The sequence below is a fragment of the Variovorax paradoxus genome (genome assembly GCF_024734665.1).
In the GTDB taxonomy this organism is placed as follows: Bacteria; Pseudomonadota; Gammaproteobacteria; order Burkholderiales; family Burkholderiaceae_C; genus Variovorax.
Map to the genome: position 1 here is coordinate 5,307,740 of NZ_CP102931.1, position 226,629 is coordinate 5,534,368.

The following is a 226,629-nucleotide window of genomic DNA, read 5'->3' on the forward strand; positions in this document are numbered from 1 at the left end:
TTTCCAAATCTCATGCTCCTCGCCCCCTGTGAGCGGGGGTCGAGAAACATGCTAACTACCGAATATGACGGTTTGTGACAGTCAGATGTCGGTGGCTATTTCCTGGGTGATGCGCAGGAATTTCTCGATGTCGGCGACGGAATTGCAATGCAGCGGCGACACCCGCACGGTGCCCGCGAGCCCGAAGGATTCGAGCATGCGCTTCGAGTAGATGCTGATTGCCACACGCTCGTAGACGGTCACGCCGCGCTTGCCGTACTCGACCACTGCCTGCGTGCAGTCGATGCGGTCGAAGCCGATGCCCAGGATCAGGTCGCGCTTCGTCAGGTCTTCGTGGTCGAGGAAGACGTTGACGCCTCTCATCTCGCGCATGCCGGTGGCGTTCGCGTTGCCGTCGAGCAGCAGCGCCAGCAGCGCGCGCTCGTGCAGCTCGATGTGCGTGATGCCCGCGACGAACAATGCGCGGCGGTCGGTGGCATCGCTGAAGTGGCCACCAAGCCAGCAAACGTAGTCGACGATCTCGGTGAGCACCGCGAACTGCCACGGTGCGGCGCTGCCCAGGTCCCAGTAGTCGGGCTTCTTGCCCGCCAGCTTGTGGTGCGGCAGCACGGCCGCGCGCTCGGACACCCATGAGAGCCCCGAGCCCCGGCAGCCGAAGAACTTGTAGGGCGCGAGGTTGATGCCGTCCACCGGCGTCTTCTGCAGGTCGATGAGGCCGTGCGGCGCGTGCTGCACGGCGTCCACCAGGATGTACAGGTCGGGCTTGATCTCGCGCGCGCGGCGCACGATCTGGGCCATGTCGAGCTTGGCGCCGGAGATGTTCGACGCATAGATCACGTTGAGCAGGCAAGTGTCTTTGTCGACCAGCCGCACGATCTCTTCCACGTCCACACCGCCGGTGACGGGGTTGCTCTGCGCCACGCGCAGCTCGCGGCCCAGGCGCTGGGCGTAGAGGCTCATCGCATCGAAGGCCGACGGGTGTTCGAGCACAGTGGTGACCATGTTCGTGCCCGGCACGTTCTCGGCGATGGCGCGCACCATGTCGAACATGGCGCCCGAGGCGCTGAACGAGGCGTACACGCTGCCGCCCGTGGCGTTGAGGATGGTGCGCAGGTCGGCGCTGCCCTTGGCCTGGATGTCCTGCAGCTCGACGGCCGTGGCGTGGATGCGCTCAGCGTTGTCGGGAATGGCATCGACCTGCGCGAAGCGCTCGACCGCGGCCTTCAGGCGGAACGAGCCGCCGGCGTTGTCGAAGTACAGGCGCTCGCGGCCGTGGTGGTCATGGTCGACCTGCAGGAAGCGCGCTTTCACCTCGCGCATCAGCGCATCGGAAAAAGCCTGGCCGCGGTCGAGATCAGGAAGCTGGAGAGTCATCGCTCAGACGCCCTTGTTGTTCGGGTTCTTGTAGATCTCGCGCACCGCGTCCGTCATCGGGAAGTTGAGGTTCGCGTTCTTCGGCGGGATCGGCGAGAGGAACCACTTGCTGTAGAGCTGCTCGATGGCGCCCGACTTCATGAGGCCCGTGACGGTCTCGTCGACCAGCGCCTTGAACTGCGGGTCGTCCTTGCGCAGCATGATTCCGTAGGGCTCCTGGCGCAGCGATTCCTTCAGGATCTTGTAGTCGCCCGGGTTGGTCGCGCTGGCGATCATGCCGGCGAGCTGCACGTCGTCGAGCACATAGGCGTCGGCGCGGCCGGTGGACAACAGCAGGAAGCCGTCGGAAGTGTCCTTGCCGGCGATCTCGTTCACTTCGATGGTGCCGCTCTTGCGCGCGCCGCGCAGCAGCTGGATCGAGGTGCTGCCCGAGACGGTAGCCACGTTCTTGCCGTTGAGGTCGCCCAGTGCATTGATGCCCGAAGCCTTCTTCACCGCGGCGGTGATGTTGGTGACGAAATGGCTGGGCGCGAAGTCGACCTGCTGCTGGCGCTGCGTGGTGTTGGTGGTGGTGGCGCAGTCGAGGTCGACGGTGCCGTTCTGCAGCAGCGGAATGCGGTTGGTCGAATTGAGCATGGTGTAGCGCACCTCGATCTTGGCCAGGCCCAGCTTGGCCTTCACCGCATCGACGATCTTCAGACAGATGTCGTTGGTGAAGCCGATGGGTGCGCTGTCGGCGCTGAGCTTGTACGAGAACGGGATCTGGCTGTCGCGCGCGCCGATCTGGATCGTGCCGCTCTCCTTGATCTTCTGCAGCGTGCCGCCGTCCTGGGCGCTGGCGGCGCCGCAGGTGAAGGCAAAGACAAGTCCGAGCGCGAGGGGCAGTTTCTTGAAGTCCATGGAGAGTTCCTTGAAGAGTCGATGACGTTGGTCGAACGCGTTGGTTTTGGCGAATCTTCGGCTTCGCGATGAATTTCTAAAAGCGATTTTTTGTGATCGAATTGCATGAATAAAAGCGTTCTTTCGGCCAGCCTTCACAGGAGCAACGCACCGTGATGACCTTCAAGCAACTCGAAGCCCTGTACTGGATCGCCCGGCTCGGCGGCTTCGCGCAGGCAGCCAACCAGCTCAACACCTCGCAGTCGGCCATCTCCAAGCGGGTGCACGAGCTGGAGCAGCTGTTCGACACCGAACTGTTCGACCGCAGCCAGCGCGCCGCGCGGCTCACCGAGAAGGGCGAAGAGATGTTCGTGCTCGCCCGCAAGCTGCTGGAGCAGCGCGACGCCGCCGTCGAGCAGTTCGGCAAGCCCGGCGTGGTGGAACGCCGTATCCGCGTCGGCGTGACCGAGCTGACCGCGATGACGTGGCTGCCGCGGCTGGTCGGACTCATCCAGCAGCACTACCCCAAGGTGATCCTCGAGCCCGACGTGGACGACAGCCTGCAACTGCGCGACAAGCTGCTGGCCGACGAGCTCGACCTCGTCATCGTGCCCGACACCTTTGCCGACTCGCGCCTGCCGCACAAGGTCATCGGCCAGGTGAAGAGCGCGTGGATGTGCAAGCCCGGCGTGGTGCCAGCCAACGGCAGCACCGTGCGGCTGCACGAACTGGCGCGACACCGCATGCTGGTGCAGGGCAACAACTCGGGCACGGGCCGCGCCTACGACGCGTGGATGAAAGAGCAAGGCGTGCAGCCCGCCAACGTGATCGTGGTGAGCAACCTGGTGGCGCTGACCGGGCTCACGGTATCGGGGCTGGGCGTGAGCTACCTGCCGCGCGAGTGCCTGCAGCCGCTGGTGGCGGCGGGCATGCTTACGGTGATCGACGTGACGCCAGCCTTGCCGGTGGTGCGCTACGTGGCGATGCACAAGGGCGAACACCGCAGCGCGCTCACTTCGTCCATCGTGATGCTGGCGCAGGAATGCTGCGACTTCACTCGGATGTTCCAGGCGCAGGCGGATGAGGAGTCGGTGCGGGATTGATCGCGGGCGAGAGCGCCTGCCTCGTTGTCGTCAGAGCGTCAGAAAGGCGGCGATCAGCAATGCCACTGCAGCGACGATTGACGCCACGGCGCCGACCATGTTGCCGAGATAGACCAGCTTCCCCCACCCTGCCGTGCCTTCGGAAGACAGCCCACGCTGCCCCGAGATCGCCGCCAGCGGTGTCGACACGCAGAACCCGTAGGCCGACACGATCAGCGCAACGGCAATGAGCCAGAGCATCCATGCAGGAACGGTGAGCCAGGGCAGCACGGCCGCCGTCGCGAGCATCAGCGTCGCACCAATGGGCAGGCTCAGATGCGCGACGCGCCACGAGTTGACGATGTGAGCGGCGACTTCACGCTTGATCGCCTTCGCATAGGGTGCGCCCAGCAACAGCCCGAACAGGAGAACGATGGCGCCATGGAAGACGAGGTGACGCGCGGCGGGGTGCATGTATGCGGTGATGTGGCGATGGGAGCCACATCCTACCGAGCCGGACTTGTGTGGCGCCCCTGCGGGGAACGCCTCAGTCGTTGTGCTCGACGGGGGACAGGTCCGGGTGCAATTGCCGCAGCGCCAGCGACAACTGGAGCACTCGCTCCCGCGCCCCCGGCTCACCCCGGGCCAGTGCGCCCAATGCTGCTTCGTAGTCGTCAGTGAGCTGCTGCCACAGCTCGAAATCGGCGCCAAGGCCTTCAGCGTCCTTGTCCATCTTTGCTCCAAGTCGGAATTCGACGGCCGGTGAGTGCGTCAGTTTGACCGATTTTTGCCGGGAGCGTTAGAACTTTAGGGGTCGTGGGGTCATATCCAACTGGATACGACGCAATGCCAGTGCTGCAGCCGCTGACTTCGAGGGCCACCGATTCGGGGTTGTCCTTATGAAAATATCTTTCAAACAATCCAATAATTGACGTCAATATAGGCGGCGTTACGCGATATTTTCGTCAAATCAAGGAAATTAAGAAAAAGTCTTTCATTTCAGGCGCCTGCTTCCCGCTCACCGTCGCAAGACGACCATCAGAAAGTGCCCATGACCATCACCGTGACACGCCAGGATGCTCGCTACAACACCCTGAAAAAGGGTTTCAACCTGCGATGGCCTGCAACGGAGTCAGACGCCGCTTCGCGCATCGAACTGGCGGAGAACGCTGGCGATGCAGCCGCTGCCCTGCAGCGCATCGTCGATGCTGGCCTTCGGCCCACGTTGCGCAGCGGTGGGCATTGTTATGAAGACTTCGTCTCCAACAACCCCGACGGCGCGATCCTCGACCTGAGCCTGCTCAACCAGGCGAGCCCCACCAGCGGCGACGGGCGCTATCGCGTCGGCCCCGGCACGCAGAACTGGAACGAATACCTCGACCTGTACAAGCGCAGCAACGTCACGCTGCCTGGCGGCTCCTGCTATTCGGTCGGCGCGGGCGGGCACATTTGCGGCGGCGGCTATGGCCTGCTGTCGCGCCTGCAGGGGCTGACGGTCGATTGGCTTTCGGCGGTAGACATCCTCACGGTCGACTCCCGCGGCAAGGTAGTGCCACGCACCGTGGATGCGAGCCGCGAGCCCGATCTGTTCCGCGCATGCCGCGGCGCGGGCGGCGGCAACTTCGGCGCGATCACCAGCTATGTGTTCGACACCCTGCCGCCCGCGCCGCGCGAGGTCGCGCTGGCGGTGGTCGCGTTCGACTGGGCCACCATGACGCCCGAGCGCTTTGCCGCCCTGCTCTCCACCTACGGCGAATACTGGGCAACGCGCGGCAAATCGCCCGACACCTGGGGCATGTTCTCGCTGCTCAAGCTCACGCATCGCTCGTCGGGCCAGATCGTGATGCTGACGCAGTTCTGCAACCCCGACGGCACCTGCAACGACCTGACGGTGCTCAACGAATTCCTCGATCGCTTTCGCGCCTGCGCGCCGGTGCCCGCCAAGGGCCGTCCGCCAGGCGTGGGTCCGGCCCCGCAGCGCGATGCGGGGCAGTTACTGTGCTCCAAGCCACACACGGTGACACGCTACGACTGGCTCACGGCCACCCAGTACCTCAACGGCTCGGGCGACAACCAGCGCGGCAAATACAAGTCGGCCTACATGAAGCAGAACTTCAGCGCTCGCGAGGCGCAGCGCATCTACACGCACCTGACGCGCGTGATACCGGGTGTCGACCTCAGCCAGTCGCTGGTGCAGGTCGATTCGTACGGCGGCGCCGTCAACAAGCCCGAACGCATCGCCGACACCGCGGTGCCGCAGCGCGCTTCGATCATGAAGCTGCAGTACCAGACCTACTGGCGCGATGCGAAGGACGATGCCGGGCATCTGCGCTGGATCGGCGATTTCTTCCGCGACGTGTACGGCACGCCCGACGTACCCGAACGCTACGCCGGCACGCCCTACCCCGGCGAGCGCTACGAGGGCTGCTACATCAACTACCCGGACAGCGACATGCTGGCCTACCCGTTCTGGTCGCAGCTCTACTACGGCGACCAGGGGCTCTACGACCTTCTGCGGAAGGTGAAGCGTCGGTATGACCCGAACAACATCTTTCACCATGCAATGTCTGTGCGGCCTTGAGATGAGCCCTCGCTTTTGTTTGTGGCGCGATCACGCCGACGGGGGACATTCGCGGAGGGGAGTACCCGGTGTCATTCGCACACACCCTGAACAGCAACCACTGAGCCAAATCACAAGAGGAATCCCATGACACATCGCCCTCAACGCCGCACAGTCATGCAATGGATCGGCGGCACCTCCGCCCTCGGCGCCATGACGCCGTGGCTGCCCGCCAACGCACAAGCCCCGAGCCCGGCGGGAGCTCCGGTCAGCAACACACCAGCGCCGCGCTTCGCATATGTCGGCACCTACACCAGCGACGCACCGGGCGGCACGGCCGGCGGGCCCGCATCGAAGGGCATCTATGTGCTCGCCATCAACGACGGCAGCTGGACGCAAGTGCAAGCCGTTCCAAGCGCGAACCCTTCGTTTCTCGCGGTGCACCCCAGCCAGCGATTCCTGTACGCGATCAACGAAATCGACACCTACCAGGGCCTGCCCACCGGAACTGCCGAAGCCTATGCCATCGATGAACGCAGTGGCCGCCTGACGCTGATCAACCGCCAGCCACTGTCACTCTCAGGCGTGATCCCGGCGCATCTGGCCGTGTCGCCGGATGGCCGCGCGCTGGTGGTGGCGCTGTATGGCGGCGGCGCCTACAACGTGCTGCCGATCGGTGCTGACGGCACGCTGGGCAAGGTCTCGAGCATTGAAAAGGAAACCGGCTCCGGCCCCGACACCGAAAGGCAGGAATCGCCGCACCCGCACATGGTGCAGTTCGATGCCTCGGGCCAGCGCGTGCTCGCTACCGACCTCGGCAGCGACCGCATCAACGTCTTCACGCTCGCCGATGGCAAGCTGGCATTGCTCGGCCGCACGGCCACGCAGCCCGGCAGCGGCCCGCGCCACCTGGCGCTGCATCCGTCACAGCGCTTTCTCTATCTGGTGAACGAACTCGATGCCACCGTCGCCTGCTTCGGCTACGACGCGGCGAGTGGCAAGGTAGGCGAACAACGCCAGCAGATCTCGACCGTGCCGCAAGACTTCACCGGCCAGAAAAACTCGGCGGCACTGGTGATGCATCCCTCGGGGCAGTTTCTCTACGCGAGCAACCGCCGGCTGAAGTCGGAGCATCCGCTGGCCGACAGCATTGCAGCATTCCGCATCGACGCAACCAGCGGCACGCTGACACCGCTGCAGCACTGGAGCGAAGGCCTGCGCTTCCCGCGCGCGCTGGCGATGGCGCCCAGTGGCAGTCACCTCTACGCGCTCAGCCAAAAAGGCGACGCCATCCTGCGCCTGCGCATCGACCCCGCGAACGGCAAGCTGGACCAGCCGGTGCAGGTGGCACAAGTGCCGACACCGGTCTGCCTGGTGTTTGCCTAGTTAGCCCCGCGCGTGAGCATCCGGCCCGCGCGCGCCAGCACCCGTGCTTCGGCCTCGCCACCGCGGTAGGCCAGCACACCATTCACGAACACGCGCTCCACACCAAGGCTCACGCCGTGCGGCTGGTCGTAGGTGGCGGTGTCGGCGATGGTCTCGGGGTCGAACACCACCACATCGGCCATCGCGCCAGTTCGCAGCAGGCCACGATCGGCGATGCGCAGGTTGCGCGCGGTCATGCCAGTCATCTTGTGCACTGCCTGCTCCAGCGTGAATAGCCTGCGCTGGCGCCAGTAGCGCGCGAACACGCGCGGAAATGCGCCCCACAGGCGCGGATGCGGATGCCGGTCGTGCGGCAGGCCGTCGCTGCCGATCATGGTGAGCGGATGCGCGATGACGCGCTCCACGTCTTCTTCCTGCATCTGGAAGTAGCAGGCGCCGCCCGGTTTCAGGCGCAGGCAGGCTTCCTGCTCGGTGACGCCCCACTCTCGCGCGATGTCGGAGACCAGGCGCCCCGTCATCTCCGGATGCGGATCGGACCAAGTCAGCAGCACATCGATCACGCCATCGACAAGATCCTCGCGCAGCACGGTCGAGCCGGCCACGTAGGGATACACGTCCATCGCGATCTTCTGGCGCTGCGCCAGCGACTCGATCAGCGGCAGCGTCTCCTTGGTGCGGCCCCAGTTAGCAGGGCCGGCGCACTTGTGATGCGAGATGACGAGCGGCACGCCGGCGTTGAAGGCCGAGTCGCCGGCCTCGTGCAGCGCCTCGATGATCTGCTGCATCTCGCTGCGCAGATGCGTGGCGTACACGCCGCCGTGGCGGGCCACGACGCGCGCCAGCGCCGTTACCTCTTCGGCGGGCGCAGCAAAGGCCTCTTCGTAGAACAGTCCCGACGACATGCCGTGCGCACCGTCGGCCATGCAACTGTCGAGCAGCGCTTCCATGCGCGCCAGCTCGTCGGCGCTGGCAGGACGGTCCAGCGCTTCCATGGTCGCGAAGCGCAGCGTGGTGTGGCCGACCAGCGCTGCCACGTTGAGCGCCGGCTGCGTCGCATCGACGGCAGCGCGGTACTCGGCCATGGTCGCGTGCTTGAACGAATCGGCACCCAGCAGCGTGAGCGGCGGCAGCGACTGCGGCGTGCGGTAGGGCGCGAGCGAGATGCCGCAGTTGCCCGTCACCACCGTGGTGATGCCCTGCGACACCTTGGGCAGGCACAGCGGGTCGCGCAGCACGATGGCGTCGTCGTGCGTGTGCGCGTCGATGAAGCCGGGCGCGATGACCTTGGCGCGGCAGTCGACGACTTCGACGTCGGCCAGTGCAAGGCCATCGGGCAGCCGTTCGCGCAGGCCTTCGCCGAGTGCGACGATGCGGTCGCCCTGCAGCAGCACGTCGCCGGGCCACGAAGGGCCACCCGAGCCGTCGACCACGAGACCGGCTTCGAGCAGGATGGCTTTGCCCGTCGTCGTCGCGCTCACGATGCGGTTCCCTTTTTGCTATTGATGCCGCCGCCGTCCCAGCTTTGCAGCGGGTGCGTGGTGGCGTCGATGCCGTGGCGCTGAAAGGCCTCGCGCGCGCGCTGAAGGCGCTGCACCGCGGGCTCGCCGCGGCGCTGGGCCACGAGCACGGTAAGAATTTCGATGGCCGTGAGGTGCGTCAGGTAGGCGTCGATGCCCACGTGCATCACCGCGTCGTCGGGCACCGAAAGGCCAAGCAGAAAGTCGGCCTTGGCCGCGAGCGCCGTGCCGGGCCGCGTGAGCGCGACCACCTTGGCGCCCTGCCCGCGCGCAATGTCCACCGCATCGAGCAGCGAGGGCATGCCGCCCACGTGCGAGATGGCGATGACCACGCCGCCCGGCCGCTGCGCCGCACCGGCCACCTGTTGCAGGTGGTAGTCGGCCCAGGCATTGGCCGAGAGGCCCAGCCTGAAGAGCCGCGCCTGAAGGTCGTTGGCCATGAACCATGATGTGGCGCCCGCGCCGTACAGGTCCACGTGCGGCGCCGCCGCAATGGCCGCCACGGCGCCGTCGAGCACCTGCATGTCGAGCTGGCCACGCACGCCCGAGACCGAGGCTGCAGCGCTGCGCGCGATCTTGCCGACCACTTCGTCGGCCGCGTCCTCGATGTTCACGCGGCGGTGCAGCGGCGAGCCGCCGAGCGCCAGCTCCTGCGCGAGCGCGAGCTTGAACTCACGCAGGCCGGCAAAGCCGAGATCGCGGCAGGTGCGCATGATGGTGGGCACCGAGCTGCGCGAGCGTTCGGCCAATTGCTCGAAGCTTTCTTCGAGCACGCGGTCGGGGTCTTCGAGGATCAGGTCGAGAATCGCGCGCCGCGTCGCCGGGGCGTCGCTGCGGATCTGCGCGATTTTCTGAAGCAGGGAGGGTGTCATGCAGCGTGCTCAGAAGTGCATGGCGACGGCGTCGCTCACGCGGTAGTCGTTCTCGACCACAGGCATCCAGTGCCACTTGTCGAAAGTGGTGCAGGGATGCGAAATGCCGAGGCCGACGCGGTCGCCGACCTTGGGCGCTTCGGCTTCCTCGTTCGCATCCCAGCGCAGGTAGGCGTGCTGGTCGTTGAGCGCGGTGATCTTCCAGCCCGCAGGCACGGCCTGCGGCTGCAGCGCGCCGCGTGCCGCGCGTGCGATGGGCACGGGCAGCGAAAGATCAAAGGAGATGTCGCGCTTGCCGACCGCAAGAATCGCCAGGCCCGGCTCGGGGCGCGATTGCACCGTGGCCCAGACCTCCATCGCGGGTACCAGGCTCTCGCCACAACCGCAGCCCAGGCGCTCGTCGACCGCGCTCACCATGCGCTTGTAGAAACCATGGTCGTGCGTAACGTAGCAGCCCGAGCGCAGCAGGCCGCGCACCGGCGCGCCGAGCGCGGGCTTCAGGCGCCCAGCCACGAGATCGAAGATGGCGGAGCCACCGGCCGAAACCAGCACCTCGCCGGTCTCGAAAAGCTTTTCTGTGTCGCAATGGCGCGCTACCGCTTCCACGCGGTCCATCAGCGTCTTCGCGTAGGCCGCGTCGGGCTCGCTCTGGCCGGTGGCGCCCTGCCCTTCGTAGCACTCGATACCCACGAGCTTGACCGCATCGCTCGCACGCAGCCGCGTGGCCAGCTCCACCGCTTGCTCGTGCGTGCGGCAGCCGGTGCGCGCGCCGTCGACGCCGATCTCGATCATCACCTCGAAGGGCACGCTCGCGGGGTGGCGCTTCGCCCAGTCCTCGATCAGCGCGAGCTGCGCCAGCGAATCGACCAGGAACACGATGCGCAGGTCGACATGCTCGCTCAGCAGCATCTGGATGCCCGCGAGGTCTTCGTCGCTCACCACCTGGTTGGCGATGACCGTGCGGCGAGCGCCTGCCGCCACGCCAACAGCCAGCTGCGTGACTGTGGCAAAGGTCAGGCCCCACGCGCCGGCGTCGAGCTGGCGCTGGAAGAGCTGCGGCGACATGGTGGTCTTGCCATGCGGCGCGAGGTCGATGCCCCACTCGCGCACGCGCGACTGCATCCACGCGAGGTTGTGTTCGAGCGCCTCGCGCTTGAGCACAGCCAGTGGCAGCGGCAGGTCACCGGCGAGCACGTTCCATCCGGCAGCGCCGATCTCGCTGCGGCGGCGCGGCGCCTGGGTGCGCGGGTAGCCCTTGAAGTTGCTGCCCAGCAGCGGGTCGTTGAAATCGTTGGCGGCGACGGCTTTGTCAGTCATGGTCTATGCGGCAATGTTGGAGAGCAGTTCTTTGCGGATGCAGGCGCTGTAGTGTCCTGCCGAAATTTCTTCGAGCGGCGGCACGGTCTGCGCGCAGGCTTCGATGGCATGCGGGCAGCGCGTACGAAACACGCAGCCCGAGGGTGGCGATATGGGACTGGGAATGTCGCCCTTGAGCGCAATGCGCTCGGTCGCCACCTCGGGGTCGGGCTTCGGGCTCGCAGCCAGCAGCGCCTGCGTGTAGGGGTGCGAGGGCCGCGCGAACAGCTCCTCGGTGGTGGCGACTTCCATCACCTTGCCCAGGTACAGCACCACCACGCGGTCGCACAGGTACTCGACCACGTCGAGGTCGTGCGATATGAAGAGCATCGTCAGGCCCAGCCGCTCGCGCAGGTCGGCCAGCAGGTTGATGACCTGCGACTGGATGGACACGTCGAGCGCCGACAGCGGCTCGTCGGCCACGATGAATTCGGGCTCCACGGCCAGCGCGCGCGCCACGCCGATGCGCTGGCGCTGCCCGCCCGAGAACTCGTGAGGAAAGCGGCTCGCATGCTCGGCGCGCAGGCCCACGGTCTCGAGCAGTTCGGCAATGCGCTTGTCGCGCGCCGCCGCGCCCTTGTGCAGGCCGTGCGTGGACAGCGCCTCGCCGAGGATGGCGCTGATGCGCATCTTCGGGTTCAGGCTGGCGTACGGGTCCTGGAAGATGATCTGCAGCTTGCTGCGCAGCTTGCGCATGCGCTCGCCCGACAGCGTGCCGATGTCGTCGCCCCGGTACAGCACTTGCCCGCTGGTGCGTTCGAGCAGGCGCAGCACGGTGCGGCCGATGGTGCTCTTGCCCGAGCCCGATTCGCCGACCAGGCCCAGCGTTTCGCCGGGCTGGATGGCGAACGACACGTCGTCGACCGCACGCACCGGGCGGTCGCTGCTGCCGAAGTATTTCTTGAGTCCGCGGACTTCGATGAGGGGAGCTGCGGTGGTCATCGTGGGTATTCGGTATTGGCTCCTTCTCCCGCTTGCGGGAGAAGGCGGGGGATGAGGGTGCATGCGAAGGCCGCTGGGGTCACCCTCACCCCAGCCCTCTCCCGCAAGCGGGAGAGGGAGCAAGACGGAGGCGGCGTGCGCGTCATGCGACCCTCGCCAATGGTTGCGCCGGCTGCACGCGGATGCAGCGCGCCTGGCGGCCGTGGTGCGTTTCGATCAGCGGTGGCATCTCGGCGGCGCAGCCGGCCAGCGCGAGGTCGCAGCGCGGCTCGAAGGCGCAGCCCGGCGGCGGTGCCAGCGGGCTCGACACCTGGCCGCGAATGGCGAACAGGCGCTTGGGCTTGGGCTGGCCGGGCAGGCGCGCCTTGCCCGGCAGGCAGGCCAGCAGGCCCTGCGTGTAAGGATGCTCGGGCTGCGCGAACAGCGGCCGCACCGGCGCGCTTTCGACCACGCGGCCCGCATACAGCACCACCACGTCGTCCGCATGGTGCGCGACCACGCCGAGGTTGTGCGTGATGAAGAGGATGCTCATGCCCGTCTCGGCCTGCAGCCGGCGCATGAGTTCGAGAATCTGCGCCTGGATGGTCACGTCGAGCGCGGTGGTGGGCTCGTCGGCGATCAGCAGCGTCGGGTCGCAGGCCATGGCCAGCGCGATCATCACGCGCTGGCGCATGCCGCCCGAGAGCTGGTGCGGATACTCGTGAATGCGCTGCGCGGCGGCCGGTATCTCGACCAGCTCCAGCATGCGCAGTGCGTGCGCCAGCGCTGCCTTGCGGTCGAGGCCCTTGTGCAGCCGCACGCTTTCCGCGATCTGCTCGCCGATGGTGAACACCGGGTTCAGGCTGGTCATCGGCTCCTGGAAGATCATCGACAGCTGGTTGCCGCGCAGCGAGCGCATCTCGCGCTCGCCAATCTGCAGCAGGTCGAGCGTCTTGCCTTCGCGCGTCACGAACGAGGCGCTGCCGCTGACCTGCGCGTTCGCGGTCTTGGGCAGCAGGCGCATCAGCGTGAGGCTGGTGACCGACTTGCCCGAGCCCGATTCGCCGACCAGCGCGGTCGTCTTGCCGGGCTGGATGGAAAAGCTCACGTCGGCCACCGAACGCACGAGGCCGTCTTCGGTGGGGAAGCTGGTGCTCAGGTTGCTGACCGTGAGACGCGGGGTGTTGTTGGCGTTGTTCATCACGATGTCTTCTTGAGCTTCGGGTCGAGCAGGTCGCGCACGCCGTCGCCCAGCAGTTGCAGTGACAGCGCCGTGAAGATGATCGCGAGCCCCGGGAACAGCACCACCCAGAAGGCTTGGTGCGCGTACTGCTGGCTGCCCGCGACCATGGTGCCCCAGGTCGGGATCTCGGGCGGCACGCCGACGCCGAGGAAGGAGAGCCCCGCCTCCGCCAGGATGGCGTACGCGAAGATGAACGACACCTGCACAAGGATCGGCGACATCAGGTTCGGCAAGATGTGCCGCCACAGGATGCGCGAGGTGCGCACGCCTAGCGCGCGCACCGCTTCGACGAACAGCAGCTCGCGCACCACCAGCGTCGAGGCCCGCACCACCCGCGCCACGCGCGGCGTGTAGACCAGCACCAGCGCCAGCACGGTGTTCATCAGCGAGGGCCCGAGGATGGCCACCAGCGCAATGGCCAGCAGGATGTCGGGGAAGGACATCATCGCGTCGACCACGCGCATCAGCGGCGCGTCGAGCCGGCGGAAGAAGCCGGCCATCAGGCCCAGCACCGTGCCGGCAATGACCGCGCCCAGCGCGGTGAGCGCCGCGATGGCCAGCGAATAGCGCGCGCCGTGCACGATGCGCGAATACAGGTCGCGGCCCAGTTCATCGGTGCCGAGCAGATGCTCGGCGCTCGGCGCCTTCAGGCGCTCCAGCACGGCCGTGTCGTTGGGGTCGATGGAGGCGAACAGCGGCGCTCCGATCGCGAGCACCGCGATCACCAGCAGCACCAGGGCAGAAACCATCACGATGCGGCGATGCATCAGCTGACGGAGCATTCGGGGCATACGCATCGCTCAGACCTTCACGCGCGGATCGACCACGGCATACAGCAGGTCGATCGAGAAATTGATGAGCACATAGATCGCGGCAATCACGAGCAGCGCACCTTGAATGACGGGGTAGTCGCGCCGCAGCACGGCACTGACCACGAGGTTGCCGACACCCGGCAGGCCGAACACGGTCTCGGTGATGACGGCGCCGCCGATCATCAGAGCCACCGTGAGGCCGATCACCGTGACGATGGGCACCAGCGCGTTGCGCAGCGCGTGCTTGAGCACCACCGTGCTTTCGCTCAGGCCCTTGGAGCGCGCGGTGCGCACATAGTCTTCACCGAGTACGTCGAGCATGGAGGCGCGCGTGAAGCGGATGATGAGCGCCGAATTCAGCAGGCCCAGCACCGTCGCCGGCAGCACCAGCGAATGCAGCCGCTCGGCCAACGCCGCATCTGGCGCGCCGTAGCCCGACACCGGGAACCAGCCGAAGGACACGGCAAAGATCTGGATCAGCACGATGCCGAGCCAGAAGCTCGGAATGCTCGCTCCCAGCATCGCGACGCCGGTGAACAGCTGGTCGATAACGCGGCCTCGGAACACGGCGGAGACGATGCCGCACGGAACGCCGATCAGCGCCGCGATGGCCACCGCCATCAGCGCGAGCAGCGTGGTGGGTTCGGAGCGCTCCCACAGCGCCTGCGTCACGGGGCGCTGCAGGAAGATGGAAGTGCCCAGGTTGCCCTGCAGCACCTCGCGCAGCCAGTAGCCGAACTGCACGGGCAGCGGCTTGTCGAGGCCGTACTCCTTCTGCACGCGGGCGATGTCGGCCGCGGTGGCCTGGTCGCCCAGCAGCACCGAAACCGGATCGCCCGAGGCCGCGCGCGTGAGCACGAAGACGAGCACCGCCACGATGGCGAGCACGACGAGCATGCCGGCCGCGCGGGAGGCGATGTAGCGGAACATCGATTTCTTCATCACGCGGAAAACTCGATAGCGGCGGCGCTGCCCACTGCAACGTACTGGCCGGTGAACTTGATGTCGCCGCCCTGCACGCGGAAGACGGTGACGTTGTCGCCCTGCTTGTTGTGGCACACGTAGAGGAACCTGCCGCTCGGGTCGAGCGTGCAGCTGCGCGGGTAGTTGCCGCGCGACCACTCCTCGCGCACCAGCGTGGGTGCGCCGGAGCGTGCGCCGATTTTGAAGAGCGAGATCGAATCGTGCAGGCGATTGAGCGACACGAAGTGCTGGCCGTCCGGCAGCATGCGGATGCCCGATGCGTAGCTGGTGCCCTTGAAGCCCTTGGGCAGCGCCGAGGTTTCGCTCACCAGCGTGAGCACACCCGTGGCGTTGTCGTAGCGCAGAAAGGCGATGGTCGATGCCTCTTCGTTCGCCAGGTAGAGCCATTTGCCGTTCGGATGAAAAACGAAATGCCGCGCGCCCGAGCTTTCCGACACCGCCACCGTGCTGGGTTGGCTCAGCACGCCGGTGATGCGGTCGAAGCGGTAGGAGATGACGCGGTCCAGCCCGAGGTCGGCCACCAGCACGAAGTTGCCCTTCGGGTCGGCGTGCACCATGTGCGCGTGCGGGCCGTCGTGGTCGCTGGTGGCAAAGCCTTCGTGCGAGCGCGCGGCTGCAGGCACCACGTCGGCGCCGGGCTTGCAGGGCGTGGATGCGCCGCAGGCCTCGATGTCCTTGTAGACGACTGCGGGAACATTGGCATCGGGCGTGCCGTCGGCGCGCAGCGCGATCACGCTGACGTCGCCGCTCGCGTAGTTGGCCGTGAAGAGAAAGCGGCCGTCGGGGTGCACGCTGATGTAGGCCGGGTCCTTGCCGCCGCAGGCCGTCTCGGAGACGAACGACAGCGCGCCGTCCGCGCCAATGCGAAAGGCCGAGACCGAGCCGGCCTCGAACTCGTTGGCCGCATAGAGCATCGGCAGCTTCGGGTGGCGCGCGAGCGACGCGGGGTTGCGCAGCTTCGCGCCCTCGCCCGCACTGGTCACCGCCGGTGGCGCGCCGGGGATGGGCTTGAGCGCACCGGTGGCGCTGTCGAGCACGAACTGGTGTACGCCCAGTCCGCGACCGCCGCGCCACGGCTTGCCGCCGTCGCTGTAGGTGCCGACGTAGGCGTAGACGGGGCCGGAGGTTGCGGCCTGGACGGTGGAGGCCATGGACGAATTGAAGCCGAGGGCTCCGAGGCCGGAGGCCAGTGCGCTGGCTTGCAGAAGTTGGCGACGCGATGGCATGGCTGGTATCCCTGCCTTACTTGATCTTCGCGTTCCAGAAGAACGGCCAGGTCGCGGGCGTGTAGTTGTCCAGCGCCGGGCTCTTGGCCGAGAGGCCGTTGAACTTGCCTACGTTGATGTACGGCACTTCGTCATACACGACCTGCTGCACCTTGCCCCACAGCGCACCGCGCTTGGCAGGGTCGCTCTCGACATTGAAAGCCTGCAGCGCCGACTTCTTGGCGGGCGAATCCCACCAGCCGGGCGCGCCGTCGCCGAGTTGCGGCGGCGAGAGCATCGGCTCGGGGAACTGGCCCGAGTGGGTGACGTAGATGTCCCACAGCTTGGCGTCGTTGCGGCGCTGCACCAGCGTGGCCCAGTCGACCACGTTGAGGTCGACCTTGAAGCCGGCGCGCTTGAGCTGCTCGGCCATCAGCAGCGCCATGTTGTAGTGAAAGTCGTACTGGCGGCTGGTGAGCACGCGGATCGGCTCGCCCTTGTAGCCGGCCTTGGCCGCGGCTTCCTTGGCCTTGGCGGCGTTGCGCTGGTTGTACTGGTCGGCACCGGCGGTCGAATAGAACGGCGAGCCCTTGGGGAAATGGTTGCCCTCGGCCACGAAGAAGCGCGTGTCGCCGAAGCCGGCCGCGAGCATTTCGCCTTCGCCCAGCGCGGTCTGGATCGCCTGGCGCACCGGCTGGCTGGCGGCCACGCCTTCCTTGGTGTTGAGCACGAGGTACGGGAAGCCGAACGAGGGCGTCATGATCGGTACGGTCTTGCCGCCCGACTTCTCAAGGCGCGGCAGGGCTTCCACCGGCAGCAGGTCGGCAAAGTCGTACTGGCCGGCCAGCGCGCCTTCGACGCGCGTGCTGGCGTTGGGCACGGGCACGAAGCGCAGCTCTTCGATGGCCGCTTCGCGCTTGCCGCCGTAGCCGCTTGCGGGCTCCTTGCGCGCCGCGTACTTGTCGAAGCGCGTGAGCAGCACGAACTGGTCGGGGCGGCGCTCCTTGAACTTGTAGGGGCCGGTGCCGACGAAGTCTTTCAGCGGCGAGGCGATCGAATCCTTGGCCATGATGGCGGCCATGCCGCTGGGCAGCGCGAGCTGCGAGAGCAGCGGTGCATAGGGTTCCTTCAGCACCACCTCGACGGCCAGCGGGCCCTTGGCCTTGAGGCTGTCGATTTCCTTGCCCACGGCCTTGCCGCGCGGCGACTGTTCCATCCAGCGCTGCAGGCTGGCCACCACATCGTCAGCCGTGAGTTCGCGGCCGTTGTGCAGCATCACGCCGCGGCGCAATGTGATGGCGTAGGTCTTGCCGTCGGCCGAGATCTTCGGCATGCCCTCGGCCAGCATCGGCACCACGTTCCACTTGGCGTCGAAGGTGTAGAGCGTCTCGTACACGTGCTGCATGATGGTTCCGACCAGGTCGGCGGTCGAGGCCATCGGGTCGAGCGTCTGCGGCTCGGCCACCATCGCCAGCGTGGCGAAGTTGCGCGGGCCCTGGGCCTGGGCGCTCTGGTAGGGCAGCGCGGCGCACAGCATCGCGAGCAGGGAGGCACCCAGCAGGCTGCGCTTCGACAGCATGGGCAGGCGCTGGACAAGACCGACGTGGGGCATGGGGAACTCCTTCATGGGGCGGGCGAGTTTGTGAAAGAAAATTTCTCTTCGGCCCGGACTTTGAAGCAGTATTCATGCCAAATCATCCGTGTTAACCCTCGATAAAGGGTTTTTCTGAAATAGATTTTCATATTGGATGGATACTCGCGGATCTCTTCTACCGCTCACTTCAACCTCAGGAGCCCTCCCATGCCTCTCGAATACCTCGGCGCCCCACCCCTTGCCTCCGACCGCCAGGTTCGCCCCTTCTCCCCGGCCGTGCGCGCCGGCGACTTCGTCTATGTGTCGGGCCAGGTGCCTGCAAACAAGGACGGCGAGATCGTGGTGGGCGGCATCGAGGCGCAGACGCGCCAGGTGATGGAAAACCTCAAGACCGTGCTCGCACTGGCCGGCGCCACGCTCGACGACGTGTGCAAGAGCACCGTGTGGCTGCAGGACGCGCGCGACTTTGGTGCCTTCAACCGCATCTACATGAGCTACTTCGGTGAAAACAAGCCGGCGCGCTCGACGACCGAGGCGCGGCTGATGGTCGACGCCAAGGTCGAGATCGACGTCGTCGCCTACAAGCCCAAGGCCTGATCAGGCCTGCAGTTCGGTCTTGCGCTGGATGATGCGCGAGACCAACCCGTACTCGACGGCCTCCGTGGCCGAGAGCCAGCGGTCACGCTCGATGTCGGCCAGCACCACGTCGATGGGCTTGCCGGTTTCGCGCGCGATCTCGTGCGCGATGCGCTGGCGGGCCTTGATGATTTCCTGCGCCTGGATGGCGATGTCGGTCGCCTGCCCGCCCGCGCCGCCGCTGGGCTGGTGGATCAGGAAGCGCGTGTTCGGCAGGCACACGCGGCGCTCGCGCGGCGCCGCCAGGAACAGGTGCGTGGCCGCACTGCCGACCCAGCCGGTGCCGATCATGTTCACCGGCGCACTGATGAAACGCACGATGTCGTGGATGGCATCGCCCGACTCCAGATGCCCGCCCGGCGAGCTCACGAGGATGTCGATGGGCTTGTCGGGGCTGTCGGCGTCGAGTGCGATGAGCCGGCGCGTCACATCGGCCGCCACCGAATCGCTGATGGTCCCGAAGATCAGCAGCGTGCGCGACTTGAACGCCTTTTCCTCCAGATAGGAGTTGCGCGGCTCGGCGGTGGCGGCGGGCTTGGTGTCGTCGTCGGATTCCATTGAAAACATGGGCTGCATGGAGAAAGCTCCTGTGGTTGAACTGTCTTGACGAACAAGCCCACAGTTTCGTGACATTGCGCGCTATGGCAAGCTGCGGCGATGCTCGATGAACGCTATCTCTCGCAATTCCCGGCGCTGCGAAGCCGGCTGGTTCGCGCGGCGGCGCGAATGCTGGGTGGTCCGGCGGATGCCGAAGACGTGGTGCAGGAAAGCTACCTGCGCGCGCTCGAGGCTGGCGGCATGCCCGAGCCCGACTCGGTGCAGGCTTGGCTGACGACGGTGATGCAGAACCTGGCCATCGACAAGTTGCGGCGGGAGAACTGGATGCAGCGGTGGTTGCGGGATGCTGAAGGGCTTGCGCCCGAAGCACCTTCGGCGGAGACCGATGCGGCGCAGGCCGAGGAAGCCGATCACGCGTTGCGCCTGCTGGCCGACCGCCTTACCCCAACCGATGGCGCCGCGGTGCTGCTTCGCGAAGTCTTCGAACTGAGCTACAGCGAGATCGCCGAGGCCACCGGAAAGACCGAAGCCAGTTGCCGGCAGCAGTTGCATCGCGCCCTGATGCGCTTGCGCAGCGGCGAAGCACCGTCATCGGAGCGTGTGCGAGACGAAGCCGAAACGGAGGCGGCGCTTCACCTCTATCGCCAATCGCTGCAGAACCGCAGCGCGAAGGTGCTGCTCGCCATGCTGCACCAGCCCAGGACGCGCGCTGTCGTGCGTTCAGCAGCAGCAGCAGCAGCAGCGACAACGGCACCGAATACCGTCTGCCAAGTCACTCACGTTGGCGGGCAGCTCGGCCTCGTGCTGACGCTGGGCAACCAGTTCGTCTGCGTGCTGCCGTTGGGCACGCGGAATGTGCACGAGGAGTCGCCGGCCTGACGGTCGCGCGAAACTGGTCCGGCGGCAGAATCCGGCAATGAACAAAAGCTTGTGGGGGATGACGGGAGCGCTCTTCGGCGGACTTTGGATCGCAGTGTTTTTTGCTGCATTTAGCACATTGGCACTCATCCAAGAGACGAAGAGAGAAGATCTCTCGCCCACTTCAGGGCTGTTCATCGGTGTCGAGCCGGGAAGCGGACGGGCGCGATCTACAAACTACGCGGTCATCGAATCCGATGGCCGCTCCCAACGGCTCTCCATCCACGCATGCGAACAACAGATCGCTCGACTGCCAAAGGGCACCATGGTCTCCGTGCTGCACGATGACCACCAGCTCTTTGAGATCACTGCCAATGGCCAGGCGCAATGCACCTATGCGTCCACTGTCCAGGCCTTGGCACAAGCGCGGAGCAACAACCTGCGCTGGACGCTCTCGGGCGCGACGGGTGGCGCCCTGTTGGTGCTGCTGGCAATCTGGTCACGCTGGCGGACCAGCCGCCACCTGACACAGCTCCGAGCCGTTATGCAGCGCCGCGAAGCCGGTGGCGCAGACCGATAGCGACTCAGCCCGCTAGCCGCCCCGCCACCAACTGCAGCACCCGATCGCACCGCTTCGCCAGATCCTGGTCATGCGTGACCATCACGAACGCAGTGCCATGCCGGTGCGCAAGTTCGAGCATCAGCTCGAACACCGTGTCCGCCGTGCTGCGGTCGAGGTTGCCGGTGGGCTCGTCGGCCAGCACGCAGGCCGGTTTCGTGACCAGCGCGCGCGCAATCGCAACCCGCTGGCGCTCGCCGCCCGACAGCTCGGCCGGCCGGTGATGCAGGCGCTGGCCCAGCCCCACGCTCTCGAGGATCTTCGTGGCCGACTGCGCGGCCGCATGGGGCTCCACGCGCCGGATCTTCAGCGGCATGGCCACGTTGTCGAGTGCGCTGAACTCGGGCAGCAGGTGATGGAACTGGTAGACGAAGCCCAGGTGCTGGTTGCGCAGCCGCCCCTGCTCCGCCGCATCGGCGTGCGCGATGTCCTTGCCCAGCAGTTCGACCTTGCCGGCCGTTGGCTCGTCGAGCCCGCCCATCAAATGCAGCAGCGTGCTCTTGCCGGAGCCCGAGGCGCCGACGATGGCCAGCGTTTCGCCGGCATGCACGTCGAGGTCCACGCCGTGCAGCACGGTCAGGTCGAGCCGGCCCTCGTGGAACCGCTTTGTCAGTCCACGGGCCTTCAATACAACTTCACTCATAGCGCAAGGCCTCAGCCGGGTTCACGCGGCTGGCGCGCCAGCTCGGGTACAGCGTGGCCAGAAAGGCCAGCACGAGGGAGATGATTGCAATGGGCATGATGTCGCTGCGCTGCGGATCGCTCGGCATCTTGCTGATCAGGTAGATGTCCTTCGGCAGGAAGCTCGCGTGGAACAGCTGCTCCAGGAAGGGCACGATCACGTCGATGTTGTAGGCGATGCCCAGCCCCAGCAGCAGCCCGGCCACGGTGCCGATCACGCCCACCATCGCGCCCTGCACCACGAAGATGCCCATGATGCTGCGCGGCGAGCTGCCCAGCGTGCGCAGGATGGCGATGTCGGCGCGCTTGTCGGTCACGGTCATCACCAGCGTGGAGACGAGGTTGAAGGCCGCCACCGCCACGATCAGCGTGAGGATGATGAACATCATGCGTTTCTCGACCTGCACGGCCGCGAACCATGTCTTGTTCTGGCGCGTCCAGTCGCGGATGAGGAACTCGCCCGGCAGGGTCACGGCCAGCTGGTCGGCCACGTCGCGCGCCTCGTTGAGGTTCTTGAGCTTCAGGCGGATGCCGGTCGGCCCTTCGAGGCGGAACACCTTGGCCGCGTCCTGCTCGTGGACCATGGCCAGCGCCGAGTCGTACTCGTAATGGCCCGAATCGAAGGTGCCGACCACGGTGAACTGCTTGAGCCTCGGCACCACGCCCGCCGGCGTGACCTGCCCGCCCGGCGCCACCAGCGTGACCTGGTCGCCCGGCTGCACGAAGAGCGAGCGCGCCAACTCGGCGCCGAGCACGATGCCGAACTCGCCCGGCACCAGCTTGTCGAAGGTGCCCTTCGAGGCGATGCCGTTGATGTCGGTGACTTCGGGTTCGAGCTTGGGATCGATGCCGCGCACGATCGTGCCCTTCATGTCCTCGCCGCGCGCAATGAGCGCCTGCGTATTGATGAAGGGCGCCGCGCCGACCACCTCGGGGTTCTTGCGCGCTGCGGCCATGATCTGGTCGAGGCTCTGCAGCGCCTGCCCGTCGCGCGAGAAGATCTCGATGTGCGACACCACGCCGAGCATGCGGTCGCGCACCTCCTTCTGGAAGCCGTTCATCACACTGAGCACAATGATCAGCGCCGCCACGCCCAGCGCGATGCCGAGCATCGAGACACCGGAGATGAAGGAGATGAAGCCGTTGCGCCGCGTCGCCCGGCCTGCGCGCGTGTAGCGCCAGCCGAGCTGCAGTTCATAAGGAAGTCGCATAGGGGCGGAATTGTGGCATCCCGGACTCCCTGGGGCTTCCCGGACAATAGGGAGATGGCCGAAACCCTCCCACGTCACTTGTTGATCCCCTTTGCCGGCCGCGGTTCCCCGGCATGCCGCGCGGCGCTGCCGACGCTTCGGCTCCCCAATCTCGAAACCCTGCTGCAGCGCCTCACCCTCGCGGACACCGACACACAAGACGAAAGCACGCGCTCGCCTCCGCATGAACGCGCGCTGGCGCAGGCGCTGGGCATCGCGGCCGCCGACGGCTGCATCCCCTGGGGCGCGCTCGACGCGCGGCGGCTGGGCATCGCCGCACCCGGCGACACCGAAGGCTGGGGCGTCGTCATGCTGTGCAACTGGCAGGTCGGCATCGACGACGTGGTGCTGGGCGACCCCGCCGCCATAGAAATCGACGCCGACGAATCGACCGCCCTGCTGGAAGCCGCACGCCCCTTCTTCGAGGAAGACGGCATCGTGTTGCACCCCTCCCCTGTGCCCGGCCGCTGGCTGGCGCGCGCGCGCATCTTCGACGGGCTGGCAACCGCCTCCATCGACCGCGCCGTGGGCTACCCGATCTCGCAATGGTCGCCGCTGGCCGATGCCGCGCGGCCGCTGCGCCGGCTGCAGAACGAAATGCAGATGCTGCTGTACACGCAGCGCGTGAACGACGACCGCGCCGCGCGCGGCGTGCCACCCATCAATTCGTTCTGGCTCAGCGGCACCGGCGCGCTGAACAAAGAAGCCGCACCTGCCGCGGCACCGACAGTGAGCGACGCCCTGCGCATCGCCGCCCTGCGCGACGACGGCATGGCCTGGGCCGCCGCCTGGCAGGAGCTCGACGCAGGCCCCGTCGCCGCACTGCTGGCCGACTACACACGCGGCGACGCCGTGTCGCTCACGCTGTGCGGCGACCGCACCGCCCAACGCTACACCGTGCAGCCGCGCGGGCTGGCCGGCTGGGCCAGGAGCCTGTTCGACCGCAAGCGGGCCGCCACCGTGCTGGAGGCGCTATGAAGATCATCGCCCGGGAGATCCCCCCGCGCACCGTCTGGGCGCTGGAGCAGGCCGGCGTGCATCCGCTGCTGGCAAGGCTCTTCGCCGCGCGTGGCGTGCGCGCCAAGGAAGAGCTCGACGACGGCCTCGCACGCCTGCTGCTTCCCGACACGCTGCGCGGCACGCACGAGGCCGCGGTGCTGCTGGCCGACGCCATCGCCCAAGACAAGCGCCTGTGCATCGTCGCCGACTACGACTGCGACGGCGCCACCGCCTGCGCAGTCGGCGTGCGCGGCCTGCGGCTGCTGGGCGCCAAGCACGTGAGCTACCTCGTGCCCGATCGCGTGGTCGACGGCTACGGCCTCACGCCGCCCATTGCCGAGCGCGTGGCCGACAGCGGCGCCGACATGCTGATCACCGTCGACAACGGCATCGCCAGCGTCGAAGGCGTGGCCGCCGCCAAGGTGCGCGGCCTGCAGGTGCTGGTGACCGACCACCACCTGCCCGGCCCCGAGCTGCCCACGGCCGACGTGCTGGTCAACCCGAACCAGCCCGGCTGCGAGTTCGAGAGCAAGAGCATCGCCGGTGTCGGCGTGATGTTCTATGTGCTGCTCGCACTGCGCTCCGAGCTGCGCAGGCGCGGCGTGTTCGACACGGCCACGCAGCCCAAGCTCGATGTGCTGCTGCCGCTGGTTGCGCTCGGCACCGTGGCCGACGTGGTGAAGCTCGACGCCAACAACCGCCGCCTTGTGGCGCAAGGCCTGCGCCGCATCCGTGCCGGCACGATGCCCGCCGGCGTGGCCGCGCTCTTCAAGGCCGCGGGCCGCAATGCATCGGCGGCCACCACCTTCGACTTCGGCTTCGCACTCGGCCCGCGCATCAACGCCGCCGGCCGGCTGGCCGACATGACGCTGGGCATCGAATGCCTGCTGACCGACGACGCAGGCCGCGCCGAAGAACTTGCGCGCATGCTCGACGGCATCAACCGCGAGCGGCGCGACATCGAGGGCGGCATGCGCGACCAGGCGCTGCTGCTGGCCGAATCGCTGTTCGCCACCGATGGCGAAGGCATCGAAGCCCCGCCGCCGGCCATCAGCGTGTTCGACGCGGGCTTTCATGAAGGCGTGGTGGGCATCGTGGCCTCGCGCATCAAGGACCGCTTTCACCGCCCGACTTTCGTCTTCGCCGCGAGCGGCGCGCCGGGCAAGGAACAGGAGCTGAAGGGCTCGGGCCGGTCGATTCCCGGCTTCCATCTGCGCGACGCGCTCGACCTCGTGGCCAAGCGCCATCCGGGCGTGCTGCTGCGCTTCGGCGGCCATGCGATGGCGGCTGGCTGCACGGTCGCGCGCGAGCACTTCGAGACTTTCGAGAAAAGTTTCGCACAGGTGGCCGGCGAATGGCTGGCCGAGGCCGCGCTCACGCGGCAGATCGAGACCGACGGGCCGATCGAGCGCGAGTACATGCGCATCGACCTCGTCGACACGCTGCACCGCGAGGTGTGGGGCCAGGGCTTTGCGCCGCCCACTTTCAGCGAAGAAGTGGAAGTGGTGTCGCAGCGGCTGGTGGGCGAGAAGCACCTGTCGCTCAAGCTCAGGCACCAGGGTCAGCCTATCGACGCGATCTGGTTCAGCCACACCGAGCCGCTGCCGCCGAAGGTCAAGCTGGCGTTCCGGCTCGATGCCGATGAATGGCAGGGCGTGCGCAGGCTGCGCTTCCTGGTCGAAGGCGCTGAGTTTTAAGGGGCCTCGATGTTCGACGGCGTGAGCTACGGCCTGCTGGCTGGCCTGACGACCTGCGGCCTGGTGCTGCTGCTGGTGTTCGGCATGAAGGTCCACGGCTGGTACGCGTTGAGCTGCGCGTGCGCGCTGGCGGCCTTCGCCGGGTTGAACAGCCTCGCGCCTTCCGCGCAATTCGCGCAATGGCCCGCGGCGGCGCTGGTGTTGTGGACAGCATGCCGTCTGCAGTTCGTGCGGCAATTGCTGCGGCTGGAAGATTTCGCGCCTCGACTCGACCGGGTCGCGCAGGCAACGCTGGTCATCTTCGCGATCGCCACGCTCTATGCCGCGCTCGAAACGCAGCGCCTGTGGACACTGCACATGGTGCAGGCGCTGGCTGTGGCTTCCACCTTGATCCTCGCGGCGGGCGCTGTGAAGGTGCTGCGCCGCCAGCCGTGGCCGGCAGCGCTGTTCCTGGCCGGCGCGGCACTGCTGCTCGGCGGCCTCTCGGCCACGCGGATGTCGGCCTGGATCGGGCCGGCGTGGGCGCCGCCCCAGCCGAACCTGGTGCAGGCCGCGGTGATCGCCGAACTGGTGGTCTTCATCTTCGCGCTCGGCATGCGCCTGCGGGGCGATAGCGCCGGCGAGGCACGCACGCAGCAGAAGGCGGGAGACTCGGGCACCGACGCGCTCACCGGCGCCGCCAGCCGCGCCGGCTTCGAGAAACGCGGCGAGGAATGGCTGCACGACGGCCGGCCTTTCTCGCTGATGCTGATCGACCTGAACGGCTTCGAGGCCGTGAACAAGCGGCATGGCCGCGCGGGCGGCGACGCGGTGCTGGCCGCCATCGCCCAGCGCCTGCGCGAGCAGGTGCGCGCCGACGACATGGTCGCCCGGCTCGGCAGCGACGAGTTCGCGATTCTTCTGGTCGGCAGCCCGCCGCGGCAGAAGCTCGCGGAGATGGCCATCCGCATCGAGACCGCAGGCGCCAGGCCGGTGGCCTACGAAGGCCGGTTGCTCGCGGGCGGCGAGCTCAGCATGGGCATTGCCTGCCACCCCGCCGACGGCAGCACGCTGGCCGGCCTGCTCGAATCGGCCGGCCGCGCGCTTCAGCATTGCAAGCGGCAGCGCATGGGGCCGGCCTACGTCTTCGCGGGGGAACATGCGGGCGGCGCGACGGCACGTGAATGATTTCTTCGTAAGCGTTGTCGCACGGAGCGAAATCTTCTTGCTGTGGAGGGGCCGAGCTTTCATGCAGGCCCTTTATCCTTTGCGGCGAACTCACAGGAGGATGTTTTTTCCATGCGCCGCTTTGAACTCATCGAGGGAACCGCCAGCAAATTCTGGGAAATCGAGCAGGCAGACACCGAGCTCAACATTCGCTGGGGCCGCATCGGCACAGCGGGCCAGAGCCAGACCAAGTCGTTCGACGACGCCACCAAGGCAGGCACCGCGCTGACCAAGCTGGTGACCGAGAAGACCGGCAAGGGTTACTCCGAAGTAGGCGTGGCCGCCAGCGCGGCCATCGGCAAGACCGAGGCGAAGCCGAAGGTGGAGAAGCCAGAGCCAGCGGAAAAGCCCCCTACGCCGACGGCCGTCGCCGCCAGCACCACGGCCGCGGATGCGGCACCCACCGAAGGCATCGACAGCCAGGCTGACCGCGTCTTCGAAACCGTGCGCGCGCAGATCGAAGCCGGCACGCTGACCTCCAGCGACACGCTATCGGCCGGCACTCTCAAGCGCCAGCACGGCGTGAGCGAGCAAGGCGCGGCGCTCGCCTTCAAGCGGCTCAAGAATGAGGGCCTGCTGTCAGGCTGGGGCACCAGCTGCACGCCGGCCAAGGACGCCCAGGCCATCGCGAAAGCACTGGGCGCCGCAGCGCCGAGCGCATCGCACGCAGCCCCCCTCGCGACCGGCGCCGAAATGCCCGCGAGCGCCGACACCCCGCCCTGGCTCGCCGCCGGCACGCCCATACGGCTCTCGCCCGACATGCAGCGCGAAGCCTTCCCGTCGCGCCGTTTCCCGCCGAAGCCCTTCGAAGAAGTGGTGAGCGTGGCCGCAGCCTGGCTGCCGGTGCGCCGCAAGCTCGAACTCAACGTCAACATGACCGGCACCGATGCGGCCCTGCAGGCGGCCACGCAGCGCATGATCGACCGCAGCACGCAGCCCAACCCCACGGCCGATGTTGAGGCCGACACCGTGCTGCTGGCGCTCGCGCTGGGCACCGGCGGCCACTACAACGTGAACGAGACGGGCACCGTGCTGGTGAACTACCTCGTCAAGCAATACGGGCTGCCGGACACCATCGACATGGCGCTGGCCGCGCAGCAGATCGAAGTGCAGACCGCCTACGACCGCGCGACGAAGAAGCACCAGAGCAGTTTCAGCGCCACCGTCACCCGCCAGACAGGCAGCAGCTACTACGGCCCGCTGGGCGAAGGCGAGCAGGCGCTGCGCGCGCACCTGGCGCTGGCCGCCCCCGAGGTCTGGCAGGACTGCCGTGACCGCATCGAAGCCGGCCTGCCCAGGGTGCACCTCAGCCGCCAGCCCGCGCTGGCAATGCTGCTGCCCGATGCGCCCGAGATCTCGAACACGCTCGTGCACACGCTCGCGGCCGACAAGAACACGCCCGAGACGATGCACTGGCTGCAACTGACAGCCACCGACCCCGACGCCATCGCGCTGGCCGCGAAGGTCCGCCTGAGCTATTCGACCGGCTTCTGGGGCAGCGGCCCCATGACGAGCACGCTGGTGCAGGAGCGTGGCCTGGACGCGGTTGCGGTACTGGAGCGCGGCGCCGCCACCGACGATGCGGGCGATGCGCTGGCGTGCATCGGCACGCCCGAAGCCGTGCAGGCGCTGGCCCGCGTGGCGAGCAATTCGAAGGGTGCGCTGGCGCGGCTGGCGCTGGCCGTCGACCGCTGGCCGATGGCGGCCATTCCCGCGCTGTCGCGGCTGGTCGCGGCGGGCGGGAAAGACGCCAACCTCGTCACGCCCAGCCTCACGCGCCTGCTGCGCGCGCATGGCTCGGCCCTGCCGGCCTTGCGGCCCTGGCTCGATGCCGGCGCTCAGGCGGTGATCGACCGGCAACTGGCCCTGCTGGCCGGCCCCACCGAGGTGGCCGACGCGAGCGAGCTGCCCGGCGTGCTGGCCGCGCCGCCATGGCTCGCCAAGGTGCAGAAGAAGGCCGCAGGCGCGCTCGTGCTGGAGCCGCTGGCGCTGGCACCGGTGGAGCAATGGGGCGAAGGCGAGCGCGAGAAAGCGCTGCGCCTGAACTCGTGGCAGACCGGCCGCCATGACGCCGCACGCAAGAACACCGAGGCGCTGCTCAACGAGCTGGGTTTCGACGAGAAAAAGGGGGAGGCCATCGGTCCGCTGGGCAAAGCCGCGGCCGCCGCCATCAAGGCCGGCGATGCCGAGGGCCTGATCTCCAACTGGCGCGCCATGGTGGCCGAACGCAAGAAGGCGCGCTACTACTGGTTCACCTTCTATCCGAGCTTCGCGACGCTGCTGCCAGCCGCCATCGGCGTGCCGTTCTGGAATGCGATCGCGGGCGAAACCGAGAGCGACAGCATCGGCATGATGCTGGCCACGCACGGCCTCGCCGTGCTGCCGGGGCTGGTGGCCATGGTGCGCTCCAAGCCCACCGACAACCTCTCGTACGCCCTGAACTACGGCGCAGCCGAGCTGGCCATGCCGGCCGCGCGCGCCTTTGCCAAGCTCAAGACGCTGCGCGCCGAAGGCCGCGAATGGCTGCTGAAGTACCCGCAGCACGCCGCCGCCGGCCTGATCGGGCCCGCGCTCGGCAAGCCCGGCGAGGCGCGCGACTGCGCGGGCTCGGCACTGCGCCTGCTGCAGGCCAACGGCCACGAAGCGCTGCTGCTCGACGTGGCCGGCCGCTACGGCAAGCCCGAGGTGGTGGAAGCGCTGCGCGCCGTGCTCGACGAAAGCCCGCTCGACCGCTTCCCCACCAAGCGCGCGAAGCTGCCCGAGTTCTGGCAGCCGCGCGGCTGGCGCCGGCCCACGCTGAAGAACGGCAAGGCCCTGCCCGACGACACGCTCGACAACCTCGGCCAGATGCTGACCTTTCCGACCAACGAGGAAATCTACGGCGGCATCGCCGTGGCCAAGGAGGCTTGCGACGCCGACTCGCTCGCCGAATTCGCGTGGGACGCCTTCACCGCCTGGCTCGAAGCCGGCGGCCCGAGCAAGGAAGGCTGGGCGCTCACCGCGCTCGGCTTCTTCGGCAACGACGACACCGCGCGCAAGCTCACGCCCTTCATCCGCGCCTGGCCGGGCGAGGCCGCGCATGCACGCGCCGTGACGGGGCTCGACGTGCTCGCCACCATCGGCAGCGACGTTGCGCTGATGCTGCTCAATGGCATTGCGCAGAAGGTCAAGTTCAAGGGCCTGCAGGACAAGGCGCGCGAGAAGATCGACGCCATCGCCGAGGCGCGCGGCCTCAGCACCGAGGAGCTCGAAGACCGGCTCGCACCTGACCTCGGCCTCGACGAGCAGGGCACGATGCGGCTCGACTTCGGCCCGCGCGCCTTCAAGGTCGGCTTCGACGAAACGCTCAAGCCCTACGTGCGCGAAGCCAGTGTTGACGGCGCCGACGGTGTCGACGGCGCGCGCCTGCCCGACCTGCCCAAGCCCAAGAAGACCGACGACGCCGAACTCAGCAAGGAAGCGGTCGAACGCTTCAAGCTGCTGAAGAAGGACGTGCGCACCATCGCCAGCCAGCAGCTGCTGCGCCTCGAAGTGGCAATGTGCGCGCGCCGCCGCTGGACGCCCGAGGTGTTCCGCATGTTCCTGGTCGAGCACCCGCTGGTGCGCCACATCGTGCAGCGGCTGATCTGGGGCGTGTACGCGGTGCAAGGCAGTGCCAGCTACGGCGGCACGCTGCAGGCCTGCTTCCGCGTGGCGGAAGACGGCAGCTACACCACGGCGGAAGATGATCCGTTCGAACTGCCCGAGGGCGAGAACATCCGCATCGGCGTGCCGCATGCGCTGGAGCTGCCAGCCGCCGACGCAGCGGCCTTCGGCCAGGTGTTCGCCGACTACGAACTGCTGCAGCCCTTCGCGCAGATCGGCCGCGACATCTACACGCTGACCGACGAAGAGAAGAAGAGCCTGAAGCTGGAGCGCTGGAAAGACGCCAAAGTGCCCACCGGTCGCGTGCTGGGGCTGGCCAACAAGGGCTGGCGCCGCGGCCAGGCGCAGGACGGCGGCTGCATCTGGTACTTCAGCAAGCCGCTGGGCACGGACCGCGTGATCGAGCTGAGCCTGGACCCCGGCATCATCGTCGGCATGGTGGACGAATACCCCGAGCAGACGCTGGGCCAGGTGCAGGTGGGCAAGCCCTCGGGCTGGGGCGACATGCGCGATGCCGAGGCGCTGCACCAGCTCGATCCGATTTCCGCCAGCGAACTCATCCGCGACATGGAAGGCCTCAGGGCATGAGGCTGCGCCCCTGGATGCTGGCCACGGGACTCGCTCTGGCTGTGGCTGCGGCCGCAGCCCAGGGCACGGCGCCCGAGGTGCCGGCACGGGTGCGTACGGTGGCGACCGGCGGTGAATGGCTCTCGCCGAAAGGCGGCGGCGTGCTCCGCGTCGTGATTGCCGACGAGGGCTTCGAGCATGTGCACTCGCGCCTCTGGATCGAATGGCTGGCCATCGACGAGCGCGGCGCGCCACGGCGAACGGCCCGGGTGCTCGTGAAGGAACTGTCGAACGGCATGGCCGTGCTCAGGCTGGACGACCGGGGCGAGGCTTTCCAGGGCGGCCGAATCCGGCTGCGGTCCACCCACACCTATTCTCAAGACACCACGGACATCACGATCGAGACCGGCAAGCCCGGTCACTACAGGATCCTCTAGCTTCACCCCCACCCATCATGGCCACTTCCAGCAAGTCCTCCCCAGACACCGGCGCATCGAACCTGCAGCGCCCGCCAGCCGAGATCCTGTACGCCGCACAGCTCGCGCGGCTGCAGGCGCAAGACAAAGACCCGCGCCCGCCCGGCTGGGTGCTCGGCCTGAAGGCCGCACGCTCGTTCATCCTCGGCGACGTGGCGCTCGACATCGCGCCCAAGATCGTCGCGCCCGTGGCCAGCATCGAGCGCATGCTCGTCACGCTGGCTACCGGCCGCGGGCTGATGCTGGTGGGCGAGCCGGGCACGGCGAAGTCGATGCTGTCGGAGCTGCTGGCCACGGCCATCTCGGGCATCTCGACGCTCACCATCCAGGGCGGCGCGTCGATCACCGAAGACCAGATCAAGTACGGGTGGAACTACGCGCTGCTCATCAACGAAGGCCCGAGTCCGCGCGCGATGGTGCCGGCGCCGCTGTACCTCGGCATGCAGCAGGGGCAGGTGGTGCGCTTCGAAGAAATCACGCGAGCGCCGCTGGAAGTGCAAGACTGCCTGCTCGGCATGCTGTCGGACCGCGTGATGGCGGTGCCCGAGCTGTCGGGCGAGCACGGCATGCTCTATGCGCGCGAGGGCTTCAACATCATCGCCACCGCCAACACGCGCGACCGCGGCGTGAACGAGATGAGCGCGGCGCTGAAGCGGCGCTTCGACTTCGAGACGGTGTTTCCCATCCTCGACTTCGACCGCGAACTGGCGCTGGTGCAGGAGTCGTCGACGCGGCTGCTCGCGCAGAGCGGCATTCCGAAAACCGTGCCAGCACCTGTGCTGGAGCTGCTGGTGTCGACCTTCCGCGACCTGCGTGGCGCGCCGACCAAGGGTGACAACGGCAACGCAGGCGATGCCGCGATGGACCGGCTCACCGCCGTGATGTCCACCGCCGAAGCCGTGAACGTGGCGCATGCGGTCGGCGTGCGCGCCTGGTTCCTAGAACAGCGCGAAGGCTCGCCCGCTGACCTTGTCGATTGCATCGCCGGCACGGTGGTGAAGGACAACGCGGACGACCGCGCGAAGCTGCGGCGCTACTTCGAGCAGAAGGCCGCCAAGCGAAACGGCGCCCACTGGCGCGCCTACTACGAAGCACGCCACCGTCTGCCCTGAACACGCGCCGATGCAGCAACCCCATATCGTTGGCGTGCGCCATCACAGCCCGGCCTGCGCGCGGCTGGTGGCCGAGCGCATTCGCACGCTGCGCCCGGCGTACGTGCTGATCGAAGGCCCGGCCGATTTCAACGAACGCCTCGACGAGCTGTACCTGCCGCACCAGTTGCCGGTGGCGATCTACAGCTATCTCTCGGGCGACCAGACGCACCGCGGTTCGTGGTCGCCCTTTGCCGAACATTCGCCCGAGTGGCAGGCGCTGCAGGTGGCGCGCGAGGTCGGCGCCACCGTGCGCTTCATCGACCTGCCGGCCTGGCACGACGCCTTCTCGCGCATGGAGAACCGCTACGCCGACGTGGCCGACCACGAGCACGAGGAGCGCGCCGAAGCCTACGAGCGCGCGCTGACCGAAAAGCTCTCGGTGCAGGGCCGCGATGCGCTGTGGGACCACCTGTTCGAGGACGGCTGCGATGCGGCTGAGCTGGCGCAGCGCCTCTTGACCTATTTCGACCACCTGCGCGGCGAGGACCGGGGCTCGCAAGGCAACCAGGCACGCGAGCAGATGATGGCGCGCTGGATCGCCTGGGCGATGGCGCAGCCGGGCGAACCGGGCCGGGCGCAGGCACTGGTGGTGTGCGGCGGCTATCACGCGCCCGCGTTGGCGCGGTTGTGGCAAAGCGTGCCGTCTGAACTGCCCGCCACGCCACAGCCCTCGCTCGAATCCTCCGACGATGAAGAAGCGCCGGGGACGCCCGACCCCGAGGCCACGCTGCGCTTCGGCTCCTACCTCGTGCCCTACACCTTCAAGCGCCTCGACGCCTTCGCGGGCTACGCATCGGGCATGCCCTCCCCGGCCTACTACCAGTGGGTCTGGGACCATGGCCCCGAAGGCGCCGCACACCGCGCGCTGCAACACGTGATGCAGCGCCTGCGCGAAAAGAAACTGCCCGCCTCCACCGCCGACCTGATGGCCGTGCACCTGCGCGCGCAAGGACTCGCGCGGCTGCGCGGGCACGAGAAGCCGCTGCGCTCCGACTGGCTCGACGCGCTGGCCGGCGCGCTGGTGAAAGACGCGCTCGATGCGCCCCTGCCCTGGACTTATCGCGGCGCGATTCGCCCCGGCACCGACCCCGTGCTGGTGCAGGCGATGGACGTGCTGGCCGGCGACACCGTCGGCCGCCTCGCGCCCGGCACGCCGCAGCCGCCGCTGGTGGCCGCCGTGCAGGCCGAGCTCGCGGCGCATGGCATCGTGCTGCGCGGCCAACTCAAGCTCGACCTGCTGCTCGAAACCGACCGCGCGAAGAGCCGCGTGTTGCACCGACTGTCGGTCCTGCGGCTGCCCGGCGTGCGCCGCACGCAGGGGCCGAAGCTCGCGATGTCGGGCGAACGCACCGAACTCTGGTCGCTGAGCGAGCCGCTGGAGCAGCAGGCCGCGTTGATCGAGGCCGGCGCCTGGGGCGCGAGCCTGCACGATGCGGCGCGCGCCCGGCTCGAAGACGATCTGCGCCAGGCCCACGGCCGCATCGGCCCGCTGGCCGACGGACTCAACCAGGCCGCGTGGGCAGGACTGTCGGCGCTCAGCGATGCGCTGCTGCGTGAGTTGCGCGGCGCAATTGCCAGCGAGCCGCGCTTCGAGGCGCTGGGCCCTGCGCTGTCGGTGCTGCACACGCTGCTGCGCCACGGCCAGATGCTGGGCATGGCCGATGCGCCGGTGCTGCGCGTGGTGATCGAATCGGGCTTCGACCGTGCGCTGTGGCTGCTGGAGCCGCCCGCCGCCATCACACCGGCAGACATGCAGGCGCACCTCGAAGGCCACCTCGCGCTGCGCCGGATCGTGGCCGATGTGCTGGCCCATGCACAGGACAACGCGCACGATGCGCATGCGCCGTCGCTGCTCGATGTGGAGCCGGCCCGCGCGCTCGCCGTGTGGCAGCGCAAGGCCGCCGACACCAGCGCCGCACCCGTGAGCCGCGGCGCGGCGCTGGGCGCAACGCTGAGCCTCGCTGGTCGGATTACCGATGCCCAAACGCACAGCGATCACGGCGTGAGCGAAGCCATGCAGCTGCTGCACTCGCTGCCCGCGCCGGTGCTCGGCGACGCGCTCACCGGGCTGCTGGCGCTGGCGCGCGAAACGCTGTCGTCCGAACCCGCTTTCGTCGCCGGCATGGACCGCACCGTACAGGCGCTGGACAACGCCGACTTCGTGCGCGCCATGCCCAGCCTGCGCGCCGCCTTCGCCTGGCTGCCGCCGCAGGAGCGCGGGCTGCTGGCCGACCAGGTGCTGGCGCTGCACGATGCCACGCACCTGTCGCGCCGCGCGCTCACGGCCCATCGCACGGGCGAGGCTGCGCCTGAGCAGCTGGCCGAAGCACGCAGCGTGGAAGACGCCGTGCTCGCGCGCCTCGCAGCCTGGGGCGTGACACTGGAAGACGCGCAAGGAAGGCCCCACCCATGAGCCTCGACATTCCCGATCCGCTTCAGCGCTGGCGCCTGTTGCTGGGCGACCCGGCCGAATCGGCCTGCGGCAGCCTGAGCGCCGAGGCGCAGGCCGCCGATGCCGCGCTCGACTGGCTCTACGGCCGCGACGGCGACCGCGCGACCCGTGGCGAACGCAGCGCGGGCCTGGGCCCGTCGGCGCTGACCACGCCGGACTGGATCAACGCCATCCACACGCTCTTTCCGAAAGAAGTGATCGAGCGGCTGGAGCAGGACGCGGTCGAGCGCTACGGCATCGACGAGGTTGTGACGAACCTCGAAGTGCTGGAGCGCATCGAGCCTTCGGAATCGCTGCTGCGCGCGGTGCTGCACACCAAGCACCTGATGAACCCGCAGGTGCTGGCGGCCGCGCGCAAGCTGGTGGCCGAGGTGGTGCGGCGCATCATGGAAAAGCTCGCCACCGAAGTGCGCCAGGCCTTCAGCGGCAGCCGCGACCGGCGCCGCCGCTCGCGCATGAAGGTGGCGCGCAACTTCGACTTCAAGCAGACGCTGGCGGCCAACCTTCACCGCTACGACCCGCAGCGCCGCAAGCTCTACGTGGAACGGCCGGTGTTCATCAGCCGCACCAAGCGGCATGCCGAGCCTTGGGACATCATCTTGCTGATCGACCAGAGCGGCTCGATGGTCGACTCGGTGATCCACAGCGCGGTGATGGCCGCCTGCCTGTGGCAGCTGCCCGGCATGCGCACGCGGCTCGTGGCCTTCGACACCGCGGTGGTCGACCTGACCGCCGACGTGTCGGACCCGGTCGAGTTGCTGATGAAGGTGCAGCTGGGCGGGGGCACCGACATCGCCAAAGCAGTGGCCTATGCGCAGTCGCTCGTCGCCAATCCGCGCAAGAGCATCGTGGTGCTGGTGAGCGATTTCTACGAAGGCGGCAGCGAGCATGAACTGGTGCGCCGCGTGAAGGCGCTGGTCGAGTCCGGCGCGAAGGTGCTGGGGCTGGCTGCGCTCGACTCGAAGGCCGAGCCCAACTACGACCGCGAGATGGCGGCGCGGCTGGTGCGCGAAGGTGCGCAGATCGGCGCGATGACGCCGGGCCAGCTCGCCGGCTGGCTGGCCGAGAAGGTGCAGGGATGAGCGGCTCCACGACAACATGGCGCACCGACCTGCTCGAGCTGACGCCCGAAGCGCTGACGGCGCTGGCCAACGCGGGCTTCGTCAAGCGCGCGCAGAAAGACGTAGCCGCCGGCCTGCTGCCGAAGTTGGAGACCAACGCCGACGGCGTGGTGCAGGCGCAGTTCGACGACGGCGTGCGCACCAGCCTGCCGCCGGGGCGCACGCTGCGCGATGCGCAGTGCAGTTGTCCGGCCAGCGGCATGTGCCGGCATCGGGTGATGCTGGTGCTGGCTTACCAGGCACAAGCTGCGTCGGAAAAAGCCGATGCGCCGGCAGCGGCCGACGAGGTTTCAGCGGAGCCGGACGGTGCATGGAGCCCCGCGCAGTTCGACGATGCCGCGCTGGCCGCGAGCCTCGCGCCCTCGGTGCTCGAGCAGGCGAACAAGCTCGCCGCCGCACGCCCGGTGGTCGGCGTGCAGGCCTGGCGCAGCGCCAGCGCGCCGCCCGTGGCGCGGCTGCCGATGTGCAGCGTGCGCTTCTTCTCGCGCAGCTCGCTGGTTCATGCGCGCTGCGATTGCAAGCAGGGCAGCGGCTGCGCGCACGTGGTGATCGCGGTGTGGGCCTTCCGGCAGGCCGGCTCGCTGGCGCCCGGTTCGGCGGAGGTGATGGTCGAGGTGCAGCCGTCCGCATCGGCGGGCATGGATGCTGCGGAACCCGCGCCGCTGCCCTCAGCCATGCAGGGCGAAGCCGCGCTGACCCTGCGCACGCAGATCGACGCCCTGCTGCTGTCGCTCTGGCTCGACGGTTCCAGCCAGCCGCTGATGGCGCTGGCGGCCCGCTTCGAGGCCGTGCGCAGCCAGACGCGCGCGCTGGGCTGGAATTGGATCGACGACGCGCTCGACGAGCTCTGGCAGCTGCTACAAGCCCAACAGGCGCGCAGCAGCCGATTCGAGCCACTGCGGCTGGTGCGCGTGCTGACCGAGCTGTGGGCGCGGCTGCAGGCGGCGGCGCATGCCGGGCGGCCGCAGGATGGCTCCGCACGGCCAGCGCTGCCGGCCAGCCAGATCCTAGGCATCGGTGTGAAGGGCGAGGTCGCACTCGACCATCTGCGGCTGGTGTCGCTCGGCGCGGAGCTCTGGTCCGACGAGACGGCCGAAGGCGCGAACATTCTCTTTGCCGACCCCGACACGCAGAACGTGACCGTACTGGAACGCCAGTGGTCGCGCGAGGCCGACGCCGCAGCCGGCGGCGCGGCACCCAACCTGCTGAACCGGCGTGTCGCGGGCTTTCCGCTGCGGCAGCTGGCAAGCGGACAGGTCATCACCAAGACCGCGACGCGGCGCGCCAACGGGCTGGTCGACATCACGGCAGGCGCGCGGCAGACCGGCGTACTGCCGCTGTCGCCGAAGTCGTGGGACGACCTGGTCGCGCCGCTGCGGCAGGACAGCGTGGCGGGGCTGGTGGCGCATCTGAAAGAAGCGCAGCCCGATTTCGTCCGGCCGCGGCAGGCGGCGAGTGGCGCATCGGCTGGTGCCTCAGGGCAGCTGCATGTGGTGGCGTTCGAACGCATGGATGTGGCGTCTTGTCACTGGGATGCGGCGGCGCAGGTGCTGCATGCGCGGCTTGGACAGGCGGTGGCGGACGAGGCGAGCGAAGCCAAGGCCGAAGACGCGCAGCTGCATCTGGCGTTGCCGCATCGCGCGGCCACACCTGGCGCCGTCGATGCGCTGGCCCGCACGCTTGCCGGCGAATACGGCGCGCTGCGCGCCGTGGCGGGCACGGTGCATCTGCAGGGCAGCCAGGCGGTCATGCAGCCTCTGAGCCTGCTGACGGCACAACGCGCAGTGGTGCTGCAGGTCGAAGCGGTCGCACCGAAGCCGCTGGATCTGGAAAGCGACGCCGAAGAAGTACCCGCACTGAACGCGCTGGCCGGCGATACGCTGGAACTGCTGGCGCTGTGGCTGCGACAAGGCCTGCGCCATCAGGGCGGTGGCGCAATGTCGAAGGCGCAAGCGCAGGTGCTGCGGTTGAAGCAGGCCGGGCTGGGGCGAGGCGCAACGCTGCTGGAGGCCGTGCTCGAAAATTTGCGCTCGGCGCAACGGCCGGCGCTGGTGGCACAGCTGGCAATGCTGGGCTTGCTGATGCAGGGCGTGGCGCAATCGGCCTCGGCATGAAAAAACCCCTGAGCCGGTTCAGGACTCAGGGGTTCTTTGCTTGGTGCCGCTTGTCGGAATCGAACTGACGACCTTCCGCTTACAAGGCGGGTGCTCTACCAATTGAGCTAAAGCGGCGAAATTCCAGTGCGTGATTCTAGTAGCGCCAGCCGGCATGGCCGGCTGCTCGCTCCTGCCGCTACTTGACGCGCTTGAGCGAGGGCCTGGTGCCGCCACCGGCCGGCGGGCGCGGCGGCTCGTCGACCGGATCAGCGGGCGAGCCCGCATCGACCGTTTCGTCGCCGTCCTCGCCCGTCACCAGGTGAACGATCTTGCCGGCATCGCCTTCGGTGCCGCGCGAGGCGTCACGCAAGGGCATGCGGGCCGGACCCTGGGGCGAAGGCGTGGAAACCGGGCCATCGCTGCCATCGTGCTCCGAGGGAACCGACGGTGCCGGCGCGGGAAACGCCATGCCCTGTCCGTTTTCGCGTGCGTAGATGGCAATCACGCGCCCAACCGGCACGCTGATTTCACGCGCCGTACCCGCAAAACGGGCCTTGAACTCGATGAAGTCGTTGCCGAGCTTGAGCGAGCTGGTCGCGTCGAAGCTGATGTTGAGCACGATCTCGCCGTTCTTCACGTACTCGCGCGGCACCTGCACGGTGTCGTCGACCTGCACCGCGACATAGGGCGTGAACCCGTTGTCGGTGCACCATTCGTACAGCGCCCGGATGAGGTACGGGCGGGTGGAGGACGACTCGAGCGCGTTGATCATGAAAAACTGCGGGAAGCGATGGAAGCAGGCACGAAGCTTACTTACTTTCGCATGACCTTTTCAGAAGGCGTGAGTGCTTCGATGTAGGCCGGGCGCGAGAAGATACGCTCGGCGTACTTCAGGAGCGGTGCCGCGTTCTTGCTGAGGTCGATGCCGTAGTAGTCGAGGCGCCACAGCAGCGGCGCGATGGCCACGTCGAGCATCGAGAAGTTGTCGCCCAGCATGTACTTGTTCTTGAGGAACACGGGTGCCAGCTGCGTGAGACGGTCGCGGATGTGCGAGCGGGCCTTTTCCAGCGCCTTCTCGTTGCCCTTGGTGGTGCGGTTCTCGAGCGTCGAGACATGCACGAAGAGTTCCTTCTCGAAGTTGAGCAGGAACAGGCGCACGCGGGCGCGGTCGACCGGGTCGCCGGGCATCAGCTGGGGATGCGGGAAGCGCTCGTCGATGTACTCGTTGATGATGTTCGACTCGTACAGGATCAGGTCGCGCTCGACCAGGATCGGCACCTGGCCGTACGGGTTCATCACGCTGATGTCTTCGGGCTTGTTGTAGAGATCGACGTCGCGGATCTCGAAGTCCATGCCCTTTTCGAACAACACGAAGCGGCAGCGGTGGGAAAAGGGGCAGGTCGTTCCTGAATACAAGACCATCATGGCGAGAGACTCCTAAAAATCAAAAAGAGTGGGTCGCGTTGGCAACCCACTCTGTGGGACCGGATGCCCGAGGGTATCCGGTCGGCGTGGACGGAACTACTTGACGTCTTTCCAGTACGAGGCGTTCAGTCGCCACACGAATACCACCGACATGGTCAGGAACAGCAGCACCCACACGCCGATGCGGATGCGGGTGTTCTGTGCCGGTTCGGCCATCCATTGCAGGTAACTCACCAGGTCGCCGACCGCATTGTCGTACTGCACGGGCGTCAGGGTGCCGGGAGTGACTTGCTCCCAGCCCTTGAACACTTCGGTTTCGTGGCCGTGCTGTTCGACCTTGGTGTAGACCGGGCGGCGTTCGCCTTGCAGTTCCCACAGGGGGTTCGGCATGGCGACGCTCGGGAACACGAGGTTGTTCCAGCCGGTGGCCTTGGTGTCGTCGCGGTAGTAGGTGCGAAGGTACGTGTAGAGGTAGTCGGCGCCGGTGCCGCCGTGGCCGGCGCGCGAGCGGGCGACCAGCGTCAGGTCGGGCGGCGTGGTGCCGAACCATTCCTTGGCCTGGCGCGCATCGATGTTGGCCTTCATGGTTTCGCCGACCTTGTCGGTCGCGAACAGAAGGTTGTCCTTGATCTGCTGCTCGGTGATGCCGATGTCCTGCAGGCGGTTGTAGCGCATGAAGGCCGCCGAGTGGCAGTTCAGGCAGTAGTTGACGAACAACTTCGCGCCGTTCTGCAAGGCAGCCACGTCGGTCGTCTTGTTGGGCGCCTTGTCCCACGCGATGCCTTCGGACTCGGCCGATGCCGCCGCGGAAAAGGTCAGGCCCAGTGCGAGACCCAGGACCGCGAGCCAGCCGGAAATGCTTTTCTTCATCGTGTTTCTCTCAGCTCTCTTGCGCTTCTGGTTCTCAATGAGCGGCGAAGACCACGCGCTCGGGCACGGTCTTGAACTCGCCCTTGCGGCTCCACCACGGCATCAGCAGGAAGAAGCCGAAGTAGAAGAGCGTGCCGATCTGCGAAATGGTCTGCGCGATGTCGAGGGCGAAAGAGCCGATGACCAGGTTGCCCCAGACGCCAGGCGCCTGGATGCCCAGGTAGCCCAGGATCAGGAAGAAGAACACGAACACGCCGTACACATACTTGTGCCAGCCCGGACGGTAGCGGATCGACTTGACTTCGCTGTGGTCGAGCCACGGCAGGAAGAACAGGATGATGACCGAGCCGCCCATGATGACCACGCCCCAGAACTTGGCGTCGAAGTTCTTGAGCAGGAAGATCACGACAGCCGCCACGACCACGCCGGCGATCTTCAGGCCCATGCCCGACTTGCCCTTGACGAGGTTCCAGATGGCGGCCGCGGCGACGATGAGCGCGAACACGTTGACCATGTCGTCGGTGGTCGCGCGCAGCATCGAATAGAACGGCGTGAAGTACCAGACCGGCGCGATGTGGTTCGGCGTCTTCAGCGAATCGGCCGGAATGAAGTTGTTGTATTCGAGGAAGTACCCGCCGGCTTCAGGGGCGAAGAAGATCACCGCCGAGAAGATCGTGAGGAACACCACTACGCCGAAGATGTCGTGCACCGTGTAGTACGGATGCGACGGAATGCCGTCCAGCGGATGGCCGTCGGGGCCGCGCTTGGCCTTGATCTCGATGCCGTCGGGGTTGTTCGAACCCACTTCGTGCAGCGCGATCAGGTGGGCCACCACCAGGCCGAGCAGCACCAGCGGCACGGCGATCACGTGGAAGCTGAAGAAGCGGTTCAGCGTGGCGTCGCTCACCACGTAGTCGCCGCGGATCAGCAGGGCCAGGTCAGGGCCGACGAAGGGAATGGCGGCAAACAGGTTCACGATCACCTGGGCGCCCCAGTAGGACATCTGGCCCCAGGGCAGCAGGTAGCCCATGAAGGCTTCGGCCATCAGGCACAGGAAGATCGCGCAGCCGAACACCCAGATCAGCTCGCGCGGCTTGCGGTAGCTGCCGTACATGAGGCCGCGGAACATGTGCAGGTACACCACGATGAAGAACGCCGAGGCGCCCGTCGAGTGGATGTAGCGGATGAGCCAGCCCCACGGCACGTCGCGCATGATGTACTCGACCGATGCGAACGCCTGGTTCGCGTCGGGCTTGTAGTGCATGACGAGGAAGATGCCGGTGACGATCTGGATCACCAGGACCAGCATGGCCAGCGAGCCGAAGATGTACCAGAAGTTGAAGTTCTTCGGCGCGTAGTACTTGCCCCACTGGTCGTTCCAGAGCTTGCTGAGCGGGAAGCGGTTGTCGACCCAGTTCAGCAGCTTCTCGCTGGCAGGAGCGTTGGGGGAAATCTCGTGGAATTCAGCCATGTTCTTCTTCCGCCTCAGGCCTTCTTGGAGTCTTCACCGATCAGGAGCTTGGTGTCCGACAGGTACATGTGCGGCGGCACCGGCAGGTTGTCGGGCGCGGGCTTGTTCTTGAAGACTCGGCCGGCCAGGTCGAAAGTGGAACCGTGGCAGGGGCAGAGGAAGCCGCCTTCCCAGTCGTTCGGCAGCGAAGGCTGCGGACCGGCCTGGAAGCGGTCGGTCGGCGAGCAGCCCAGGTGGGTGCAGATGCCGACCACGACCAGCACGTCGGGCTTGATCGAGCGGTGCTCGTTCTGCGCGTACTTGGGGGTGAATTCGTCGGGGTGACGCTTGGAGAGGGGGTCGGCCAACTGGCCGTCCAGCTTGGGAAGTTCGGCGATCTGCGCGGGGGTGCGCTTGAGGATCCAGACCGGCTTGCCGCGCCATTCGACGGTGATTTTCTCGCCGACCTTGAGGCCCGAAATATCGACCTCGACCGCGGCGCCCGCGGCCTTGGCCTTCTCGGAAGGCTGGAAAGTGCTCACAAAGGGAACGGCGGTTGCCACGCCGCCCACCACGCCGGCGCAACTGGATGCAATCAACCACGTCCGCTTGCTGGTGTCGATCCGGGGCGAGCCGGAGGTCATGTCACTCATGGGGATCCTCTTGTCTTCTTCGCTGGAGCAGGAGTCAACCCGCGATTGTAGCGGGGCGCTCAAGGGATATTCAATGGCCGCCATGCGCGTGGCCGGCGAACGACGGCAAGGCGCGCCGCATTCGCGGGGCGCCCGCCGGGGGCGACAAGGGCTGTCGCCGCGGGGACTTCAGTTCAGAAGGCCGTGCTGCATCGCCTCGTGGACCGCCTGGGTCCGCGACTTGACGGAAAGTTTGCGATAGATGCTCTTCGCATGAAACTCGATGGTGTTGACCGACAGATAGACCGCATCCGCGATCTGCCGGTTGCTCCAGCCCTGTGCGATGAGGCGCAGCACCTTGAGTTCCCGTGGCGACAGCAGGCCCTGCGGCAGCCTGGCGGAAGAAGCCTGCTCCGACGACGACGACGGCACCGGGGCCTGGACGCGGATGGGCTCGATGGTGCGCGCCTTCGCGTAGGCGGCAATCGAGCCGAGGATGCGCCGCGCGATGCGCGAATCCATCGGCGAGCCGCCGCGCTCGATGGAGCGCAGCAGATATGCGAGTTCGGCGTCGTCGGCTTCAGTCAGCAGGTAGCCGATGGCGCCGGCAGCGATTGCTGCGTTCACGAGTTCCTGGTCGTCGGTTGCCGACATGCCGATGCTCTCGATGCGCGGATAGGCCTGGCGCACATGATGAAGCAGCGCGGCGCCGTCGTTGCCCGGCAGCCGCATGTCGACCAGCACGAGGTCATAGGGCAATGCCGCCAGCAGGTTGAGCGCCTCGGCCCGGCCTGACGCGATCACCACGCGGCGATGCGGTGCGAGTTCGGCGAGGATACGCCGCATGCGGTCGGCGGCGATGGAATCGTCCGCGACGATCAACGCTGCGTGAAAAACGCCGCCATACAACTGCGCGGCCGATGGCACATGCCGCGCGACGGCGGCGTATTGCATGTTCATTTCCATGACCGTTCTCCTGCCGGCATGCAACGGACTTCGCCCGCGCTGCATGTGTTTTCAATGCCCAAGAAAAAATTGATCACGCGACGTCCTCTGGCTCTGTAGCTACCCGCAGGTAGTGACGAAATGTTGACTTTCGTTTCAGATACCGCAGGAACGATGCCCACGCGAAGGAACACCGGGGCGCATGGCGCGCCAGCGCGTGTAGTACTTTGATTTCATTGAAGAAATTGCCTCGAACGACCTGAAAAACGAGGGCTTGAGGAGGCCTTGAAAAGACCGTTTTTCCGCCGTTGTTACGTGCGGGTTACTGCGTGTGTTACGTAGCACCGCGCCACACGAAACGCGCTCCGGAACGCGTATCGGAACGTCACCACGCGATTTGCGCGATGTCTGCGAAGCCGCATGGGCGTTGGCTTTGCGGACACAGCAGCGGCAAGGCCGGCCCCTATACTGGGTTATCGGCCTTTTTCACTTGCATGAAGGCCGGCGTTTCCTCCAGCGGCCGACCTCCTGATCCGTCCATCACACGGCTTCATGAACTCACCTTCTCTCGCCCCCGCACCCTCCACATCGGCAGCAGATGCCGGCAGCCTTCTGGAACAGGGACTGGTGCTGCACCGGGTGGGCCGTTTCGCCGAAGCCATCCAGGTCTACGAAGCCCTGCTGTCGCGCTTTCCGGAGCATGCCGACGCGCTGCACCTGACGGGCGAAGCGCTGTACCGGCAAGGACGCCCGAAGCTGGCGCTGAACTACGTGAACCGCGCAATCGCGCGGTCGCCGCACCACTTTTACTTCAACACCCGCGCGACGATCTTCATGCACATGGGCCTGCCGGCCGAAGCGCAGCAAGACCTTCGCCGCGCGATCAAGGCGCTGCCGAACTATCCCGAGGCCTACGTGAACCTGTCGGCGGTGTACCGCCAGCAGAAGAAGTTCCGCCAGGCCCGCGAGGCCGCGGCCGAAGCCACGCGGCTCGCACCGCAGGCGCCCGCGGCATGGAACAACGCCGGCGCAATCGACATGGAGCAGAACCGCTTCGACGAAGCGATCGCGCAGTTCCGCCAGGCGCTCGCGCTCGACCCGGGCTATGCAGCCGCGCACAAGAACATCGGCAAGATCCGCGCGCACCAGAAAGACTGGGCCGCCGCGCTCGACTCGTACGAGCGGGCCGCGGCCGACCCGCAGGATTGCGAGGCCGCCTTCATGCTCTCAAGGGCGCTGCAGAGTTGCGGCCGCACCGAGGAGGCAATCGCGCCCATGCAGCGCGCCATGCGCAACTGGCCGCCCGAGGAGCGCCACAAGGCACTGTCCGACCCCGAAGGCGTGGCCGCGCTGTACGGCGTGTGCGGCGCGCTCGAGGGCGTGTCGATGCGTTTTGCAGAATCGGCTGAGCTCTACAAGCTAGCGCTGGAAAGCCTGCCCGAGCACGAGCTGCTGCTGAACAACCTGGGCACGGTGAACTTCCGGCTCGGCCATTTCGACACTGCCATCGAAGTGCTCAAGAAGGCACTCGAAGTGCATCCGCGCCAGGTGCTCGCACGCTGCAACCTGGGCGTGACCTATGTGATGGCCGGCCAGTCGGAGGCGGCCATCGCGGAGTTCGAGCAGTGCCTGCGCGACGACCCCGACTTCATGCCGGCCATGGTGTGGATGCTGGGCGAAAAGGCGCACATCGCCGACTGGAACGGCGTGCCCGAGCTGCGCGCCAGGATCGCGGCGCTGCTGGACAACCCGAACAACGACCAGACCGTGTCGTCGTTCATCCTGATGTCGAACTACGACGATGCGCGCCGGCTGATGAACTGGACCCAGCGCTCCGCCACGCTGGCCGACCGGAACACGGGCATCAGGCCTTTCGCCGATGCCGGCGCGCGCCGCACGGCGCCGCGCATTCGCGTGGGCTACTACTCGTTCGACTTCCGCAACCACCCGGTCGCGCACCTGACGGCCGAGCTGTACGGCCAGCATGACCGGAAAGATTTCGAAATCTTCGTCTACTCCTACGGTCCGGACGACGGGCACCCGGCGCGGGCGCGCATCGCCGCGTCGGCCGAGCACTTCGTCGACATGCACGGCCAGTCGATCCAGCAGATGGCCGAGCGCATCCGCGAGGACGAGATCGACATCCTGATCGACCTCTCGGGCGACACGCGCGGCGCCAAGCCGCAGGTCATGGCCTACCACGCGGCGCCGGCGCAGCTCATGTGGCTGGGCTACATGGGCACCAGCGGCACGCCGAACTACGACTACCTGGTGTCCGACAACTTCCTCTCGCCGCCGGGCACGGAAGACTGCTACACCGAGAAGCTGCTGCGCCTGCCCGAGACCTTCCAGGTGATCGACACGAAGCGGTCCGTCAATCCGCACAAGGCCACGCGCGCCGAGCGCGGCCTGCCCGAAGACGCCTTCGTGCTTTGCAACTTCTCGCAGTCGTTCAAGATCCAGCCCGAGACCTTCGAGGCGTGGGTGCGCATCGTGCAGGGCATTCCGAACTCGGTGCTGTGGCTGGCACAGGGCCCGCACGGCTTCGAGCGCAACCTGCGCGCGCAATGGGACAAGGCGGGCCTGCCGGCCGAGCGCCTGATCGTGTCGCCGCGCATGCCGGTCGACCAGCATCTGGCGCGCATCGGCCTGGCCGACCTGTTCATCGACACCTTCCCCTACAGCAGCGGTGCCACAGCGAACGACGTGTTGTGGTCGGGCGTGCCGCTGCTGGCGCTCACGGGCACGACGATGGTGTCGCGCATGGCGGGCAGTCTGCTCGGCGCCATCGGGCTGCCGGAGCTGGTGGCCACGAACCACGACGAGTACGTGCAGAACGCCACCCACTACGCCACGCATCCGGAGGAGCTGGCGGCGCTGCGCGCACGGCTCGCGGCGGCCAAGGACGCGCGCCGCGGCTACTTCGACACGCCGCGCTTCGTGCGCCATCTCGAGGACGGCTTCAGGCAAATTGCCGCGCGCAGTCGTGAAGGGTTGCCGGCCGCGCATGTCGATGTTGCGCCACGCTCGCTGGAGAAGTGAGCAATCGCGGGCATACTCGACTTTCCTTCAACAGCAGAGCTCCAGCAGCCTTTTGAATCATGAGCATCCTCAGTGAATTCAAGGAATTTGCCGTCAAGGGCAATGTCATCGACCTCGCGGTCGGCGTGATCATCGGTGCAGCGTTCGGCAAGATCGTCGACTCGCTCGTGGCCGACATCATCATGCCGCTGGTCGGCGTGGTGTTCGGCAAGCTCGACTTCTCCAACCTCTATGTGGTGCTGGGCACAGCGCCCGCCGGTGTGGCGAACACGCTGGCAGACCTGAAGAAAGCCGGCGTTCCGGTGCTGGCGTATGGCAACTTCATCACCATCGCTGTCAACTTCGTGATCCTGGCCTTCATCATCTTCATCATGGTCAAGCAGATCAACCGCCTGAAGCGCAACGAAGAGCCGGCACCGGCCGCGGCCCCCGAGACACCCGAAGACGTGGTGCTGCTGCGCGAGATCCGCGACAGCCTCAAGCGCCCCTGATCAAGCGCCCCAAATCAAGCTCCCTTGAGCACCCGGGCCATGCGCAGCGCCTCGACGAGGCTCGACGCATCGGCCAGCCCCGTTCCCGCGATGTCGAACGCGGTGCCGTGATCGGGGCTGGTGCGCACCAGCGGCAAGCCCAGCGTCACGTTCACGCCCTTCTCCACACCCAGGTACTTGACCGGGATCAGGCCCTGGTCGTGGTACATCGCAACCACCACGTCGAACTCGCCGCTGGAGGGCACGCCGTGCTTGGCGCGTGCGCGCATGAAGACCGTGTCGGGCGCATAGGGCCCGCTGGCGTCGATGCCTTCGGCGCGCGCAGCCTCGATGGCCGGCGCGATGATCTCGCGCTCTTCCGAACCGAACAGACCGCCCTCGCCCGCATGCGGGTTGAGGCCCGCCACGCCGATGCGCGGCGCGCGGCCCAGCGCATGCGTCAGCGCGCGGTGCGTGATGCGCAGGGTTTCGAGCACGCCCTCGAAACGCACCGCCTCGATGGCGTGGCGCAGCGACATGTGGATGCTGACGAGCACGGTGCGCAGCTCGTCGTTGGCCAGCATCATGCGCACCGGCACGTGGGCCACGGTGCGGCCCAGGTGCGCGGCCGCCTCTGCCTGGAGCAGCTCGGTGTGGCCGGGGTACGGGAAGCCGGCGGCCGACAGCGCTTCCTTGTGCAGCGGCGCGGTCACGATGGCACCGATCTCGCCGCGCAGTGCGGCCCGTGCGGCCCAGATCACGCACTCGCCCGCAACACGGCCGGCTTCGGCGCTGATGCGGCCCGTCTCGATGTGCGAAGGTGGCGCGATCACTTGCAGCACAGGAATGCAGCCCGGCGGCACGGTCGCGGCTTCGGCGACGGATTCGATCTCGAGCACCGGCCAGGCCAGCTGTCCCGGTCCGGCCAGAGCCTGCGAGGCCTGGCGCATCGTGCTCACGTCGCCAGCGACGAAGGCACCGCGCGTGGCGTCAGACGCATCGCGAAACGCCTTGGCGATGATCTCGGGGCCGATGCCCGCGGGATCCCCCAAGGTGATGGCAATGGCACCGCTCATGCCGGGTTGTCGATGTCGATGAACTCGTGCTTCAGCCCGAGCTGCGCCGCCACATGCCCGGCCACCGCCGGCGCGCCGTAGCGTTCGGTGGCGTGGTGCCCGCAGGCCAGGAAGGCCACGCCCATCTCGCGTGCGTAGTGGGCCTGGGGCTCCGAGATTTCGCCGGTGATGAAGGCATCGGCGCCGGCCGCGATGGCAGCCTCGAAGTAGCCCTGCGCACCGCCCGTGCACCAAGCTACGTTTTTGATAGCGCGATGCGCCGTGTCGACGAGCGTGACCGGCCTTTTCAGAACGCTTTCGACATGCGTGGCAAGCGCCTTGGCATTGGCGAAGCTCTCGCCGTTTTCCGGCGTGCCGAGAAAGCCCAGTTCCTGCTCGCCGAAGCGCCCGGTCGAGCCGGCATGGGCCACGAGCCCCAGCTTCAGGCCGAGCTGCGCGTTGTTGCCGAGCTCGGGGTGCGCGTCGAGCGGCAGGTGATAGGCGAACAGATTGACGTCGTCGCCCAGCAGCAGGCTCAGGCGCTGCTTCATCCAGCCGGTGACGCAGCCGTCCTGGCCACGCCAGAAGAGGCCGTGGTGAACGAAGATGGCGTCGGCCTCGGCGTGGATCGCGGCCTCGATCAGGGCGCGGCTGGCAGTTACGCCCGAGACGATCTTGCGGACCACGGTGCGCCCTTCGACCTGCAGGCCGTTGGGTCCGTAGTCCTTGAAGCGCCCGGGGGCCAGCAGCAGGTCGAATGCGTGGAGCAGTTCGTGGCGGGTGGTGCTCATCGCACCATTGTCGCGCCGCCCGCGGGGGCCGCGCCATCGCGCATCGCATGGCCGCGCGCGGCCAGGGGCAGAAACGCCAGCAGGAAGCCCAGAGCGGCCAGCACCGCGACGTAGTGCGCCGGCGCCATCGTGTCGCGCTGCAGCCAGAGCGTGAGGATCACCGGCGTGAGCCCGCCGAAGACCGCGTAAGACATGTTGTAGGCGAACGAAAGCCCGGTGAAGCGCACCGGTGCCGGGAAGGCGCGCACGCCTGCGATCGGCACGGTGGCGATGGTGCCCACGAACAGCCCCACCAGCCCGTAGTGCCAGAACAGCGTGGCCGGCGTGCCGGGCAGCCCGCTGTAGAACAGATAGGCCGTAACGAACAGGCCGCCCCAGCCGACAAGCATCACGGTGCGCGTGCCGATGCGGTCGCTGGCCCAGCCGGTCAGCATGCAGCCCAGCGTCAGCGTGAGCGTGGCGAGCGCGTTGGCCTCGAGCGCCAGTGCGGCGGGAATGTGGTGCACCTTCTGCAGGTAGGTGGGCGTGTACAGCACCACGACCACGATGGCAGCCGACAGCACCCAGGTCAGCAGCGCCACGTACACGCAGGCCACGCGGTGCTCGCGCAGCACGGTGCGCAGCGGCATCTCGCGCGCCACGCTGCGGCGGCCGGCCAGCTCCTTGAACACCGGCGTCTCGTGCAGGAAGCGGCGCAGGTACACCGACACCAGCCCGAACACGCCGCCCAGGATGAAGGGAATGCGCCAGGCGAAGTCGCTCACCTGCTCGGGCGAATAGTGGCGGTTGATGGCCACCGCAATCAGCGAGCCCAGCAGGATGCCGCCGGTGATGCCCGAAGTCAGCATGCCGATGCCGAAGCCATAGCGCTTGGCTGGCACGTGCTCGCCCACGAACACCCAGGCGCCGGGCATCTCGCCGCCGATGGCCGCGCCCTGCAGCACGCGCATCGCCAGCAGCAGCAGGGGTGCCGCGACGCCGATGCTCGCGTAGGTCGGCAGCAGGCCGATTACCAGCGTGGGCGCCGCCATCAGGAAGATCGACAGCGTGAACATGCGCTTGCGGCCAAAGATGTCGCCGAAATGCGCGATGACGATGCCGCCCACCGGGCGCGCGAGGTAGCCGGCCGCAAAGATGCCGAAGGTCTGCAGCTGCCGCAGCCAGTCGGGCATGTCGACCGGGAAGAACAGCGCCCCCAGCACGGTGGCGAAGAACACGTAGATGACGAAGTCGTAGAACTCCAGCGTGCCGCCGAGGGCGGACAGGCCGAGGGTCTTGTAGTCGCTCGAGTCGAGCGTGCGTGCCGGCGCCGGCTGCGCGCCGTCCGGGAAGGTTGCTTCTGAAGTCATGGCTGGCAGGGAGATCGTGATCGCGCGCCAGCCCGCGGGACCGGGTGAGAAAACGGAAAAATGGCGCGCTGGCGAAATGCCTGGCCGCTTCCACCGGGTGGGCAGCGCGGGAGGCCTGAAAAACACGGGCCGGATGGGACCGACCTGCGATGCTAGGTGTTAACCCGGCTTTACGTACACAGGAAGTCTTAATCTCGACCTCTGCGAGCGGTTTCTGCACCAGGCGGTTGAGGGACAATTGACAACATTGCTGCGTTGCACTGCGGCCTTCCAACGTCTTTTTCACCAATCTTTCATGAAACGCACCTGGCTGCTCTTCGCCCAAGCCGTGACCGTCCTGCTCGCGGCCTACTTCGTCGTCGCGACGCTCAAGCCCGAGTGGATCAACAAGCGCGCGACCTCGCTGGGCGGCGTGGTGTCGATCGTCGAGGCGCCGGCCGGCAACCCGGGCGTGACAACGCCCGGCAGCCTGAGCGTGCCGGCCAAGAAGGCCTCCCCGGCGGTGGTGAGCATCAACACCAGCAAGGCCGCGCAGCGCCATCCGCGCAGCAACGACCCGTGGTTCCGCTTCTTCTTCGGCGACCAGGACGACCAGCCCCAGGTGGGCCTGGGCAGCGGCGTGATCGTGAGCCCCGACGGCTACATCCTCACCAACAACCACGTGGTCGAGGGCGCCGACGAGATCGAAGTGACGCTGAACGACAGCCGCCATGCGCGCGGCAAGGTGATCGGCACCGACCCCGACACCGACCTGGCCGTGCTGAAGATCGAGCTCGACAAGCTGCCGGTGATCGTGCTGGGCGATTCCGACGCGCTGCAGGTGGGCGACCAGGTGCTGGCCATCGGCAACCCCTTCGGCGTGGGCCAGACCGTGACCAGCGGCATCGTCTCGGCGCTGGGCCGCAACCAGCTCGGCATCAACAACTTCGAGAACTTCATCCAGACCGACGCAGCCATCAACCCCGGCAACTCGGGTGGCGCGCTGATCGACGTCAACGGCAACCTGCAGGGCATCAACACCGCGATCTACTCGCGCTCGGGCGGCAGCATGGGCATCGGCTTCGCCATTCCGGTGTCGATGGCCAAGATCGTGCTCGAAGGGATCGTGAAGGAAGGCCAGGTTCGCCGCGGCTGGATCGGCGTGGAGCCGAGCGACCTGTCGCCCGAACTCGCCGAAACCTTCGGCGTGAAGGCGGACGCGGGCGTGATCATCACCGGCGTGCTGCAGAACGGCCCGGCCGCCAAGGCCGGCATCCGCCCGGGTGACGTGATCACCTCGGTAGGCGAGAAGAAGACGGACAACGTGCAGGCGCTGCTGACCGCGGTGGCCGGCCTGAAGCCCGGCAGCACCTCGCGGTTCGCGCTGCAGCGCGGCAGCGACAAGATGGAGCTGGATGTGACGCCGGGCCTGCGCCCGAAGAGCCCGGTCCGGCAGGTACCGCCGAGTCAGCCCGAATAACGAGCTGTCGGGTTGGTCGATCAGGATTGCGCTGAATCAGCGCTTTCCTCTTCCTCGGACTTCTTGCCGGAACTGGCGAAGTACCTGGCACCGATGATGCCCACCTCGTACAGGAGGCACATCGGCACCGCCAGCGCCAGCTGCGACACCACGTCGGGCGGCGTGAGCACCGCGGCAACGACGAATGCGACCACGATGAAGTAGCCACGGAAGGACTTCAGCTTCTCGATGGTCACCATCTCGAAGCGCACCAGCAGCATCACGACGATGGGCACCTGGAAGGCCACGCCGAAGGCGATGTAGAGCGACAGGATCGCCTCGACGTACGAGGAAATGTCGGGCGTTGCCTGCACCGCGGACGGTGCAAAGCGCTGGATGAAGCTGAACATCTTGTCCAGCACGAAGAGCTGCACGAACGCGATGCCCGCATAGGCCAGCAGGCTGCCGAAGAAGATCAGCGGCAGCGCAAATTTCTTTTCATGGCTGTAGAGCCCCGGCGCGATGAACATCCACGCCTGGTACATGAGCCAGGGCAGCGCCAGCAGCACGGCCGCCATCATCAGCACCTTGAGCGGCACGAAGAACGGCGAGAACACGCCGATGGCGATCAGCTTCGCGTCGTGCGGCATGTGCGCCTTGATCGGCATCGCGATCAGGTCGATCAGCCCGCCCGGGCCAGGCCAGATGGCCAACAGGATGCCCGCGACCACGAGGCCGTAGACGCAGTAGAGCAGGCGGTCGCGAAGCTCGACCAGGTGCGCCACGAACGGCTGTTCGGTGCCCGCCAGCTCGTCTTCTTTGTCTTTGTTCTTGTTGTCGGAATCGGCCATTGGAAAAGAAGATAGCGTGACGTCGGCCGGCGTGCGGCGCCCGAGGAACGCGGTGGTGGGGGTCCGCTAGTTGCTCTTGTGCGGACGGAAGCGGGCGACGCGCGCGGCACCCGACAGCGCCTTGGTGCGCACGCCGTTGCGCGCCTTGTACCACTGCGGCGTGGCGCCCTGTTTCAGGCGCCAGTTCTTGCGGGGGTGCTTGTATTCGGGCGGCGATGGCTCGGGTTCGGCCAGCGCCGAGAGGGTTTCGCCCGAACCGCTGAACTGCTTCTCGAATTCGCTCGCGCCCGTGTGGATGCTGTGCTCGACGTCGCGCGCCGCATCCTCGACGGTAGTCTTCATCTTGCGGAGCTCGTCGAGCTCCATCGAGCGGTTGACTTCGGCCTTGACGTCGTTCACGTAGCGCTGCGCCTTGCCAAGCAGGGTGCCAACGGTGCGGGCCACGCGCGGCAGCTTTTCCGGGCCGATGACGATCAGCGCCACGACGCCGATCAGCGCCAGCTTCTCAATGCCGAGGTCGAGCACGTGCGGTCCGCGCTCAGGACTTCTGACGCGCTTCGACGTCGATCGTCGGCTTGTCGCTGTTGGCCGGCTGGCCGGTCACTTGCTGGGCGGGGGCCGACGAAGCGGCGGCAGCGTCGGACGAGCCGCCGTCCTTCATGCCGTCCTTGAAGCCCTTGACGGCGCCGCCAAGATCCGAACCCATGTTCCGCAGCTTCTTGGTGCCGAAGATCATGACCACTACGAGCAGCACGATCAGCCAGTGCCAGATGGAAAAAGAACCCATGGAGAACTCCTAAGAATGTGTCCGATTTTAGTCGGGCGGAATGTGACAGTTTGGCTTAATGCCGCTCAGCCGCGAAGCCACGGCCGGGGACCACCCATGACATGGACATGGAGATGGTGAACCTCCTGCCCACCCTCGGTGCCGGTATTGACCACGACCCGGTAGCCGCCGTCCGGATAGGGCCTGCAGCCCTGCTCCAACGCCAGCTTGGGTGCCAGGATCATGATCTTGCCCATCAGCGCCTCGTCGTCGGGCGTCAGCTGGGCCATCGAGGCGATGTGCTTCTTGGGCACCAGCATGAAATGCACCGGCGCCCAGGGCGCGATGTCGTGGAAGCCGAACAGGTCTTCGTCTTCGTAGACCTTGCGCGAGGGAATCTTGCCCTCGATGATTTTGCAGAAGATGCAGTTGGGATCGTGTGACATGGAGGTTGTTCGTTAGACAGCCATGGGCTTGCGTTCGCTCCAGTTCAGCCAGCCCTTGACCAGCCGGTAGATCATCCACACGGCAGTGACGAAGAGGATGGGGAAGCCGATCAGGATCCAGATGGTGATGAACCCCAGGATGGACCAGACCAGGCCCCACCAGAAGGTGCGGATCTGCCAGGTGAAGTGGCTTTGATAGAGCGTGCCCTCCGTATCCTCGCGCTTGAGGTAGTTGAGCACGATGCCCACGATTCCCGTGAGGCCGCCCGTGAACCACGAAAGCGCATAGAGGATGTACACCGCCAGCGTGATCTGGCGCAGGCTTTCCAGCTGCTCGGGCGTCTTGCCGGAGATGTCGTCGATCGCGGTGATTTCGTTCATTCGGAGGCCTGGCCTTTCTGCTGCTCTTCGATGCCGCGTTGCTGCACCTTGCGCAGCGCCTTTTCCTCGATGCCGCTGGTGCCCTCCCGGCGCTCGAGTTCCGCGGTAACGTCGGAGGGGGAAAAACCGTAGTGCGCCAGCGCCACCATGGTGTGGAACCACAGGTCTGCCACTTCGTTCACTATTTTCGAGCGGTCGCCGCCGTGGTCGGCGTCCTTGGCGGCCATCACGACCTCGGTGGCTTCCTCGCCGATTTTCTTGAGGAAGGCGTCCGGGCCCTTGTGCAGCAGGCGCGCGACGTAGCTCTTCTCAGGATCGCCGCCGCGCGCGGGCAGGCGGCTTTCGATGACCGCGGCCAGGCGTGCGAGGGCGTCGGAGGTGCTGTTGCTGTTCACTGTGGCCGTCATTTGTAGATCGACTCCGGGTCTTTCAAGACGGGTTCGACCACCGTCCACTGGCCCTTTTCGTACTTGCTGAAGAAGCAGCTGTGGCGCCCTGTGTGGCAGGCGATGCCGGGCTCGTGGCCGAGCTGGGTGACCTTGAGCAGCACCACATCGTTGTCGCAGTCGAGGCGGATCTCGTGCACGGTCTGCACGTGGCCCGATTCCTCGCCCTTGAACCAGAGCTTGTTGCGCGAGCGGCTGAAATACACCGCGCGGCCCAGCTCGGCGGTCTTTTCGAGCGCCTCGCGGTTCATCCAGGCGAACATCAGCACGTCGTTGCTGCCCTGTTCCTGCGCGATGACCGGCACCAGGCCGTTCGCGTCCCACTTCACTTCATCGAGCCAATTCATGGAAGTATTGTCGGGGATAGGAAAAGACCCTTTGGACGCGGTTCAAGCGTCGATTCGCACCGGGATGCCCCGCGCGGCCATGCGGGCCTTGGCCTCGCCCACCGTGTGCTCGCCGTAGTGGAAGATGCTGGCCGCCAGCACCGCGTCGGCACCGCCGGTCTGGATGCCGTCGGCCAGGTCGTCGAGGCTGCCCACGCCGCCCGAGGCGATCACCGGCACGCTGACGGCGTTGCTCACCGCGCGGGTCAGTTCCAGGTCGAAGCCGCTCTTGGTGCCATCGCGGTCCATGCTGGTCAGCAGGATCTCGCCGGCGCCGCGGCGCGCCATCTCGGTCGCCCATTCGACGGCGTCCAGGCCGGTGTTCTTGCGCCCGCCATGGCTGTACACGTCCCAGCCCGCGCCGCGGCTGGCGGCTTCTTCGGGGCTGCGGCGCTTGGCGTCGATGGCGACCACGATGCATTGCGAGCCGTACTTCTGCGCCGCGTCGCTGATCACCTGCGGATCGGCGATGGCGGCCGAGTTGAAGCTGGTCTTGTCGGCTCCGGCGTTGAGCAGCCGGCGCACATCGGCCACCGTGCGCACGCCACCGCCCACGGTCAGCGGAATGAAGATCTGAGAAGCCACCGCCTCGATGATCGGCAGGATCAGGTCGCGACCGTCGCTGGTGGCGGTGATGTCGAGAAAGGTCAGTTCGTCGGCGCCCTGCGCGTTGTAACGCGCGGCGATCTCGACCGGGTCGCCGGCATCGCGCAGTTCAAGGAAGTTGACGCCCTTGACGACACGGCCGCCGGTGACGTCGAGACAGGGAATGATGCGTTTGGCAAGCATGGGATGTTGAACAACCGGTAGGAAATCAGAGAACGCGGAGCTGTTGCCAGCCCTGCCATTGGGCGCCGGGCATCAGCAGCACGGGCTCGTCGATGCGAGCGGCCTCCACGCAGAGCATGTGGCGAAAGCCGTCGGCAGGCATGTCGGCGAGTTTCGCACCGAGCACGGCGCCGGGGTTCCAGACCACGGTTTCGCTGCAGCTCGCGCTTTGGGAGATCTCGAGCTTGCCGCCCGGCTGAACCAGCCGCAGCGGCTGGGCGGGCGCGGCATAGACGCTGTCGAACTCTGCATCGAAATGCAACGCTGCCGCGGTTTCCACCCAGCGGTCGTCGCGCAGCGAATCCCATCGGTTGGCGCCCTGCAGGCCCTCTAGCCGCACGTTGGCGATGTCGTCGACGCGCAGGTAGGTGTGCAGCGCGGCGGCAAAGGTCCAGGGCGCGCGGTCGATGTTGAGCAGCGTGAGCGTCGTGCACAGCTGGCCGCCGGACAAAGTGGCTTCAAGCCGCGCCTCAAAAGCGTGCGGCCAGAGCTTTCTGGTGGCTTCGGAGTCGCGAAGCGTCAGCCTCAGCGTTTCGGGCGTGTCCGAAACCTCGTGCGCCCAAGGCAAATTGCGCATGAATCCATGCTTGGGCAACATGCCGCGCTGGTTGAATTGGGGGCAGCAAATGGGCACGCCGCCGCGGATGGCCGTGTGCCCGTCGAACACCGCCGAAGGGCTCAGGTAGAGCCTTTCCACCCCGTCAGCCGCGGTCCACGAGAGCACTTGCGCCCCATGCAAGGCCACCGTGAGGGTGCTCCCATCGATGCCGTTGGCACGCAAGGCAGGCTGGCCGCGAAACTCGATCGGGGTGATTTCCATGGCGAGAATTGTAGGCAGCACCCGCACCGTGGCACGGAATTGGCATCAAGGGCCATTGCGTGCCTGGGGCCTTCTTGGATACCCTGTGATCGCTTGCATCGAGGGACAACGTGCAAGTCGGTCCCGTGCACTCGGAAAAACTACTCTCACACGACAAGGGGATACGCATGAAGAAGCTGCCGATGGCCGCCTGGATCCTGATCGCGATGGTGCTCGGCATCATCGTGGGCTACATGATCTTCTCCAGCTTTCCGGACAAGAAAGCCGCGAAAGAAATCGCAGACTACGTCTCCATCATCTCGGACGTGTTCCTGCGCCTGATCAAGATGCTGATCGGCCCGCTGGTGTTCTCCACGCTGGTGGTGGGCATCGCGCACATGGGCGACGCCAAGTCGGTCGGCCGCGTGTTCGGCAAGGCCATCGGCTGGTTTCTCACCGCTTCGCTGATCTCGCTGGTCATCGGCCTGGTCATGGCCAACCTGCTCAAGCCCGGCGAAAACCTCGGCCTGCCGCTGCCCGACATCGGCGCCTCGGCCAACCTGGCCACCTCCAAATTCACGCTGAAAGACTTCGTGAGCCACACGGTGCCGAAGTCCTTCGTCGAGGCCATGGCCAACAACGAGATCCTGCAGATCGTGGTGTTCTCGATGTTCTTCGGCGTGGCGCTCGCCTCGCTGGGCGACAAGGCCAAGACGCTGGTCGCCGCCATCGAGGAGCTGTCGCACGCCATGCTCAAGATCACCGGCTACGTCATGAAGATTGCGCCGCTCGCTGTGCTGGCCGCCATGGCCGCCACGGTGGCCGTCAACGGCCTGGGCATCCTGCTGAAGTTCGCGGTGTTCATGGGCGACTTCTACCTGGGCCTGTTCGTGCTGTGGAGCGTGCTGGTGCTGGCGGGCTTCCTGTTCCTCGGCCCGCGCGTGTTCAAGCTGCTGGTGCTCATCAAGGAAGCCTTCCTGCTGTCGTTTGCCACTGCCAGTTCGGAAGCGGCCTACCCGAAGATCCTGCAGGCGCTCGACCGTTTCGGCGTGAAGCGCAAGATCTCCAGCTTCGTGATGCCGATGGGCTATTCGTTCAACCTCGACGGCTCGATGATGTACTGCACCTTCGCCGTGCTCTTCATCGCGCAGGCCTACAACATCCACATGCCGATCAGCACGCAGATCACCATGCTGCTGATCCTGATGCTCACCTCCAAGGGCATGGCCGGCGTGCCGCGCGCCTCGCTGGTGGTGATTGCCGCCACGCTGAACCACTTCGACATTCCCGAGGCCGGCCTGCTGCTGATCCTGGGCGTGGACACCTTCCTCGACATGGGCCGCTCGGCCACCAACGCAGTGGGCAACTCCATCGCGACCGCCGTGGTTGCCAAGTGGGAGGGCGAGCTGATGTCCGAGAGCGATGCCGAGGTCAACGCCAAGGCGCTCGACGAGGAAGCCAGCGCCACCCTCGCCCACCCCGCCCACGCGTGAGGCGCGCCATGAAGCCCAAGGCCACGCTGTCGGTTTTCCTCGCAGGACTGCTGGCCGCCGCCGCATTCGTGCTGGCGGGGCCGGCACAGGCGCAGGAACAGGCACCCACCGCGCTGACCGGCACCCTCGCCAAGGCCCGCGAAACCGGCGCCATCACCATCGGCTACCGCGAGTCGTCGGTGCCGTTCTCGTACCTCAATGCGCGCAAGGAGCCGATCGGCTATTCGATCGAGCTCTGCCGCGCGCTGGTAACGGCCATCGAGGACGCGGTGAACAGGAGCCTCACGATCAAGTGGGTGCCCGTCACGTCCGACTCGCGCATCGACGCTGTCGCCAGCGGCAAGGTCGACCTGGAATGCGGCTCGACCACCAACAACCTCGAACGCCAGAAACGCGTGAGCTTTTCGCCCACGATGTTCGTCTCGGGCACCAAGGTGCTGGTGAAGAAGGGCTCGCCGATCAAGTCGTTCCGCGACCTCGCCGGCAGGAAGGTGGCCGTCACGGCCGGCACCACCAACGAGAAGACGCTGCGCGACCTGTCGGAGAAGTTCAAGCTGAACATCAACCTGCAGGTGACGCGCGACCATGCCGAGTCGTTCGGGCTGGTGAAGAGCGGCCAGGCCGACGCCTTCGCGACTGACGACGTGCTCCTCTACGGCCTGATCGCGCAGGACGCCGCCAAGGCCGACTACGAGGTGGTCGGCGACTTCCTCTCCTACGACCCCTACGGGATCATGTACCGCAAGGGCGACCCGCAGCTGAACAAGGTGGTCGTCGACACCTTCCAGGTGCTGGCTGAAGACGGCGAGATCGAGCGGCAATACAAGCGCTGGTTCCTGCGCAAGCTGCCGTCGGGAGAAAGCATCAACCTGCCGATGAGTGCGCAGCTGGAAACGATCATCCAGACGATGTCGGTGAAGGCCGAATAAGCCCTCATTCAACTGCTACCGCGCTGGCCACTCCCAGCGCGGTATTTCGCTCATGTCGAGGTTGGCGATGCGCGTTTCGCCGAACTGCTTTTCGAGCACCACCGGCTGCAGGCCTTCGCTGTCGTCCAGCGCGGCGATCAGCCGGGCGGCGTGCGACACCACGATCACCTGCGACTGCCGCGCGGCCTGCGCAATCAACCGCCCCAGGGCCGGCAGCAAGTCGGGGTGCAGGCTGGTCTCCGGCTCGTTGAGCACCAGCAGCGCCGGCGGACGGGGCGTGAGCAGCGCCGCGATCCACAACAGGTAGCGCAGGGTGCCATCGGACAGTTCGGCGGCCGTAAGGGGCCTCAGCAGGCCGTGCTGGTGCATCAGCGTCTCGAAGCGGTCGCCCGTCACCTGGACTTCGATGCTTGCGCCGGGGAAGGCGTCGTCCACCGCGCGGTCGAGCGCTTCGCCGTCGCCGATCTCGCGGATGGTCTGCAATGCCGCGGCCAGGTCGGCGCCGTCGTTGGCCAGCACCGGCGTGTAGGTGCCCAGTTGCGGCTGGCGCGCAGGCGCATCGGCGTCCGAGCGGAAGTGGTCGTAGAAGCGCCAGGAGCGCATTTGCTCGCGCAGGGTGAGCATCTCGGGTGCGTCGCGCGGATCGGCATGCTCCGTCATCATGCTGGCGAAGGCGGGAATCGGCCGGCCGACAGCCTGCCAGCCCTTGCCCTCACGCAGGCGCAGCGCCCTTGCGGTCGACGAGGTGCGTCGAGGGCCGCAGCAGCGGGCCGCTCCAGATGGCCTCGTGCTTGATCTGTGGGTCGCTCGAAAAAGCCGTCGACGGAATGGGCGGTGGCAGGCCGATGTCGATGGCGTAGCCGAAATCTTCCGCCTCGGCACCAGCGAACCCCAGCCTCAGAGCAACCGGCTCGCTGCGCGTGGTGCCCTGCACCGGCACGTCGCCCCGCAACATGGCCGCCGAGAAGCGCTCGGGCCCTGCCCACAAAGTCGATGAAAGCCCGCCTTCGCGCACCAGCGAGCGGATCACGCCGCCATTGGCAATGTCGGCCAACAGCCGCATCGCCCGGTACACGCTCGACTTGCCGCTGCCGTTGGCCCCGGTCACGACCGTGAGCCGGCCCAGCGGCACGGTCAGCTGCCGCAGCGAGCGGTAATTGGCGATGGCGAGCGCGGAGAGCACGCGCTGCGCGGTAAAGGCGTCAGGCGCCGGCCAGTTCGTCCGCGCGAGCCTGCGCGGCGGCGAAATCGAGGTCGCCCGAATAGATGGCGCGGCCGCAGATCACACCCTCGACGCCGTCGGATTCGACTGCGCAGAGCTTGTCGATATCGGCCATGTTCGACAGGCCGCCCGAGGCGATCACCGGAATGGTCAGCGCCTGTGCGAGCTTGACGGTGGCTTCGATGTTGATACCCGAGAGCATGCCGTCGCGGCCAATGTCGGTGTAGATGATCGACTCGACGCCGTAGTCCTCGAACTTCTTGCCCAGGTCGGCCACCTCGTGGCCCGTGAGCTTGCTCCAGCCGTCGGTGGCGACCTTGCCGTCCTTGGCGTCCAGGCCCACGATGATGTGGCCGCCGAAGGCGCTGCAGGCGTCTTTCAGGAAGCCGGGGTTCTTGACCGCGGCGGTGCCGATGATCACGTAGCGCAGGCCGTCGTCGATGTAGCGCTCGATGGTGTCGAGGTCGCGGATGCCGCCGCCGAGCTGCACCGGAATGTCGTCGCCCACCTCTTTCAGGATCGCCTTGATGGCCGCGTGGTTCTGCGGCTTGCCGGCGAAGGCGCCATTCAGATCGACCAGGTGCAGCCGGCGCGCGCCGGCCTGGACCCACTTGCGGGCCATGGCAGCGGGGTCTTCGCTGAAGATGGTGGACTGGTCCATGTCGCCCTGCTTGAGGCGAACGCAGTGGCCGTCTTTGAGATCAATGGCGGGAATGAGGAGCATGGAAGTGACGCGAGTGTGCGGAATCCGGGCTGTGAGAGGTTCGGCCCGGTCGGGAAAATAGGTTCAGGGATTCCAGTGGAGGAAGTTGCGATAGAGCTGCAGCCCGTGGTCCGCACTCTTCTCCGGGTGGAACTGGGTTGCAAAAATGTTATCGCGTGCGATGGCTGCGGTAAAGCTTGCGCCGTATTCCGCCTCGCCCACACTGTGTTTGGGGTCAGCCGGGCAGGCATAGAAGCTGTGCACGAAGTAGAAGTAGCTCTGGTCGGGCACCCCCGCCCACACGGCGTGCGGCTGGGCCTGGCGCACCTGGTTCCAGCCCATCTGAGGCACCTTGAAGCGGCTGCCGTCGGGCTGCAGGCGGCCAGCCAGGTCGAACTTGATGACCTCGCCAGGAATGAGGCCCAGGCCGTCGGTCGGGCCCTCGTCGCTGCGCGACAGCATCATCTGCATGCCCACGCACACGCCGAACAGCGGCTTGCTCGCCGCGGCTTCGAGCACCGACTCCTGCAGGCCGGAGTCGCGCAGCTCGCGCATGCAGTCGGGCATGGCGCCCTGCCCCGGCAGCACCACGCGGGTCGCCTTGCGAACCACGTCGGGGTCGGAGGTGACGAACACCTCCACGCCGACCTGGTCGGCCGCATGGCGCACGGCCTGCGACACGGAGTGCAGGTTGCCCATGCCGTAGTCGACCACGGCAACGGTATTTGCTACAGATTTCATAGCTGATGGACGAACGCGTTCAGAGCGAGCCCTTCGTCGAGGGAATGACGCCGACGGAACGCGGGTCGAGTTCGAGCGCGCCGCGCATGGCGCGCGCGAAGGCCTTGAACACCGTCTCGCACTGGTGGTGCGCATTGACACCCTTGAGGTTGTCGATGTGCAGCGTGACGAAGGCGTGGTTCACGAAGCCCTGGAAGAACTCGTAGGTGAGCTGGCTGTCGAAGGTGCCGATCATGCCGCTGGTGAACGGCACGTGCATCACGAGGCCGGGACGGCCCGAGAAGTCGATGACCACACGGCTCAGCGCCTCGTCGAGCGGCACGTATGCGTGGCCGTAGCGGCGGATGCCCTTCTTGTCGCCGATGGCCTTGGCCACGGCCTGGCCCAGCGTGATGCCGACGTCTTCCACCGTGTGATGACCGTCGATGTGCAGGTCGCCCTGGCAGTCGATGTCGAGGTCGATCAGCCCGTGGCGGGCGATCTGGTCGAGCATGTGGTCGAAGAAGCCGATACCGGTAGCAAGCTTGGCCTTGCCGGTGCCGTCGAGGTTGACGCTGACGGTGATCTTCGTCTCGGCGGTGTTGCGGGTGACCGTCGCAGTGCGATCGGCGCTGCCCGGGTTGGTGGGGGTGGTCATAGTGAGGCTTCGAGTGCCGCGAGCATCCGCGCATTCTCGTCGGCCGTTCCGACGGTGAGGCGCAGGCAGTTTGCGAGCAGTTCGTGCATTTTAGAAACGTTCTTGATCAGAACCCCGTGTGCCTTCATACCCTCGAAGGTCTTGGCGGCATCGGGCACGCGCAAAAGAATCATGTTGGCGTCGCTGGGCCAGGTCTTCACGCCGGGCAGGCGGCCGAGCCCCATCATCAGGCGCTCGCGCTCCTCGCGGATCTGCCGGGCCTGCGCCTCGAACACCTCGGCGTGCTCCAGCGCGAACAGCGCGCACTCGCAGTTGAGCACGCTGATGTTGTAGGGCGGGCGCACCTTGTCGATCTCGGCGACCAGCGCGGCCGGCCCCATCATGTAACCCAGGCGGATGCCGGCCAGGCCGAACTTGCTGAGCGTGCGCATCAGCAGCACGTGGCCGTGCTTCGCCAGGCGGTCGATGTAGCTGCGGGCAGCGAAGGGCTGGTAGGCCTCGTCGATCACCACCAGGCCGCCCTGCGCGCCCTGGGCTTCGACGATCTTCTCGACGACGGCGTCGTTCCAGAGGTTGGCGGTCGGGTTGTTCGGATACGCGAGGTAGACGATGGCGGGCTTCTCGCTCGCGATGGCAGCCAGCATGGCGGCTTCGTCGAGTTCGAAGTCGGCCGTGAGCGGCACGCCGACGAACTTCAGGCCCTGCAGCTTCGCGCTCATGGCGTACATGACGAAGCCGGGCACGGGCGCCAGCACGGTGGCGCCGGGCAGGTCGCAGGCAATGGCCAGCAGCGAGATCAGTTCGTCCGAGCCGTTGCCCATCATCAGCCTGAAGCCTTCGGGCATCTGCGCGTGCGCGGCCAGCGCGCGCTGCAGGTCGGCGCCGCGCTCGCCCGGGTAGCGGTTGAGCGCCAGCGCACCGAGGCGCGCGCCGAGTTCGACCTGCAGCGCGGGCGGCAGGCCGAAGGGGTTTTCCATGGCGTCGAGCTTGACGAAGCCGCGCGCGTCCTGCACCGCGTAGGCATGCATGGACCGCACGTCGTTGCGGATGCGGTCGAGCGGCGGGCGGATGGATTCGGGAGCAGCGGTCATCGGGTGCAGCGGTAGCTGTTTCGGAGGGCGCCGGCCATGACCAGTTGCACTGGCATGTCGGCTTCGTAACTGTCGGCGTTGCGGGTCAGCTCGGTCTGGTAGAGCGAACGCGCCATGGAGGGTTCGAGGCGGCGGCCCTCGACGCAGAACACGGGCTTCTGCCCGTTGCGCTGCGACGATTCGACGCCTTCGCGCAGGCCTTCGAGCACGCCGACCAAGTAGTAGCTGGCGTAGGCCTTGCCGTCCTTCTCGCTGGCTTCGAGCGTGCGCAGTTCGCGGATGCTCATGGCCTGCGCGCCGGTGGCGGCCGCCAGCGCGAGCAGCAGGAAGGCGGCGGCACGCTTCATCGGCATCACTTGCGGTAGCGCGGCGGCGGCGCATAGGCGCCGTCGGCCGGGAAGGCGCTGGGCTGCGACGGGGTGGCGTCGCGGCGCTGGCGGCGCGGTGCGTCGCGCTCTTCGAGTTCGAACAGCGCGGCGCCGATCACGCCGATGTTGCGCACGTCGCCCGCTTCGGTGTTCGCTGCGTAGGCACGGCCGGGCGCTGAAAAGCGGAAGGCCGCAACCTCGTTCTCGCTCTTGCGGAAGCCTTCGATGGTGAGCGCCTGCAGCGGACGCAACACGTAGCCGCCATTGCGCAGGCTCCCGGGCTTGCCGTTGAGCACGTCGAGGCCGTCGACCGTGGCGATCACCTCGTAGTTGCGCTCGCTGAGATTGCGAAAGCGCAGCGTGTAGCGCGAGCCCTGCACGCCGGCGAGGCGGAACATGTCTTCGCCGCCACTGCCTCGACGGGCGCGCTGCAGCGGCAGCGGGCGGCTGTCTTCGCCGAGCACCGACCATTCGACGTCGCCGTCGGCCAGCATCAGGCTCAGGCGGCTCTCAGGATTGCTGCCCACGGAGCGGCGAACGGCAGAGGCCTCGTTGTAGCCCAGCAAGGCCACGTCGTCCGGCTGGTCGGACAGGCGCTTGGTGATGACCGTGCGGGTCTTCGATTCGAGGCCCTCGCCCCACTGCGTGCCGAGTTGCGGGGCAGGCGCTGCCGGCGCGGCGCTGGGCGTGGCACTCAGGGCAGCCGACGTGCGCGGCGCCTGCGGCATCTGGCTGCAGGCGGCCAGCAGTGCGGCGCCCGCAACGAGGCCCGTGGCGAATCGAAAAAGACGCGAATAACGGAGACGATCGATCATCTTGCTTGCTCCTCCCGGAGACGGGTTTTGTTGGAGCTCAGATCTTACGCAGCCGCATGCGGGCAGCTTCGGCGTGCGCCTGCAGGCCCTCGCCTTCGGCCAGCGTGACGGCGATCGGGCCCAGCACCTGGGCGCCGGCCTCGCTGACCTCGATCAGGCTGGAGCGCTTCTGGAAGTCGTACACGCCCAGCGGGCTGGAAAAGCGCGCCGTGCCGCTGGTGGGCAGCACGTGGTTCGGCCCGGCGCAGTAGTCGCCCAGGCTTTCGCTGGTGAAGGCGCCCAGGAAGATCGCGCCAGCGTGGCGCAGCAGCGGCTCCCAACGATTCGGTTCGCTGCTGCTGACTTCCAGATGCTCAGGGGCGATGCGGTTGCTGATCTCGCAGGCCTCTTCCATGCTCTTCGTGTGGATCAGCGCGCCGCGGCCGTTGAGCGAGGCGGCGATGATTTCCGCGCGCGGCATGGCCGGCAGCAGGCGGTCGATCTCGGCCTGCACGCGGTCGATGTAGGCGGCGTCGGGGCACAGCAGGATGCTCTGGGCCAGCTCGTCGTGCTCGGCCTGGCTGAACAGGTCCATGGCCACCCACTCGGGCGGCGTGGTGCCGTCGGCCAGCACCAAAATTTCGCTCGGGCCCGCGATCATGTCGATGCCCACGGTGCCGAACACGCGGCGCTTGGCGGCTGCCACGTAGGCGTTGCCGGGGCCGGTGATCTTGTCGACGGCGGGGATGGTGGCGGTGCCGTAGGCCAGCGCCGCCACGGCCTGCGCGCCGCCGATGGTGAAGCCGCGCGTTACGCCGGCCACATAGGCGGCGGCGAGCACGAGCTGGTTCTTTTCGCCCTTCGGCGTCGGCACCACCATGATGATTTCGCCCACGCCCGCAACGTGCGCCGGAATGGCGTTCATCAGCACGCTCGACGGGTACGCGGCCTTGCCGCCCGGCACATAGATGCCGACGCGGTCGAGCGGCGTGACTTTCTGGCCGAGCAGCGTGCCATCGGCATCGCGGTAGCTCCAGCTTTCGCCGCTGGCCTTCTTCTGGGCCTCGTGATAGCTGCGCACACGGCGCGCGGCGGCTTCGAGCGCGTCGCGCTGAGCGGCCGGCAGCGCCTCGAAGGCGGCCTTGAGTTCGGCTTGCGTCAGCTCCAGCTCCGGCAGCGTCTTTGCATCGAGCTTGTCGAAGCGGTTGGTGTACTCCAGTACCGCATCGTCGCCGCGCTTCTGCACGTCGGCGAGGATGTCGGCCACCACCTTCTCGATGGCCGCGTCGTCGTCCGCGGACCAATGCAGCCGCGCCTTGAATTCAGCGTCGAAGCTGGCTGAAGTCGTGGACAGACGGGCGGGGGCTGCTTTCAGTTTCATCGTGTGTGTCGAGAAAAAATCTAACGGGACGGCTGCTATTCAAGATCGTTCGCAAGACGCGACGGCTTGTTGGCCAAGGGGCCTCGTATTTTGACGGTCGCTTCCAGAGCGCGGGCTGAAGCCCAGACGGCAAATACCGCGATCAGGGCACCCGCACCGCTGATGCGGCCGCCGATGGCCATGCCATAACCGGCAAAGGCCAGAGTTCCCAGCGCAAGCGCCAGGGCGAGACCCGCCGCAATACGGCTGCGGAAACGGGCAATGCCGAAAGCGCAGACGGCGTTCAAGGCGGCGTCGAACAGCCCGGCCTTGTCGCCGATCAGCGCAGAAACGGCCTGCAGCGCCGCGATGATCCACAGGGCCTTGGAGGCGTCCCGGATCATCTCGACGGCCGCATAGTGGCTATCGAGTCTCGAAAAAAAACTCTTCTTGTTCTCTTCGGACACGGCGCGCCTCAAGCCCCTGGAATGGCGGACGCAAACGCGTCGACGATGCGGCGGATCGGCTCGCGCTTGAGCTTGAGCGCGGCCTGGTTCACTACGAGGCGCGCGCTGATGTCCATGATGCGTTCGACCTCGACGAGATGGTTGGCCTTGAGCGTGTTGCCGGTCGAAACCAGGTCGACGATTGCGTCGGCCAGGCCCGTGAGCGGCGCCAGCTCCATGCTGCCGTAGAGCTTGATCAGGTCGACGTGCACGCCCTTGCTGGCGAAGAAGTCGCGCGACAGGCCCACGTACTTGGTCGCCACGCGCAGGCGCGAGCCCTGCTTCACGGCCGAGGCGTAGTCGTAGTCGGCGCGCACAGCCACGCTGAGGCGGCAGGCCGCGATGCGCAAATCGAGCGGCTGGTACATGCCCTGGTTGCCATGCTCGAGCAGCACGTCGAGGCCGGTCACGCCAAGGTCGGCGCCGCCGTACTGCACGTAGGTGGGCACGTCGGATGCACGCACCAGCACCACGCGCACGTCGGGGCGGGTTGTTTCGAGAATCAGCTTGCGCGACTTCTCGGGGTCTTCGGTGACCTCGATGCCGGCGGCCGCCAGCAGGGGCATCGTCTCTTCGAAGATGCGGCCTTTGGAAAGAGCCAAGGTGATCATGCGGCGGCAGCTCCGGTCAGTCGTTCGATGTCGGCGCCCAGGCCGCGCAGCTTGGACTCCATGCGGTCGTAGCCCCGGTCGAGGTGGTAGATGCGGTCGACCAGCGTCTCGCCCTCGGCCACGAGGCCGGCGATGACCAGGCTGGCCGAGGCGCGCAGGTCGGTGGCCATCACGGTGGCACCCGAGAGCTGCTGCACGCCCTCGACCATCGCCACCTTGCCCTCGACGTGGATGCGTGCGCCCAGGCGCACCATCTCGTTCACGTGCATGAAGCGGTTCTCGAAGATGGTCTCGGTGACCATCGAGGCGCCGCGCGCGATCACGTTCAGGGCCATGAACTGGGCCTGCATGTCGGTCGGAAAGCCCGGGTACTCGGTGGTGCTGAAGCTCTGCGCCTTCAGGTGTTCGTAGGCGGGGCCCTTGGAGCTGATGCGCACGCCGTCTTTTTCGAAGGCAACGGTGCAGCCCGCGTCGCGCAGCTTGTCGATCACGGCGTCGAGGTGGTCGCCGCGCGCGTGGCGCAGGAAGGCCTCGCCGCCCGTGGCCGCAACCGCGCACAGGAAGGTGCCGGCCTCGATGCGGTCAGCCACCACGGCGTGCTCGCAGCCGTGCAGCTTCTCGACGCCCTGGATGCGGATGTGGCTGGAGCCGTGGCCTTCGATCTTCGCGCCCATGCGGATCAGCATTTCCGCGAGGTCGACGATCTCGGGCTCCTGCGCGGCGTTTTCGAGCAGCGTTTCGCCCTCGGCCAGCGCGGCGGCCATGAGGAAGTTCTCGGTGCCGGTGACGGTGACCATGTCGGTCAGGATGCACGCGCCCTTCAGGCGGGTGCGGCCTTCGGGCAGGCGCGCGACCATGTAGCCGTGCTCGACCACGATCTCGGCGCCCATGGCCTGCAGGCCCTTGATGTGCTGGTCGACCGGCCGCGAGCCGATGGCGCAGCCGCCCGGCAGCGACACCTTGGCATGGCCGAAGCGCGCCAGCAGCGGGCCCAGGGCCAGCACGGAGGCGCGCATGGTCTTGACCAGCTCGTAGGGCGCCTCGGGGTTGCCGAGATCGCCGGCATTCAAGCGGACGGTGCCGTTGTCATCCCGCTCGGCCGTCACGCCCATGTTGCGCACCAGCTTGAGCATGGTCGACACGTCCTGCAGGCGCGGCACGTTGTGCAGCGTCACGGGCTGGTCGGTCAGCAGCGCCGCGCACAGCTCGGGCAGCGCGGCGTTCTTGGCGCCGGAAATGAGTACTTCGCCGCGGAGCTCTCGCCCGCCGCGAATCAGAAGTTTGTCCATCGAAGTTCCAGCGAAGTCAGGAGGCCACGAGGGGCCGGGAGTTATTTTTCCACTGCCGCCCATTCGGCCGGCGTGTAGGTCTTCATCGAAAGCGCGTGCACCTCGTCGGTGTGCATTTTCGCACCGAGGGTGGCGTAGACCCGCTGATGGCGCTGGATCGAGCGCTTGCCCTCGAATTCGGCCGAGACGATGATGGCGTACCAATGTCGGCCATCGCCCTCGAGCGTGATGTGCTCGCACGGGAGATGGGACTGGATCAGGGCCTGGAGTTGTTCGGCGGTCATGGGGTGTGGAAAGGCTTTTTCAGCCTCGAATTTTGTAGCCGATGCGAAGCAGGTGGACAGCGATGGCGCTCACCACCAGCCAGGCGGTGCCGACGATGCCCAGGCTGAGCCAGGGCGAGGCGTCGCTCACGCCGAAGAAGCCGTAGCGGAAGCCGTCGATCATGTAGAAGAACGGGTTCAGGTGGCTCACGCTCTGCCAGAACGGGGGCAGCGAACCGATCGAATAGAACACGCCCGACAGGAAGGTCATGGGCATGATCAGGAAGTTCTGGAACACCGCCATCTGGTCGAACTTCTCGGCCCAGAGACCGGCGATGAGGCCCAGCGTGCCCAACATGGCCGAGCCCAGCAGCGCGAACACGATGATCCAGACCGGCGCGACGAAACTCGGCTGCGCGAACAGCACCGTGACGACGAACACGCCCAGCCCCACGGCCAGCCCGCGGATGATCGACGAGCCCACATAGGCGAAGAACCAGCCCCAGTGCGACAGCGGCGTGAGCAGCACGAAGACCAGGTTGCCCATGATCTTGCTCTGGATGATCGACGACGAGCTGTTGGCAAAGGCGTTCTGCAGCACGCTCATCATCACGAGGCCGGGCACCAGGAAGGCCGTGTAGCCGACCGTGCCGTAGACCTTCACGTGGTCTTCGAGCACGTGGCCGAACACCATCAGGTACAGCAGCGCGGTGAGCACTGGCGCCCCCACGGTCTGGAAGCCGACCTTCCAGAAACGCAGCGTCTCCTTGTAGAGCAGCGCGCGCCAACCCGTGACGGCCATCATCGCGCGACCTCCAACGGGGTTTGCTCGCCTGCCATCAGGTCGATGAACACGTCTTCCAGGTCGGCCTTGCGCATTTCCACGTCTTCCACCGCGACGCCGGCTTCGCGGATGGCGGCCAGCAGTTGTTCGACTTCATGGGCGTTCTGCGCCGGCAGCTGCACGATGCGCCCGGTGATGCGCGCGTGCTGGGCAATGGCCCAGGGCAGCATGGCATCGGTCTTGAAGCGCAGCACGTTGCTCGCGGCCGATTTCAGCAGTTCGCTGGTGCGGTCGAGTGCGATCACGCGGCCCTGCTTGAGCATCGCGATGCGGCTGCACAGTGCCTCGGCCTCTTCGAGGTAATGGGTGGTGAGCAGCACGGTGCTGCCCTGCTTGTTGAGCCGGGCGACGAACTGCCAGAGCGTCTGGCGCAGTTCCACGTCGACACCGGCCGTGGGCTCGTCGAGCACGATCACCGGCGGCTTGTGCACCAGCGCCTGTGCCACCAGCACCCGGCGCTTCATGCCGCCCGAGAGCTGGCGCATATTGGCCGTGGCCTTGTCGGCGAGGCCCAGGCTTTGCAGCAGCTCGTCGATCCAGGCCTCGTTGTTCTTGATGCCGAAGTAGCCCGACTGGATGCGCAGCGATTCACGCACGTTGAAGAAGGGGTCGAACACCAGCTCCTGCGGCACGATGCCAAGCTGGCGGCGCGCCTGCGCAAAGTCGCGCTGCACGTCGAAGCCATGGACGCTGATGGCACCGGCCGTGGGCCGCGACAGGCCCGCGAGCATGCTGATCAGGGTGGTCTTGCCCGCGCCGTTCGGGCCGAGCAGGCCGAAGAATTCGCCCGGTTCGATCTGGAAGCTGACCTCGTCGACAGCCTTGAGCCCTGGCTTGCCCTGGGCTTTTTGTTGTCTGGAGGGGGGGTAGGTCTTGGAGACCGATTGAAATGAAATCGCGGGCATGGGAGCCCGCGATTTTAAGGGGCCGTTACTTTTTCAGGGCGCGGCGGGCAAAAGGCCCGCAATGCCATACAGCGCCGCGAGTTCGCGCAAGCGAGGCGACAGGCCTTTGACGGAGAAGCCGCGGCCCAGCGCGCTCGACTCGCGCCTGCATTCGAGCAGTACAGCCAGCGCCGATGAATCGAACTGGGCCAGCGCGGTCGCGTCGACCACAGTGGACGACGAGTCGGCCTGGCCTTTCAGCCCCTGCTGCAGCATGCGCATGCAGGCGGGGGCCTCGTCGTGAGTGAGTCGGGTGGGCAGGACCAGCATCGCGTGCGCCCGGTCAGCCCTTGCTGTTGCCCTTGTTGCGCGCGGCCAGCGCGGCGATCAGGCCGTCGATGCCGTTCTTGTTGATTTCCTGCGCGAACTGGGTGCGGTAGGTGTCGACCAGCCACACGCCCAGCACATTCAGGTTGTAGACCTTCCAGCCGGCGCCCTGGCCGGGGGTCTTTTCGAGGCGGTAGTCGAGCTGAACCGGATCGCCACGGCCCTGGACCTCGGTGCGCACCAGCACGTCCTTGTCGTCGGGCGAGCCGCGGAACGGGCGGATGGTGACGGTCTGGTCGGTCACCTGGTCGAGCGCGCCGGCATAAGTGCGCACCAGCAGGGCCTTGAACTCGTCCTGCAGGCGTTTTTGCTGCTCGGGCGTTGCAGTGCGCCAGGCCGGGCCGACTGCCGAGGCCGTCATGCGCTGGAAGTTGACGTTGGGCATGATCTTGCTGTCGACCAGCAGCATGATCTTGTTGACGTCGCCCGACTTGATGGACGAGTCGGCCTTGATCGTTTCGAGCACGTCGGTCGAGAGGCGCTTGACGAGCGCATCGGGCGCTTCGTCGGCGGCACGGGCGGGCTGGACGAAGGCGACAGCCGCACCGAACAGCAGGGCACCGGCCAGCACCAGGCGGCCAAGATCGCGACGTTGCAAGGTCTTGTTGTTCATGAAGAGTCCCTCATTCAAGTTTGAAAATCTGCAGGCACCCGGAAAAACCGGGTGCTGAGACAGGAACGGATTCGAGCCCCCTGGGGCCGACCGGGTTCCTGTCCGGGAGGTGAAGCCTTGCAACCGGATGCAAGCAGCCTCCCCTCCTCTTGCGGCTTACTTGTCGCCGCCACCACCGTCGCTGCCACCGCCGTCATCCGGCGGATTGCCGTCGTAGACCTGGCTGCGGCGGCGCTGCAGGAACGCATCGCGCGTGAACGAATACTTGTCGAGCGCCGCATCGCCGAGCAGGCGGCTCGCGCGCAGGTACTGCGAGCGCGTGTCGACGATGCGCAGCACCGTCAGCGAATTGCGCCAGGGGATGTCTTCCACATGGCCCAGCGGGTCGCCGTACATGTCGAGCGGCTTGGCTGCGGTGTCGCGCAGCGTCGAGGAGCCCAGCAGCGGCAGCACGACGTACGGGCCCGGGCCCACGCCCCAGTAGCCCAGCGTCTGGCCGAAGTCTTCCTCGTGACGGGGAATGCCGGCCTCGGTTGCCACGTCCAGCAGGCCGCCGAGCCCGAAGAAGGTGTTGACGTTCAGGCGCATGAATGTCTCGGCGCTGTTCTGCAGCTTGAGCTGGGCCACGTTGTTGGCCAGGCTCCAGACATCGCCGATGTTGCCGAAGAAGTTGTTCACGCCGGTGCGCACCATCGAAGGCAGCGCCTTCTGGTAGGCCGTGGCCACGGGAACGAGCACTGCATCGTCAACGGTGTCGTTGAAGCGCGAGACCCCGCGGTTGAACGGCTCGAGAGGGTCGGCCGGATTGGCGTTGGGTCCGGTGGCGCAACCGGCCATCAGTGCAAGAAAAGCTGCGGCGCCCACCCAACGGGCGCGAATTGCTACGTTATTCATAGCAGAAGACAAAAAAGATCGTGTTTTCATTTCTTGTTGGCTGTTCCAGGCGTCGAATTGCCTTCGGCCGCCTTGCTGTACAGGAACTGGCTGATCAGGTTTTCCAGCACCACGGCCGACTGGGTCGAGGTGATGGTGTCGCCGGCCTGCAAGTTCTTGTCTTCGGCGCCCGCCTCGATCCCGATGTACTGCTCACCGAGCAGGCCACTGGTCAGGATCTTGAGCGAGCTGTCCTTGGGAAAACTGTAGCGGTTTTGCAAAGCCAGCGTGACGTCGGCCTGAAAGGACTTGTCGTTGAAGGAGATGGATTCCACACGGCCGACCACAACCCCCGCGCTTTTCACAGCGGTTTGCGGCTTGAGCCCGCCGATGTTGTCGAAGCGCGCGGTCACCGAATAGGTCTTCTGGAAATTCAGGCTCAGCAGGTTGGCCGACTGCAGCGCGAGAAACAGCAGCGCCGCCGCGCCGATCAGCACGAACAGGCCGACCCAGATGTCGTTGTTGGAACGTTGCATGGTTTGACTCTCTGTCTAGAACGATGGAGGCCGAGCCTCTTTAGATACTGAACATCATGGCGGTCAGGAGGAAGTCCAGCCCCAGCACCGCCAGCGATGCCGTCACCACGGTCCGCGTGGTCGCGCGCGACACGCCTTCGGGCGTGGGCTGGGCTTCGTAGCCCTGCAGCAGCGCGATGAAGGTCACGGTAAAACCGAAGACGATGCTCTTGATGACGCCGTTGCCGACGTCGCGCCACACATCGACGCCGCCCTGCATCTGGCCCCAGAACGCGCCCGGGTCGACACCCAGCATCAGCACGCCCACCACGTAGCCGCCCATGATGCCGACCGCGCTGAACACAGCCGCCAGCAGCGGCATGGTGATGACGCCAGCCCAGAAACGCGGCGCGAGCACGCGCTGCACCGGATCGATCGCCATCATTTCCATGGCGCTCAGCTGCTCATCGGCCTTCATGAGACCGATCTCGGCAGTGAGCGATGTGCCCGCGCGCCCGGTGAACAGCAAGGCCGCCACCACGGGCCCGAGCTCGCGCACCAGGCTCAGCGTGACCAGCAGGCCGAGCGCTTCGGAAGAACCGTAGCGCTGCAGCGCGTAGTACATCTGCAGCCCGAGCACGAAGCCCACGAACAGCCCCGACACGCCGATGATCGCGAGCGAGTAGTTACCCAGGAAATGGATCTGGTCACGCACCAGCCCGAAGCGGCGCATGATCTGCGCGCCCGGGCCGACCAAGCGCATGAACAGCTTCGCGCCATAGCCCAGGTTGGCCAGATGGCGGCGCACGCCGAAGCCGACGTCTGCGGGCTTCCACCAGCTCATGAGCGCCCTCCTTCGACATTGCCGAAGTCGTCCTCGATGCTGACGCCGGGGTAGTGGAAACGCACCGGCCCGTCGGGCAGCGCATTGACGAACTGATGGACCAGCGGATCGGCGCTGTGGCGCACTTCGTCGGGCGTGCCCTGTGCGGCGATGCCGCCGTTGGCCAGGATGATCACATGGTCGGCGATGCGGAAGGTTTCTTCGAGATCGTGCGACACGATGATGCTTGTGAGCCCGAGCGTGTCGTTGAGCTGGCGGATCAAACGCGCGGCGGTGCCGAGCGAGATCGGGTCGAGCCCGGCGAAAGGTTCGTCGTACATCACGAGGTCGGGGTCGAGCGCGATGGCGCGCGCGAGCGCCACGCGCCGCGCCATGCCGCCCGACACCTCGCTGGGCATCAGGTCGCGCGCACCGCGCAGGCCGACGGCATCGAGCTTCATGAGCACCACGTCGCGCACCAGCGCTTCGGAGAGTTGTGTGTGCTCGCGCAGCGGAAACGCCACGTTGTCGAACACGGTCATGTCGGTGAACAGCGCGCCGAACTGGAACAGCATGCCCATGCGACGCCGCGCTGCATAGAGCGAGGTTGCATCGAACTTGCCGACATCGTGGCCGTCGAAGAGCACCTCGCCGCGCTGGGCCTTCTGCTGCCCGCCGATCAGGCGAAGCACGGTGGTCTTGCCACCGCCCGATGCCCCCATCAGAGCCGTTACCTTGCCTCGCGGCACGGAGAACGAAACGCCGTCGAGGATGGCGCGTGCGCCATAGCCGAACGTGACGTCGCGGAACTCTACGAAGGGATGTGGCAGTGGTGCGGCTGGGTCCATCTCAATAAAAAAGCCGGGCGCTTTTTCAAGCATCCCGGCATGCGGTTTGACGCGGATGATAACGGGGCCGTGGCCGGCCCCGCGAAATTGAAACAAAATTCAGCGCGGCAGGTCGCTGAACCCCATCAGGAACTCATCCACCGAGCGCGCGGCCTGTCGGCCTTCACGAATGGCCCACACCACCAGCGACTGTCCGCGGCGGATGTCGCCGGCGGCAAAAACCTTCGGAATGTTGGTGACATAGCCGCCGATGAAGTCGACCGTGGCCTTGGCGTTGCCGCGGGCATCCTTCTCCACGCCGAAGGCGTCGAGCACGGTGGCCACGGGGCTGATGAAGCCCATCGCGAGCAGCACCAGGTCGGCCTTGAGGATCTGCTCGCTGCCGGCCACTTCCTGCATCTTGCCGTCCTTCCATTCGACGCGAACGGTCTTCAGGCCGGTGACCTTGCCCTTTTCGCCGATGAATTCCTTGGTGGAGATCGCGAACTCGCGCTCGCAGCCCTCTTCATGGCTGGAGCTGGTGCGCAGCTTGATCGGCCAGTACGGCCAGGTCAGCGGGCGGTTTTCTTCCTCGGGCGGCTGGGGCATCAGCTCGAACTGCGTGACGCTGACCGCGCCATGGCGGTTGCTGGTGCCCACGCAGTCGGAGCCGGTGTCGCCACCGCCGATGACGATCACGTGCTTGCCGTCGGCGCGCAGCTGGCCCTTGACCTTGTCGCCCGCGTTGACACGGTTCTGCTGAGGCAAAAACTCCATCGCGAAGTGGATGCCGTCGAGGTCGCGGCCGGGCGCCGGCAGGTCGCGCGACTGCTCGGCACCGCCTGTGAGCAGCACGGCGTCGAACTCTTTCTGCAGTTGCTCGGGCGTGACGGTTTCCTTGGCCAGGTTCGTGACCTTGGAGCCCTTGCCCAGCGGGTCTTTCGCGGCACCGACCATCACGCCGGTGCGGAAGGTCACGCCTTCGGCCTTCATCTGCTCGACGCGGCGATCGATGTGCGACTTCTCCATCTTGAAGTCGGGAATGCCGTAGCGCAGCAGGCCGCCGATGCGGTCGTTCTTCTCGAACAGCGTCACGTCGTGGCCGGCGCGCGCGAGCTGCTGTGCGGCCGCCATGCCGGCCGGGCCCGAACCCACCACTGCCACCTTCTTGCCGGTCTTGTGCTTGGCGACGCGCGGCGCCACCCAGCCTTCGTCCCAGGCGCGGTCGATGATCGCGTGCTCCAGCGACTTGATGCCGACCGCGTCGTCGTTCACGTTGAGCACGCAGGCTGCCTCGCAGGGCGCGGGGCAGATGCGGCCGGTGAACTCGGGAAAGTTGTTGGTCGAGTCGAGCACCGCGAAGGCGTTTTGCCAGTCGTTGCGGTACACGAGGTCGTTGAAGTCCGGAATGATGTTGTTGACCGGGCAGCCGCTGTTGCAGAACGGCGTGCCGCAGTCCATGCAGCGCGCGCCCTGCACCTTGGCCTGCTCGGTATCCAGGCCGACGACGAATTCCTTGTAGTGCTTGACGCGCTCTTCGATGGGCTTGTAGCCCTCTTCGACACGCTCATGCTCCATGAAGCCGGTGATCTTTCCCATCGTGCTTTCCTTTGTTCTCTGTACTCGTGGGCGCTCAGACCGAAGCCGGGGCCGTTTGCGGTGCGGGAGCCAGCGCGTGCGGCTCGAGGCCGATGTGCGCGTTGTTGCCGCTGCTGGTGAGCTCGACCTTGCGGTCGTGCAGCTCGGCCAGCGCGCGCTTGTATTCGTTCGGGAACACCTTCACGAACTTCGTGCGCGACACGGCCCAGTTGTCGAGCAGCTCGCGTGCGCGCTTGCTGCCGGTCCAGCGGTGGTGCTCTTCGAGCAGCTTCTTCAGCTGCGCTTCGTCGGTGACGCCGCCGTGCCAGATCTTGCGATGCACGCTCGCGGTCTGCTCGGCCGAGGTCAGCACCTTGTCGAGCGAAACCATCGAGAGGTTGCAGCGCGTGGCGAACTGGCCGTCTTCGTCGTAGACGAAGGCAACGCCACCGCTCATGCCGGCCGCGAAGTTGCGGCCCGTCTTGCCGAGCACGGCCACCGTGCCGCCGGTCATGTATTCGCAGCCGTGGTCGCCGGTGCCTTCGATGACCGCCGTGGCACCCGACAGGCGCACCGCAAAACGCTCGCCGGCCACGCCGCACAGGTAGGCCTCGCCGGTGGTCGCGCCGTACAGCGCGGTGTTGCCGACGATGGTGTTGCGCACCGCTTCACCGCGGAAGTCGAGGCTGGGGCGCACCACCACGCGGCCGCCCGAAAGGCCCTTGCCGGTGTAGTCGTTGGCGTCGCCGATCAGGTACAGCGTGATGCCGCGTGCCAGGAAGGCGCCGAACGACTGGCCGCCCGTGCCTTCGAGCTGGATGCGGATCGAGTCGTCGGGCAAGCCCTGCGGGTGCACCTTGGTCAGCGCGCCGGAGAGCATTGCGCCCACCGAGCGGTTGACGTTGCGCGCCACCTCGATGAACTGCACCTTCTCGCCCTTGTCGATGGCGGGACGCGATTTTTCGATGAGCTTCACGTCCAGCGCCTTGTCGAGGCCGTGATCCTGGTTCTCGACATGGAAGCGCGGCACGTCGGCCGGCACGTTAGGCAGCGCGAACAGGCGGCTGAAGTCCAGGCCCGAAGCCTTCCAGTGCTCGATGCCCTTGCGCATGTCGAGCAGGTCGGCGCGGCCGATCAGGTCGTCGAACTTGCGGATGCCGAGCTGGGCCATGATCTGGCGCACTTCTTCGGCAACGAAGAAGAAGTAGTTGACGACATGCTCGGGCTTGCCCGAGAACTTCTTGCGCAGCACCGGGTCTTGCGTGGCCACGCCCACCGGGCAGGTGTTCAGGTGGCACTTGCGCATCATGATGCAGCCCTCGACCACCAGCGGGGCGGTGGCAAAGCCGAACTCATCGGCGCCCAGCAGCGCGCCGATGGCGACGTCGCGGCCGGTCTTCATCTGGCCGTCGGCCTGCACGCGGATGCGGCTGCGCAGGCGGTTGAGCACCAGCGTCTGCTGCGTTTCGGCCAGGCCGATTTCCCACGGACTGCCCGCATGCTTGATCGACGACCAGGGCGAGGCGCCCGTGCCGCCGTCATGGCCGGCGATCACGACGTGGTCGCTCTTGCACTTGGCCACGCCGGCCGCGATGGTGCCCACGCCGATTTCGCTCACCAGCTTCACGCTGATGCTGGCGTGCGGGGCGGTGTTCTTCAGGTCGTGAATGAGCTGCGCCAAGTCTTCGATCGAGTAGATGTCATGGTGCGGCGGCGGCGAAATGAGGCCCACGCCCGGCACGGCATAGCGCTGCTTGCCGATGTACTCGGTGACCTTGCCGCCCGGCAGCTGACCGCCCTCGCCCGGCTTGGCGCCCTGCGCCATCTTGATCTGGATCTGGTCGGCCGAATGCAGGTACTCGGCTGTGACGCCGAAGCGGCCCGACGCGACCTGCTTGATGCGCGAACGCAGCGAGTCGCCGTCCTTCAGCGGCAGGTCGACCTCGACGTTCTCGGCGCCGATCACGCTCTTGAGCGTGTCGCCCAGCTTGATCGGGATGCCCTTGAGCTCGTTGCGGTAGCGTGCGGGGTCTTCGCCGCCTTCGCCGGTGTTGCTCTTGCCGCCGATGCGGTTCATGGCAATGGCGAGCGTGGAGTGCGCCTCGGTGCTGATCGAGCCGAGCGACATCGCGCCGGTGGCAAAGCGCTTGACGATATCGGCGGCGGATTCGACTTCGTCCACCGGAATGGCCTTGGCCGGATCGATCTTGAACTCGAACAGGCCGCGCAGCGTGAGGTGACGGCGGTTCTGGTCGTTGATGAGCTGCGCGTATTCCTTGTACGTGTTCCAGTTGTTGGAGCGCGTGCTGTGCTGCAGCTTGGCGATGGCGTCGGGCGTCCACATGTGCTCTTCGCCGCGCGTGCGCCAGGCGTATTCGCCGCCTGCGTCGAGCATGTTGGAGAGCACCGGGTCGTCGCCGAAGGCGGCCTTGTGCATGCGGATGGCTTCCTCGGCGATCTCGAAGACGCCGATGCCTTCCACACGGCTGGCGGTGCCGGTGAAGTACTTGTTCACCGTCTCGCTGTTCAGGCCGATGGCTTCGAACAGCTGCGCGCCGCAGTAGCTCATGTAGGTGCTGACACCCATCTTCGACATGATCTTCGACAGGCCCTTGCCGATGGCCTTGACGTAGTTGTAGACCGCCTTGTCGGCGCTCAGGTCGCCCGGCAGGTCGGCGTGCATGGCCGCCAGCGTTTCCATGGCGAGGTAGGGGTGCACGGCTTCGGCGCCATAGCCCGCCAGCACGCCGAAGTGATGCACTTCGCGGGCCGAGCCAGTCTCGACCACCAAGCCGGCGGTGGTGCGCAGGCCTTCGCGCACGAGGTACTGGTGCACGGCCGACAGGGCCAGCACGGCGGGAATGGCCACTTGCGTCGGGCTCACGCCGCGGTCACTGATGATCAGGATGTTGTGGCCGCCCTTGATGGCGTCCACCGCTTCGGCGCACAGCGAGGCCAGCTTGGCTTCGACGCCTTCGTCGCCCCAGGCGAGCGGGTAGGTGATGTCGAGCGCATAGCTCTTGAACTTGCCCTGCGTGTACTTGCCGATGTCGCGCAGCTTCGCCATGTCGGCGAAGTCGAGGATCGGCTGGCTCACTTCGAGCCGCATCGGCGGGTTGACCTGGTTGATGTCCAGCAGGTTGGGCTTGGGGCCGATGAAGGACACCAGCGACATCACGATGGCTTCGCGGATCGGGTCGATCGGCGGGTTCGTCACCTGCGCGAACAACTGCTTGAAGTAGTTGTACAGCGGCTTGTTCTTGCTGGAGAGTACGGCCAGCGGGCTGTCGTTGCCCATGGAGCCGATGCCCTCTTCGCCGGCTTGCGCCATCGGGCTCATCAGGAACTTGATGTCTTCCTGGGTGTAGCCGAAGGCCTGCTGGCGGTCGAGCAGCGCGACCTGGCTCAGCGGCGCGGAGACCGGCTCGGCCTTGACGCTGTCGAGCTTGATGCGCAGGTTCTCGATCCACTGCTTGTAGGGCTTGCTGTTGGCGAGGTTGGACTTGACCTCCTCGTCGTCGATCAGGCGGCCCTGCTCCAGGTCGATGAGGAACATCTTGCCGGGCTGCAGGCGCCACTTGCGCACGATCTTCTGTTCGGGCACGGGCAGCACGCCCGATTCCGACGCCATGATGACCAGGTCGTCATCGGTCACGCAGTAGCGCGAGGGGCGCAGGCCGTTGCGGTCGAGCGTGGCGCCGATCTGGCGGCCGTCGGTGAACACGATGGAGGCCGGGCCGTCCCACGGCTCGAGCATGGCGGCGTGGTACTCATAGAACGCGCGGCGGCGCGGGTCCATGGTGGCGTGCTGTTCCCAGGGCTCGGGAATCATCATCATCACGGCCTGGCTGATGGGGTAGCCAGCCATCGTCAGCAGCTCGAGGCAGTTGTCGAAGGTGGCGGTGTCGGACTGGCCGGCGAAGCTGATGGGGTAGAGCTTCTGCAGGTCGGCGCCCAGAACCGGCGACGACATCACGCCTTCACGTGCCTTCATCCAGTTGTAGTTGCCCTTGACCGTGTTGATTTCGCCGTTGTGGGCGACGTAGCGGTACGGGTGGGCCAGCGGCCACTCGGGGAAGGTGTTGGTCGAGAAGCGCTGGTGCACCAGGCCCAGGGCCGAGACGCAGCGCTTGTCCTGCAGGTCGAGGTAGTAGGTACCGACCTGGTCGGCCAGCAGCAGGCCTTTGTAGACCACGGTGCGGCTCGACATGCTGGGAACGTAGTATTCCTTGCTGTGCTTGAGCTTCAGGCGCTGGATGTTGGCACTGGCGGTCTTGCGGATCACGTAGAGCTTGCGTTCCAGCGCGTCCTGCACGATCACGTCGTTGCCGCGGCCGATGAAGACCTGGCGCAGCAGCGGCTCTTTTTCGCGCACGGTGGGCGACATGGGCATGTCGCGGTTGACCGGCACGTCGCGCCAGCCGAGCAGCACCTGGCCTTCGGCCTTGATGGCGCGTTCCATCTCTTGTTCGCAGGCCTCGCGCGAGGCGTGTTCCTTCGGCAGGAAGATCATGCCGACGCCGTACTCGCCCGGCGGGGGCAGCGTGACGCCCTGCTTCGCCATTTCTTCGCGGTACAGGTGGTCGGGCAACTGGATCAGGATGCCAGCGCCGTCGCCCATCAGCTTGTCAGCGCCCACGGCGCCGCGATGGTCGAGGTTTTCGAGGATCTTCAAGCCCTGCAGCACGATGGCATGGCTTTTTTCGCCCTTGATGTGTGCAACGAAGCCGACGCCGCAGGCATCGTGCTCGTCGGCACCGGAATACAGACCGTGTTCTTGGAGATGTTGAATCTCGGCAGCCGTCGTCATGGGCGCGCTCCTTCAGTTTTCGCAGGGAAAGGGAGCATATTGCGATGCACAAAGAATGCCAAACACTTTAATAGGGGTCAGATTCTTATTAAATGTTGAGTTTTCTTATCGGAATTAAATTAGGGACATATCAAAAACAGGAGCACAAAGACCAATCGGTGCAATGAATTGGTGCCGCTTTTCAGCTCAGGATGAGCTGTTCGAAGGCGGCCGGCCGGCCTTGGCTTTGACCACCCGGCGGTCGGTGGACTTCTGCAGGCCGTCGAGAAAATCGTCGTCACCGGCAGCCCAGCCCCGCAAGGTGGCTTCGGTCAGCGCGCTTTGGTCAGCCGCGCGTACCCCGCCGCGCACCAACTCGACATACGCGGCCTCCCGCGCGAACGGCGTGTTGCCAAGCTCCCAGTACAGCGGATGCGGCGTCAGCAACCGGTCGTGCCGCAGCCCGGCGTAGTGGCCGTGGCTGGACCACGGAAAGTCGCGCGCATCGGCCACCATGCCCGCCCGCACCGGGTTGAGGTCGATGTAGGCCATGCAGGTCAGCAGGTAGCGGTCGGTCTGGATCAGCGTCGACCGGTAGCGGCCTTCCCACAGCGTGCCGCTGCGGCCGTGGCGGTCGTTGAAGTAGCGCACGTAGCTGCGACCCACCGACTGCATGAACTGGGGCAGGCCGGTGGTGCTGTTGGGCGTGGCCAGCAGATGAAAGTGGTTGTCCATCAACACATAGGCATGCAGCGCGATGCCGAAGCGCGTGGCGTTCTCGGCCAGCAGCGCGAGCAGCTTCTCGTGATCCGCCCGGTCCATGAAGATCGGCTGGCGGTTGTTGCCGCGCTGAATCACATGGTGCGGCATGTCGGCCAGCGTGAGGCGGGGAAGGCGGGCCATGGGGTATGCGGACGCGAGTTGCGCGCCAGCGTTCAGGCGAGACGGAAGCGCGTGTCGCCCAGCGTGTCGAGCCCGAACTGCGCCAGCAACTCGCGCAGCCGCGTCGCCGCACTCGCCTTGCGCTGGCCCGTGTAGCGCGCCAGGATCAGTTCGTTCTTCATGCTGTGCTCCCAGCCGACCAGTTCGGTCACCGTAACGCTGTAGCCGTTGGCTTCGAGATACAAGCAGCGCAGCACGTTGGTGAGCTGGCTGCCGATTTCGCGCGTGTGCAGCGGATGGCGCCACAGCTCGGCCAGCGGTGTACGCGAGAGTGCCAGCGCCTTGGTTTCGCGCAGGCAGGCGGCCACTTCGGCCTGGCAGCAGGGCACGAGCACCATGCAGCGCGCCTTCTTGGCCAGGCCAAAGGCGATGGCGTCGTCGGTGGCGGTGTCGCAGGCGTGCAGCGCGGTGACCACGTCGATCTGCTCCGGCAGTTCGCTTGCCTGCGCCGATTCGGCCACGGTGAGGTTCAGGAACGACATGCGGTCGAAGCCCAGCCGCTGCGCCAGCGCACGCGAGCGCTCGACCAGTTCGCCGCGCGTCTCGATGCCGTAGACATGGCCGCTGCTGCCCTGCCGCGCCCGAAAGAACAGGTCGTAGATGATGAAGCCGAGGTACGACTTGCCCGCGCCATGGTCGGCCAGCGTGGCGCCTGCGCCCTCTTCCGGCAACTCGCGCAGCAGCTGCTCGATGAACTGGAACAGGTGGTAGACCTGCTTGAGCTTGCGCCGCGAGTCCTGGTTGAGCCGCCCCTCGCGGGTGAGGATGTGCAGCTCCTTGAGCAACTCGACGGACTGGCCAGGGCGCAGGGCATCGGCCAGCTCGGCATCAGCCTTGACTGCCTTGTTCGTCTTCGTCACCGGTTTCGATGCGGCTTTGGTGTTCATGGCTTGGCACTCCCGGGGCCGACGTCGAGCGCCGCCCAGCCATCGGACCCCAGCGCTTCGAGCGTGTCGATGTTGCGCTCGAAGATGGCCTCCGCCTCGGGGAACGCCTCGACCGCGCGGCTCACGCTGTCCTCGCGCAGCAGGTGCAGCGTGGGGTATGGCGCGCGGTTGGTGGCGTTGCCGAGGTCGTCGGCTTCGGTGCCGGCGAACTGGAACTGCGGATGAAAGCTCGCCAGCTGGAACACGCCGTCGAAACCGGCGCGCGCAAGCCGGCGTTCGGCACGCGCCGCGAAATCGTTGAAGTCCAGGAAGTCGGCCAAGGTGTTCGGTGCAATCAGAAGTGTGGTGTCGCGCACGGCGGCGTCGAGCGCTGCGAGGTCTTTGGCTTCGGCCAGTAGCGCATCCATCAGGTCAGCCGCTTCGGTGGGCTCGTACACGGCGTAGTGAATCTGCGCCTTCACGTGCACGGCCTTTGCGAAGGGGCACAGGTTGAGGCCGATCACCGCGCGTTCGAGCCAGCGCCGCGTGTCCGCTTCGGCCTGGGCGGCTGCAATTGTCGTCGGATGGGTCATGCCATCTCCGCCGCAGGGCGAATCCGCCCCAGTCGCCGCGCGATCGCCATGCCGGCCAGCGAACAGGCCAGCGTGGCCGTCCAGGTCCAGTGCCAGCCGCCAACGCAGTGGGCCAGCCACGCCACCGCGGGCGGGGCCAGGAACTGGCCGAGCGAGGAAGCCTGCTGCATGAGGCCGACGGTCGTCGACACGGTGGTGGGCCCGGGTGCCAGCCGCACGCCCAGCAGGAACAGCGTGGCCGGCACCATGCCGCCGCCCAGCGAGAAGGCGCAGACGGCGATGTAGCGCAGCGCGGGCGGCAGGCCCAGGGCGTCGGCGCCCTGCCCTGTTTGCGCGAAGGCGGCCACGCCGCCCAGCGCCATCGTCAGGAAGCCGAGTTGCAGCAGGCGTTCGGGCGCCACACCGCGCTGCAGCCAGCGGCCGCCGGCAATGTTGCCGACGATGTTCATCGCGGCCGCGAGCGCGGTGAGCACCGCGTTCCAGGCGGCCGGCACGCCCGCACCCGCATAGATGGCGGGCAGGAAGCCGATGACGGCCATCCACTGCGACGAGTACACGGCGAACGTCAGCGCGATCAGCCAGGGTGCACGCGCACCGACAGTGGCGCGCAGGCGCGATGACCAGCCTTCGCTGGGCTGGCCTGCCGCTGCCTGGCGGGTGCGATCAGCAGGCACGACCGTCCACAGCCAGAGCGCAGCACCGGCCGAAACGAGCGACAGCGCCCACCACCAGCCCGTCCAGCCGCCCCAGGCGATCAGGGCGGGCCCGAGCAGCAGCGCCAAGGCCACGCCGAGCGGCATGTAGGCGCCCCAGAGGCCCAGCGCCGCTTTGTCCGCGCCCGGCGGGGTCAGGGCGCGGATCAGCCCTGGTCCCGGCATGACCGCCAGCAGGAAGCCGATGCCTTCGATGCCGCGCAGCAGAAGCAGCCATTGCACGGCGTGCGCGCCGCCATCTGCACTGGTGCCGACCAGGCCTCCCAGCAGGCTCGCGACCGTCAGCACGAACAGCCCTGTCAGCATGCTGCGGCGCAGGCCGATGGTGTCGGCCGCAAGCCCGACCAGCAACCCCAGGGTCATGCTTGCGACCTGCACGAGCGACAAAAGGAATCCCGCCTCGACCAGGCCGATGCCGAGCGATGCCTGCAGCGCCGGCACGGCAGGCGGCAGCTTGCCCAAGTGCAGGGCTCCGCTGACGCCGCCCAGCAGGACGGCAAAGGCGGCGACGGGAACTCGCGGACGTGCTGGGACGGAACTCACGCGATCCCCCGGCGGCCTGTGAGCCGCTCGTGTTCACGCATTGCGAAGCGGTCGGTCATGCCTGCGATGTAGTCGGCCACGGCGCGGTGCCTGTCGCCGCGCTCAGCGAAGGAAGTTGGCATTTCGGCACTGCGCTCGAGATAGGCCTCGAACAACTCCCGCACCACGTCGCGTGCTTGGTCGGTGGTCTGGGTGACCTGCGGATGCCGGTAAAGGTTGTGGAAGAGAAAGCGCTTCAGGTCTTCCGACTGGGCCTGCATGGTGCCGCTGAACGCGACAACGGGCGGAGCCTTGCGCACCGCGTCGGCATCGGCCGGAGCGAGGACTTCGAGCGCCGCACGCGTCGCGTCGATCACGTCGTAGACCTGCGCGCTCAGCATGCGCCGGATGGTTTCGTAGAGCACGCGCCGACCCTGCAGCTGCGGGTGTTCGGCAAGAGCCTCGCGGCGATGGCGCTCGAACAGCTCGATCTCGGACAGTTGCTCGACGCTGATGAGCCCCGAGCGCACGCCGTCGTCGATGTCGTGGGCGTTGTAGGCGATGGCATCGGCGAGGTTGCACAGCTGCGCCTCGAGGGCCGGCTGCGTGCGGTCCAGGAAGCGCCGGGCTACACCCCCGGGCTCAGCCGCCTCGATGCGCTCCGCATTCGCGCGGGAGCAGTGCTTGAGGATGCCCTCGCGGGTCTCGAAGCTGAGATTCAGCCCGTCGTACTGCGGATAGCGATGCTCCAGCGCATCGACCACACGCAGGCTCTGCAGGTTGTGCTCGAAGCCACCATGCCCGGCCATGCAGTCGTTGAGCGCGTCCTGGCCCGCATGGCCGAAGGGCGTGTGGCCCAGGTCATGGGCCAGCGCAATCGCTTCGACCAGGTCTTCGTTGATGCGCAGGGCCCGGGCGATCGAGCGGCCCAGCTGGGCAACTTCCAGCGAGTGCGTGAGCCGGGTGCGGAACAGATCGCCCTCGTGGTTCAGGAACACCTGCGTCTTGTAGACCAGTCGTCGAAAGGCCGTGGAATGCACGATGCGGTCACGGTCGCGCTGGAAGGCATCACGCGTAGGCGCGGGCGGCTCCGCATGCCGACGGCCGCGCGACCGCGCGGGCAGGCAGGCATAGGCCGCGAGACTCATCCCGCGCAGCACTGCGCGAGCACTTCGCGCACCAGCGCGTCAGGCGCGCTGCGGACCACGGCGGAGCCGGGTCGGTCGATCACCACGAAGCGGATCTCACCGGCTTCCGATTTCTTGTCGACGCGCATCAGCTCCAGATAGCGCTCGGCTCCCAGCGCGGGGCCGACGACCGGCAGGCCGGCGCGCTCGATCAGGCGCGTGAGCCGATCGACGAATGCAACATCGACGCCCCCGAGCCGCTGCGACAGGTGCACAGCCATGACCATGCCGCAGCCAACAGCCTCGCCGTGCAGCCATTCGCCATAGCCGAGGCCCGATTCGATCGCGTGGCCGAAGGTGTGGCCGAAATTGAGAATCGCGCGCAGGCCGGTCTCGCGCTCGTCCTGGCCGACCACCAGCGCCTTGATCTCGCAGCTGCGCTTGACGGCGCAGGCCAGCGCGGCGGGGTCTCTTGCGACGAGGGCGTCAATGTTCGCCTCGATCCAGTCGAAGAAGGCCATGTCGTGGATCGGGCCGTACTTGATGACTTCGGCCAGGCCGGCGCTCAGTTCGCGCGGGGGCAGCGTCTGCAGCGTGGACAGATCACAAACCACGAGCTGCGGCTGGTAGAACGCGCCGATCATGTTCTTGCCGAGCGGGTGATTGATGGCCGTCTTGCCGCCAACCGAGGAATCGACCTGCGCCAGCAGCGTGGTCGGCACCTGCACGAAAGGCACGCCGCGCATGTAGCTGGCGGCGGCGAAGCCGGTCATATCGCCCACCACGCCGCCGCCTAGGGCGAACAGCACGGTCTTGCGGTCGCTGCCATGGCCCAGCAGGTCGTCGAAGATCAGGTTCAGGGTCTGCAGGTTCTTGTAGACCTCGCCGTCGGGCAACTCGAGCAGGTGAACCGTGCGGAAGCGGTCCGCCAGGGCAGCCTGCAGCGCCTTGGCGTAAAGCGGCGCCACCGTGGTGTTGCTGACGATCAGGGCCGTGGCTGCGGCCGGCGTGACGGCAAAGCTCTGGGGGTCGTCCAGCAGGCCAGCGCCGATCAGGATCGGATAGCTGCGGTCGCCGAGCTGGATGTCGACGCGTTCTGGCGGGGCGGAAAGTACGGGCAGGGACATGGGCAGCGAGTTTAGGCGCTGCGGCCCGGACGGGCTCAGGCGGGGGGCTCTTCGGGGTGAGCACCTGGCTCGACGACGCCCGCCAGCTCCAGCTGCATCACGATGATGTTCACCAGCATGGCGATCGACGGGCGACCGGTATCGACCACGTCATGGGCTGTTTCCCGATAGAACGGGTCGCGCGCATCGTGCAGTTCGCGCAGCCGACCCAGCGGGTCGGCCACCTGCAGCAGGGGGCGCTTGACGTCGTGGCGCAGGCGCCGAAACAGGTCTTCGGGGGAGGAGCGCAGGTAGATCACGTGGAAGTGATCGCGCAACTGGGTGCGGTTGGCCTCCCGCAGCACCGCACCGCCTCCGGTCGCCAGAACGCCATGGGCGTTGGCAGCCAGGTCGGCGATCACGGTCTGCTCGATGTCTCGAAAGGCTACTTCGCCCTCTCGCTCGAAGTAATCGCGAATCGAGCAGCCTATGCGCTGCTCGATCACGTGATCGGTGTCGATGAACGGAAGGTCCAGCCGCATCCCCAGGCGCCGGCCCACTGCGGATTTTCCGGCGCCGGGCAAGCCGACGAGTGCGACCGCCACGCGGTGGCTGCTACGCCCGCGCGTCAGCGCGCGGCGTTGCGGTCGGTAATCATCTTCGGGGTGATAAAGACGAGCATTTCGGTCTTGTTGGCAACGCGTTCGCGCTTGCGGAACAGTGCCCCCAGGTAGGGCACTTCACCCAGCACCGGCACGCGCGATTCGTCATTGGTTTCGGTGAGCTCGAAGATACCACCGATGACGACCGTGCCGCCGTTCTCCACCAGCACCTCGGTCTGCACGTGCTTGGTGTTGATCGCCGGGCCCGCCGAGGTATTCACGCCGCGGGCGTCCTTGCTTACGTCCAGCGTCAGGATGATGTTGCCCTCCGGCGTGATCTGCGGCGTGACTTCGAGCTTCAGCACCGCCTTGCGGAACGAGATCGAGGTAGCGCCGCTGGACGTGGCCTGCTGGTACGGGATTTCTTCACCCTGCTCGATCAGCGCCTTGGTCTGGTCGGCTGTGATGACGCGTGGGCTGGACACCAGCTTGCCCTTGCCGTCGGCTTCGAGCGCCGAGATCTCGAGGTTCAGCATGCGCGAGAAGCTCGAATTGAAGAGCGAGATCGCGAAGGTGCCTGCTGCGTTGCCTGTGCCGCCCGCATCGCCTGCCGGGAGGTTGATGAAGTTGGAATTAGTCCAAGTGGTGGTGGCAGTGCTGGCGCCACCGTTGGTGCCCGCCGTGACGACGGGCATCACGCCAACGTTGCCATAGGCCCGATTCCCAGCGGACGATGCAAAACGCTCGCCCGAGATACCGCCGCCCAGCCGCACACCGAGCGACTTGCCGAAGGTATCGGACGCTTCGACGATCCGGGCTTCGATCAGCACTTGGCGAACTGGAATGTCCAGCTTCTGGATCAGCTCGGTCACCTGGGCCAGGCGCGACGGGATGTCCGACACGAAGAGCTGGTTGGTGCGCGACTCGGCGATGACGCTGCCGCGAGGGCTCAGGATGCGCGTCGTCGTACCACCGCCGCCACCGCCACCCGATGCAGCGCTCGTCCCAGTCAGCCCCTGAGCAATGGCAATCGCTTTGGTGTAGTTAAGCTGGAACGATTGGGTCCGCAGTGGCTCCAGATTCTCGATCGCGGCCTTGGCCTCGAATTCGAGCTTTTCCTTCGCGTTGATTTCATCCTTGGGCGCGATCCACAGCACGCTGCCGTTCTTGCGCATGCCCAGATTCTTCGCCTGCATGATGATGTCGAGCGCCTGGTCCCAGGGCACGTCCTTCAGTCGCAGAGTCAGCGCGCCGCTCACCGAATCCGAAGTCACGATGTTGAAGTTCGTGAAGTCGGCAATCACCTGCAGCAGCGAACGGATTTCGATGTTCTGGAAGTTGAGCGACAGCTTCTCGCCGTTGTAGCCGACGCCTTGCGTCAGCTTGGTCGGATCGACCTTGCGGGCGCGGACCTCGACCACAAACTGGTTCTCGCTCTGGTAGGCGCTGTGCTCCCAGTCACCCTTGGCTTCGATCGTCATGCGGACGCGGTCGCCCGATTGCTGTGAAGTGATCAGCTGGACCGGCGTTCCGAAGTCGGCCACGTCGAGGCGGCGGCGCAGCCCCTCTGGCAACGTCGACTTGGTGAACTCCACGACGAGGTTCTTGCCCTGCTGCTTGACGTCGACACCAACCTGGTTGTTCGGAAGATCGACGATGACGCGGCCCGTGCTGTCGGCGCCAAGGCGGAAATCGACGTCGCGCAACGGCAGCATGTCCCGGTTGCGGTTTTCCGCGAAAGTCGTGGCGGCAGACGTGACAAGCGCGGAGCCAGCCACCGGTTCGAGAATGACCAGCAGCGACTTGCCCTGGATCTCGGCCTTGTACGCAGTCGCCTGCTTCAGGTTCAACACCACCCGGCTGCGTTCACCAGCCTGAACCACGTTCACCGAGCGCAGGTTGCCCTGGTTCACCTCGATGGCGGAGCGGCCGATGGCGTTCGTGACACCCGGGAAATCGAGCGCAATGCGAGCCGGCGTTTGCACGGCAAACCCGGCGGGCACCGCGGTGAGCGGCTGCGCGAGGTCGATGCGGATCACTTCCGCGCCGGACTGGGTCGAGCTGGTCACGGCCTCGATGGCGTTTTGCGCATGGGCCACGGCCAATGCGCCGAAGGCCAGCAGACCCAGGCCGGCAGCGCGCAGCCACTGTGCCATCGTTGATTTGTTTTGGTTCATTTCGCACTCTCTTGCAGCTGCAGCGTCGCGACGCGTTCGATCCATTCACCGGCGGCGTCTTGCACGATTTCACGCAAGGCGACTTCGGTTTCGTTGATACGGGTAATGCGCCCGTAGTTGAGTCCCAGGTATTCGCCTACGCGCACCTTGTAGAGCAACTTGTCGACACGGACCAGCGCCACCGGCTGGCCGTTGCGGTTCATGCTGCCGACCATCGCCATCGAGTCGAGCGGGAAGGCTTCGAGCGCCTCCTTGCGGCGCGCCAGTTCGGGCGCGATCAGCTCCGACGTGCTCGGCTGGTTCGAATCGCGGCGCAGCGCCTGCGTCAGCTTCAGGATGTTGAAAGGCTCGAACGACGAGGCTTCGGTATAGGCCTGCGGCGTGAACTTCTTGGGCTCCGAAATGGGGGGCACCGAGGGCTTCACCTGGGCACGCTGTTCGGCCATCCAGCGTTGCAGGTCGTCCTGGCCCGAGTCGCAGGCGCTCAGCCCCAACGCGGCCATCGTCAGCCACAGTACTTTGGCGGCGATCTTCATTTCTTCGCCTTCGGCGCAGCGGCGCGCTTCTGCGCGGCCCGCTCGTCATCATCGAGGTAGCGGAAGGTGCGTGCGGTGGTGTCCATCGTCAGCACGTCCTTGTCCTTTTGCGGGGTGACGGTGATGTTGTTCAACGTCACGATGCGCGACAGGCCGGCAACGTCGGCTACAAAGGCGCCCATGTCGTGGTAGCGCCCCGTCACACGAACGGCAATCGGCAACTCGGCGTAGTAGTCCTTGACCGACACCGTGCCAGGACGAAACAACTCGAACTGAAGGCTGCGGCCAAGGCCTGCCTGGTTGATGTCCGACAGCAGGGCGTCCATTTCAGCCTTGCTGGGCAATTGCTTCTCGAGCAGGGTCACGTACTGCTGGACCTGTTCGCGCTGCTTCTTCAGCAGTTCGAGGTTGGCGGCCTGGGCAACCTTCTTCTGGTAGTCGGCCTTGAGCGCGACTTCCTTGGAACGTTCGCTTTCGAGTTCGTCGTTCGAATTGGTCAGCCAGACGAACCACAAGGCAACCAGTACCAGCGCGGTGACCGCCAGGCAGAGCGCGTACCGGGGCACCGGCGGCCACATCGACGGATCGTTCGGGTTGAGCCCGCGGAACTGTTCGCCGAAACGCTGCAACGCAGCGCCGACATCTATTTTTTGGGAGGGGCGATTGCTTGCCATGATCGGTTACCCCTTGGATTGCGCCGTTGCGGCCAAGGCCTTTTCGGCGGCGGCCTTTTGAGCATCGGTGGGGCGTTTCAGGCCAATGCGCATCGTGAAGTTCGCAACGCGGCGCTGGTCGCGCGGATTCAGGTTCACGTTTGCCGACGTGATTTCAACCAGCTCCGGCTTCACGAGCCAAGGGCTGTTGTTGCCAAGGTTGCGCAGCAGTTCCGAGACACGCTCGTTCGACTGCGCCATGCCCTGAAGCGTGACCGTCTGGTTGTCCTGCTTCATGCTGGTCAGGTAGACGCCGTCGGGCAGTTGCCGGACCAGTTCGTTGAGCAGGTGCACAGGCAGATTGCGGTCGCCCTGCAAGTCTTCGACGGCCTGCTGGCGCGCGCGCAGCGCCGCGATTTCTTCCTGCAATGTCGAGATTTCCTTGATCTCGACCTCGAGCTTCTTGATTTCGGCCGAGAGGAAGCTGTTCTTTGATCGCTGCCCTGCGATCTGGGCCTCAAACCAGAGGTAGCCCAGGCCGGCGATCAGGAGACCCAGCACCGCTGCGGCGCCCAAGGTGCCAAAGAAAGCCTCGCGCCGCCGCTTGCGTGCAGCTTCGCGGTGCGGAAGCAGATTGATGAGGATCACTGCAGGAACCTCCGCATGGCCAACCCGCAAGAGGTCAGATAGGACGGCGCCTCACGGCGAACCTTCTTCTCGCGAATGTTCGAGCTGAAGTCCATGCCGTCAAAGGGATTCAGGAGCGAGCAGGCAAACGAAGTCTGTCGCGTCACAGCGTTGGTCAGGCCCGGCAGCGATGCCGATCCACCCGCCAGCAGCACGTAGTCGACACGGTTGTGCGGCGTACTTGTAAAGAAGAACTGGAGCGCACGCGCGATTTCCTGCGCGATGCTTTCCACGAAAGGCTTGAGCACGCCGGAACCGTAGTCGTCGGGCAGGTCGCCGCTGCGCTTCTTGGCTTCGGCTTCTTCAGCGGAAAAACCGTACTGGCGCACGATCAGTTGCGTAAGCTGGGCGCCGCCGAATGCCTGGTCGCGGTCGTACAGCACTTCCTGATTGCGCAGCACCTGCATGCTGGTGGTGAAGGCACCCACTTCGAAGAGCGCCACGATCGAATCCACACCCTTGCCAGGCAGTTGCTCGATCAGGCGGGCGGTTGCCAGGCGCGACGCATAGGACTCGACGTCGAGGATCATCGCCTTCAGGCCGGCGGCTTCTGCCAGGCCTTCGCGATCCTGGACCTTTTCCTTGCGGGACGCGGCAATCAGCACTTCCACGTCGCCGGCGGACGTGGCACTCGGCCCCGTGACGCAGAAGTCGAGACTGACTTCGTCCAGCGAGAACGGGATGTACTGGTTGGCTTCGGACTCGACTTGAATCTCGAGCTCCTGCTCGCTCATGCCGCCCGGAAGAATGATCTTCTTGGTGATCACGGCCGACGGCGGCAGTGCAAGCGCCACATTGCGCGTGCGCGTGCCACTCTTGCGGACAACGCGCCGGACGGCTTCCGCCACCTCGTCGAACTTTTCGACGTTGCCGTCAGTGATCCAGCCACGTTCCAGGGGCTCGATGGCACAGCGTTCCAGAACCAGCTTGCCGCTGGCCTCACGGCCGAGCTCGACCAGCTTGACGCTGGACGAACTGACATCCAGCCCAAGCAGGGGAGCGTTCTGACGACGAAACAATGATCCAAGAGCAGCCAAGTTAGGTCCCTCTCCCCCTGTATTTGTAACCAATAGAAAAATGTGCGTTCGGTTGCATGCTAGCAGCAGGCGTAGCGGCAACCAAGCAGCGCCGGGGGGCAAAACCCTGAAGCGTTGTCAAAACCTGACGTCAAATCCGCATTTTGTAACTTTTGAATTATGGCGATGCAAGGGCAGCAAAGATCGGATCGTGAAAAGAGGACGGCTTTTTATAATGTCCGGTGACTCTCCGGCCCCTCATGCAAGAAACTTCAAGCCCCAAAGGGCCAGCCAAGACCCCTCCCCCCAAGCGCCCGACCTGGCTGAAATGGCTGTTGCGCTTTTTCTTCTGGGGCTTCGGCATTGCCGCGGCCGGTGTGCTGGCGGTGCTTTGCGTGGTGGCGGTGGCTCTTGCCGTCGCGTATCCGAACCTGCCGGACATCAGCGAGCTCTCCGACTACCGGCCCAAACTGCCGCTGCGGGTGTTCTCGGCTGAAGGCACCCTGATCGGCGAATTCGGCGAGGAACGCCGCAATCTCACCCCGATTTCCGCCATTCCCAAGGTCGTGAAAGACGCCGTGCTCGCGGCCGAAGATGCACGCTTCTACGACCACGGCGGCGTCGACTACAAGGGCATGGTGCGCGCGGGCCTGGCCAACATGAATCGCGTGAAAAGCCAAGGCGCATCGACCATCACGATGCAGGTGGCACGCAACGTCTACCTGAGCTCGGAGAAGACGCTCACCCGCAAGATCTACGAGGTGCTGCTGACCTTCAAGCTGGAGCACCTGCTCACCAAGGACCAGATCTTCGAGATCTACTTGAACCAGATCTACCTCGGCAACCGCGCCTACGGCTTCGCCGCCGCCTCCGAAGCGTATTTCGGCAAGCCGTTGCAAGAGCTCACGATCGCACAGGCCGCCATGCTGGCTGGCCTGCCGAAGGCGCCGGGTGCGAACAACCCGGTCAACAATCCGCAGCGTGCGCGCGGCCGCCAGTTCTATGTGATCGACCGCATGCAGGAAGCCGGCTTCATCAACGCCGAACAGGCCGCCGAAGCCAAGAAGGAAGAACTGCATCTGCGCGATGCCGCCGACCCGAACCGCCTGCACGCCGAATACGTCGCGGAAACCGTGCGCCAGCTGATGTACGCCCAGTACGGCGACAGCACCTATACGCGCGGCCTGAAGGTCTACACCTCGCTGGTCGCGGCCGACCAGGCTGCAGCCTACAAGGCACTGCGCAAGGGCATCATGGACTACGAGCGCCGCCAGATCTATCGCGGCCCCGAGAAGTTCGTCGATCTGCCGAACGACGCCAAGGAACTCGACGAGGCGGTGGACGACGCACTCAGCGACCACCCCGACAACGGCGACGTGATGGCAGCAGTCGTGCTCAAGGCCACGGCCAAGCAGATCGACGCCGTGCGCGGCAACGGCGACCCCGTGCAGATCACCGGCGACGGCCTCAAGCCCGCGCAGTCCGGCCTCTCCGACAAGGCTCCGCCCAACATCAAGATCCGTCGCGGCGCGGTCATCCGTGTGGTGAAGACGCTCAAGAACACCTGGGAAATCACGCAACTGCCCGAGGTGGAAGGCGCTTTCGTCGCCATGGATCCGCGCGACGGCGCCATCAAGGCGCTGGTCGGCGGCTTCGATTTCGGCAAGAACAAGTTCAACCACGTGACGCAGGCCTGGCGCCAGCCGGGTTCGAGCTTCAAGCCATTCATCTATTCCGCGGCGCTTGAAAAGGGATTCACCCCGGCCACCGTCATCAACGACGGCCCCCTCTTCTTCGACGCCGGCACCACCGGCGGCCAGCCCTGGGAGCCCAAGAACTACGGCGGCGGCTACGACGGTCCGATGTCGATGCGCACCGCGCTGATGAAGTCGAAGAACCTCGTGTCGATCCGCATCCTGCAGTCCATCGGCACGCGCTACGCGCAGGAGTGGATCACCAACTTCGGCTTCGACAAGGACAAGCACCCGGCCTATCTGCCGATGGCGCTCGGCGCGGGCTCGGTCACGCCGATGCAGATGGCAGTGGGCTATTCTGTGTTCGCCAACGGCGGCTACCGCGTCAATCCGTACCTCGTGACCCGCATCACCGACCACAAGGACAAGGTCCTGGTCGACAAACAACCGCCGCTGCTCAACGAGTCGCTGCGCGCCATTCCCCAGCGCAATGCCTTCATCATGGACACGCTGCTGAATTCCGTGGCCCGCGCCGGCACCGCTGCCAAGGCGCAAGCCATGCTCAAGCGCCCCGACCTGTACGGCAAGACCGGCACCACCAACGACTCGCTGGATGCCTGGTTCGCGGGCTTCCAGCCGACCATGACGGCCATCTCGTGGATCGGCTACGACACACCGCGCAACCTGGGCGACCGCGAAACCGGCGGTGGCCTGAGCCTGCCGATCTGGATCACCTACATGGAAACCGCCATCAAGGGCGTGCCGGTGACTGAGCTATCGGCCAATCCGCCTTCAGGCATCGTGAGCGTCGGCGGCGAGTGGTACTACGACGACTACGCGCCAGGACGCGGCGTGGCAAGCCTGGGTGTGGAGTCCACGCCTGCGGCGCCAGCGGAAGCCCTGACCGGCGCCCCAGTGAGCCCGCCGGCCCCGCCCGAGGAGCGCAACCGCATCCTCGATCTTTTCCGTAACTGACGGCGAAGACGAAGAATCAGGCGGCCGCGAATGCCAGCGGCTGACCTGCCTGCAGGGTCGCCTCGCGCGACAGGTTGCCGAAGAATTCCTCCCCGGTCTTGGTATCGACCCAGACTTGGCCGTCATGGCGATAGTGGTAGCCGCCGGAGCGCGCGGCAAGCCAGATTTCCTGCAGGGGCTTTTGCAGATTCACGATCAACTGGCTGCCGTTGGGGAACGAAATCGTGATCATCCCGCCCACCCTCTGGTTGTCTATGTCGGCGTCGGTTGCCTCGTTGATACGGTCGCAGCCTTGCTCGATGGCGGCGAGCGCGGCTTCGGCGCGGTCCATGTACTCGGTGTCGGTCATTACAATTTCGCTATGTTGAACGTTCGCCAAATTCTAGTGAGCACCCGCGCCCGCGCTGCGCTCATGGTCTGCCTCGTCGCAGGCGCTGCCGGTCTGGTTGCTTGCGGACAGCGCGGTGCGCTGTACCTGCCGACCGATCCTGCCGCCGCCGGACGAGCCACGTTGCCGCAGTTGATGACGCCCGAAAGCTTGCGGTCATCGTCCTCCAGCGAGGCGGCGCCCGCACCAGCGGCTGCCGCAAGTGCCCCGGCCGCCGCTGCCAGCGCACCGGCCAGCAGCAACAGCACGGAACCGCGCAAGTGAGCCCCGGTATCACATCCCCCGCCCTCCCCGGCCAGCCGCACATTGCCGAGCGCGACGGCGCGCTGCACGTCGAAGGCGTTGCGCTCGACGCACTGGCCCGCGAGCATGGCACCCCTCTTTTTGTCTACTCGAAGCAGTGGATGCTGGACGCCCTGGCGGCCTACCAGCGCGGCTTCGAAGGTCGCGATGCGCTGATTTGCTATGCGATGAAGGCCAATTCGTCGCTCGGCGTGCTGCGCGTTTTCGCGGAGGCCGGCTGCGGCTTCGACATCGTCTCGGGCGGTGAACTGGCTCGCGTGCTGGCCGTCGGCGCCGATCCGAAGAAGATCATCTTCTCGGGCGTCGGCAAGACGCGCGCGGAAATGCGCGAGGCCCTCGCCGCCGGCATCGCCTGCTTCAACGTCGAGAGCGAAGCCGAGCTCGACGTTCTCAACGAAGTGGCGGTGGCCGAAGGCAAGCGCGCGCCCATCAGCATTCGCATCAATCCGAACGTCGACCCGAAGACGCATCCGTACATCTCCACCGGCCTCAAAGGCAACAAGTTCGGTATCGCGCACGACCGCGCGGTCGAGGCCTACCGGCATGCCGCAAGGCTGCCGGGCCTGGAAGTGGTCGGCATCGACTGCCACATCGGCTCGCAGATCACCGAAGCCTCGCCCTACCTCGACGCCTGCGATCGCGTGCTCGACCTGGTCGAGGCAATCGAGACGGCCGGCGTGCCGATCCATCACCTGGACTTCGGCGGTGGCCTGGGCATCGACTACAACGGCGAAGTCCCGCCCAAGGCCGATGCGCTGTGGCAGCAGTTGCTCGCCAAGCTCGACGCGCGCGGCTTCGGCCAGCGCAAGCTGGTGATCGAGCCCGGCCGCTCGCTGGTCGGCAATGCTGGCGTGTGCGTGACCGAGGTGCTCTACACCAAGCCGGGCGAGGACAAGAACTTCTGCATCGTCGACGCGGCCATGAACGATCTGCCGCGCCCTGCGATGTACCAGGCCTTCCAGCGTATCGTGCCGGTGCGCACGCGCGCCGGCGACGCACCGACCTACGATGTGGTTGGCCCAGTCTGCGAAAGCGGCGACTGGATCGGCCGCGACCGCGCGCTCAACGTGGTGGCGGGCGACCTGCTGGCGGTGCTGTCGGCGGGCGCGTACTGCATGAGCATGTCCAGCAACTACAACACGCGCGGCCGTGCCGCCGAGGTGCTGGTGAGTGGCGCCAGCGCCAGGCTGATCCGCCGTCGCGAGACGATGGAAGACCAGCTGCGCAGCGAGATCGACGGCTGATTACTGCCGTCAGTTGGTGCGCAGCGGCTTCTCGCTGTTGCGCACCGCGCCTGCTGCCCCTGCTGCCGGCTTCGCCCTGCGCTTGCTCGCAAAATTCCACACGCGCCACGCGAGCAGCACCCCGATGATCGCAACGTAGATGAACACTTCGGCGAAGTTGTTCTTGCCCGCGCGCATCCAGAAGAAGTGCAGCAAGCCCAGGCCCGCGATCACGTAGACCAGCTTGTGCAGCATCTGCCAACGCCTGGCACCCATCGCCTTGATCGCGCGATTGAACGACGTGGCCGCCAGCGGCGTCAGCAGCACGAAGGCCGAGAAGCCCACCAGGATGAACGGCCGCTTCGCGATGTCCTTGGCGATGTCGCCCCACTCGAAGCCCATGTCGAACCAGCTGTAGCACAGCAGGTGCAGCACCACGTAGAAGTAGGCGAACAGGCCCAGCATGCGCCGATAGCGCGCAAGCGCGTTCCATTTGCTGATGACGCGCAGCGGCGTCACCGCCAGCACGATGCAGATGAAGCGCAGCGTCCAGTCGCCCGTGGCGCGGATCAGGAACTCGGCGGGGTTGGCGCCGAGTCCGTCCGTGAACGCGCCGTAGGCCAGCCGTGCGAACGGCAGCAGGCACAGCAAAAAGATGACCGGCTTGGTCGCCGGGTGCATGAGCAGCTTGTTCATGGAGCGATGGCCGGGTGCAGAAGCGGGCTCAGAAGTTTTTCTTCAGGTCCATGCCCGCATAGAGCTGGCCGACCTGGGCTTCATAGCCGTTGAACATCTCGGTCTTGCGCCGCTTGGCGAACAGGCCGCCGCCGTCGCCGATGCGGCGCTCGGTGGCCTGGCTCCAGCGCGGGTGATCGACGTTCGGGTTCACGTTCGAATAGAAGCCGTACTCGTTGGCCGCAGCCTTGTTCCAGGCAGTGCTCGGCTCCTTTTCGACGAAGCGGATCTTCACGATCGACTTGGCCGACTTGAAGCCGTACTTCCACGGCACCACCAGGCGCACCGGCGCGCCGTTCTGGTTGGGCAGCACCTCGCCGTACATGCCAAAGGCAAGCAGCGTGAGCGGGTGCATCGCCTCGTCCATGCGCAGGCCTTCGGTGTAGGGCCAGTCGAGCACGCGCGAGCCCACGAAGGGCATGGTCTTGGGGTCGGCCAGCGTGACGAACTCGACGAACTTGGCATTGCCCTGCGGCTCGACCTTCTTGATCAGCTCGGCCAGCGAATAGCCGACCCACGGAATGACCATCGACCAGCCTTCGACACAGCGCAGGCGGTAGATGCGCTCCTCCTGCGCGCTGAGCTTGAGCAGGTCTTCGATGCCGTACTTGCCCGGCTTCTTGACCAGCCCTTCGATCTCCACTGTCCACGGCCGCGTCTTCAGCGTTCCGGCGTTCTTGGCCGGATCGGCCTTGTCGGTGCCGAACTCGTAGTAGTTGTTGTAGGTCGACGCGTCCTTGTAGTCGGTGAGCTTTTCCATCGACATGGCGCCCGGCACCGTCGACTTGGCGCCCGGCAGCGGCGCGAGCTTGTTGGGGCGCTCGGCCTGTGCCCAGGCTTCGCGCGAGGCAAAACCGGCCAGCGCCGCCCCTGCCGCGCCACCAGCCATGAGCTTCAGCATGTCGCGCCGGCTTTCGTAGGCGGCGCGCGGCGTGATCTCGCTCGACAGCGGGTGGATGAAGCCGTTGTCGCCTTGGCTGCTGCTGTTGCGACGGATCGGGCGGGAATGGAACGACATGACAGGCCTTTCGCGTGAATCGTTGTGCTCAGGGTAGTTCGTGACCGACCCTGATTTGGTTACGCGCCGTCGCGGCGCGCGGTTTCAATTCTTCGCGAAAGACCGCAAGCTTGCGTCTACAGCGTGCCGTAGCTGTGCAACCCGCTCAGGAACATGTTCACGCCAAGGAAGGCGAAAGTGGTGACCGCCAGCCCGCCCAGCGCCCACCAGGCGGCCACGGTGCCGCGCAGGCCCTTCACGAGCCGCATGTGCAGCCAGGCCGCATAGTTGAGCCAGACGATCAGCGCCCAGGTTTCCTTCGGGTCCCAGCTCCAGTAGCCGCCCCAGGCGTCGGCAGCCCACAGGGCGCCCAGCACGGTGGCGATGGTGAAGAAGGCGAAGCCGACGGTGATCGACTTGTACATGACGTCGTCGAGCACATCGTTGGCCGGCAGGCGCGCCGCGATGCGCTTGCGCCCGAGCAGGATGCCCGCCGCAATCAGCGCCGAGATGCCCGCATAGACCACCCAGTAGCTGCCGCCGGCTTCCTGCACGCGCTGGCGGAATGCCACCGGCACGAAGCACAGCGCCACGCCCAGCAGCCAGATCGGCGTGAGCTTGTACCAGCGAGTCTCGTTGGCCTGCTCCTTGATGAGATAGGCGAAGGCGACCATGGCCGACAGCGCGAAGGTGCCGTAGCCGATGAAGTTGGCCGGCACGTGCAGCTTCATCCACCAACTCTGCAGCGCAGGCACCAGCGGCTGGATTTCATGTGCCTCGCGCACGATCGTGTACCAGAGCAGGAAGCCGACCGCCGCGCTCACCACCAGCATCACGAAGGCGCCGAGCGCACGCGTGTTGTAGCGCTCTTCGAAGTAGAGGTAGAACGCAGCCGTCAGCCAGCAGAACAGCACGAACACTTCGTACAGATTGCTGACCGGGATGTGGCCGATGTCCGGGCCGAGCAGGTGGCTTTCGTACCAGCGCACCATGGTGCCGATCAGCGCCATCGTGACGGCAGCCCAGGTCAGGCGCGAGCCGATCATGTCGAAGGTGTCCGACTGCTTGCCGCCGAAGAAGCCGAGCCAGTAGAACAGCGTGCCCATGAAGAACAGCATGCTCATCCAGAGGATGGCCGACTGGCTCGACAAAAAGTACTTGAGCCAGAACACCGTGTCGGCGCGCGCCAGGTCGCCCTGGTACGAGGCAATGGCCAGCAGCGACGCCGCGGCCACCACGATAGCCAGCACGCGCAGCGGCCGCCAGAACCAGCCGATGGAGATCATCGCGATCACCGCGGCAATGAGGATCGGCTTCTCGTAGTAGTCCATCGACCCCGCATAGCGCGCGAACGCGAACAGGCCGCCGGCCAGCACCAGCGCCGCGAACACCCAGTCGAACAGGTTGCGGCGCGAGAGCCAGCTTTCATTGAGCGTGAGGGTCGTGGTGTTCATGGTGTCTCGGGTTCTGTCTTGTTCAGGGCGAGCAACTTGCGTTTGAGGTGCTCGAATTCGCGGTCGCTGTCCATGGTCTTGCGATTGACCGAGAACGCCATCGTGGCGGCTGTCTCCAATTTGTCGCCGTCGGTCCCGTTGCCATCGGGCGTCAGCCACACCCAGAGGCGCCGCTCACGCACGTACAGCATGGCAAAAATCCCGACGATCAGCAACAGACAGCCCAGATAGACGACGTTCTTGCCAGGGGCGCGCGCCACCTGGAACACGCTGGCCTGCACCTGGGTGAAGTCGGTCATCATCATCGCGACAGGGGCCGGGTAGAAGTGCGCGTCGCTGATGGCCAGCACGGCCTGGGTCAGGTAGGCCTGCGACTTCTCGTCGTTCGGCAGCGCGGCCAGGCCGGCGCCTTCGCGGCTCAGGTTGAGCACTTCGAACAGCACATCGTTCAGGATGCGCACCAGCACGCCGCCTGCGCGCTCGCGCTCGGCCTCGGGCACGTTGACTTCCATGAACTCTGCAATCGCCTGCCAGCCGCCTACGGTGGTGGCGTCGGCCTTGGCACGCTCGCTGCCCGAGAACAGCGCCAGCGCGCGCGCGGCCGACACGCGCAGCTGCTCGGCCATTTCGGGGCGCTTGGGGTCGGTCGCCTTGGCGATGTAGCGCTCGATGGCGCGCGCGCGGGTGTCGGCGTCGCCGAGTGCGGCACGCATGCGCACGAAACCATCCATCGAGCCCTGCTCGTCGGCCGGCACGCGCAGGTAGCGGAACGGGTCTTCGGGCTTCTCGCGCATGCCGAGCAGGAACACCGGTTGGCCGTCGCCGGTGTCGACCGGCACCATGTAGTTTTGATATTCGCGCGCCTGGCCGGCGGCATCGCGCAGCTTGTAGCCGATGCTCGGGCCGATGTTGCGCAGCACCTTCGGCTTGTTGGTCTTGTTGGCGGCGCCCAGGCGCGATTCGATGTCGTGGCGCAGGTCGACCTTGCGCACGTCGGCGCCGCTGCCCATGACGCCGGCGTCGGCGAAGTTCTCGACGTTGATCACGCGCAGCGCGGCGTATTCGAGCGTGAGCTTGTCCTTGCCGTTGGTGATCTCGGTGCTCGGGCCGCCGATGATGCCTTCCACTTCGAAAGACTTGGCAGCGGCCGCCATCGGCACCGCCTTGAGCTTCACCTTGGAGCCGCCATCATCGAAGCTCGACTGGTAGATCTCCACGCCCTTGTAGCTGGCCGGGTGGTTGACCTCGATGCGCGCAGGCACCTGCTCGCCGGTCTCGCGGTCGTGCAGCACCACCTCGCTTGCAAAGAGTTTGGGCATACCGGTCGAGTAGTAGTCGACGATGAACTTCTTCAGCTCGATTGAGAACGGCAGCTCCTGCAGCAGCACGCCGTCGGATTGGTTCAGGATGGCCACGCTGCCCTGCCCGCCCTCGGGCACGAGGATGTTGCCGCGGAAGGTCGGGTTGCTGGCGGACAGGCGGTGCTCCGGCGCCACGTCAGCGATCATGCCGCCGCCGGTGAACACGCTCTTGCCGTTGAACCAGGTCTGCGCGCGCACCACGAGATCGCCGTCGAGCAGGCCGCCGATGCACACCAGCACGATCGCGCTGTGGGCCGCGATGTAACCGAGCTTGTGGGCGCCGCCGGCACGCGCCGCGACCATCCAGCCCGCGGAAGTCGGTCGGCTGCCGTCGACAGCCTCGCGCTGCTGCAGCTTGACCTTCCAGCCGCCGCTCACCAGCAGTTGCCCGATGCGGTTGGCCGCCGCTTCGGGCGTTTCACCGAGCCGGTTCTCCGCGCGTTGGCCGAAGGCCTTCAGGCTCTGCGCACGGATGTCTTCCTTGAAGGTCTTGAGGTCGACCAGGATGCGCGGCGTGTTGCGCGCAATGCACAGCGTGGTGCTGATCACGAGGAACAGCAGGATCAGCAGGAACCACCAGGCGCTGTAGATCGAGTCGAGCCGCGCCGCGCGGAACAGCTCGGCCCAGAACGGCCCGAACTGGTTGATGTAGTTGTTGATCGGCTCGTGCTGCTTGAGCACGGTGCCGATGATCGATGCGATGCAGATGATGGTGAGCAGCGCGATCGCGAAGCGCATCGACGAAAACAGCTCCACCGCAGCACGAAGCATCTGCGGGCCGCGATGAACGCGAAGGCCATGGGTGGAGACGGACATCGGGCGAAGGTAAGGGAAGAAGGGAAAAAAGCAAAAAGGCGGGCCATCCTGCTGGATCGGCCCGCCCTTTGTTTGGGGTTGTTGTCGGCGGTTAGTTCACGCTCTGGAGCGCATCGTCATCAGCGCAAGCCGGCAATGTAGTCCGCCACGGCGGCAATTTCGCGGTCGTTGAGCTTGGCAGCGACGCCGGTCATGGGGCCGCTGTTGGTGCGCACGGGAGTGCCGTCGCCGCGGAAGGCCTTGAGCTGGGCCACGGTGTAGTCGGCGTTCTGGCCGCCCAGGCGCGGGTATTGAGCGGGCAAGCCGGCGCCGTTGGGGCTGTGGCAGCCGGCGCAGGCGGGGATGGAGCGCTCACCGATACCGCCGCGGTAGATCTTCTCGCCCAAGGCCACGGTGTCCTTGCTCTTCGAGAAGCCGGTCTTGACCTTCTTCGAAGCCACGAACCATGCGATGTCGCGCATGTCCTGGTCGCTGAGGTTCGCAGCCATGGGACTCATGACGCTGTTCTTGCGCTTGCCGGACTTGAAGTCTTCCAGCTGCTTGAGGATGTATTCGGGATGCTGTTGTGCCAGCTTGGGATTGGCCGCGATGGTCGAGTTGCCGTCGGCGTTGTGGCATGACGCGCAGCTCTGCACCGTTGGAGTGCTCGCATTGAACAGCGTGTCCCCCTTGGCGGGGTCCGGCTTGGCCGGTTTTGCAGGCGCCGCGGCCGGAGCAGCCGCGTGTTCATCGGCTGCAAAACTCGCGCTGGATGCGATGCCCACGAGGGCTGCAAGCAGAATATTGGCAAACAACTTCATATCGGGGGCTTCGAATTTATGGCGCAAAACCTCACGATTCTACAATGTGGGTCTTGTTTCGAAAGTCCGTAGATGCCCTCCCCGCGCGCCAAGCCCGCTGCCTATCCTCCCCGCGCGGCCCCCGCCGCGGACCCCCAGGTCGCTGAACGCGAGCGCGTTGCGCTCGGCTGGCTGCACACCGCCCACTTCCTCACCAGCGCCCCCCAGCTGGAGCATCTGCCCCCCGTCGACCTGCCCGAGATCGCCTTCGTCGGCCGCTCCAACGCAGGCAAGTCGACCGCCATCAACACACTCACGCAGCAGACGCGCCTGGCCTTCGCCTCCAAGACACCGGGCCGCACGCAGCACATCAACCTGTTCGGCATCGGCAAGCAGAAGGTCGACGACGCGGTGCTGGCCGACCTGCCCGGCTACGGCTATGCGGCCGTGCCGCGCGAGGCCAAGCTGCGCTGGCAGCGCGTGATGGGCAACTACCTGATGACGCGCGAAAGCCTGCGCGGCGTGGTGCTGATGTGCGACCCGCGCCACGGCCTGACCGAGCTCGACGAGATCCTGCTCGACGTGATCCGCCCGCGCGTGGAGCAGGGCCTCAAGTTCCTTGTGCTGCTGACCAAGTCCGACAAGCTCACTCGCAGCGAAGCCGCCAAGGTGCTGTCCATTACGCGACTGAACGCCGGCGGCGGCGAGGTGAAACTGTTCTCGGCTTTGAAGAAGCAGGGCGTTGGCGAAGCAGCCGAACTGCTGTGGCGCTGGGTGCATCCGGATGGGGCTGCCGTACCGGCAACGCCACCGGAGCCACCGGCTGAGCCAGAAGAGGCCTGATCACAAAACAGGCTGTACCGACCGTCCCATCTGCGCAGTTCACTATCAAAACAATAGCGACAGTCAACCCAAGGAGACAAGAAGCATGATCGAGACCTTCCAACGCAGCCTGCCCAACGGCACCACCCTGAGCTGCCGCGCCGCCGGCAAGCCGGGCCAGCCGCTGATGGTGTTCCTCCACGGCTTCCCGGAGGCCGCGTTCATCTGGGACGAACTGCTCGAATACTTCGCAGACCCCGCCCACGGCGGCTACCGCTGCGTGGCGCCCAACCTGCGCGGCTTCGAAAAGTCGAGCGCGCCGACGGAAGTAGCGGCCTACAAGGCTCACCTGCTGATCCAGGACATCCAGCAGCTCGTCGCGACCGAAAGCGCCGACGGCACGATGGCCGCGCTGGTGGCCCACGACTGGGGCGGCGCCTTTGCCTGGGGCTATGCCAACGCATTCCCGCAGCAGGTCGGCAAGCTGGTCATCATCAATTCGCCGCACCCAGGCACCTTCACCCGCGAACTGCGCAACAGCCCGGAGCAGCAGCAAGCGAGCGCCTACATGAACTTCCTCGCGCGCCCCGACGCCGAGGGGCTGCTCGCGGCCGACGACTTCAAGCGCATGTGGCCCTTCTTCCTGCTGATGAAGGCCGGCCCCGACGGCTTCGGCTGGCTCACCGAAGAGGTGAAGCAGAAGTACCGCGAGGTCTGGGGCGCGGGCCTCACGGGCGCTTGCAACCTCTACCGCGTGACGCCGATGAAGCCGCCGCTGCCGGGCCAGACCATCGACGGCATTCCCGTGCTGCCACGCGAACGGCTCACGGTGGACGTGCCGACCTTCGTGTTCTGGGCGCTCGACGACGCGGCGCTGCTGCCCGGACTGCTCGAAGGGCTGGAAGACTACGTGCCGAAGCTCGAAGTGAAGAAGGTGCCGAACGCGACCCACTGGATCGTGCACGAGCAGCCGCAGCTGGTTGCCCGCGAGATCGAGGGCTTCCTGCAGCGCAATCAGTAAATCGGCGGCTCGCCCTCCGGGCGGGTCTTGAACCGGCGATGCACCCAGTAGTACTGGGCAGGCATCGTGTCGATGTAGCCCTGCAGCCGCGTGTTCATGAGCGTCGTGTCGGCCTCGACGTCGTCGGTCGGGAAGTTTTGCCAGGTCGGCAGGATCTCGATCTCGTAGCCCCCGGGCGTGAGCTTCGACACCACCGGCACAACCTTGGCCTTGCCCAGCCGCGCGAATCGCGACAGCGAGGGCACGGTGGCCGCCTGCACGCCGTAGAACGGCACAAAAATGGTCTGGTCACGCCCGAAGTCCATGTCGGGCAGCAGGTACAGCAGGCCGCCCTTGCGCAGGCCCTGCAGCACCGGCTTGATGCCGTCCACCCGGTTGAGCGCCGCCACGTCGCCGAAGCGGGTGCGGCCTTCGCGGATCCAGGCGTCGACCATCGGGTCACGCTGGGTCGTGTAGATGGTGGCCGAAGGGCGCGCCGTGTGCATGGTCAGCGCGGTGGCCGCGGCGTCGAGGCCATAGAAATGCGGTGCGAACAGGATCATTGGCTCATCGCCGTCGGCGATCTCGCGGATCTCCGAAGCGGCCCCGACCACCTTGAGCCGGCTCGACACCACCTTTTCGGGCGCATGCCATAGCCAGCTGCGGTCCAGCCAGGACTGCGCCACGTAGACGAAGGTCTGGCGCGCGATGGCGCGCCGCTCGGCCTCCGATTTCTCGGGGAAGCAGACCGCCAGGTTGGTGTCGACCACGCGCCGCCGCGGCACGGCGACGGTGTGGAGGATGCGGCCGAGGAACGCGCCGAAGCCGCGCACGAGCGGCAACGGCAGCGGCGCGATCACGCGCATGAAGCCGATGCCGAGTCGGGAACCGAGGCTCATGCGGCCTCCCCGGCAGCGGCGGCCACGCGCTCGGCGCGCGGCTCCTTGTAGCGGGCGTAGTCCCAGACGTACTGGCCCGGCAGGCTGTGGATCAGCCGGCCGATGGCGTCGTTCATGGCAGCCGACGCGTCCTCGATGGAAGCCGACGGGTCGGTCAGCGCCGTGCCGACGATGGGTTCGAAGCGGATCACGTAGCCCGCGCCATTCGGCAGGCGCTCGCACACGCTGAGGAAGCAGGCCGCGCCGGTCTGTTGCGCAAGGCGGGGAAGCAGGGTCATGGTGTAGGCCGGACGCCCCAGGAACGGCGCCCACACGCCCTGCCCCAATGGCGGCACCTGGTCGGGCAGGATGCCGGTGTAGCCCCCGCCGCGCAGCGTGCGGATCAGGCCGCGCACGCCGCTGTTGTTGGTGGGCAGCGTCTGCAGGCCGGGCCGATCGCGCGAACCGGCGGCGATCAGATCGGCCATCCATTTCTTGCGCGCGGGGCGAAACAGCGCCGTGATCGGGCCATAGGCGGAAAGAAAGCGCTCGCCGATGGCCTGGCCGCACATCTCCCAGCTGCCGAGGTGCGGCGCGACCAGGATCACGCCCTTTTTGGCCTGCATGGCCGCCTCGAAGGCCTCGACGCCTTCCCAGCGCACCACGCGGTGCAGCACGGTCTGGCCCTGTGGGCGCAGCCAGAGCCAGGGGAGCTCGGAAGCCATCTTGCCGGCGGCGGCAATGGCGGGACGGTACTGGTCGGGGACGAAGCCCGCGCTCTCGGCATTGGCCTTGAAGCGGCGGCGGTAGTCCGGCGCGCTCCACCAGACCAGCCAGCCCAGCATGGCGCCGAGTCGATGCATCAACGGCATCGGCACGCGGGCAAGCAGGCGGAACAGGGTGATCATTGAAAAACGGGGGGGTCAAAAAACGGACGCGCGCGCATGGTATTGCGCGGCTCGAATAGAATGCAAATTGTCGCCGAGTTACGGAACAACTTGCAGGGCGACAAACACAAGCGCGAAGCGATTGTGCCCCGGCCGATTCATCGGCATCTGCTAAAGCGTTCGCCATGGCTCCGCAGAGTTGGCAACGCGCCAACCACTTCAAGGAGTTTGAACAAATGGCGAACGATTTCCTCTTCACTTCCGAATCGGTTTCCGAAGGCCACCCCGACAAGGTAGCCGACCAGATCTCGGACGCAATCCTTGACGCGATCTTCGAGCAGGACCCCCGCAGCCGCGTGGCCGCCGAGACGCTGACCAACACCGGCCTGGTCGTGCTAGCCGGCGAAATCACGACCAACGCGCACGTCGACTACATCCAGGTGGCGCGCGACACCATCAAGCGCATCGGCTACGACAACACCGAGTACGGCATCGACTACAAGGGTTGCGCCGTGATGGTCTGCTACGACAAGCAGTCCAACGACATCGCCCAGGGCGTGGACCACGCGAGCGACGACCACCTGAACACCGGTGCCGGCGACCAGGGCCTGATGTTCGGCTACGCCTGCGACGAAACGCCCGAGCTGATGCCCGCGCCCATCTACTACGCGCACCGCCTCGTCGAGCGCCAGGCCCAGTTGCGCAAGGACGGCCGCCTGCCCTTCCTGCGCCCCGACGCCAAGAGCCAGGTGACGATGCGCTACGTGGACGGCAAGCCGCACAGCATCGACACCGTGGTGCTCTCCACCCAGCACAGCCCCGACCAGAGCGAAACCTCGACCAAGATGAAGGCCTCGTTCAACGAAGCCATCATCGAGGAGATCATCAAGCCCGTACTGCCCAAGGAGTGGCTCAAGGAAACGCGCTACCTGATCAACCCGACCGGCCGCTTCGTCATCGGCGGCCCGCAGGGCGACTGCGGCCTCACCGGCCGCAAGATCATCGTCGACACCTACGGCGGCGCCTGCCCGCACGGCGGCGGTGCGTTCTCCGGCAAGGACCCGTCGAAGGTCGACCGCTCGGCCGCCTACGCCGCGCGCTATGTGGCCAAGAACATCGTGGCCGCCGGCATCGCGCGCCAGTGCCAGATCCAGGTGGCATACGCCATCGGCGTGGCCGAGCCGATGAACATCACGGTCTACACCGAAGGCACCGGCGTGATCCCCGACGACAAGATCGCCGAACTCGTGCGCGAGCACTTCGACCTGCGTCCGAAGGGCATCATCCAGATGCTCGACCTGCTGCGCCCGATCTACCAGAAGACCGCCGCCTACGGCCACTTTGGCCGCGAAGAGCCCGAGTTCACCTGGGAAGCGACGACGCAGGCGCCCGCCCTGCGCGCGGCTGCCGGCCTCAAGTAAGAAGCGACAAGTGGCGGTGGGTCAGAAGCGGTAAGCGCCGCTCAAGCCCACCGTCCAGTTACGGCCCGGCGCAGGCTCGTAATAGCGCGCATTGCCCTCGTTGACGATGACCGAGCCCACGTAGCGCCGGTCGAACAGATTGTCGACACGCGCAAAGGCGTTGAACTCCCAACGCTCCCATTTCGTCAGGTAGCCCGCATACACCGCCGCGACGGCATAGCCCGGCCCGCTTGCGGTGTTGACGTCGTTGGCCTGCATGCGGCCCAGCGCACGCATCTCGACGCCGGCGCGCCAGCCCTCGGGCGGCACCCACCCCAGCGATGCAAACAGCGATTGCCGTGCAATACCCGGAATGCGATTGCCCGCCGCCACGGTGTTCGCAGTCGCACACGGAGACGGCGAACAGAAGGCATCGCGGTACGTCGCATCCAGCCACGTGTAGGCCAGTTGCGTGCGCCAGTGATTCGCGGTCTCGTGCTGCCAGCCCAGCTCGAAGCCGTTGCGCCTGGTGCGGCCCGCGTTCTGGAAAGTGGCGCGGCCGCCGACGTTGGTGTCCGTGACGATCTCGTCGCGCGTGCGGGTCTGGAACAGCGCCGCCGTCAGCAGGCCACCGGCAAGCCGCGCCTTGGCTCCGATCTCGATGCTGTCGTTCACCGAAGGCCGCAGCGCAAAGTTGAGCCCGCTCGCACCGTTCGCCCGATAAGAAAGCTCGTTCAGCGTCGGCGTCTCAAAGCCGCGTCCGATGGAGCCGTACAGCGCGAGGTCCGGCGTCGCCTGGTAGCGCAGCGAGGCCACCGGCAGCGTCTTGCTGTAGCGCGCGCTGCCGCTGTCGTCGCGGTTCGCCCCGACGATGTAGCGGTCCTGCGAGTTGAAATGCACGCTGCTGCGGCGCACGCCGGCTTCCAGCGTCCAACGGTCGGCGAAACGCCAGGTAGCTTGCGCGTAAGGATCGAGGTTCCAGGCCTCGTTGAGCTCGTTGCGCCTGAGCCGCCCCTGCACGCCGAGCACCGGCGCTGAAACTGGCCCGAGGTAGTTCTCGTAGCCGCGCCGCTTTTCGCGCAGGCTGTCGTAGGCCAGGCCCGCCACCACGTCGAGTGGTCGGTCGGCCAGCGTGAGCGCGGCGTTCCAGCGCAGGTCAACGCCGCCATACTGCCGCGACAGGTCGATCACGCCGCCCGCATGCAGCGGGTTCTGCTGCGCAGATGGCGGGATCGACTGGAACTGCGTGGTCTTGCGCTCGCCGCCGTAGACCATGAGGCGCAGCCCCTGCGTCGCGTCGATGCGGTGCTCATAGAGCAGGCCGGCCTGCGTCTGTTCGACGGTCTTGCGGGTGTTGTACTGCGTGGCCAGCGGGGCGTTGCGCGGCGCCAGCGCGTACTGGTCGGCCGTGAGGCCCAGCGGGTCCTGCGCGTCGATGCGCACGCTGTTGAAGATCAGCGTCAGCTTGTCGCCGTTGTCCAGCGCAATGCCGAGCTTGCCATTGGCGATGTCGCGCCGCGCCGCGCTGTGCTCGCGCCAGCCGTCGGTGTGAAAGCGGCTCGCGTCGAGCAGATAGTCCACCGCCCCCTGCGATCCGCTCAATTGCAGCGACTGCCGCCAGGTGCCAAAGCTGCCACCCGCGAGCGAGTACGCCAGCCGCGGTGCACCCTCGCCCGAAGCAGTGAAGGCCTGCACCACGCCGCCCGACGAATTGCCGTAGAGCGCCGAGAACGGCCCGCGCAGCACTTCGACCCGGTCCAGCGAGCCGATGTCGATGTTCGAAGTCTGCCCCTGGCCGTCAGGCAAGGTCGCGGGAATGCCATCGACATACAGCCGCACGCCACGCACGCCGAAGGTCGAGCGCGCACCGAAACCGCGAATGGAAAGTTGCAGGTCTTGCGCGTAGTTCAGCCGGTTCTGCACCTGCAGCCCCGGCACCGCGCCGAGGCTTTCCGAAAGATTGACCTGCAGGCGGCTGCCGCGCATCTCGTCGCCGTCGACGCGGTCGACCGAGCCTGGCACGTTGAAAGGCGCGACTTCGCCGCGTGGCGTGGAGACGGTGATCTCGCGCAGACGCGCGCCGCTGGTGTCAGGATCGCCCGAAGGCTCCTGCTGGGCCTGCGCGGCCAGCGGAACACCCAGCAAGAGAAGGCAGGCGGCGGCAACGGGCGCAGGTTTCATCGCGCCGATTCTGCTTCGGCACGCCAGCTACGCGTGTCGCGGTGGCGCGACTCTCAGGGAAAACTAGCGCTCCGGCGCCTTGCGCCAGCCATACCAGGCGCCCACCACGCACGGAATGCCCAGTGCGATCCAGGCCAGGATGTCGCCCAGCCCGCCATCGCTGAAAAGTGCCGAGATCAGTCCGAAGGTCGTCAGCAGGCCGAGCACGATCGGCCAGCCCCACATGCGCCAGAAGCTTTGATGATGTTGATGCGGCTTCATGCCTGAACCTTCATCGCCGGAGCCGGCTCGCCCTGCGGGGCGGCGGGCGGCACATGCTGCTCATGCGCCGCAGCCGTCTTCTTGCTGGACGCGGGCACCGGGTTGCCCCGCTTGAGCCACAGATACAGCCCGCTGCCCAGCACGATGATCGTCGCAATGTCGAGCAGCGCCCAGATGATCTGCATCGGCATGCCGCCGTAGTCGCCGAAGTGCAGCGGCTGCGACACCAGCAGCGCCCAGAGGTACCAGGGCAGCTTCGGCGACGCGGTCACCTCCGCCGTCTTGGCGTCGACCAGCACCGGCTGGAAGAGCTTCGAGGTGAAGGGCTCGTTGCCGCGCAGGAAGAAGGTGGTGTGATGCGGGCTCGAGAACGATGTGCCCGGGAACGCGATGAACGACAGCTTCGTGCCGGGCGCCTTCTGCATCGCGGCGTCCATCGAGCGCTGCACCGAGCCGCGTTCGTTCACCGCCACGATGGGCTCGTTCTTGTAGGGCGTCATGAGCGCGCTGAGCTGGTCGTACTGCCAGTACTTGATGAGCAGGTCGGCCCACGTGTTGATCATGCCGGTGGCGCCCACCACGAACACCCACACCAGCGTGACGATGCCCAGCAGGTTGTGCAGGTCGAGCCACTTCAGGCGCGGCCGCTTCTCGCGCCGCACCGTGCCGAAGTCGAGCTTGCGCATGAACGGCGAATACAGCACCACGCCCGAGACAACGGCCACCAGCAGCAGCAGGCCCATGAGGCCGAGGAACAGCTTGCCCGGCAGTCCCGCGAAGAGGTCGACGTGCAGCTTGAACATCACGTACATGAAGCCTTCGTCGAACTTCGGCTGCGCGAGCACCTCGCCCGTGCGCGCATCGACCGCGACCGACTTGAAGTCGTCCGTGGCTTCCGGCGTGGGCGTGAGCGTGACGAACCACAGGCCGTCGTCGTCCTCGGGCTGCGAGGCGAACTGCACCACGCGGTCGGGGTGCTTCGCCTTCGCGATGTCGAGCACGCGGTCGAGGCTGATGTGCGGCGTGCCCGCCGGCATCTTCGGCGCCTCTACCTCGGTGCCCAGCAGGTGGCCGATCTCGTGGTGGAAGATCAGCGGCAGCCCCGTGATGCACAGCAGCAGCATGAACACCGTGCACACGAGGCTGCTCCACTTGTGCACCCAGGCCCAGGTCTTGATCTTTCGGCTGTTCATGTCGTGGTGGCTCTGATGGAGAAAGGGATTCTAGAAACGGTAGGTGGCGCTTGCGACGATGTTGCGGCGCGAGCCGTACCAGCAGTCACCACGCGACAGGCAGGTACTGAAGTAGACCTTGTCCGTCAGATTGTTGATGTTGAGCGCATAGCGCCAGGCGGCGGTTTCGTAGGCGAACACGAGGTCGGCCAGCGCAACGCCCGGTATGCGCGGGCCCACGCCCGACTGCATGTCGCGGAACGAGCTCATCATGCGCAAGCCTGCGCCGGCCGAGAAGCCGTTCACGCCGCCAACCGAGAACTTGTACTTGGCCCAGACGCTCGCCTGGTGCTTGGGCAGGCCCTCGATCAGTGCGTCGGCGTCGGTGTAGTTGTAGTGGGCGATGAGGTCGAGGTTCGGGCCGATCGAGCCCTTGGCCTCCAGCTCCACGCCGCGGGTCTTGGTTTCGCCGAGCTGCGTGAACACCTTGAGCTGCGGCTCGCTGATCTGGTTCTTCTCGCGCAGGTCGTACACCGCGGCGCTGAAGGCCAGGGCGCGGTCCTTGGGCTCGTACTTCACGCCCACTTCCCACTGCTCGCCGCGCAGCGGCTTGAAGAGGCGGCCCTCGCGCGCGGCCTGGGGCGTGAACGACTCGCTGTAGCTCACATACGGCGACCAGCCCGAGGGCGAGGCATACATCAGGCCGAAGCGCTTGGTGGTGGCGCTGCTTTTCTCGTCGTCGCTGCCCGCAGCGCTGGACACCGCCCTGTCGTGGCGAAGGCCCGCCACGAAGATCCAGTTGTCGAGCTTCATCTGGTCTTGCAGATAGACGCCCGTCTGGCGCTGGCGGGTGCGCGGCCGCGCGTCGCGCACGGGCTCGTCGAGATGGCCGTAGACCGGCGCATAGATGTCGATGGTGTCGAAAGTCGTTCCGACCCAGACGTTCTCGCGCTGGCGTGCGAAGTCCGCGCCCACAAGCAGCGTGTGCTTCAAGGCGCCGGTCTGGAAGTGGCCCTCGACGTGGTTGTCGAGCGTCTGCGTGCGGTTGCGCGTGAGCGAGCTGTCGTAGTAGCGGCCCAGCACGCGCTTGAAGATCGGGTCGGTGGCATCCCAGCTTTCGGCCCCCGCGAACGCGCCGCCGTAGTGGTAGCGGTTGTCGTTTTCGTTGCGCGCGTAGCGGAAGTTCTGGCGCAGCGTCCAGCTGTCGTTGAACTTGTGCTCGAACTGCCAGCCGAAGGTCTTGCGCTCGCTGTCGTAGTAGTCACCCGGCTCGCCGATGAAGCGGCTGGTCGGCACGCGGCCGTTCGGGTTGGGCAGCAGCGTGCCCTGCCACGGCAGGAACTGCGAACTGCTGCCACTCTTGTCCTTCTGCCAGAGACCTTGCAACGTCAGCGAGGTCATGGCGTTGGGCCGCCAAGTGAGCGAAGGCGCGATCACGCTGCGGTCGTCGGGCACGTAGTCGACCTGCGTGTCGGACTTGCGCTGCAGCGCGATCAGGCGGTACGACAGGGTGCCATCAGCGTTGAGCGGACCGGTGAGATCGGCCTGAATCTGCTTGCGGCCGAAGCTGCCGAACTGCACGCCCACTTCGCGCTGGGCCTCCTGCAGCGGGCGCTTGCTGACCATGTTGACCACGCCGGCGGCCGTGCCCGCGCCGAACAGCATGCCCGAGGGACCGCGCAGCACCTCGAGCCGCTCCAGCGTGTAGGGCTCGGTGCGGGTGGTGCTGGTGTAGTAACCGTAGGCTTGGCGAAGGCCGTCGAGGTAGACGTCGGGGGTGGAGCCTCGCACCCGCACGGAGTCGGTTCGCGAATCGAGGCCGTAGGCGTCGGAGCGCACGCCGGCCGCGTAGTTGAGCGCGTCCTGCACGTTGATCGCGCCCTGGTCGACCATCTGGTCGCGCGTGATCACCGTCACGGACTGGGGCGTTTCCGACAGCGGCGTGTCGGTCTTGGTGGCGGTGACCGCGTTTTTCGCGCGGTAGCCGATCACCGGCGTGGTCGCCGTCTCGGCTTCGGCATTCGCGTCGACCCGCACTTCGGGCAGCGAGCCCGCATTTGTCGTCTGGGCCAGCACCTGGTGCTGTGTGGAAATCGCCAGGCACCCCATCAGCACCGATGCAGCCTTGCGCCGCGCCACCAACCTCTTCATTCCTGCTCCACTCCTCATAATTTGATTAATACGAACGATTCGCATTTTAGTCGTGACAAATTTCCGCTTCCTCCAATCACCGCCCTGAGTGAAGGGCGTTGCGTTGCGAAATTGCGTCTTCGGGTTAGGAGTGAACCGGCTACGATGCCGCCCGCACGCTTCCCGTGCGTTGGCAGCCCTCATGCTCAAGCTCATTGCCTTTCTGTTTCCCGCGCTGCGCGGTCCGGCTTTGCGGCTGATGGTCCTTGCGACTGCCATTGCGCTGACCGGCTGCGCCGGCCTCCCGCCGCGCACGCCCGAACCGCCAACGCTGGCCATTGCGGCCTCGCCCGCCACCGAGCTCGGCCGCGCGGCCGTCAGCCTCAACTCCCCGCCCGACGGCCTGACCAGCATGCGGCCGCTGATCGAAGCCTCCTTCGCGCTCGATGCACGGCTGGAGCTGATGCGGCGCGCCAAGTCGTCGCTCGACATCCAGACCTACCAGCTCGGCAACGACAAGACCGGTCGCCTGCTGCTGCGCGAAATGCGCAATGCCGCCCGGCGCGGCGTGCGCGTGCGGCTGCTGCTCGACGACTTCTACACGGCCGGCATGGACCGCCTGCTGCTGGGCCTGGCCGCCGAGCCCAATGCCGAGATCCGGCTGTTCAACCCCTTCGTGAATGCGCGCGACCATTCGTCGGGGCGCTGGCTGGAGTTCTTCTCCGACTTCCGTCGCCTCAACCACCGCATGCACAACAAGCTGTTCGTGGCCGACGGCGCCATGGCCATCGCGGGCGGCCGCAACCTGGCCGACGAATACTTCCTGCGCAGCGAGAGCGCGAACTTCATCGATTTCGAGGTGCTGCTGGCCGGCCCGGTTGTCCCCGAATCCGCCGCCATCTTCGACACCTACTGGAATAGCGACGTGGTCTACCCCCTGCAAAGGGTGGCCAGCACCAGCCGCACGCCGCAGCAGCTCAAAACCGACTTCGAGGAAGCGACCTCCCCCACCCACGCGCCGCCGCCCGACCCGCTGGCCGCCACCGACCTGCTCGGCGACCCGCCACTGGCCGCCCAGCTTGCCAACATCGACGAGGCCAAGTGGATGCGCGCCGAGGCCCATGCTTCCGCCGACAGCCCCAACAAGGCGCTGGGCGTCATGGCGCATCCCACGGAGTCGCTGGCGCAGCGCTTTCACGAAATGCTGGCCACGGCCCAGTCGAACGTGGTGGTGATCTCGCCCTACTTCATTCCAGGCGACGAGGGCATGGAGCGCATCCGCATGGGCCGCGACCACGGCGTGAACATCACCGTCATCACCAATTCGCTGGCCGACAGCGACGAGCCGCTGGTCAACATCAACTACAACCGCTACCGCGTCGACATGCTCAAGCTGGGCGTGAACCTGTACGAGGTCAGCACCCAGCAGTTGCGGCGCAGCGGCCAGTTCCGCGACCTGCTCAAGAAGGCGCGCGGCCGCCTGCACGCCAAGCTGGCGCTGGTCGACCGGCAGTGGGTGCTGCTCGGCTCGATGAACCTCGACCCACGCTCCGCCCGGCTGAACACCGAGTTCGGCGTGCGCGTGCGCAGCTTCGACCTGACGCAGGCACTGCTCTTCGCCTACCAGCTCGACGACATCGAGGGCGTCTATCGCGTCACGCTCAAGCCCGATGGCCAGAACGTGCAATGGGTCGGCACCGGCGACGTCGACAACGAGGTGCTCGACAGCGAGCCGGACTCGAGCATGCTGACGCGGCTGCAGCTGCTGCTGTTCTCGTGGTTCGTGCCCACGGACCAGCTGTAGGCAGCGCCCGGTTCAGAGCAAGCGCTGCAGCAGGCGGCAGCCCTCGGGCCAGTCGCCGAGGCCGCTGGCAGCGTTGATGTGCCCAAGCGCCCCCACCTCGACTAACTCACTGCCCCAGGCGCGTGCGCGCTCGCTCGCGTAAGCCGTGCTGCCATACGGATCGTCATTGCTGGCGACCACGATGCTCGGGAACGGCAGCCGGGCGGACGGCAGTGGCTCGAACCCCAGCGACGTTTCCGCCGGATAGGCAGCCGCCTGAGGGTCGGGGACTGCGACGAGCAATGCGCCTCGAATCCGGGGCGTGCACCGCATCGCCCAATGCACCACGGCCAGGCAGCCCAGGCTGTGCGCCACGACCACGAGATCGCTGCCCAACCCGCCAGCCTGCTGCTCCAGCGCCGAGACCCAGTCGTCGCAAACCGCCCGATCCCAGTCATCGACCTGCAACCGGAGCCATTCCGGTCGAGTCGACTGCCAGATGCTCTGCCAATGCGCAGGGCCTGAATTGCCGTGCCCAGGCACGACAAAGACTGGATTTTTCATTCGCGGTTCTCCCGTTGAGCGATGCGCTTCAGTCTATGAAGCGCGACACCTCAGCCGGAAGAGCAAGGCATTCGAAGGCGCAGCCGAAAACCTTCAAGTCATCGGCAATGCGGTCTGCTACACGACCACCACCAGCTTGCCGGCCGCACTGTTGCTCTCCATCTTCGTGTGGGCTTCGACGATCTCGTCGAAGCCGTACACATGGTCGATGGGCACGCTGAGCTTGCCCGCGCTCACGCCGTCAAGAAAGTCCTGAAGCACCGAGGCAGGCAGGTCGGAGGCATCGCCGGAGTACGCGCAAAGCCGCACGAGGTTCTTCAGGTAGCCGATCGGATAGAAGTCCTTGACCAGCCACTCGTTCGACAGCATTCCGGTGAAACAGACGACGCCCCTGGGCCGAACCGCCCGCAAGGTGTCGGGCAACGCAGGCGTGCCGACCAACTCCAGTGCGAGATCCACGCCACCCGGCAGGATCTTCCGGACCTGCGGAGCCACGTCGCCGTCATCGACGATCACGTGGTCGACCCCGGCAGCCGTGAGCACATCCCGCTTTGCAGCGTTGCGCGTTGTCGAGAAGACCACGAGGCCGCGCTGCCTGGCCAGAATGGCAGTCGCCAGGCCAACCGACGAAGTTCCACCCCGCACCAGGATCGATTGGCCAGGTTGCGCATCGAGCGCGCTGACCAGCGAGCCATAGGCCGTCTGCAGCATCTCGGGCACGGCGCCGAGTGTGCTCCAGGGAAGCGTGCTCCTGAACGGAATCACCTGGCTGGCCGGCACGCAGGTGTACTCGGCATAGCCGCCGTCGTAGGTGCGTCCCATGTTCCCCATCACCGCAACCACTTGCTGGTCGACCGCGAACTCGCCCCCGGGGCATTCGGCGACCTGCCCGCAGGCTTCGATGCCGAGCACCCGGGGAAATGTCACGCCTTCCGCCAGCCCCAGCCGCGTATGAAGCTCTGATCGATTGAGCCCGAACGCGCGGACCTTGATGAGCACCTGCCCCTTGAGCGGCGTCGGTATGGGCAGCTCGCGATAGTGCAGCGCTTCGGGCGGCCCGGGCGCATCCAGCACGATGGCTCGCATGGTTCTACTCGCAACTTCGTTCATGGCCTTCTCGCACATCTTAAAAAGTCATTAATGATCCTGGCGCATCATCCGGGCTGTTTCGTTCGGCCACAAGAAATTCCGCTCTCATGCACCTGCTCCTCGTAGAAGACGACGACATGCTGGGTGAAGCCGTGTGCGATGGCGCGCGCCAGAGCGGCTGGTCCATCGACCGTGTCGGCAATGCATCAGCCGCCCGGATCGCCCTGATCGACCATGCCTATGCAGCCGTGCTGCTGGACCTGGGCCTGCCAGGCGGAGAGTCGGGCCTGACGGTGCTGCGGTCGATGCGAAGCCGCTACGACCCGACACCGGTCCTGATTCTCACGGCGCGCGATCAGTTGAGCGAGCGCATCCACGGCCTCGACGCGGGCGCCGACGACTACCTCGTCAAGCCCTTCCAGTTCGACGAACTGTGGGCACGTGTGCGTTCGGTCATTCGCCGCAGTCAGGGTCGAGTGATACCCGTTTTTTCCCGTGGCGACGTCACGGTCGACCGCAGTCGCCGCGTGGTCACCAAGGCCGGCGTCGATGTGCCGTTGAGCGCGCACGAGTACCGCACCCTGCTCGCCCTGCTGGAACGTCCCGGCCACGTCGTCACGCGCGATCAACTGCAGGATGTGGTCTACGGAACGGCCAGTGTCGTCGAGAGCAACACCATTGCCGTATTCATCCACCAGCTGCGCCGCAAGCTTGGCGACGACCTGATCCGCACCGTCCATGGACACGGCTACGTCGTCGGCCAGCCTCCGCCGTGAAGACCAAGTCGCTGTACGCACGGATGATCCTGATGCTCGGGGCGACCATCGTCCTGGGCTGGATCGTGGCGTTCGCGGTACTTTTCGCGTATCTCGCGCACAACAAAGCCAGCATCTGGGACGACAAGCTCAAGGTCATTGCCACTCGCATCCTGCTGACAATTCCGGCCGACAAGGACATGGTTGTGACGGGGCCAGGGCTGCAACTGCGGGACCCCGCGCTGGCAGAGAGCGAGCAACTCGTCTTCCAAGTCTGGATCGATCGCAAGCGGTTGTCCGTGCGTACGCCCGGAGCCCCCGAATCGCCGCTGCGGCCAGGCTTCGAGGATGGCATCACCACCACGGTGATCGAGGGAAGACGATGGCGTGTCTATTCGGTCTCGGATTCCAAAGGCCGGATCTATGTACAGGTCGGCAACCTCCACAGCGTGGTGGACGCCGAAATGCAGCACCAGGCCCTGACCGGGCTGGTACTCAGCACCATCCTGCTGCTGATCGTGGGCGCGCTGATGTGGCTGGTGGTACGCAGCTCGCTCAAGCCAGTGGTGACGCTGGAAGCTGCCATGCGAAGCCGGCGCAGGTTCGACCTCACGCCGCTATCCTCGGCCGCGTTGCCGCGCGAGCTGCATCCGCTGGTCGCGTCGTTCAATCGTCTGCTGGAGCAGCTTTCCGAATCGATCGAGGGCGAGCGTCGCTTCATCGGCGATGCCGCCCACGAGCTGCGCACGCCCCTGGCTGCGCTGCAGGCGCAGGCCCAGATCGCGCTACGCGCGAACACCGCCGCCGACAAGGACGTGGCACTGACCAAGCTGCTTCGGGTCGCACAGAGCAGCTCGCGGTTGTCCGAACAGTTGCTCGACCTGGCACGACTGAATGCGAGTGCCAATGCTCCGCAGCACATGCGGGCAGACCTGAGCGATCTCATCCTGCACGTGACCCGCGATTTCGATACCCATGCCCTGCAGCAGGAGCGCTCGATCCTGCTCGATATTCACAAGTGCACCATCCACTGCAACATCGACGAGATGGGCATCCTGCTGCGCAACCTGATCGACAACGCGTTGCGCTACACCCCGAAAGGCGGGCGCGTCCGGATCAGTTGCGGCCATGAGCTGCCGGCCGGACGGGAAGAAACACACCACAAGGTCTACCTCGAAGTAGCGGACGATGGGCCCGGGGTGCCGCTGTCGGAACGAAAGGCGATCTTCGAGCGCTTCCACAGGGCCGCCGGCACCTCCACACGTGGAAGCGGCATCGGCCTGTCGCTGGTGGCTGGAATCGCCCAGCTGCATCATGCGACCATTGAAACCGGGGATGGACTGGAGGGGCGCGGCTTTGCCATCCGGGTGATGTTCCCGGCGGCGGCAGCGCCGCCCCCGTCGACCTCTTCTCAGAACCTGTAGACGTACCCGAGGCGCACGCCGGTCTGGTTCGACCGGCTGACCAAAGGGCTGTTCTTGATGCCGCTGCCGAAGCTGGTCGCGCTCACGTCCAGGAAAACTGTCTGCTTCGGCGCCACGGCGTAGTCCACGCGCAGGCCCACTTCGATGTTGGCGGTAGCCTTGCCGGTATATTCGGGCCGGTCGGATCGGGCCTCGGCCGCCGTCACGCCGTAGTAGTAGTCGACGTACTTGCGGTCGACCCAATGCGCGGCCAGGCGCGGCGTGAAGCCGAAGGCACCCGAAGAAAAGCGCCGGTCGATCTGCACCTTGAACCGCGTTCCCTTGCTGTTGCCCGACCCGTCGGCCAGCAGTTCGGCCGACAGGTTGGCAATGTCGTTGCGCCAGATGGCTGCCCCGCCCAGCCACAGGCTGCCCTTGCGCTTTTCCATGCCGCCGAAATAGGGCGAATCGTCGGCCTCATAGCCATCGCCTGCGTAGCGCGCACGCAACCGCAAAGAGACGGGCCCCACGGACGTCAGCTTCAAATCGGCACCAGGGAACGCAACGCTGACCCACTTGTTCTCGTAGGTGAGCATGGGGATGGCCAGGCCCTTGTTGTCGAAGTCGCGGTAGGGCTTGCGCTCCATGCCTGCAGCAATGCCAATGCCCCATTGCGCGCCCCCTTCGGAGAGCTGGTCTTGTGCAACTTGCGCCCACGCCGACGAAACGCATGCCGCAGAGGCGATGCCCGCGGCGATGGTTCTGAAAGGTATGCGCGCGCGGCTGTTCTTTTCTCGGCTCGAAAGACAGTTTGACTTCAGGTGGTTCAGCATGGAGGCTCCAGTACGAATGGTCGGCAACAGACACCATGTCGTCGCCTTCTGGAGCGGATGCTGAAGGGATGGCTTTAATAAGTTTTTAGCTGTTTTAAGATTTGATTAACCGGTTCGCGATGTCATCGACTGGCGGCCTCCGGCGTTCTCTCAACGACGCCTGGGCATCAACGTCGGCACACCGCAGGCCAGCAGTTCGCCGCGCCCCCGGTGCGAATGAAAGCTGCTGCCATCCCACACCACCTCGCCGCGGCTCAGCGTCACACCCGGCCAAGCTTTGAGCCGCATGCCTTCATACGGCGTGTAGTCGACCTCGTGGTGAAGCTGCTCGTTCTTCAACACGAAGTCGCATTCGTCCCAGATCACGATGTCTGCATCGGAACCCACCGCGATTGTTCCCTTGCGCGGATGCAGGCCGTAGGCCTTGGCCGGGCCTGTGGCCGTGAGTTCGACAAAACGGTTGGCCGTCATCCGGCCCGAGAGCACGCCTTCGGACCACAGCAGCGGCATGCGTGTCTCGATGCCCGGAATACCGTTGGGAATGTGGCGGAACGCGACCTCCTCGCCATCAGGCTTCTTGCCTTCCGGTGCGTCGTATTTGAACGGTGCATGGTCCGACGAGAACACGGTGAAGAGCCCGTCGTTGAGTCCGTCCCAGATCACCTGCTGGTTGGCCTTGTCTCGCGGTGGCGGGCTGCACACGCACTTCGCGCCCTTGTAGCTGTCGTCGATGCCCAGGTCTTCGGCGGTGAGGAACAGGTACTGCGGGCAGGTCTCGGCGAACACGTTAAGACCGTGTGCACGCGCCCAGCGAATCTGCTCGACGGCCTCGCGGCCCGACACATGCACGATGAGGATCGGCACATCGACCAGTTCGGCCAGCGCGATGGCGCGGTGCGTCGCCTCGCGCTCCACCAGCATCGGCCGCGCATGCGCGTGGAAGCGCGGCGCGGTGCGGCCTGCGGCCTCGAGCCGCTTGGTCAGCCACTCGATGCAGTCCGAGTTCTCGGCATGCAGCATCGCCATTGCGCCGTGTTCGCGCGCCACCGCCAGCACATCGAGGATCTGGCCGTCGTCGAGCTTCATGTCGTCGTAGGTCATGTAGATCTTGAAGGACGTGAAGCCTTCCTTGATCAGTGCCGGCAGCTCTTCCTTCAGCACCGTGGGCGTCGGGTCGCTCACGATCAGGTGGAAGGCGTAGTCGACGTGCGCCTTGCCGGCAGCGCGTGCGCGGTAGTCCTCGACCGCGGCGCGCAGCGACTGGCCCTTCTGCTGCGCGGCGAACGGAATCACAGTGGTGGTGCCTCCGCAGGCGGCCGAACGCGTGCCGGTGTCGAAGTCGTCTGCATTACGCGTGGGCGGTGGCATCGGCTGGTCGAGATGGCAGTGGGCGTCCACACCGCCCGGCGTTACGGTGCGGCCGGCAGCGTCAATCTCGCGCGCGGCAGCACCAAGCTTCGCCCCGAGCTGCACGATGCGCCCATCGCTGATGCCGATGTCGCAATCGAAGGTGTCGGAAGCCGTGACAACGCGCGCATTGCGCACCACAAGGTCGAAGTCAGAGGTTGAAGTGGACATGGTTCAGATGAATCCGGTTCAGGCCGCGCCACGCGCCGCCGCGTAGCCCCTGCCGTAGTGGCGCTCCAGCCGCACCTGCACGCGGTCCCAGAGTGTGGTCAGCACAAGGTAGAAGCAGGCCGCGACGCAATAGAGTTCCAGCACTTCGAATTTCTCCTGCATGAGCACCTGGGCGCGGCGCATCAGCTCTTCCATCGAGATCACCGAAGCCAGAGAGGTTGCCTTGAGCAGCCCGTTCACCGAATTGCCCAGCGGCGGAATGATCACGCGCAAAACTTGCGGCAGCGTCACCAGCCGCAAGGTCGCGAAGCGCGAAAGGCTCAGCGCCTTGGCCGCTTCGATCTGCCCCTTCGCAATGGCGGAGAACCCGCCGCGAATGGTCTCCGACAGGTACGCCGCTTCGTTCAGGCTCAGCGCCAGCACCGCGGAAGTCAGCACGTCGAAGCGAAGGCCCAGTTGCGGCAGCCCGGTGTAGATGATGACGATCTGCACCAGCAGCGGCGTACCGCGAAACACCCAGATGTAGAAGCGCGCCGGCGCCGACAGAAATCGATGCGAAGACATGCTGCCCAGCGCCAGCGGCAGCGCCAGGGCAAGGCCGATCACGATGGTCGCGATGGTCAGTCCGATCGTGATGCCCACGCCCCCCAGGAGGAACGGGTTGACGAAGTAGGACAGGAAGGCATCGAAATTGAACACGGCCAGACCCTCTTGCTCGACCCGCTTACTTCGGCGCCGGGCCGGGGCCGCGGATCGCGAACTTCGTGGTGTCCTTCAGGCGCGTCATGCGGAACTTGTCGAACAGCTTGTCGTAGGTGCCGTCGGCCTTCAGGTCGGTCAGGGCCTGCGCCACGGCTTCGGCAACCGCGCGGTCACGGAACGACAGCGTGATGTCGGTGCCGTAGAGGCCGCTCGCGCGGATCTTGACGATGCCGCGCTCTTCAAAGGCAATGGCCGTCTCGTCGATGTTGATGCCCGCTTCGAGCTGGCCGGCGCGCAGCGCGGCCGTGGTTTCAGAAGCCGTTGCAAAGGTGCGGAAGTCGATCGGTGCCATGCCCTTGGCGACCATGGCCGCATTCGATTCACGCGACTTGCGCTCGGCGTAGGTGCCGGTCTCGATGCCGACGACATGCCCCGAGAGGTCTTCGAACTTGGTCAGCGCCAGCTTGCTGTTGGGCACGGTGTAGATGCTCATCGACTGCTGGCCGTACGGCACCTGGAACATGAGCTTGGAGCGCTCTTCGGTCCAGAACAGTCCGGTGTTGATCACATCGAAACGGCCGGCCTGCAGCGCGGGCACCATCGGCGGCATGTCCATGCGCACGAAGACGGGTTCGAGGCACAGCTGCTTTGCAACGGCGCGGCCAAGCTCGATGTTCAGCCCCTGCAACTCGCCCTTGCTGTCGACGAACTGCTGCGGCGGCAGCGTCGGGTTGGTGGACATCTGGAGCTTGCCGGGCGCGGTCAGGTGTTCGGCAGAGACCTTGGGCGTACAGGTCTGGGCAAGGGCCGAGCCGCTCAGCACGAGGCCGACGATGAAACCCAGGGATAGTTTGATCATGTGCATGAGATGCTTTCGTTGAAGACAGGGAGGAAAGAAAGAGAAGAACTCGGGCAATCGAAGTCAGGCCGCCTGGGTCGCTTGTCGACATGCAACCAGCGCCACGTGCACGGCTTCGATCACTGGCTCCGCGCGCTGGTTGACGAGCTGCAAGCTCTCGGTCACCACACCGCGGCCACCGCGCGACGAAAGACGTTTGTCGGTGAAGCGAAACACAACATGCACCGCATCGCCTGCAACAACAGGTCGCAAGAACCGGACCTGATCCCATCCGAGCGAGGCGATGGAACTGTTCTCGTAGATCTTCAATGCGGTCTTCAGTCCCTCCATCAGCGAGAGACCGAACAGCCCGTGCGCAATGACGCCCGGAAAGCCGCGCGACTGCGCGTAGTCCGCATCGGTATGCAACGGATGGTGGTCGTGCGTGAGGTCGCAGAAGCGGCCGATGTCTTCGGTACTCACGACATGGCTTTCGCTGCGCAGTTCTGCGCCGATCACCACGTCTTCGAAATACACGTCACTCATGCCCGCGCTCCTTGCGCCGCGTTGCCTGCGTGGCGCGGTGCCTTCGCAATGAACTCGTCGTGCACGCCCATGGGGCCGTTGCGGAAGATGCGTGCGTCCATGGTGCGCAACTGCTCGCTGACGCGCACCTCGAAGCCGATCTTTTCGAGCACGTCTTCCTTCAGCCGCACGCCTGGTGCGATCTCCGTGAGCACGAGCCCGTCTGCTTCGAGCTCGAACACGGCGCGGTCGGTCACGAAGCTCACTTGCTGGCCTCGCTCGCGCGCAAGGCGCCCCGAGAAGCTGATCTGGTCGACCGCCGGAACAAACTTCTTGAACGCACCGTCACGGCGGATTTCGAGCTTGCCATCGGTCACGCCAATGTCGAAGTCGCCGCCGGTAAGCGAGCCGTTGAACACCAGTCGCTGCGTGTTCTGTGTGATGTTGATGAAGCCGCCCGCGCCGTCGTAGCGCTTGCCGAAGCGCGTGACGTTGACGTTGCCTTGCGGGTCCACTTGCGCGAACGAAAGAAACGCGCAACTCAAACCACCACCGTCGTAGAAGTCGAACTGGTACGACTGGTCGAGGATCGCGCGCGGGTTGACCGAAGTGCCGAACTCGCGCGCATGACCGGGCACGCCACCGACCACGCCCGACTCGACCGTGAGAGTGATGAGGTCGGCAATGCCCTCTTCCGAGGCCACGTTGGGAATCATCGCGGAGATGCCCACGCCGAGGTTCACCACGTCGCGCGGGCGCAGCTCGAAGGCCGCGCGCCTTGCCACCACGCGGCGCACGTCGAGCGGGTCGGGCGCGATGCTCGAAGCGGGCACCACGATCTCGCCGCAGCGCGCCGGGTCGTAGCGCGTGGTGTAGGTCTGCATCTGCTCGGGCTCGACCACGAAGTGATCGATCAGGAAGCCCGGAATCTTCACCATGTGCGGATGCAGCGTGCCGCGCTTGACGATGCGCTTGACCTGGCAGATGACGATGCCACCGGCGTTGTGCACGGCCTGCGCCATCGAGAGGTCTTCGCGCGCGGTGGCTTCGTGCTCCATGCTCACGTAGCCGTCTTCGTCGGCCGAGGTGCCGCGGATCAGCGCCACGTTCGGCACGCCGGGCGCACGGTAGAACAGCCAGTCGCGGTCGGCCACGTGCACCAGTTCGACCAGCGCTTCGGTGGTGCGTGCGTTCATGCGGCCGCCGTCCTGGCGCGGGTCCATGTAGGTTTCGAGGCCCACGTGCGTGAGCACGCCGGGCTGGCGGCCCGCCATGGCGCGGCACAGGTGCGTCATCACGCCCTGCGGGAAGTTGTAGGCCTCCACGTCCTGCGCGAGGATCATCTTCATGAACGGTAGCTGCATGCCGAAGTTGCCACCGATCACGCGGCGCACCAGCCCCGGGTGCGCGAAGTGGCACATGCCCTTTTCGGTGAGCGCGCCCACGCCGGTAACGTGGAACAGCGTGAGGTCGTGCGGGCCGTCGCCGGCCGTGAAGCGCCGCTCGATGGCTTCGAACACGGCTTCGGGCACGCCCGAGCCGCCGTTGCCGCCGGCCAGCACCATGTCGCCATCGCGCAGCAGCGAGGCGGCGGCGTCAGGGGTGATGCAGTCGATCATGGCCGCGTCCTCAAGCCAGTTCTTTCACGACCTGGCGCGAGATGATCAGGCGCTGGATCTGGTTGGTGCCTTCGTAGATCTGCGCCAGGCGCACGTCGCGGAAGATGCGCTCGATGCGCAAGGCGCGCGAGTAGCCATTGCCGCCGTGGATCTGCAGCGCGTTCGACACGTGGCGCATCGCCATGTCGGTGGTGAAGAGCTTGGCCTGCGCGCCTTCCTTGGCGATGGAGTGGCCGGCGTCCTGCAGCCGCGCGCCGTGATGAATCAGCAGGCGCGCCGCGGCAATGTCGGTCGCCATGTCTGCCACCATGAACTGGATGGCCTGGAAGTTCATGATCGGCTCGCCGAACTGCTTGCGCGTGGTGGCGTAGGCCACGGCATCTTCCATCGCGGCCTGCGCCATGCCGAGCGCCATGGACGACATCAGCAGGCGGCTGAAGTTGAAGTTGCCCATGGCCGTCTTGAAGGCCTGGTTCTCGGCGCCGATGAGCCCCGTCCTGGGCACGTGCACGTCCTGCAGCACGATCTGGCAGTCTTCCAGGCCGTGCATGCCGAGCAGCTCTTCGTTCTTGCCGCGGCTCACGCCGGCCTGGTGCGCATCGACCATGAAGCAGCTGATCGACTTGTGGCCGGCCTCCTTGCCGGTGCGCGCGAACACCATGATGCGATCGGCCACCCCGCCGAGCGTGACCCAGGCCTTGGTGCCGTTGAGCACCCAGCCGTCGTCCACGGCGCGCGCGGTGGTGGTGATGCTGGCCACGTCGGAGCCGAAGTCGGGCTCGGACATTGCAGTGGCCATGACGATGGAGCCGTCGAGGATGCCGGGGATCAGCGCCTTCTGGCTCTCGTTGCCGTGGTGATGCAAAAAGAGCGCCGCCTCGACGGGAATCGCGAAGGCATTGCCGATGGCGCCCGAGCAGCGCGCCAGCTCTTCCATCACGAGGCAGGTGCTGACGGTGTCGAAGCCCGAGCCACCAGCCACCTCGGGCAGGCTCACGCCGAACAGCCCGAGCTCTGCCATGCCGCGGTACAGCACGCGATCGAACTTGTCTTCGCGGTCGATGGCCGCGGCGCGCGGCAGCACTTCGCCTTCGGCGAAACGACGCGCGGTGTCGCGCAGCGAGATCTGGTCTTCGGTGAGGAAATGGGTCATGGTCTTCAGGCGGTGTGATCGGGTTGCTGCTCGGCTTCGTCGCTGGCCAGATGGCCGTCGTGCGCGACTTCGTCCTGTTCGCGGTCGAGGAAATAGACGGCCACGTTGTGGCTGCCGGTGGCGAAACAGGTCGCCAGCGCGGGCGTGATGGCGGCGGCCAGCGCGCGGCGCTGGGCCGGCGTACGGCGATAGGCGTGCACCTTGACGAACACGCGCGTGCCCCCTCCCCCACCGTCGTGGCCCAGCTGGCCCTCGTGGGCGTAGTCGTGGGGCGCGACGGGCATGAAGTACAGCGTCACGGTCGAGGGCTCGACGCCGAACGACGTGACGACGCCATCGGTCAGCGCGCGGCTGGCGGCGCGCTTGCGGGTTTCGGGGGCGCTGGGCGCCAGGATTTCGAGATAGGGCATGTGGGGAGAAGTTGTTTCAGTTCGGCGCGACGGCGCGGCAGGAGGCGCGCTGGATCAGCCGCGAGCCGACGCGGTATTCACGCCCGCTGTTGGCCACGCCCGACAGGCGCTGCACCAGCCGGTCGACTGCGAGGTTGGCCATCTCGGCGGCGCCGCTGTCCACCACGCTGATGGCGGGGCGCTGCCACTCGAACCAGGGCGAGTCTTCGTAGAACAGCAGCGACAGGTCGTCGGGAATCAGCAGTCCGCGCTCCGACACCACGCGCAGCACGCCGAGCGATGACTCGTGGTTGGCCACGAAGAGCGCCGAGGGCGGCGTGGGCATCGACAGCAGCGCGTTGGCAGCCACCACGCCGGTTTCGGGCGCATAGCGGCCGGCCTGGATCAGCGCCGGATCGATGGGCAGGCCCGCTTCCTGCATGGCCCGCTTGTAGCCCGCGAGACGTTCCTTGCCGGAGGTGGTGTCGCTCATGCCCACGATCAGGCCGATGCGGCGGTGCCCGAGGTCCAGCAGGTGCTTGGTGCCGGCGTAGGCGCCGTCGAGGTCGCCGGCGAGCACCGATTCGAGCGTGGCGCCCTCGACGCGGCGCACCGCGCAGATCACCGGGATGTCGGCGTGCTCCATGGCCAGCAGCTGGGCGCCGTTGGCCCCGTTGGGCACGGCGATCAGGCCGTCGACGCTGTGGTCGACCAGGGTCTTGAAGATGTCGCGCTCCTGCTCGGGGTCGTCGGCACTGATGCTCAGGATGACCTGGTAGCCGAGCGCCTGCATGCGCGTCTGCACCACCGAGGCGAGCACCTGGAACGAGGCGTTCTCCAGGTTGTGCACGGTGAGGCCGATGAGCCGCGAGCGCTTGGTTTTCAGCGCCCGGGCGAAGGTGTTGGTGCGGTAGCCGAGGGCGGCGGCGACCTGGATCACGTGCCGCTGCGTCGCGTGGTTGGTGAGGCTGGAGCCGGCCAGCGCACGGGATGCCGTGGCAATGGAAACGTCGGCGGCACGGGCCACGTCGCGCAGCGTTACCGCCATGTCTTGGCCTCGTGAGAGCAGTTTCTTGTAAACGTTTGCATTTTTTTATCGTAGGTTTTCATAAGGTCTGCAGTCAAGAAGAAATCTGCAATCCATGCGGCTTGGTCTGGATTATTGCAATCGTTTCCAATTTTCTTGCATACTGCCGGCTTCAGCGACCCAATCCAGGATGGCCATGCACATTTCCGGAGTCGGCGGCATCTGGCCCGCCACGCTCACCCCCTTCACCCCGGACGGCCGCGTCGACGACGACGCGCTGGCCGCCCATGTGCGCGACGTGGCCGGCACGCCTGGCGTGCGCGCGGTGGTGGTCAACGGGCATGCGGGCGAGGCGACATCGCTCGATCGCGCGGAGCGCGCCCAGGTGGTGAGCGTTGCGGTGGCCGCGGCCGGCAACGTGCCCGTGGTGGCCGGCGTGGTGGCCGACGACACTCGCTACGCCTGCGCGCTGGCACAGGACGCATCGCAGGCCGGAGCCTCGGCCCTGCTGCTGTTTCCGCCCGCAGTGTTCGCGCAGGGCGCGGGCGCACGGCCCGACATGGCCCATCGCTTCGTGAACGAGGTGGCCGGTGCGAGCAGCCTGCCCATCGTGCTGTTCCAGCTGTCGCGCGCCTCGGGCCTTGCTTTCTCGACCGAAACGCTGGCGCAGCTCTGCGCGGACGTGCCGGCCATCGTGGCCGTGAAAGAAGGCAGCGACATTCCCGAGCTCTACGAGGACAACCTCCGCGCCCTGCGCGCGCTGCCGCGCCCGGTCACGCTGCTGAGCAGCAGCAACAGCTGGCTGTTCGCTTCACTGGCCTATGGCGCCGACGGCATCCTGTCGGGCCTGGGCAGCGTGGCCGCCCCGCTGCTTGTGGCGCTGCACGAAGCCGTCGCACGCGGCGACCTGGCGGCCGCGCGCGCGGTCAACGATCGGCTGGTGCCGCTGTGCCGTGCCTTCTATCGCGCGCCTTATCTCGACGCCCACAACCGCATGAAGACTGCGCTGCATCTTCTCGGCCGGCTGCCCCATCCGGACCCGCGCCCGCCGCTGCTGCCCGTGCCAGCCGACGACACGGCGCGCATTCGCGCGGCACTCGTGGCCTCGGGCCTGCTGCCTTCCTCCACCCATTGACCTACTGAGCAACCTGTCCCATGGCTGATTTCCGCGGCACCTACACCATCATGGTCACGCCCTTCGACGCCGACGGCGCGGTCGACGTGCCCACGCTCGAGCGCTATGTCGACTGGCAGATCGAGTCCGGCATTCACGGCCTGATCCCGCTCGGCTCGACGGGCGAATTCATGTCGATGTCCGACGACGAGATCGAGCTTGTCGCCAAGACGGTGATCGACCGCGCCGCCGGCCGCGTGCCGGTGCTGATCGGCACCACCGCCGAAGACACGCGCGCCGCCGTGCGCCTGAGCCGCCGCGCCGAGGCGCAGGGCGCCGACGGCGTGATGGTGCTGCCGCCCTTCTACAGCACCCCCACCGACGACGAGCTGTTCCTGCACTACAAGACCATCTCGGACGCCATCGGCATTCCGATCATGGTCTACAACAACCCGGCCGTTGCCAACGTCGACCTGAAGCCGCCGCTGGTGGCGCGGCTCTCGCAAATCGACAACTGCCGCTACATCAAGGAATCGACGCTGGAGGTGACCCGCGTGCGCGACATCATGCGGCTGTCGGACGGCCGCATGGCGGTGTTCGGCGGCATCATGGGCTTCGAGTCGTACGTCGAAGGCGCTGTGGGCTGGGCCGCGGTGCCATCGAACGGTGCTCCGCGCGAAATGGCGCGCCTGTACGACCTCGTCATGGCCGGCCAGCTGGCCGAGGCGCGTGAGCTGGCGTTCAAGCACTTTCCGATGATCGACTTCGTCGCCGGCCAGTCGTACGTGGCGGGCACCAAGGCCCTGCTCGCGGCCATGGGCCTGCCGGTCGGCGCGCCGCGCCCGCCGCGCCTGCCGCTGGGCGCCGAGGGCATCGCCGAGGCCAAGCGCCTGGTCGACGAACTCGGCCTGAAGATCCAAACCACCACCGCCTGAGGTATTCCCATGAGCGCCTTGCAACCGGACACGCCCGCGTCGAGCACCGACAGCCGGGCCGAACTCGTCATCCGCATGGTCGGTGTGCAGAAGTGGTACGGCGACTTCCAGGTGCTGCGCGATATCGACCTCGAAGTGCAGCGCGGCGAACGCATCGTGATCTGCGGGCCTTCGGGCTCGGGCAAGTCGACACTGCTGCGCTGCATCAACCGGCTCGAAGAGCATCAGCAAGGGCAGATCGTGGTGAACCGCGCCGAGCTCACGGCCGACATGCGTCGCATCGACGCGGTACGGCGCGACGTCGGCATGGTGTTCCAGCACTTCAACCTGTTCCCGCATCTCACCATCCTCGAGAACTGCACGCTCGCGCCGGTGTGGAGCAAGAAGTACACGCCCAAGCAGGCGAAGGAAGTGGCCATGTCGTACCTGGAACGCGTGCGCATTCCGGAGCAGGCCAACAAATATCCATCGCAGCTTTCAGGCGGCCAGCAGCAGCGCGTGGCCATTGCGCGCGCGCTGTGCATGGGCCCCAAGGTCATGCTGTTCGACGAACCGACATCGGCGCTCGACCCCGAGATGGTCAAGGAGGTGCTGGACACCATGGTCTCGCTCGCCGACGATGGCATGACCATGCTGTCGGTCACGCACGAGATGAACTTCGCGCGCCAGGTTGCCAACCGCGTGATCTTCATGGACCAGGGCGCCATCGTCGAACAGGCCGAGCCGAAGGAGTTCTTCAGCAACCCGAAACACGAACGCACCCGGCTCTTCTTGAGCCAGCTGCTGCACTGACCCAACCTCTCTTACTTTCAATCAATCACTCATGGCAAGAATTGGCATCGAAGCGGCGGGCATGCGCTTCATCGCGGAAACGAATCCCGAAGCACCCAAGACTGTGGAGGCGTTCACCAGGCTGCTGCCCTACAGGCAGAAGATCATCCACGTGCGCTGGAGCGGCGAAGGCTGCTGGATTCCGCTGGGCGACTTCGAACTGGGCGTCGGCTTCGAGAACCACACCAGCCATCCTTCGGTCGGCGACATCCTGTTCTACCCCGGCGGCTACAGCGAGACCGAGATCATCCTGGCCTACGGCAGCTGCAGCTTCGCCAGCAAGATGGGGCCGCTTGCGGGCAACCACTTCCTGACGATCGTGGAAGGCAAGGAGCAGCTGCGCGCGCTCGGCAAGAAGGTGCTGTGGGAAGGCGCGCAGGACATCGCGTTCGAGCTGCTCTGATTTGATTCGGGTTGCGGCGGAGGTCGTCAGATGTGCGCGTCTTCGACCGCATCCCCGTCTTCCGGCACGAACACCATGCCGGTCTTGGCGTTGTAGTCCATCAGGCCCGCGTAGCGGCCCCAGGCGATCATCGTCTCGAAGATCTTCTCCGGGTTGTCGTACGGCAAGGCGCTGCCGATGTCCTTGATCACACGCTCGGCCTCGACCTCTTCGTATTCCTTGAGCAGCGCGATGATGATGTGGAACAGCCGCAGCTTGAAAACCTGTTCCTCGAAGATCGCGCGCTTTCCGAGCCGGTCGGCAGCGACGAACTTCCGGCCGAGCTCGGTGAAGCGCACCTCTTGCCTCGGCGTATCGATCAACTCGAGGATTTCAGCCGCCTTGAGAATGGCGATCGTCTCGCCGAACTCCTTTCCGATCTCGTCGGAAATGTCGTAGATGTTGGACAGGTCCGGCGAGTCGCTGAGGATGCTCATCAGCCCGAGGATCTGCCCCACCGGCACCAGCGGGATCGATTCCATGCGGGTGCGCGCACGTGAGATGGGCTCTCCCTTCACAGGCGTCTCCGGCGGCAGGTCGGGCAGCGTCATCGTGGTGATGCACTCGTGGATCACGCTGACCAGCCGCTGGAACTCGGGGTCCTTGCTGTCGCGCGGATAGGGCAGCTTGTTTTCCAGCACGAGGCCGATGCGCCCCGGGCGCGGAAACACGACCACGATGCGCGTGGCCATCTCCACAGCCTCTTCGATGTTGTGCGTGACCATGAAGACCGAGCTGAGGTCGCCGCCCGGGTCGCGCCACAGGCTGATCAGCTCCTGCCGGAGGTTCTCCGCCGTCAGCACGTCAAGCGCACTGAAGGCCTCGTCCAGGCACAGCAGCTTGGGCTGTGAAACCAGCGCACGCGCGATGCCCACCCGCTGCCGCATGCCGCCCGACAGCTCGCGCGGAAAGGCCGAGTGGTAGTTGCCCAGGCCGATGAGCTCGATCGCCCGATCGACAGCCGCGTCGCGCTCGGCGCGGCCGATCTTTCTGGCCATCAGGCCCACCGCCACGTTCTGCTCGACGGTGAGCCACGGGTAGAGCGCGAAAGTCTGGAAGACCACCGAGGCATCGGGATTCACGCCGTTGAGCGGCTTGCCGTTGGCCAGCGCCCGGCCCGAGGTCGGCACGATCAGGCCCGTGAGGCAACGCAGGATGGTCGACTTGCCCGAGCCCGACTGCCCCAGCAGCGCAAGGAACTCGCCTTCGCTGACGGCCAGGTCGATGTTGTCGAGCACCTTGAGCTCATGGTTGCCCGCTGTCATGAACGTCTTGGTGACGGCACGGAGTTCGGCCACCGGCACGGGCGGCTCCTTTAATAAGGGCGTGGGAGTGTTCATGTTCAGTCCAATCTGAATCGGCGCTCGGCAAAGGCATACAGCCGGCGCCAGATGAGCTTGTTCATCAGCACGACGAAGATCGACATCACGCCGATGCTCGCGATGATCAATGGCGTATCGCCCATCTTGGTGACGTTGGCGATGTACGCGCCAAGGCCATCCGCCTGCAGGCTCGTGCCGCCCCATGTGGCGAGCTCGGCCACGATGCTGGCGTTCCATGCGCCGCCGGCGGCCGTGCAGGCGCCCGTCACCCAGAACGGGAAGATCGCCGGCAGGATCAGGGTGCGCCACAGGCTCCAGCGGCGCAGGCCGTAGACGCGCCCGGCTTCCTTCAAATCGTTCGGAATCGCCATGGCGCCGGCGATCACGTTGAACAGGATGTACCACTGCGTGCCCATGGCAATGAGCAGGATGCTGCCCCAGTTGAGGCTGATGTGGCTGGCCACGAAGAAGCCGACGACGATCGGGAACGTCATGTTCACGGGAAACGACGCACCGATCTGCGCCAGCGGCTGGGCGAATCGCGCAACGCGCGGCTGGAACCCGATCCACACACCGACCGGCGTCCAGATCAGCGTAGCCAGGACTGTCATGGCAGCGACGCGCAGGGCCGTAAGAAAGCCAAGCCAGACGATGTGGCCAAAGTCGGCCAAAGACAGCGCACCGTGCAGCGCGGCAGTGGCCGCCGCCACGGCCCTGAGAAGCTCGATGCCGATCCAGATGGAAAGCACGATGCCCACCACCCGCCAGAGCAGCTTCTTCCACGACGCCTTGAGCCTCACCGGCATCCGCGCCATCGGAGCCCGCGCCTGGAACGCCTTGTCGAGCAACGGGCGCCAGAGGCGTTCGCTGATCCACGTGAACAGGTAGGCGCCGCGCAGCAGGTTGTAGACCCACGAGGTTGCCGGGGTCGTCGACCCCGTCAGCTCGATCTTGAACTTGTCCGCCCACGCCAGCAAAGGGCGCCAGACCAGCTGGTCGCTGGCCAGGATCAACACGATCATGGCCACCACCGCCCACAGCGCGGCCGTTTTGTCGCCGTTCGAGATCGCCTGCACCATGTACGAGCCCAGGCCCGGCAGCTTGATGTCCTTGTTCATCACGCTGATGGCTTCGCTCTGCGCGACGAAGAACCAGCCGCCGCCGAAGGACATCATCGAATTCCAGATCAGGCTGTGCGCCGATGCCGGCAACTCGACCGTCCTGAAGCGCTGCCAGCGGGTCAGGCCGTAGGTCGACGCGGCCTCCTGCATGTCGGTGGGAACGGTGACCATCGAGTGATAGAAACCGAAGGCCATGTTCCACACCTGCCCGGTGAAGATGGCGAAGATCGCCGCGCACTCCACGCCGAGCAGGCTGCCGGGGAACAGTGCCATGAACCCCGTCACCGTTGCCGACAGGAACCCCAGCACCGGCACCGACTGCAGCACGTCGAGCGCCGGCAGGATGAAGGCGCGCGCGGTCCGGTTCTTGGCCGCAAGGTAGCCCACGGAAATGGCGAAGAACAGCGAGAAGCCGAAGGCGATCCACATGCGCATCAGCGTGCGGCCCGCGTAGTACGGAATCAGGCCCGGCGAGTTGTCGACCTGCGGCACGGCGGCCGGATCGAAATGCACCAGCATGCCCTTGCCGAAGTGCAATGCGCTCCAGAACAAACCCAGCAAGGCCAGCATGACCAGGGCATCGACCCAGCCGAATGCGCGGCGTTCTTCAGTGACGGTGAGCTGCGGGGCGGTGCTTTTCATGCAGGGCGGTAACTCTTGTCAGTGAAAGTGTTACCGGCCATTCTCGTGCCTGGGCGATCAAACGGGAATCGGGTCATGAGCGGGAAGCCTATCCCGCAGCGCGCAAAAGGACGCAAATTCCTGGAATCGACTCCCTGATCAGCGCGCAGCCGGCGCGCGCGTCGACTTGCGCACCACCAGCTCCGGCCGAAGCACCACGGTCGACGCCGACATCGCCGCCCCGTCGATCTCCGCGAACAGCATCTCGGCCGAGCGCCAGCCAAGTTCGCGGTGCGGCAGGCGGATGGTGGTGAGCGGCGGATCGACCATGTCCACCAGCGGCATGTCGTTGTGGCCGGTGACCGAGATGTCCTGCGGCACGCGCAGTCCCGCCTCGCGCAGCGCGTCGTAGGCGCCCAGCGCGACGAGGTCGTTGCAGCAGACCACCGCCTGCGGTGCGGCGCCGGCCGCGAGCATCTGCTTCATTGCGGCCGCGCCCGCCTCGCGGCTGTAGCTCGCGCACTCGACCACGCGAAACGGCTTCATGCGGTGGTCGCGCAAGGCCTGCTCCACGCCCAGCGAGCGGCCCACGCCGGTGGGAATGTTCTGCGGCCCCGCGAGATGCGCGATGCGCTTGTGGCCCAAGCTGACGAGGTGGTCGACCGCGAGCTTCATCGCGAGCCGGTCGTCGCTGACCACGGCCGGCAGGCGGCCGGTTTCGTCGGCGCGGTTGACCAGCACCGTGGTCATGCCGGCCTTGACGACGAAGTCGACCAGCGGGTCGTCGCGCGTGGCGGTGGCCAGGATCACGCCGTCGACGCGCTGCGCCAGCATGCGTTCGAGCACCGGCCGCGCCAGCGCGGGGTCGACCACGTTGGTGACGAAGACGAAGTAGCCGCGCGCCGCCGCGCTGGCCTCGATGCCTTGGAGGATCGGCGGGAACACCGCGTTCGTGATGTCGGGCACCAGCACGCCGATGGTGTGGGTGCGGCCCGTTCGCAAGGCTGAGGCCGCGCGATTGGGCCGGTAGCCCAGGCGCTGCGCCGCATCTTCCACCACGCGCAGCACTTCGTCGCTGATCAACGAACGCTTCTCGGGGCTGAGCGCGCGCGACACGGTCGACACATGCACGCCGGCGGCACGGGCGACGTCGCGAATGGTCACGGGGGAGGAAGTCGGGCTGGTGCTCATGGATTTGTGCAAACGATTGTCGTACGTGTCAGGCCTTGAGAGCGGCTTTTCCTATTCATGACCTGCGGAATGTGGTCATTTTACTTTTCGACTATCTGGCGTAATATCGTGCAAACGATTGCATGAAATCTACGAGACCCACCATGAACATCGCCACCTCCCCCGACTCGGTGCTGGGCTTCGCGCTCGACGCCATGAAGCGAACGCCCGACCCACGGCTGCGCACCGTGATGGATGCGCTCACCCGCCACCTGCATGCCTTCGTCCAGGAGGTGAAGCTGACCGAGGAAGAGTTCGAGCAGGCGCTCGAATTCATCGTCGCCATCGGCCAGGCCACTGGCGAGACCAAGAACGAAGTGGTGCTGGCGGCCGACATCCTCGGCGTGTCCACCGTGGTGGCGCTGCAGAACAACCAGGATCCGCACGGCGAATCGCCGGCCGCGCTGCTTGGGCCGTTCTGGCGCGCGAACTCGCCGGCCTGCGCGCCGGACGACAACATCGCGCGCTCAGGCACGCCGGGCATTCCGCTCGCGGTGACGGGCACGGTGCGCGACGCCAAAGGCCAGCCCGTGGCCGACGCCACGGTCGACGTGTGGCAGGCCTCGCCCATCGGCCTCTACGAGAACCAGGACCCCGAACAGGAAGACATGAACCTGCGCGGCCGCTTCAGCACCGATGCGCAGGGACGCTTTCACTTCCGCAGCGTGCGGCCGGCCGGCTACCCGGTGCCTACCGATGGGCCCTGCGGCGTGCTGCTGCGCGCGCAGCAGCGCCATCCGAACCGACCCGCGCACCTGCACTTCATGGTGAGCAAGCCGGGCCACAAGGTGCTGATCACGCAGGTGTTCGCCGATGACGACGAGAACCTGGAGAGCGACCCGACCTTCGGCGTGACGCGCCGGCTGATCGGCCGCTTCGCGCTCGCGCCCGATGGCAAGGCCGCCACGCTGCAGTACGACTTCCAGCTCGAGCCGGGCGAGATGAAGTTCCCCCGGCCACCGATTCCTTGATTCCCCAACTCCTCTTCATCCCATGAGCTTCGATCCTGTTTCCAGACTCGACGGCAAGGTCGCCGTCATCACCGGTGGCCTCGGCGCCATCGGCTACGCGACGGCCACCCGCCTCGCAGCGCTCGGCGCTACCTGCTTGCTGCTGCACCGCAAGGGCGACGATGCGGCCGCGCGTGCTGCCGCCCTGCCCTCCGCGCAAGGACAGCGCCACGGCGCCATCCGCGCAGACATCGTCGACACGCCGAGCCTGCAGGCCGCCGCCGCAGAGGTGAAGGCCACGCATGGCCGCTGCGACATCCTGGTCAACAGCGCGGGCCATACGCAACCCGTGCCGGCTGGCGACCTCGACGCGCTGACCGACGAGCTCATCGACGACATCGTGCGCGCCAACTTCCGCGGCGTGTTCGCGACCATCCGCGCCTTTGCACCGATGCTCAAGGCCAGCGGCGACGGGCTGGTAGTCAACATCTCGTCCATCGCGGGCTTCACCGGCGTGGGCAGCAACCTCGCGTATGTCGCGGCCAAGGCCGGGCTGGACGTGGTCGGCGACGCGCTGGCCAAGGCACTGGCACCGGCGGTGCGCGTGGTGTCGGTGTCGCCGGGCGCGGTCGAGTCGGGTTTCGTGCCCGGCCGTGGCGCAGAGTTCGCGAACAAGATGGCCAGCACCACGCCGCTCGGGCGTATCGGCAAGCCCGACGACGTGGCCGCGACGGTCGAAGCGCTTGCAACGACCATGCGCTTCGTCACCGGCACGCGCATCGTGGTCGATGGAGGGCGCCACCTGTGAGCACCGGCAAGACACTCATCACCTGCGCCGTCACGGGCAACCTCGTGAAGCCCGAGCAGACGCCACACCTGCCGATCACGCCGGTGCAGATCGCCGACGAATGCCTGGCCGCGGCCGAGGCCGGCGCGGCGCAGGTGCACATCCACGTGCGCCACCCGGAGACCGGCAAGCCATCGATGGAAGTCGAGCTCTACCGCGAGGTGGTCGATCGCATTCGCCGCGAGAACCGCGAAATCATCATCAACCTGACGACCGGCCCCGGCGGGCGCTTCATTCCGAGCGAGGACGATCCGAAGATCGCCGCGCCAGGCACAACGCTGCTGCCGCCGGAAAAGCGCGTAGAGCACATCGCGCTGATCAAGCCCGACGTGTGCTCGCTCGACCTCAACACCATGAACTCCGGGCCCGACGTGGTGATGAATACGCCGAAGAACGTGCGCCGCATGGCGAAGGTGATCCGCGAGGCAGGCGTGAAGCCCGAACTGGAGATCTTCGATTCGGGCGACATCAACCTTGCCCTCGATCTGATCGCCGATGGCACGCTCGACGGCCCCGCCATGTGGACCTTCGTGCTTGGCGTGAAGTACGGCTTTGCGCCGACGCCCGAGACGCTGCTGTATGCGCGCAACATGCTGCCGCAGGGCGCCTTCTGGAGCGCCTTCGGAATCGGCCGCATGGAGTTTCCGATCGTCGCGCAGGCCTGGCTGCTGGGCGGCCATGTGCGCGTGGGCATGGAGGACAACATCTACCTCGAGAGGAGCGTGCTGGCCAAGAGCAACGCGCAGCTCGTGGCGAAGGCGCGCGGCATCCTGCTGAGCCTGGGCGGCGAAGTCGCCAACCCGCGCGAGGCGCGCGCCATGCTGGGCCTGCCGGATGCAAGGAGCTGAACGATGAGCATCGCAGCCATGCACCCGGCCCACAGCTCCCGCGCATTGCGTGTGAGCGAGAAGGCCGCGAACCTCGACACGCTGCGGCTCGAGGCCGCGCCGCAGCCGGAACCCACGCCGCCACCCGGCCACGCCGTGGTGCGCATCGCCGCCGCCGCGGTGAACCCGAGCGACGTGAAGGCGACGCTGGGCATCATGCCGCAGGCCGTGTGGCCACGCACCCCGGGCCGCGACTTCGCGGGCACTGTGGTGAACGGTCCGGTCGAATGGATCGGCCGCGAGGTCTATGGCTCGGGCGGCGACGTCGGCATTACGCGCGACGGCTCGCACGCCCGCTACATGGTGCTGCCCGAAGCTGCGCTGCGCGCCAAGCCCCAGGGCATTTCGATGGACGAGGCCGGCGCGGTGGGCGTGCCTTTCGTCACCGCCTATGAAGGCTTTCGCCGCAGCGGCATGCCGCAGGCGGGCCAGACGGTGCTGGTGCTCGGTGCCAACGGCAAGGTCGGGCAGGCGGCGGTGCAGCTCGCTTCGCAGGCTGACGCGCGGGTGATCGCAGTGCAGCGCAGCGCCGGGCCCTTCGCCGGATTCGCGAGCGGGCCAGTCGACGTGATCGACGTGCGCCAGCACGCCGACGTGGGTGCGCAAGTGCGCGAACTCACCGACGGGCGCGGCGCGCACATCGTCTACAACACCGTGGGGAGCGCCTACTTCGAGGCCGCCAACAAGGCGATGGCCAAGGGCGCGACGCAGATCTTCATTGCCACGCACGACCGCGCAGTGCCCTTCGACATCTTTGCGTTCTACCGCGGCATGCACACCTTCGTGGGCATCGACTCGCTGGCGATGGACTGCATTGCCTCCACCGCGCAGCTCGACGCGATGCGCGAGGGCTTCGAGCGCGGCACGCTGAAGCCCTTTCCCGTGGCGCGCCACTTCGCGCTCGACGAAGCCATCGACGCCTACCGGCTGGTGCTGTCGGGCAGCACCGACCGCGTCGTGCTGCGCCCCTGAAACCACAAGGAACACCCGCCATGCATGTGACCCGTTTCAACGAAGCGCCGCACTACGAGGCGCCCAACCATTTCGACATGCGCTGCCTGCGCCTGCAGGGCAAGGAGGCCGGCCCCTCCACGCAGATGTGGATGGGCATGAGCCAGATCCTGCCCGGCGGCCACACCGGGCTCGACGGCTCGCCGATGGAAAAGCTCTATCTCGTGCTCGAAGGCCAGCTCCATGTGGTCGGCGAGACCGACGGCGCGCACCAGGAAGACGTGCTCGAGCAGTACGACAGCTGCCGCTTCGCGCCCGGCGAGAAACGCCAGCTTGAAAACCGCAGCAACCGCCCGGTGCTGGTGGCTCTGGTGATGCCGAACGCGCCACCGGCCTAGCGCTCGCGCCGCCTTCGGTCATTCATCGCTCATCGAACAAATCAACGGAGACAAGACGCATGAAGAACAAGACTTTCCCCTGGAGCCGCCGCCAGGCGCTCACCGTGGCCGCGGCGCTCGCGGCCTGCACGCTGGGCAGCAGCGGCGCGCTGGCGCAGGGCGCATGGCCGGGCACGCAGCCGATCAAGCTGGTGGTGCCGTTTACGGCAGGCAGCGGCACCGACATCGTCGCGCGCCTTGTGGCCGAGAAGCTCGGACCAGCGCTGGGCACGAGCGTGATCGTCGACAACAAGCCCGGCGCGGGCGGAACCCTGGGCGCGGCCATCACGGCAAAGTCACCGGCCGACGGGTACACGCTGCTGGTGCATTCAGCGGGGCACCTCGTGAACCCGTGGATCTACAAGGGCCTGTCGTACGACACGATCAAGGACTTCACCGGTATCACGCCGATGGCGAGCCTGCCCAACGTGCTGGTCACCGCGCCCGCGCATTTCACGAACGTGCAGGACCTGGTCGCGAAGGTCAAGGCAAAGCCGGGCAGCTTCAACTACGGATCGGCCGGCAATGGCTCGGCCACGCACATGAACGCCGAGGTGTTCCGCCTCGCAGCCGGGCTCGATGCGCAGCACGTGCCCTTCCGCGGTACGCCCGAGGCGATGACCGAAGTGATGTCGGGCCGCGTCGACTGGTTCTTCGCGCCGATGGTGTCGGCGCTGCCGCTCATCAAGAGCGGCAAGCTGCAGGCGCTGGCCGTGGGAACCGCCCAGCGCTCGCCCGCCTTGCCCGATGCCCCAACCACCGTGGAGGCCGGCGTGCCGGGTTCGGCGTATTTGTTCTGGGTCGGCCTCTTCGCTCCGGCGAAAACGCCGCAGCCCGTGGTGGAGCGGCTTCAGGCCGAGGTCGCGAAGATCATGGTGTCGCCCGAGCTGAAAGAGCGGCTGGAGAAGCTCGGCGCCGAGCCGTTCACGATGCCGTCGGCACAGTTCAACAAGTTCATCGTCGACGAAACCGCCAAGGCGCAGCAAGTGGTCAAGGCTGCGAGCATCAAGGTGGACTGACACGACACAAAGCGGAAGGCCCCGTCCTTCCTGCGCTGCATGAGGTACGCCTCAACTTGTCCGAAACTCCAAGGCCGACAACGAAAGTCTCTCGCCTCAAGAGGAGAGATGACTCGCCTCATCATTTGGTGCTCAGAGCTTGGCAGGATAAAGGTTCGCAGACGCAGTTGGCCCGCCGAAGCACATCCTCAGGCACTGCAAACGATGACCGAGGTCGGACGACTCGCCTATCTTTCCGTCAAACAGCTCTCCCAGCAGTCTCCGGCTCTTGGCAAGATCCATTTCTCCGGCGGCATATTTCAATGCGAGAGTAGGCAACAGCCTGTGCACCTTAGCTAACAACCCCCAGCCCTCAGATTCAGGGAAACGTGCAATCAAGGCGTGACGGTATCGCCAGCCGGTTGCCGGGTTGAAATTGACCGCCAGAATTTTCCCTCCATGTCCCGACCCGTCGATGAATGCTTCCGGGAAACAGATCAACTCGAAAGGGATCTGTACGTAGGCGGTGTAGTTCGCCATCATGAAGGCTTCGATGCTCGTCATGCGGCCAATGGCATCCTGGCTGTTCGCGGCAAAGACCCTGATCAGTTTTCTGTGTTCTGACTCATACTCAAACAGCAAAATGTCAACTCCGCTGGCCTTTCGAATTAATCGGGCATAAACGCCGGTTTCTTTGCGAAAGTTATAGAGGACCAGGGGATGAAGCCTGTCGGGCTGCTGTAATGCGCGCTCGAAGAGCCGCCGAAAGTTCGCCAGCCTGTAAGGTTTTTCAAAGCGGAAACTTCGGGTCTGTTGCGGGTTGTCGATGGTCGGGGCTGGGATTCTCCGAGATTTATCGAAAACCAACAGCAGCTGGTCTGAATCAATTGAAAATTCTGGCATCCATCGAAGATCCTCGGTGTGCCAAATGTGAATAAGGATTGATCGAACAGCACCGTAGCGCTGCATAAGCCGGAGAACTGGAAGCTCGTCGTTCCAAAAGACATTGCCCAATGCAAAACCGCCGTCCATATAGACATGTATATCGCCGCTGGCTCCCATGCCGAAATACCGGGACACCAGCGCCCACAGAAGCGTCGAAAGCTCCCACGGGACTGCTTTGAACAATGAAAGCTTGTCGAGCAGCTGCCCTATATCGGTTTTTTCCAGAGCGGTAGCTTCGGGCGGTGGTTGGGAGACCTCATATGCTTTCTTGCGGCTCTCCGCACCTGACCAGAACACGCGCGGGCTTTCCGCTTCCAACGGCTTCAACCCCAGAGCTTTGGCGCGCTGCAGGAAAGCATAGGCTTTGTCTATCTTCTTCTCGATGAAGCACTCCACCATCAATTCCCAAAGGCCCAAAGCCTGTTCTTCGCTGATGGAATTCTTTAAGGTCCGAACGCGCTCAACGAACTCTTTTCGCCATATCACCAGATTGTCATTCAACATCTGGAAATTGACGGTATGAGCATCGACAGGGCCTTTTGGCCCATAGTTTCTCTCGAAAAACAAATTGATTTGCTCAATCGATGGTCGCCTTGGTGCGGTCGGCATGAGCCCAAGGACGTGAGCATCGATAGCCTCAGGAAAAGGCCCCTGCATGTAGGTCGCGCAAACTGGGCAGCGAGTGCTGACGGAATATTCGGCCAGCTCGTGCCATCCGCTCTTTCCCTCCCGAGTGCAGGGGATGCATTTCCACCAGGCCATCGATCACTCCCGTTCTCAATCGTTAGAAAAGCTCCGTCACTCTCGATTCATGTCAATTTGTTACGCGAAATATTAAGGGCACGGCGGGGACCGGTCCATCACCCAAATTAGGTATCGCGGCGCGCGCGAGGCGCTCGAAAGCAACTCTGACAGATGCTGGGCCCTACGCAAGCCGATGCCCACCTGCGAGATAGCAAGGCGCACAGGCCTGTCTCGCAACACCGCAAAGAAGTACCTGCGAGCGACCGACGAAATGTCGCGCTACACGAAGCGTATGTCGATGCTCGTCCAACTCGAAACTCGGCCTCTTAGAAATCAACGACTTAGCGCACGCTGACTCACCGTGCACGGAATTCTGTCTTCGTATGAATACATGAACTACCTCTTGGTAGTCCAGTTTTTGTCCGCATCCCCAGTGGGTCAAACGAGCGTGGAAATCCACGATCGACAGCCAAGCCAGGGCGAGAAAAAGGGAACTAGAGGAATCCCAAGTGAACGAACGCCAGCACCAGGGAGGCCCCAACGGCACCCCCGAGGCACGCCGACGTCACGATGTGCGCCCCGATCTCGATTCGCACAGTTTGCACCGCCGATCGCAGTCGCGGGACACGGCCAAGTGCGCGCTCGCATTGCCTCATGTGTTGAGCGAGGCTCGCGATGTCACTCTCGACCAAGTCAGTCGTGGTCGACCAGAGACCATTGGGCTTGCAGGCTTCCACGGTGAAGAATCCTTCAGCACTCCCCGGATTCAGTTCTTCCCAAACTTTGTCTTGGCGGCGGCCGCGCAACTTGCCTTGGCATCACCCGACATACTGTCGCACTTCTCGGTAGCGACCTTGTAGTCGGCATCGCGCTTTGCCTGGCTGGCGTCGACCTTGGCCTCGCCGATTTCCTTGCCCATCTTGGCGTTGGCCAGCGCCTTGGTCTTGAGAGCCTTGGCCTCCTGGACGCACACGTCCTTGGCATTGCCCGACTGGTCATCGCACTTTTCCTTGGCGACTGCATAGCCCGCCTCCGCCTTCGCAACCAGCACCTTGTTCCGGTCGCTGGACTTGGCGGTATAGCCGTACTCCAGTTCGGCGCGCGCAACTTTCTCCTTGGCCTTGGCTTCTTCGATGCAGATGTCCTTGGCGTTGTCAGCCAAGGGGACGCACGCCGCCTTGTCGGCCTTGACGTCCGCGCTGATGCGAGTCTTGCCGGCCTGATACTCGGCCTTGGTCATCGTCGCTGCCTGTGCCATTGGCAGTACCAGCATGACGACAACAAGAATCGAAGTCTTGATATTGAAAAGCGTGTTCATATGAACCTTTCTTTGCCCTCAAAATTGGAGGTCGCAATGCATTCACTGCGCGCTTGCTAAAGCGCCCGGCGAAGTGTGCAAGACCTTTTGCGCTCCATATTTGTAGACGGTCGAGTGCGTCTTGTCTGTGCGATACCAAACATGCGCGCCCGCTGCGACTTGGCCCTCCGCCTTGGTCAACGCGCGCTACGGCATAGAACGCATGGCACGCCCCAGTCTTCGTCGGCGACGGCCTCGAGGCAATGCAGGGCAGTGAGAGTAGACGGGTGTTTGGACCAGACCCTGGGCGGTGACGCATAGGCGCGGTATCGAACAGACTTCGACGGCGGGCACTGCTACTGTGGCGTCATGTCCGATAGGTCCGCGCCATGTCACTTTCCTTGTTTGCTGCCGAAACTTTGGTCTTTGACTATCTGAATGGACGCATCCTGCCAAGCACACTGCACCGCGCTGTCGTGCTTGCAGTCGAGACAAGGCTGATGAACGGGTTGATGCCGGTACTGGACGAAACCCTCTGCACCGAGATGGAAGACCATGCCACTGCACCGCCCCCCTTGGTCTCCTGAATCCGTCCTGAGAGCCACACAGGAACGCCTGAGAACTCTCCGCTCGCCATTGGGGAAACACGGGGACGCTCCCTCCGCGTGAGGGTCTTCCTCCGACCTCACTCGCAATCGCGGCCGATGTACAAAGATCTCAGTGAAAAGGCGCCAGGAACCGCGCAACATTGGGCCTGTGGAACATCGATCGTCCCCATGGCCGAGTCCGCTCGGCTTCCCGGCAAGAACTTGGCAGTCGACCCGTCGAACCCCTGCGACCGCGCAGCGTGATGCCTTCTTTCAAAAACAGGGGAGCGCAATGGCCGATCCGCCGCCTTACCAACGCTTCCACCAGGGCCGTGCAGCGGCCCAAATAGCGAGAGGGCGGGTGTCTAGTTCGTGATTCATTGCAGGAGCACTGCCGCGAAGTCGTCGGACTTCCACTTCGAGCGCGTGGGCAATGCCGCGGGCATCTCGATCGCCACGGAGTGCGCGTCGGCGCCATTCGGCAGCCTGGGCCGCCAATCCATGTTGATCTGAGTTTTCCAGTTCCATGATGGAGAGGGATTGTTCATTGCTTATGGCAACTGGCTGTAGGCGGACGGAGTGCACCCTTGTACGAAGGGATACAAATAACCATCTGCGCTTGCAGGTGCGACATCAATGCGACCGCCCGTCAATGCTCGGCAGCGCAATAGGCAAGGAACTCATTGACCTCTGCTGCCTTGTCGAAGACCGCATCGGCGCCCAGACGAATGCACTCCGCACGGTTGTCTGGAGAAGCCGCATTGGTCAACGCCACCACGATCCCTCTCTTCCTGCCGAGCGCTGAAAGGGCGGCCAACACGCCGAGCCCTGTTCCCTGTTTCAGCAACAGATCCACGACGAGAAGCTGCCATGCCTCTTCATTCGCCTGGAGCCAGGCCACAGCTTCAGCCTCGGAGAGCGCGGTCCCTACGACCTCTGCCTGCAAATAGCCCTCGAGCACGACCTTGAGGCTGTCTTGGATCAACGGCTCGTCTTCCACAATAAAAACGGCAAGCGTCATTTTGGGGAGCCTCCTGCGGATATCGATATCGAATGCGGGGCGCATTGCTAACGTCCTGTAGAAGGTCGTGCTTTCGAGGAGGCCCTGTTGTAGGTAGACACCGCGTCAGCTTGTTGGCGCAGCAGCCAAGCCCGTCCCGTTATCGTGCGTCCGACGCCTCCAGATCGGCAGGGCGCTGTGTCGAGTTCAACAGGGAACAAGCACGCATCTTCAAGGCCTCTTCGCCCTTGGCCGTCACCCGTATCACCGTGGCTTGACCGGAGTAAGTTGTTCGCCCCTGGTAGTGCATGAACGGCGGAAGATCTGCCTCTATCAGTCTTGCAGCGCGCAGCAAGTCGCATTTCTCGATGTCCTCATGCACGTCGATGGTCATGGGCATATCTGCGGAGCAAAGCCGCTCGAGCAATTGCATGGGCATTGCAGATCCTCGCATCGATGCAGGTTGACGTCGCCGGTTGATGAACTCGCTTGCACCGCAGTGCCTAGAGGCGTCCCGTCAACAACAAGACGATCACTACGAGCACGACGACGCCGAGAATGCCGCTCGGACCGTAACCCCAGCTGCGGCTGTGCGGCCATGACGGAAACGCCCCGATCAGAACGAGGATCAGGATGATCAGAAGAATGGTGCCAATGCTCATGATTCACTCCTAGGTGCTTGCTTGATATCAAGTTACCAAGGCGGCGCATTCCAGTCTGTTCGCTATCGAACAAACTGGAATGCATTGCCTGGTTGTCCGACCGCTGGCGTCAATCCAGCGTGTCGGCGTAGGCCTTCCGATCGGCCGCGTAGCAGCCGCACGCTGCCGCTTCCAGGCCGCTGCGATCGAGCACCTTGAGATCGCCACGGTGGTAAGCGATCAGCCCGCTGTGCTGCAAGGCGTTGGCAGCCACGGTGATGCCTACCCGTCGCACGCCGAGCATGTAGGCCAGGAATTCATGCGTCACGCGAAAGCTGTCGCGGTGGGCGCGGTCCTGGCTCATCAGCAGCCACCGGGCCAGACGTGGGCCAATCTGGTGGAAGCGAAGACATGCGGCCGAGGTTGTCAGCTGGGCCATCAGCACGTAAAGGTAGCGGTTCAGCACGCGCTGCAAGGCCGCGCTGCGTTCGAGCTCCTTGCGGAAGGCACCCGCGTCGACGCGCCATGCCGTCCCCGCACCTTGCACAACCGCACGCAGGGGCGTTGTGCCCACCCCCAGCACGATTTGCGCGCCCAGCATGCCCTCGCGCCCGACCATCCCGACTTCGAGCTCGGGGCTGCCGCCGGTCAGCGTCAGCAGCGAAATGAAACCTTCCGTGGGGAAATAGGCGTAGCGCGTGTACTCGCCGGGCGAGCAGAGCACGTCGGCCAAGATCAATGGAGTGGGTTCGCAGATGGCGAGGAAGCGCCGCCGGTCTTTCGCGGGAAGCAGTTCGATCAGATGGTTCTCGACGGCGGTCAATCTCGCCCTCCGGTGCGTTGGCAGTCCGAACAAGTCTGCAACCTGCGCCGAAAATCGACTGTTCGATAGCGAACACAACGTGCTGGCATCTGCAGATGCCGGTCGCCACCGCCCGGACAGCCTACGCCGCGACCCTGTCCGGCAGAAGCCGGTCGTATTCCTTCTTGACCACCGCATAGCATTCGCAGGTGCGTTGCTCCAGGCCTTGTCGATTCAGCTGAAATGTGACCGCGTGCGTAGCGGATCAGACCGGCCTCCTGCAGCTTGAGCGCCCCCTCGGTCACGCCCTCGCGGCGTACACCGAGCATGTTGGCGATCAGCTCCTGTGTCATCAGGAGTTCGCTTCCTTCCAGCCGGTCCAGGCTCAGCAGCAGCCAACGGCAAAGCTGTTGATCCAGGGAATGGTGTCGGTTGCAGACCGCCGTCTGCGCCATCTGCGTGATCAGCGCCTGGGTGTAGCGCAGCAACAGGTGGAGGATGGGGGGGCGCGTGAATTCGTCCTTGATGGCCTGTGCCCTCAGCCGGAAGCCCTGCCCAGCGCTTTGCACGACGGCGCGGCTGGGCGTGGATTCGCCGCCCATGAACAGCGAGATGCCGACAATGCCCTCGTTGCCAACCACGGCGATCTCAGCCGAGGCGCCGTTCTCCATCACGTACAGCAACGAGACGATGGCGCTGGTTGGAAAGTAGACATGGCTCAGTGCAATGCCCGACTCATACAACACCTGACCCAACGGCATTTCCACCGCTTCGAGTTGCGGCCGCCAGCGTTGCCATTCGGCATCGGACAGTGATGCCAGCAGATGGTTTCTTCTCGGATCGATCGCAACGGGCATCGCGTCCTCCAGACGGCTCTGGAGATGAATCGGGATCCGGGTTCAGGCGCAGAGTCTTCTTCAGTATAGGCAGCGACGGCATTTTTTGTGCGCTATCGCACACATCGGCTTCTCGCGAATACCCGACCGTTCAGCGCGAATCACGGTGTCGGGAGCACCGTTTTCTTCCGCGCGCAGGACTTTTCGCTGGCGATGGCCAAGGCGCCTTCGCGGGTGATCGCGTGGACATGCACTGCTTCCGTCGCGAATACTCTCGGCCCGCATTGCACTTCAAGAGTCACTTCAATCATGCCGCTGGCAACCAGCCGTTTTGCCGCAGCAACATCCGCAGACAACGTGAGCCACCGAGGCTGCGTCATGCGTTCGATCCGCATCAGCAATTGAATGTCCATGGCGAATCCTTCTGGGGCAGGGAACGACGCAGTGCCGGTCACTGGAGCGAGTGGCGCGGCAGTGCGATCGTGAAGACGCAACCGGTGCCGGGCACGTCCCGCACGGTCAATGTGCCGAAGTCCGCCTCGACGCTCTGGCGGGCGATGGAAAGCCCCAGGCCCAGGCCCGACCGGTCATGACTGTGCTGGTTGAAGGGGGCGAACATCTTGGCGGCGATTCCCGGCGGCAGCCCTCCGCAGTGATCTTCGACTTCGATCAGGACATGCTCGCCAAGCTCATAGGCCTTCAAGGCGATGTCGGTGTGCGGGTGCGTGAACTTGAATGCGTTCTGCAGCAGGTTTGCCAATGCAGCAAGCAGCAGCTCCCGGTTTCCCCGGATGGCCAGCAGGGAGTCGACGGGTGACACCTCGAAGGCGCAACCCGCGGCGCTTGCAACGAGCTGGGCTGCGGTTTCAGCTTCCTTGATGAACAAGGCCACGGAAAATGTCTGTCGCTGCTCCGGCGCGCCGCTGCGCACCTCGGCGAGCGCCCGGCTGATCAGCTCGCCCATTGCAGACAGGCTGCGCTTCAGCACGGCTCCGGTGGCGCCGCCCACCGTCATGTTGCCGAGTTCGAGGGCGTGAATCGCAAGGGTTGCCGTGCCCAGGGAATTGCGCAACTCGTGAACCAGGAACCCGAAACGCTCCGTCGCGTCGAGGCTCTGCTGGTGGGCGATTTGCGTATCCCGCTGAAAGCTGAATTCGGTGACCGCATCGGCAATGGCGTTGTCCAGGCACCGGTTCAGCGTCCGGAATTCTCCGATGGCGAACGGTGCGTCGCGCTCGAAGGCCAGGTCCGTGATCGCCTGGCAAAGGTCGCCGTAGTCGTGAACGACCTGGTCGACTGTGTACCCCAGCTTCAGCAGCTCCTTGCCATGGGCGGTGGCGGTCACCCCCATTTCCGACAGCGCCAGCGAGTCTCCGCCCGATGGTCCCGAGATCCTGACGCTCTCGGCAGGTTTGTCGTCTTCTTCGGCCGCAAGGGTTCTTATCAGCTGCTCGAGGAACAACGGGATGCCGTTCGCCAACTGATGTTCAGTGGCGGCCCGCCGGGGCCTCAGTGCAACCTTCGACTTGCACCGTGAAACCAGCTCTTCCCGGTTGTTGGTGAGAAAGTTGCGCATGTTCCGGGACCTCGATGGCTTTCGCCGGGTTCATCCAATGGATGCCGCCCGCTTTTGCTTCACGGGCGTGCATGCCATCGTTAGCTGGCCGGGGTGGAACTGTCTGTGCGGTGGCGAACATATTTGGCGCGCTGCGGCCTAGACCGAGCGCGGACGGCCTCCGGTGCCTGGAGGAGGAGAAAAGGACGGCCAAGCGCCTCGGTTATAGGGCGACTTGCCCTATGTCGGTGGCAAACCAGCGAAAGATATTGGTCGGGTTTTTCCAATCCTTCGTGCACCGAACGAACAGAAAGCCGGACGCTGCATTACCGATTGCGTCGATGGGAATGCCAGCGGCCCGCAACGCTGCCGCCTCTTCTTCAGCACTCGTATCGATCGGCAGTTTCAGAGTGATGGTCGCGCTGTGGATGACTTGCTTTGGCATGGATTTTCCTCCCGTGATTGCTCGGCACGTTAGGAAAGTCGAGGAAATTGGTCTGTGCGATTTCGCACATAAGGAATGCCGCTTTCCTCAAGAGCAAGTCCAGAAGAGACGCGGGCAATGGCTTGCGTCGACCGGCTGTGCGCGGAACAGGCGTAAAAATGCCCGCTTGAGGCGGGCACTGAAACGTTGGAAGTTCAGGATTTGGACAGTGACAGCCCGCCAGCATCGAGGCTCCGCCTTGGATGGGCGGGCGCCTAAGCTACCTCTACCAGCGCTGGATGGCCGTCAACGAGATCATGGCGTGGCTCTGGCGTTCGGTCTGTGTGCTATCGCACGGTCCAAACTTCCTCCCAGCGGTAGTGTCACGGTTCCAACTCCTTCCATATGGAGGACACCATGACTCCCTCCCAATTCACCGCCGAGTCTCTGCTTTGTACCTACCTCAACGGGCGCAGCATGCCGAAGATCCTTCGTGACGCGGTTGTATGGGTGATCGAGGCCCGGCTGGCCAGCAACGAGACGCCAATTCTCGACGAAACGCTGCGCATTGACATCGACAACCATGCGGTAGCGCTTCCTGAACGACCGATCGTATGTGCCTTGCTGCGTCGCTCGGACGAGGCTGAAGTCACAACGTATGCAAGCGCGAGGCATCCAGGCCACCGAGAGTTCGGAACCTCAGTGTATTGATACGAGTGCTGGAGCTTCAGGGCCACCCATCGGCTTCAACTTTTTCGCTGACATGGCTTCCGGCGTTATGGCGAATCCGGTGCGCTGACGCCGGCGTGATCGGAGCGAAGGCACATCACTGGTGGTGTGCTTTCGCGATTCAGTATTCGTCAGACATCCGCAAAGTCTGTCGCGCTTTATTTCGCTGGCTGGGTCTCCGGAGCGGGTGTGACGATCACAGTAGTGCTTTCGCTAGGCTTGCCAGCCTCCCCTTTTTTTCCATCGACGCCTTGGGCACCGGCTACACCGGGGGGGCCTGCGGGTCCGGGCGCAGCCACGGGTGCCGCTGGAACGGCGACCACGGCAGTGGGTCTATCGCACGCGGCCAAGCTCAACGCGCCGAGCAGCGCAAAAGTCAGGAGTGAACGGTTCATAGAGAATCCTTTGAAGGCCCCTCAGGCTAGGCGCATTTCTGGCATGAGACGGTGCGCCAGCGAACATAGACTGAATCGCCCCGGCTTCCCTGGACACTTTTGAGCTGCTGGAAATGACGTCGCTCGACCTCTACGGGCGACAGGTTGCCGCAGCGGCTCATGCTGCAGACCAGGTTGTGGTAACGCAAGAAGCCCTGCCAGTCACGACCGGTTGAATCCACCGTCTTGAGCGGAAGTTGGGCCCGAGCCTGAACGACCGACGATGAATGAGGGCTGTATTGGCTCCGCCCATACCCCAGGGGCCACCTTTCCGCAGGTCCATCGACCTCCCCATGCTAAATCTACCCGGGTGAATTTCAACCGGATTTAGGTGATCCGACGCATTCATGAACGTTCAGTAGCGTCTCCCGGCAGCCTGCAGCAGCAGCAACCTCTCGGAAAAGTACGGTCGTGCAGTTCCGGGTTAACTGAGAACCGACAGCACCTGCGGCAACCCCTGTCACTTGAAAGCCCATCGATTGCCCTTATGATTAGCACTCGCTGCTGATGAGTGCTAACAGCCCTCGCTTCCAGTCGATGGGCTGCCGGCCTCCGGTCCGGCACCCGACCACAAACCCGTTTCTTATCCATACATCCAGGAGATGCAATGAAACTTCGTCCTTTGGCCGATCGCGTGATCGTCAAGCGTGTTGACAGCGAAACCAAGACCGCCTCCGGCATCGTCATCCCCGACGCAGCCGCTGAAAAGCCCGATCAGGGTGAAGTCCTGGCCGTGGGCCCGGGCAAGCGCAACGACAAGGGCGAACTGGCCGCACTGACCGTCAAGGTCGGCGACCGCGTCCTGTTCGGCAAGTACAGCGGCCAGACCGTCAAGGTCGGCGGTGACGAATTGCTCGTCATGAAGGAAGACGACCTGTTCGCGGTCGTCGAAGGCAAGTGATTTGCGGGACAGACCAAGCCGGCGCGAAGCGCGGATTGCTCTGTCCTCAACTGATTAGATTCAATTTCTGGAGTAAACAAACATGGCAGCAAAAGACGTAGTCTTCGGCGGTGAAGCCCGCGCACGCATGGTCGAGGGTGTGAACATCCTGGCCAACGCAGTCAAGGTGACCCTGGGCCCCAAGGGCCGCAACGTGGTGCTCGAGCGCTCGTTCGGCGCCCCCACCGTCACCAAGGACGGTGTGTCGGTGGCCAAGGAAATCGAACTCAAGGACAAGCTGCAGAACATGGGCGCCCAGCTCGTGAAGGAAGTGGCTTCCAAGACTTCGGACAACGCCGGTGACGGCACCACCACCGCGACCGTGCTGGCACAAGCCATCGTTCGCGAAGGTTTCAAGCTGGTGGCTGCCGGCATGAACCCGATGGACCTGAAGCGCGGCATCGACAAGGCCGTGACGGCCCTGGTCGCCGAGCTGAAGAAGGCTTCCAAGCCCACCACCACGTCGAAGGAAATCGCTCAAGTCGGCTCGATCTCGGCCAACAGCGACGAAACCATCGGCAAGCTCATCGCTGACGCGATGGACAAGGTCGGCAAGGAAGGCGTGATCACCGTGGAAGACGGCAAGTCGCTGGACAGCGAACTCGACGTCGTCGAAGGCATGCAGTTCGACCGCGGCTACCTGTCGCCCTACTTCATCAACAACCCCGAGAAGCAATCGGCGCTGCTCGACAACCCCTTCGTGCTGCTGTTCGACAAGAAGATCAGCAACATCCGCGACCTGCTCCCCACGCTGGAACAAGTCGCCAAGGCTGGCCGTCCGCTGCTGATCATTGCCGAAGAAGTCGAAGGCGAAGCCCTGGCTACGCTGGTCGTGAACACGATCCGCGGCATCCTGAAGGTCGTGGCTGTCAAGGCTCCTGGCTTCGGCGACCGCCGCAAGGCCATGCTGGAAGACATCGCCATCCTGACGGGCGGCAAGGTCATCGCTGAAGAAGTGGGCCTGACGCTCGAAAAGGTGACGCTGGCCGACCTGGGTCAAGCCAAGCGCATCGAAGTGGGCAAGGAAAACACGATCATCATCGACGGCGCCGGTGCCGCTGGCGACATCGAAGCCCGCGTGAAGCAAGTGCGCGTGCAGATCGAAGAAGCCACGAGCGACTACGACCGTGAAAAGCTGCAAGAGCGCGTGGCCAAGCTGGCCGGCGGCGTTGCAGTGATCAAGGTTGGCGCTGCCACCGAAGTCGAAATGAAGGAAAAGAAGGCTCGCGTCGAAGACGCCCTGCACGCTACCCGCGCTGCAGTGGAAGAAGGCGTCGTGGCTGGCGGCGGCGTGGCTCTGCTGCGTGCCAAGCAAGCCGTGGGCGAGTCGGTCAAGGGCGACAACGCTGACCAGGAAGCCGGCATCAAGCTGGTGCTCAAGGCCATCGAAGCTCCCCTGCGCGAAATCGTGAACAACGCCGGCGGCGAAGCCTCGGTGGTGGTGAACGCTGTGTTGGCCGGCAAGGGCAACTACGGCTTCAACGCTGCGAACGACACGTACGGCGACATGCTCGAGCTGGGCATCCTGGACCCGACGAAGGTCACGCGCACTGCACTGCAGAACGCCGCTTCGGTGTCCTCGCTGCTGCTGACGACCGAAGCCATGGTCGCTGACGCGCCCAAGGACGAGTCTGGCGCCGGCGGCGGCATGCCCGACATGGGCGGCATGGGCGGAATGGGCGGCATGGGCATGTAATGCCCGGCTGAGCACTGCTCACCAAAAGAAGAAGGGCCGCGAAAGCGGCCCTTTTTTATTGCCTGTTGCAGCAGCTACTGCAGTTACTGAAACTGGTCTCGCAGCACCGTGTAGAGCGCCTGAAAGCGTGTGTGGCGCGCGCTATGCACAGCGGCTCCTTCGGTCGACGGAATCAACTGCTGCTGCACCGGCGGCAGCTTGCACACCTCAGCCACCGCGCCTCCATCGGCCAGCCACGCCAGTCGCGCCGCGCCCAGCGCCCCGCCCGTCTCGCTCCCCGCATAGAGCGTGAGCGGCACCTGGAAGATGTCAGCCAGCAACTGGCCCCACCACACGCTGCGCGCACCACCGCCCACCAGCGCCACTTCGCGTAGCGGCATGTCGACCGGCAGCCGCAGGGTGTCGAAGCCATCGCGCAGCCCGAAGCTCACGCCCTCGACCACGGCGTATGCGATTTCCGCCGGACCGTGTGCATGCGTCAGCCCGAACAGCACGCCCTGTGCATTGGGGTTGTTGTGCGGCGAACGCTCGCCTGAGAGGTACGGCAGGAACAGCGGGCAGCGCTCGCGCTGCGCCAGTGGCACCGACGCCGCCGCTTCGAGCAGCGCGGCCTCGTCGGTGAACCGGAAGGTCTTTGCGGCCCAGCTCACCGCGCTCGCGGCCGAGAGCATCACCGACATCTGGTGCCAGCGCTTCGGCAGCGCATGGCAGAAGGCGTGCATCGCCTGCGCGGGGTTCGGCAAAAAACGGTCGGTAGACACGAACACCACACCCGACGTGCCCAGCGACACAAAACCCTGCCCCGGCTCGACCAGCCCCATGCCGACCGCGCTGGCCGCGTTGTCGCCAGCACCGCCGGCAATCAGCACCGCACCACCGCCACCTACACCCCAGCGCGCCGCAAGCTGAGGCTTGAGCTGCGCCGACACCTCACTGCCTTCGACCAGGCGCGGCATGTGCGCACGCGTGAGCCCCGTGGCAGCGAGCAGTTCGTCGGACCAGTCGCGCGCACCCACGTCGAGCCACAGCGTGCCCGCCGCATCCGACATCTCGCTGACCGCCTCTCCGCTGAGCATGAAGCGCAGCCAGTCCTTCGGCAACAGCACGCGCGCAACGCGGCTGAAAACTTCGGGCTCGTGCTCGCGCACCCACAACAGCTTGGGCGCGGTGAAGCCCGGCATCGCCAGGTTGCCCGCGATCTCGCCGAGCCGCGGCACGGCGCGCGCAAGCGCTTCGCACTGCGCGCCACTGCGCCCGTCGTTCCAGAGAATCGCCGGGCGCAGCACCTCGCCCGCTTCGTCGAGCAGCGTGGCGCCATGCATCTGGCCCGACAGGCCGATCGCGCGCACCGCCGCAAGCTCCTCGGGATGCGACTTGCCGAGGGCGCGCATTACCTCTTCGAGCGCATGCCACCACTGCTGCGGTGCCTGCTCCGACCACAGCGGTTGCGGCCGTTCGACCGTGAGCGGCGCGCGGGCCACGCCCGCGATGCGGTGATCGTCGGCGAGCAAAAGCGCCTTGAGCTCGGACGTGCCGAGGTCGAGTCCCAGATACAAGATGAACCCCCTGGTTTTCTGCTGCTTACTTAAGAAGAGACGCCGCTGCCGAAGCGCGTGTCAGCCTGCCGGCGGAATTCGCTCGGCGTCATGCCCTTGATCTCAAGGAAGCGCCGGTTGAAGTTCGCCACGTTGTTGAAGCCCACCTGGTAGCAGATGTCGGTCACGTAGTGGTCGGTCTGCATCAGCAGGTGGCAGGCGCTGTTGATGCGCACGCGGTTGACGAAATCGGTAAAGCTGTTGCCGGTGGAGCGGCGGAAGAAGCGGCTGAAGCGGCTCTCGCTCATGCCCAGCTCGGCCGCCACGTCCGACATCGAGATCGGGTCGGCCATGTTGTTGGTGATGCGGTTGACGATGCCGTTGATCTGGTCGACCTGCGCATCGCCGTCGGCGCCCTGTGCGCCCTGCATCTGCACGCTCGACAGCAACCGGTAGTCGGTGCATTGCGCCAGGTCGGCCATGAAATCGAGAAACAGGCTCAGGCGCCGCACGCCGCGCGCGGCCTTGATGCTGTCCCAGTGCGCCTGCGCGTTCTCCGACATACCGAAGAACTCGATGCCGTGGCGCGCCCGCTCCAGCAGGAGCATTACCTCGCGCAGCTCGGGAATCTGGGATGCCGCGTGCTCGATGGGCTCGTGTCGGAACTGGATCACCCGGTCGCGTCCCGCGGCGCCGCCTTCGGGCACGTCGAGCGAGATCCAGTTGTGCGGCAGCCGCGGCCCGCACAGCACCAGGTGCCCGGGCTGGAACGGCCCGATCCAGTCGCCGATGAAGGCCTTGCCCGATGTCTCGGTGATCAGGTGCAGCTCGTAGTCTTCATGGAAGTGCCATCGCACCAGCGGGCTCGGAAAGCCGTGCGCGAGGCAGCGCACCAGGCCGGTTTCTTCGGGGGTCTCGTAACCCAGCGAGGGGGAACGCGTGAAGTCGCGCTCCAGCTCGGGCTGGCGCTGACGGGGAATCGAACGCTTTCGGGTGGACGTCGTCATGATGGCAGCACGGCTCAGGGCCGGGAAGCAGCAGCAACAGCGGTATTTTGTGCCTTCGCCAGCGCGGCGTGAACCGCCTCCAGCGTCGGTGGATCAGCACCCTCGCGGGTGCAGTTGAGGGCGGCGGCGGTGGCAGCGAAGCTCATCACTTCGCGCCATGCGTCGTCGCTCAGCTCGCCGAGCTGCGCCGGCCGCTCCACGCCATGCGCGAGCAGCGACACGGACAACCCGGCCGTGAAGGTGTCTCCCGCGCCGATGGTGTCGACCACCGTGACGCGCGGCGCGGCCACGGTCAGGGGTTCATGCCCCGTGCGCCAGAGCGTTGCGCCGTCGCCGCCGCGCGTGACGATCACGGCACGCGCGCCGGCCTTCAGGCACTCTGCGGCCAGCGCATCGACCGGCTGGCCGGGCGCGAGCAGCGCCGCGTCTTCGTCGCTGAGCTTGACCAGGTCGGCCATTGCGAACCAGCCCGTGACGCGCGCACGGTAGGCCTCCATGTCCTGGATCAGGCTCGGCCGCACGTTGGGGTCGAACACGATCACGCAGCGCTCCCTGTTCGCTGCGACGAGGTCGGTAATGCGCGTGGCGGCCGGGTCCTGCAGCAGCGAGATCGAGCCGAAGTGCAAAAAGCGGCAGTCCGCCGGCAACTGCGGCAGCGGCTCGGGCGCCCAGGTGGCGTCGGCGCTGCCGCGTGTGTAGAAGGCGTAGCGGTTGGTCTGCGGCGTGCGCTCGACAAAGGCCAGCGTCGAAGGCGCGCTGCTGCGCAGGATGAAGCTGGTGTCCACGCCGTTGCGTTGCAGGAAGCCCATCAGCCGTTCGCCGAACAGGTCGGTCGACAGCTGCGTGAGAAAACCTGTCGGCTGCCCGAGCCGCGCGCAGGCCACGGCCGTGTTGAGCGGCGAGCCGCCCTCGTGCCCGAGGAAAGCCAGGGTGCCCGCCTCGCTGGCGGTGAAATCGATGAGGGCTTCGCCCGTGAGTGCAATGCGCATGGTGTCTGGATTCTGGATCACGGCAAGGCGCGCGCATCCGCCAGAAAGCCGCGTTCGGCGGCCAGCGTGGCGGGATGGTCGAGCAGTTCTGCAAAAAGGCGCGGCGGGATGGTGATGGCTCCCACGCCGAGCCCCAGCAATGAAAGATACGCCTCGCGCGAACGAATGCTGGCCACCAGCAGGCGCGTGCCCGATGAGGGCCGCCGCGCGACCAGCGACTGCATCTGCCCGATCAGCGCCAGTCCGTTGATGCCGGAGTCATCGAGCCGCCCGAGGTACGGCGCCGCATAGGTCGCGCCCAGTTGCGCCGCGAAGTGCGCCTGCTCTGGCGCGTACACGGCTGTGAAGGTGACTGGTACGCCCTGCGCGATGAGCCGCGCGCCGGCGTCAAGGCCCTGGCGTGTGGCGGGAATCTTGATGACCAGTTGGCCGCTGTCGAACTGCGGGAGCAGCGCTTGTGCGTCTTCGAGCATGCCGTCGACTTCGCTCGAATACACCTGCGCCTGCACCTGGCGTGCGCCCAGTTCGATGCAGCGCTTGAGCAGGCCTGGCACTGCGGCGCGGCCGATGCCTGCGCGTTGCAGCAACGTCGGGTTCGTTGTCACGCCGTGCACTACGGGGTGCGGCAGGCAGGCCTTCAGCTCTGTCAGGTCGGCGCTGTCGAGGTACAGGTGGAAGTCTTCGCTCATCTCAGCTCATCACGTTACCGCCATCGACATTCAAAGTCTGCGCCGTGATGTAGCGCGCCTCGTCGCTGGCAAGAAATACCGCCGCCCCTGCAATGTCGCTCGGCACGCCCATGCGCCCGAGTGGCACTGCCAACCCCACCTGCCGCTTCTTCTCTCCGGGCGGCAGCCCTTCGGCCTTGGCGAACAGGCTGTCGACATGGTCCCACATCGGCGTATCGACCACACCGGGCGCAATGCCATTGACACGGATGCCGTGCGGCGCCATGGCCAGCGCGGCGCTCTGCGTGTAGCTGATGACGGCCGCCTTGGTCGCGCAGTAGTGCGACACCAGCGCCTCGCCCCGGCGCCCCGCCTGCGAGGCCATGTTGATGACTGACGCGCCTTGCGTGCCCGCCTCGACCATGTGGCGCAGCACGGCCTGCATCACGAAGAACATGCCCTTCACGTTGACGGCGAAGAGTTTGTCGAACGAGGCTTCGTCGCTGTCGAGCAGCGGTGCCAGGTCGAACACGGCCGCGTTGTTGAACAGCGTGTGGATGGGCCCGAAGGCCACCTGCGCCTCGGCCAGCATGTGCGCGATGGCCTGGGTGTCGGTGACGTCGGCTGCGATGTAGGCGAGCTTGTCGGGGTGATCCTGCTGCAGCGCTCGCACGGCTTCGGGCGCGGCGGTGGCGCGATCGATCACGGTGCAGCGCGCGCCTTCGGCGATGCAGGCCTGCGCCACGGCCAGGCCGATGCCGCCGCCCGCGCCGGTCAGCAGCACATGCCGGTCCTGCAGGCGCCCGCTCGTCATGGTCGACTTTCCGCGGCGACGAAGCGCGCGACGCGTTCGCTGGCCTGCCGCACGGCATCGATCAGCCGAGCGTCGGCGGCGATGTTTCCCCACAGGCCCGCGTCCGAGCACAGTGCAACGACCGGGTCGGCCGCATCGCAGATCGCATGAGCCACGGCCTCGTCCATGCCCTGGTCCTGATAGACGTAGGGCAGCGCACCCTTGTGCCAGCGCTGCAGGAACGCGAGGAACAGCGCCGGCAGCATCGCAACGCTGTCGACGGGCTGGCCCGCCGCCAGCCGCTCACGCACCGTCGGCGCGATGAAGCCCGGAATCTTCGAGAAGCCGTCCGCCGCCACTCGCTGGTTGGTGTCGCGGATGGCGGGGTTGCCGAAGCGGTCGAGCACCACGTCGCGGTACGCCGCGAGGTCGATCGGGCTCGGGCTCAGGCAGGGAATGACGTCGTCGGTGACGTAGTCGAACGCCATCTTGCGGATGGCCGCGTTGTGCGTGCCTTCGTGGATGAAGTTCAGCCCCACCAGCGTGCCCGCCCAGGCGATGCAGCTGTGCGTGGCATTGAGGATGCGGATCTTGGCCTCTTCGTAAGGCTGCACCGATTCGACCAGCTCCACGCCCACGCGGCCCCAGTCAGGGCGTCCGGCTGCGAAGTTGTCTTCGATGACCCACTGGATGAAGCTCTCGCCGGTAACGGCTGCCGCATCGTCGCGGCCCGTGGCAGCCTTTACGCGTGCGCGCAGTTCGGGCGGCGGGCGCGGCGTGATGCGGTCGACCATCGCGTTCGGGCAGCGCGTGTTCGCGTTGACCCATGCCAGCAAATCAGCGTCGCCCGCCAGCTCGATGAACTCCAGCAGCCCGGCGCGGAAGCGGTCGCCGTTGTGGCGCAGGTTGTCGCAGTTCAGCAGCGTGACCGGGCCCGCCTTCGCGGCCTTGCGCGCGCGCAGGATCGCGCAGACGGCGCCGTAGATGGTCACTCCGTCGCCGCCGGCCTCGCCGCGACGCGCGCGTTCGACATCGGCCGCCAGGTCGCTGAACGACAGGTCGAGCTTGCTCTTGTCGTCGAGGTAGTAGCCAGCCTCGGTCACGGTGAACGACACGATGCGTGTTGGCGGCGCCGCGCCGCGCGCGATCACGCCGGCCAGCGAGCGCTCCCAGGGCAGCACTTCGCGGATGGCTTCGACCTCCTCGTAGCGGTACTCGCCTGCCGGCGACACGGTTTCGAGCGTGTAGCGTCCGCCCTGCGCCTGCAGTGCAGCAACCACATCGGCCATGTCCGGCCGGATGTTGGCGCCCGATAGCGACCAGCGGGTGTCGCCCGCGTCGATCAGCCTCTGCAGGTACACCGCCTGGTGGGCGCGGTGGAATGAGCCAAGACCGAGGTGAAGCACCGTGAACTCCGTGAGAGCCGGTGGGATTTGCGCGATGGTCACGGGAATGTCCGTTGAAAAGACGGTAGAAGAAAAATGAAGGTCACGCGGCGACCGAACGGCCTTCGCGGTTGAAGAGATGCAGCACCGACGGGTCGAGCTCCACGGCCACGTCGTCGCCGGCCTGCAGCGGCGTGCGGTCGTTCTGGCGCGCGATGAGCGGCACTCCGCCCACGTCGACGTGGATGAGCGTGTCGGCGCCCAGCGCCTCGATCAGCTCGACGCGGCCCTGAACGTCGCTCACCGGCGCGCCCTGCTTCGGATGCACGCGCAGGCCCTCGGGGCGTACGCCCAGGAAGCCGTCGGCGGGCAGCTTGCCGCCTGTGGCGGCAGAGAAGCTGGGAATGGCATTCGCCGCCACCATGTTCATCGACGGCATGCCGATGAACTGCGCGACGAACTGGTTGGCCGGGTGGTCGTACAGCTCCAGCGGCGTGCCGACCTGCTCGATGAGCCCGTCTTTCAGCACCACCACGCGGTCGGCCAGCGTCATGGCCTCGACCTGGTCGTGCGTCACGTAGATGGTGGTCGCGCCGAGCGCACGGTGCAGCTTGTGGATTTCGACCCGCGTGTTGCCGCGCAGTGCCGCGTCGAGGTTCGACAGCGGCTCGTCGAACAGGAACACCTTGGGCGCACGCACGATGGCGCGGCCGATGGCCACGCGCTGGCGCTGGCCGCCCGACAGGTCCTTGGGCGTGCGGTCGAGGTACTGCGTGAGGTTGAGCGTCTTCGCCGCATGATCGACCTTGGTCTTGATCTCGCTCTTCGACACGCCCGCGAGCTTCAGCGCAAAGGACATGTTGTCGTACACGCTCATGTGCGGATAGAGCGCATAGCTCTGGAACACCATCGCAAGGTCGCGCTTGCCCGAAGGCGCCCAGGTGATGTCCTTGCCGTCGAGCAGCAGGTTGCCGCTGGTGATGGGCTCGAGCCCGGCAATCAGCCGCAGCAGCGTCGACTTGCCGCAGCCCGAAGGCCCGACGAAGACGATGAACTCGCCCTTCTGGATCTGCAGGTCGACGCCCTTGATGATGTTGACTTCACCAAAGCTCTTCTTGATGTTCTTGAGTTCGAGGTAGGCCATGAGATGTCTCCCTTTCTTTACTTGACGGCGCCGAAGGTCAGGCCTTGGACGAGTTGCTTCTGGCTGAACCAGCCGAACACGACGATAGGCGCAATGGCCATTAGCGAGGCGGCCGACAACTTGGCCCAGAACAGGCCCTCGGGGCTGGAGTACGAAGCGATCAGCGTGGCCAGCGTGCCGGCCTTGGCGGAGGTGAGGTTCAGCGCCCAGAAGGCCTCGTTCCAGCTCAGCACCAGGCACAGCAGGCCGGTCGATGCGAGCCCGCCCACCGACAGCGGCATCACGACGTGGCGGAACTCGGTCCAGAGGTTGGCGCCGTCCATGCGCGCGGCCTCGAGGATCTCGGGCGGAATATCTTTGTAGGCGCTGTAGAGCATCCACACCATGATCGGCAGGTTCGACAGCGTGAACACGATGGTCAGCGCGGTGAGCGAATCCAGCATGCCGGCGGTCTGCGCGATCACGTAGATCGGCACCAGCGCGCCCACGGCCGGCATCATCTTGGTGGAGAGCATCCACATCAGGATGTCGCGCGTCTTCTTCGTGCGAAAGAAGGCCATCGAGTACGCGGCAGGCGCCGCGATCAACAGGCCGAGGATGGTCGAGCCCAGGCTGGTGATGAGCGAGTTGCGCGCGTACAGCAGGTAGTCGCTGCGGCGCTGCACTTCGCTGAAGTTGCCGAGCGTGGGCTCGAAGATGAACAGCGGCGGCACGTGAATGGCCTGCAGCTCCGTCTTGAAGGCCGTGAGGAACAGCCAGCCGAGCGGAAAGAACAGCAGCAGCGTGACGGCCCACGCGCCCACGGTGCGAATGGCCTGGGGCAGGAAGTTGCTGGGGGCTTGTTGTTGTTGCATGACGTGTTGCTCCTCAATCGAGGTTCTTGCCGATGATCCGGATGAGGAACACGGCCACGATGTTGGCCAGCACCACCGCGAACAACGCACCCGCAGAAGCCACGCCCACATCGAAGTTCATGAGCGACTGCTTGAAGATCATGTAGGTCATGTTCGTGCTCTCGTTGCCCGGGCCACCGTTGGTGGTGATGGCGATCTCGGCGAACACGCTGAGCAGGAAGATCATCTCGATCATGATCACCACCGCCATGGGGCGCGCGAGGTGCGGAATGGTGAGATAGAAGAAGCGCTGGAACGAGCTTGCGCCGTCCATGCGCGCGGCTTCCATCTGCTCGCGGTCGAGCGACTGCAGCGAGGTGATGAAGATCAGGCAGGCAAAGGGCAGCCACTGCCAGGCCACCATGATGATCACCGACAGCAGCGGCACGTCGGTGAGCCAGTCGACCGGCTGGGCGCCGAAGGCGCGCCACACGTCGGCCAGCACGCCGTAGATGGGGTTCATCATCATGTGCTTCCACAGCAGCGCATTGACCGCGGGCATGACGAAGAACGGCGAGATCAGCAGCACCCGCACGATGCCGCGCCCCGGGAAGGGCTCGTTCACCAGCAGCGCGAGCAGCACGCCGAACACCACCGTGATGACGATCACGCTGCCGATCAGCAGCAGCGTGTTCCACGTGGCCGGCCAGAAGTCCGGGTCGGTGATGAAGTAGTGAAAGTTCTCGATGCCCGCGAAGGTGCGTTCACCGGGCTGCATGAGGTTGTAGTTGACGAACGAGAAGTACAACGTCATCACGAGCGGCACGATCATCCAGAGGAAGAGCGTGAGCACCGCGGGCGCCATGAGGGCGCGGGGCAGGAGTCTTTTCATTTTGTGTTCCTCTCCGGGGGCTGTTGCCCCCTCTCCCGCTTGCGGGAGAGGGTTGGGGTGAGGGCAAGCGGCGTCGGCGACGCACGCGCTGCTGCCCCCTCACCCTGGCCCTCTCCCCGAGGGGAGAGGGGAAGGAAGCGGGTTACTTGTAGTACCCGGCCTTCTTCATCTCACGCTCGGCTGCGGTCTGCGAAGTCTTCAACGCCTGGTCCACAGTGACCTTGCCCGACAGCGCCGCGCTCATCTGCTGCCCCACCGCCACGCCGATGGCCTGGAACTCCGGAATGGCCGCGTACTGCACACCGACGTACGGCGACTTCGGCAAGGTGCTGTCGGTGAGGTTCGCGCTGTCGATCGCCTTCTTCTCTGCAGCAGCGAACTTGGCGACCTTCTGGAACTCGGGGTTCGCATAGGTCGACTTGCGCGTGCCTGTCGGCACCGAGGCCCAGCCGGTTTCCTTGGCCACGAGGTTGATGTATTCCTTGGAGGTGGCCCACTTGATGAACTTCTGCGCCGCGTCGTCCTTGGTCGAGCTGGCCGGAATGGCGAGGTTCCAAGACCACAGCCAGTTGGCGCCCTTCGGCGTGGAGGCGGTCGGTGCCTGCGCGAAGGCCACCTTGTCGGCCACCTTCGACTGCTTCGGATCGCTGATGAACGAGGCCGCGATGGTTGCGTCGACCCAGGCCGCGCACTTGCCTTCGTTGAAGAGCGCCAGGTTCTCGTTGAAGCTGTTGGCCGATGCGCCCGGAGGGCCGTCCTTCTTCATGATGTCGACGTAGAAGGTGATCGCGTCCTTCCAGGCCTTGGTGTCGATCTGCGGCTTCCACTGCATGTCGAACCACTGGCCGCCGTTGGTGTTGACCAGCGTGGTCAGGAAGGCCATGTTGTCGCCCCAGCCCGGCTTGCCGCGCAGGCACATGCCGTACACGCCCGCCTTCGGGTCGTTGGCCTTGTCGGCGAACTCCTTCACCTGCGCCCAGGTCGGCTGGTCGGAGAACTTCACGCCCACCTTGTCGGCCAGGTCCTTGCGGTACATGAGCATCGAGCTCTCGCCGTAGAAGGGCGCGGCGTAGAGCTTGCCGTCGGTCGACAGGCCGTCGCGGATGGCGGGCAGCAGGTCGTCGATGTCATAGGCGGCATCGGTGGCAATGGGCTTGAGCCAACCCTTCTTCGACCAGATCGGCGTTTCGTACAGGCCGATGGTCATCACGTCGAACTGGCCGCCCTTGGTGGCGATGTCGGTGGTCACGCGCTGGCGCAGCGTGCCTTCTTCCAGCGTGACCCACTTGAGCTTGATGTCGGGGTACGCTTTTTCGAAGAAGGGGGTGAGCTTCTGCATCTCGATCATGTGGCCGTTGTTCACGGTCGCGATCACGAGTTCGGTGGCGGCCTGGGACACGACGCCCGAGCCGATGAGTGCGAGGACGAGGCCCGCTTTCAGAAAACGCTTCATGTTGTCTCCTAGAGGTGAGCGACGCCCTGTTGTGCCTGTCGGGTCGCCGTGGCCGGATTCTGGAGAAACGCGCTTGCGGTTTTGGTACTTCGATTGCCACTGCCGGTACTTTCATGCACCAGTTGGCTAGTGAATTCCCTAGTTGATGCAATACAGCATGGAAAACGGCAGTCCTAAGGCCTCAGGCGCCGCCCAGCAGCTGGCGGCGGAACTGCGCTGCCGCCGGCGACAGCGCCCGGTCTTCCCGCGTGATCAGGCAGATCGGCGGCACGCGCACCGGCAGCTCCACCGGCACGGTGCGCAGCACGCCCAATCGGGCGTAGTGGTTGGCCTGCGAGGCGGGCATCACGGCGGCCATGTCGGAGTTCTCCAGCAAGGCGGTGATGGCGATGGGCGATGCCGTTTCGATGATGTCGAGCCGGGCCTGGATGCCGGCCTCGCGCATCGCCGCCTCGAAGCGCCCACGCTGCGGCGAGCCCGGCGGCTGCAGCACCCACGACCAATTCGCCATGCCGGCCAGCGTGACGGTGGCGCGCTCGAATACCGGGTGCGCGGTGCGCACCACGACCACCATCGACTCGCCGAGCAGCGGCACGCTCGCGTACTTCGCCTCGTCGTGGCTCTCGGTGAGGCGGCCCAGCACGAGATCGACGTCGCCCTGCTCCAGCTGCGCCTGGATCACGTCGCTGGTTTCGACCACCACCGACACGGCCACCTGCGGATGGCGGCGGCGGTACTCCACCAGCGCCGGCGCCAGCAGTTCGGGCACAGCACCCGGCACACTGCCCACGCGCAGGGCACCGCTCAGGCCCGAGCGCAGGGCCAGCATCTCCTCGCGGGCGGTGCCGAAGTCGCTGAGCACGCGGCGCGCGTAGCGGATGAGGATGTCGCCGTAGGGCGTGGGCTCCATGCCGCGCGCCAAGCGCTCGAAGAGCTTTTCGCCGAGTGAATCTTCCAGTTGCTGCAGCAGCTTGGTGGCGGCGGGCTGGCTGATGTTCATGGCCTCGGCCGCCCGGCCGAGGTGGCGATGGGCATCGAGCCGGGCCAGCAGCAGCAGCTGGCGCGGCCGCACGTGGAGCATCAGCGAGGCATCGGTCAGTCCGGAAGTCATATGCAAAAGTATATGAATCTTCAGGCTTTTACGATTGGATCGCGAGGGAGAAGCTCCGTACGCTCGGGCTCATTACAAGCAGGAGACACCCGATGAAATTTCCCTCTCTCGCCCGCGCGGCGGGGCTGGCCGCTGCCGCCCTGCTGGCCGTGTCAGCGGCTGGCGCGCAGTCGAGCTACCCCGACAAGCCGATGCGCATCATGGTCGGCGCCTCTCCCGGCGGCGGCACCGACATCCTGGCGCGCGTGCTGGCCGACAAGTTCTCGCCCGCGCTCAAGCAAACCGTGGTGGTCGAGAACCGGCCGGGTGCCTCCAACACCATCGCCGGCGAACTCACGGCCCGCGCGCCAGCCGACGGCGCCACGCTGCTGCTGGCCACCAACACGGCGCAGGCGGTGGCGCCGCACATCCTCAAGCTCAAGTACGACCCGCTGAAAGACCTGCAGCCCGTGGGCCTGGTGGCCGTAATGCCCAACGTGCTGGTGGTGTCGGCCAGCTCGCCCTACAAGTCGGTGAAGGACCTGGTCACGGCCATGGCGGCCAAGCCCGGTGGCTTCAAGTACGCCTCGTCGGGCATCGGCAGCACGCAGCACGTGGGCGGCGAGGCCTTCAACCTGGCCACCGGCATGAAGTCGATTCACGTGCCCTACAAGGGCAGCTCGCAGGCGCACATCGACATCATCGCGGGCGAAGTCGACATGATGTTCGACAGCACCTCCTCGGCCATGGGCCAGATCAAGGCCGGCAAGTTCCGCGCGCTGGCCGTGAGCGCACCGCAGCGCTCGCCCGAGCTGCCCGACGTGCCCACGCTGGCCGAGCAGGGCATCAAGGGTGCCGACGTGTCCACCTGGTACGGCCTCTACGTCACGGCCGGCACGCCGCGCCCCGCGGTCGAGCGGCTGAGCGCCGAGCTCACGCGCACGCTGAAGCTGGCCGACGTGCAGACGCGCATCAGGGCCTTGGGCGGCGAGCCCGGCGCGCTTACCGGTGAACCCTTTGCGGCGATGAACAGGCAGGAGTTCGACCACTACGGCCAACTCGTGCGCGACGCCAACATCAAGGCCGAATGAGCCGGCCCGCTCCCTTTTCATTCAACCTGCATCCGAGCACACCATGTCCACCACCACCAAGACCTCGAGCGTGATCTCCGCCAAACCCCGCATCGTCGTTCTGCTGGGCGACCCCAGCGGCGTCGGTCCCGAAATGGCCGTGAAACTGCTGGGGCGCCAGCGCAACCTGGACGCCGCGCGCGTGCTGCTGATTGCCGACCCGATCGTGCTGGCCGCCGGCGAGCGCGCGGCGGGCGTGAAGCTGAACCCGCTGCAAGTCGAGAACCTCGATTCGCTGCGCTTCGAGGACGGCCGCCCCAGCCTGCTCACGCGCGACTGGATGGAGGGCCTTGAGCCGGTGCTGGGCGAATCGAACGAACAGTCCGGCCGAGCCTCGTTCGAGGCGCTGGAGCTGGCCACGCTGGCGGTGCGGCGCGGGCAGGCTGAAGGCATTCTCTTTGCGCCGCTCAACAAGCATTCGCTGCGCCTGGGCGGCCTCGTGCATGAAGACGAGCTGCGCTACATGCAGGAGCGCTTCGCGGTGACGGGCTTCGTCTGCGAGTTCAACCTCACAGGATCGCTCTGGACCTCGCGCGTGACCTCGCACATTCCGCTGAAGGACGTGGCGAGCCACATCACTGTGCAAGGTGTGAGCGACGCCGTAAAGATCATCGCGTCGGCGCTGCGTCGCGCGGGCGTGGTGCATCCGCGCATCGCGGTGACGGGGCTCAACCCGCATGCGGGCGACGGGGGCTCCATCGGCATGGAAGAAATCGAGATCATCGCGCCCGCTGTCGAGCAACTGCGCGCCGAAGGCTTTGATGCGCGCGGCCCGTTCTCGCCCGACACGGTGTTCATCGGCGCGCGGCGCGGCGACGTCGATGCAGTGGTGTCGATGTACCACGACCAGGGCCAGATCGCGATGAAGCTCATGGGCTTCGAACAGGGCGTGACGCTGCATGGGGGCCTGCCGGTGCCGGTGGCCACGTCGGCCAGCGGCAGTGCCTTCGACATCGCAGGCCAGGGCATCGCGAAGATCGAAGGGCTGCAGCAGGCCTTCGACCTGTGCGTGCGCATGGCGAGCGGCGCGCCGGCGCGCACGGCCGCTCAGGCAGTCGCTGCGTGAGTCTCTCGGCAGGACCAAACAAAAAGGGCCGCTTGCGCGGCCCTTCTTTTTGAAAACTCAGGCGGTTGGCGGTTCGCCGTAGCTGTTGGACTCGGGCTGCGTCGGCTGCACGTAGAAGTAGATCAGCACGAGGTTGACGAGCGGAATGAGCGCCAGCAACAGGAACCAGCCGCTCTTGCCGATGTCATGCAGGCGGCGCGCTCCCACGGCCAGCGCGGGCAGCAGCAGGGCCAGGGCCGCGATGCCGTACACGAACCGATGGATCAGGCTTGCCACGATGAGAATGACCAGCTGTCCAAGTACGAACCACCAGAACTCCGAGCGCGAGGCGCGCCCGCTGAAATCCACGTACTTGTTCAGACAGGTCTTGACCGCTGTTTGAAAATTCATTGATCGACTCCTCTTGATTGGTCCCAGGGAAATTTCCCCGGGCCATCATATAGATGCGTCTTTCAACGGCAAACTCGGCTAGAAGCGATAGCCGGCCTGCAAACAAATGGGTTATGAATTGGCTTGCAAGCGGCCCAATTCAGCTGCCCAGCCGCTTCAGCAGGCCCGCGGTCGATGCATCGAGCCCCATGACATCGCCCGATGCGAGGCGCGGTTCGATGTCCTTTGCAAGCACCTTGCCGAGCTCCACGCCCCACTGGTCGAAGCTGTTGATGCCCCACAGCGCGCCGCTGGTGAACACGCGGTGCTCGTACATCGCGAGGAAGGCACCCAGCGATTCAGGCGTGAGCTTCTCGAACACGAAGAAGGTGCTCGGCCGGTTGCCCGGAAAGTTCTTGTGGCCGCCCTCGTCGAGCTTGCCCACCATCAGCGCCTGTGCCTGCGCGAGCGCATTGGCCAGCAGCTTGGGGTGATGGCCTTCGAGGTCGTGCGAGGCATCGCGCACCGCCACGAATTCGAGCGGGATCACGTCGGTGCCCTGGTGCAGCATCTGGAAGTAGGCGTGCTGCCCGTTGGTGCCGGGCTCGCCCCACAGCACAGGCGAAGTGCCGAAGGCCACGGGCTTGCCGCTGGCATCGACCTGCTTGCCGTTGCTTTCCATCTCCAGCTGCTGCAGGTAGGCCGGCACGCGCTTCAGCGCGCTGTGGTACGGCGCGATGCTGCGGCTCGTGAACTTGTGGAAGTTGCGATACCAGACGTCGAGCAGGCCCAGCCGCACCGGCAGGTTCTGCGCGAGCGGCGCGGTACGGAAGTGCTCGTCCATTGCGTGCGCGCCCGCCAGCAGCCGGCGGAAGCCGTCGGCGCCAATGGCCAGCGCAATCGGCAGGCCGATGGCCGACCACAGCGAATAGCGCCCGCCCACCCAATCCCAGAAGCCGAAGGTGGTGTCGATGCCGAACTTCTTCGCCGCTTCCACATTGGTGGTGAGCGCCGCGAAGTGGCCTGCGATGTCGGTGCCGCCCGATTGCTCGTACCAGCGCTTGGCAGAAAGCGCATTGGTCATCGTCTCGGCCGTGGTGAAGGTCTTCGAGGCAATGAGGAACAGCGTGTGCTCGGGCGCGAGGCCCTGCAGCACGCCCGCCAGCTCATGGCCGTCGACGTTCGAGACGAAGTGAAAGCGCTTGCCCGGCGCGGCGAACTCGGCCAGCGCCAGCACCGCCATCTGGGGGCCGAGGTCAGAGCCGCCGATGCCGATGTTGACCACGTCGGTGATCGTGTGGTCGGCGCGCACCTTCTCGGCATAGGCCAGCATCGCGTCGAGCGTGGCGTGCACTTCGCGCAGCTCGTGCGCCGTCTTCGGACCGGTCGGCGCGTCGGCCGGCGCGCGCAGCAGCGTGTGCAGCACGGCGCGGTCTTCGGTGTTGTTGATGTGCTCGCCGGCGAACATGGCGTCGCGGTGCGCCTCGAGGCCGCATTCGCGGGCCAGCTCGAGCAGCAGCTCTTCGGTGCGCGCGTCGATCAGGTTCTTCGACAGGTCGGCGAAGACATACGGCGCCTCCTGGCTGAAGCGCGCGAAGCGGCCCGCGTCGTCCACGAAGGCATGGCGCACGTCGAACTGGCGGCCTGCGGTTTCGAAGGCGGCCTGCAGTTGCGCCCAGGCCGGCGCGCGATCGCATCGAAGGGTCATGGCCATGTTTACTTGCCGCTTTCCTGCATGAGCTTTTCGAGCTTCACGGCATCGGCCGCAAAGGCGCGGATGCCTTCGGCGAGCTTCTCGGTGGCCATGGCGTCTTCGTTCAGCGCAAAGCGGAAGCCCGCCTCGTCGTAGCTGACCTTGGCGACGTCGCCGCCGGCTGCCGCCTTTGCGTCGAGCGCGTGCTGCAGCGGCTCGTTGTTGGCGGCCAGCTCGGCCAGCAGCTCGGGGCTGATGGTCAGCAGGTCGCAGCCGGCGAGCGCCTGGATCTGTCCCACATTGCGGAAGCTCGCGCCCATGACTTCGGTCTTGATGCCGTGCTGCTTGTAGTAGTTGAAGATTTCGCGCACCGACTTCACGCCGGGGTCGTTCGCGCCGGCGCTCGCGGCTTCGTCCCACTTGGCGCCGGCCGACTTCTTGTACCAGTCGTAGATGCGCCCCACGAAGGGCGAGATGAGCTGCACGCCGGCTGCGCCGCAGGCCACGGCCTGCGCGAACGAGAACAGCAGCGTGAGGTTGGTGCGAATGCCCTTCTGCTCCAGGGCACGCGCCGCCTCGATGCCTTCCCAGGTGGAGGCCACCTTGATGAGCAGGCGCTTTTCGGTGTCGATGCCTTCGGCCTTGTAGAGCGCCACGATGCGCTCGCCGCGCGCAATGGTCGCGGCCGTGTCGAAGGAAAGGCGGGCGTCGACTTCAGTGGACACGCGGCCCGGGATGATCGAGAGGATTTCGGTGCCGAAGCGCACCAGCAGGCGGTCGATGACCTCGTCGAGCGGCTTGCCCGCGTGCTTCTTCACGGTCTCGTCGAGCAGCGGCCGGTATTCGGGCTTCTGCACGGCCTTGAGGATCAGCGAGGGATTGGTAGTCGCGTCCTGTGGCTTGGAAACGCTGAGCTGCTTGAAGTCACCGGTGTCGGCGACGACGGTGGTCCATTGGCGGAGGGCATCGAGTTGGTTCATGAAATCATTATCCAGTGCGGGTTGTGACAAGTCCTGCACGCAGTTGCGCGTCGGCCGATGTTTTCATGCGCACCGTAGCACGGGTTTTCACGCGGCTCCATCGGCCTGATGCCCGTGTGGTTGTCGCCGCTGTCCGGCCTCCCCGCCCTACACCGCCTGTGGTCCGTGGCTGACGGGCGCGTGCCCTGCCCTTGGCTAGCCTGAGTTTTACGCCGAATGTCTTCATCCCTCAGGAGTGCCTCATGACCCCTCGCACGCGCGCCGACGCCACCACCGGCCGGCCTTTCGACGACCGCCGCACCAGTAGTGCGATCGGCGCAATGGCCACGGCCTTCGTCGTGGGCGGCGTGGCCACCTGGTTCGCCATGGACGCGGCGCGCACCGCACGCGCCCGGCCAGCCGGCCCTGCCGACGGCGCACCGCTGATGCGCGCGCCGCTGCAGGTGGTGGCGCCGGTCGATCTGCAGCGCTATGCGGGCATCTGGCACGAGCAAGCCCGCCTGCCGAACCGCTTCCAGAAACAATGCGCCGGCCCCGTGGTCGCCGAGTACACCCCGCAGCCTGGGGGCACCGTGCAGGTGCTCAATCGCTGCGTGCGGGAAGACGGCAACTTCGACGAGGCCATCGGTGCTGCCCGCGTGGTGCCGGTGGCAGGCCAGCCAGGCGCGGGCCGCCTCCAGGTGCGCTTTGCGCCAGCGTGGCTCGGCTGGCTGCCGATGGTCTGGGGTGACTACTGGATCCTGAAGCTCGACCGCGACTATCAGGTTTCGCTGGTCGGCACGCCCGACCGCCAATACCTGTGGGTGCTATCGCGCGCGCCGCGCCTGGACGAGGCCGTGCTGCGCGCGGAGCTGGACTACGCCCGCAGCCTGGGGTTCGACACCGACAAGGTGGTGCTCACCGGCAGGTAGCGCTGCAGCTGCGACGGCAGCACGGCCGGCGCGGTGCAATGAATGGCGTGCCAGCCGAAGGCACGCGCCGCCTCCACGTTGGCGGCCGAATCGTCGATGAACACGGTCTGTGCCGGGTCGAGGCGGTAGCGCATCGCCAGCACTTCGTAGATCTCGCGCTCGGGCTTGAGGAACTTCACGTCACCCGAGAACACGCCACCGTCGAAGCGCTGCATGAATGTGTGCCGGCGCTCGATGGCGCGGGCGTACGGTGCGGGCATGTTCGACAGGTAGTACAGGCGCAGCGGCTGGCCGGCTTCGCGGTGGGCGATCAGCTGTTCGAGCATGTCGACCGTGACGCCGATCGGCTCCAGCCGCTCGCCCAGCCCTTCGAGCATGGCGTGAAGCGGCCCGGCCGGCAGCGACAGCCGCGCCGTCATGCGGGCGATGGCGTCGTCCAGCGTGCGGGTGCCGCAGTCGAAACCCGTCCAGTCGTCGTGATGGAAAAGCGCCCTGCCCAGGGCCGCCGCAGCGGCTTCAGTGGGTGCGTGTTGGGCGAGATGGGCCTGTACCAGCCGTGTGGGCTCCCATGCGAACAGCACGGCGCCCAAGTCGAAAACCACGTTCATGGCGCCATTGTTTCATGCGCCGGGCACCACGCTCACGCCATGGGCTCCCAGGGACAGCGTGGCCTGCGCGCCGGCAGCCAGCGGGCGGGACAGGTCGGTCGACACCACGAAGACCGGCCCCAGGGTGGTGTCGAAGCCGTATTCGTAGAAGCTGCCGAGGTAGGCGGCCTTGCGCAGCGTGGCCGGAAGGCCGTCCGCCGCACCAATGGCGCCGATCTGCCAGGCTTCGGGCCGCACCGCCACCTTCACCGTGCCAGGCGCCACCGCGTAGCGCGGCTGCAGGCGCAGCGGGCCGAGCGCCACGCTGCCGTCGGCTTGCGCCGTAGCGGGAAACACCATCGCCTCGCCCATGAAGCCGGCGACGAACTCGCTCTCCGGCCGCCCGTAGAGTTGCTCGGGCGTGCCGCGCTGGGCAATCACGCCGTGGTCCATCACGATGATCTGGTCGCTCACGGCCAGCGCCTCGCTCTGGTCGTGCGTGACGTAGGCCACCGTGAGCTTCAGCCGCTGCTGCAGCGCGCGGATCTCCTCGCGCATCTCGCGGCGCAGCCGGGCGTCGAGGTTCGACAGCGGCTCGTCGAACAGCAGCACCGCCGGTTCGAGCACCAGCGCGCGCGCCAGCGCCACGCGCTGCTGCTGGCCGCCCGAAAGCTCGCTGGGCAGGCGCTCGTCGAAGCCGACCAGGCCCACGCCTCGCAGCGCCTCGCGTGCCCGCGACGTGGCCTCGTCCTTCTTCACGCCGCTCATGCGCAGGCCGTAGCTCACGTTCTCGATCACGTTCATGTGCGGGAACAGCGCGTAGCTCTGGAACATCATGCTGACGTTGCGCTCGGCCGGGCCGAGCGTGGTGACGTCGCGCCCGCCCATGAAGATCGAGCCCGAGGTCGGCGATTCGAGCCCCGCGATCATCCGCAGCGTGGTCGTCTTGCCGCAGCCCGAGGGCCCGAGGATGGTGGTGAGCGTGCCCACCGGTACTTCGAAGCTGATGCCCTTGACGGCCAGCGGCGCGTTCTTGTCGGCGCCGTAGCGCTTGGTGACGTTGCGGAATTCGATGCCGTTGCTCATGTCTGGTTCTCTCGTTTCAATGCACGGGCGCGGGCACAACCGGCACACCCGCCTTGCGCCGCCCAAGCTTGCGCTCCCCGACCACCCACTGCACCAGCGCAATGGCCAGCGACATCAGGATCATGAGCACCGTGCAGTACGCCAGCGCGATGCCGTAGTCGCCGTTGCCGACGCGGCCGATGATGTAGGTGGTGGCCAGCTCGTTCTCCGCCGTGACCAGGAAGATCACCGCGCTCACCGTCGTCATGGCACGCACGAAGCTGTAGACCAGCGCGGCCACCAGCGCGGGTTTGAGCAGCGGCAGCACCACCTTGAAGAGCGTCTGCGAGGTCGAGGCGCGCAGCATCAGCGAGGCCTCGTCGAGCGAGCGGTCCAGCTGCTTGAAGGCGGCCGTGCCAGCCCGCACGCCCACCGGCAGGTTCCGGAACATGAAGCACAGCACAATGATGAGCCCCGTGCCCGTGAGCTCGAAAGGCGGCACGTTGAAAGCCAGGATGTAGCTCACGCCCAGCACCGTGCCCGGAATGGCAAAGGCCAGCAGCGCACCGAACTCGAACAGCCCCTGCCCCCTGAACTCGTTGCGCGCCAGCAGCCACGCAATCAGCAGGCCCAGCGCCGCGGTAATGGGCGCCGAGATGCCCGCCAGCTTGAGTGTGGTGATCAGCGAGTTCCACGCCGTGCCAGCCCACACCAGCCCGAACTGCCCCCACTCCAGCGCAAACGCGTTCTTGAAGTGGTTCAGCGTGAAGCTGTAGTCGCGTCCCCAGGTCTGCACGAAGCCGCCCGCGAAGGCGAACAGGTACACCACGGCGGTAAACGCGATCCACGGCAAGGCAATGCAGTAGATGGTGCGGCGCACGCCGTCGGGCAGCGCCATCGCGATGCCGGCATCGCCCTTGCCGCTCACGGTGGTGTAGTTCTGCTTGCCCAGCACGCCGCGCTGCAGCGCGAATACGCCGAGCGCGAACAGCGTGAGCACCCAGGCCAGCGAGGCCGCACGGCCCTGGTCGTACTGCGCGCCGACGATGGCAAAGAAGATATCGGTCGACAGCACCGAGAACTGCCCGCCCACCACCACCGGGTTGCCGAAGTCGGCAATGCTCTCGATGAAGCCCACCAGGAAGGCGTTGGCCAGCCCCGGCTTCAAGAGCGGCAGTGTGATGGTGAAGAAGGTGCGGCGGCGGTCGGCGCGCAGCATCTGCGCGGCTTCCTCGAGGCTGGGCGCAATGCCCTGCACCACGCCGCGCATGATCATGAAGGCGATGGGCGTGAACGCGAACAGCTGCGCCACCAGCACGCCCGGCATGCCGTAGAACCAGCGCGTGGGCTCGATGCCGAACACGTTCTCCAGCACCTGGTTGACGATGCCGGCGCGGCCGAACAGCAAGATGAGCCCGAGGCCCACCACGAAGGGCGGCGTGATGATCGGCAGCAACGCCAGCACCCGCAGCGCGCCCTGCCCGCGCTTGCTGCCGCGCTCGGCCATCAGCGCCATCAGCGTGCCGAGGAAGGTGGTGCCGGCAGCCGTGAGCAGGGCCAGTACCAGCGTGTTCCACGCCACGCCGCAGCGCACGCCGCCGGAGAGGCAGCCAAGGCCCCAGATGCGCTCGGTGAACACGCGCGCGACGAACGCGGTGATCGACCACTGCCCGTCCTCATTGAAGAACGCACCGGACAACGCCTTGCTCACCGGATAGGCAATGAACAGCGCCATCAGCACGCCGCAGCCGATGACCGCGGCGGACACGAACAGGTCGCCCTTGAAGAGACCCAGCCGCGCAATGCCGAAGGCCGCCAGCAGCACCAGCGCGGTGAGCGCCACGAAGCCGCCCGCGCCGATGCCGAACTGGTTGATGGCCAGCTCGCCGAACTGCGCGTTGAGCGCCGCAAAGCTCCAGCCCCGCGCGCCGATGGCAAAGCCCGTGACGGCAAGCCCGATGGCACCGATCGCGCCGCCCGCCAGCAACCAGCGCCCTTGTGCCCGCCCCGCCGGCAGCCACGCGCCCACGGCGCACATCACCAGCCCCGCAAGGCCGATGAAGAGCCAGCTGCGGCCCTGCGTAGCCGCCTGCATCAGGCCGTTGGCGCCCTCCGCCTGGCCGAAAACCTGCGGAACGGCTTCGTACCAGGTGGCATCCTGAATCGCATACCAGGGCAGCAGCAGGTACGCCGCAAAGCCCAGCGCGACCCACGCCCAGATCCAGCGCCGCGAGCGCCGGATGGCAGCCAGCGACGCCGGATTGACCGGCGCGCTTTCAGCGACTGAACGCGCTTCCACTTAGCGCGGCAGCGAATTGACGTCTTTTTCCCAGCGCGCAATCAGGCGGCGGCGCTCGGCGCTGGCGCCGTACTTGGCGTAGTCGTAGTTGATGAACTTGATCTTCTTGAAATCGGGAATGCGCGGGTCGAGCTTGGCGTTGATGTTGCTCGGCAGCTGGAACTGCTTGTTGGCAGCGCCCAGCTCCTGCGCAGCGGGCGTCAGTGCCCATTCGTAGAACTTCTTGGCGGCATCGAGGTTGCGCGCGCCCTTGATGATGCTCATGGAGCCGATCTCGGCGCCGGTGCCGTCGCTCGGCGTGATGGTCTCGACCGGAAAGCCCTGCATCTTCTCGCCGGGGCCGTCATGCACGAAGCTGATGGAGATGGCGGTTTCGCCGCGTGCCACCGCCTTGATCGGGCCGGTACCCGAACGGGTGTACTGGCCCACGTTCTTGTGCAGCGCCTTGAGGTAGTCGAAGGCCTTGTCCTCGCCCATCATCTGAACCAGCGTGGCGATCATGGTGTAGGCCGTGCCGCTCGATGCGGGGTTGGCCACCTGGATGTCGCCCTTGTACTCGGGCTTGAGCAGGTCGGCCCAGGTCTTGGGCACCGGCAGCTTCTTCTTGGCCAGCAGCTCGGGGTTGTAGCCGAAGCCCAGCGGGCCCGAATAGATGCCGACCGTCTTGTAGCCCGACTGCTTGGCCTGCTGCTGGGCCCAGGGGTGCAGCTGCGACAGCGTGGGCGACTTGTATTCGAGCGTGAGCCCCTGCTCGGCCGCCTGCAGGTGCGGATCGCCGGTGCCGCCGAACCAGATGTCGGTCTTGGGGTTGTCCTTCTCGGCAATCAGCTGGGCCAGCGCTTCGCCCGAGCCCTTGAGCGCCATGTTGATGCGCACGCCGGTGGTACGGGCATAGACGGTGGAGATCACGTTGCACCATTCGGCCTGCACCGAGCAGATCACGTTGACGGTCTGGGCCGACGCGGCGGCCGACAGGCCGAGCAGCGCGGCTGCGGTGAGAATCTTGCTCTTCATTGGGTCTCTCCACCTCTGTGCAATAAAAAAAGGCCTCGCGGCCATGGGGCAGCGTAGCTTTAGTACAGGTCTCTTGAATCGGTACAAGTACCATCGCGACTGGCGCATGTCGCATCAGCGACGCATGCAGCCTGCCTCGGCACTCAGACAAAGGAAAGTTTTCTCATCATGAGCTTCGATCTCGTTCTGTTCGGCGGTACTGGCGATCTCGCGTGGCGCAAGCTGATGCCCGCGCTGTTCCAGGCATTCCGGCACGGCAGCCTGCCACCTGACGGCCGCATCGTCGGCGTGGCGCGGGACGACTTGTCGGACGACCAGTACCGGGAGCTGATCCAGTCGCGATTCAAGGCGGTCGAAGGCGCCAAGCGGCCCTCGCCCGAGGAGTTCGAGAAGTTCGCCTCCATGCTGCACTACCTGCGCATGGACCTTTCGAAGCCCGACGACTATGCCCGCCTGGCGAGCCTGCTCAACCAGCGCGACGCCAAGACGGTAGTGATGTACGTGGCCACGGCGCCTGCGCTCTTCACCCAGGTGGTCGAGCAGATCGCGGCGGCCGGGCTCAATGGCTCCAGGACCCGCATCGTGCTGGAGAAGCCACTGGGCCACGACCTGGCTTCCAACCGCGCCATCAACTCCGCCGTGGGCAAGGTGCTCGAAGAAAAGCAGGTCTTTCGCATCGACCACTACCTCGGCAAGCCTTCGGTGCAGAACCTGTTCGCCATGCGCTTCGGCAATGCGCTGTTCGAGCCCATCTGGCGCCGCGAGCACATCTCCAATATCCAGATCACCATCGCCGAAGACCTGGGCGTGGAAAAGCGCGGCGCCTTCTACGACCAGACCGGCGCACTGCGCGACATGGTGCAGAACCACGCGCTGCAGCTGCTGTGCGCCGTGGCCATGGAGCCGCCGATCAACTCGCACGCCGACGCCATCCGCGACGAAAAACTCAAGGTGCTGCGCGCCCTCAAGCCCTGGACGCCGGAGAGCCTGGGCCTGCACACGGTGCGCGGCCAGTACACGGCCGGCACGGCCTACGGCGAGCGGGTGCAGGGCTACCGCGACGAGCCGGGCGTGAACCCCGACAGCCGCACCGAAACCTTCGTGGCGCTGCGCACCGAAATCGCCAACTGGCGCTGGGCCGGCGTGCCCTTCTACATCCGCACCGGCAAGCGGCTGGCCTCGCGCGACGCGCGCATCGAGGTCAACTTCAGGCCCACGCCGCATGCGATTTATCGCGCGCCGGCAGGCAACGTCAACAAGCTGGTGATCAACCTGCAGCCCAAGGACGGGCTGGAGCTGCACATGCTCGCGCAGGCCCAGGACAACCGCCAGCGCACCAACGGCAACCAGAGCGCGGCCGCGCAACTGGCGCCGGTGCAGCTCGACCTCGACTTCGACAAGCGCTTCGGCGCCGAACGCGTGGGCGCCTATGAGCGCCTGCTGCTCGACGTGATCGACGGCCGCCTGAACCTGTTCGTGCGCAGCGACGAGCAGGAAGAAGCATGGCGCTGGGTCGAGCCGCTGATCGACAGCTGGGAATCGGACGGCGGCCCGCGCCCCTATGCGGCCGGCACCTGGGGCCCGAGCGCGTCGAGCGCGATGATTGCGCGCGACGGCTTCGCCTGGGGCGAAGAGCAGTAACGCCCGCGCCGGTCGCGCTCAGCCGAACTGCAGGCAACGCATGCTGAGCGTGCCCGACTGGAATCCCTCGTAGACCGTCTTCGCGCGCTCGCCGCTCCCGGCTGCGCCGAGCGCGTAGAGAAACGGGTAGTAATGGTCAGGCATCGCCACGGCGGTCGATGCGCCTTCCAGCTTCGCGTAGTCGACCAATGCGCGGTCGTCGCGGCCCGCCAGCGCGGACTTCACCGCATCGTCGAACGACTGTGCCCATGGACGGCTGGCGCTGGGCCCGTCGGGCGTTCCGCGGTCGGTGGCGCGCAGGTTGTGCACCACGTTGCCACTGCCCATCACCAGCACGCCCTTGTCGCGCAGCGCGGCAAGGTCACGGCCCACCGCGTAGTGGAAGGCGGCCGGCTTGTCGTAGTCGATGCTGAGCTGGAACACGGGAATGTCGGCCTTGGGGTAGAGGTGCTTCAGTACCGACCATGTGCCGTGGTCGAGGCCCCATTGCTCGGTGGCGATCACCGGCGTCTGCTTGACCACGCCGACGGTCTCCTGGGCAAGCGCGGGGTGGCCCGGTGCCGGGTACTCGATGTCGAACAGCGCCTGCGGGAAGCCGCCGAAATCGTGGATCGTCTTCGGCTTGGCCTGCATGCCGACACCGGTGGCGCCGCGGCTGAGCCAGTGCGCCGACACGCTGAGGATGGCCGAGGGCCGGGGCAGTTCACGGCCCCATGCCGACAGCCGGCGCGTGAAGGCGTTGTCGCTGATGGCGTTCATCGGCGAGCCATGGCCGATGAAGATCACCGGCATGCGGCGAGAAGCTCCACCAGCAGGTGCGTCGGCAGCTTGCACACTGCAAGCCAGCGAGGCCAGCACCGCGGTCGCGCCAAGGGCGGTGCCCATCAAGAAGCCGCGGCGGCCCAGTTCGGAGGTTGCAAGCGTTGTCGTCATTGGCATGGCGGCACTCTGCAACAGTTTTCGGCGCAAGGCGGTGCCTTTGCGCACACTTTTTTCGAAGATCGATGGTTCCGCCCTACTTCCTCGCGAGCACAGGCGCCTCACGCAGCGGCGCTCCCTTGACCACGAGTTGCACCACCACCGCGACCACGATGTTCAGCACCAGCGCCGCCAGCCCGGTGTAGAGCGTGTAGCTGCCATCGCCGATCACGAAGGTGTGGACCGGCTTGATGCCGTCCGAGAACGCCAGCCAGCTACCGCCGAGCAGCCCCACAGCCCAGCCCGCCAACAGCGCCGGTGCACGGAACCAGCCGAAGAACAGGCCGAACACCACGGCCGGGAAGGTCTGCAGGATCCACAGCCCGCCCAGCAACTGCAGATCGAGCGCGAACTGGGTCGGCAGGAACAGGATGAACACCAGCGCCCCCAGCTTGACCACCAGCGACACGATCTTCGCGACCTTGGCTTCGCCCGCCGGCGTGACGTCGGGCCGCACGTAGGCCTTCCAGAAATTGCGCGTGAACAGGTTGGCCGCACCGATCGACATCACCGCCGCCGGCACCAGCGCGCCAATGGCGATGGCCGCGAACGCAAAGCCCGCGAACCACGACGGGAACAGCGCATTGAAGAGCGCCGGCACCACGTCGTTGTTGCTCTTCACCGTGAGATGGGCCGCATAGGCCATGTAGCCCAGCAGCGCGATGAGCCCCAGCAGCACCGTGTAGGCCGGCAGGAAGACGGCGTTCTTGCGGATGGTGTTGGCACTCTTGGCCGCGAAGATGCCGGTGAGCGTGTGCGGATACATGAAGGCCGCAAGCGCCGAGCCCAGCGCCAGGCTCGCATACGGCAGGTACTGCGCCGGCTTGAGCGTGAGCCCCGTCGCGCCGCCCTTGGCCGCGAAGGCATCGCCGGCCGCGTGGAACACGCTGCCGTAGCCGCCGAGCTTCATGGGCACCAGCACCACCGCCACCAGCACCACGATGTAGATCATCAGGTCCTTCACGAAGGCAATGAGCGCCGGCGCGCGCAGCCCCGCCGAGTAGGTGTAGAGCGCCAGGATCACGAAGGCCGCCGCCAGCGGCAGCTCGCCCGTGAGTCCCAGCGCCTTGATGACGACCTCCATGCCGACCAGCTGCAGCGCGATGTAGGGCATGGTCGCGACCACGCCGGTCACGGCAATGGCCAGCTCCAGCGCACGCGAGCCGTAGCGCCCGTACACCACGTCGGCGGCAGTCACATGCCCGGCCTTGTGCGCGGCATGCCAGAGCTTCGGCATGATGATGAAGACGATCGGGTACACGAGGATGGTGTACGGCAGCGCGAAGAAGCCGTAGGCGCCCACGGCGTACACCAGCGCCGGCACGGCGATCACCGTGTAGGCGGTGTAGAAGTCGCCGCCCACCAGGAACCAGGTGATCCAGGTGCCGAAGTTGCGCCCGCCAAGGCCCCATTCGTCGAGGTGCGCGCCCTTGCCCTTGGCGCCACCGCTTTGCCAGCGCGAGGCCCAGAAGCCCATCACCGTGACCAGCACGAAGAAGAAGATGAAGACCGACAGCGCGGTCCAGTTGATCTGGCCGTCCATCATTCGTCTCCCTCTTCATACCCGCTGCGGTAGACGATCCAGATCAGCAGCGCGGTGATCGGCACCCACAGCAGCTGGTACCAGTAGAAGAAAGGAAAGCCGAACAGCTCCGGCAAGGGGCTGTTGTAGAACGGCAGCCACAGAAGCCCGATGAAGGGCAACAAGAGCAAGGCCCACATGTGCTGTTCTCCTTGGTGTGATTTTTACGAAAGCACCAAGGAGTTATAGACCTGAAGCCGAACACGCGGCGCCGACCCGGATTAAGCGGCCGTGCTAGATGCGGCCCTCCTCGGCCGCGTGGCAAGCGACTTGCACGCCATTGATGCTCAGCAGCTTCGGCCGCTCCGCCGAGCAGCGCGCATTGGCATGCGGGCAGCGCGGATGAAAGGCGCAGCCCGTGGGCGGGTTCAGCGGGTTCGGCACCTCGCCCTGCACCGGCGTGCGCTGGCGCCCCGTGTGCTTCATCTGCGGAATGGCGTCGAGCAGCATGCGGGTGTACGGATGCTGCGGCGCCGAGAACAGCTTCTGCTTGTCGGCCACCTCGACCAGCCGGCCCAGGTACATCACGCCGACCTGGTCAGCCACGTGGCGCACCACGGCCAGGTTGTGCGAGATGAAGAGATAGGTCAGGCCCTGCTCGCGCTGCAGGTCCTTCATGATGTTGAGCACCTGCGCCTGCACGCTCACGTCGAGCGCCGAGGTGGGCTCGTCGCACACCAGGAACTCGGGCTGCGTGGCGAGCGCGCGCGCAATCGAGATGCGCTGGCGCTGGCCGCCCGAGAACTGGTGCGGATACTTGCTCATGTCCAGCGGCGAGAGGCCGACCGACTTGAGCAGCTCGCCCACGCGCTCGCGCAGCGCGGCCTTGTCGCTCAGGATGTCGTGCTCGCGCAGCGGCTCGCCGATGATGTCCTCGACGATCCAGCGCGGGTTGAGGCTCGCGTAGGGGTCCTGGAAGATCATCTGGATGCGGCGGCGCAGCTTGCGTCCCTCGGGGGTCTTGAACGCGGCGTGCGCGTCCTGTCCGTCGAACTGCAGGCCGCCGCGCGTGGGCGCGTAGAGGCCCACCAGCAGGCGCGCCACGGTGCTCTTGCCGCAACCCGATTCGCCCACCAGCGCCAGCGTCTTGCCGCGCTCGATAGAAAAGCTCACGCCGTCCACCGCATGCAGCAGCACGCGCGGTTTGCGTTCGAGCACGCGGTTGAGCCAGGGCGGCGAGACGTCGAAGGTGCGCGCGAGGTCGTGTGCGACAACGAGGGGTTCGCTCATCGTGTCACCTCCACGATGGGTTCGGCTGCTTCAGGCGTGGCGCGTTCACCGGCCGCCAGTGCGTCGTGGTGCCGTGCCGCAATCTCGGCCTGGCCGGCATGCGGATCGGCGGCATCGTGCAGCCAGCAGGCGGCGCGCGTGGCGCCAGCATGCATGAGCTCGGGCCGCTCGGTGAGGCAGCGCGCAAAGGTGCGCGGGCAGCGCGGGTTGTAGGCGCAGCCCGTGGGAATGGCGTTGAGCCGTGGCATCGCGCCGTCGATCTGGTTGAGCCGCTCGCGGTCGCTCGTCATGTCGGGAATCGATGCCATCAGGCCCGAGGTGTAGGGGTGCGCGGGCTGGTGGATCACTTCGTGCACCGGGCCGATCTCGGCGATGCGGCCCGCATACATCACGGCCACGCGGTCGCAGGTTTCGGCGATCACGCCCATGTCGTGCGTAATCAGCATCACCGCCGCGCCGCGGTCTTTGCAGATCTGCTTGAGCAACTGGATGATCTGCGCCTGGATCGACACGTCGAGCGCGGTGGTCGGCTCGTCGGCCACGATGAGCTTTGGCTCGGCCGCAAGCGCCAATGCGATCACCACGCGCTGCCGCATCCCGCCCGAGAACTGGTGCGGGAAGTGATCGATGCGCTGCTCGGCGGCGGGAATTCCGGTGTCCTGCAGCAGGCCGATGGCGCGCTTGCGCGCTTCGCTTTCGGTCACGGGCAAGTGGGCGCGAATGGTCTCGATCAGCTGCCGGCCCACGGTGTAGAGCGGGTTCAGCGAGGTCAGTGGGTCTTGAAAAATCGCGCCGATCTTGCGGCCGCGAATGGGCCGCATCGCATCGAAGCCGAGGTTGTCGATGCGCTGGCCCTCCAGCAGGATCTCACCGCCGGCCACGCGGCCCGGCGGTTCGAGCAGGCCGATGATGGCCGCGCCCGTGAGCGACTTGCCGGCGCCCGATTCACCCACCACGCCGAGGATTTCGCCGGGCGCGATGTCGAATGAAATGCGGTCGAGCGCACGCAGCGTGCCGCGGCGGTGCGGGAATTCGACGACGAGGTCTTTGACCTGGAGCAGCGTCATGGTGGCGTTCTCCTTATCTTTCTCTTCAGCGCAGACGCGGGTTGAGCGCGTCGCGCAGCCAGTCGCCGAGCAGGTTCACGCTGAGCGCGATCAGCACCAGCATCAGGCCCGGAAACACCGTGATCCACCATTCGCCCGAAAACAGGTACTGGTTGCCGATGCTGATGAGCGTGCCCAGCGAAGGCGAAGTGGGCGGCACGCCCACGCCGAGGAACGACAGCGTGGCCTCGGTGATGATCGCGGTCGCCACCTGGATCGTGGCCAGCACCATCACCGGCCCCATCACGTTGGGCAGCACGTGGCGCAACATGATGCGCATCGGCGCTACGCCGGTGACGCGCGCGGCCTGCACATATTCCTTGTTGCGCTCCACCAGCGTGGAGCCGCGCACCGTGCGCGCGTACTGAACCCAGCCGGTCAGCGAGATGGAAATGATCAGCACGCCGAAGGCGAGTGACTCGTGCGCGCCGGGAAAGAGCGCGCGGCCGACGCCGGCGATGAGCAGCGCCACCAGGATGGGCGGAAACGACAGCATCACGTCGCACACGCGCATGAGGAACGAGTCGAGCCAGCCACCGAGAAAGCCGGCCAGCAGGCCGAATACGACGCCGACGACGACCGACAGCACCACCGACACCAGGCCGACGATCAGCGAGATGCGCGCACCGTAGATGACGGCCGAGTGAATGTCGCGGCCCTGGTCATCGGTGCCGAGCAGGTACTTGGACGAACCATCGGCGCTCCATGCGGGCGGCAGGCGCGCGTCGCTGAGCTCGAGGGTGGCGAGGTCGAAGGGGTTGTGCGGCGACACCCATCCGGCGAACACCGCGCAGACCACGCAGACCAGCGCGATCAGCGCCGCGCCAATGGCCACGGGCGATGTGCGAAAGCTGTAGCCGACATCGCTGTCGAGCCAACGGGCGAGTGTTTTTTTCATCGTGAGGCAAAAGGGATGGGCCCGCAAGAAGCGGGCCCATGGTCAGGCCGCCTTGCGGGCGGCCGGCGGGATCACGGCTTGATGCTCATCCACTTGAAGTACATGAAGTTGTCGGCCAGTTGCACCAGCTCGACCTTCTTGCTCACGCCCCAGGCCAGCGACTGCTGATGCAGCGGCAGGTGGCCGATGTCGTCGGCGTGCATCTTGAACGCCTCCTTGATCAGCTCGTTGCGCTTGGCCTTGTCGCTCTCGGACTGGATCTTCTTGGTCAGCTCGTCGAGCTTGGGGTTGCAGTACGCACCCAGGTTGAACTGGCCGGTGCCCTTGTCGTCGGGGCAGGAGGTGAGCGAGCTCAGCGCGTTGTGCGAGTCGTAGGTGGTCGGGGTCCAGCCCAGCATGTAGAAGCTGGTGTCGCGGCGCAGCACCTTCGGGAAGTAGGTGCCCTTGGTCTCGGCGACGAGGTTGATCTTCACGCCGATCTTCGCGAGGTTGGACGCGACGCTCTGGCAGATCTGGCCGTCGTTCACGTAGCGATCGTTCGGGCAGTTCAGCGACACCTCGAAGCCGTTCGGGTAGCCGGCTTCGGTCAGCAGCTTCTTGGCCGCCTCGACGTCGTAGGGCAAGCGCTTGTCCTGGTCGGCGCTCCAGCCGTTGATGCCAGGGCCGACCAGCAGGCCGGTGGGCTTGGAGGCGCCGCGCATCACGGTCTTCTGGATGCCGACGATGTCGATGGCCTGGTAGAAGGCCTGGCGAACGCGCTTGTCCTTGAACGGGTTCTTGCCCTTGATGTTCGAGTACTGCAGCTCGTCGCGCTTCTGGTCCATGCCCAGGAAGATGGTGCGCATCTCGGGGCCGGTGATCACGCGTGCGTTGGGCGCGGCGTTGATGCGGGCGATGTCCTGCACCGGCACGGGCTCCATCACGTCGACTTCGCCAGAGACCAATGCGGCCACGCGGGTGGCTGGGTTGGCGATGGGCGTGAAGATGATCTCTTGCGCGTTGCCGTCGATCTTGCCCCAGTAGGTGCCGTTGCGCGTGAACACGGTGCGCACGTTGGGCTGGCGTTCGCGCACGCGGAACGGGCCGGTGCCGTTGGCCTTGAACGAGGCGGTGTTCTCGATGCCCTTGCGGCGGTCCACCGGCTTGGTGGCCTGGTTTTCCTCGCACCACTTCTTGCTCATGATCATGGTGAGCGAGATCACGTCGGGCAGGATGGGGAAGGGGCCGTTGGTTTCGATCTCGACTGCGAGGTCGCCAACCTTGCGCACGGCCTTGATGTCGCTCAGCGTGGCGCGCAAGTCGGAGCCGTCGCCCTGGGCGCGCGCAAAGCTGAACACCACGTCGTCGGCGGAGAACGGGGTGCCGTCATGGAAGGTCACGCCCTTGCGCAGTTCGAAGCGCCAGACGTTCGGCGAGGTCTGCTTCCAGCTGGTGGCCAGCAGCGGTGCAAGGCTCAGGTCCTTGTTGCGGCCCACGAGGGTTTCATAGACGTTGGCGGTCACGCTCAGCTGCAGCGATTCGTTGAGCGAGTGCGGGTCCAGCGATAGCGCGTCCCCCTGGTTCGCGATGCGAATGGTCTGCGCGCCGGCGACCATGCTGACAGCGCTCAGGGCGCACAAAACGGCGGCCGCAGCCACACTTTTCCTGAAACTCATGGGAACACTCCTCGGGTTGAAATCAAACACATCACGTCGCCGCGGTAGCGGCGGCTTTCCCTGGCTGCGCACCGCGGGTAACGGCAAGCGGCATGCCCTGCTCGATCAGGCCGGCATGCAGCGCGGCGCCGAGCGGCAGGATCTCGTCATTGAAGTCGTAGCGGCTGTTGTGCAGGTAGGCGCCGTCGCGCACGTCCTGGCCGATGCGCAAGTAGGCGCCGGCTTTCTTCTGCAGCATGAAAGAGAAATCTTCGGCGCCCATGCTGGGCTCCATGCTTCGCTCGACGTTCTTCGCGCCGACCAGCGACTCGGCCACGTCGGCCGCGAACATGGCCTCGGGCGCAGTGTTGATGGTGGCGGGGTAGATACGCTCGTACTTGATGCTGGCGCTGGCGCCGAAGCCCGAGGCAATGGCCGCGCACAGCTCGTTCAGCCGCTGCTCGATCTGCGCCTGCACGCGCGCGCTGAAGGTGCGCACGGTGCCGACCAGCGTGGCCTCGCCCGGCACCACGCTCATCGCGCCGAGATCGCCGGCCTGCATCGCGCAGATGCTGATGACGGCCGCATCGATCGGGCGCACGTTGCGCGAGACGATGGTTTGCGCCGCCGTGATGATGTGCGCCGCGACGATCACGGGGTCGACGGTCTGGTACGCGTGCGCGCCGTGGCCGCCCTTGCCCTTGATGCTGATCGTGATGCGGTCGGCCGCGGCCATCATCGCGCCGCGGTTGATGCCAACGGTGCCGGCCGGCATGGCGGGCCAGTTGTGCATCGCGTAGACGGCGTTGACCGGGAAGCGGTCGAACAGGCCGTCCTCGATCATCACGCGCGCGCCGGCGAAGCCTTCTTCGCCGGGCTGGAAGATGAGCACGGCGGTGCCGTCGAAGTCGCGCGTCTCGGCCAGATAGCGTGCGGCGCCAACCAGCATGGCGGTGTGGCCGTCGTGGCCACAACCGTGCATGAGGCCCTCGCTGGCGGAGCGCCATCCGAAATCGTTGTCCTCGCGCATGGGCAGCGCGTCCATGTCGGCGCGCAGGCCGATCATGCGGCCGCTGGCCGTCGACCTGCCGCGAATGACGCCGACCACACCGGTCTTGCCGATGCCTTCGTGGATCTCGTCGACACCGCAGGCACGCAGGGCCTCGCGCACGCGGCCGGAGGTGTAGATCTCTTCGAAGCCGAGCTCGGGGTGCGCGTGCAGGTCGCGGCGGAAGGCCGTGATCTCGGGATAGAAGTTCGCAATGTGCGCGAACGCGCGGCCGGAGGCCTTCAGGCGCGGGGCCTCTGCTGTCGCTGCCATCATGTCAGTGCCCTCCCGCCTTGCCGACGCGCAATCGCGGATCGACCACGAAATACAGCAGGTCGACCACGAGGTTGATCACCACGAAGATCAGGGCAATGAGGCACAGGTAGGCCGCCATCACCGGGATGTCGGCGAAGGTCACGGCCTGGATGAACAGCAGGCCCATGCCGGGCCACTGGAACACCGACTCGGTGATGATCGCGAAGGCAATCAGGCCGCCGAGCTGCAGGCCGGTGATGGTCATCACGGGCACCAGCGTGTTCTTGAGCGCGTGGCCGAAGTGGATGGCGCGGTTCGTCAGGCCCCGCGCGCGCGCGAACTTGATGTAGTCGGTGCGCAGAACCTCGAGCATCTCGGCGCGCACCAGCCGCATGATCAGCGTGAGCTGGAAGATCGCCAGCGTCACCGCCGGCAACACGATGTGCTGCCAGCCGTCGGCGCTGAAGAGGCCGCTGGTCCACCAGCCGAGCTTCACTGTCTCGCCGCGGCCGAAGCTCGGGAACCACCCCAGCGTGACCGCGAAGACGAGGATCAGCAGGATGCCGATCAGGAAGGTGGGCAAGGACACGCCAAGCAGTGACACGGTCATGAACACCTGGCTCATGAAAGTGCCGCGGCGCAGCGCGGTGTAGACGCCCATCGGAATGCCGATGAACAGCGCCAGCACGGCCGCCACAAGCGCGAGTTCGAGCGTGGCGGGAAAGCGTTCGCCGATGAGGCGCGACACCTTCGCGCCCTGGCGCAGGCTCAGGCCGAACTCGCCTTGTGCAGCATTGACGAGGAAGTGCCAGAACTGCACGAAGAAGGGCTGATCGAGCCCCAATGCGGCGCGCAGCTCGCGGATCTGCTCAGGCTTGGCATCCTGCCCCAGCAGGAACACGACGGGGTCGCCGACGTATTGGAATAGGAGGAAGGCGATGAACGCGACCGCGATCATCACGATCACGGCCTGGATCAGGCGGCGCAGTACAAAGGCAATCATTCATCGAGCGGAGTGAACGGGGCATGCTAGCAGTGCAAGGTGCGTGCCCGCACGGTGGTTCCCCGGGGGTGCGCCTCGTGATTTCCTCAAGGATGCCCAGACGAAAAAAAGCCACTCGACTTTCGTCGAGTGGCTTTCGAGCTTTTGATTCGAAGCTGGCTTACGCCAGCGTCAAATTAGAAAGCGTGACGGATACCGAAGTCGTAGCCGGTGGACGAACGGGGCGTGAAGCCACCGGTGGTCACGAACGAAGGGCCGCCAACGGTCAGAGCTGCGCCGTTCTTGTTGCTGATGCGAGCAACCGTTGCGTACAGAGCCGTGCGCTTCGACAGGTTGTGCACGTAGCCCAGAGCCAGCTTGTTGGCCTTGGGATCAGGCGTGTTCACACCGAACAGCGTGGTAGGCGTGTTCAGGTCGTACTTGACGTGCGACCACGAAGCGCGGATCAGGCCAGCACCGACCGGCACGGTTGCGCCGAGCAGGTAACCGGTCACATCGGTGTCAGCACGGCCACCAGCCAGCGGCGTCACTTCGTAGTCAACCTTGTTCTTGACCTTCGACAGTTCACCGAACAGCTTCACGGGACCGAAGTCATACGAAGCGCCCAGGTTCAGCGTGTTGGTCTTGGTGGTCGTGCCGGCGTAGTAGTCGTCACCCACGGTGCTGCTGCCATAAGCCAGCGCAACGTCCAGAGGACCGTTGGCGTAGCCGAAGCGGCCACCGACGTAACGACCTTGACGTTGGCTGTTGGCCACGTTAGGCGTAGACAGACCAGGGCTGTACTTGGTCTTCTCTGCGAAGCCGTACTGCACTTGACCGTAGAAACCACCCAGGTTCGGCGGCAGGAAGTAGCCAACGACGTTGCTTGCGCGAACGTAGTTGCTGGTGCCGGTGTTGGTGGCGGCGCCGGTCGACGCTGCGGGGGTGCCGAAGGCGCCGAGCTGATTGCTGGACGAGAAGATCAGGTTGGTGCCAACGCCGTTGGTGCCGAACGGATCGAACACGGTGTCGTTCCAGAACGTGGCGGTGTAGTCACGACCCAGGCGAACTTCACCGAAACCACCCGACAGGCTGACGGTCGAGCGACGAGCGAACGTTGCAACACCTTCAGAGCCGTCATCGTTCTTGATCGGGGCTTCGAGCCAGAAGCTGGCTGCCAGGCCACCACCGAGGTCTTCCGTACCACGGAAGCCCAGACGGCTGGAGTTGTAACCCGAGTTAGCCAGTTCCGTGCGGCTGGCCTTGCGGCTGCCTTGGTTCAGATAGAACGGGTTCAGGAGCGTGGCCTGGTTCAGGTCACGCGAGGTGCTCGAATAGCCGCTGATCGACGCGTCGACCACACCAAACAGCGTGACGGACGACTGAGCCGAGGCAACACCGGCAACAGCCAGGGCAGCCAGAGCAACTAGAGATTTTTTCATTGCAAGTTTCTCCAAGGTTAAACATAGGGCTCCGGTGCGAAGGGCTCACCGTGACTGGCACTTTTGTGCTCCCACCGGACCCCGGGCCAACCTCCTTTTGGGAAGTTGATGCTATTGCACCAGAGCCGCTGCGGCAGGGCAAAACAATTCGCCCGAAATCTTGGAAGGCCCGCGCGTTTCGTTGCACGCTTGCAACAAAGGACTTAGGCCCCTCCGTACACCACTATGTGAAATATGACGAGGCTCCGGCATGGCATTTCGCATGTGCGTTCAAATAGGCGCATGACGCTCATGATCGACCCCGTTCTGACCGCGGCAGACGCGGCATTGCGCACGCTTTTTGCCCGCCCCCATGCCACGCGGGCGACGCCCGCCCCCTCACAGGCGCCGGGCGAGATGAGTGAAGCGGAACGTCGGGAAGCCGGCGCGCTGATGCGGGTGAACCATGTGGGTGAAGTCTGCGCACAGGCGCTTTACACAGCCCAGGCGGCAGTGACACGCGATCCCGCGCTGCGCGCCCATTTCATCGAAGCGGCGCACGAAGAAACCGATCACCTGGCATGGACCCGGCAGCGGCTTGACGAGCTGGGCGCGCGCCCGTCGATCCTGAATCCTCTCTGGTATGTGGGCGCCTTCGGCCTCGGTCTCGTCGCAGGCCGTCTAGGGGACCCGTTGAGCCTGGGGTTCGTCGCGGAGACCGAGCGCCAGGTAGAGGCCCACCTGGACAGCCACCTCGATCGCCTCCCGCCCGGAGACAGCGCATCCAAGGCGGTGGTCGAGCAGATGAAGCTCGACGAAGCCCGCCATGCGTCGCAGGCTGTCGCCGCCGGTGCGGCGGAGCTCCCGGCGCCGGCCAAGGCCCTGATGCGCGTGGCTTCCCGCGTGATGACCACGCTGGCGCACCGCATCTAGGCCGGCCGACTCAGGTTTCGATCAGGTCGAAGCTGGTGGTGATTTCGGCTGTCTTCGCCAGCATGATGCTGGCGGAGCAATACGTTTCGTGACTCAGTGCGATTGCGCGCTCCACGGCAGAGGCCGGAATTCCCTTGCCCGCCACGGTGAAGTGCATGTGGATCTTCGTGAAGACCTTCGGGTCTTTTTCGGCGCGCTCGCTGGTCAGCTTGACGCTGCAGCGCTCGACGCGATGGCGTCCGCGCTTCAATATGAGCACGACATCGTAGGCAGTGCATCCCCCGGTACCGGCAAGAACGGTCTCCATCGGCCGCGCGGCGAGATTCTGTCCGCCGTTCTCGGGCTTCGCGGCATCCGGTGCGCCATCCATCATCAGGACATGGCCGCTGCCCGTCTCGGCGACGAAGCCCATGGCCGATCGCGTACCCGCGTCACCGGTCCAACTTACTGTGCATTCCATGGTTTTCGGAGTTCCAAGTCTGAGATGTCGGGCAAAAATGCACGCCGACATCCATTTGTGTGTGGGAAAAGCATCACTCGCTTGTTGCAACGCAACAAACAGTCGATATACTTTATTTCATTGCGCAAACGTATGCGCACCCAGTTGTCTCCTCCACCCTTCCAATTGGTGGATTTAGCCCCGAGCTGCAAAGCTCGGGGCTTTTTTCTTTCCAGGGCCGCCCTCACCGGCCTTGGCGCCACTCTAGTTTTCGCACCGAAAGGGCAGTTGCTCTGGCTGCCCTGGCTGTCGCCGGTGTTGCCTCGGCTCAGTCGTCCGTCACGCTGTTCGGTGTGGTCGACGCGTCGATCAGCGGCTACTCGTCCAGTTCGCGTGACCAGAAGCCTACCGTTCTGCGCAACAGCTTCGGCATTCCCACCTACACGAACCAGGGCAGCGTCAAGGTCAGCCGCACGGCGCTGGCCAACTCGGGCTACAACACCAGCCGCCTGGGATTCCGCGGCACGGAAGACCTGGGTGGTGGCTTGGCAGCCAGCTTCTGGCTCGAAGCCCCAATTACCAATGACGACGGCGCCACTGGCGTTTCGAGCTTCGTACGTCGCTCAACCGTGAGCCTGTCGGGTGGATTCGGCGAACTCCGCCTGGGTCGCGACTACACCCCGACGTTCTGGAACGACACCGTGTTCGATCCGTTCGGCACCAACGGCGTTGGCTCGAACCTGATCAACACGGCCAACGGCTTCAACGCTGTAACCAACGGCGCCAAGGACACCGGCGGCTTCGGCGGCAACCAGAACTACTCCCGCGCCAGCAATTCGATCGGCTACTTCCTGCCGTCGAACCTGGGTGGCTTCTATGGCCAGGTGATGTACGCGTTCCACGAGAACGACAAGTACAGCAACGGCGGTTTCACCCCGAAGGACAGCGCAACGTCGAAGAGCCGCGCTGGCCGTTACATCGGTGGTCGCTTCGGCTACGCCAACGGTCCTCTGGACGTGGCGGTCGCCTACGGCAACAGCACGGTCGGCGACCAGTACTACGCCGGCACCACCGACTCTGTAAAGACCTTCAACCTGGGTGCCTCGTATGACTTCGGCCCCGTGAAGCTGTTCGGTGAACTGTCACGTGCCAAGAACTCGCGCGACTATGAAATCACCCCCATCGCCGGCGGCCGCCCCGACGTCGATCTGAACGGCTATCTGCTTGGCGTGACCGTGCCGGTTGGTGCTGGTTTGATCAGGGCTTCCTACTCGGCCGTCAAGTACGACTACAACCTGCCAGTCACCGCCAACCAACGCGACCCGAAGGCCAACAAGCTGGCACTCGGCTACGTGCACAACCTGTCGAAGCGCACCGCCCTTTACGCCACGGTTGCTCGCGTGAGCAACAAGAACGGCGCAGCATTGACCGTGGGTGGCCCGGCTTTCTACAACGCGGCTGCTGGCGTGTTCACGCCGAAGACCTCGACGGGCTACGACTTCGGCATCCGTCACGCTTTCTGATCTTCTTCGTTTGATCCCGATGCTGGCTCCCGCCAGTTCGAATCAGCAAAGCCTCAAGTCGCCCGGCTCACGCCGGGCGGCTTTTTGTCCTTTCTTCTCTCTCTTCACTCCCTTCTTCTCAGCTCGCCCGGCTACGCCGGCTTTGCAGCAGCCCCACATTCATTTCTCCGCTCAACACCGATGCGTAGAAACGCTCGACCATGTTGACGCTCGTGCGCGCATTGCGTGCCAAGGTCAGCATGTCGATCCCTTGCCCGTACAAGAGCCGCAGCGTGATCGCGGTATGGCGCAGACAGTAGAGCGTCCTCGATTGGCCCAGTGGCCCTTTCTCGAGCCCTGCCTTTTCGAGCACCCAGTGAAAGAAGAAGTTGAGCACCGCCAGCGCGTGCTCGCGGTTCTTCAACTGCGGCAGGAAGATGTAGTCTTCCGCCCCACCATACCCATGCTCGCCGCGATACGCGAGCAAGCATTCGTAGACCCGCACCGCAGGACACAGGCTCACGATGGGCTGACTGTGCCGCTTGGTCTCCGGCAGGTTCATCCGCAGATAGACGTGCTTGCCGCGCACGACCTCGATGTGCTTGTGCTTCATGAGCTTGATGTCGCTCGGACGCACGAAGGTGTTCACCATCCAGCGGATCAGCCAGGGCAGCTCGTCCGGCATGACGAGCAGTTCGCGCGCAATCCAGAAACGTTCGCCGGCCGCGAGTTGATCGAGCACCGGATGCGAGTGCCCACGCAAGCTGCGCGCGGTCTTGATGATCGTCCGGTACTCCGCAACGCTGAAGCTGCCGCGCGGCTGGCTGCGCACCTTGACCTTTGGAAAAGGAGGCGCATCGCGAAGCACACCGATGTGCACGCCGTGCATCACCACCTTGCGCAACAGCACCAGGTACTGGGCAATCGTCGTGCTGGTGAAACCTTGCTCTCCGAGGTGATCGATCAAGCGTTGCGCGTCGGCGGTTGCAAACGACTGCGCCGACACATCGCCCAGCAGCGGAACGATGTGCGCACGCAATCTGTTGCCCATCACCTGCCATGTGGCACGCCCAATTTCTTTTCGCTGAACGCGCGCGGCCTCCGCCTGCATCAGCCCTTTCGAAAGGTCACTGACAGAAATTGATAACAGATTCTGCTCATTTGTAAATTGATTGGCGGTCGGATGAATCGCGGGATACGCGCGTCCAAAAAATCCCGAATCATTTGCAGCTGGGGCTTTGCTGAAGAGGTTTATGACATTTGTGTCCATGTCATATCTCGCATGCAATCCCGATGCCTCTTATCATCAACAGTTAGCAAATGAAAACTCCCATGGAAAAAATCGTGCGCAATGCGCCTGTTAATCCGGCGCTCACGCCCGCCGACTATCTCAGAAAAATACTTAACGCTCGGGTCTACGACGTTGCCGTCGAATCAGCGCTCGAGAAGGCGCGCGCGCTCAGCGAACGGCTCGGCAACACCGTGCTGCTCAAGCGCGAAGACCAGCAACCGGTCTTCAGCTTCAAACTGCGCGGCGCCTATAACAAGATGGCGCATCTGAGTGCTGCGCAATTGGCAAGCGGCGTAATTTGCGCATCGGCTGGAAATCACGCGCAAGGCGTTGCATTGGGTGCGCGCAAACTCGGCACGCGCGCGGTGATCGTGATGCCTGTGACCACGCCCAAACTGAAAATCGATGCGGTGCGTGGTTTCGGCGGCGAAATCGTGTTGCATGGCGACAGCTATTCGGATGCCTATCTGCACGCACTCGAATTGCAGGCACAACAAAACCTGACTTTCGTGCATCCCTTCGACGACCCCGATGTCATCGCGGGCCAGGGCACCATCGCAATGGAAATCCTGCGACAGCACCAGGGCCCGCTCGATGCGGTGTTCGTCGCGATCGGCGGAGGCGGCTTGATCTCCGGCGTGGCCAACTACATCAAGGCCGTGCGACCCGAGATCAAGGTGATCGGCGTGCAGATGAACGACTCCGACGCGATGATGCAATCGGTCGCGGCCCATCAACGCGTGAACCTCTCCGACGTCGGCCTGTTCTCCGACGGCACGGCGGTCAAGCTGGTCGGCGAGGAAACCTTCCGCATCGCCAGCGAGCTGGTCGACGAATACATCGCCGTCGACACCGATGCCGTTTGCGCCGCCATCAAGGACATCTTCGTGGACACGCGCAGCATCGTCGAGCCGGCGGGCGCGCTGGCAGTTGCGGCCATCAAGGAATACGTTGCACAGCACGGTCGCCACGGCGAGACCTATGCGGCCATCCTGTGCGGCGCCAACATGAATTTCGACCGGCTGCGCTTCGTTGCCGAACGCGCCGAAGTCGGTGAGGAACGTGAGGCATTGTTCGCCGTCACCATGCCCGAAGAACGCGGCAGCTTCCGCCGCTTCTGCGAGCTGATCGGCGAGATGCCCGCGAGCGATGCCGAAGCCACGGGCGGTGGCGCACCGCGCAACGTGACCGAGTTCAACTACCGCATAAGCGACGCAGCCAAGGCGCATGTGTTCGTCGGTCTCACGACCTCGGCGCGCGGCGAGTCGGCCTTCATCGCGCGGACCTTCGACGAGCACGGATTCAACACGCTCGACCTCACGCACGACGAGCTTGCGAAGGAGCATCTGCGGCACCTGGTGGGCGGACGCACCGGCCTCGCACACGACGAGCGCCTGCTGCGCTTCGTGTTTCCCGAGCGCCCTGGCGCGCTGCTCAAGTTCCTGAGCCTGATGCAGCCGAACTGGAACATCAGCCTGTTCCACTACCGCAACCAGGGCGCCGACTACGGCCGCATCCTCGTGGGCCTGCAGGTGCCAGCCGGCGAAGCCGCCGAGTTCGACGCCTTCCTCGAAACGCTGGGCTACCCCTACGTCGAGGAAACAGCCAACCCGGCGTACCGGCTCTTTCTGCAGGCCTGAAAAAGCAGAAGCCGGCTCAAGGCCGGCTTCGATCGTTGGTGGGTCGCTCGCTCGTTCAGCTGTCCGCTGCTACTGCGCGGGTGCCTGTTGCGGCGGCGGTCCACCCGGTTGCTGCTGTTGCTGCGGCAACTGCGGCGGGGCCACCACGGCGGGCATCGTCGCAGGCAGAGGCCCAGGCGGCGCAGACATAGGCACTGCCGGCAACCCGGGGCTGGAAACACTGATCGGCGCGCGCACCGGCAATTGCAGCGTGAACGCCGCCGGGCCGTCGGCCTGCGTGCCGATGGTCGCCGAGCGCAGGCCCACTGACTGCAGCACATAGTTGTCGCCGACCGACGAACCGACACGGAACGGCCGCGGCGGCTTGCCATCGATGGAGATTAACGCGGCCCCCTGCTTCGAAGGGTCGGCCACCACACCCGACAGCGCAAAGCGGCTGGCCGCTTCGGGCGCCACCTGAGCGGTGCGTGACGCGGGCAGCACGCCCAGCAACCGGGCCACCGCATCCGAATCGGCCGTCACCGAAGGCCGCGGCATCGTCGCGGCCGCCGCCACGGCGTCGGTCGGCGAAGCCAGGCGCAGCGCCCAGAACACCGCGGCACCGGCCGCCAGCGCCCAAAGCCCCGTCGTTGCAAGTGGGGCATGCCAGCGAGCGGCTGAGTAGGGACTTGTCATGGCTGCGGATTATCATGCAGCGCGCTTTCCGAATCATGTCCGCCCAAGCTATGAACAAATTCCTCCGTGCCGCCACCCGCACCGCCCAACGCGGCTTCACGCTGATCGAACTGATGGTCGTGCTGGTCATCATCGGCGTGCTGGCGGCGCTCATCGTGCCGAACGTGATCGAGCGCGCCGACGACGCCCGCGTGACGGCCGCCCGCACCGACATCAACAACCTGATGCAGGCGCTCAAGCTCTACCGTCTGGACAACCAGCGCTACCCCACCGCCGAGCAGGGCCTGCAGGCGCTGCTCACGCGCCCGACCACCGGTCCGGCCGCACCCAACTGGAAGGCCTACGTCGAGAAGCTGCCCAACGACCCCTGGGGCCATCCGTACCAGTACATGAATCCGGGCATCAAGGGCGAGATCGACGTGCTCTCGTTCGGCGCCGACGGCCAGAGCGGCGGCGAGGGCAAGAATGCCGACATCGGCAGCTGGCAATAGCGGCTCGGGCGCGCTGCGCCGCAACCGGTATCCACGCCCCCACATCCACCCGACCCGCGGCTTCACGCTGCTGGAGCTGATCGTGGTGATTGCCATCATCGCGATCGCCACCGCCGCCGTCAGCTTCGCGATACGCGACACCAACGCCGCCAAGCTCGACCGCGAAGCCGACCGGCTCGCCGCCCTGCTCGAATCGGCCCGCGCCCAGTCGCGCGCCAGCGGCATCGTGGTGCGGTGGCGGCCCGTCGAGGGCAGCTTCGTGTTCGACGGCCTCCCGCCTGGCGCACTGCCCGCCAACTGGGCCGCCGAGGGCATCACCGCACAGACCTCTCTCGCCAACGGCACGCTGGTTCCCGCGCTGCAACTCGGGCCCGATCCGATCATCGCGGCGCAGCAGGTCATGCTCTATTCCGCCGGCCCGCCCGCGCGCGCATTACGCATCGCGACCGACGGCGTTCGCCCCTTCACCGTTTCGGCCGTGCAATGAGCGCGCGACGCCCTGCCCCGTCCTCCCGCATCGGCGGCTTCACGCTGATCGAAGTGCTGATCGCGCTCGGCATCGTCGCGCTGGCGCTGGCCGCGGGTTCGCAAGCCACCATGTCGCTCACGCGCAATGCGCAGCGCCAGTCCGACCTTGTGCTGGCCGACCTGTGCGCAGAGAACGAACTCGCCAAGGCCCGCCTGTCACGGCAGATGCCGGCAATCGGCGACTCGGGCTCCATCTGCCTGCAGGCCGGCGTCTCGTTCAACGTGACCACTTCGACCACGTCCACGCTGAACCCGAATTTCCGGCGCGTCGACGTGCAGGTGCGCGACGAAGCCGACGCGCCGATCCTGCGCATCTCCACCATCGTGGGGAGGTACTGATGCTCGCCCCCAGGTCCCGCGGCTTCACGCTGATCGAACTGCTCGTCGCCATCGCAGTGATGGCCCTGCTCTCGCTCATCAGCTGGCGCGGGCTCGACAGCATGTCCCGCGCCACCACGCAGAACCAGCAGCGCGCCGATGCCGTCCTCACGCTACAGGCCACGCTCGCGCAGTGGGGCGCCGACCTCGATGCCGTGACCACGCTCGCGCAGACCCGCCCGATCGACTGGGACGGCCGCGTGCTGCGGCTCACGCGCCGTGGCAGCGACGACGCGGCGCCTTCGGTGCAGGTGGTGGCCTGGATGCTGAAGTCCGACTCCGACGGCGTGCGCTGGCGGCGCTGGCAATCGCAGCCCTTCACCACGCGCGGCGAGTGGCAGCAGGCCTGGAACTTCGCCGCCGCCTGGGCACAGGACGGCGGCGCGAGCGCAGCCGGAGGCGGCTACAGCGACGTGCCGCTGGTGCCAGCCAGCAACTGGCAGCTCTATTTCTTCCGCGACAACACCTGGGTGCCGGCCAGCCAGTTGCCCGCCGTCGCGCCCAACCCCAACAATCCCGCGGGCCCCGTCGTCGCCATGCCCGACGGCGTGCGCCTCGTCATCACGCTACCGCCCGGAGACGGCCTCTCGGGCACTCTCACGCGCGACTGGGTCAAGCCGACCGTCGGATCGGCGAAATCATCATGACGGCAACAAAGAAGCACGAGTCCGGCGCCGCCCTGCTCGCCGCGATGCTGACCGTGATGCTCGTGGCCACCTTCGCCGCCGCGGCGCTGTGGCAGCAATGGCGTGCGGCCGAGGTCGAAGGTGCCGAGCGCGCGCGCGTGCAGGCCGCCTGGGTGCTGGTCGGAGCGCTCGACTGGTCGCGCCTGATCCTCAGCGAAGACGGCCGCACCGGCGGCCCCGACAACCTGGCAGAGCCCTGGGCCGTGCCGCTCGAGGAAGCGCGGCTCACGAGCTTCCTGGCGGCCGACAAGAACGTGTCGAGCGACAGCCTCGAAGGACTGCCCGATGCCTTCCTCTCGGGCCGCATCGTCGATGCGCAGTCCAAGCTCAACGTGCTGTCGCTGGTCGACAACGGCAAGCCAGTGCCCGCCAGCGTGGCTACCTTCACCCGGCTGTTCAACCTGCTGGGCCTGCCGGCGTCGGAACTCAGCCGGATGACCACGGGCCTGGTGGCCGCCCTTGCCACGGGCACCGCGACCGACGGTAGCGACAGCGGCGATCCCAGCGCCGCGCCGCTGATGCCGCAGCAGGTCTCTCAGCTGGTGTGGCTGGGCCTGTCGCCCTCGACCGCCGTCGCGCTCGAACCGTACGTGACGATCCTGCCGGTGAAGACCACGCTCAACCTCAACACCGCGAGCGCCGAAGCCATCAGCGCCAGCATGGAGTCGCTCAACATCGCCAGCGCGCGCCAGCTGGTGGAGCGCCGCACGCGCGCCTTCTTCAAGGACATTGCCGCCGCCAACGCCGCGCTGCCCAGCGGCAGCGCGCCCTTCAACGCGGCGCAGCACGGCGTGGGCACGCAGTACTTCGAGGTCTACGGCAGGCTGCGGCTGGAGCGCACCTACGTCGAGGAGCGCTCGCTTCTACAGCGCAACGGTGTCACGGTAACGACGATCTGGCGCACCCGCGGCGCCGGCGCAACGGACACTACGGTCAAACCCTGATTTCGATGCACTATTTGTAGACAAAAAGCCTTCGAACGCGCATGGCGTCTGCGCAACACGCTATCGAAACAAGAGCGTCCGCCTGTCAGACGCGCACCTACAATCACCGGCTTTTCCAAGATCCACATGACTCCCCTGCTGCTCATTGCCCCCCTCCCTCCGGCCGATGCCGCGGGCGAGTACGACTGGGCCCAGGCAGGCGACGACGGCATTGCATTGCGCGACCAGGGCCGCGCGTTGCTGGCGCTCCTGCCCTCGAGCGCTGAGGTCATGCTCGGCATTCCTTCCGTCGCGCTCTCGTGGCACCGTGTCACGCTGCCCAAGGGCAGCATGGGCAGCGCATCGAAGCTGCGCGCGGTGCTCGACGGCCTGCTCGAAGAGCACCTGCTCGACGAACCCGAAGCCCTGCACTTCGCGCTCGAACCCGATGCCAAGGCCGGCGCGCCCGTGTGGGTCGCGGCCTGCAATCGCATCTGGCTGCGCAGCGTCGTGCAAGGGCTCGAAGCGGCCGGGCGGCGCGTGGTGCGCATCGTCCCTGAGTTCGCGCCGCAGCCGGTCGACGGCCCGCCGCTGCTGCTGGTCACGGGCGAGCCCGAGGCGCCGCAGCTCACGGTGTGCGACGCCGACGGCGTGGTCTCGCTGCCGCTGGCTGGTGCGGGGCTGGCCCTGTCGGGCGGCCTGCCGCTGGACACCGCCGTCATCACCACCGAACCCGCCGTGGCCGAAGCAGCCGAGCAGCTGCTCGAACGCCGCGTGCCCATCGTTCAATCGCCGCAGCGCTGGCTGCAGGCCGCGCGCACGTCCTGGGAGCTCGCGCAGTTCGACCTCGCCGCGACCGGCCGCGCACGCGCCGGCAAGAAATTCGCGTCGGTCCTGCAAACACTGCGCTATGCGCCCGAGTGGCGTGCAGCGCGCTGGGGCGTGGTCGTGCTGCTGCTCACCCAGCTGATCGGCCTGAACGCCTGGGCCTGGAAGGAACGCAGCGCGCTCGAATCGAAACGCCAGGCCGCCAAGGCCATGCTGACCCAGACCTTCCCCTCGGTGAAGATCGTGGTCGACGCGCCGGTGCAGATGCAGCGCGAGGTTGCCGCGCTGCAGCAGGCCGTGGGCGACGTGGCGGGCAGCGACTTCGAACCCATGGTCGGCGCGCTCGCCGCCAACCTGCCGCCCGGCAAGGTGCCGAGCGCGGTCGACTACAGCGCCGGTCAGCTGCGCCTGCGCGGCCTCGGGCTGCAGCCGTCGGAGGTCTCGCAGATCACCGGCGCGCTGGCGCCGCGCGGCTACAACGTGCGCACCGAAGGCGACCTCCTGCTGGTGCAGGCCGAGGCCAACCGATGAATTTCAGCGAACAGCTCAAGGCCCACTGGGCCACCCTGGAGGTGCGCGAGCGCCGCATGGTCTACGCCGCCGCCGCACTCGTGGCACTGGCCTTGCTTTGGTGGATTGCGCTCGCCCCCGCGCTGCGCACGCTGGCCGCGGCACCGGCCGAACACGCGCAACTCGATGCGCAGCTGCAGCAGATGGCCACCTTGCAGAACCGCGCAAAGGCACTGCAATCGCAGCCGCGCCTGAACCGCGACGACGCGCTGCGCGCGCTCGAGACCTCGGTGCGCGACAGCTTCGGCGCCGGCAACGCGCAGCTCGTGACGACCGGCGGCGACGGCGCTGCTGCCGTCTCGCTGCGGTCCGCGCCCGCTGCCACCGTCGCCCAATGGCTTGGCCAGGCCCGCGGCAACGCGCATGCCGTGCCGCGCGAAGTCCACCTGACCCGCGCACCGACCGCAGCGCCGCCCGCACCGTCGCCCGGCGCAAAGGACACGCCGAAGACGCCGCAGGTCCGCTGGGACGGCACCGTCGTCATGGCGCTCCCCGCGGCGCGATGAGCGCGATGAGCAACAGGCCCGCATGCTGACCCGCCCTCCGATCTCCGAACCCCGGCCGCGCCGCGGCTGGCGCTGGGCTCTGCTCGGCATCACGGTCGGCGCGCTGCTGGCGGTGGTGCTGTTTGCGCCGGCGCGCTGGCTGTCGGCCGCACTGTCGAACTGGAGCCATGGCCGCCTCGTGCTGGCCAACCCACGCGGAACCGTCTGGAACGGCACGGCCGCCGTGGTCTTCGCCAGCGGCGCCGGCGGCGCGCAGGCGGTGTCGCTGCCCGGCCTGCTGCACTGGCGCATGCGCCCGGGCTGGAGCGGCATCTCCGCCAGCCTCGATCTGCCCTGCTGCGCCGCGCAGCCGCTTGAACTCAAGGCCAGTCCGCGCGCGGGCGGCATGCAGCTCGCATGGCAGGACAGCCGCTCGCGCTGGCCCGCCACCCTGCTCACCGGCCTGGGCGCCCCCTGGAACACGCTCAAGCTCGAAGGCGCGCTCGACCTGTCCACCAAGGCCTTCTCGATGCAGTGGGACGGCCCCGCGCTGCGCGTTGCAGGCCAGGCCACGCTCGACGCCACCGATGTTTCCTCCAGCCTGTCGACCCTGCGGCCGATGGGCAGCTACCGGCTCACGCTCGAAGGCGGCACCCGCCCCACGCTGCTGCTCAGCACACGCGAGGGCAGCCTCGAACTGAACGGCAGCGGCAGCTGGAACGGCACTTCCTTCCGCTTCAACGGCGAAGCCAGTGCCGCGCCCGGCCGCGAAGACGCGCTTTCCAATTTGTTGAACATCATCGGACGGCGCGAGAACGCGCGTTCGATCATCACCCTGGGTTGATCCTCATGATGAAGCCACTGTTTTCGACCGGCACCGTCGCACTCGCCGTGCGCGTGCTGATCGCCGCCACGTTCCTGCAGGGCGCACCCGCCGCGTTCGCGCAGACCGGCGATGCGCCGCGCCGCGGCGAGCCGATCACGCTGAACTTCTCCAACGCCGACATCGAGGCCGTGGCCCGCACCATGGCGGTGGTCACGGGCCGAGACGTGGTGGTCGACCCGCGCGTCAAGGGCACGATGAACCTCGTCACCGACCGCGCCATCCAGCCGGCCGCCGCCTTCAACCAGTTCGCCTCGGCGCTGCGCCTGCAGGGCTTCGCGGTGGTGGAGGCCGACGGCCTCTACAAGGTGGTGCCCGAGGCCGACGCCAAGCTGCAGAGCAGCACCGTCAACACATCCATCAGCGCCACGGCGTCCAGCGGCAGCAACCAGATCGTCACGCAGATCTTCCGGCTCAACTACGAGTCGCCGAACAACCTGCTGCCGGTGCTGCGCCCGCTGATTCCGCCGAACAACACCATCAACGTGAACCCGGGCAACAACTCGCTCGTGATCACCGACTACGCCGACAACATGCGCCGGCTGGCGCGCATCATCGCGTCGCTCGACGTGCCGAACGCGTCCGACATCGAGGTCATCCAGCTCAAGCACTCGGTTGCCACCGACATGGTGCCGCTGGTGCAGCGCCTGGTCGACGGCGGCGGCTCCGGCGCCCCGGGCGGCGCCGCACCTGGCGCGACGGATGCGTCGTTCCGCACCACGCTCATGGCCGACCCGCGCAGCAACTCGCTGATCTTGCGCGCGGCCAATCCGGCGCGCGTGGCGCTGGTGCGCACGCTGGTCGAGAAGCTCGACCGCGCGCCGACAGAAAGCAGCAACGGCGTGGCCGGCAACATCTACGTGGTCTACCTGAAGAATGCCGACGCGGTGCGCCTCGCCGCCACGCTGCGCGCCGCGATGGCGGCAAACCAGCAGAACACAACGCCGGGCGCGGCCGGCGCCGCGGGTGGCGGTGCGACGCCCCAGCAGAGCGCGCCGCAAGCCATGCAGGTGAACCTGAACAGCGGCGGCAGCCAGAGCGGTGGCTCGGCGGCCGCCAACGCGCCGCTGAACAACGCCAACCAGCCCTCGACCGGTGGCCAGATCCAGGCCGACCCGACGACCAACTCGCTGATCATCACCGCGCCCGAGCCGCAATACCGCCAGATGCGCGCCGTGATCGACAAGCTCGACGGCCGGCGCGCGCAGGTCATGATCGAGGCGCTGATCGTCGAGGTCAACGCCACCAAGGCCGCCAAGTTCGGCGTGCAGTGGCAAAGCGCGCTGGGCAACAACGCCGTCATCGGCACCAACTCCTCCCTCAACGGCGGCAACATCCTGGCGCTGACCCAGGCGCTGGCCACCAAGGATGCCTCCGGCCTGGCAACGTCGGTCCAGTCTGGCCTGAATCTCGGCATTGCCGGCAAGATCGGCGGCCAGTACATCCTGGGCGCGGTGGCGAATTTCTTCAGCAACGACAACGACGCCAACGTGCTCTCGACGCCCAACCTGCTGACGCTGGACAACGAAGAAGCCAAGATCGTCATCGGCCAGAACGTGCCGTTCCCGACCGGCTCCTACGCCAGCACCTCGGGCTCGGTGGGCGTGAACCCGTTCACCACCGTCGAGCGCAAGGACGTCGGCCTCACCCTGCGCGTGCGTCCGACCATCAACGAGAACGGCACCGTGAAGATGACGATCTTCCAGGAGATCTCGAACGTCGCGCCCGGCACAACCACCGACCCCAACGGCCCCACCACCAACAAGCGCTCGCTCGAATCCAGCGTGCTGGTGGAAGACGGCGGGCTCGTCATGCTCGGCGGCCTGCTGTCGGACACCTACGGCACCAACACTGAAAAGGTGCCCTTCGCCGGCGACATCCCGGTGGTCGGCAACCTGTTCAAGAGCGAGAACCGCTCGCGCGTCAAGAACAACCTGATGATGTTCCTTCGCCCGGTGGTGATGCGCGACGCCACGTCGACCGAAGCCTTCGCATTCGATCGCTACGACCAGATCCGTGGCCTGCAGCAGGCGGCCCAGCCCAACACCGACAACGTGATGCTGCGCAACGTGAATGCCGCGCCCGTGCTGCCGGAGTCGCCGCCGTTGGGCACAAGCAGCAACAGCCGGGGTGGCCTGCGCGAGCAAGGCACCCAACTGATCCCGCCGCCCGCGCTGCCCGCCGACAACCGCAAGCTGGCGCCGAGCACCCTGCGCGGCGCCCTGCCGCCGACCGCCGACCCCGTGAGCACGCGCGAACTGCCTTGATACTGCCTTGATGTCCATGCGCTACCCCCTGCCTTACGCCTTCGCACGCAGCCAACAGCTTTTGCTCGAGGAGACCGACGACGGCCGCTACACGCTGTGGATGTCGAGCCACCCGGCGCGCAGCGCGGTCGGCGAGGTGTCGCGCAAGTACGGCGTGCAGGCCTTCGAGGTGCTGGCCGACGGCGCGCTGGCGCAGCGCATCAGCGCGGCTTACGCGCAGGGCGAGTCGAGCGCCGCCGCGGTGGTGAGCGAAGTGCAGAACGACGCCGACCTCTCGCGCATGATGCAGGAGCTGCCCGCGGTCGAAGACTTGCTGGCGAGCGCTGGCGACGCGCCCATCATCCGCATGCTGAACGCGCTGCTCACGCAGGCCGCTCGAGACGGCGCCAGCGACATCCACATCGAGCCCTACGAACGCACCTCGTCCGTGCGCTTTCGCATCGACGGCACGCTGCGCGAAGTGGTGCAGCCCAACCGCGCGCTGCACGCCGCGCTGATATCGCGCCTGAAGATCATGGCCGACCTCGACATCTCCGAGAAGCGGCTGCCGCAGGACGGGCGCATCTCCTTGCGCATCGGCACGCGCGCGGTCGACGTGCGGGTGTCGACGCTGCCGAGCGCGCACGGCGAACGCGCCGTGCTGCGCCTGCTGGACAAGAGCGAATCGAAGCTCACGCTCGAATCGGTGGGCATGCAGGGCGACACGCTGGAGCGCTTCGAGAAGCTCATCTCGCAGCCGCACGGCATCATCCTCGTGACCGGCCCCACGGGCTCGGGCAAGACCACCACGCTGTACGCCGCGCTGGCCCGGCTCGACGCGAGCCGCAGCAACATCATGACGGTGGAAGACCCCATCGAGTACGAGCTGCCGGGCGTGGGCCAGACGCAGATCAACGCCAAGATCGAACTCACCTTCGCCAAGGCCCTGCGCGCGATCCTGCGGCAGGACCCGGACGTCATCATGATCGGCGAAATCCGCGACTTCGAGACTGCGCAGATCGCCATCCAGGCCTCGCTGACCGGTCACCTTGTGCTGGCCACGCTGCACACGAACGACTCGGTCAGTGCCGTCACGCGCCTGACCGACATGGGCGTGGAGCCTTTTCTTCTCAGCTCGTCGCTGCTGGGCGTGCTCGCGCAGCGCCTCGTGCGCAAGGTGTGCACAGTGTGTGCCGGCGCGGGCTGCGAAGTGTGCGGCCAGACCGGCTACCAGGGCCGCACCGGCATCTTCGAGCTGCTGGTGGCGGACGAAACCGTGCAAGGGCTGATCCACAGCAAGGCGGCCGAGAGCGAACTGCTCAAGGCCGGCGCGCGTGGCGGCCTGCGCCTGATGCGCGAAGACGGCGAACGGCTGGTGCAGGCCGGCGTCACTTCGCGCGCCGAGTTGCTGCGCGTCACGCGCGACTAAGCCGCTCCGGCGCTCCCCATGCCCGCCTATTCCTTCGAAGCCATCGACGCCAGCGGCCAGAGCCGCGAAGGCGTGCTCGAGGCCGACACCGCCCGCAGCGCGCGCAGCCTGCTGCGAGCGCAGGCGCTCATTCCGCTGTCGGTCAAGCCGGTCGGCAGCGACCACGTCAACGGCACCGGCCAGCGCAGCACCCTCAGCCGCTGGCTTGGCGGCGGCAAGCGCGTCTTCAATTCGACCGGCCTTGCGGTGTGGACGCGGCAGCTCGCGGGCCTCGTGTCGTCAGGCCTGCCGCTGGAACGCGCGCTCACGGCACTCACCGACGAGGCCGAGTCCGAGCAGCAGCGCAACCTTGTCGCGTCGCTGCGCGCCGAAGTCAACGCGGGCTCGCCGTTCGCGCGTGCGCTGTCGGCGCACCCGCGCGAGTTCTCGCCCATCTACACGGCCGTGATCGGTGCCGGCGAGCAGAGCGGCAACCTCGGCCTTGTGCTCGACCGCCTTGCCGACGACCTCGAAGAGCGCCAGGCGCTGCAGCAGAAGCTGATAGGCGCGGCGCTGTACCCGGCCATCGTCACGCTGGTGGCGATCGTGATCGTGATCTTCCTCGTGAGCTACGTGGTGCCGCAGGTGGCGCAGGTGTTCGCGGGCACCAAGCGATCGCTGCCCTTTCTCACCACCGTGATGCTGTCGCTGAGCGCGGGCGTGCGCAACTACGGCTGGTGGATGCTGTGTGCGGTGGTTCTCGCTGCCATCGGCGCGCGCTTGGCACTGGCCCAGGAGGCCTTCCGCCTGAAGTTCGACGCAGTCTGGCTCAAGCTGCCGCTGGTCGGCAAGCTCGCGCGCGGCTACAACGCAGCGCGCTTCGCGAGCACGCTCGCCATGCTGGCCACGGCCGGCGTGCCGATCCTGCGTGCGCTGCAGGCGGCTTCCGAAACGCTGAGCAACCGCGCGATGCGTGCCGACGCGCTCGACGCGCTGGTGCTGGTGCGCGAAGGCGCGCCGCTGGCCTCGGCGCTGGCGCAGAAGAAGCGCTTTCCGGGCCTGGTGTCGATGTTCGCGCGCCTCGGCGAGCAGACCGGCACCCTGCCGCTGATGCTGCAACGCGCGGCCAATCAACTCAGCGCCGAAGTGCAGCGCCGCGCGATGCACCTGGCGACCATCCTCGAGCCGTTGCTCATCGTGGCGATGGGCGGGGTGGTGATGCTGATTGTTCTGGCCGTGATGCTGCCTATCATCCAGCTGAATCAGTTCGTCAAGTAACAACGGCCAGCCAGCAAGGCGCACCATGCCCGTAACGCTCGAAGACAAGCTCGTGGTCGCGATCTCCTCGCGTGCCCTGTTCAACCTCGAAGAAGAAAACAAGATCTTCGAGGCCGGGGACAACGAGGGCTACATGAAGCTGCAGCTCGACCGCATCGACGTGCCGGCCGCGCCGGGCATTGCCTACTCGCTGATCCGCAAGCTGCTTCGCTTCAACGAAGACGGCGTGCAGCGTGTCGAGGTGGTGATTCTTTCGCGCAACGACCCGGTCTCGGGCATGCGCATCTTCAAGTCGAGCGCGGCGGCCGACATCAAGCTGCAGCGCGGCGTGTTCACGCAGGGCCGCCCGCCCTTCGGCTACCTGCGCCCGCTGCGCGCGCACCTCTTCCTCTCGGTCAATGCGCAAGACGTGCGCGAGGCGCTCATCGCGGGCTTTCCGGCCGCGCGCGTGCTGGTCGAATCGGTAAAAGCCAGCGACGCCTGGCCGAACGAAGTGCGCATTGCCTTCGACGGCGACGCGGTGCTGTTCTCGGACGAGGCCGAGCGCGTGTTCCAGGCCGAGGGGCTCGACGCCTTCCAGGCACACGAGCTCAGCAAGGCCGACCTGCCCCTGCCCGAAGGGCCGTTCAAGCCGCTGCTGATGGCGCTGCACCGGCTGCAGATGGCCGGCAACGCGCAGATGCGCATCCGCACCGCGCTCGTCACCGCGCGTAGTGCACCGGCGCACGAGCGCGCGATCCGCACGCTCATGAAGTGGAACATCCGCGTCGACGAGGCCATGTTCCTCGGCGGCCTGCCCAAGGGCGAGTTCCTGCGCGAGTTCGAACCCGACTTCTTCTTCGATGACCAGACCGGTCATGTCGATGCAGCCTCGCGCCACGTGCCCGCCGGGCATGTATCGAGCGGTATCAGCAACGAGCCCTGAGCTCTGCGCCTGAACGCGGCGCCAGGCCGCGCCACGCCGTCATTCCACTGATTTGACACCGCCGCTTGGGCAGTGCGTTGTCACGCGCCTGACTTCTCTGCGTCATCCCAAGTTAACCAGTCGGTAACGGGTTCTCCCTAGTCTCGTGGCCCAGGTGCGCCCCCTCACGCGCCTTCCAGAACCACATAACAAAGGACCGATCCATGCGACTTCTTTTTCTTCGCACGCGGCTTGCGCCCGTGCTGTTCCTTGCCTGTGCGCTCTCGGCGTGCGGTGGTGGCAGCGGTGGTGGTGGCTTCTTCGGCGGCACGCCGACGACGCCGACCACACCCACCCCGCCCGACAACACCCCGAAGCCCGAGATGCGCTGCGCGCCCTGAGCGCCGCCAGGAACAACACAATGACCTCCCGCCGCAAATTTCTCACGGGCACCGCCACGACTGGCGCTGCCGCTCTCGCGCTCTCGGCCTTTCCGCCCAGCATCCGCCGCGCGCTCGCCATTCCCGCCAACAACAAGACCGGCACCATCCAGGACGTCGAGCATGTCGTGATCCTGATGCAGGAGAACCGCTCGTTCGACCACTACTTCGGCATGCTCATGGGCGTGCGCGGCTTCGGCGACCGCTTCGCCATTCCGCTGATCGGCGGACGCCGCGTGTGGGAGCAGAGCGACGCCGACGGCAAAGTGGTGCTGCCGTATCACCTCGATCAGACCCTGGGCAACGCGCAGCGCGTGAGCGGCACGCCGCACAGCTGGCTCAACGCACAGGACGCCTGGGACGGCGGGCGCCTCAACCAATGGCCGAAGTACAAGGCCACCGACACGGCGCCCTTCACGCAATCGATGGGCTATCTGCAAGAGGCCGAACTGCAGTTCCAGTACGCACTGGCCAACGCCTTCACCGTGTGCGACAGCTACCACTGCGGCATGCACACCGGCACCAACTCCAACCGCCTGTTCCACTGGAGCGGCACCAACGGCCCTTCGGGCCAGACCAGCACCGGTGTGGCGGGCGTCGCCTCGGTGGACAACACCTGGGAGAACCTGCGGTTTCCATGGGACCCCACGGACAACCCCGGCGTCGATTCGACCACCTTCGGCTGCAACTGGAAGACCTACCCTGAGCGCCTGCAGGACGCCAAGGTCAGCTGGATCGTCTACCAGAACCTGCCCGACAACTTCACCGACAACCCGCTGGCCGGCTTCCAGCAATACCGCGTAGCCAACAAGGCGTCCGGCAAGAACAACGAGCGCTACGACGGCGACGCCAGCCCACCCGTGGGCACGACGCTGCCGGCCTACGACCCCGCCAGCGACGACGCGGCCAACCCGCTCTACAAGGGCATCGCCAACACCATGCCCGACGGCGGCCTGCTCGGCGCGTTCAAGCAGGACGTGGCCAGCGGCAAGCTCGCACAGGTGTCATGGATTGTGGCCCCGGCCGCGTACTCCGAGCACCCCGGGCCTTCGAGCCCCGTGCAGGGCGCGTGGTACATCCAGCAGGTGCTTGACGCGCTCACCGCATCGCCCGACGTGTGGAGCAAGACGGTGTTCATCGTCAACTTCGACGAGAACGACGGCTACTTCGACCACGTGCCCTCGCCTTCCGCGCCTTCGATCAACCCCGACAAGAGCGCGGCGGGCAAGACCACGCTCGGCGACGCCGATGTCGCGTTCGAGCGCTACAACCACCCGCTGGTGCCCGGCACACCCGGCGACGTGCCCCAGCCGGACGGTCGCGTCTACGGCCCCGGCCCGCGCGTGCCGATGTACGTCATCTCGCCGTGGAGCCGTGGCGGCTGGGTCAACTCTCAAGTGTTCGACCACACCTCGGTACTGCGCTTCCTCGAAGCGCGATTCGGCGTGAAGGAAACGAACATCTCGCCGTTCCGCCGCGCGATTGCCGGCGACCTGACCAGCGCCTTCAACTTCGCAACGCCCAACAGCGAAGTGCTGCCCACGCTCGCTGGACGCAAGACCCAGGCCGAGGCAGACCAGCTGCGCATCGACCAGGAAGCGCTGGCGCAGGTTCCGCTGCCGATCACGCCAGCGCTGCCGCGGCAACCCACCGGCACCCGTCCCTCGCGCGCGCTGCCGTACGAACTGCACACCAGCGCAAAGGCCGACGTGGTCAATGGCAAGCTGCAGCTGCTGTTCTCCAACACCGGCAAGGCCGCGGCCGTGTTCCATGTGTACGACAAGCTGCATCTCGACCGCCTGCCGCGCCGCTACATGGTCGAGGCCGGCAAGATGCTCGACGACACCTGGGCCGCGATGACCGACGACGCCGGCGCCTACGACCTGTGGGTGCTCGGTCCCAACGGCTTCCATCGCCACTTCAAGGGCAACCTCAACGCACTGCGCACCAGCAATGCGACGCCCGAAGTTCGCGTGTGCTACGACATCACCAACGGCAACGTCTACCTGAGCATGCGCAACGACGGCAAGACGGCGTGCCGGTTCACCATCAACGCCAAGGCCTATCGCAACGATGGCCCATGGACCGCGACGGTGAACGGCGGTGCCAGCGTCGATCAGCACTGGGAGCTTGCGAACAGCGGCCAGTGGTACGACTTCGCAGTCACCTGTGATGTAGATCCGACCTACTACCGCCGCTTCGCCGGCCGCGTCGAAACCGGCAAGCACACGGTGAGCGATCCGGCCATGGGCATGGCCGACCTCTGAGCGTTAGTTCTTTTCGATGACAGGGTGGGCGCGCGTGCAACTCGCGCTTACACCTCGTCATTGCGGATTCATCCCGACGTCACCGCTGCTTTCTAGCCTCGAAAGCACCACGACCATCCTGAGGATCTTCCTATGCGACTCGTCTCACCGCGCGCGTGCCTCGCGTCCGCGCTCATCATCATGGCCTGCGCCCTCTCCGCCTGTGGCGGCAGCGGCGGTGGCGGCTTCGCCGGCCTGCCCGGCACGGGCACCACGCCACCGCCCAATACGCCGCCCGACACCGGGGTACAGCCCGAGAAGCGCTGCGCACCCTGACCTCTTGTCCATGAAGAACCACAACAACACACCCATGACATCACGCCGCAAATTCCTCACCAGCACCGCCACCACGGGCGCCGCAGCCCTCGCGCTCAGCGCCTTCCCGCCGAGCATTCGCCGCGCGCTCGCCATTCCGGCCAACAACGCCACGGGCACCATCAAGGACGTCGAGCACATCGTCATCCTGATGCAGGAGAACCGCGCCTTCGATCACTACTTCGGCACGCTCATGGGCGTGCGAGGCTTCGGCGACCGCTTCACCATTCCGCTTCCCGCTGACCGCAAGGTCTGGCAGCAGCTCGACGACGCCGGCAACGTGGTGCTGCCCTACTACCTCGACAGCACGCAGGGCAGCGCCCAGCGCGTGTCGAGCACGCCGCACACCTGGGTCGATGCGCACAACGCCTGGGATGGCGGGCGCATGTACCAGTGGCCGCGCTACAAGAAGGCCGGCAAGACGCCGTACCTGCAGTCGATGGGCTACCTGAAGGAAGCCGAGCTGCCGTTCCAGTTCGCGCTGGCCAATGCCTTCACGATCTGCGACGACTACCACTGCGCGATGCACACCGGCACGCACGCCAACCGCTCCTTCCACTGGACCGGCACCAACGGCCCCACCGGCGCCAACGTGGCCTACGTGAACAACGTCAATGCCTGGAGCTCGACCGGCCCGTCGACCGAAGGCTACGCATGGAAAACGTATGCCGAGCGGCTGCAGGAGGCCAACGTCAGCTGGATGGTCTACCAGAACATTCCCAACAACTACGGCTGCAACCCGCTGCTGGGCTTCAAGCCCTACCGCAAGGCGAACGAAGCCTCGGGCAAGCCGGTGAGCACCTCGCTGCCGCAAGGCGCATCGCCGGCCTACGCGCCCGGCGACGACGTGGGCAACCCGCTCTACAAGGGCACGGCCAACACGCTGCCGGTGGCCGACCAGGCAGCCTTCGACGCGGGCGCGATCATGGATGCGTTCCGCGCCGACGTGAAGAACGGCCGGCTGCCGCAGGTGTCGTGGGTGATTCCGCCCGACGTGTACTCCGAGCACCCCGGCCCGTCGAGCCCGGTGCAGGGCGCCTGGTACATCCAGCAGGTTCTGGACGCGCTCACCGCCGTGCCCGAGGTGTGGAGCAAGACCGTGCTCTTCGTGAACTTCGACGAGAACGACGGCTACTTCGACCACGTGCCCTCGCCCTCCGCGCCTTCGCCCAACCCCGATGCGTCGACGCTCGCGGGCAAGAGCACGCTGCCTGCGCAGGACATGAGCTACGAGTACTTCACGCACCCCGCGCCGCCAGGCATTCCCACCGCGCAGCCCACGCCCGACGGCAACGTGTACGGCCCCGGCATGCGCGTGCCGATGTACGTCATCTCGCCATGGAGTCGCGGCGGCTGGGTCAACTCGCAGGTGTTCGACCACACCTCGGTGCTGCGCTTCGTCGAGGCGCGTTTCGGCGTGAAGGAAGACAACATCAGCCCGTTCCGCCGCGCGGTGTGCGGCGACCTCACGAGCGCCTTCAACTTCGCAACGCCCAACACCGAGGTGCTGCCGGTGCTGGCGGGCAGCCGCACCAAGGCCGAGGCCGACAAGGTCCGCGCCGACCAGGACGTGCTGCCGCAGGTGGTGCCGCCGGCCAACGCGCAATTGCCGCAGCAGGCCACTGGCACGCGGCCTTCGCGCGCCCTGCCCTACGAACTGCACACAAGCGCCAAGGTCGACGCGACCGGCGGCAAGCTTCAGCTGCTGTTCGCCAACACAGGCAAGGCAGCGGCGGTCTTCCACGTGTACGACAAGAAACATCTCGATCGCCTGCCGCGCCGCTACATGGTCGAGGCGGGCAAGACGCTCGACGACACATGGACGCCCGCCGCCGGAGACAACGGCCTCTATGACCTGTGGGTGCTCGGGCCCAACGGCTTCCATCGCCAGTTCAAGGGCAATGTGACTGCGCCGGGCACGAGCAACGCCGCACCCGAAGTACGCGTGTGCTACGACATCACCAACGGCAACGTCTACCTGAACATGCGCAACGACGGCAAGGCCGCGTGCAAGTTCACCATCACTGCCAAGGCCTACCGCACCGACGGCCCGTGGACCGCGAGCGTGAACGGCGGCACCAACGTGGACCAGCACTGGGAGCTTGCCAACAGCGGCCAGTGGTACGACTTCGCCGTCACCTGCGATGCAGACCCAGCCTACTACCGCCGCTTTGCGGGCCGCGTCGAAACCGGCAAGCACACGGTGAGCGACCCGGCCATGGGCATGGCCGACCTCTGAGCCTCGCCATGCATCGATAACGAGGCGTGAAGCGCGTGCAATGCGCGCTTACACCTCGGCATCGAAGGGTTCATCTCGATGTCACCCGGGCTTCCTAGCCTCGGCGGCACAACATCGAGAGAGGATCTCCCCATGCGATTCATCACTTCGCGCACGCATCTCGCGTGCGCGCTGCTCTTCATTGCCTGCGTGACTTCAGCCTGCGGCGGCAGCGACGGTGGCGGCTTCGCCGGCCTGCCCACACCGGACACCACATCACCCCCACCGGATACGGGCGTCAAGCCCGAAAAGCGCTGCGCTCCCTGATCGCCCGAAGAACCACAACAAGCTGCCCATGAATTCACGCCGCAAATTCCTCACCGGCACGGCCACTACCGGCCTTGCCGCCCTCTCGCTCAGCGCCTTCCCACCCAGCATCCGCCGCGCACTCGCCATTCCGGCCAACAACAAGACCGGCACCATCCAGGACGTCGAGCACATCGTCGTGCTGATGCAGGAAAACCGCTCCTTCGACCACTACTTCGGCACGCTGCCGGGCGTGCGCGGCTTCGGCGACCGCTTCACCGTTCCGCTGCCGGGCGGGCGCAACGTGTGGCAGCAGAGCGATGCCGATGGCAAGCTCGTGCTGCCCTACCACCTCGACCAGACCAAGGGCAACGCACAGCGCGTGAGCGGCACGCCGCACGAGTGGCTCGACAGCCAGGAAGCATGGGACGGCGGCCGCCTCTCCCAATGGCCGCGCTACAAGACCAGCGCAGCCATGGGCTACTTCAAGGAAGCGGAAGTGCCGTTCCAGTTCTCGCTGGCCAACGCCTTCACGCTCTGCGACAGCTACCACTGCGCCATGCACACCGGAACGGACGCCAACCGCTCCTTCCACCTGACAGGCACCAACGGCTCGACCGCGCAGAACGTTGCCTTCGTCAACAACGAGTGGGACTGGCTCGACGGGCGCGCTTCCGCTGTGAACACCGGCTACACGTGGAAGACCTACGCCGAGCGGCTCGAAGACGCGGGCGTGAGCTGGATCTGCTACCAGAACATGCCCGACGAATGGGGCGACAACATGCTCGGCGCCTTTCGCCAGTTCAGGCGCGCCAACCGGGCCTCGCCCTTTCCGGTCTCCAGCGGCGGAGCCCCCAACGCGCCCTATTCCAACAGCGGCCAGGCGACGCCCTATCACGCCTACGACCCCGCCAGCGACAACCCGGGCAACCCACTCTACAAGGGCATCGCCAACACCTTGCCGGGCAACAAGCCGGAGGAGTATCTGGATGCGTTCCGGAGCGACATCAAGGCCGGCCGCCTGCCGCAGGTGAGCTGGATCAACGCCCCTTCCATCTATTGCGAACATCCGGGCCCATCCAGCCCGGTGCAAGGCGCCTGGTTCCTGCAGGAAATACTGGACGCGCTGACGGCCGTGCCGGAGGTCTGGAGCAAGACCGTGGTGCTGGTCAACTTCGACGAGAACGACGGCTACTTCGACCATGTGCCGTCGCCGTCCGCGCCATCGCTGATCAACCCCATCGACTCCAGGAGCCCCGCCGCGGGCAAGACGACGCTCGCCAATGCCGACCTGGTACACGAGTACTTCACGCAGCAACCACCGGAAGGCAGCCGTTCGCAGCCCGCACCCGACGGCCGCGTGTTCGGCCCCGGCCCGCGCGTGCCGCTGTACGTGCTCTCGCCATGGAGCCGCGGCGGCTGGGTCAACTCGCAGGTGTTCGACCACACCTCGGTGCTGCGCTTCATCGAGGCACGCTTCGGCGTGAAGGAGCCGAACATCTCGCCCTACCGCCGCGCGGTGTGCGGCGACCTCACGAGCGCCTTCAACTTCGCGACGCCCAACAGCGAAGCCTTGCCCACACTCACCGGCCGCAAGAACAGGACCGAGGCCGACAAGCTGCGGCTCGACCAGGAAGCGCTGACGCAGGTGCCGCTGCCCTCTACGCCAGTGCTGCCGCAGCAGCCCACCGGCACGCGGCCTTCACGTGCGCTGCCCTACGAACTGCACACCAGCGCCCTGGCCGACGCGGTCGGCGGCAAGCTCAAGCTGCTGTTCTCCAACACCGGCAAGGCCGCGGCCGTGTTCCACGTGTACGACAAGCTTCATCTGGACCGCCTGCCGCGCCGCTACATGGTCGAGGCGGGCAAGACGCTCGACGACACCTGGGCCGCAATGGCCGACGATGCCGGCCTCTACGACCTGTGGGTACTCGGCCCCAACGGCTTCCATCGCCACTTCAAGGGCAACCTCAACACCCTGCGTGCGGGCGGTGCGGCGCAGCCTGAAGTGCGCGTGTGCTACGACATCGCCAATGGCAACGTCTACCTGTCCATGCGCAACGACGGTAAGGCAGCGTGCAGGTTCACCATCAACGCCAAGGCCTATCGCAATGACGGTCCGTGGACCGCAACCGTGAATGGCGGAGCGAGCGTTGACCAGCACTGGGAGCTCCCGAACAGCGGCCAGTGGTACGACTTCGCAGTCACCTGTGATGTCGATCCAACCTACTACCGCCGCTTTGCGGGCCGCGTCGAAACCGGCAAGCACACGGTGAGCGATCCGGCGATGGGCTTGCCCGACCTCTGAGCCCGCATGCATGATTCGCCCCGCGCCCCAACGGCGCGGGGGAAACATGCACGCCAAGGTCATTCGCTATTTCGTCGAGGTGGTTCGCGCGGGCTCGATCCGCAAGGCAGCCGAGCAGCTGCACGTGGTGCCCACGGCGGTCAACCGGCAGATCCTCAACCTCGAGGAGGAACTGGGTGCGCCGCTCTTCGAGCGCATCCACAACACGCTGAAGCTCACGCCCGTGGGCGAGATCGTGCTGGCGCATGCGCGCGGCACACTGCACGAGTTCGATCTGGTGCGCCAGCGCATCGAGGCCGTGCGCGGCCTGCGCCAGGGCGAAGTCACGCTCGCCACCACCGCCGGCCTGGCCGACTCCTTCCTGCCGGCCGTGGTGCAACGGTTTCGCGAGACGCACCCCGGCATCCAGCTCAAGCTGCTCGGCCTGCCCATCGCGGCGGTTCTGCGCAGCGTGAGCGAAGGCGACGCCGATCTGGCGCTGGCCTACGACGTGCCCGGCACAGCGGGCTTTCGCACCCTGTTCGCCAGCGAATGGCCGATCGGTGCGGTGGTGCCGTCCGGCCACCCTCTCACGGCGCATGCGACCGCGGTGCTGGCCGAGTGCGTCGGCTATCCGCTGATCCTGCCGGCGCCTTCGCTGTCGATCCGGCCCATCCTCGACGCCGCCTTCGGGCTTGCGGGCATCAGTGTCTCACCGGTGATCGAGACCACCTCCACCGCGCTCATGCGCCGGCTGGTACGCCAGGGCGGCGGCATCACGTTGCTCAACCGGCTCGATGTCGACGAAGAGCGGCAAGACGGTTCGCTGGTCTTCATTCCGCTGCGCGACACCGCGCTGCGTGCCCAGACGCTCACGCTCGAGACCCGTGCCGCACAGGCGCCGAGCCCCGCGGCCGAGCTGTTCGCGAACCACGTGGTGACCTGCCTCGACGAACTGCTGGCGCCCTGATTCCGCCGCCGCAGACCGTCCACTTTTTGTGCACAGGGCGGGTCATTTATTGACTTTGCGCGTGCGAAGGCATCGCTCCTAGACTGCCGCGCCGGTTCATCGGCAGGAAAGGTCCACATGCTTTCGAACGATAAAACAACCCCCGCAGGAGACGGCGAAGGGGTCGACCAGAAGCTTCCCATCGGCCGCTGCGGCGCGCTGAGCCTGCAGCACGTGCTCGTGATGTACGCGGGCACGGTGGCGGTGCCGCTCATCGTGGGCGGCGCGCTCGGCCTCTCGAAGGCCGACATCGCCTTTCTCATCAACGCCGACCTGTTCGCCGCGGGCATCGCCACGCTGGTGCAGGCCATTGGTTTCTGGCGCTTCGGCATCCGCATGCCGGTGATGATGGGCGTGACCTTCGCGGCGGTCGGCCCGATGATCGCCATCGGCATCGACCCCTCGCTGGGCCTGCCCGCGATCTACGGTGCCACCATCGTGGCGGGCGTGTTCGGCATGCTGGTCGCGCCCGTGATGGGGCGCGTGCTGGGCGTGTTTCCTCCGCTGGTGACGGGCACGGTCATCACGCTGATCGGCGTGTCGCTCATGGGCGTGGCCATCAACTGGGCTGCGGGCGGGCAACCCACCGCGACCCGCATGGTCGACGGCGTGGCGCACGCAGTGGACAACCCTGCCTACGGCGAGCCGGTGAACCTGGCGATTGCGGCGGCGGTGCTGCTGGCGATCATCGCGATCACGCGCTTCGGCAAGGGCCTGATCGCCAACATCGCAGTGCTGCTGGGCATCGTCTTCGGTGTCGGCCTGTCGCTGGCGCTCGGGCGCATGCACTTCGACGGGCTGGCCGAGGCCAGCTGGGTGGCGGTGACCACGCCTTTTCACTTCGGCATGCCGCGCTTCGAGCTCACGGCCATCGCCTCGATGTGCATCGTGATGCTGATCACGCTGGTCGAATCCACAGGCATGTTCCTCGCGCTCGGCGAGATCACCGGCCGCAAGGTCGGCACCGATGCACTGACGCGCGGCCTGCGCGCAGACGGCCTGGGTACTGTGATCGGCGGCGTGTTCAACACCTTTCCATACACCTCGTTCTCGCAGAACGTGGGGCTGGTCACGGTGACGGGAGTGCGATCGCGCTATGTGGCCGCGGGCGGTGGCGTGCTGCTCATCGCGCTCGCGCTTTTTCCGAAGATCGCGCACATCGTGGCCTCGGTGCCGCAGTTCGTGCTCGGCGGCGCCGGCATCGTGATGTTCGGCATGGTGGCGGCCACGGGCGTGCGCATCCTGGGCTCGATCGACCATTCGCAGAACCGCCACGCGCTGTACGTGATCGCGATCTCCATCGGGCTGGGGCTGATTCCCACGCTGTCGCCGAACTTCTTCCAGCACTTTCCGGCCTGGACGCATCCGCTGACGCACAGCGGCATCGTGCTGGGCACATGCGCCGCGGTGCTGCTCAATCTTTTCTACAACGGCGTGCTGTCGAAGGAGCGTTCCTTCACACTGGCGGCACGCACCTCGCATGGGACCGAATGACATCATGAACACATCCACCGCCTTCCCCTCGACGCACCCGCTGCGCATCGTCCGGCACGCCGACGTGCTGGTCACCATGGACGCCGCGCGGCGCGAGATCGCCGATGGCGCGGTGGTGATGCAAGGGCCCGCCATTGCCTGGGTGGGCGCGACGGCAGAGCTGCCGGCGGCGTACCTCGACGCCCTGCGCAGCGGCCAGGCCGAGGCCATCGACATGCACGGCCATGTGGTGATGCCGGGCCTGGTCAACACGCACCACCACATGTACCAGAGCCTCACGCGTGCCGTGCCCGAGGCGCAAGACGCCGAGCTGTTCGGCTGGCTCACCAATCTGTACCTGCTGTGGGCGCGCCTCACGCCCGAGATGATTCGCGTGTCGACGCAGACCGCGATGGCCGAGCTGATGCTCTCCGGCTGCACCACCACCAGCGACCACCTCTACCTGTTTCCCAACGGCTCGAAGCTCGACGATTCGATCGAGGCGGCCGATGCGATGGGCATGCGCTTTCACGCGGCGCGCGGCAGCATGAGCGTGGGCCGCAGCGCAGGCGGCCTGCCGCCCGACGAGGTGGTGGAAACGGAAGAAGCCATCCTGCGCGACAGCGAACGCCTCATCGGCCGCTGGCACGACGCCTCGCGCCACTCGATGCGCCGCATCGTGCTCGCGCCGTGTTCGCCGTTCTCGGTGTCACGCGACCTGATGCGGCTTTCGGCCGAGCTGGCGCGCGAGCGCGGCGTGTCGCTGCACACGCACCTGGCCGAGAACGACAACGACGTGGCGTACTCGCGCGAAAAGTTCGGCATGACGCCGGCCGAGTACGCCGAAGACCTGGGCTGGGTTGGCCGCGACGTGTGGCACGCGCACTGCGTGAAGCTCGACGAAGCCGGCATCGCGCTGTTCGGCCGCACCGGCACGGGTGTGGCGCACTGCCCCTGCTCCAACATGCGGCTGGCCTCGGGCATTGCGCCCATCGGCGCGATGCGCCGCGCGGGCGTGCCCGTGGGGCTGGGCGTGGACGGCAGCGCGTCGAACGACGGCGCGCACATGCTGGGCGAAGCACGGCAGGCCATGTTGCTGCAGCGCGTGGGCTACGGCCCGGCGGCGATGACGGCGCGCGAGGCGCTGGAAATTGCCACGCTGGGCGGCGCGCGCGTGCTGGGGCGCGACGACATCGGCGCCATCGCGCCGGGCATGTCGGCGGACATCGTGGCCTTCGACATGCGCGGCGTGGCGCACGCGGGCGCGGGGCACGACCCGGTGGCTGCGCTGGTGTTCTGCACGCCGGGTTCGGTGTCGCTGAGCGTGATCAACGGGGCGGTCCGCATCCGCGACGGCGGCTTTACCGGGCTGGAGCTGGCTCCGCTGCTGGCAAGGCATCGCGACCTTGCGCGCACGCTCTACGACGGCGCGCGACACCCGCACACGGCCTGAGCCCCCGGGCAGCGCCGGGTGAGCGCCTTCGGGGCCTAGGCACCAACCCTTATTGCCAACGCCAGAGCCCCTCCGCAGAATCCGCCCACTGAATAGAACGACCGTTCTATTCAGTGGCCGAGCACGCCATCGGCCTTCCCGAGATTCAAAACAACAGGGAACTCCCCGATGAAGCGCAGAGACATCCTCAAATGGTCCGCCTCGGCGGGCGGCCTCGGCCTGCTGGCCGGCAAACCCTCCATCGCATCGGCAGCCCTGCCGGTGCTCAAGCCCACGCTGCCGCAGAAGATCGACCCGATCAGCGCCACGCTGCGGCGGCTCGAGCTGGTGGGGCGGCAGGCGACTTACCTCTGGACCGAATCGCACATCAACCTGGCCGGCGTGCCGATGGGCGCGGCGGTGCCGGCGACCGAACTGCCGGCGCTCGAGCACCAGCTCAAGACCATCGCGAAGGCCCTGGAGGCCGTCACCAATTTCGCGGCCTCGTTCGCCACCAGCGCGCTGGCCTCGGGCAGCCTGCAGTCGCTCGACAACCTGCGCACGCGCCTGGCCGGCCTGCAGGCCAGCTTCGACCAGCTGCTGGCGGCCAACGGCGGACTGGCGACTCTGCCGGCAACGGTGCTGAACCTGCTGGGCACGCTCACGGGCACGGCGGGCGACATCGCCACGCAGCTCAAGCAGATTCACCACGACCTGCTGTCGCAAGGCCCGCTGGGCGCGCTGAACGGACCGAAGACGGTGGCGCAGTACGACGCGCTGTTCGTCACCATCGAGAAGCCGGCCATCTCGCAGCTGCTGCACGACAACGACCTGTTCGCTGCCATGCGCGTGTCCGGGCCCAACCCGATGCTGATCCAGCGTGCGACGGCGCTGCCGGCGAAGTTTCCGCTGGGCGACGCACAGTACCGGCAGGTGATGGGCGCCGGCGACAGCCTTGCCGATGCGGCCGCCTCAGGCCGGCTCTACCTGCTCGACTACGAAGGCCTGGGAGACATGGCGCCGGCTGGCCCGCAGGTCAAGCCTCTCACGGGCACCGCCTACATCCACGCGCCGCTCGCACTGTTCGCGCGGCCGAAGACCGGCCGCTCGCTGGTGCCGGTCGCGATCCAGTGCGGGCAAGACCCGACGCTGAGCCCGATCTTCCTGCGCGTGGACGACACCGCCAACGCCGAGGCCTACTGGGCCTGGCAATCGGCCAAGACCGCGGTGCAGGTGGCTGACTTCAACTACCACGAGATGTTCGTGCACCTGGGCCGCACGCACCTGATGTCGGAGGCCTTCACGATGGCCACGCAGCGCCAGTTCGCGACCGCGCATCCGCTGAGCCGGCTGCTGTCGCCGCACCTGGAGGGCGCGATGTTCATCAACGAGTTCGCGACGCTGATCATCATGGCGCCGCTGACCACGGGCGACGTGATCCTCACCGCGCCCATCGAGACGCTGCAGCAGCAGTGCGGGCGCGACCGGCTGGCCTACGACTTCTACGACCGCATGATGCTGCCCAACGACCTGCGCACGCGCGGCGTGGACGACACGGCGGCGCTGCCCGACTACCCGTACCGCGACGACGCGCTGCTGGTGTGGAACGCCATCGCGCAATGGGTCGGCGACTACGTGGCCACCTACTACCTGAGCGACGCCGACGTGACCGGCGACTACGAGCTCAAGGCCTGGGCCACCGAGCTCGCGACCAGCGGCAAGGTGCACGGCTTTCGGCCGATCACCACGCGCGCACAGCTCATCGACGTGCTGACCGCGATCATCTTCAACGCCAGCGCGCAGCATGCGGCGGTGAACTTCCCGCAGTACTCTGTGATGACCTATGCGCCCTTCAGCGCAGGAGCAGGTGGCGTGCCGGCACCGACGAGCAGTGCGGGCCAGAACGAGGCGAGCTGGTCGCAGATGCTGCCTTCGCGGCTGGCGGCGCAGGAGCAGATCCTGCTGTTCCACATCCTCGGCGGCGTGTACTACCGACCGCTGGGCGAGTACAAGGACAACGTGTTCCCGCATCTGCCGGTGCTGCTCGACCCGGCAATCGCCGGGCAAGGCGGTCCGCTGGAGCGCTTTCGCAACGCGCTCGTAGGCATCGAAGCCACCATCCGCCAGCGCAACACCACGCGCACGCGGCCCTACGAGCACCTGCTGCCGAGCCGCATCCCTTCGAGCACGAACATCTGAAGCAGATGCGGGCGCCGCTCAGCGGCGCATGGTGTCGAGCTGCGTGACGGGCGCGCTGTCGTTGCCCCACGAGCCGCGCACATAGGTGAGCACGGCCGCGACCTCGGCCGCATCCAGCGTCTGGCCGAACGGCGGCATGCCGTAGGGACGCGGATTGCCGGGCGTCGAGGGCAGGAAACCCCCGTGTGCGATCACCTGGATCAGGTTGGTGGGCCGAGCCATGTTGACGGCGCGGTTGCCTGCGAGCGGCGGATAGGCGCCGGCCGCGCCCTGCCCCTGGTCGCCATGGCAGTAGGCGCAGCGCTGGTCGTAGATCTTCGCGCCGCGCGTCATCGTGCCGGCATCGCGGCGGATGGGGGCCTTCGCGACAACGGCATCGGCCTCGGGCTTCGGTGCGTCGGGCAGGTCCTTCAGGTAGCTCGCCATGGCCGTCAGGTCGGCCTCGCTCAGGTACTGCGTGCTGCGGAACACCACGTCGGCCATCGGACCCATGACCGAGCCGCGCGGTGCAACGCCGCTCTTGAGCAGCGCGACCACGTCGGCCGCGGGCCAATCGGCCACGCCGGCTTCATGCGGATCGTTGAGCGACGGCGCGTACCAGTTCTCGACGGCGATGAGGCCGCCCGAAAGCCCCAGCTTCGTTTCGGTCGCGCCCAGCGAATTGCGGCTGCCGTGGCAGGCGATGCAATGGCCCAGGCCGTTGACCAGATAGGCACCCCGGTTCCATTCGGCCGGCTTGCCGGCATTGGCCACGAAGGGCTCGGGCTTGAACGACAGCACGCGCCACACGGCCAGCGCCGCCTGCGTGTCGTAGGGGAAGCGCAGCCGGTGCGCCTTGTTGGGCTCGGCTGCGGGCGGCACGCTGCGCAGGTAGGCGTAGATCGCGTCCGAATCCTCGCGCGTCACCTGCGTGAAGTTGGGGTACGGAAACGCCGGGTACAGCAGCCGCCCGTCCTTGCTGCGGCCGTTGTGCATCGCGCGCCAGAAGTGTGCGCTGCTCCAGCCGCCGATGCCAGCCTTGTCGTCGGGCGTGAGGTTGCTCGAATAGATGGTGCCGAAGGGCGTCTCTATCGGCAGGCCGCCCGCATAGGGCTGGCCACCGCGCGTGGTGTGGCAGCCCGCGCAGTTGCCGGCCAGCGCGAGGTAGCGTCCGCGCTCGATGAGCTGCGGCGTAGCGGTGAAGGCTTCGGCTTGCGCGGGCAGCGGGTCTTCGCCGCGCAGGTTCATGGCCACAATGCCGCCGGCGGCGGCTGCGCCGAGCACGATCAGCATCAGCAGCGTCCAGACCAGGTGTCGGAGTTTCATGGGCGCGACTCCGTCACTTCGGCATGCCGCCGCAGGTCACGGGCAGCGGCGCGGGGAGCGAGGCCGCGGGCTTCGTGTCGGCCGGCATCGGCTGCACGGCGAGCCAGCTCGCGACGGCGTTGATGTCGGCGGTGCTCATGCGCCGGCCGATGTCGGCCATGCAGTCGGGCGGCAGTGCATGCCGCTCGCTCGTGAGCCATGCGCCGAGCTGCGACGACACATACAGCCGCGGCAGCCCCAGCAGCCCCGGAATGGCCGGCTGCACGCCCGTGAGCGCCGCGCCGTGGCACTGCACGCAGGCGGGTATGCCGCGCGCGGCATCGCCTTCGCGCACGAGCTGGCGGCCGCGCTGAAGCTGTTCGGGCGTCGCGTCGCTGGTGGGAGAAATCGGCGGGTAAGGGAGCTGCAGCCCGGCGAAGTATTCGGCCATCTCGCGCAGGTACGCATCCGACAGGTGCTGCACCATGTACGCCATGTCGCTGTTGAAGCGCCGGCCGTCCCTGAAGCTCACGAGCTGGTTGAACAGGTAGCCGGCCGGCTTGCCCGCCAGCCGCGGAAAGTAGCCGGCGTTGGTGGTCGCGCCCTCACGGCCGTGGCAGGCGATGCAGGCGGCCACGCGCTGCTCGATGGTGTCGGGCACCGTGGCCGGCGTCGCGGCACCCGCCATGCCCTGCACGGCGAGCAGCAGCCCGGCAACGGCGAGGCGGATGCGCAGCTTCATGTGCCGGCAGCGTAGTGCGCCAGTGCCAGCAGCCCCGCGATCAGCAGCAGCACCATCACGAACGCCACGCCTATCAGCGGCAGGATGCCGACTTGCGCGGTCCGCTTGTCGGCGTCGGCGCGGCGGCCGCCCAGCCCGATGAAACTCCAGAGAACGGCGCGCACCGCGCGCATGAGATTCGACATGGGGTCGAGTGTGGACCAGGCAGGCCAGAAAAAACAGATGCAGATCCGCACCAATTGACCGGTGCAGATAAAGTGCTGCCGAATGAAGAACCCCCTGCGATGAAGCCGATGAAAAGGTATGAAGCCCTGGCCGCCGACATCGAGGCCTCGATCCGCAGCGGCACCCTGAAGACCGGCGACCGCCTGCCCTCGGTGCGCCACACCGGGCAGAGCCGCGGGGTCAGCGCATCAACCGTGTTCCAGGCCTACTACCTGCTGGAGGCGCGCGGGCTGGTGCGCGCACGCGACCGCTCGGGCTATTACGTGACCGGCGGCGGCCTGCGCGATGCGCCGCCCGAGTCCACCCACACCTCACGCCCGGCAGACGGGCCGCTGTCGCTCGATGTGAGCGACAAGGTGTTCGACATCCTCGAGGCCAGCATGTCGCGCAAGGTCGTGCCCTTCGGCTCGGCCTTTCCGAGCCCCCTGCTGTTTCCGCTGGCGCGGCTCGGGCAATTCATGGCCGCAAGCGCCAAGTCGCTCGACCCATGGAGCACGGTGGACGACCTCACGCCCGGCAGCGCGGCGCTGCGCCGGCAGATCGCGCTGCGCTACCTGGCTGACGGCATGCCGGTGCCGGCTGACGAGATCGTCATTACCAACGGCGCGCTCGAAGCGCTCAACCTCTGCCTCGCGGCGGTCACGCGGCCGGGCGACGCGGTGATCGTCGAGTCGCCCACCTTCTACGCGGCGCTGCAGGCGCTGGAGCGCATGGGCCTGCGGGCCATCGAGGTGCCGACGCATCCGGGCGAAGGCATCGACCTCGAAGCGCTGGAGCTGGCCATCGCGGCGCACAAACCCACCGCGTGCTGGCTCATGACCACATTCCAGAACCCGCTCGGCAGCCTGATGCCCGATGCGAAGAAGAAGGCGCTGGTGGAGCTGCTCGCGCGGCACGAACTGCCTCTGATCGAGGACGACGTGTACGCAGAGCTCTACTTCGGCGAGCGCCGTCCCGCGCCGGCCAAGGCCTTCGACACGCAGGGGCTGGTGCTGCACTGCTCTTCGTTCTCGAAGTGCCTGGCGCCCGGCTATCGCATCGGCTGGACCTCGGCCGGACGTTTCGCGCGCAAGGTCGCACGGCAGAAGCTCACGACCACGCTCAGCACTTCGGCGCCAGCGCAGCTCGCGCTCGCGGGTTACCTCGAAAAGGGCGGGCTCGACAAACACCTGCGCAAGCTGCGGCAGACGCTGGCGATGCAGCAGGCCACCTTCGCGCAGGCCGTGGGCCATTACTTTCCGCCGGGCACGCACGCGACGCGACCGCTGGGTGGGTACTTCCTGTGGGTCGAGCTGCCTGCGCGGGCGAACGCTCTGGAGATTCACCGCAAGGCGCTGGAGCTGGGCATCAGCGTCGCGCCCGGTCCGATCTTCTCGGCCACGCGCGCCTTCACCAACTGCCTGCGGCTGAACTACGGCCATCCGTGGAGCACGCTCAGCGAGCAGGCAATGCAGACACTCGGCCGCCTGGCTGCCGAAGCGTCCTGAACAGCAGGAAGGCCGCGATGCTCACGTTCACCAGGTTCCAGCCGATGCCGTTCAGAAAGGCCGCGTGGTAGCTGCCCGTGAGGTCGAACACCTTGCCCGACATCCACCCGCCCAGCGCCATGCCGAACAGCGTGAACATCAGCACCGTGCCCACGCGCGCCCCCGCCTCCTTCGGCGGAAAGTGCTCGCGCACGATGATCGCGTACGACGGCACGATGCCGCCCTGGAACAGCCCGAACAGCGCCGAGATCACGTAGAGCGGCACCAGCCCGTCGAAGGGCAAAAACAGCAGCAGCGCCACGCACTGCAGCAAGCCGCCCAGCAGCAGCGTGCGCAGCCCGCCGATGCGGTCGCAGATGGCGCCCGACGCCAGCCGGCTCACGATGCCGAAGCCCAGCATCAGCGACAGCATCATCGCGCCCTGCGCCGGCCCGTAGCCCAGGTCACCGCAGTAGGCCACGATGTGCACCTGCGGCATCGCCATCGCCACGCAGCAGGCCACGCCGGCAACGCACAGCAGGCTCTGCGCCGCACCCATGCTCAGGCCAAAGGGGCGCGTCATGTCGCGCACCGCGGCCCTGTTCGAAGCGTTGGCGGGCGGTACATCGGCCAGCGCGGGCGGCCGCGCGCGGAAGAACAGGGCGAGCAGCGCCATCGTCAGGCCGCAGAAGATGCCCATGCCGATGTAGGTCTGGCGCCAGCCTACCGTCTCGACGAAGTGCTGCGCGATCGGCGGCCACACCGCGCCCGCCAGATAGTTGCCGCTCGCGCACACCGCCACCGCGATGCCGCGCCGCTTGACGAACCACAGCGAGGTGTCGGCCACCAGCGGCGCAAAAGCCACGGAGCTGCCGAGCAGGCCGACCAGCAGCGCCTGCGCGATGGTGAATGACTCGATACCGCCCGAGAGGCCAGTCGCGATGTACCCCGCGCCGAGAAACACCGAGCCCATCAGCAGCGGCCGCATCACGCCGACACGGTCGGCCAGCTTGCCCATCAGCACGCCGCCGAAGCCGAAGCCCAGCATCAGCAGCGTGTAGGGCAGCGAGGCATCTGCGCGCGCGACGCCGAACTCGGCCTGCACCGCGGGCAGCATCACCGACACCACGTACATGCCGCTGCTGCCGACCGTCATGACCAGCAGCGTGAGGCCCAGGCGCACCATGGCGTAGCGTGAATCCGCCTGATGGGCGGTTGTCTCGTTTGTCTTCATTTTTGTCTCCGCGACGAGGATACCCCGTGACGCGAAAACGCGAGGCACGCGAAGAGCCCGGTCAGGTCGGACGCTGCCTCTTCTGGCTACAGGTCAGGCGACGACAGGCCGCTCACCGCGCTGCAGCCGCCGCTCGATGTCTTCCAGCACCTGCGGCAGGTCTGCCACGCTGTCGATCACGTAGTGCGCGCCGGCAGCTTCGAGCTCGGCGGTGGCGCGTGCGCGGCGCTCCTGCTGCTGGTTGGTGTCGAGCGCCTGCCATTCGGCCAGCGTGAGACCGTTCACGTTGCCGCTGACAGCCACGCCCACGGCCCAGGTGCCCGCGTTGAGGCCTTCCTGCAGGCCGACACCGGTGTCGTCGACCTTCACCACGGTGTGCGGCGGCCACACACCGAGGTCGGCGAAGCAGCGGTACATCATGAGCGGCGATGGGCGGCCTTCGGCCAGGTCGCCGCCGCACACGAGGTTGTCTGGTGCATAACCGCCGGCCGCGGCGATAGGCACGACCACTTCCATGATCGGGCGGTTGTAGCCGGTGGTGGAGCCGATCTTCAGGCCGCGCCGGCGCAGCACGCCGACCGCTTCGAGCGCGCCCGGAATGAAGTCGGCGTGGTCGCGCGCGCTGGCTGCGTTCATGGGCGTGAAGATTTCGTACAGCTTGTCGGCATCGGCGTCGTTGAACGCATTGCCGTGCTTTGCTTCCCACTGCGCATTGATGCGCGGCAGCGTGCCCAGCGCCTTGATGTGGTCCCACTTGGCCACGCCCATCGGGCCACGCGCCTCCGCGATGGTGATGTCTATGCCGAACTGCTCGAAAAGCTTCACGAAGGCACCCATGGGTGCGCAGGAGCCGAAATCGAGGATGGTGCCGGCCCAGTCGAAGACGACGGCCTGGAGCTGGGAGTGGTTGTGGGCGTTCATGGCGGCTGAGATGAAGAGGTTCGGAAGGAAGGCAACGGCCTTGCAGCCGTCACCATGCGTTGAAGACGTCGTGCGCAATGCCGAAACCGGTGCTCGCCCCACTGCCGCTGGTGACCAGCACCACGC

The 226,629-nt window shown here is 66.2% G+C and carries 214 protein-coding genes, 1 tRNA gene and 2 pseudogenes (2 of these 217 only partly in view); 73 read left to right on the top strand and 144 right to left on the bottom strand.

Going from position 1 to position 226,629, the window contains the following annotated elements; genetic code table 11:
* The 3 genes from NWF24_RS25095 to NWF24_RS25105 form a co-directional block, all read right to left on the bottom strand.
* Positions 1-7: the start of a hypothetical protein gene (locus tag NWF24_RS25095; protein ID WP_258350915.1), read on the bottom strand. The gene continues 1,118 nt to the left of window position 1, outside the view; the window shows 7 of its 1,125 coding nt (coding positions 1-7); the start codon lies at positions 5-7; its stop codon lies off the left edge, out of view.
* Positions 8-81: 74 nt separating this feature from the next.
* On the bottom strand, positions 82-1,374 hold the full coding sequence (locus tag NWF24_RS25100) for an aminotransferase class V-fold PLP-dependent enzyme (RefSeq protein ID WP_258350916.1): 1,293 nt from the start codon (positions 1,372-1,374) through the stop codon (positions 82-84).
* A gap of 3 nt (positions 1,375-1,377) precedes the next feature.
* Positions 1,378-2,274, bottom strand: coding sequence for a transporter substrate-binding domain-containing protein (locus tag NWF24_RS25105; RefSeq protein WP_258350917.1), 897 nt, complete (start codon positions 2,272-2,274; stop codon positions 1,378-1,380).
* Positions 2,275-2,429: 155 nt separating this feature from the next.
* On the opposite strand from NWF24_RS25105, the gene NWF24_RS25110 reads away from it, so the two are divergent.
* Positions 2,430-3,356, top strand: a complete 927-nt coding sequence (locus tag NWF24_RS25110) for a LysR family transcriptional regulator (RefSeq protein ID WP_258350919.1) — start codon at positions 2,430-2,432, stop codon at positions 3,354-3,356.
* Positions 3,357-3,386: 30 nt separating this feature from the next.
* Here NWF24_RS25110 and NWF24_RS25115 read toward each other — a convergent pair whose 3' ends face one another.
* Both NWF24_RS25115 and NWF24_RS25120 read right to left on the bottom strand, forming a co-directional pair.
* Positions 3,387-3,809, bottom strand: coding sequence for a hypothetical protein (locus NWF24_RS25115; RefSeq protein WP_258350920.1), 423 nt, complete (start codon positions 3,807-3,809; stop codon positions 3,387-3,389).
* A gap of 73 nt (positions 3,810-3,882) precedes the next feature.
* Complete coding sequence (locus NWF24_RS25120) at positions 3,883-4,068, bottom strand: hypothetical protein (RefSeq protein WP_258350921.1); 186 nt, start codon at positions 4,066-4,068, stop codon at positions 3,883-3,885.
* Between the two features lie 318 nt (positions 4,069-4,386).
* Here NWF24_RS25120 and NWF24_RS25125 point away from each other — a divergent pair, with 318 nt between their 5' ends.
* Positions 4,387-5,916, top strand: a complete 1,530-nt coding sequence (locus NWF24_RS25125; protein ID WP_258350922.1) for an FAD-binding oxidoreductase — start codon at positions 4,387-4,389, stop codon at positions 5,914-5,916.
* A 126-nt stretch (positions 5,917-6,042) separates the two neighbouring features.
* Complete coding sequence (locus NWF24_RS25130) at positions 6,043-7,281, top strand: lactonase family protein (protein WP_258350923.1); 1,239 nt, start codon at positions 6,043-6,045, stop codon at positions 7,279-7,281.
* Here the strand turns inward: NWF24_RS25130 and NWF24_RS25135 are convergent.
* From NWF24_RS25135 to NWF24_RS25175, 9 genes are all read right to left on the bottom strand, one after another.
* Positions 7,278-8,759 carry an N-acyl-D-amino-acid deacylase family protein gene (locus tag NWF24_RS25135; protein WP_258350924.1) on the bottom strand — a complete coding sequence of 494 codons (1,482 nt, stop codon included), beginning with the start codon at positions 8,757-8,759 and terminating at the stop codon, positions 7,278-7,280. The genes NWF24_RS25130 and NWF24_RS25135 overlap by 4 nt on opposite strands.
* Positions 8,756-9,670 (bottom strand): MurR/RpiR family transcriptional regulator, encoded by a 915-nt coding sequence (locus NWF24_RS25140; RefSeq protein WP_258350925.1) that lies wholly within the window; start codon positions 9,668-9,670, stop codon positions 8,756-8,758. Before NWF24_RS25140 ends, NWF24_RS25135 begins: the two co-directional genes overlap by 4 nt.
* A 9-nt stretch (positions 9,671-9,679) precedes the next feature.
* Positions 9,680-10,987 (bottom strand): amino acid deaminase, encoded by a 1,308-nt coding sequence (locus NWF24_RS25145; protein WP_258350926.1) that lies wholly within the window; start codon positions 10,985-10,987, stop codon positions 9,680-9,682.
* Between the two features lie 3 nt (positions 10,988-10,990).
* Positions 10,991-11,968, bottom strand: coding sequence for an ABC transporter ATP-binding protein (locus NWF24_RS25150; RefSeq protein WP_258350927.1), 978 nt, complete (start codon positions 11,966-11,968; stop codon positions 10,991-10,993).
* Positions 11,969-12,110: 142 nt separating this feature from the next.
* Positions 12,111-13,148, bottom strand: a complete 1,038-nt coding sequence (locus NWF24_RS25155; protein WP_258350928.1) for an ABC transporter ATP-binding protein — start codon at positions 13,146-13,148, stop codon at positions 12,111-12,113.
* Complete coding sequence (locus NWF24_RS25160) at positions 13,148-13,987, bottom strand: ABC transporter permease (RefSeq protein WP_093048736.1); 840 nt, start codon at positions 13,985-13,987, stop codon at positions 13,148-13,150. The genes NWF24_RS25155 and NWF24_RS25160 overlap by 1 nt, the downstream gene beginning before the upstream one ends.
* A 3-nt stretch (positions 13,988-13,990) precedes the next feature.
* Positions 13,991-14,932 carry an ABC transporter permease gene (locus NWF24_RS25165; protein WP_258355349.1) on the bottom strand — a complete coding sequence of 314 codons (942 nt, stop codon included), beginning with the start codon at positions 14,930-14,932 and terminating at the stop codon, positions 13,991-13,993.
* Between the two features lie 11 nt (positions 14,933-14,943).
* Positions 14,944-16,212 carry a lactonase family protein gene (locus tag NWF24_RS25170; RefSeq protein WP_258350929.1) on the bottom strand — a complete coding sequence of 423 codons (1,269 nt, stop codon included), beginning with the start codon at positions 16,210-16,212 and terminating at the stop codon, positions 14,944-14,946.
* A gap of 16 nt (positions 16,213-16,228) precedes the next feature.
* Positions 16,229-17,803, bottom strand: coding sequence for an ABC transporter substrate-binding protein (locus NWF24_RS25175; RefSeq protein WP_258350930.1), 1,575 nt, complete (start codon positions 17,801-17,803; stop codon positions 16,229-16,231).
* Between the two features lie 189 nt (positions 17,804-17,992).
* On the opposite strand from NWF24_RS25175, the gene NWF24_RS25180 reads away from it, so the two are divergent.
* Positions 17,993-18,382 carry a RidA family protein gene (locus NWF24_RS25180; protein WP_093048728.1) on the top strand — a complete coding sequence of 130 codons (390 nt, stop codon included), beginning with the start codon at positions 17,993-17,995 and terminating at the stop codon, positions 18,380-18,382.
* On the opposite strand, the gene NWF24_RS25185 is transcribed toward NWF24_RS25180, so the two are convergent.
* Complete coding sequence (locus NWF24_RS25185) at positions 18,383-18,997, bottom strand: ATP-dependent Clp protease proteolytic subunit (protein ID WP_371127339.1); 615 nt, start codon at positions 18,995-18,997, stop codon at positions 18,383-18,385.
* Positions 18,998-19,078: 81 nt separating this feature from the next.
* Between NWF24_RS25185 and NWF24_RS25190 the strand changes: the two genes are divergently transcribed.
* Both NWF24_RS25190 and NWF24_RS25195 read left to right on the top strand, forming a co-directional pair.
* Entirely contained in the window at positions 19,079-19,858 is a 780-nt protein-coding gene (locus NWF24_RS25190; protein ID WP_258350931.1) for a sigma-70 family RNA polymerase sigma factor, read from the top strand.
* A gap of 37 nt (positions 19,859-19,895) precedes the next feature.
* Positions 19,896-20,417, top strand: coding sequence for a hypothetical protein (locus tag NWF24_RS25195; protein ID WP_258350932.1), 522 nt, complete (start codon positions 19,896-19,898; stop codon positions 20,415-20,417).
* Between the two features lie 4 nt (positions 20,418-20,421).
* On the opposite strand, the gene lolD is transcribed toward NWF24_RS25195, so the two are convergent.
* Together lolD and NWF24_RS25205 are read right to left on the bottom strand one after the other, a co-directional pair.
* Entirely contained in the window at positions 20,422-21,099 is a 678-nt protein-coding gene (gene lolD, locus NWF24_RS25200) for a lipoprotein-releasing ABC transporter ATP-binding protein LolD (RefSeq protein ID WP_093048718.1), read from the bottom strand.
* Complete coding sequence (locus tag NWF24_RS25205; RefSeq protein WP_258350933.1) at positions 21,092-22,348, bottom strand: lipoprotein-releasing ABC transporter permease subunit; 1,257 nt, start codon at positions 22,346-22,348, stop codon at positions 21,092-21,094. The genes lolD and NWF24_RS25205 overlap by 8 nt, the downstream gene beginning before the upstream one ends.
* 54 nt (positions 22,349-22,402) lie before the next feature.
* On the opposite strand from NWF24_RS25205, the gene NWF24_RS25210 reads away from it, so the two are divergent.
* From NWF24_RS25210 to NWF24_RS25250, 9 genes are all read left to right on the top strand, one after another.
* Positions 22,403-23,365, top strand: coding sequence for a hypothetical protein (locus NWF24_RS25210; protein WP_258350935.1), 963 nt, complete (start codon positions 22,403-22,405; stop codon positions 23,363-23,365).
* A complete protein-coding gene (gene recJ / locus NWF24_RS25215) occupies positions 23,362-25,083 on the top strand; it encodes a single-stranded-DNA-specific exonuclease RecJ (protein ID WP_258350936.1) in 1,722 nt (573 codons plus the stop codon). The genes NWF24_RS25210 and recJ overlap by 4 nt, the downstream gene beginning before the upstream one ends.
* A gap of 9 nt (positions 25,084-25,092) precedes the next feature.
* The gene (locus NWF24_RS25220; RefSeq protein WP_258350937.1) at positions 25,093-26,250 is read left to right on the top strand and encodes a GGDEF domain-containing protein; all 1,158 of its coding nucleotides are present in this window, start codon (positions 25,093-25,095) and stop codon (positions 26,248-26,250) included.
* Positions 26,251-26,361: 111 nt separating this feature from the next.
* Positions 26,362-30,522: a WGR and DUF4132 domain-containing protein gene (locus NWF24_RS25225; protein WP_258350938.1), complete on the top strand. Its 4,161-nt coding sequence runs from the start codon at positions 26,362-26,364 to the stop codon at positions 30,520-30,522.
* Positions 30,519-30,938 carry a hypothetical protein gene (locus NWF24_RS25230; RefSeq protein ID WP_258350939.1) on the top strand — a complete coding sequence of 140 codons (420 nt, stop codon included), beginning with the start codon at positions 30,519-30,521 and terminating at the stop codon, positions 30,936-30,938. Before NWF24_RS25225 ends, NWF24_RS25230 begins: the two co-directional genes overlap by 4 nt.
* 17 nt (positions 30,939-30,955) lie before the next feature.
* Positions 30,956-32,089 (top strand): ATP-binding protein, encoded by a 1,134-nt coding sequence (locus tag NWF24_RS25235; protein ID WP_258350940.1) that lies wholly within the window; start codon positions 30,956-30,958, stop codon positions 32,087-32,089.
* A 10-nt stretch (positions 32,090-32,099) separates the two neighbouring features.
* Positions 32,100-34,544 carry a DUF5682 family protein gene (locus tag NWF24_RS25240; RefSeq protein ID WP_258350941.1) on the top strand — a complete coding sequence of 815 codons (2,445 nt, stop codon included), beginning with the start codon at positions 32,100-32,102 and terminating at the stop codon, positions 34,542-34,544.
* Positions 34,541-35,665, top strand: coding sequence for a VWA domain-containing protein (locus NWF24_RS25245; RefSeq protein ID WP_258350942.1), 1,125 nt, complete (start codon positions 34,541-34,543; stop codon positions 35,663-35,665). Before NWF24_RS25240 ends, NWF24_RS25245 begins: the two co-directional genes overlap by 4 nt.
* Positions 35,662-37,818, top strand: a complete 2,157-nt coding sequence (locus tag NWF24_RS25250; RefSeq protein WP_258350943.1) for an SWIM zinc finger family protein — start codon at positions 35,662-35,664, stop codon at positions 37,816-37,818. The genes NWF24_RS25245 and NWF24_RS25250 overlap by 4 nt, the downstream gene beginning before the upstream one ends.
* A gap of 41 nt (positions 37,819-37,859) precedes the next feature.
* Here the strand turns inward: NWF24_RS25250 and NWF24_RS25255 are convergent.
* The 7 genes from NWF24_RS25255 to NWF24_RS25285 all read right to left on the bottom strand — a co-directional run bounded on the left by NWF24_RS25255 (position 37,860) and on the right by NWF24_RS25285 (position 43,143).
* Positions 37,860-37,935 (bottom strand) — tRNA-Thr (locus NWF24_RS25255).
* A 61-nt stretch (positions 37,936-37,996) separates the two neighbouring features.
* Positions 37,997-38,572 carry a ClpXP protease specificity-enhancing factor gene (locus tag NWF24_RS25260; protein WP_258350944.1) on the bottom strand — a complete coding sequence of 192 codons (576 nt, stop codon included), beginning with the start codon at positions 38,570-38,572 and terminating at the stop codon, positions 37,997-37,999.
* A gap of 41 nt (positions 38,573-38,613) precedes the next feature.
* The gene (locus NWF24_RS25265) at positions 38,614-39,225 is read right to left on the bottom strand and encodes a glutathione S-transferase N-terminal domain-containing protein (protein ID WP_007835362.1); all 612 of its coding nucleotides are present in this window, start codon (positions 39,223-39,225) and stop codon (positions 38,614-38,616) included.
* Between the two features lie 96 nt (positions 39,226-39,321).
* Positions 39,322-40,095, bottom strand: a complete 774-nt coding sequence (locus NWF24_RS25270; protein ID WP_258350945.1) for a cytochrome c1 — start codon at positions 40,093-40,095, stop codon at positions 39,322-39,324.
* Between the two features lie 34 nt (positions 40,096-40,129).
* A complete protein-coding gene (locus NWF24_RS25275; protein WP_093048679.1) occupies positions 40,130-41,566 on the bottom strand; it encodes a cytochrome b in 1,437 nt (478 codons plus the stop codon).
* A 14-nt stretch (positions 41,567-41,580) separates the two neighbouring features.
* Entirely contained in the window at positions 41,581-42,198 is a 618-nt protein-coding gene (gene petA / locus NWF24_RS25280) for a ubiquinol-cytochrome c reductase iron-sulfur subunit (RefSeq protein ID WP_093048676.1), read from the bottom strand.
* 168 nt (positions 42,199-42,366) lie between these two features.
* Positions 42,367-43,143, bottom strand: a complete 777-nt coding sequence (locus NWF24_RS25285) for a response regulator transcription factor (protein ID WP_258350946.1) — start codon at positions 43,141-43,143, stop codon at positions 42,367-42,369.
* A 531-nt stretch (positions 43,144-43,674) separates the two neighbouring features.
* Between NWF24_RS25285 and NWF24_RS25290 the strand changes: the two genes are divergently transcribed.
* Together NWF24_RS25290 and mscL are read left to right on the top strand one after the other, a co-directional pair.
* The gene (locus tag NWF24_RS25290) at positions 43,675-46,164 is read left to right on the top strand and encodes a tetratricopeptide repeat protein (protein WP_258350947.1); all 2,490 of its coding nucleotides are present in this window, start codon (positions 43,675-43,677) and stop codon (positions 46,162-46,164) included.
* A 59-nt stretch (positions 46,165-46,223) separates the two neighbouring features.
* The gene (gene mscL, locus NWF24_RS25295) at positions 46,224-46,655 is read left to right on the top strand and encodes a large conductance mechanosensitive channel protein MscL (RefSeq protein ID WP_093048667.1); all 432 of its coding nucleotides are present in this window, start codon (positions 46,224-46,226) and stop codon (positions 46,653-46,655) included.
* A gap of 14 nt (positions 46,656-46,669) precedes the next feature.
* Here the strand turns inward: mscL and pdxA are convergent, their stop codons facing one another.
* From pdxA to NWF24_RS25310, 3 genes are read right to left on the bottom strand one after another with little or no spacing between them, the layout of a single operon-like run.
* Positions 46,670-47,710 (bottom strand): 4-hydroxythreonine-4-phosphate dehydrogenase PdxA, encoded by a 1,041-nt coding sequence (pdxA, locus tag NWF24_RS25300; protein WP_258350948.1) that lies wholly within the window; start codon positions 47,708-47,710, stop codon positions 46,670-46,672.
* Positions 47,707-48,480, bottom strand: a complete 774-nt coding sequence (locus NWF24_RS25305) for a Nif3-like dinuclear metal center hexameric protein (RefSeq protein WP_258350949.1) — start codon at positions 48,478-48,480, stop codon at positions 47,707-47,709. Before NWF24_RS25305 ends, pdxA begins: the two co-directional genes overlap by 4 nt.
* A complete protein-coding gene (locus NWF24_RS25310) occupies positions 48,477-49,829 on the bottom strand; it encodes an MFS transporter (RefSeq protein ID WP_258350950.1) in 1,353 nt (450 codons plus the stop codon). The genes NWF24_RS25305 and NWF24_RS25310 overlap by 4 nt, the downstream gene beginning before the upstream one ends.
* 295 nt (positions 49,830-50,124) lie before the next feature.
* On the opposite strand from NWF24_RS25310, the gene NWF24_RS25315 reads away from it, so the two are divergent.
* Entirely contained in the window at positions 50,125-51,288 is a 1,164-nt protein-coding gene (locus tag NWF24_RS25315; protein ID WP_093048655.1) for a trypsin-like peptidase domain-containing protein, read from the top strand.
* Positions 51,289-51,308: 20 nt separating this feature from the next.
* Here NWF24_RS25315 and tatC read toward each other — a convergent pair whose 3' ends face one another.
* The 9 genes from tatC to NWF24_RS25360 form a co-directional block, all read right to left on the bottom strand.
* The gene (tatC, locus tag NWF24_RS25320) at positions 51,309-52,118 is read right to left on the bottom strand and encodes a twin-arginine translocase subunit TatC (RefSeq protein ID WP_093048652.1); all 810 of its coding nucleotides are present in this window, start codon (positions 52,116-52,118) and stop codon (positions 51,309-51,311) included.
* Positions 52,119-52,184: 66 nt separating this feature from the next.
* A complete protein-coding gene (gene tatB / locus NWF24_RS25325) occupies positions 52,185-52,643 on the bottom strand; it encodes a Sec-independent protein translocase protein TatB (protein ID WP_258350951.1) in 459 nt (152 codons plus the stop codon).
* 13 nt (positions 52,644-52,656) lie between these two features.
* The gene (tatA, locus tag NWF24_RS25330; protein ID WP_258350952.1) at positions 52,657-52,905 is read right to left on the bottom strand and encodes a Sec-independent protein translocase subunit TatA; all 249 of its coding nucleotides are present in this window, start codon (positions 52,903-52,905) and stop codon (positions 52,657-52,659) included.
* 65 nt (positions 52,906-52,970) lie between these two features.
* Positions 52,971-53,330 (bottom strand): histidine triad nucleotide-binding protein, encoded by a 360-nt coding sequence (locus NWF24_RS25335; protein ID WP_093048646.1) that lies wholly within the window; start codon positions 53,328-53,330, stop codon positions 52,971-52,973.
* Between the two features lie 12 nt (positions 53,331-53,342).
* Positions 53,343-53,711, bottom strand: coding sequence for a DUF4870 family protein (locus NWF24_RS25340; RefSeq protein WP_176928690.1), 369 nt, complete (start codon positions 53,709-53,711; stop codon positions 53,343-53,345).
* A complete protein-coding gene (locus tag NWF24_RS25345) occupies positions 53,708-54,118 on the bottom strand; it encodes a phosphoribosyl-ATP diphosphatase (protein WP_093075857.1) in 411 nt (136 codons plus the stop codon). Before NWF24_RS25345 ends, NWF24_RS25340 begins: the two co-directional genes overlap by 4 nt.
* Positions 54,115-54,504 carry a phosphoribosyl-AMP cyclohydrolase gene (gene hisI / locus NWF24_RS25350; RefSeq protein WP_013539725.1) on the bottom strand — a complete coding sequence of 130 codons (390 nt, stop codon included), beginning with the start codon at positions 54,502-54,504 and terminating at the stop codon, positions 54,115-54,117. Before hisI ends, NWF24_RS25345 begins: the two co-directional genes overlap by 4 nt.
* Before the next feature lie 42 nt (positions 54,505-54,546).
* Positions 54,547-55,332, bottom strand: a complete 786-nt coding sequence (gene hisF / locus NWF24_RS25355) for an imidazole glycerol phosphate synthase subunit HisF (protein ID WP_258350953.1) — start codon at positions 55,330-55,332, stop codon at positions 54,547-54,549.
* 25 nt (positions 55,333-55,357) lie between these two features.
* Positions 55,358-56,191, bottom strand: coding sequence for a D-hexose-6-phosphate mutarotase (locus NWF24_RS25360; RefSeq protein ID WP_258350954.1), 834 nt, complete (start codon positions 56,189-56,191; stop codon positions 55,358-55,360).
* 167 nt (positions 56,192-56,358) lie between these two features.
* Here NWF24_RS25360 and NWF24_RS25365 point away from each other — a divergent pair, with 167 nt between their 5' ends.
* Positions 56,359-57,663 (top strand): dicarboxylate/amino acid:cation symporter, encoded by a 1,305-nt coding sequence (locus NWF24_RS25365; protein WP_258350955.1) that lies wholly within the window; start codon positions 56,359-56,361, stop codon positions 57,661-57,663.
* Positions 57,664-57,671: 8 nt separating this feature from the next.
* On the top strand, positions 57,672-58,592 hold the full coding sequence (locus NWF24_RS25370; RefSeq protein ID WP_258350956.1) for an amino acid ABC transporter substrate-binding protein: 921 nt from the start codon (positions 57,672-57,674) through the stop codon (positions 58,590-58,592).
* Between the two features lie 15 nt (positions 58,593-58,607).
* Here NWF24_RS25370 and NWF24_RS25375 read toward each other — a convergent pair.
* The 34 genes and pseudogenes from NWF24_RS25375 to NWF24_RS25540 all read right to left on the bottom strand — a co-directional run bounded on the left by NWF24_RS25375 (position 58,608) and on the right by NWF24_RS25540 (position 91,871).
* Positions 58,608-59,775, bottom strand: a pseudogene (locus NWF24_RS25375) (AAA family ATPase).
* A gap of 19 nt (positions 59,776-59,794) precedes the next feature.
* Positions 59,795-60,538 (bottom strand): 1-(5-phosphoribosyl)-5-[(5-phosphoribosylamino)methylideneamino]imidazole-4-carboxamide isomerase, encoded by a 744-nt coding sequence (gene hisA / locus NWF24_RS25380; RefSeq protein ID WP_258350957.1) that lies wholly within the window; start codon positions 60,536-60,538, stop codon positions 59,795-59,797.
* Positions 60,539-60,601: 63 nt separating this feature from the next.
* A complete protein-coding gene (hisH, locus tag NWF24_RS25385) occupies positions 60,602-61,258 on the bottom strand; it encodes an imidazole glycerol phosphate synthase subunit HisH (RefSeq protein ID WP_258350958.1) in 657 nt (218 codons plus the stop codon).
* Positions 61,259-61,277: 19 nt separating this feature from the next.
* Positions 61,278-61,895 carry an imidazoleglycerol-phosphate dehydratase HisB gene (gene hisB, locus NWF24_RS25390; protein WP_093048619.1) on the bottom strand — a complete coding sequence of 206 codons (618 nt, stop codon included), beginning with the start codon at positions 61,893-61,895 and terminating at the stop codon, positions 61,278-61,280.
* Complete coding sequence (hisC, locus tag NWF24_RS25395) at positions 61,892-62,986, bottom strand: histidinol-phosphate transaminase (protein ID WP_258350959.1); 1,095 nt, start codon at positions 62,984-62,986, stop codon at positions 61,892-61,894. The genes hisB and hisC overlap by 4 nt, the downstream gene beginning before the upstream one ends.
* Positions 62,983-63,333 (bottom strand): hypothetical protein, encoded by a 351-nt coding sequence (locus NWF24_RS25400; protein WP_256216704.1) that lies wholly within the window; start codon positions 63,331-63,333, stop codon positions 62,983-62,985. Before NWF24_RS25400 ends, hisC begins: the two co-directional genes overlap by 4 nt.
* A gap of 5 nt (positions 63,334-63,338) precedes the next feature.
* Positions 63,339-64,169, bottom strand: a complete 831-nt coding sequence (locus NWF24_RS25405) for a hypothetical protein (protein ID WP_258350960.1) — start codon at positions 64,167-64,169, stop codon at positions 63,339-63,341.
* 37 nt (positions 64,170-64,206) lie between these two features.
* A complete protein-coding gene (gene hisD, locus NWF24_RS25410) occupies positions 64,207-65,529 on the bottom strand; it encodes a histidinol dehydrogenase (RefSeq protein WP_258350961.1) in 1,323 nt (440 codons plus the stop codon).
* A gap of 35 nt (positions 65,530-65,564) precedes the next feature.
* On the bottom strand, positions 65,565-65,975 hold the full coding sequence (locus NWF24_RS25415; protein WP_258350962.1) for a hypothetical protein: 411 nt from the start codon (positions 65,973-65,975) through the stop codon (positions 65,565-65,567).
* Positions 65,976-65,983: 8 nt separating this feature from the next.
* Complete coding sequence (gene hisG / locus NWF24_RS25420; RefSeq protein ID WP_258350963.1) at positions 65,984-66,625, bottom strand: ATP phosphoribosyltransferase; 642 nt, start codon at positions 66,623-66,625, stop codon at positions 65,984-65,986.
* Positions 66,622-67,914 (bottom strand): UDP-N-acetylglucosamine 1-carboxyvinyltransferase, encoded by a 1,293-nt coding sequence (murA, locus tag NWF24_RS25425; protein WP_258350964.1) that lies wholly within the window; start codon positions 67,912-67,914, stop codon positions 66,622-66,624. The genes hisG and murA overlap by 4 nt, the downstream gene beginning before the upstream one ends.
* Before the next feature lie 41 nt (positions 67,915-67,955).
* Positions 67,956-68,198, bottom strand: a complete 243-nt coding sequence (locus tag NWF24_RS25430; protein WP_258350965.1) for a BolA family protein — start codon at positions 68,196-68,198, stop codon at positions 67,956-67,958.
* A 19-nt stretch (positions 68,199-68,217) separates the two neighbouring features.
* On the bottom strand, positions 68,218-68,982 hold the full coding sequence (locus tag NWF24_RS25435) for an ABC transporter permease (RefSeq protein ID WP_258350966.1): 765 nt from the start codon (positions 68,980-68,982) through the stop codon (positions 68,218-68,220).
* Entirely contained in the window at positions 68,979-69,926 is a 948-nt protein-coding gene (locus NWF24_RS25440) for an ABC transporter ATP-binding protein (RefSeq protein ID WP_093048586.1), read from the bottom strand. Before NWF24_RS25440 ends, NWF24_RS25435 begins: the two co-directional genes overlap by 4 nt.
* A gap of 33 nt (positions 69,927-69,959) precedes the next feature.
* Positions 69,960-70,235: an STAS domain-containing protein gene (locus tag NWF24_RS25445; RefSeq protein ID WP_093048583.1), complete on the bottom strand. Its 276-nt coding sequence runs from the start codon at positions 70,233-70,235 to the stop codon at positions 69,960-69,962.
* A gap of 13 nt (positions 70,236-70,248) precedes the next feature.
* Positions 70,249-70,905: an MlaC/ttg2D family ABC transporter substrate-binding protein gene (locus tag NWF24_RS25450; RefSeq protein WP_258350967.1), complete on the bottom strand. Its 657-nt coding sequence runs from the start codon at positions 70,903-70,905 to the stop codon at positions 70,249-70,251.
* A gap of 156 nt (positions 70,906-71,061) precedes the next feature.
* Complete coding sequence (locus NWF24_RS25455) at positions 71,062-71,799, bottom strand: MlaA family lipoprotein (RefSeq protein ID WP_258350968.1); 738 nt, start codon at positions 71,797-71,799, stop codon at positions 71,062-71,064.
* A gap of 26 nt (positions 71,800-71,825) precedes the next feature.
* Entirely contained in the window at positions 71,826-72,314 is a 489-nt protein-coding gene (gene mlaD / locus NWF24_RS25460; protein ID WP_093048574.1) for an outer membrane lipid asymmetry maintenance protein MlaD, read from the bottom strand.
* A 40-nt stretch (positions 72,315-72,354) separates the two neighbouring features.
* Positions 72,355-73,137, bottom strand: coding sequence for a lipid asymmetry maintenance ABC transporter permease subunit MlaE (gene mlaE / locus NWF24_RS25465; RefSeq protein WP_258350970.1), 783 nt, complete (start codon positions 73,135-73,137; stop codon positions 72,355-72,357).
* Positions 73,134-73,997 (bottom strand): ABC transporter ATP-binding protein, encoded by an 864-nt coding sequence (locus NWF24_RS25470; protein ID WP_258350971.1) that lies wholly within the window; start codon positions 73,995-73,997, stop codon positions 73,134-73,136. The genes mlaE and NWF24_RS25470 overlap by 4 nt, the downstream gene beginning before the upstream one ends.
* Before the next feature lie 66 nt (positions 73,998-74,063).
* Positions 74,064-75,542: a glutamate synthase subunit beta gene (locus tag NWF24_RS25475; protein ID WP_258350972.1), complete on the bottom strand. Its 1,479-nt coding sequence runs from the start codon at positions 75,540-75,542 to the stop codon at positions 74,064-74,066.
* Positions 75,543-75,576: 34 nt separating this feature from the next.
* The gene (locus NWF24_RS25480; protein WP_258350973.1) at positions 75,577-80,331 is read right to left on the bottom strand and encodes a glutamate synthase-related protein; all 4,755 of its coding nucleotides are present in this window, start codon (positions 80,329-80,331) and stop codon (positions 75,577-75,579) included.
* A 186-nt stretch (positions 80,332-80,517) separates the two neighbouring features.
* The gene (locus NWF24_RS25485; RefSeq protein ID WP_258350974.1) at positions 80,518-81,213 is read right to left on the bottom strand and encodes a transposase; all 696 of its coding nucleotides are present in this window, start codon (positions 81,211-81,213) and stop codon (positions 80,518-80,520) included.
* Positions 81,214-81,245: 32 nt separating this feature from the next.
* Entirely contained in the window at positions 81,246-82,139 is an 894-nt protein-coding gene (locus NWF24_RS25490; RefSeq protein WP_258350975.1) for a class I SAM-dependent methyltransferase, read from the bottom strand.
* Positions 82,136-82,711 carry a DUF1415 domain-containing protein gene (locus tag NWF24_RS25495; RefSeq protein ID WP_258350976.1) on the bottom strand — a complete coding sequence of 192 codons (576 nt, stop codon included), beginning with the start codon at positions 82,709-82,711 and terminating at the stop codon, positions 82,136-82,138. Before NWF24_RS25495 ends, NWF24_RS25490 begins: the two co-directional genes overlap by 4 nt.
* Positions 82,708-83,967 carry an MFS transporter gene (locus tag NWF24_RS25500; RefSeq protein ID WP_258350977.1) on the bottom strand — a complete coding sequence of 420 codons (1,260 nt, stop codon included), beginning with the start codon at positions 83,965-83,967 and terminating at the stop codon, positions 82,708-82,710. Before NWF24_RS25500 ends, NWF24_RS25495 begins: the two co-directional genes overlap by 4 nt.
* Entirely contained in the window at positions 83,964-85,094 is a 1,131-nt protein-coding gene (locus NWF24_RS25505; RefSeq protein WP_258350978.1) for a deoxyguanosinetriphosphate triphosphohydrolase, read from the bottom strand. The genes NWF24_RS25500 and NWF24_RS25505 overlap by 4 nt, the downstream gene beginning before the upstream one ends.
* The gene (gene aroB, locus NWF24_RS25510) at positions 85,091-86,200 is read right to left on the bottom strand and encodes a 3-dehydroquinate synthase (protein WP_258350979.1); all 1,110 of its coding nucleotides are present in this window, start codon (positions 86,198-86,200) and stop codon (positions 85,091-85,093) included. Before aroB ends, NWF24_RS25505 begins: the two co-directional genes overlap by 4 nt.
* 35 nt (positions 86,201-86,235) lie before the next feature.
* Positions 86,236-86,784, bottom strand: coding sequence for a shikimate kinase (locus NWF24_RS25515; protein WP_258350980.1), 549 nt, complete (start codon positions 86,782-86,784; stop codon positions 86,236-86,238).
* A 23-nt stretch (positions 86,785-86,807) separates the two neighbouring features.
* Positions 86,808-88,958, bottom strand: a complete 2,151-nt coding sequence (gene pilQ, locus NWF24_RS25520; protein ID WP_258350981.1) for a type IV pilus secretin PilQ — start codon at positions 88,956-88,958, stop codon at positions 86,808-86,810.
* The gene (locus NWF24_RS25525) at positions 88,955-89,494 is read right to left on the bottom strand and encodes a pilus assembly protein PilP (RefSeq protein ID WP_093048542.1); all 540 of its coding nucleotides are present in this window, start codon (positions 89,492-89,494) and stop codon (positions 88,955-88,957) included. The genes pilQ and NWF24_RS25525 overlap by 4 nt, the downstream gene beginning before the upstream one ends.
* The gene (locus NWF24_RS25530) at positions 89,491-90,168 is read right to left on the bottom strand and encodes a type 4a pilus biogenesis protein PilO (RefSeq protein ID WP_093048539.1); all 678 of its coding nucleotides are present in this window, start codon (positions 90,166-90,168) and stop codon (positions 89,491-89,493) included. Before NWF24_RS25530 ends, NWF24_RS25525 begins: the two co-directional genes overlap by 4 nt.
* A gap of 6 nt (positions 90,169-90,174) precedes the next feature.
* Positions 90,175-90,795 (bottom strand): PilN domain-containing protein, encoded by a 621-nt coding sequence (locus tag NWF24_RS25535; RefSeq protein WP_258350982.1) that lies wholly within the window; start codon positions 90,793-90,795, stop codon positions 90,175-90,177.
* Positions 90,792-91,871, bottom strand: coding sequence for a pilus assembly protein PilM (locus NWF24_RS25540; RefSeq protein WP_258350983.1), 1,080 nt, complete (start codon positions 91,869-91,871; stop codon positions 90,792-90,794). The genes NWF24_RS25535 and NWF24_RS25540 overlap by 4 nt, the downstream gene beginning before the upstream one ends.
* Positions 91,872-92,110: 239 nt before the next feature.
* On the opposite strand from NWF24_RS25540, the gene NWF24_RS25545 reads away from it, so the two are divergent.
* Entirely contained in the window at positions 92,111-94,519 is a 2,409-nt protein-coding gene (locus tag NWF24_RS25545; protein ID WP_258350984.1) for a penicillin-binding protein 1A, read from the top strand.
* Between the two features lie 16 nt (positions 94,520-94,535).
* Here NWF24_RS25545 and cyaY read toward each other — a convergent pair whose 3' ends face one another.
* Complete coding sequence (gene cyaY / locus NWF24_RS25550) at positions 94,536-94,868, bottom strand: iron donor protein CyaY (protein WP_258350985.1); 333 nt, start codon at positions 94,866-94,868, stop codon at positions 94,536-94,538.
* Between the two features lie 36 nt (positions 94,869-94,904).
* On the opposite strand from cyaY, the gene lptM reads away from it, so the two are divergent.
* The gene (gene lptM / locus NWF24_RS25555) at positions 94,905-95,171 is read left to right on the top strand and encodes an LPS translocon maturation chaperone LptM (RefSeq protein ID WP_375338410.1); all 267 of its coding nucleotides are present in this window, start codon (positions 94,905-94,907) and stop codon (positions 95,169-95,171) included.
* Complete coding sequence (lysA, locus tag NWF24_RS25560; RefSeq protein ID WP_258350987.1) at positions 95,168-96,454, top strand: diaminopimelate decarboxylase; 1,287 nt, start codon at positions 95,168-95,170, stop codon at positions 96,452-96,454. Before lptM ends, lysA begins: the two co-directional genes overlap by 4 nt.
* Positions 96,455-96,463: 9 nt before the next feature.
* Here lysA and NWF24_RS25565 read toward each other — a convergent pair whose 3' ends face one another.
* From NWF24_RS25565 to NWF24_RS25585, 5 genes are all read right to left on the bottom strand, one after another.
* On the bottom strand, positions 96,464-97,129 hold the full coding sequence (locus tag NWF24_RS25565) for a sulfite oxidase heme-binding subunit YedZ (RefSeq protein WP_258350988.1): 666 nt from the start codon (positions 97,127-97,129) through the stop codon (positions 96,464-96,466).
* A 28-nt stretch (positions 97,130-97,157) separates the two neighbouring features.
* A complete protein-coding gene (gene msrP / locus NWF24_RS25570; protein ID WP_258350989.1) occupies positions 97,158-98,186 on the bottom strand; it encodes a protein-methionine-sulfoxide reductase catalytic subunit MsrP in 1,029 nt (342 codons plus the stop codon).
* A 116-nt stretch (positions 98,187-98,302) separates the two neighbouring features.
* On the bottom strand, positions 98,303-99,619 hold the full coding sequence (gene ccsB / locus NWF24_RS25575; protein ID WP_258350990.1) for a c-type cytochrome biogenesis protein CcsB: 1,317 nt from the start codon (positions 99,617-99,619) through the stop codon (positions 98,303-98,305).
* The gene (locus NWF24_RS25580; protein WP_258350991.1) at positions 99,616-101,796 is read right to left on the bottom strand and encodes a cytochrome c biogenesis protein ResB; all 2,181 of its coding nucleotides are present in this window, start codon (positions 101,794-101,796) and stop codon (positions 99,616-99,618) included. The genes ccsB and NWF24_RS25580 overlap by 4 nt, the downstream gene beginning before the upstream one ends.
* Before the next feature lie 119 nt (positions 101,797-101,915).
* Positions 101,916-102,596 carry a c-type cytochrome gene (locus tag NWF24_RS25585; RefSeq protein ID WP_093075895.1) on the bottom strand — a complete coding sequence of 227 codons (681 nt, stop codon included), beginning with the start codon at positions 102,594-102,596 and terminating at the stop codon, positions 101,916-101,918.
* A 72-nt stretch (positions 102,597-102,668) separates the two neighbouring features.
* On the opposite strand from NWF24_RS25585, the gene yihA reads away from it, so the two are divergent.
* Positions 102,669-103,418 (top strand): ribosome biogenesis GTP-binding protein YihA/YsxC, encoded by a 750-nt coding sequence (gene yihA / locus NWF24_RS25590; protein WP_258350992.1) that lies wholly within the window; start codon positions 102,669-102,671, stop codon positions 103,416-103,418.
* Positions 103,419-103,503: 85 nt separating this feature from the next.
* Entirely contained in the window at positions 103,504-104,418 is a 915-nt protein-coding gene (locus NWF24_RS25595) for an alpha/beta fold hydrolase (protein ID WP_258350993.1), read from the top strand.
* On the opposite strand, the gene NWF24_RS25600 is transcribed toward NWF24_RS25595, so the two are convergent.
* Both NWF24_RS25600 and NWF24_RS25605 read right to left on the bottom strand, forming a co-directional pair.
* Positions 104,412-105,296, bottom strand: coding sequence for an LpxL/LpxP family acyltransferase (locus NWF24_RS25600; protein ID WP_258350994.1), 885 nt, complete (start codon positions 105,294-105,296; stop codon positions 104,412-104,414). The genes NWF24_RS25595 and NWF24_RS25600 overlap by 7 nt on opposite strands.
* Positions 105,293-106,183, bottom strand: a complete 891-nt coding sequence (locus tag NWF24_RS25605) for a lysophospholipid acyltransferase family protein (protein ID WP_258350995.1) — start codon at positions 106,181-106,183, stop codon at positions 105,293-105,295. The genes NWF24_RS25600 and NWF24_RS25605 overlap by 4 nt, the downstream gene beginning before the upstream one ends.
* Positions 106,184-106,398: 215 nt before the next feature.
* Between NWF24_RS25605 and metK the strand changes: the two genes are divergently transcribed.
* Complete coding sequence (gene metK, locus NWF24_RS25610) at positions 106,399-107,583, top strand: methionine adenosyltransferase (protein WP_258350996.1); 1,185 nt, start codon at positions 106,399-106,401, stop codon at positions 107,581-107,583.
* A gap of 21 nt (positions 107,584-107,604) precedes the next feature.
* Here the strand turns inward: metK and NWF24_RS25615 are convergent, their stop codons facing one another.
* The 4 genes from NWF24_RS25615 to NWF24_RS25630 all read right to left on the bottom strand — a co-directional run bounded on the left by NWF24_RS25615 (position 107,605) and on the right by NWF24_RS25630 (position 113,327).
* The gene (locus NWF24_RS25615) at positions 107,605-109,743 is read right to left on the bottom strand and encodes a TonB-dependent receptor (RefSeq protein WP_258350997.1); all 2,139 of its coding nucleotides are present in this window, start codon (positions 109,741-109,743) and stop codon (positions 107,605-107,607) included.
* A gap of 63 nt (positions 109,744-109,806) precedes the next feature.
* Positions 109,807-110,004, bottom strand: coding sequence for a hypothetical protein (locus NWF24_RS25620; protein WP_093048485.1), 198 nt, complete (start codon positions 110,002-110,004; stop codon positions 109,807-109,809).
* Positions 110,001-111,197 carry a PepSY-associated TM helix domain-containing protein gene (locus NWF24_RS25625; RefSeq protein WP_258350998.1) on the bottom strand — a complete coding sequence of 399 codons (1,197 nt, stop codon included), beginning with the start codon at positions 111,195-111,197 and terminating at the stop codon, positions 110,001-110,003. Before NWF24_RS25625 ends, NWF24_RS25620 begins: the two co-directional genes overlap by 4 nt.
* A gap of 30 nt (positions 111,198-111,227) precedes the next feature.
* A complete protein-coding gene (locus NWF24_RS25630) occupies positions 111,228-113,327 on the bottom strand; it encodes a TonB-dependent siderophore receptor (protein WP_258350999.1) in 2,100 nt (699 codons plus the stop codon).
* A 181-nt stretch (positions 113,328-113,508) separates the two neighbouring features.
* Here NWF24_RS25630 and NWF24_RS25635 point away from each other — a divergent pair, with 181 nt between their 5' ends.
* A complete protein-coding gene (locus tag NWF24_RS25635; protein ID WP_258351000.1) occupies positions 113,509-115,110 on the top strand; it encodes a phospholipase D family protein in 1,602 nt (533 codons plus the stop codon).
* A 12-nt stretch (positions 115,111-115,122) separates the two neighbouring features.
* Here the strand turns inward: NWF24_RS25635 and NWF24_RS25640 are convergent, their stop codons facing one another.
* Positions 115,123-115,653 carry an RBBP9/YdeN family alpha/beta hydrolase gene (locus tag NWF24_RS25640; RefSeq protein WP_258351001.1) on the bottom strand — a complete coding sequence of 177 codons (531 nt, stop codon included), beginning with the start codon at positions 115,651-115,653 and terminating at the stop codon, positions 115,123-115,125.
* A 117-nt stretch (positions 115,654-115,770) separates the two neighbouring features.
* The gene (locus NWF24_RS25645; RefSeq protein WP_258351002.1) at positions 115,771-116,739 is read right to left on the bottom strand and encodes a zinc-binding alcohol dehydrogenase family protein; all 969 of its coding nucleotides are present in this window, start codon (positions 116,737-116,739) and stop codon (positions 115,771-115,773) included.
* Positions 116,740-116,849: 110 nt separating this feature from the next.
* Between NWF24_RS25645 and NWF24_RS25650 the strand changes: the two genes are divergently transcribed.
* Positions 116,850-117,518: a response regulator transcription factor gene (locus tag NWF24_RS25650; protein ID WP_093075909.1), complete on the top strand. Its 669-nt coding sequence runs from the start codon at positions 116,850-116,852 to the stop codon at positions 117,516-117,518.
* Entirely contained in the window at positions 117,515-118,921 is a 1,407-nt protein-coding gene (locus NWF24_RS25655) for an ATP-binding protein (protein WP_258351003.1), read from the top strand. Before NWF24_RS25650 ends, NWF24_RS25655 begins: the two co-directional genes overlap by 4 nt.
* On the opposite strand, the gene NWF24_RS25660 is transcribed toward NWF24_RS25655, so the two are convergent.
* The 9 genes from NWF24_RS25660 to NWF24_RS25700 all read right to left on the bottom strand — a co-directional run bounded on the left by NWF24_RS25660 (position 118,909) and on the right by NWF24_RS25700 (position 127,585).
* Positions 118,909-119,733, bottom strand: a complete 825-nt coding sequence (locus NWF24_RS25660) for a MipA/OmpV family protein (protein ID WP_258351004.1) — start codon at positions 119,731-119,733, stop codon at positions 118,909-118,911. The genes NWF24_RS25655 and NWF24_RS25660 overlap by 13 nt on opposite strands.
* 150 nt (positions 119,734-119,883) lie before the next feature.
* Positions 119,884-121,311 carry a dihydropyrimidinase gene (hydA, locus tag NWF24_RS25665; RefSeq protein WP_258351005.1) on the bottom strand — a complete coding sequence of 476 codons (1,428 nt, stop codon included), beginning with the start codon at positions 121,309-121,311 and terminating at the stop codon, positions 119,884-119,886.
* Positions 121,312-121,329: 18 nt separating this feature from the next.
* On the bottom strand, positions 121,330-122,010 hold the full coding sequence (locus NWF24_RS25670; protein ID WP_258351006.1) for an amino acid ABC transporter permease: 681 nt from the start codon (positions 122,008-122,010) through the stop codon (positions 121,330-121,332).
* A 25-nt stretch (positions 122,011-122,035) separates the two neighbouring features.
* A complete protein-coding gene (locus tag NWF24_RS25675) occupies positions 122,036-122,872 on the bottom strand; it encodes an ABC transporter substrate-binding protein (protein WP_258351007.1) in 837 nt (278 codons plus the stop codon).
* Positions 122,873-122,935: 63 nt separating this feature from the next.
* Positions 122,936-123,388, bottom strand: a complete 453-nt coding sequence (locus tag NWF24_RS25680) for a MaoC family dehydratase (protein ID WP_258351008.1) — start codon at positions 123,386-123,388, stop codon at positions 122,936-122,938.
* Positions 123,389-123,393: 5 nt separating this feature from the next.
* Entirely contained in the window at positions 123,394-124,995 is a 1,602-nt protein-coding gene (locus NWF24_RS25685) for an acyl CoA:acetate/3-ketoacid CoA transferase (protein ID WP_258351009.1), read from the bottom strand.
* Between the two features lie 10 nt (positions 124,996-125,005).
* Complete coding sequence (locus NWF24_RS25690; RefSeq protein ID WP_258351010.1) at positions 125,006-126,148, bottom strand: acyl-CoA dehydrogenase family protein; 1,143 nt, start codon at positions 126,146-126,148, stop codon at positions 125,006-125,008.
* Between the two features lie 5 nt (positions 126,149-126,153).
* Positions 126,154-126,558: a tautomerase family protein gene (locus NWF24_RS25695; protein ID WP_258351011.1), complete on the bottom strand. Its 405-nt coding sequence runs from the start codon at positions 126,556-126,558 to the stop codon at positions 126,154-126,156.
* A gap of 16 nt (positions 126,559-126,574) precedes the next feature.
* The gene (locus NWF24_RS25700; protein WP_258351012.1) at positions 126,575-127,585 is read right to left on the bottom strand and encodes a LacI family DNA-binding transcriptional regulator; all 1,011 of its coding nucleotides are present in this window, start codon (positions 127,583-127,585) and stop codon (positions 126,575-126,577) included.
* A gap of 175 nt (positions 127,586-127,760) precedes the next feature.
* Here NWF24_RS25700 and NWF24_RS25705 point away from each other — a divergent pair, with 175 nt between their 5' ends.
* The 4 genes from NWF24_RS25705 (at position 127,761) to NWF24_RS25720 (ending at position 130,847) form a co-directional block, all read left to right on the top strand.
* Positions 127,761-128,699, top strand: coding sequence for a dihydrodipicolinate synthase family protein (locus NWF24_RS25705; RefSeq protein WP_258351013.1), 939 nt, complete (start codon positions 127,761-127,763; stop codon positions 128,697-128,699).
* Between the two features lie 20 nt (positions 128,700-128,719).
* Positions 128,720-129,613, top strand: coding sequence for a dihydrodipicolinate synthase family protein (locus NWF24_RS25710; protein ID WP_258351014.1), 894 nt, complete (start codon positions 128,720-128,722; stop codon positions 129,611-129,613).
* Positions 129,614-129,688: 75 nt separating this feature from the next.
* Positions 129,689-130,405 carry an amino acid ABC transporter ATP-binding protein gene (locus NWF24_RS25715; RefSeq protein WP_258355350.1) on the top strand — a complete coding sequence of 239 codons (717 nt, stop codon included), beginning with the start codon at positions 129,689-129,691 and terminating at the stop codon, positions 130,403-130,405.
* Between the two features lie 31 nt (positions 130,406-130,436).
* Complete coding sequence (locus NWF24_RS25720) at positions 130,437-130,847, top strand: DUF3830 family protein (RefSeq protein ID WP_258351015.1); 411 nt, start codon at positions 130,437-130,439, stop codon at positions 130,845-130,847.
* Positions 130,848-130,873: 26 nt separating this feature from the next.
* Here NWF24_RS25720 and NWF24_RS25725 read toward each other — a convergent pair whose 3' ends face one another.
* From NWF24_RS25725 to NWF24_RS25735, 3 genes are all read right to left on the bottom strand, one after another.
* A complete protein-coding gene (locus NWF24_RS25725) occupies positions 130,874-132,226 on the bottom strand; it encodes an ABC transporter ATP-binding protein (RefSeq protein ID WP_258351016.1) in 1,353 nt (450 codons plus the stop codon).
* Positions 132,227-132,228: 2 nt separating this feature from the next.
* On the bottom strand, positions 132,229-133,971 hold the full coding sequence (locus NWF24_RS25730) for an ABC transporter permease (protein ID WP_258351017.1): 1,743 nt from the start codon (positions 133,969-133,971) through the stop codon (positions 132,229-132,231).
* 138 nt (positions 133,972-134,109) lie between these two features.
* On the bottom strand, positions 134,110-135,141 hold the full coding sequence (locus NWF24_RS25735; protein WP_258351018.1) for a LacI family DNA-binding transcriptional regulator: 1,032 nt from the start codon (positions 135,139-135,141) through the stop codon (positions 134,110-134,112).
* A 143-nt stretch (positions 135,142-135,284) separates the two neighbouring features.
* Between NWF24_RS25735 and NWF24_RS25740 the strand changes: the two genes are divergently transcribed.
* The 6 genes from NWF24_RS25740 to NWF24_RS25765 are packed head-to-tail and all read left to right on the top strand — an operon-like array spanning position 135,285 to position 140,271.
* Entirely contained in the window at positions 135,285-136,151 is an 867-nt protein-coding gene (locus NWF24_RS25740; protein ID WP_258351019.1) for a dioxygenase family protein, read from the top strand.
* A 22-nt stretch (positions 136,152-136,173) separates the two neighbouring features.
* The gene (locus tag NWF24_RS25745; RefSeq protein WP_258351020.1) at positions 136,174-136,938 is read left to right on the top strand and encodes an SDR family NAD(P)-dependent oxidoreductase; all 765 of its coding nucleotides are present in this window, start codon (positions 136,174-136,176) and stop codon (positions 136,936-136,938) included.
* Positions 136,935-137,825, top strand: coding sequence for a 3-keto-5-aminohexanoate cleavage protein (locus NWF24_RS25750; protein WP_258351021.1), 891 nt, complete (start codon positions 136,935-136,937; stop codon positions 137,823-137,825). The genes NWF24_RS25745 and NWF24_RS25750 overlap by 4 nt, the downstream gene beginning before the upstream one ends.
* 3 nt (positions 137,826-137,828) lie before the next feature.
* Positions 137,829-138,836: a quinone oxidoreductase family protein gene (locus tag NWF24_RS25755; RefSeq protein ID WP_258351022.1), complete on the top strand. Its 1,008-nt coding sequence runs from the start codon at positions 137,829-137,831 to the stop codon at positions 138,834-138,836.
* A gap of 20 nt (positions 138,837-138,856) precedes the next feature.
* A complete protein-coding gene (locus NWF24_RS25760; protein ID WP_258351024.1) occupies positions 138,857-139,213 on the top strand; it encodes a cupin domain-containing protein in 357 nt (118 codons plus the stop codon).
* A gap of 59 nt (positions 139,214-139,272) precedes the next feature.
* Positions 139,273-140,271 carry a Bug family tripartite tricarboxylate transporter substrate binding protein gene (locus NWF24_RS25765; protein ID WP_258351025.1) on the top strand — a complete coding sequence of 333 codons (999 nt, stop codon included), beginning with the start codon at positions 139,273-139,275 and terminating at the stop codon, positions 140,269-140,271.
* A 132-nt stretch (positions 140,272-140,403) separates the two neighbouring features.
* Here the strand turns inward: NWF24_RS25765 and NWF24_RS25770 are convergent, their stop codons facing one another.
* Together NWF24_RS25770 and NWF24_RS25775 are read right to left on the bottom strand one after the other, a co-directional pair.
* Entirely contained in the window at positions 140,404-141,957 is a 1,554-nt protein-coding gene (locus NWF24_RS25770) for a hypothetical protein (protein WP_258351026.1), read from the bottom strand.
* Between the two features lie 748 nt (positions 141,958-142,705).
* Positions 142,706-143,257: a hypothetical protein gene (locus NWF24_RS25775; RefSeq protein ID WP_258351027.1), complete on the bottom strand. Its 552-nt coding sequence runs from the start codon at positions 143,255-143,257 to the stop codon at positions 142,706-142,708.
* Between the two features lie 368 nt (positions 143,258-143,625).
* Here NWF24_RS25775 and NWF24_RS25780 point away from each other — a divergent pair, with 368 nt between their 5' ends.
* On the top strand, positions 143,626-143,823 hold the full coding sequence (locus NWF24_RS25780) for a hypothetical protein (RefSeq protein WP_258351028.1): 198 nt from the start codon (positions 143,626-143,628) through the stop codon (positions 143,821-143,823).
* A 377-nt stretch (positions 143,824-144,200) separates the two neighbouring features.
* Here the strand turns inward: NWF24_RS25780 and NWF24_RS25785 are convergent, their stop codons facing one another.
* The 9 genes and pseudogenes from NWF24_RS25785 to NWF24_RS25825 form a co-directional block, all read right to left on the bottom strand.
* Entirely contained in the window at positions 144,201-144,326 is a 126-nt protein-coding gene (locus NWF24_RS25785; protein ID WP_258351029.1) for a hypothetical protein, read from the bottom strand.
* A gap of 146 nt (positions 144,327-144,472) precedes the next feature.
* The gene (locus tag NWF24_RS25790) at positions 144,473-144,844 is read right to left on the bottom strand and encodes a response regulator (RefSeq protein WP_258351030.1); all 372 of its coding nucleotides are present in this window, start codon (positions 144,842-144,844) and stop codon (positions 144,473-144,475) included.
* Positions 144,845-144,983: 139 nt separating this feature from the next.
* A complete protein-coding gene (locus tag NWF24_RS25795; RefSeq protein WP_258351031.1) occupies positions 144,984-145,217 on the bottom strand; it encodes a hypothetical protein in 234 nt (77 codons plus the stop codon).
* A 109-nt stretch (positions 145,218-145,326) separates the two neighbouring features.
* Positions 145,327-145,485, bottom strand: a complete 159-nt coding sequence (locus NWF24_RS25800) for a DUF3309 domain-containing protein (protein WP_258351032.1) — start codon at positions 145,483-145,485, stop codon at positions 145,327-145,329.
* 109 nt (positions 145,486-145,594) lie between these two features.
* Entirely contained in the window at positions 145,595-146,287 is a 693-nt protein-coding gene (locus NWF24_RS25805) for a Crp/Fnr family transcriptional regulator (RefSeq protein ID WP_258351033.1), read from the bottom strand.
* A 121-nt stretch (positions 146,288-146,408) separates the two neighbouring features.
* Positions 146,409-147,123: pseudogene (locus NWF24_RS25810) on the bottom strand (Crp/Fnr family transcriptional regulator).
* Positions 147,124-147,263: 140 nt separating this feature from the next.
* On the bottom strand, positions 147,264-147,515 hold the full coding sequence (locus NWF24_RS25815; protein ID WP_258351034.1) for a hypothetical protein: 252 nt from the start codon (positions 147,513-147,515) through the stop codon (positions 147,264-147,266).
* A gap of 38 nt (positions 147,516-147,553) precedes the next feature.
* Positions 147,554-148,678, bottom strand: coding sequence for a sensor histidine kinase (locus tag NWF24_RS25820; protein ID WP_258351035.1), 1,125 nt, complete (start codon positions 148,676-148,678; stop codon positions 147,554-147,556).
* Positions 148,679-148,880: 202 nt separating this feature from the next.
* Positions 148,881-149,102, bottom strand: a complete 222-nt coding sequence (locus tag NWF24_RS25825; RefSeq protein ID WP_258351036.1) for a hypothetical protein — start codon at positions 149,100-149,102, stop codon at positions 148,881-148,883.
* Between the two features lie 396 nt (positions 149,103-149,498).
* On the opposite strand from NWF24_RS25825, the gene NWF24_RS25830 reads away from it, so the two are divergent.
* The 3 genes from NWF24_RS25830 (at position 149,499) to groL (ending at position 152,880) form a co-directional block, all read left to right on the top strand.
* Positions 149,499-149,792: a hypothetical protein gene (locus NWF24_RS25830; protein ID WP_258351037.1), complete on the top strand. Its 294-nt coding sequence runs from the start codon at positions 149,499-149,501 to the stop codon at positions 149,790-149,792.
* 1,059 nt (positions 149,793-150,851) lie between these two features.
* Entirely contained in the window at positions 150,852-151,145 is a 294-nt protein-coding gene (locus tag NWF24_RS25835) for a co-chaperone GroES (protein WP_258351038.1), read from the top strand.
* Positions 151,146-151,227: 82 nt separating this feature from the next.
* Complete coding sequence (gene groL, locus NWF24_RS25840) at positions 151,228-152,880, top strand: chaperonin GroEL (protein ID WP_093048403.1); 1,653 nt, start codon at positions 151,228-151,230, stop codon at positions 152,878-152,880.
* Positions 152,881-152,963: 83 nt separating this feature from the next.
* Here groL and xylB read toward each other — a convergent pair whose 3' ends face one another.
* From xylB to NWF24_RS25895, 11 genes are all read right to left on the bottom strand, one after another.
* Complete coding sequence (xylB, locus tag NWF24_RS25845) at positions 152,964-154,436, bottom strand: xylulokinase (protein WP_258351039.1); 1,473 nt, start codon at positions 154,434-154,436, stop codon at positions 152,964-152,966.
* Positions 154,437-154,465: 29 nt separating this feature from the next.
* A complete protein-coding gene (locus NWF24_RS25850) occupies positions 154,466-155,422 on the bottom strand; it encodes an AraC family transcriptional regulator (RefSeq protein ID WP_258351040.1) in 957 nt (318 codons plus the stop codon).
* A 14-nt stretch (positions 155,423-155,436) separates the two neighbouring features.
* The gene (locus tag NWF24_RS25855) at positions 155,437-156,411 is read right to left on the bottom strand and encodes a carbohydrate kinase family protein (protein ID WP_258351041.1); all 975 of its coding nucleotides are present in this window, start codon (positions 156,409-156,411) and stop codon (positions 155,437-155,439) included.
* A gap of 17 nt (positions 156,412-156,428) precedes the next feature.
* On the bottom strand, positions 156,429-157,100 hold the full coding sequence (locus tag NWF24_RS25860) for a transaldolase family protein (RefSeq protein ID WP_258351042.1): 672 nt from the start codon (positions 157,098-157,100) through the stop codon (positions 156,429-156,431).
* A 1-nt stretch (position 157,101) separates the two neighbouring features.
* On the bottom strand, positions 157,102-157,893 hold the full coding sequence (locus tag NWF24_RS25865) for an L-iditol 2-dehydrogenase (protein WP_258351043.1): 792 nt from the start codon (positions 157,891-157,893) through the stop codon (positions 157,102-157,104).
* The gene (gene dalD, locus NWF24_RS25870) at positions 157,890-159,278 is read right to left on the bottom strand and encodes a D-arabinitol 4-dehydrogenase (protein WP_258355351.1); all 1,389 of its coding nucleotides are present in this window, start codon (positions 159,276-159,278) and stop codon (positions 157,890-157,892) included. Before dalD ends, NWF24_RS25865 begins: the two co-directional genes overlap by 4 nt.
* Before the next feature lie 82 nt (positions 159,279-159,360).
* Entirely contained in the window at positions 159,361-160,401 is a 1,041-nt protein-coding gene (locus NWF24_RS25875; protein ID WP_093048388.1) for an ABC transporter ATP-binding protein, read from the bottom strand.
* A 17-nt stretch (positions 160,402-160,418) separates the two neighbouring features.
* Positions 160,419-161,255, bottom strand: coding sequence for a carbohydrate ABC transporter permease (locus NWF24_RS25880; RefSeq protein ID WP_093075940.1), 837 nt, complete (start codon positions 161,253-161,255; stop codon positions 160,419-160,421).
* Positions 161,256-161,268: 13 nt separating this feature from the next.
* The gene (locus NWF24_RS25885) at positions 161,269-162,126 is read right to left on the bottom strand and encodes a carbohydrate ABC transporter permease (protein ID WP_093048382.1); all 858 of its coding nucleotides are present in this window, start codon (positions 162,124-162,126) and stop codon (positions 161,269-161,271) included.
* A gap of 142 nt (positions 162,127-162,268) precedes the next feature.
* Positions 162,269-163,579, bottom strand: coding sequence for an ABC transporter substrate-binding protein (locus NWF24_RS25890; RefSeq protein WP_258351044.1), 1,311 nt, complete (start codon positions 163,577-163,579; stop codon positions 162,269-162,271).
* Between the two features lie 181 nt (positions 163,580-163,760).
* Complete coding sequence (locus NWF24_RS25895; protein ID WP_176928685.1) at positions 163,761-164,690, bottom strand: LysR family transcriptional regulator; 930 nt, start codon at positions 164,688-164,690, stop codon at positions 163,761-163,763.
* Between the two features lie 92 nt (positions 164,691-164,782).
* Between NWF24_RS25895 and NWF24_RS25900 the strand changes: the two genes are divergently transcribed.
* Both NWF24_RS25900 and NWF24_RS25905 read left to right on the top strand, forming a co-directional pair.
* A complete protein-coding gene (locus NWF24_RS25900; RefSeq protein WP_258351045.1) occupies positions 164,783-165,760 on the top strand; it encodes a Bug family tripartite tricarboxylate transporter substrate binding protein in 978 nt (325 codons plus the stop codon).
* A gap of 43 nt (positions 165,761-165,803) precedes the next feature.
* Positions 165,804-166,865, top strand: coding sequence for a 4-hydroxythreonine-4-phosphate dehydrogenase PdxA (locus NWF24_RS25905; protein WP_258351046.1), 1,062 nt, complete (start codon positions 165,804-165,806; stop codon positions 166,863-166,865).
* 57 nt (positions 166,866-166,922) lie between these two features.
* On the opposite strand, the gene NWF24_RS25910 is transcribed toward NWF24_RS25905, so the two are convergent.
* The 3 genes from NWF24_RS25910 to tal all read right to left on the bottom strand — a co-directional run bounded on the left by NWF24_RS25910 (position 166,923) and on the right by tal (position 169,907).
* Entirely contained in the window at positions 166,923-167,255 is a 333-nt protein-coding gene (locus NWF24_RS25910; RefSeq protein ID WP_093048371.1) for a DUF805 domain-containing protein, read from the bottom strand.
* A 139-nt stretch (positions 167,256-167,394) separates the two neighbouring features.
* The gene (gene pgi / locus NWF24_RS25915) at positions 167,395-168,948 is read right to left on the bottom strand and encodes a glucose-6-phosphate isomerase (protein ID WP_258351047.1); all 1,554 of its coding nucleotides are present in this window, start codon (positions 168,946-168,948) and stop codon (positions 167,395-167,397) included.
* A 2-nt stretch (positions 168,949-168,950) separates the two neighbouring features.
* Positions 168,951-169,907 (bottom strand): transaldolase, encoded by a 957-nt coding sequence (gene tal / locus NWF24_RS25920; protein WP_258351048.1) that lies wholly within the window; start codon positions 169,905-169,907, stop codon positions 168,951-168,953.
* 242 nt (positions 169,908-170,149) lie between these two features.
* Between tal and NWF24_RS25925 the strand changes: the two genes are divergently transcribed.
* Positions 170,150-170,818 (top strand): lipocalin family protein, encoded by a 669-nt coding sequence (locus tag NWF24_RS25925; protein WP_258351049.1) that lies wholly within the window; start codon positions 170,150-170,152, stop codon positions 170,816-170,818.
* On the opposite strand, the gene NWF24_RS25930 is transcribed toward NWF24_RS25925, so the two are convergent.
* The 4 genes from NWF24_RS25930 to NWF24_RS25945 are packed head-to-tail and all read right to left on the bottom strand — an operon-like array spanning position 170,764 to position 175,783.
* Entirely contained in the window at positions 170,764-171,426 is a 663-nt protein-coding gene (locus NWF24_RS25930; RefSeq protein WP_258351050.1) for an HAD family hydrolase, read from the bottom strand. The two genes, NWF24_RS25925 and NWF24_RS25930, sit on opposite strands and share 55 nt — an antisense overlap.
* Positions 171,427-171,438: 12 nt before the next feature.
* The gene (locus NWF24_RS25935; protein WP_258351051.1) at positions 171,439-172,491 is read right to left on the bottom strand and encodes an ABC transporter ATP-binding protein; all 1,053 of its coding nucleotides are present in this window, start codon (positions 172,489-172,491) and stop codon (positions 171,439-171,441) included.
* Positions 172,492-172,507: 16 nt separating this feature from the next.
* A complete protein-coding gene (locus NWF24_RS25940) occupies positions 172,508-174,769 on the bottom strand; it encodes an ABC transporter permease (RefSeq protein ID WP_258351052.1) in 2,262 nt (753 codons plus the stop codon).
* Positions 174,770-175,783, bottom strand: a complete 1,014-nt coding sequence (locus NWF24_RS25945; protein ID WP_093075952.1) for an ABC transporter substrate-binding protein — start codon at positions 175,781-175,783, stop codon at positions 174,770-174,772. It lies immediately after the preceding gene.
* Between the two features lie 168 nt (positions 175,784-175,951).
* On the opposite strand from NWF24_RS25945, the gene zwf reads away from it, so the two are divergent.
* Positions 175,952-177,424, top strand: coding sequence for a glucose-6-phosphate dehydrogenase (gene zwf / locus NWF24_RS25950; RefSeq protein WP_093048351.1), 1,473 nt, complete (start codon positions 175,952-175,954; stop codon positions 177,422-177,424).
* An 18-nt stretch (positions 177,425-177,442) separates the two neighbouring features.
* On the opposite strand, the gene ygiD is transcribed toward zwf, so the two are convergent.
* The 10 genes from ygiD to NWF24_RS26000 form a co-directional block, all read right to left on the bottom strand.
* On the bottom strand, positions 177,443-178,363 hold the full coding sequence (gene ygiD, locus NWF24_RS25955) for a 4,5-DOPA-extradiol-dioxygenase (RefSeq protein WP_258351053.1): 921 nt from the start codon (positions 178,361-178,363) through the stop codon (positions 177,443-177,445).
* Positions 178,364-178,439: 76 nt separating this feature from the next.
* Positions 178,440-179,945 (bottom strand): monocarboxylate uptake permease MctP, encoded by a 1,506-nt coding sequence (mctP, locus tag NWF24_RS25960; RefSeq protein WP_258351054.1) that lies wholly within the window; start codon positions 179,943-179,945, stop codon positions 178,440-178,442.
* Positions 179,945-180,124 carry a DUF3311 domain-containing protein gene (locus NWF24_RS25965; RefSeq protein ID WP_093075954.1) on the bottom strand — a complete coding sequence of 60 codons (180 nt, stop codon included), beginning with the start codon at positions 180,122-180,124 and terminating at the stop codon, positions 179,945-179,947. The genes mctP and NWF24_RS25965 overlap by 1 nt, the downstream gene beginning before the upstream one ends.
* A 94-nt stretch (positions 180,125-180,218) precedes the next feature.
* Positions 180,219-181,214: an ABC transporter ATP-binding protein gene (locus NWF24_RS25970; RefSeq protein ID WP_258351055.1), complete on the bottom strand. Its 996-nt coding sequence runs from the start codon at positions 181,212-181,214 to the stop codon at positions 180,219-180,221.
* A complete protein-coding gene (locus NWF24_RS25975; protein ID WP_258351056.1) occupies positions 181,211-182,281 on the bottom strand; it encodes an ABC transporter ATP-binding protein in 1,071 nt (356 codons plus the stop codon). The genes NWF24_RS25970 and NWF24_RS25975 overlap by 4 nt, the downstream gene beginning before the upstream one ends.
* Before the next feature lie 25 nt (positions 182,282-182,306).
* Positions 182,307-183,218, bottom strand: a complete 912-nt coding sequence (locus NWF24_RS25980) for an ABC transporter permease (protein ID WP_258351057.1) — start codon at positions 183,216-183,218, stop codon at positions 182,307-182,309.
* A gap of 71 nt (positions 183,219-183,289) precedes the next feature.
* Positions 183,290-184,873, bottom strand: coding sequence for an ABC transporter substrate-binding protein (locus tag NWF24_RS25985; RefSeq protein ID WP_258351058.1), 1,584 nt, complete (start codon positions 184,871-184,873; stop codon positions 183,290-183,292).
* Between the two features lie 31 nt (positions 184,874-184,904).
* On the bottom strand, positions 184,905-186,176 hold the full coding sequence (locus tag NWF24_RS25990) for a M20 aminoacylase family protein (RefSeq protein ID WP_258351059.1): 1,272 nt from the start codon (positions 186,174-186,176) through the stop codon (positions 184,905-184,907).
* Between the two features lies 1 nt (position 186,177).
* Positions 186,178-187,158: an ABC transporter permease gene (locus tag NWF24_RS25995; protein WP_093048330.1), complete on the bottom strand. Its 981-nt coding sequence runs from the start codon at positions 187,156-187,158 to the stop codon at positions 186,178-186,180.
* Between the two features lie 176 nt (positions 187,159-187,334).
* Positions 187,335-188,579 carry a porin gene (locus NWF24_RS26000; RefSeq protein WP_258351060.1) on the bottom strand — a complete coding sequence of 415 codons (1,245 nt, stop codon included), beginning with the start codon at positions 188,577-188,579 and terminating at the stop codon, positions 187,335-187,337.
* A gap of 282 nt (positions 188,580-188,861) precedes the next feature.
* On the opposite strand from NWF24_RS26000, the gene coq7 reads away from it, so the two are divergent.
* Entirely contained in the window at positions 188,862-189,491 is a 630-nt protein-coding gene (gene coq7, locus NWF24_RS26005) for a 2-polyprenyl-3-methyl-6-methoxy-1,4-benzoquinone monooxygenase (RefSeq protein ID WP_258351061.1), read from the top strand.
* Between the two features lie 10 nt (positions 189,492-189,501).
* On the opposite strand, the gene NWF24_RS26010 is transcribed toward coq7, so the two are convergent.
* Positions 189,502-189,951, bottom strand: a complete 450-nt coding sequence (locus NWF24_RS26010) for an OsmC family protein (RefSeq protein WP_007834112.1) — start codon at positions 189,949-189,951, stop codon at positions 189,502-189,504.
* A gap of 272 nt (positions 189,952-190,223) precedes the next feature.
* Between NWF24_RS26010 and NWF24_RS26015 the strand changes: the two genes are divergently transcribed.
* The gene (locus tag NWF24_RS26015) at positions 190,224-191,453 is read left to right on the top strand and encodes a porin (RefSeq protein ID WP_258355352.1); all 1,230 of its coding nucleotides are present in this window, start codon (positions 190,224-190,226) and stop codon (positions 191,451-191,453) included.
* Between the two features lie 118 nt (positions 191,454-191,571).
* On the opposite strand, the gene NWF24_RS26020 is transcribed toward NWF24_RS26015, so the two are convergent.
* Positions 191,572-192,702 carry a hypothetical protein gene (locus tag NWF24_RS26020; RefSeq protein WP_258351062.1) on the bottom strand — a complete coding sequence of 377 codons (1,131 nt, stop codon included), beginning with the start codon at positions 192,700-192,702 and terminating at the stop codon, positions 191,572-191,574.
* Positions 192,703-192,752: 50 nt separating this feature from the next.
* On the opposite strand from NWF24_RS26020, the gene ilvA reads away from it, so the two are divergent.
* Entirely contained in the window at positions 192,753-194,363 is a 1,611-nt protein-coding gene (gene ilvA / locus NWF24_RS26025; protein WP_258351063.1) for a threonine ammonia-lyase, biosynthetic, read from the top strand.
* A 69-nt stretch (positions 194,364-194,432) separates the two neighbouring features.
* Here ilvA and NWF24_RS26030 read toward each other — a convergent pair whose 3' ends face one another.
* Positions 194,433-195,038, bottom strand: a complete 606-nt coding sequence (locus NWF24_RS26030; RefSeq protein WP_258351064.1) for a type II secretion system protein N — start codon at positions 195,036-195,038, stop codon at positions 194,433-194,435.
* Between the two features lie 50 nt (positions 195,039-195,088).
* Here NWF24_RS26030 and gspG point away from each other — a divergent pair, with 50 nt between their 5' ends.
* The 22 genes from gspG (at position 195,089) to NWF24_RS26140 (ending at position 220,631) form a co-directional block, all read left to right on the top strand.
* Positions 195,089-195,529 carry a type II secretion system major pseudopilin GspG gene (gene gspG / locus NWF24_RS26035; RefSeq protein WP_093048308.1) on the top strand — a complete coding sequence of 147 codons (441 nt, stop codon included), beginning with the start codon at positions 195,089-195,091 and terminating at the stop codon, positions 195,527-195,529.
* A complete protein-coding gene (locus NWF24_RS26040) occupies positions 195,504-196,016 on the top strand; it encodes a prepilin-type N-terminal cleavage/methylation domain-containing protein (protein WP_258351065.1) in 513 nt (170 codons plus the stop codon). The genes gspG and NWF24_RS26040 overlap by 26 nt, the downstream gene beginning before the upstream one ends.
* Complete coding sequence (gene gspI, locus NWF24_RS26045) at positions 196,013-196,396, top strand: type II secretion system minor pseudopilin GspI (protein ID WP_258351066.1); 384 nt, start codon at positions 196,013-196,015, stop codon at positions 196,394-196,396. The genes NWF24_RS26040 and gspI overlap by 4 nt, the downstream gene beginning before the upstream one ends.
* Positions 196,396-197,082, top strand: coding sequence for a PulJ/GspJ family protein (locus NWF24_RS26050; RefSeq protein WP_258351067.1), 687 nt, complete (start codon positions 196,396-196,398; stop codon positions 197,080-197,082). Before gspI ends, NWF24_RS26050 begins: the two co-directional genes overlap by 1 nt.
* Positions 197,079-198,065, top strand: a complete 987-nt coding sequence (gspK, locus tag NWF24_RS26055; RefSeq protein ID WP_258351068.1) for a type II secretion system minor pseudopilin GspK — start codon at positions 197,079-197,081, stop codon at positions 198,063-198,065. The genes NWF24_RS26050 and gspK overlap by 4 nt, the downstream gene beginning before the upstream one ends.
* A gap of 126 nt (positions 198,066-198,191) precedes the next feature.
* Positions 198,192-199,403, top strand: a complete 1,212-nt coding sequence (gene gspL, locus NWF24_RS26060; protein ID WP_258351069.1) for a type II secretion system protein GspL — start codon at positions 198,192-198,194, stop codon at positions 199,401-199,403.
* On the top strand, positions 199,400-199,948 hold the full coding sequence (locus tag NWF24_RS26065) for a type II secretion system protein M (RefSeq protein WP_258351070.1): 549 nt from the start codon (positions 199,400-199,402) through the stop codon (positions 199,946-199,948). Before gspL ends, NWF24_RS26065 begins: the two co-directional genes overlap by 4 nt.
* Positions 199,949-199,970: 22 nt before the next feature.
* Positions 199,971-200,771, top strand: coding sequence for a type II secretion system protein N (gene gspN / locus NWF24_RS26070; RefSeq protein WP_258351071.1), 801 nt, complete (start codon positions 199,971-199,973; stop codon positions 200,769-200,771).
* 5 nt (positions 200,772-200,776) lie between these two features.
* Positions 200,777-203,077 carry a type II secretion system secretin GspD gene (gene gspD, locus NWF24_RS26075; protein ID WP_258351072.1) on the top strand — a complete coding sequence of 767 codons (2,301 nt, stop codon included), beginning with the start codon at positions 200,777-200,779 and terminating at the stop codon, positions 203,075-203,077.
* Positions 203,078-203,093: 16 nt separating this feature from the next.
* Positions 203,094-204,485, top strand: a complete 1,392-nt coding sequence (locus tag NWF24_RS26080; protein WP_093048284.1) for a GspE/PulE family protein — start codon at positions 203,094-203,096, stop codon at positions 204,483-204,485.
* 18 nt (positions 204,486-204,503) lie between these two features.
* Entirely contained in the window at positions 204,504-205,742 is a 1,239-nt protein-coding gene (gspF, locus tag NWF24_RS26085; protein ID WP_093048281.1) for a type II secretion system inner membrane protein GspF, read from the top strand.
* A 25-nt stretch (positions 205,743-205,767) separates the two neighbouring features.
* Positions 205,768-206,667, top strand: coding sequence for a 5'-nucleotidase (locus NWF24_RS26090; protein ID WP_056509256.1), 900 nt, complete (start codon positions 205,768-205,770; stop codon positions 206,665-206,667).
* A gap of 203 nt (positions 206,668-206,870) precedes the next feature.
* Positions 206,871-207,047, top strand: coding sequence for a hypothetical protein (locus NWF24_RS26095; RefSeq protein WP_258351073.1), 177 nt, complete (start codon positions 206,871-206,873; stop codon positions 207,045-207,047).
* Between the two features lie 20 nt (positions 207,048-207,067).
* A complete protein-coding gene (locus tag NWF24_RS26100; RefSeq protein WP_258351074.1) occupies positions 207,068-209,353 on the top strand; it encodes a phosphocholine-specific phospholipase C in 2,286 nt (761 codons plus the stop codon).
* 132 nt (positions 209,354-209,485) lie between these two features.
* Positions 209,486-209,668 carry a hypothetical protein gene (locus NWF24_RS26105; protein ID WP_258351075.1) on the top strand — a complete coding sequence of 61 codons (183 nt, stop codon included), beginning with the start codon at positions 209,486-209,488 and terminating at the stop codon, positions 209,666-209,668.
* Between the two features lie 34 nt (positions 209,669-209,702).
* The gene (locus tag NWF24_RS26110) at positions 209,703-211,946 is read left to right on the top strand and encodes a phosphocholine-specific phospholipase C (protein WP_258351076.1); all 2,244 of its coding nucleotides are present in this window, start codon (positions 209,703-209,705) and stop codon (positions 211,944-211,946) included.
* A 132-nt stretch (positions 211,947-212,078) separates the two neighbouring features.
* On the top strand, positions 212,079-212,252 hold the full coding sequence (locus NWF24_RS26115; RefSeq protein WP_258351077.1) for a hypothetical protein: 174 nt from the start codon (positions 212,079-212,081) through the stop codon (positions 212,250-212,252).
* A gap of 28 nt (positions 212,253-212,280) precedes the next feature.
* Positions 212,281-214,539 carry a phosphocholine-specific phospholipase C gene (locus NWF24_RS26120; RefSeq protein ID WP_258351078.1) on the top strand — a complete coding sequence of 753 codons (2,259 nt, stop codon included), beginning with the start codon at positions 212,281-212,283 and terminating at the stop codon, positions 214,537-214,539.
* A 46-nt stretch (positions 214,540-214,585) separates the two neighbouring features.
* A complete protein-coding gene (locus tag NWF24_RS26125) occupies positions 214,586-215,488 on the top strand; it encodes a LysR substrate-binding domain-containing protein (RefSeq protein ID WP_258351079.1) in 903 nt (300 codons plus the stop codon).
* Between the two features lie 117 nt (positions 215,489-215,605).
* The gene (locus NWF24_RS26130; protein WP_258351080.1) at positions 215,606-217,021 is read left to right on the top strand and encodes a nucleobase:cation symporter-2 family protein; all 1,416 of its coding nucleotides are present in this window, start codon (positions 215,606-215,608) and stop codon (positions 217,019-217,021) included.
* Positions 217,022-217,025: 4 nt separating this feature from the next.
* Complete coding sequence (locus NWF24_RS26135; RefSeq protein ID WP_258351081.1) at positions 217,026-218,453, top strand: 8-oxoguanine deaminase; 1,428 nt, start codon at positions 217,026-217,028, stop codon at positions 218,451-218,453.
* 168 nt (positions 218,454-218,621) lie between these two features.
* Complete coding sequence (locus NWF24_RS26140; RefSeq protein WP_258351082.1) at positions 218,622-220,631, top strand: lipoxygenase family protein; 2,010 nt, start codon at positions 218,622-218,624, stop codon at positions 220,629-220,631.
* Positions 220,632-220,649: 18 nt separating this feature from the next.
* On the opposite strand, the gene NWF24_RS26145 is transcribed toward NWF24_RS26140, so the two are convergent.
* From NWF24_RS26145 to NWF24_RS26155, 3 genes are read right to left on the bottom strand one after another with little or no spacing between them, the layout of a single operon-like run.
* The gene (locus tag NWF24_RS26145; RefSeq protein WP_258351083.1) at positions 220,650-221,936 is read right to left on the bottom strand and encodes a c-type cytochrome; all 1,287 of its coding nucleotides are present in this window, start codon (positions 221,934-221,936) and stop codon (positions 220,650-220,652) included.
* Positions 221,937-221,949: 13 nt separating this feature from the next.
* Positions 221,950-222,657, bottom strand: a complete 708-nt coding sequence (locus NWF24_RS26150; RefSeq protein ID WP_258351084.1) for a c-type cytochrome — start codon at positions 222,655-222,657, stop codon at positions 221,950-221,952.
* Positions 222,654-222,842 carry a DUF2970 domain-containing protein gene (locus tag NWF24_RS26155; protein ID WP_093050271.1) on the bottom strand — a complete coding sequence of 63 codons (189 nt, stop codon included), beginning with the start codon at positions 222,840-222,842 and terminating at the stop codon, positions 222,654-222,656. The genes NWF24_RS26150 and NWF24_RS26155 overlap by 4 nt, the downstream gene beginning before the upstream one ends.
* A gap of 108 nt (positions 222,843-222,950) precedes the next feature.
* On the opposite strand from NWF24_RS26155, the gene NWF24_RS26160 reads away from it, so the two are divergent.
* Positions 222,951-224,369, top strand: a complete 1,419-nt coding sequence (locus NWF24_RS26160; RefSeq protein WP_258355353.1) for an aminotransferase-like domain-containing protein — start codon at positions 222,951-222,953, stop codon at positions 224,367-224,369.
* On the opposite strand, the gene NWF24_RS26165 is transcribed toward NWF24_RS26160, so the two are convergent.
* From NWF24_RS26165 to NWF24_RS26175, 3 genes are all read right to left on the bottom strand, one after another.
* Positions 224,317-225,582, bottom strand: a complete 1,266-nt coding sequence (locus tag NWF24_RS26165) for an MFS transporter (protein ID WP_258351085.1) — start codon at positions 225,580-225,582, stop codon at positions 224,317-224,319. The two genes, NWF24_RS26160 and NWF24_RS26165, sit on opposite strands and share 53 nt — an antisense overlap.
* Positions 225,583-225,675: 93 nt before the next feature.
* Positions 225,676-226,503 carry a phosphonoacetaldehyde hydrolase gene (gene phnX, locus NWF24_RS26170; RefSeq protein WP_258351086.1) on the bottom strand — a complete coding sequence of 276 codons (828 nt, stop codon included), beginning with the start codon at positions 226,501-226,503 and terminating at the stop codon, positions 225,676-225,678.
* Positions 226,504-226,552: 49 nt separating this feature from the next.
* Positions 226,553-226,629 carry the final stretch of a TIGR03364 family FAD-dependent oxidoreductase gene (locus NWF24_RS26175; protein WP_258351087.1) on the bottom strand. Its footprint extends 1,063 nt past the window's final position, so the window shows 77 of its 1,140 coding nt (coding positions 1,064-1,140); the start codon falls outside the window, past its right edge; the stop codon is at positions 226,553-226,555.

Bases quoted from the DNA above. Each gene is read 5' to 3' on its own strand.
- NWF24_RS25345 (WP_093075857.1), bottom strand. From the start codon at position 54,118: ATGACGGCCACAGTGAACAGCAACAGCACCTCCGACGCCCTCGCACGC.
- NWF24_RS25645 (WP_258351002.1), bottom strand. From the start codon at position 116,739: ATGCGAGCCATCGTGCTGGATGCGCCCGGGCCGCCCGAAGCGCTGCAC.
- NWF24_RS25260 (WP_258350944.1), bottom strand. From the start codon at position 38,572: ATGATCAACGCGCTCGAGTCGTCCTCCACCCGCCCGTACCTCATCCGG.
- NWF24_RS25310 (WP_258350950.1), bottom strand. From the start codon at position 49,829: ATGACTTCAGAAGCAACCTTCCCGGACGGCGCGCAGCCGGCGCCGGCA.
- NWF24_RS25675 (WP_258351007.1), bottom strand. From the start codon at position 122,872: ATGATCAAACTATCCCTGGGTTTCATCGTCGGCCTCGTGCTGAGCGGC.
- pdxA (WP_258350948.1), bottom strand. From the start codon at position 47,710: ATGAGCGGTGCCATTGCCATCACCTTGGGGGATCCCGCGGGCATCGGC.
- NWF24_RS25860 (WP_258351042.1), bottom strand. From the start codon at position 157,100: ATGAGCGAAGACTTCCACCTGTACCTCGACAGCGCCGACCTGACAGAG.
- NWF24_RS25440 (WP_093048586.1), bottom strand. From the start codon at position 69,926: ATGCCCGCGATTTCATTTCAATCGGTCTCCAAGACCTACCCCCCCTCC.
- NWF24_RS25370 (WP_258350956.1), top strand. From the start codon at position 57,672: ATGAAGCCCAAGGCCACGCTGTCGGTTTTCCTCGCAGGACTGCTGGCC.
- hisG (WP_258350963.1), bottom strand. From the start codon at position 66,625: ATGATCACCTTGGCTCTTTCCAAAGGCCGCATCTTCGAAGAGACGATG.
- petA (WP_093048676.1), bottom strand. From the start codon at position 42,198: ATGAGTGACATGACCTCCGGCTCGCCCCGGATCGACACCAGCAAGCGG.
- NWF24_RS25235 (WP_258350940.1), top strand. From the start codon at position 30,956: ATGGCCACTTCCAGCAAGTCCTCCCCAGACACCGGCGCATCGAACCTG.
- pilQ (WP_258350981.1), bottom strand. From the start codon at position 88,958: ATGAACCAAAACAAATCAACGATGGCACAGTGGCTGCGCGCTGCCGGC.
- NWF24_RS25445 (WP_093048583.1), bottom strand. From the start codon at position 70,235: ATGCTGGTCCTGCCCACCCGACTCACTCACGACGAGGCCCCCGCCTGC.
- hisI (WP_013539725.1), bottom strand. From the start codon at position 54,504: ATGAATTGGCTCGATGAAGTGAAGTGGGACGCGAACGGCCTGGTGCCG.
- NWF24_RS25735 (WP_258351018.1), bottom strand. From the start codon at position 135,141: ATGAGCACCAGCCCGACTTCCTCCCCCGTGACCATTCGCGACGTCGCC.
- aroB (WP_258350979.1), bottom strand. From the start codon at position 86,200: ATGTCCCTGCCCGTACTTTCCGCCCCGCCAGAACGCGTCGACATCCAG.
- NWF24_RS26095 (WP_258351073.1), top strand. From the start codon at position 206,871: ATGCGACTTCTTTTTCTTCGCACGCGGCTTGCGCCCGTGCTGTTCCTT.
- NWF24_RS25985 (WP_258351058.1), bottom strand. From the start codon at position 184,873: ATGAGTTTCAGGAAAAGTGTGGCTGCGGCCGCCGTTTTGTGCGCCCTG.
- NWF24_RS26010 (WP_007834112.1), bottom strand. From the start codon at position 189,951: ATGGAATGCACAGTAAGTTGGACCGGTGACGCGGGTACGCGATCGGCC.
- NWF24_RS25640 (WP_258351001.1), bottom strand. From the start codon at position 115,653: ATGAAAAATCCAGTCTTTGTCGTGCCTGGGCACGGCAATTCAGGCCCT.
- NWF24_RS25815 (WP_258351034.1), bottom strand. From the start codon at position 147,515: ATGGACATTCAATTGCTGATGCGGATCGAACGCATGACGCAGCCTCGG.
- NWF24_RS25730 (WP_258351017.1), bottom strand. From the start codon at position 133,971: ATGAAAAGCACCGCCCCGCAGCTCACCGTCACTGAAGAACGCCGCGCA.
- hydA (WP_258351005.1), bottom strand. From the start codon at position 121,311: ATGTCCACTTCAACCTCTGACTTCGACCTTGTGGTGCGCAATGCGCGC.
- NWF24_RS26120 (WP_258351078.1), top strand. From the start codon at position 212,281: ATGAATTCACGCCGCAAATTCCTCACCGGCACGGCCACTACCGGCCTT.
- NWF24_RS25290 (WP_258350947.1), top strand. From the start codon at position 43,675: ATGAACTCACCTTCTCTCGCCCCCGCACCCTCCACATCGGCAGCAGAT.
- NWF24_RS25935 (WP_258351051.1), bottom strand. From the start codon at position 172,491: ATGAGCAACGGCATCGAATTCCGCAACGTCACCAAGCGCTACGGCGCC.
- NWF24_RS25100 (WP_258350916.1), bottom strand. From the start codon at position 1,374: ATGACTCTCCAGCTTCCTGATCTCGACCGCGGCCAGGCTTTTTCCGAT.
- NWF24_RS25970 (WP_258351055.1), bottom strand. From the start codon at position 181,214: ATGAGCGAACCCCTCGTTGTCGCACACGACCTCGCGCGCACCTTCGAC.
- NWF24_RS25775 (WP_258351027.1), bottom strand. From the start codon at position 143,257: ATGAACACGCTTTTCAATATCAAGACTTCGATTCTTGTTGTCGTCATG.
- ygiD (WP_258351053.1), bottom strand. From the start codon at position 178,363: ATGCCAATGACGACAACGCTTGCAACCTCCGAACTGGGCCGCCGCGGC.
- NWF24_RS26150 (WP_258351084.1), bottom strand. From the start codon at position 222,657: ATGAAGCTGCGCATCCGCCTCGCCGTTGCCGGGCTGCTGCTCGCCGTG.
- NWF24_RS25820 (WP_258351035.1), bottom strand. From the start codon at position 148,678: ATGCGCAACTTTCTCACCAACAACCGGGAAGAGCTGGTTTCACGGTGC.
- tatA (WP_258350952.1), bottom strand. From the start codon at position 52,905: ATGGGTTCTTTTTCCATCTGGCACTGGCTGATCGTGCTGCTCGTAGTG.
- NWF24_RS26145 (WP_258351083.1), bottom strand. From the start codon at position 221,936: ATGAAACTCCGACACCTGGTCTGGACGCTGCTGATGCTGATCGTGCTC.
- NWF24_RS25990 (WP_258351059.1), bottom strand. From the start codon at position 186,176: ATGATGGCAGCGACAGCAGAGGCCCCGCGCCTGAAGGCCTCCGGCCGC.
- NWF24_RS25925 (WP_258351049.1), top strand. From the start codon at position 170,150: ATGACCCCTCGCACGCGCGCCGACGCCACCACCGGCCGGCCTTTCGAC.
- ccsB (WP_258350990.1), bottom strand. From the start codon at position 99,619: ATGAACACCACGACCCTCACGCTCAATGAAAGCTGGCTCTCGCGCCGC.
- NWF24_RS26160 (WP_258355353.1), top strand. From the start codon at position 222,951: ATGAAAAGGTATGAAGCCCTGGCCGCCGACATCGAGGCCTCGATCCGC.
- NWF24_RS26040 (WP_258351065.1), top strand. From the start codon at position 195,504: ATGCCGACATCGGCAGCTGGCAATAGCGGCTCGGGCGCGCTGCGCCGC.
- NWF24_RS26105 (WP_258351075.1), top strand. From the start codon at position 209,486: ATGCGACTCGTCTCACCGCGCGCGTGCCTCGCGTCCGCGCTCATCATC.
- NWF24_RS25595 (WP_258350993.1), top strand. From the start codon at position 103,504: ATGATCGAGACCTTCCAACGCAGCCTGCCCAACGGCACCACCCTGAGC.
- NWF24_RS25725 (WP_258351016.1), bottom strand. From the start codon at position 132,226: ATGAACACTCCCACGCCCTTATTAAAGGAGCCGCCCGTGCCGGTGGCC.
- NWF24_RS25210 (WP_258350935.1), top strand. From the start codon at position 22,403: ATGGCCGAAACCCTCCCACGTCACTTGTTGATCCCCTTTGCCGGCCGC.
- NWF24_RS25910 (WP_093048371.1), bottom strand. From the start codon at position 167,255: ATGAATTTTCAAACAGCGGTCAAGACCTGTCTGAACAAGTACGTGGAT.
- NWF24_RS25175 (WP_258350930.1), bottom strand. From the start codon at position 17,803: ATGCCCCACGTCGGTCTTGTCCAGCGCCTGCCCATGCTGTCGAAGCGC.
- NWF24_RS25685 (WP_258351009.1), bottom strand. From the start codon at position 124,995: ATGATCGACTGCATCACCCCTGACGCCGCCGCCTCGCTGCTGCGCGAT.
- NWF24_RS25855 (WP_258351041.1), bottom strand. From the start codon at position 156,411: ATGCGCATTGCACTCACGGGCGAAGCCCTCATCGATTTCACCGCCAGC.
- hisD (WP_258350961.1), bottom strand. From the start codon at position 65,529: ATGAAACTGAAAGCAGCCCCCGCCCGTCTGTCCACGACTTCAGCCAGC.
- hisF (WP_258350953.1), bottom strand. From the start codon at position 55,332: ATGCTTGCCAAACGCATCATTCCCTGTCTCGACGTCACCGGCGGCCGT.
- NWF24_RS25900 (WP_258351045.1), top strand. From the start codon at position 164,783: ATGAAATTTCCCTCTCTCGCCCGCGCGGCGGGGCTGGCCGCTGCCGCC.
- NWF24_RS25190 (WP_258350931.1), top strand. From the start codon at position 19,079: ATGCTCGATGAACGCTATCTCTCGCAATTCCCGGCGCTGCGAAGCCGG.
- NWF24_RS25660 (WP_258351004.1), bottom strand. From the start codon at position 119,733: ATGCTGAACCACCTGAAGTCAAACTGTCTTTCGAGCCGAGAAAAGAAC.
- NWF24_RS26090 (WP_056509256.1), top strand. From the start codon at position 205,768: ATGCCCGTAACGCTCGAAGACAAGCTCGTGGTCGCGATCTCCTCGCGT.
- zwf (WP_093048351.1), top strand. From the start codon at position 175,952: ATGAGCTTCGATCTCGTTCTGTTCGGCGGTACTGGCGATCTCGCGTGG.
- NWF24_RS25150 (WP_258350927.1), bottom strand. From the start codon at position 11,968: ATGACCACCGCAGCTCCCCTCATCGAAGTCCGCGGACTCAAGAAATAC.
- NWF24_RS25275 (WP_093048679.1), bottom strand. From the start codon at position 41,566: ATGGCTGAATTCCACGAGATTTCCCCCAACGCTCCTGCCAGCGAGAAG.
- NWF24_RS25890 (WP_258351044.1), bottom strand. From the start codon at position 163,579: ATGAAGCGTTTTCTGAAAGCGGGCCTCGTCCTCGCACTCATCGGCTCG.
- NWF24_RS25765 (WP_258351025.1), top strand. From the start codon at position 139,273: ATGAAGAACAAGACTTTCCCCTGGAGCCGCCGCCAGGCGCTCACCGTG.
- gspL (WP_258351069.1), top strand. From the start codon at position 198,192: ATGACTCCCCTGCTGCTCATTGCCCCCCTCCCTCCGGCCGATGCCGCG.
- gspI (WP_258351066.1), top strand. From the start codon at position 196,013: ATGAGCGCGCGACGCCCTGCCCCGTCCTCCCGCATCGGCGGCTTCACG.
- NWF24_RS25545 (WP_258350984.1), top strand. From the start codon at position 92,111: ATGCAAGAAACTTCAAGCCCCAAAGGGCCAGCCAAGACCCCTCCCCCC.
- NWF24_RS25615 (WP_258350997.1), bottom strand. From the start codon at position 109,743: ATGAAACCTGCGCCCGTTGCCGCCGCCTGCCTTCTCTTGCTGGGTGTT.
- NWF24_RS25875 (WP_093048388.1), bottom strand. From the start codon at position 160,401: ATGGCCTACCTCGAACTCAAGAACATCAAGAAGAGCTTTGGTGAAGTC.
- NWF24_RS25435 (WP_258350966.1), bottom strand. From the start codon at position 68,982: ATGATGGCCGTCACGGGTTGGCGCGCGCTGCTCTACAAGGAGACGCTG.
- NWF24_RS26125 (WP_258351079.1), top strand. From the start codon at position 214,586: ATGCACGCCAAGGTCATTCGCTATTTCGTCGAGGTGGTTCGCGCGGGC.
- ilvA (WP_258351063.1), top strand. From the start codon at position 192,753: ATGAAAACTCCCATGGAAAAAATCGTGCGCAATGCGCCTGTTAATCCG.
- gspK (WP_258351068.1), top strand. From the start codon at position 197,079: ATGACGGCAACAAAGAAGCACGAGTCCGGCGCCGCCCTGCTCGCCGCG.
- NWF24_RS25945 (WP_093075952.1), bottom strand. From the start codon at position 175,783: ATGAAGAGCAAGATTCTCACCGCAGCCGCGCTGCTCGGCCTGTCGGCC.
- NWF24_RS26155 (WP_093050271.1), bottom strand. From the start codon at position 222,842: ATGTCGAATCTCATGCGCGCGGTGCGCGCCGTTCTCTGGAGTTTCATC.
- NWF24_RS26140 (WP_258351082.1), top strand. From the start codon at position 218,622: ATGAAGCGCAGAGACATCCTCAAATGGTCCGCCTCGGCGGGCGGCCTC.
- NWF24_RS26110 (WP_258351076.1), top strand. From the start codon at position 209,703: ATGACATCACGCCGCAAATTCCTCACCAGCACCGCCACCACGGGCGCC.
- hisC (WP_258350959.1), bottom strand. From the start codon at position 62,986: ATGACCGCTGCTCCCGAATCCATCCGCCCGCCGCTCGACCGCATCCGC.
- NWF24_RS25155 (WP_258350928.1), bottom strand. From the start codon at position 13,148: ATGAACAACGCCAACAACACCCCGCGTCTCACGGTCAGCAACCTGAGC.
- NWF24_RS26115 (WP_258351077.1), top strand. From the start codon at position 212,079: ATGCGATTCATCACTTCGCGCACGCATCTCGCGTGCGCGCTGCTCTTC.
- NWF24_RS25785 (WP_258351029.1), bottom strand. From the start codon at position 144,326: ATGGATTGGCGGCCCAGGCTGCCGAATGGCGCCGACGCGCACTCCGTG.
- NWF24_RS25630 (WP_258350999.1), bottom strand. From the start codon at position 113,327: ATGAAGAGGTTGGTGGCGCGGCGCAAGGCTGCATCGGTGCTGATGGGG.
- NWF24_RS25405 (WP_258350960.1), bottom strand. From the start codon at position 64,169: ATGATCGATCGTCTCCGTTATTCGCGTCTTTTTCGATTCGCCACGGGC.
- yihA (WP_258350992.1), top strand. From the start codon at position 102,669: ATGCCCTCCCCGCGCGCCAAGCCCGCTGCCTATCCTCCCCGCGCGGCC.
- NWF24_RS25705 (WP_258351013.1), top strand. From the start codon at position 127,761: ATGCACATTTCCGGAGTCGGCGGCATCTGGCCCGCCACGCTCACCCCC.
- NWF24_RS25885 (WP_093048382.1), bottom strand. From the start codon at position 162,126: ATGAAAAGACTCCTGCCCCGCGCCCTCATGGCGCCCGCGGTGCTCACG.
- NWF24_RS25315 (WP_093048655.1), top strand. From the start codon at position 50,125: ATGAAACGCACCTGGCTGCTCTTCGCCCAAGCCGTGACCGTCCTGCTC.
- NWF24_RS25525 (WP_093048542.1), bottom strand. From the start codon at position 89,494: ATGAAGATCGCCGCCAAAGTACTGTGGCTGACGATGGCCGCGTTGGGG.
- NWF24_RS25170 (WP_258350929.1), bottom strand. From the start codon at position 16,212: ATGCCATCGCGTCGCCAACTTCTGCAAGCCAGCGCACTGGCCTCCGGC.
- NWF24_RS25770 (WP_258351026.1), bottom strand. From the start codon at position 141,957: ATGGCCTGGTGGAAATGCATCCCCTGCACTCGGGAGGGAAAGAGCGGA.
- NWF24_RS25145 (WP_258350926.1), bottom strand. From the start codon at position 10,987: ATGACTGACAAAGCCGTCGCCGCCAACGATTTCAACGACCCGCTGCTG.
- NWF24_RS26135 (WP_258351081.1), top strand. From the start codon at position 217,026: ATGAACACATCCACCGCCTTCCCCTCGACGCACCCGCTGCGCATCGTC.
- NWF24_RS25930 (WP_258351050.1), bottom strand. From the start codon at position 171,426: ATGAACGTGGTTTTCGACTTGGGCGCCGTGCTGTTCGCATGGGAGCCC.
- NWF24_RS25130 (WP_258350923.1), top strand. From the start codon at position 6,043: ATGACACATCGCCCTCAACGCCGCACAGTCATGCAATGGATCGGCGGC.
- NWF24_RS25140 (WP_258350925.1), bottom strand. From the start codon at position 9,670: ATGACACCCTCCCTGCTTCAGAAAATCGCGCAGATCCGCAGCGACGCC.
- NWF24_RS25110 (WP_258350919.1), top strand. From the start codon at position 2,430: ATGACCTTCAAGCAACTCGAAGCCCTGTACTGGATCGCCCGGCTCGGC.
- msrP (WP_258350989.1), bottom strand. From the start codon at position 98,186: ATGTCGTTCCATTCCCGCCCGATCCGTCGCAACAGCAGCAGCCAAGGC.
- mscL (WP_093048667.1), top strand. From the start codon at position 46,224: ATGAGCATCCTCAGTGAATTCAAGGAATTTGCCGTCAAGGGCAATGTC.
- NWF24_RS25880 (WP_093075940.1), bottom strand. From the start codon at position 161,255: ATGCAACAACAACAAGCCCCCAGCAACTTCCTGCCCCAGGCCATTCGC.
- NWF24_RS25605 (WP_258350995.1), bottom strand. From the start codon at position 106,183: ATGATCACCCTGTTCCGCCTGCTTGCCCGCGTGCCGATGCCGTTGATG.
- NWF24_RS25220 (WP_258350937.1), top strand. From the start codon at position 25,093: ATGTTCGACGGCGTGAGCTACGGCCTGCTGGCTGGCCTGACGACCTGC.
- NWF24_RS26080 (WP_093048284.1), top strand. From the start codon at position 203,094: ATGCGCTACCCCCTGCCTTACGCCTTCGCACGCAGCCAACAGCTTTTG.
- NWF24_RS25305 (WP_258350949.1), bottom strand. From the start codon at position 48,480: ATGAGCACCACCCGCCACGAACTGCTCCACGCATTCGACCTGCTGCTG.
- NWF24_RS25360 (WP_258350954.1), bottom strand. From the start codon at position 56,191: ATGGAAATCACCCCGATCGAGTTTCGCGGCCAGCCTGCCTTGCGTGCC.
- NWF24_RS25480 (WP_258350973.1), bottom strand. From the start codon at position 80,331: ATGACGACGGCTGCCGAGATTCAACATCTCCAAGAACACGGTCTGTAT.
- recJ (WP_258350936.1), top strand. From the start codon at position 23,362: ATGAAGATCATCGCCCGGGAGATCCCCCCGCGCACCGTCTGGGCGCTG.
- NWF24_RS26000 (WP_258351060.1), bottom strand. From the start codon at position 188,579: ATGAAAAAATCTCTAGTTGCTCTGGCTGCCCTGGCTGTTGCCGGTGTT.
- NWF24_RS25195 (WP_258350932.1), top strand. From the start codon at position 19,896: ATGAACAAAAGCTTGTGGGGGATGACGGGAGCGCTCTTCGGCGGACTT.
- tal (WP_258351048.1), bottom strand. From the start codon at position 169,907: ATGAACCAACTCGATGCCCTCCGCCAATGGACCACCGTCGTCGCCGAC.
- NWF24_RS25475 (WP_258350972.1), bottom strand. From the start codon at position 75,542: ATGGGAAAGATCACCGGCTTCATGGAGCATGAGCGTGTCGAAGAGGGC.
- NWF24_RS25905 (WP_258351046.1), top strand. From the start codon at position 165,804: ATGTCCACCACCACCAAGACCTCGAGCGTGATCTCCGCCAAACCCCGC.
- NWF24_RS25455 (WP_258350968.1), bottom strand. From the start codon at position 71,799: ATGAATAACGTAGCAATTCGCGCCCGTTGGGTGGGCGCCGCAGCTTTT.
- pgi (WP_258351047.1), bottom strand. From the start codon at position 168,948: ATGGCCATGACCCTTCGATGCGATCGCGCGCCGGCCTGGGCGCAACTG.
- NWF24_RS25335 (WP_093048646.1), bottom strand. From the start codon at position 53,330: ATGTCACACGATCCCAACTGCATCTTCTGCAAAATCATCGAGGGCAAG.
- NWF24_RS25975 (WP_258351056.1), bottom strand. From the start codon at position 182,281: ATGACGCTGCTCCAGGTCAAAGACCTCGTCGTCGAATTCCCGCACCGC.
- mctP (WP_258351054.1), bottom strand. From the start codon at position 179,945: ATGGACGGCCAGATCAACTGGACCGCGCTGTCGGTCTTCATCTTCTTC.
- NWF24_RS25700 (WP_258351012.1), bottom strand. From the start codon at position 127,585: ATGGCGGTAACGCTGCGCGACGTGGCCCGTGCCGCCGACGTTTCCATT.
- gspD (WP_258351072.1), top strand. From the start codon at position 200,777: ATGATGAAGCCACTGTTTTCGACCGGCACCGTCGCACTCGCCGTGCGC.
- cyaY (WP_258350985.1), bottom strand. From the start codon at position 94,868: ATGACCGACACCGAGTACATGGACCGCGCCGAAGCCGCGCTCGCCGCC.
- NWF24_RS25965 (WP_093075954.1), bottom strand. From the start codon at position 180,124: ATGTGGGCCTTGCTCTTGTTGCCCTTCATCGGGCTTCTGTGGCTGCCG.
- metK (WP_258350996.1), top strand. From the start codon at position 106,399: ATGGCGAACGATTTCCTCTTCACTTCCGAATCGGTTTCCGAAGGCCAC.
- NWF24_RS25180 (WP_093048728.1), top strand. From the start codon at position 17,993: ATGCCTCTCGAATACCTCGGCGCCCCACCCCTTGCCTCCGACCGCCAG.
- NWF24_RS25490 (WP_258350975.1), bottom strand. From the start codon at position 82,139: ATGAACACCAAAGCCGCATCGAAACCGGTGACGAAGACGAACAAGGCA.
- NWF24_RS25790 (WP_258351030.1), bottom strand. From the start codon at position 144,844: ATGACGCTTGCCGTTTTTATTGTGGAAGACGAGCCGTTGATCCAAGAC.
- NWF24_RS25270 (WP_258350945.1), bottom strand. From the start codon at position 40,095: ATGAAGAAAAGCATTTCCGGCTGGCTCGCGGTCCTGGGTCTCGCACTG.
- NWF24_RS25230 (WP_258350939.1), top strand. From the start codon at position 30,519: ATGAGGCTGCGCCCCTGGATGCTGGCCACGGGACTCGCTCTGGCTGTG.
- NWF24_RS25495 (WP_258350976.1), bottom strand. From the start codon at position 82,711: ATGACCCATCCGACGACAATTGCAGCCGCCCAGGCCGAAGCGGACACG.
- NWF24_RS25620 (WP_093048485.1), bottom strand. From the start codon at position 110,004: ATGAAGCCGCATCAACATCATCAAAGCTTCTGGCGCATGTGGGGCTGG.
- NWF24_RS25710 (WP_258351014.1), top strand. From the start codon at position 128,720: ATGGCTGATTTCCGCGGCACCTACACCATCATGGTCACGCCCTTCGAC.
- NWF24_RS25865 (WP_258351043.1), bottom strand. From the start codon at position 157,893: ATGACGAGCGGGCGCCTGCAGGACCGGCATGTGCTGCTGACCGGCGCG.
- phnX (WP_258351086.1), bottom strand. From the start codon at position 226,503: ATGAACGCCCACAACCACTCCCAGCTCCAGGCCGTCGTCTTCGACTGG.
- NWF24_RS26165 (WP_258351085.1), bottom strand. From the start codon at position 225,582: ATGAAGACAAACGAGACAACCGCCCATCAGGCGGATTCACGCTACGCC.
- NWF24_RS25715 (WP_258355350.1), top strand. From the start codon at position 129,689: ATGGTCGGTGTGCAGAAGTGGTACGGCGACTTCCAGGTGCTGCGCGAT.
- NWF24_RS25400 (WP_256216704.1), bottom strand. From the start codon at position 63,333: ATGAAGCGTGCCGCCGCCTTCCTGCTGCTCGCGCTGGCGGCCGCCACC.
- NWF24_RS25125 (WP_258350922.1), top strand. From the start codon at position 4,387: ATGACCATCACCGTGACACGCCAGGATGCTCGCTACAACACCCTGAAA.
- NWF24_RS25755 (WP_258351022.1), top strand. From the start codon at position 137,829: ATGAGCATCGCAGCCATGCACCCGGCCCACAGCTCCCGCGCATTGCGT.
- NWF24_RS25625 (WP_258350998.1), bottom strand. From the start codon at position 111,197: ATGAACAGCCGAAAGATCAAGACCTGGGCCTGGGTGCACAAGTGGAGC.
- NWF24_RS25980 (WP_258351057.1), bottom strand. From the start codon at position 183,218: ATGAAAAAAACACTCGCCCGTTGGCTCGACAGCGATGTCGGCTACAGC.
- NWF24_RS26130 (WP_258351080.1), top strand. From the start codon at position 215,606: ATGCTTTCGAACGATAAAACAACCCCCGCAGGAGACGGCGAAGGGGTC.
- hisH (WP_258350958.1), bottom strand. From the start codon at position 61,258: ATGAAATCTGTAGCAAATACCGTTGCCGTGGTCGACTACGGCATGGGC.
- NWF24_RS25245 (WP_258350942.1), top strand. From the start codon at position 34,541: ATGAGCCTCGACATTCCCGATCCGCTTCAGCGCTGGCGCCTGTTGCTG.
- NWF24_RS25265 (WP_007835362.1), bottom strand. From the start codon at position 39,225: ATGATGGTCTTGTATTCAGGAACGACCTGCCCCTTTTCCCACCGCTGC.
- NWF24_RS25600 (WP_258350994.1), bottom strand. From the start codon at position 105,296: ATGAGCCTCGGTTCCCGACTCGGCATCGGCTTCATGCGCGTGATCGCG.
- NWF24_RS25580 (WP_258350991.1), bottom strand. From the start codon at position 101,796: ATGTCCGTCTCCACCCATGGCCTTCGCGTTCATCGCGGCCCGCAGATG.
- NWF24_RS25780 (WP_258351028.1), top strand. From the start codon at position 143,626: ATGTCACTTTCCTTGTTTGCTGCCGAAACTTTGGTCTTTGACTATCTG.
- hisA (WP_258350957.1), bottom strand. From the start codon at position 60,538: ATGCTCCTCATTCCCGCCATTGATCTCAAAGACGGCCACTGCGTTCGC.
- lolD (WP_093048718.1), bottom strand. From the start codon at position 21,099: ATGAGTGAAGTTGTATTGAAGGCCCGTGGACTGACAAAGCGGTTCCAC.
- NWF24_RS25760 (WP_258351024.1), top strand. From the start codon at position 138,857: ATGCATGTGACCCGTTTCAACGAAGCGCCGCACTACGAGGCGCCCAAC.
- NWF24_RS25565 (WP_258350988.1), bottom strand. From the start codon at position 97,129: ATGAACAAGCTGCTCATGCACCCGGCGACCAAGCCGGTCATCTTTTTG.
- NWF24_RS25120 (WP_258350921.1), bottom strand. From the start codon at position 4,068: ATGGACAAGGACGCTGAAGGCCTTGGCGCCGATTTCGAGCTGTGGCAG.
- gspF (WP_093048281.1), top strand. From the start codon at position 204,504: ATGCCCGCCTATTCCTTCGAAGCCATCGACGCCAGCGGCCAGAGCCGC.
- NWF24_RS26050 (WP_258351067.1), top strand. From the start codon at position 196,396: ATGCTCGCCCCCAGGTCCCGCGGCTTCACGCTGATCGAACTGCTCGTC.
- NWF24_RS25690 (WP_258351010.1), bottom strand. From the start codon at position 126,148: ATGACCCATTTCCTCACCGAAGACCAGATCTCGCTGCGCGACACCGCG.
- NWF24_RS25895 (WP_176928685.1), bottom strand. From the start codon at position 164,690: ATGACTTCCGGACTGACCGATGCCTCGCTGATGCTCCACGTGCGGCCG.
- NWF24_RS25165 (WP_258355349.1), bottom strand. From the start codon at position 14,932: ATGTTCCGCTACATCGCCTCCCGCGCGGCCGGCATGCTCGTCGTGCTC.
- NWF24_RS25115 (WP_258350920.1), bottom strand. From the start codon at position 3,809: ATGCACCCCGCCGCGCGTCACCTCGTCTTCCATGGCGCCATCGTTCTC.
- NWF24_RS25505 (WP_258350978.1), bottom strand. From the start codon at position 85,094: ATGAGTCTCGCGGCCTATGCCTGCCTGCCCGCGCGGTCGCGCGGCCGT.
- NWF24_RS25450 (WP_258350967.1), bottom strand. From the start codon at position 70,905: ATGAACAACAAGACCTTGCAACGTCGCGATCTTGGCCGCCTGGTGCTG.
- mlaD (WP_093048574.1), bottom strand. From the start codon at position 72,314: ATGCAACGTTCCAACAACGACATCTGGGTCGGCCTGTTCGTGCTGATC.
- NWF24_RS25530 (WP_093048539.1), bottom strand. From the start codon at position 90,168: ATGGCAAGCAATCGCCCCTCCCAAAAAATAGATGTCGGCGCTGCGTTG.
- NWF24_RS25850 (WP_258351040.1), bottom strand. From the start codon at position 155,422: ATGACGACGTCCACCCGAAAGCGTTCGATTCCCCGTCAGCGCCAGCCC.
- NWF24_RS25105 (WP_258350917.1), bottom strand. From the start codon at position 2,274: ATGGACTTCAAGAAACTGCCCCTCGCGCTCGGACTTGTCTTTGCCTTC.
- NWF24_RS25430 (WP_258350965.1), bottom strand. From the start codon at position 68,198: ATGACCGCCGAACAACTCCAGGCCCTGATCCAGTCCCATCTCCCGTGC.
- NWF24_RS25205 (WP_258350933.1), bottom strand. From the start codon at position 22,348: ATGCGACTTCCTTATGAACTGCAGCTCGGCTGGCGCTACACGCGCGCA.
- NWF24_RS25835 (WP_258351038.1), top strand. From the start codon at position 150,852: ATGAAACTTCGTCCTTTGGCCGATCGCGTGATCGTCAAGCGTGTTGAC.
- NWF24_RS25225 (WP_258350938.1), top strand. From the start codon at position 26,362: ATGCGCCGCTTTGAACTCATCGAGGGAACCGCCAGCAAATTCTGGGAA.
- gspN (WP_258351071.1), top strand. From the start codon at position 199,971: ATGCTGACCCGCCCTCCGATCTCCGAACCCCGGCCGCGCCGCGGCTGG.
- NWF24_RS26100 (WP_258351074.1), top strand. From the start codon at position 207,068: ATGACCTCCCGCCGCAAATTTCTCACGGGCACCGCCACGACTGGCGCT.
- murA (WP_258350964.1), bottom strand. From the start codon at position 67,914: ATGGACAAACTTCTGATTCGCGGCGGGCGAGAGCTCCGCGGCGAAGTA.
- NWF24_RS26030 (WP_258351064.1), bottom strand. From the start codon at position 195,038: ATGACAAGTCCCTACTCAGCCGCTCGCTGGCATGCCCCACTTGCAACG.
- NWF24_RS25800 (WP_258351032.1), bottom strand. From the start codon at position 145,485: ATGAGCATTGGCACCATTCTTCTGATCATCCTGATCCTCGTTCTGATC.
- NWF24_RS25650 (WP_093075909.1), top strand. From the start codon at position 116,850: ATGCACCTGCTCCTCGTAGAAGACGACGACATGCTGGGTGAAGCCGTG.
- NWF24_RS25720 (WP_258351015.1), top strand. From the start codon at position 130,437: ATGGCAAGAATTGGCATCGAAGCGGCGGGCATGCGCTTCATCGCGGAA.
- NWF24_RS25995 (WP_093048330.1), bottom strand. From the start codon at position 187,158: ATGATTGCCTTTGTACTGCGCCGCCTGATCCAGGCCGTGATCGTGATG.
- NWF24_RS25740 (WP_258351019.1), top strand. From the start codon at position 135,285: ATGAACATCGCCACCTCCCCCGACTCGGTGCTGGGCTTCGCGCTCGAC.
- tatC (WP_093048652.1), bottom strand. From the start codon at position 52,118: ATGGCCGATTCCGACAACAAGAACAAAGACAAAGAAGACGAGCTGGCG.
- NWF24_RS25470 (WP_258350971.1), bottom strand. From the start codon at position 73,997: ATGCTTGAAAAAGCGCCCGGCTTTTTTATTGAGATGGACCCAGCCGCA.
- NWF24_RS25365 (WP_258350955.1), top strand. From the start codon at position 56,359: ATGAAGAAGCTGCCGATGGCCGCCTGGATCCTGATCGCGATGGTGCTC.
- NWF24_RS25160 (WP_093048736.1), bottom strand. From the start codon at position 13,987: ATGCGTATGCCCCGAATGCTCCGTCAGCTGATGCATCGCCGCATCGTG.
- NWF24_RS25240 (WP_258350941.1), top strand. From the start codon at position 32,100: ATGCAGCAACCCCATATCGTTGGCGTGCGCCATCACAGCCCGGCCTGC.
- NWF24_RS25825 (WP_258351036.1), bottom strand. From the start codon at position 149,102: ATGCCAAAGCAAGTCATCCACAGCGCGACCATCACTCTGAAACTGCCG.
- mlaE (WP_258350970.1), bottom strand. From the start codon at position 73,137: ATGAGCTGGTGGAAGCCCGCAGACGTCGGCTTCGGCGTGCGCCGCCAT.
- NWF24_RS25635 (WP_258351000.1), top strand. From the start codon at position 113,509: ATGCTCAAGCTCATTGCCTTTCTGTTTCCCGCGCTGCGCGGTCCGGCT.
- coq7 (WP_258351061.1), top strand. From the start codon at position 188,862: ATGACGCTCATGATCGACCCCGTTCTGACCGCGGCAGACGCGGCATTG.
- NWF24_RS25585 (WP_093075895.1), bottom strand. From the start codon at position 102,596: ATGAAGTTGTTTGCCAATATTCTGCTTGCAGCCCTCGTGGGCATCGCA.
- NWF24_RS25340 (WP_176928690.1), bottom strand. From the start codon at position 53,711: ATGAACGAAATCACCGCGATCGACGACATCTCCGGCAAGACGCCCGAG.
- NWF24_RS25285 (WP_258350946.1), bottom strand. From the start codon at position 43,143: ATGGAAATGAACATGCAATACGCCGCCGTCGCGCGGCATGTGCCATCG.
- gspG (WP_093048308.1), top strand. From the start codon at position 195,089: ATGAACAAATTCCTCCGTGCCGCCACCCGCACCGCCCAACGCGGCTTC.
- NWF24_RS25745 (WP_258351020.1), top strand. From the start codon at position 136,174: ATGAGCTTCGATCCTGTTTCCAGACTCGACGGCAAGGTCGCCGTCATC.
- NWF24_RS25695 (WP_258351011.1), bottom strand. From the start codon at position 126,558: ATGCCCTATCTCGAAATCCTGGCGCCCAGCGCCCCCGAAACCCGCAAG.
- groL (WP_093048403.1), top strand. From the start codon at position 151,228: ATGGCAGCAAAAGACGTAGTCTTCGGCGGTGAAGCCCGCGCACGCATG.
- hisB (WP_093048619.1), bottom strand. From the start codon at position 61,895: ATGACCACCCCCACCAACCCGGGCAGCGCCGATCGCACTGCGACGGTC.
- NWF24_RS26065 (WP_258351070.1), top strand. From the start codon at position 199,400: ATGAATTTCAGCGAACAGCTCAAGGCCCACTGGGCCACCCTGGAGGTG.
- NWF24_RS25795 (WP_258351031.1), bottom strand. From the start codon at position 145,217: ATGACCATCGACGTGCATGAGGACATCGAGAAATGCGACTTGCTGCGC.
- NWF24_RS25830 (WP_258351037.1), top strand. From the start codon at position 149,499: ATGACTCCCTCCCAATTCACCGCCGAGTCTCTGCTTTGTACCTACCTC.
- NWF24_RS25250 (WP_258350943.1), top strand. From the start codon at position 35,662: ATGAGCGGCTCCACGACAACATGGCGCACCGACCTGCTCGAGCTGACG.
- NWF24_RS25185 (WP_371127339.1), bottom strand. From the start codon at position 18,997: ATGCAGCCCATGTTTTCAATGGAATCCGACGACGACACCAAGCCCGCC.
- NWF24_RS26020 (WP_258351062.1), bottom strand. From the start codon at position 192,702: ATGGACACAAATGTCATAAACCTCTTCAGCAAAGCCCCAGCTGCAAAT.
- NWF24_RS25485 (WP_258350974.1), bottom strand. From the start codon at position 81,213: ATGGCCCGCCTTCCCCGCCTCACGCTGGCCGACATGCCGCACCATGTG.